Below are 230,686 nucleotides of genomic sequence, written 5' to 3'. Positions count from 1 at the left end.
CAGTCTCACAGCGGGGCGCCCGGCGGGACAAGCAGGTCCCGCCGGGCGCGCAGAGGGCAAGGGCCCCCATTCGGGTCGTGCGAAGTCCGCTGCGGGTTCGGCCGCGCTCCAAGGGGGCGCGGGGCTGTGACACATGCGGCTCCGCCGCGTGGGCGCGACCAGCCACGACGGGCCGCCAGACATCGACGGCCCATCGCGGCCCCGCGGCGGAGCCGCAGATCAGATGCAGCCCGTGGAGCGCCTAGTCGCGTACCGGTACGCGCTCCGCCTCCGGAGAAGTGGACTTGGCGACCACGACGGACTGCTGGGGACGGTGCGTCCGCAGGCCCGTGAGCGTGATCAGCAGCCCGGCGACGGCGATACCCGTCACCACCACCAGCCCGGGCCGGTAGCTGTCCAGCACGGCCTGCGGGGTGGCGTGTTCGGGGGCTCCGGCGGTCACCACCGCGGTCACGACGGCAAGGAAGATCGCGCCGCCCACCTGCACCGAGGTGTTCAGCAGCCCGGAGACCATGCCCTGCTCGTGGTCCTCGACGCCGTTGGTGGCCTGGATGTTGAGCGAGGGGAAGACCAGCGCGCAGGCCGCGCCGATCAGCAGCATCGACGGCAGGATGACGGCCGCGTACACGGGGTCGAGGTTCACGCGCAGGAACAGCGCGTACCCGACGACCATCAGCGCGAAGCCCGCCGCGATCAGCCGCTGGGTGCCGAACCGGTCGACGATCGAGCCGACCTTCGTCGAGGACACCGCCACCAGCGCGCCGGCCGGCAGGAAGGCGAGCGCCGTGTGCAGCGCCGACCAGCCGAGCAGTGACTGCATGTACAGGGTGACCAGGAACTGGAAGCCGACGTAGGACCCGAAGAAGGCCATCGCGCCGAGCTGGGCGCGGATCTGGCTGCCGGAACGCAGCACGCCGAGCCGGATCAGCGGACCAGCCGAGCGCCGCTCGACGAGCACGAACACGGTCAGCAGTACGGCGACGGCCAGGAAGGACAGCAGCGTACGGGCCGACGCCCAGCCGACCTGCGGTGCCTGTACGACGGTGAAGACGAGCAGCAGCATCGACGCGGTGCCGATGACGGCGCCGGGGATGTCGTAGCCGTTGTGGTCCTTCTCGCGTTCGCTGCGCGGCAGCAGCTTCAGGCCCGCCACCAGGGCGATCAGGGCGATGGGCGCGGGCAGCAGCATGGTCAGGCGCCAGCTGGCCTCGGTGAGCAGACCGGAGAGCACCAGACCCATCGAGAAACCGGTGGCCGCGCAGGTGGTGTAGATGGACAGGGCCCGGTTGCGCAGCGGGCCCTCGGCGAAGGTCGTGGTGATGATGGACAGGCCGGCGGGCGCGGTGAAGGCCGCGCTCAGGCCCTTGATGAAGCGGCTGGCGATCAGCAGCGGACCTGAGTCGACGAGCCCGCCGAGCAGTGAGGCGAGCGCGAACACGCCCAGGGCGATCAGGAAGACCTGGCGCCTGCCGAGCAGGTCGGCGGTGCGTCCGCCGAGCAGCAGCAGACCGCCGTAGCCCAGGATGTAGCCGCTGACGATCCATTGCAGCGCCGAGGTGGACAGATCGAGGTCGGAGCCGATGGACGGCAGCGCGACGCCGACCATCGACACATCGAGCGCGTCCAGGAACATCGCGGCGCACAGCACCAGCAGGGTGCCCCACAGCCGGGGAGTCCAGCGAGCCGCCGAGGACGGGGCCGCAGGGGTGGAGAGCGGAGAGGTCATGGACACAGACACTACATGCGCATGCATCGAATGCAAATGCATTTAATTCCGATGCAAAAAAACGGTGCCTCTGCTACGGTGCGCGAATGGTGGCGAAGAAGGCCGAACAGGCGCTCGTGGACCAGTGGCGGGACATCCTCGCCCTGCATGCCCGCACCCAGTGCGAACTCGACCGCGCACTGCATCAACACGGCCTGTGCGCCAGCGACTTCGAGGTGCTGGACGTGCTGTCCGGCGACTCGTGCAACTACCGCGTGCAGGAGATCTCCGAGCGGGTCCATCTCAGTCAGAGCGCGCTGTCGCGGCTGATCGCCCGGCTGGAGAAGGACGGCCTCGTCGAGCGCGCCATGTGCGCGGAGGACCGGCGGGGTGTCCGCGTCGCCCTCACTGCGAAGGGGCGCACGCTGCACGGCGAGGTGCTGCCGGTGCACCGTGAAGTCCTGACGCGGATGCTGGCGGTCGACCTCAGCTCCAGGTGACGGCCGACCTTTCGCGCCACAGTGCGGCGACCGAGGTGTCCCCGGTCACGGCCTCGAACGGCAGCCGGTTCCACAGCGCCAAGTACAACTGCGCGGCGGGCCCGGCCACTTCGCAGTCTGCATCACCCGCCCCGTCCCGCACGGCCACCGGCGGCTCCTGAGACAGCCGTACGGTCCACACCGCACCGTCCCTGTCCGTCGCCCGTACCCGCAGCACCCGGGGCTCGTCGCTGCGGATCTTGCTCTTGGGACGGGCGTGGAAGCCGCGCAGCAACTCGTCGATGCCGTCCGCCGCGAAGCCGGGGTCGATCCCGCTCGGCGCTCCGCCCCTCGCCGACTCCGCGTCGATCCGGTGCACGGTGGTCTCGTGCGCCTGCCGTCGGGCCCAGAACGCGAGTGGTGACGGCGCCGGCAGGAAGTGCCAGCACTGCACGTCGGGCGCGGCGGAGGCGAGGGTGTCGGCGAGATACCGGTGCCCCTCGCGGAACCAGGTCAGCAGTGCGTCGCCGTCGAGGTCGGGCAGCCCGCCGTCCGGGTGGTAGGAGGTGTGGCCCTCGGCGACGAAGGCGGCCGCCCATCGGTGCACCATCCCGATGTGCCGCAGCAGGTCCTTCACCTGCCAGTCCGGGCACGTCGGCACCTTGGCGTCGGTGCCGGCCTCCTCGGCGGCCGCGGCCAGCAACCGGCCCTCCCGGTCCAGGATCTCCACGAACTCGGCTGTCTCCATGGGGCGAGTCTGCCTGATGGAGTGCGGTCGAAGACAAGAGCGGGCGACTACGCCCGCCAGGTGTAGCGGCGTTCCGGGCTGCCGGCGCTGCCGTAACGCAGGCTGACGTCGGCGTTGCCCATGGTGTGGAAGCGCTCCAGGTAGCGGCGGGCGCTGACGCGGGAGATACCGGTGGCGGCCGCGCACTCGGCCGCGGACAGGGTGCCGTCGCTGTCGCGCAGGGCGCGCTCGATCAGCTCAGCGCTCTCCACGCTCAGGTCCTTGGGCAGACTGGGCCGGCTGATCTCCCTGCTGCTGTCCCTGACCCCGGGTTCTGGCTGGTGAAGGAGCCGTTCGGAATGGACCTCGCCCAGGCCACGAAGACCCAGACGGTGGCGCAGACCCTCGCCGGCGTGAATGCCTGCCGGCGACGGTCGGTGAGGCATCCCACAAACAAGCTCCCCGCTGGCGCGAGTGCGTCGGCGGGGCTATCGTCGCTAGGTAGACCGACCGGTCTTCCTACCTCTTCGGCGGGGGCCTCTCGGCGTTCCCCTGGCAAGTCGAACAGAGATGAAAAAGCTCCATGAAGCCAATGCGTTCCAGGGGCAGGGCGGCCTCTACGGAGGCGGGATCAGCCTTCCGACCGGATCAGCCGGACGGCGTCCAGCAGGGTCTTGTGGGCGGCGGTCTGGTCGTCGAGGTAGCCGGCTGCCATCGCGCCGTCGTACAGCATCAGCAGCGCACCGGCGGCCGATGCAGGATCGGCGTGGCCGAGCCGGGTCAGCTGCTCCCGGAAGAGGCCGCGGATCCAGTCCCGGTGGGAGGTCACCAGAGCGCGGACAGGGTGGTCGGCGTCCGGGTACTCGGCGGCCGCGTTCATGAACGGCGATCCGCGAAAGCCGCGCTCGCGGGCGTGCTCGGCGATCGCCTCGAAGATCAGGTCGATCGCCTCGGCGGGCGGGTGCGCGGCGGCCAGCGGCTCGGCCACTTGCCGGTAGTAGGCGTCCTTGGTCTGCAGATAGGCCACGACCAGGTCGTCCTTGGCGGCGAAGTGCCGGTAGAAGGTCGCCTTGGTCACTCCGGCCTCGGCGATCAGCCGCTCCACGCCGATCGCGCGCACGCCCTCGTAGTAGAACAGCCGCGACGCGGCCTGCACCAGGCGTTCGCGAGGCGGCAGATCCTTTTCGGTCCCGGTCCCGGTCCCGGTCCCGGTCCCGGTCCCGGTCCCGGTGCCGTGACGTGCGGTGTCGGTCGTCTTCTGCCCAGTGATGCTCACTCGGCCATTGTGCCCGCGGCCCGGCCCTGAGCGGCCTCCACCCCCGTACGGCCCCCATCAGCAGGACCGTACCCCCCTGTCCCGCACGGCCCGCAGCAAGGGCGGCCGTGCTGTGTATCGAAAGGCTTGAACGATGACTCGTCGTCTTGAAGGAACCGTCGCCCTGGTCACCGGGGCCTCCAGCGGCATCGGCCGTGCCACCGCCCTGGAGCTGGCCCGCGAGGGCGCGGCCGTGGCCCTGGTCGGCCGGCGCGAGGACCGGCTCACCGATCTCGCCGCCGAGATCTCCAAGGCCGACGGCAAGGCCCTGGTCGTGCCTGCCGACATCACCACGGCCGAGGCCGCCGCGGAGGCGGTCGAGCGGACCGTCGAGAACCTGGGCCGCCTGGACACCCTGGTCAACAACGCCGGCCTCATGCTCCTCGGACCCGCCCCCGCCGCGGACCTGAACGACTGGCGGCGCATGATCGACGTCAATCTGATGGGCCTGATGTACACCGCACATGCGGCCGTCGCGCACCTGGTCAAGGCCGCCGCCGAGGAGCCGCGCCGGGTCGCCGACATCGTCAACATCGGCTCGCTGGCCGGCCGCAACGCCTACGCCATGTCCGCCGTGTACAGCGCCACCAAGTTCGGCGTCGGCGCGTTCAGCGAGGCACTGCGCCAGGAACTGGCCGGCCGGCATGTCCGCGTGTCCGTCGTCGAACCGGGAAGCGTCGACACCGAACTGCGCACGCACAACCCGGACGTCATCCAGCAGCACATCGTCGCCGCCCTGGGTGACATCGAACGGCTGCAGAGCCAGGACATCGCCGACACCGTCGGCTACATCGTCACCCGCCCCCGCCACGTCGCCGTGGCCGAGCTCCTCGTACGGCCCACCGAGCAGGCCTGAACCGGACCCGAGGCCGACTCCGAGACGGCCCTGCTCAGGGGCGGCCGGCGTGAAGCCGCCCCTGAGTGTTCGTCAACTGCCTTACCGCTGGGTGTAGATGAAGCCGACCTTGTCGACTTCGTCGCCCGTGCGTCCGTGGAAGCCCGCGATCTGCCAGCCCGAGGGGGCGGTGCGGGTCACGCAGTCGGAGGTCGTGGTGCCGCCGGCGAGGGTGCGGCCCAGGTTGGTCGTGAACTTGGCGTAGAAGATCCGCGTGTGGTCGTCCTTCGCGCCCTGGCAGAGGTAGGCGCTGGTGACGTACTCGCTGCTGCCGAGGGAGAGGGAGGACGCGGTGCCGCCCGTCGAGCCGTGCGTGAGCGTGGTGCCGTTCGCGAGGGTGAGGCTCATCTGGTCGACCCGGGAGCCGGAGCGCAGCGCAATGGTGGTGGCGCGGGCGCCGGCGGGCACGCTGTTGATGTCGTTGTAGTAGTCGCCGTGCGGGCCGCCGAACTGATCGCTGAGCTGGTAGGCCGCATTGCGCGACCAGGTGAAGCCGACGGAGATCGGGTCGTGGTCGGAGAGCATCTTCCCTTCGTCGGTGAGGAACTTGGCGTGCTCGTTGTTGTACGACGTCGCGTTGAGCGAGACGAGCTTGCTGCTGCGGTAGAGGACCTTGTCGACGACCTCGCAGGTGTTGGGCACGGTCGCCCCGGACTGGTCGCAGACCAGGGCGTCACTGCCCTTCGCCGGCGGGGTGCCGCCCCGTATCAGCTGCACCCAGGCGTCAGTGAGTCCGTTGGCCGCTGCGAACTCGGCGATGGTGTCGGCCGAGCGGGTGTAGCGGGTGTTGGTGTCACCCATGACCACGACGGCGTTGCCGGCCGAGTGGGAGTTGATGAAGGCGGTGAGCTGGTTGAGGTTGTCGGCGCGGGAGGCCTCGTCGCCGTCGTTGGTGCCGGCGTTGGTGTGCAGGTTGTAGAAGTCGACATAGACGCCCTCGGCGAGGCGCTCGCGCATGAAGGTGAAGCCCTTGGGGGTCAGGCAGTCACCGGAGTCGACCTGGCAGGAGTTCCAGTGGACGCGCTCGAAGTCGTCCGTGTCGTAGGGGATTTTCGACAGGGTGTTGAGCCCGCTGCCGATGCCTGCGCCGCCGCTGGTGGGGGTGCGGTAGGCGTGCGCCGTGTCGGCGGCGTAGAGGTAGGCGTGGTAGTTGAAGTCCTCCTCGACGTGGACGATGTCGTACGGGGCTGTCCGCTGACCGATCGTCGTGGTGCTGGACTCGCGGGGCGTCGGCGCGCTGTTGACCGCCGCGGGCAGGCCGGCCACGTTGTAGCTGAGGACGTTGAAGCTGCCCGAGTCGGCCGCCGCCGCGGAGGGCGCAGCGGCGGTGAGCCCGCCGAGGACGGCGGTGGCCGCCGCCAGGCAGGCGAGGAGTCTGCGCATGGGGTGTGTCTCCTGTGGAGGGAAAGCGGTTTCGGCGTGAGCCTGACAGAAGTTACCGCCGGTTACCACAGGCCTGTCGAGTGTTTGGTCGCTCTTTCACAGGAGTTGTCGCTCCGGACTCATCCCTGCGTCGTGTACGGCACCACGCTTACGTGCAGCGTCAAGACGGCGCGTGCCGCGCCCGCCACGTCCGGGGCCTTCGCCAGCGCGGTGACCTCGGCCTCGCCGCCGCGGGTGCCGGCGCACCGCAGTGCGGCGTGGGCCGTTCCGTCCGCGTCCAGCCGCCAGCCGGAAGCCAGCACGAGGGCCGGTGCGGAAGTGTGTACGGCCTTCCACCGCTTGTCGTCCGTCCGGGGCCGCAGGACGAGGGACACCACCGTCCCCGGCCGCACGCACAGCCGCCGCTCGACCGCGTCACCGGGGGCGACGCTGATCTCCGTATGCCCGGCAGCGCAGTGGGCTGCCGGAGTCGAGGGCGCCGTGGCCGACGTGCTCGGGCCCGCCCCGGAAGGGGAAGGGGGCGCGCCCGTCGGTGCGGTGGAGGACGGTCGCGCCGAGCTGCTCCCGGACGCCGACGCCGATCCCGTGGATCCGCCGCCCGCCGACGTGCCGCACGCCGCCAGGACGACCATCCCGGCGATCATCCACACCCCGGACCACCACCGCATCCCAGCACCTCCCGACCCGCTCGTACCGAACACAGCATCCCGCGGAACCCGGCCGGCAGCAGCGGACCGCCGCCAAGTTTCACAGCTGGGCTCTAGTTGAGAGCGCTGCCCTTCTTCCAGGTGGCCCAGGGGACGTTCCAGTCGCCGTAGCCGTTGTTGGTCGCCACGGTGTCGACGGAGTGGACGACCGTGACGGGGTCGCCGAGGTGGACCCGGCCGTAGAACCACTGTGCGTCGCCGGTGCTCATGCCGATGCAGCCGTGGCTGCCGTTGACCACGCCGAACTTGCCCGCGTTCCAGGGTGCCGCATGCACGTACGTGCCGGACGGGGTGAGCTGGACGTCCCACTTGACCGCGCCCAGGTCGTACGCCTCGGGGCCGAAGATCCGCACGGTCGAGGAGTTCATGCGGATGGTCGGCACCTTGCCCAGGACGACCATGGTGCCGTTCCAGGTCTCGTAGCCCTTCTTGCCGCTGGAGACCTTCAGGGTCCGCAGCGTCCTCCCGTTCTTCCTCACCGTCATCGTTTTCGTCGTGACGTTCACCGTACTGGTCACGGCGTCCCCGATGCGGAAGTCCACGACGCGTTGCTGGGTGCCGTAGAGCCCGTTGCCCGCGTTCACGCCTGCCAGGTCCATGCGCAGCGTGACACGGGTGCCCGGCTGCCAGTAGTTCGCCGGGCGGTAGTCGATACGGTCCTTGCCGTCGCGGTCCCTCATCCAGCTCCAGGCGCCCTGAACCGCGGGGGAGGCGGTGACACGGAGCTTCCGCTCGACCGCCGCCTTGTCGCGGATCGGCTTGTTGAAGGTGATCGAGACCGGCATGGCGATGCCGACCGTCGTGCCCCTGTCGGGGTGGTACTCGCCGACGAAGGCGTTCTTCGGCGTCTCGGTGGTGAAGGAGGCGGTCTTGTCGAGGGCTGATCCGCCGTCCGCCTTGCCGTGCGCCTTCACCGTGTAGGTGGCGCCCGGGGCGAGCGGTGTGGTCGAGGTCCACACCGACTTGTCGTCGGACCAGGTGCCGGAGATCCGGCCCGGCCCCGGGGAGCCGACCTCGACGGAGATCAGGGATCCGCCCCGTGCGTGCACCGTCACCTTCCGCCCGACCGGCACCTTCGCACTGCCGGCATCGGGCTGCACGACTATCGCGGGCGGTCCGCCCTTGTCCCCGCCGTCCGCATCGCCACCGGAGCTGCACGCGGCGAGAAGGACGGCGGCGGCCGAGGCGAACGCGAGCGGAGGCGCGGTCCGGCGGCCCCACGGTGCCGGCAGGCGCTGTGGCATGGGACTCTCCCCTTCCCCAAGGGCTTCTTGCGTTTCTAGGTGCGTTGCTTTGTCGCTTTCCTGGTACCCCGGGAAGGCACCCGCCCGACCGGCCCATCGGGTGACTGCCCAAGGCGACCGCTTGAGGTGGGCGCCACCTGCGCCCTCCTTGGGCCGTGATTCGACTGGGGGCGTTGTGACGGAGATCGGCCGCTGGACGGACGGCCTGGAGGAACAGGCCGCCCGTGCTCTGCCGCCCGAGATCTACGGCTACTTCCGCAGAGGCGCCGGTCAGGGCCTCAGCGCGGCGGAGGCGGCGACCAGTTGGGACCGGCTGCGACTGCGGCCCCATGTGCTGCGCGACGTCTCCGTCTGCGACACCTCGACAACGGTGCTGGGCACACCGGTCGGCACGCCCGACCTCGTCGCCCCGAGTACCCTGCAGCGCCGCGCGGACCCGGAGGGCGAGGCGGCCACCGCGCGCGGTGTTGCCCGCGCCGGATCGCTGCTGGCGGTCACCTCCAACACGGCGATCCTCTTCTCCGCCCTGCCGGCGAGCGAGGCACCGTGGTGGGTGCAGGTCTATGTGGCTCGGGACCGGTCCTTGACCGTGGAGGTGCTGGAGCGGGCCAAGTCCGCCGGAGCCCGGGCGGTCGTGCTCACGGTCGACAACCCGGTCATCGGCTCGCAGGGTAAGCCCGGAGCCCATGTGGCGGACTTCGTCGGACCGGAGGACCTTTACGGCAACATCACCGGCATCCCCGCCCGGGAGGCGGCCGAGCACGCGCCCGACCTCACCCCGGACGTGATCGGCTGGCTGCGCGAGCAGACAGGGCTGCCCGTCGTGGTCAAAGGCGTACTGCGCGGCGACGACGCGCGCGAGTTCGCGGCAGCCGGGGCCTCCGGCCTGCTGGTCTCCAACCACGGCGGACGGCAGCTGGACGGGCTGGTGCCGACCGCCTGGGCGCTCCCGGAGGTCGCCGACGCGGTGGCCGGCACCGGCACGGAGGTCTACGTCGACGGCGGGCTGCGCCGTGGCACGCACATCCTGGCCGCTCTCGCGCTCGGCGCCCGCGCGGTGTTCGTCGGACGGCCGGTGCTGTGGGCACTGACGGTCGCCGGGGACGCCGGAGTTGCCCGGTTGCTCGGCGAACTCACCGGCGAGCTCGCCGAGGCGATGCGCCTGACCGGCATGTCGTCCCTGGACCGGGTGGCACGCGATCTGCTCTGGACGGGGCCTCCAGTGGTGAGCTGAGCAGCCGATTCATCCGGCGGCCGTGCGGCGCGTCACCAGTCCGACGAGCGCGGCGACCGCTGCCAGCACCGCGACGCTGGTGAGGGCGGTGGGCAGGGAGAACCAGTCGGCCATGAAACCGATCGCGGGCGGGCCGAGGAGCATGCCGCCGTAGCCGAGGGTGGAGGCGGTCGCGACACCGCTCGGTCCGGCGAGCATCCCGGCGCGTTCGACGGCGACCGGGAACAGGTTGGCGAGACCAAGTCCCGTGACGGCGAAGCCGATCAGAGCCGCCCACAGCGAGGGCGCCAGAGAGCCGGCCAGCATGCCGAGCGCGGCGGTCGCGCCGCCCGCGATCACGGTGCGGGTACGGCCGAGACGTTCGAGCAGGGTCGTTCCCGTCAACCGGCCGACGGTCATGGCCAGCGCGAAACAGGAGTACCCCAGTGCCGCGGCTGCCGCGGAGGCGCCCAGGTCCTGTTCGAGGTGCAGTGCACCCCAGTCGGCCATGGCCCCCTCGCCGTATGCGGTGCACAGGGCGATGAGCCCGAAGACGGCAACCAGCCCGCGGCGACGACCGTCGAGGCGGCGCGGACCGTCCTGCCCGGCTCCGGCTCCGGCTGCGGGCTCGGGCCGCTTGGGTGGCTGCTGACGCAGCAGAGAGCGTCCCGCCACGGCCGTCACCACAAGCCCGATGAAGGTCAGGCCGAGGAGATGCCGGGTCGGGGAGAGATGCCCGGCGACCAGCCCGCCGAGCCCTGCGCCGAGCATGCCGCCCAGACTGAAAGCGGCGTGGAAGCTCGGCATGACCGGCCGCCGCAGGGCGGCGACGAGGTCGACTGCCGCGCTGTTGAAGGCGACGTTGATGCCGCCGTAGGCGGCGCCGAAGACCAGGAGGACGGCGCCGAGCGCGACCGCCGAGTGGGTCAGCGGCGGCAGGGCGACGCTCAGGGACAGCAGGATGCCGCAGATCACGGTGACGGCGTGGCTGCCGTAGCGGCGGCAGAGGCGTCCGGTGAGCATCATCGTGATCACGGCGCCTGCGGACACGCCGAGCAGGGCGAGCCCGAGGGCGCTGGCGGAGGCGCCGGTCTGTTCCTTGATCGCGGGGATACGGACGACCCAGCCGGCGAAGACGAAGCCGTCGAGGGCGAAGAAGACGGTGAGGGCGATGCGGAGCCGGGTGGGGTCGGTGCTGTCGGGGCCCGGCACGACGTTGTGCGTTCGGGGTTTGTTTATTTGCGGCACAAAACTACGCTAGGGGGATGCAGGGAGCAGGGCAAGGGATTTGCCCCGCCCGCACGGGTGGCTCGGTGGCGAGGGCCTGTTCGGGGCCCTACCTGTGTTTGAGCCGCGCTGAGGCGTGTACGCGACCGGTATGACCCAGTCGAAGCGTGAGACAGAGCGAAAGTACGATGCTCCGTCGGCCGATGACACCTCGTGGCTCCCGGAGCTCACCGGCGTGGACGGCATCGTGTCGGTCGTGGAACAGGGCACCGATGAGCTGGAGGCCGTGTACCACGACACCGAGGACCTGCGGCTGGCCGGCGCGTCGGCCACGCTGCGGCGCAGGACGGGCGGGCCCGATGCCGGCTGGCACCTGAAGCTGCCCCTGTCGCAGGACAGCCGGGAGGAGGTGCAGTCCCCGCTGTCCGAGACGATTCCGGACACCCTGCGTGACCTGGCCCTATCCCGTACCCGTGGGGCAGAGCTGACGCCAGTCGTCCGTATCAGGTCCACCCGCGCCACGCGGCACCTCGTCGATTCCGAAGGTGCGGTCCTCGCCGACCTGACCGTCGACGAGGTCCGCGCCGAATCCCTGCGCGGCACGACCACACTGGCCGCCTGGACCGAGATGGAGGTCGAGCTCGCCGACGAGGCCGATCCGGCACTGCTGGACGTCGTGGACAAGACGCTGCACAAGAACGGCATCGATCGTGCGGCCAATCCGTCCAAGCTGGCCCGGGCCCTGGAGGAGACAGGAGTGGGCGGGCCGCGCCTGCCGGACTCCCGAGCCGAGGCCGTCGTACCAGGCTCGGCCAGTGACGATGTCCTCAGGTACGTGGACGAACAGGTGCACGCCCTGGTGCGTCTCGATCCCGCCGTGCGCCGTGACGTGCCCGACTCGGTGCACCAGATGCGCGTCACCTGCCGCCGGCTGCGCAGCATCCTGCGTTCCTACCGGTCGGTGCTGGATCGTGAAGTCACCGATCCGATCCGCGACGACCTCAAGTGGCTGGGCGGCGAGCTGGGCGCGGAACGCGACCAGGAGGTCCTCATGGAACGCCTCGGTTCGCATGTCGAGGCCCTGCCCGGGGAGCTGGTCCTCGGGCCTGTCGCGGCCCGGTTGAAGGCGTGGAACGTCGCCAACACCGACAAGGCGCGCCGGCGCACCCTGGCCGCACTGCACACACCTCGCTACCTGGCTCTGCTGGATTCCCTGGCCGCGCTCACCGAACAGCCGCCGCTGCGCCGTAAGGCCGCCCGCAAACCGGACAAGGTGATGGTCAAGGGGATCTTCAAGGAGTACGACCGGTTGGCCGATCGGGTGGCACACGCGCTGGAGCTCTCGCCCGGAACGGAACGCGACACGGCCCTTCACGAGGCCCGCAAGTCGGCCAAGAAGACGCGCTACGCCACCGAACCGGCGCGTGCCTCGCTCGGCAAGCCCGCGAAACGTCTCGGCAAGCGTGTGAAGGCCGTGCAGAAGGTGCTCGGGGACCATCAGGACAGCGTCGTGGCCCGGGACGCCCTGCGGAAGCTGGCCCTGGCGGCGCACGCCGCGGGGGAGCCCGGTTTCACCTGGGGTCTGCTCTACGGCCAGGAACAGGGGGTGGCCAGGGAGCGCGAACGGGAACTGCCGGCCGCATGGGCCGATGCGTCGAAGCCCGGCCTGCGGAAGTCGCTCGCTTCCTGACATCTGCCCTGCGCAGGGTCCGGCCGGATGCGGGACGCCCGCCCGGGTGAAACCCCCTGGGTCTCCGGGCGGGTGCACCGGGCCCCGTCCATGGGGGCGGCATCGTGGCGGAGTCTCGACACCCGACTTCGTAGGAGAACACGCATGCTCGGCACCGACTTCCGCACCGGATCACCCAACTGGATCGACCTCGGCAGCCCCGACACGGGCGCGGCCGCCGCCTTCTACGGCGCCGTCTTCGGGTGGCAGTTCGCGTCCGCCGGGCCCGACGCCGGCGGGTACGGGTTCTTCCAGAAGGACGGGAAGACCGTCGGAGCCGTCGGACCGCTGAGCGAGGAGGGCGCCGGTTCGGCATGGACGACGTACTTCCAGAGCGACGACATCCAGGCCACCGCCCGCGACGTGGTGGCCGGCGGGGGCGCCGTGCGCGTCGAACCCATGGACGTCATGGGTGAGGGCTGGATGGCCCAGTTCACCGATCCCCAGGGTGCCCAGTTCGCCGTATGGCAGCCCGCGAGGACGAAGGGCCTGGAGAAGGCCTCGGAGGACAACACGCTGGTGTGGGTGGAGCTGCACGTCGGGGACCCGGAGGCGGCGATCCGCTTCTACGCCGGTCTGTTCGGCTGGCGTTCCCAGGAGATGGAGGCACCCGGGATGACGTACCGGGTGCTCAGCATCAAGGACGGCGACCAGCAGGAGGGCTCCTTCGGCGGTGTTGCCCCGCTCCAGGGCGAAGGCGAGGAGACGCGCTGGGTGCCGTACTTCGCCGTGGCCGACGCCGATGTCATCGCGACGAAGGTGCAGGAGAACGGCGGGTCGGTGCTCATGCCTGCCTCGGATGTGCCGGACGTCGGGCGGATCGCCTGGCTGGCCGACCCGGGCCAGGCGGTGTTCGCCGTGCTGAAGCCGAACCCGCGGCAGCAGTGACGGTTCCTCAGGTGGGTGCCGGAGGCGTGCGCTGTTCCGTCTCTTCGGGGAAGACGATGCCGCACTGTAGGCGGATCTCGTCCATCACGCGCAATGTGGTCACCGAGTCGTCGAGCGGGCGGAGCGGGGGTCTGGAGGTGGTCGGCGGCGATGCGGCGGGCCACCTGCGCGGCCTCGAAATGGAGGGCGTCGTGAGCGGTGAGCGGCTCGGTGTACGTCAGTTGCGCGCCGCCTCCCGCCAGCGCGAGCGACCAGGCCACCGGGCTGGTAGAAGGGCCCGGGCAGGCTCAGGGTTGCATGCGTGCCGGCGATGGTGGCCGTGACGGGGATGTGCTGAAGAGGGTGACGTGGACGATTCCCTGGTTGCCGTCGGCGTCGCGGAGGAGGGCGGAGGTCTGGCCGTTGACGACCGCGGGGTGGTGACGACGGCGCCGGAGACATGACGATGCAAGGTGTTCACGTGGTCGGCGCGCATGCTGCCCGCGCCGGTCACTCCTATGCGTACGGTGGCCGTTCGGCGGTGCGCCCGTCGGTCTCCTTGGGGTCGGGGGCCGGCGGTGAGGTCACCGCCGGCTCGGCATGCTGGGTCATGCTCATCACCGCGTTCCGTTGGCGGCAAACTCGGAGACCGCCTCGACGTTGTCCTTGGTGATGAAGGCGGGTCCGGTCAGGACGGGTGCCGTGGAGCCGCCGCTGAAGTTGCCGTTGGTCTTGTACAGCCACAGCGAGTCGACGGCGAGGTAGCCCTGGAGGTAGGGCTGCTGGTCGACGGCGAACTCGATGGTGTTCTTCTGGATGGCGGCGACCAGGTCCTTGTTGAGGTCGAAGGTGGCGACCTTGGCCTTGGAGGAGGCGTCGGTGAGGGACTGGACGGCGGTCAGGGCGATGGGGGCGCCGAGGGTGACGACCTGGTCGATGGAGGAGTCCTGCTTGAGCTTGGCGGTGATGGTGGACTTCACCGAGGGCATGTCGGTGCCGTTGACGTAGAGGATGTCGGTCTTGCCGGCGAAGCCCTTCTTCAGGCCGGCGCAGCGGGCTTCGAGGGCGACCTGGCCTTGTTCCTGGATGACGCACAGGGCGTGTTTGGCGCCAAGTTGGTTCAGGCGTTGGCCGAAGGCCTGGCCGGCGATGTTCTCGTCCTGGCCGAAGTATTCGAGCATGCCGAGTTTCTGCCATTCGCCGACGCCGGAGTTGAAGCCGACGACGGGGATGCCGGCGGCCTTGGCCTTGTTGATGACGTCCTTCATGGCGGTGGGTTTGGCGGCGGTCAGGGCGATGCCGTCGACCTTCTGGTCGATGGCGTTCTGGACGAGGTTGGCCTGGTTGCCGGCGTTGGGGTCGCTGGAGTAGACGAGTTTGATGTTGTCCTTGGCGGCGGCGGCCTGGGCGCCCTTGCGGATGAGGTCCCAGAAGGTGTCGCCGGGAGAGGCGTGGGTGACCATGGCCACCGTCATGCGGGGTGTGGTGGCCTTGCCTGCGGAGGCCGCCGCGTCGCCTTCCTCGGACTTCTTGCCGCCGGAGCTGCTGGAACAGCCGGTGGCGAACAGGGCGCCGACGAGAACCGTGGCGGTCAGAGTGGCGGCTCGGTGGTGTCTGTGCATGTCCCTTGCACCTCACTGTGCTGCTCAGGGGGATGGGAATGGGAATGGGATGCGGGCCTTGATGGCCTCGATGAACCTTGATGAAAGAGATCCGTCCGGTCCGGCCGGGCGGGCGGGCGGTTCGGGAGCGCCGTGTGTGGCGGGGTGTCGTCTGCGGCAGCCGTGGGTGTGGGCCGATTCTCCGAAAGGACTAGAGCGCATTACTAGCGCGCGCTAGGTGCTCGTACTATGGAGTGCCGCACTGGTGATGTCAATGAGTTTGTCAGGACGTATCGACAAGAAGGTCGATGGTCAGGCCCGCCCGTGCGCCTCCTGCGAGCGCCGCGACAGTGCGTCGATGACCACGGCGGCAAAGAGCACTCCGCCCGTGATGACGAACTGGATGGCCGTGGGGGTGTCCGTGATCGCCATGCCGGAGGCGATCGACTGGATGACCAGCATGCCGAGCACCGCGGACCAGGTCGTACCGCGTCCTCCGAACAGGCTGGTGCCGCCGATGACGGCCGCCGCGATGGCGTTGAGCAGCAGGACTCCCGATCCCGAGCTCTGGCTGACCGAGGTGATGCGCGAGGCGAGGAACAGGCCGCCGATCGCGGCCATCGTCCCGGAGACCGCGAGCACCGCGGTCTGGATGCCCGTCACATTGAGGCTGGCACGACGGGCCGCCTCGACGCCGCCGCCCAGTGCGTAGACCTGCCGGCCGTAGTGCGTGTGGCGCAGGACGATGTCGAGGCCGGCCACCACCACGAGGAAGATCAGAAGGGCCAGCGGCAGGCCCTGGAACCGGTTGAGCAGATACGCCGTGGTGAACGCGACCACCGCGAGTCCTCCCGTGCGCACGGCGATCTCCCGCAGCGACCGGTGCGGCATGCCGGCGGCCACGCGGCGGCTCCGGTCCAGGTACGAGATCAGGAAGACGATGCCGGCGCAGAGCGCCGCCAGGCCGTAGGCGACGGCGTCATCGGTGAAGTAGTAACTGGTCAACTCGGCGACCAGCCCGTTCTCGTCGAGGTTGACCGTGCCGCTGGTGCCGAGGACGTAGAGCATGAGGCCGTTCCAGGTGAGGAGCCCCGCCAGTGTGACGACGAAGGCCGGTACCCGGGTCTTGGCGCAGGAGAAGCCCTGGACGGCTCCCGCCGCGGTGCCCGCGAGCACCGCGAGGATGAGGGCGATCCATTCGGGCACGCCGTTGTTCACGTTCAGCACGGCGAAGATGGCCGCGGCGAAGCCGCTGATCGAGCCCACCGACAGGTCGAGTTCACCGAGCAGCAGCACGAAGACGATGCCGACCGCGATCAGGCCGGTCCCCACGATGTCCACGCTGAGATTCGACAGGTTCCGGGGTGAGAGGAAGTTGTCGTTGAGGGACTGGAAGATGATCCAGACCGTGGCGAGAACGAGGACCACCGGCAGCGAGCCCAGTTCACCGGCGCGGAACCTGCGCCGCAGGAGGTCGGCCCCGTCCTTCAGGGCGAGGGCGACAGCCTCCCGGCCGTGCGGCCCACGGGTCTCGGCGGCGGTGGCCTCTTCGGCCCGCCTGTTGTCCGTCATACGGCGCATCCCTTTCACCACGCCTCGTGGGTGGCCGGCCGGCGGGGCACGTTCTCCGTGGCACCGGTGATGGAGGAGATGATCTGTTCCTGGGACGCGGTGTTCACGTTGAAGAAGCCGTTGTTGCGGCCGAGCCGCAGCACCGCGGCCCGGTCCGCGAGCGCTTTGACGTCCCCCATGTTGTGGCTGATGAGCAGCACTCCCAGGCCGCGGTCGCGCAGCGCGTCGACGAGGTCCAGGACCTCGGTGGTCTGCTCGAAGCCCAGCGCCGCGGTCGGTTCGTCCAGGAGGAGGACCCGGGGCTCGCCGAGGAGTGAACGTGCGATGGCGACCGTCTGGCGCTGGCCGCTGGACAGGGAGACGACCGGGGCGCGCAGTTCGGGGACGTTCCTGGTGAGGCGTTCGAGCAGCTCGATGGTGCGGCTCTCCATCGCCATCTCGTCGAGGAACCCGAATCTGCGGATCTCCCGGCCGAGGAAGAGATTCCCGACGACGTCGAGGTTCCCGCACAGCGAGAGGTCCTGGTAGACGGTGGCGATGCCGAGGTCCCGGGCGTCGTGCGGGCGCCTGATGTGCACCGTGCGGCCCTCCCACTCGATGACGCCCTTGTCCGCGGGGGCGACGCCGGAGATCACTTTGACGAGGGTGGACTTGCCGGCCCCGTTGTCGCCCAGCAGGGCGACGACCTGGCCGGCATGGATCTCCAGCTCGACGTCTTTGAGGACCTCGACGGCACCGAAGCGTCTGCACACGCCGTGCAGCGCCAGCAAGGGGGAATCCGGCACGGAGACCATCTCCTTCCCGGGGCTCGGACTCGGTCGAAGCCGGTTCGTCAGGTCAGTCCGGACCTGCTGCAGGCGGCCTCGAGTCGGGGGACGCAGATCTGCCGGACGGTGTAGAAGCCGTCGTCGACCAAGGTGTCCTTGATGTTGGCGGCGGTCACGGACACGGGGGTGAGCAGGACGGCCGGAACGGTCTTCCCGCCGCTGGTCGTGACCTTGTCCTTGGCGACCTGCTCGAGGGCGCTCCGGCGCGCCGCGGCCACGGCCATGGCGGCGCCGGCGGAGGCCTCGGGGCCGAAGGGCTTGTAGACGGTCATGTACTGATCGCCGGCGACGATGCGCTGCACGGCTCCGAGTTCGGCGTCCTGCCCGGTGACCGGGGGCAGCGGGTCGACCTTGTTCGCCTTGAGGGCGGAGATGCTGCCCCCGGCGAGGCCGTCGTTGGCGGAGTAGACCCCCTGGATATGGGCCACGCCCAGGGCGGCGATGGCGCCGGACATGTTCGTGTTCGCGATCTCCGGCCGCCACTGCGGCGTGTCGTACGCCTTGCCGATCTTCACCCTGCCCGCGAGCACGGACAGTGCGCCCTTCTTGAACGACACCGCATTGGGGTCGCTGGGATCGCCGTTCATCATGACGATCTGGGGCGTGGGGCCGTGGTTGCCCATGGCCTTCAGCAGTGCCCTGCCCTGGAGCCTGCCGACCTCCTCGCCGTCGAAGGAGACGTAGCCCGAGATCGGGCCCTGCGCGAGCCGGTCGTAGGCGATCACAGGGATGTCCGCCCGGGCCGCCTCCTGCACTGACGTGCCGAGCGATCTGGCGTCCACCGCCACGAGCAGGATCGCATCGACGCCCTTGGTGATCATCGAGTCCATCTGCTCCTGCTGGAAGGCCACATCGCCCTTGGCGTTGGCGTACTCGATCGTGCACTGCCGGCACAGCTGCATGATCTTCTTCTCGAGCAAGGGCCTGTCCTGTGTCTCCCAGCGGGCCGTGGTGGCGTCCGGCAGCAGCAGCGCGATCTTCGGTGCGTTCCCCCCGTCGGAGTCGCTTCCGGTGCCCGACCCGCAGGCCGGCGCAGCAACGGCCGTCGAGACCGCGGTCATGACGATGGCCGCGCCCCGTATGCAGGCCTTCATGTGCGAGACCTCCCTCCGTGCGCGGGTCGGGCGGTCACGCCGGCATGGAGATCCACAAGAGCACTGGTCGCTGCCCGCACGCGGCGACACCTGGCCCTCTCACGTGAGCGGCAAGACGACCATGCCGTCAGTGTGGCACCGGCTACGGCGATCTGCGAATGCAGTGGCGCTTTGCTCCGATATGCGATTCTGTTGTGGGGACGCCCGATCTCAGCCGCATCCGCGGCACGGACGGGAGGTAGGTTGCGGACATGCCTGAAGACGGCGGTGCCCGGGCCGGAGTCTCTCAGCTGCGGGCATCCGGAGCCGATGCCGCGGACGCGGGTGGGCTGCTCGCGGTGCCGGAGGCGGCAGCGGACGAGCGCGCTCTGACCTTCGCCGGAGCGGCCATGGCAGCCGTCTATGTGCCCGCCGGCGACAAGGACGAGCTCCGACTGGCGGAGACGGCCCGCTGGGCCGTTTCCGACTACCGGCTGCCCGAGCGCCTGTCCCTGTCGGGGGGCTCACCCGCCGCGCACGCCTTCCGCACCGACCGCCCGCTGTGGCTCAGCCCCGCGGAACTGGCCGCCTACTCCGAGGGCGCGCCCACACCGCCGCACACGGAGGCCTCGCTCGGCGCCGTGCCGCTGGAGGCGGACGGCAGCCGGCTCGGCTGCCTGGTCGTCGTGGGGGGCTCCGCGGACGGCTTCGAGGACGAGCAGCGCCGCTTCCTGGAGCGGTACGCCGATGCCGTCGCGGGTCTTCTGCTGGCCGCTGCCGGCCGGTCGCCGCCGTCGCCGCTGCTGGGTCCCGCCCTGCGGAGCCTGCGCGTCGGCTCGTTCGTGCTGGTGCCCGACACCGGCCTGATCGACGCGGACGGCACCCTGCTCGAACTCCTCGGTATCACGCCGGCCGACTTCGACGGCAAGGCGGACACCCTGCTGGCGCACGCCCTGCCCGAGGACATGCACGCGCTGGTGTCGGTCCTGGAGCCGGCTCCCCAGGCGTTCGGCCGGCGGGAGCTGGAGTTCCGGGTCCGCGGACCGACGGGGGAGATGCGCTGGCTGCGCCTGAGCTGCCGGGTCGTGGCGGGCACCGACGACCGTCCCGAGCAGGTTCTGGGCGTGGTGACGGCGACCTCGGTGCTGCGTCGGGGCCCCGACGACGTCTCCAGGATCCAGTGGCTGACCGCCGCACTCGACGACGCCACCACGGTCCGTGACGTCGGCCGCGTCGTGGTCACCGCGCTGCGGGAGCCGCTCGGCGCCGACCGGGTGGCCCTTGCGGAGCTGCAGGGCGACCGGCTCATGGTCACCGTGCTCGATCCGCCGCAGCCCGCCGCCTGGCCGGAGGGATGGCGTGCCGAGTGGCGTACGGAATGGCCCGACGCGCCGGTCAGTGCCCTGCCCACCCTCCAACTGGCCCTGCGGGACGGGCGGTTGGACCTGTGGCCCGCCGGCACGGCCTTCGAACCGAACCTCGCGGGCATCGGCGACGGAGGCCTGGCCGTCCTGCCGCTGCCCGCCAGGGGTCGGGTCGCCGGCCTCTGCCTGGTCGGCTGGGACCAGCCGCACGAGTTCGCCCCCGACGAACGGTCTTTGCTGACCGCCACCGCGGCGCTGGTCGGACAGGCCCTCAAACGGGCGCACGAGCACGACGCCGAGCAGGAACTCGCCACGATGCTGCAGCGCAGCCTGCTGCCCCGGCGTCTCCCGAACCTGCCCGGCGGGACGGCCGTGGCCCGGTATCTGCCCGCCAGGCGTGGCCTGCAGGTGGGCGGCGACTGGTATGACGTCATCGCCCTGTCCGAGGACCGGGTGGCCCTGGTCATCGGCGACGTGCAGGGGCACAGCGCGGGAGCCGCGACCATCATGGGCCAGATGCGTACGGCCGTCAGGGCCTACGCGGTGGAGGGCCACCCACCCGACGTGGTCGTCTCCCACGCCAACCGCCTGCTCGTCGGCATGGAGACCGACCTCTTCGCCACCTGCTGCTACGCCGAACTGGATCTGGAGCAGGGCAACACCCTCTTCGTGCGGGCCGGGCACCTCGCCCCCCTGGTGCGCCACCCCGACGGCAGCACCGAGGAGATCGAGGTCGAGGGCGGACTCCCGCTGGGCATCCTCGACGAGGCGGAATTCCCCATGACGGCGGTGGAGCTGTCTCCCGGCACGGTCCTCGCCCTGGTCACCGACGGCCTGGTCGAGGCCGCCGGCCTGCCCCTCGACGAGGGCATGCGCCAGACACGCACGGCGCTCGCCGCGGCCGACCCGGCGGATCTGGGGCGCATGGCCGACCAACTGCTCGGCGACGTCGGCCGCCGCGAGGACGACGTCGCGGTGCTGCTGCTGCGCTACGACGGCATGGGGACCCGGCCGATCAGGGCCGGCTGGGTGGTGTGGCGGCTGCCCGACGCCGTCATGCACGCCCGCCGCTTCACCGCCCGCACGCTGCGCAGCTGGCAGGCCGACGACGTGGCCGACGCGGTCCTGCTGGTCGTGTCCGAACTCGTCACCAACGCCCTGGTCCACACACAGGGCCCGGTCCGCCTCGACCTCATGCTCCGGGGCGACCGGGTACGGGTCTGTGTGGGCGACTCCTCGCCCCGCGCCCCCGCCAAGCCGGTGATCGTGGACTGGGAGTCGACCGGCGGCCGGGGCCTGCTCCTGGTCGAGGCGATGTCGGAGTCGTTCGGCTCGATGCCGGTGGCCGGCGGCAAACAGGTGTGGAGCGAGATCGTCCTGCCGGGACGAGCACCGGCGTCCACCGCCTCGGGCCCGGGGACGGAACGAGGGAGCCGACGGTGAGAACCCGCCTGTGGCACGTGGTCGCCGCCCTCGTGGTGGGACTCATGACGATGCCCCAGACCGCCTGCGGAGGCGACAAGGGGGCGGGATCGGACAGCTTCACCATCGGCCTGCTGCTCCCGAGCCGATCGGTCCCCCGCTGGGAGCACTCCGACAGGCCGCTGATCGAGAAGCGGCTGAAGGAGCTGTGTCCGCACTGCAGCATGGAGTACGCCAACGCCGAGGACGACGCGGACCGACAGCGGCAACAGCTGACCTCCATGATCACCAAGGGGGTCCGGGTCCTGATCCTCGACGCCGCCGACGCGAGGGCGCTCCGTTCCTCCATCCTCGAAGCCCACCGGGCGCACGTACCGGTCGTCGCCTACGACCGGCTCGCGGAAGGTCCGGTCTCCGGCTACGTCAGCTTCGACGGAGGGAAGGTCGGCAAGCTCCAGGGCGAGGCGCTCCTGAAGGCGATGGACGGGCGGGCCAAGAGCAGGCAGGTCGTCATGCTGAACGGCGATCCGACCAGCCCCAACGCGGCCTGGTTCAGAAAGGGCGCCCTGTCCGTCCTGGCGGGCAAGGTCAGGATCGGCAGGTCGTACGCCATCCAGGGCTGGAGCACGGACGACGCCCACGCCCAGATGTCCGCCGCGGTCGCGGCCCTGGGTCCGGACCGGATCGGCGGGGTCCTGGCGGCCAACGACGCGATAGCCGCGGGTGCCATCTCCGCCCTCAAGCGCGCCGGCGTCAGGCCACTTCCCCCGGTCACCGGTCAGGACGCGGACCTCGACGCCGTACGGCGGATCGTCGTGGGCGAGCAGTACATGACGGTCTACAAACCGTTCCGCGCGGAGGCGGATGCGGCCGCCGTCATGGCCGTGGCGCTGGGACGTGGCGACGATCCCCACAACGTCGCCCCCACGACGACCGACAGCCCCACCACCAGCCGTATCCCGGCCGTGCTGCTCACACCAAGGCCTGTGACGGCCCGCACCATCGAGCAGACGCTCGTCAAGGACGGCGTGTACACCATCGACGAGATCTGTACCCGCGCGCTCCGGTCCGACTGCCGGAAGGCCGGACTCGCGGGGTAGGCACCGTCAACGCGCGGTCCTCGTCACGGAGTCCACTTGATGTTCGGGTTCACGTGGCCGGTCCAGTTGAAGGTGGCCATGTTGTCCCAGCCGTCTCCGCTGTTGTTGATGTCGGCGGGATCCCATCCGTTGCCGGGGACCGCGTACCAGGTCGGCTCCCAGTGGAAGACGCCGATGCCGCCCGCGCCGGGAGGACGGCGGCTCGCCGGCCCGTTGGCCGAGAGCCGTGCCCGGGGCGTGCCGGGCACGGCTCAGCGGTGTGCGTGGTCGGGGTTCTAGTGCCGGTGGCCTCCGACGGTGACGATGCCGCTGGTCCTCGTACCGTCCGGGTTGTCGTAGACGACGTCGCCGGTGGTCTTCTTCCAGATCCTGATGCGGTACGTGTCCGGCGTGTCGGTGGCGGTGATGCGGAACCCGTAGCCGCCGTGGCCGTCGACCGTGCCGGAGCCCTGGTAGACGGCCCGGGAGCCGGTGATCACGAGCCAGTCGGAGCCGGTGGAGCGGAAGGTGAGCCGGGCGGCGCCGAAGACGAACACGGCCTCCCCGGTGGGGGTGGCGGCCCCCTTGCGGTAGCGGGCGCCGAAGGTGAACGCCGCCTTGCCGGTCAGGCCCGGCCTGGCCGGGTAGGCGCCGGCCGGTGACGTGATCGTGCCGGCGCCGAACGCCGGACCGGCGTCACGGTCGTAGACGATCACTTCGGGGAGCGTCGTGCTGTCCGTGCCCCCGTCGTCGTCCAGGACGGTGATCACCGGGCGGTGGATGCCCGCGGCGCCGTAGACGTGCTCGGTGCGGCAGGCGTCGCCGGAGCCGGTGAGTCGGCCCGATGTCGGTTTGGTGCCGTCCTTCCAGTCGATCGTGCAGGTGTGGCTGTCGGACGTGCCCGGATCGGTGAAGGCAGCGGTGACAACCACCGGTTTCCCCACGGGAGTCGGGGTCGCCGGGCCTGTCGCCGAGGTGATCGACGGGGCGGCGTTGGAGACCGTGACCGTGGTGGTGTCGGTGCTGCGGCCGCCGGTCAGGGTGAGCTTGAAGGTGCCGTTGTCGGTGCAAGTGACCGTGGTCCGGGCCGAGTCGGGGTCGGTGACCGTGCACGGGGCACCGTCCTCGACCGTCCACTTGGGCGTACCGGCGCCGGAGATCGTGCCGGCGAGCGGGATGGCTTCGCCCTCGGTGCCGTTCGCGTCCGGACCCGCGTGGACGATGGTGACCGGGTCGATGCTCGTGAGCGTCGGGACGACCTTCTCGATCAGGCCGTCGGAGTCGAACTCCATCTTGTCGATGGTGGTTTCACGGTGGGTGCCGTCTCCGCCGGGGATGGCGAAGCGGTGGTAGGCGATGTACCAGTCGTCGGTGCCGGGCACGTGTACGACGCTGTGGTGGCCGGTGCCCTTGATGCCCTGGGAGAGGTCCTTCGAGAGGATCACGCCCCGCTTGGTCCAGGGGCCGGTGGGGGAGGGGCCGGTGGCGTAGGCGACCCGGTAGTTCTCGTCCCGGGTGTCGTTCTCCGACCACATGAAGTAGTAGGTGCCCTTGCGCTTGATGACGAAGGAGCCCTCGTTGTAACCGCTGGGGGTGATGTCCTTGACCTTCGAGGTGTCGATGGAGGTCATGTCGGCGCCCAGTGGCACCACGTACGCGTGGCCGTTGCCGAAGTACAGATACGACTGGCCGTCGTCGTCGGTGAAGACCGCGGGGTCGATCATCTGGCCGCTGAAGGCCCCCGCCTTCAGGAGCGGCTTGCCCAGCGCGTCCTTGAACGGGCCCGTCGGCGAGTCGGAGACCGCGACACCGATGTTCGCGTCCGCGCAGAAGTAGAAGTAGTACTTCCCGTCCTTCTCGGCGATGGTCGGCGCCCAGGCCCTGCTGTCCGCCCAGGAGACGTCCGGGCCCAGGTCGAGGATGACGCCGTGGTCCTTCCAGTGGACCAGATCGGTCGAGGAGTACGCCTTGAACTGCGTACCGCTCCAGCCCTCGAAGCCGTCGGTCGTCGGGTACATGTAGAAGGTGTCGCCGAAGCGGACGATGTTCGGGTCGGCGTTCAGGCCGGGCAGCACCGGGCTCTTCATGACGAGCGCCGACACGGTCCAGGTGCGCTTCTTGCCGTCGGAGCCCGTCACCTCGTACGTCACCGGCTTGCTGAAGTCCTGGACGCTGCCGGAGGCGGGGCTGATCGCCGCGCCGTGGGCCAGGGTGAACTCCGGTGCCAGTGAGGTGAGATCGGTGCCTTCCTTGAGCGGGAGGGTGATCTTGCTGTCGGCGTTGTCGATGATGGCGTCGACCTTCAGATCAGGGTGCGTGGCCTTCGCGATGCCCGCCGTGTTGCCACTGAGCTCCATGACCTCCGCGGCCGACAGGGCCCGGTCGTAGATCCGGAAGTCGTCGACCTCGCCGCCGAAGTACGGGTCGGCCGAGTACAGGGAACGGCCGATGTAGCCGCTGTAGTCCTTGTTCGCGTCGTACAGCTCGGACGGCTTGATGGTGGTGGTGGTGCGGGCCGCCTCGATGCCGTCGACGTAGAGGACTATCGTGCCGGTCGAGCCGTCGAGGGTGACGGTGACGTGCCGCCACTCACCGGGCGTGAGCTGCGAGCCGGCGGTCAGCTTCGACTCCGCCGACCAACTGGCCTTCGTGATCGCCGAGTAGAGGCTGGAGCCGCCGTTGGAGGGGGTGGCGAAGAGGTACTTGTTGCTGTCGGGACCCAGCCCGAACAGCCACTGGAAGCTGCTGCCGCCCTTCCACTTGGCATACGTCGACACGGTCACACTGTCGGCGTTCTTCAGCACCCCGTTCGGGATCTTCACATACGGCGAACTCGACGCGTCCCCCGACATCTTGAACGAGCCGCCCTTCACACCCGTGCCGAAGTCGGGCGTGTGGACGTAGGTGCCGTGGTAGCCGTGGCCGCTGGAGTCGCGGGCGATGTTGCCGCCCGTCTCGTCGAAGTCGTAGCGCAGGAGCAGGTCGGCCGGGACGTCGGCGCCCTCATCGGACACCGTCACCTCGGCCTGGACGGGGACGGCGGAGCCGTCCGGCAGGCTGCCGGTCACGGTGAACGTGCCGGCCTGCGCGTAGGCCGAGGCCGGGACGTCGTCCCAGGTGACGGCGACCGGCCGGTCGACGCCGTCGGCGTACTTGGCGATCACGGTGGCCGGCAGGACCGGTGCCTGACCGGTCTTCGTCTTCACCTTCACGCCCTCGACGCTCTCCACCAGCTGGTCGGGCTGGTAGGCGCGCAGCAGACGGTCGTACTCGGCCTGGGTGACGGGCAGAACCGTGCCGTGGCGGGGCTTGGCCGGCAGGTCGTAGCCGGTGGACGGGGTCCAGTTGCCGGAAGCCAGGTCCGTCGTCTCGAACGGGATGTACCCGCGGCCGCCGAACTCGTCGAGGAAGGCGTACCACTTGTCCTCGGTGTTGGACTTGAACACCAGCGGGCCCTCGGCCGCGCTCATCGCGCCCTTGCCGATGCCCTCGGCGACCGGGTCCCAGGAGCCCAGGATCGAGTCGCTCTTCTCCTCGAAGATGAACTTGCTGTTGGGGGTGGAGGAGGTGTTGTTCCGCTCGTCCTTGGACAGGCGGTAGTACGTCCCGTCGTGCTGGATCATCGTGGAGTCGATGACCGAGTAGCCGCGGTCGATCCACACCTTGGGCTCGCTGAAGGTGTAGAAGTCGCGGGTGGTGGCGTACATCATGCGGTTGTACGTGTCGCCGCTGTGCTCGGCGTTGTCGTACAGCTTCGACGCCCAGAAGACCACGTACTCGCCGCGCTTCGCGTCGTAGAACGCCTCCGGCGCCCAGGTGTTGCCCGCGCTGTCGGGGGAGATCTTCACCAGCCGCTGGTTCGTCCAGTGCACCAGGTCGGTGGACTCCCAGATCATGATCGACTTGCTGCCGGTGCGCTGGGCGGCGTCCCAGTCGCCGTTGCCGTAGATCCTGAGGTCGGTGGCGATCTGGTAGAACTTGTCGCCCTCGGGGGAGCGGATGATGAACGGGTCGCGCAGGCCCTTCTCGCCGAGTGTGGAGGTGAGGACGGGCTTGCTGTCGTTCAACTCCCGCCAGTGCAGCGGGTCGTTGCCCTTGCTGAGGGCGTTGTAGATCTGTTCGCCGTCCGCCGTGCCCTCGCCGGTGAAGTAGCTGAACATGTAGCCCTTGAGGGCCGCCTTGGCGGGCAGTTCGGGCACGTGCGCGGTGACGGTGCGGGTGGCGGTCGCCGCGCCCTTGGTGACTGTGGCGGTCAGCTCGACGGTCGTGGCGCCGTCGCCGTGCGCGGGGCGGTGGACCACTCCGTCGGCGGAGACGACGTCCGGGTCCGCGGAGGACCAGGCGACCTTCGTGTCGTAGGAACCGCTCGCCGGGAGGGTGAGGTTGCCGCGTGCGTCGTCGAGGTTGTGGACGGTCAGCGCGTCGGCGGCCTGCCGGGTGGCGGTGGCGTCGTCGAAGTCGGGCAGGACCGTCACCTCGAAGGTCCGGGTGCCGGTGACCGTGCCCTTCTTCACGGTTGCCGTCAGCGTGGCGTGGCCGTCGGGCGAACCGGCGGCGGGGCGGGTGACCTTGCCGGAGTCCGCGACGACTGCGGTGTTGTCGCTGGCCCAGCTGATCGTGGAGCCGCCCGCCGTCCCGGTCTTCGGCAGGTCCAGGTCGGCGGTGACGGCGCTGGTGTCACCGAGGCTCAGGGCCGCCTTGTCGTCCGCGACGCCCTGTGTGTCGACGGGGAGGGCGAGTTGCTCGACCTCCGAGCCGGCCAGTGCACGGTCGTAGACGCGGAAGTCGCGGATCCGGCCCTTGAAGAGCTTGTCGCCGGAGTACACCGACTTGCCTATGTAGTTGGCGGTGGTCGTGCCGGAGCCGATCGCGCCGGGGGTGATGGTCACCGACGTGTTGCGGCCCACCTCGACGCCGTCCTCGTAGAGCACGCCCGTGGTGCCGGTCTGGGTGTAGGCGAGGTGCTTCCAGACCGCGCGGGTGAGGTTGTGGGAGTCGGACGGCTTCGTGGTCTGTTCCGTCGACCAGTTGCCGGTCGCCACCGAGGTGCGCAGGGAGTTGCCGGTCGTGAACAGGTAGCCGTTGCCGTTGCCGCCGCTGGAGTTGCCGAAGCCGTAGAGGAAGTACGGCGTGGACTGCGCGGAGTCGAGGAGCACGTCCAGGGAGACGGTGATCGAGTCCATGCCCTTCATGACGTCGTCCGGCACCTTGATGGAGGTGTCGGATCCGTTGAAGGCGAGCCCCTGACCGGACGCCGACCAGTCGGCGGTGCCGTTGACCGTGCCGTCGCGGCCGTTGCCGGAGGCGTCGCTCACGGTGGTCCCGGATCCGGCGTCGAGTTTGTACCACAGGGCCAGACCGTCGGTGAGGCCCGAGGCTTCGGCCGTCTGTGCCGCCTGTGAGGGGAGGGCGGGACCGGCGAGGGTCAGGAGCATCGCGGCGGCGGTCAGTCCGGCGAGATGGCCCGCCAGGCGTCTCGCGCGGCCGCGAAGTCGTGCGCTGTGCGTCATGTCGGGATTCCCTGCTGAGACATGGCTGATGACGGAGAGAAAGGCGGGATGCGGGCAAGCGGGAGCGGGCCGACAGCGCACTTGCTGCGAACCTGGTGTTACGTGGAGGTGACGTCGTGTTGCGAGAGTGTCAGTCGGCGTCCCGTGTAGCGTCAAGAGGTTTCGAACGATGTGCGACAGGTCGAACGAAGGAGGCGGGCGGCGCCGTATGAACGCGGCGGGGGGCACCGTATGAAACCGCCACGCCACCCCTGGCTGTTCACCGCGATCGCCACGGTGATCACGGCGGCCTTCCTGCTGCCGGTGTACTGGATGGCGAAGACCGGCCTCACCCGGCCGGACCGCATCGAGGCCCCGACCCCGCAGTGGGTGCCCGCTCCCGTCACCGGCGAGAACTACTCGACGGCCTTGGACCATTCGGGGTTGACCGGGCTCTGCTCAACAGCCTGGTCATCTCCTGCGGGGTGGTGGCGCCGACCTTGCTGCTGGGCGTTCCGCTCGCCTACGCGCTCGCCCGGATCCGGATGCGCGGTTCGGGGGCCACGGTGCTCGCGCTCCTGGTCGCCCAACTCCCGCCCGCCATTGTGCTGGCGGCACCCCTGTTCATCCTGGAACGCCGGGCCGGTCTCGCCGACACCTACCCGGGCCTGATCCTCGCCGACACGACGCTCACACTCCCCTTCACGGTGATCGTGCTGCGTCCCGTACTGCGCAGCGTGCCGCCCGAGTTGGAGGAGGCCGCCCAGATCGACGGCTGCGGACTGCCGGGCGTGCTGCTGCGCGTCGTCCTTCCGCTCATGGTGCCCGGAGTGGTCGCGGCGGCGGGGCCGTCCTTCCTGATCGCCTGGGGCGAGTTCCTGTTCGGCCTCACGCTCACTCAGGGACCCGACGTCCAGCCCGTCACCGTCCTGCTGAACTCCTTCGTCGGGCAGCACGGAACGTCCTGGGGTGCCCTGATGGCCACTGCCACGCTCGTCAGCATCCCGGTCGTCTGCGATTTTGCCCTCTTCCAGCGCTTCATCGTCGGCGGACTGACCGCGGGCAGCGTGCGGGTCTGACGTCAGTGCCCGTTCCGGGCCGCTCGTACCAGGGCGTCGAAGAGGCCCTGCTGCGCGGCGTCCTCGTGGGCGGTGTCCTCCGGGTGCCACTGAACGGCCGTGAACCAACCCTGGGTACCGGTGAGTTCGAGTCCCTCCACTGTGCCGTCCGCGGCGCGCGCGGTGACCGTGAGCCCCGTGCCGGGGCGGTCCACCCGCTGGTGGTGGTAGCAGGACGCCTCCACCTTCTGCACGCTCGTGGCCCGCTCCAACAGGGTGCCGGCCTGGACGGCCACCGGGTGCACGACGTGCCGGTGCTCGCGTTCCGGGCCGCCCATGTCCTGGTGCAGGGTGCCGCCGAGGGCGACGTTGACGACCTGGAGGCCACGGCAGACCGCCAGCAGGGGCAGGCCCAAGTCCAGGGTCGTACGGGCGAGTTCGAGGTCGAAGGCGTCCTGCAGGTCGTCGACGTCGTACACGGCGTCGTGGATGTCGGTGGCGCCGTAGCGGTGCGGGGCCAGATCGCCGCCTCCGGGGAGCAGGACGCCGTCGAAGCGGGCGAGACGGGAGGCGACCTCGGAGTGCGCGGGATGGATGCTGACCGGTTCGCCGCCCGCGCGCCACACCGCCTCGACGAGCGCGCGGGCGTTGACCTCGGCGGCGTACCGCAGGGCTGAGGTGGTGGCGGAGAAGCGCGCGGGAATCGCTATCAAGGGGCGCGTCACAGCTGGATCCAGGTCGTCTTGAGCTCGGTGTACTTCTCGATGGCGTGCACGGACTTGTCACGCCCGTTGCCCGACTGCTTCATGCCGCCGAACGGCACGGTCAGGTCGCCCTCCTCATAGCAGTTGACCCAGACCGTGCCGGCCTTCAGCGCCCGGGAGACCTTGTGGGCGGTGGACAGGTCGGAGGTCCACAGGCCGGCCGCCAGGCCGTACTCGGTGGCGTTGGCGAGTCGTACCGCCTCGTCCAGGTCGTCGAAGGTGAGGACGGACAGGACCGGGCCGAAGATCTCCTCGCGGGCCAGCCGCATGCCGGGGGTCACCTGCTCGAAGACGGTCGGTTCCAGGAAGCAGCCGCCGGTGTCGGTGAGGGTGCGGGAGCCGCCCGTGCGCAGCCGCGCGCCTTCCTGGCGGCCGGTGGCGATGTGGTCGAGGACGCGGTCCAGATGGCTTTCGCCGACCAGCGCGCCCATCTCGGTCGCCGGGTCCAGGGGGTCGCCGACCCGCAGTGCACGGGCCCGGGCCACGATTGCCTCGGTGACGCGTTCGGCGACGGAGGAGTGCACCAGCAGCCGGGAGGGTGCGGTGCACATCTCGCCCTGGTTGAAGAAGATGCCCCAGGCGGCGGTGGCGGCGGCCTTCTCCAGGTCAGGGGCGTCGGGAAGGATGATGTTCGGTGACTTGCCGCCCAGTTCCAGCCAGATGCGCTTGAGGTTGGAGTCGGCCGCGTAGTGCAGGAAGTGGCGGCCCACCGCCGTGGATCCGGTGAACGCCAGGACGTCCACGTCGGGGTGCAGGCCGAGCGCCCGGCCGGCCACCGGTCCGTCGCCGGTCACGACGTTGAGCACGCCCGGCGGCAGCCCGGCCTCGGTGCCGAGCCGCCCCAGCAGCAGGGCCGACAGGGGTGAGTTCTCGGACGGCTTCAGTACGACCGTGCAGCCCGCGGCCAGCGCCGGGGCCACCTTCCAACTCGCCAGTGTCAGGGGGAAGTTCCACGGTACGACGGCGCCCACGACACCCGCCGGCTCACGGGTGATCAGGGCGAGGGCGTCCGGGGCGGTGTGCGGGGACTCGTCGGTGAGTTTGTCCGCCAGCTGCCCGTACCAGCGGAAGGTGTTGATGGCGGCACGCAGTTCGATGTCGTGCGCGTCCGTGATCGGCTTGCCCATCTCCAGGCTGATGGTCAGCGCGAGCTTCTTCCGCTGTTCTTCGAGGAGTTCGGCGATGCGCAGCAGGATCCGGCCGCGGTCTGCGGGCGCGAGGCGTGGCCAGGGGCCGGAGTCGAAGGCCCGGCGTGCGGCGGCCACGGCCAGGTCGACCTCGGCGGGCCGGGCGTCGGCGATCTCGGCGAGGACCTGTCCGTCGCGGGGCGAGACGACGGCGAATGCGGGGCCGGCGCCCGGTTCGTCCATCCCGTCGATGTGGTGCCGGGTGGGCAGCTCCAGATCCTTGGCGCGACGCAGCAGGTCGTCGTGGGCGAGGGCCGGCATCAGCTGTCCGCTCCCTGGTCCTGGGGGTTTCCGGATGGTTCGGATCGCTGCCGGTGCCGGGTCAGGCGCGCTGCGACCAGTCCCAGGACCAGCACCGCCGGGACGGTGAGCTGGAGCCAGACGGCGGTGGCCTGGTCGCCGCCGATGAGCGTGGTGAAGTTCTCGATGATCAGCCAGATACCGCCGGCGATGCCGAGTGCGCCCAGAACCGGTGCGACCAGCGTGTTCCAGGGCCGGGTGTCGGCCCGTGAGCGGCGGAAGAAGACGACCACGGAGACGGAGGTCAGGAAGTACAGGAGCATGATCCCCAGGACGGCGACGCCGCTGAACCAGGAGAAGAGCGTCAGCACCGGGTCCTTGCCCAGCACTGCGAACGGCATGACCAGGGCCACCGCGATCACCGTCTGTACGATCCCGGCCGCCCAGGGGGAGTGGCGCCGGTTCAGCGAGGTCAGCCGGTGTGGCAGCAGCCCTTCACGGCCCAGGGAGAACAGGTAGCGGTTGGCGGAGTTGTGGAACGCCAGGATGCCGGCGAACAGCGAGGTGGCCAGCAGGACGGGCAGTACATTGCCGGTCCAGCCGCCGAACCGGTCGGAGATGGGTGCGAAGACGAAGGACGTGGCGTCGCCCGATGCCAGCGCCTTGCCGGCCTGCGCGGTCGCCTTGGACGCGCCGTGCGCGGAGATCAGCATCCACGAGGTGAAGGCGAAGAAACCGGTGATCACCGCGACCGCCAGGTAGGTGGCGCGCGGGACCGTCTTCCGGGGCTCCCGGGCCTCCTCGCCGTAGATGGCGGTGGCTTCGAAGCCGATCATCGACGCCACGGCGAACATCAGCGCCACGCCGGGGGCTCCCTGGAGCGCGGCGTGGGGGGAGAAGCTGTCGCCGAAGCCGAGCCCCTCGGGGCCGCCGCCCTTGAAGAAGGTCACGAGGGCGAAGACGGTCAGGATGCTGAACTCCGCCAGGACGAACACGGCCAGGACCTTGGCGCCCATCTCGATCCCGGCGGCACCGAGGACCTGGACGACCGCCATGGTGACCAGCGTGCAGACCCACCAGGCGACGTGTACGTCCGCGTAGTGCTCGACGAGTCCGCTCACCGTCGCGCCGTAGAGCCCGTACATGGCGGCCTGGACGGCGCAGTAGGCGAGGAGGGCGACCCCGGCGCTGCCGGAACCGGTCGAGCGGCCGAGGCCCTTGCCGATGTACATGTAGAAGGCGCCGGCGTCCACGACGTGGCGGCCCATGGCGACGAAGCCGATGGAGAACAGCAGGACCACGAGCCCGGCCGCGAGATACGCGGCGGGGGTGCCGGCGCCGTTGCCGATGGCGACGGCGATGGGGACGGCTCCGGCGATGCCGGTCAGCGGTGCCTGGGCGGAAAGGACGAAGAAGAGGATGCCCAGGACACCGAGGGAATCGGGCTTGAGCCTGCCGGTCATGGATGAATCCTGCGCGCTGTGCGGGGAGACCGCCGTCTGACTGTCCACTCGGATCACCTGTCGGGGACGAAGAGGGAAGGTAGTTCGTTTAGGGCCAAACGAGTTGCTTCATGGTGGGCTGGAACTATCCGTTTGGCAAGGGGGTCGGCGGAGTTTTCTCCGCAACCGGAAAAGGCCCCGGGAAACGCCCCGGGGCCTTGAAAAACTGCAGCTCAGGAGTCGGCGTCGAGGAGCCTCAGCAGGGCGCGCAGCTGCTCCAGGGCGGCGTCCGTGACCTCCGGCTCGCCGAAGACGAGCTGGTGCAGCACCAGGCCGTCGAGCGCGGCGAAGACCAACCGGGTCATCGCCTGGTCCGCGCCGGCCGGCAGCATACGGTTCAGCTCGCGCCGGGTGGCATCGAAGTACTCGTCGTACAGCGCGCGGAGCTGCGGCAGCAGCTCCGGCCTGCGGCGCGCCTCGAGCAGCAGCTCGTACTGGAACGCCTGGGTGCCCGGATCCGCCGTGACCATGTCGGAGAGCCCGGTCGAGAAGTCCGCGACCTTGCCGGTGCCCGGTTCGAGGGCGCTGGTGCTCAGCGAGGTGCGGATCGTGTGGGCGAGGGCCTCCTCGATCAGCGCGTCGCGCGAACCGAAGTGGTGCACCACGAGTCCGTGGGTGACCCCGGCCTCCTCCGCGACGGCCCGGTAGGTGAGCTTGCGCAGACCGCCCCTCGCCACCACGCGTACGGCCGCGTTCAGCAGGGCCTCGCGCCCCTCGCCGTACTGCAGGCGCTTGCGTGGCTGTCGGCCCTTCGGGGCGTCTGCGGACTCGGTCATGCCGGTGACCCTACCCGCACCGGCTGAGCAGCCCTTTCGGGAGTCAGCGCCGGGGCGGCCGGATGCCGCGGAACTCCCAGTCGCCGCCGAGCGCGGTGGACAGCACCTCCTCGGACTCGGTGGGCTGGGCGCCGACGTCGGAGCGGATCGGGGTCGGCCCGGTGACGATGTGGTTGGTGAGGCGGCCCAGGCCCTCGACCTCGACCTCGACGACGTCGCCCGGCTGTACGGGGCGGGAGTTGGCCGGGGTGCCGGACAGCAGTACATCCCCCGGATACAGGGTGATGGTGCGGGCGATGTCGGCGACGAGATAGTGCATGTCCCACTTCATCTCGTCGGTCGAACCGTCCTGTACGACCTCGCCGTTGACGTACGTCCGCAGACTCTTGCCGTGGAAGTCCCAGTCGGTGACCAGTCCGGGGCCCAGCGGGCAGAGGGTGTCGGAGCCCTTGACGCGGAGCATGGAGCCCGCGTCGGTGTCGCGGAAGTCGTGCAGGCCGTAGTCGTTGGCGACGGTATAGCCCGCGATGTACTCGCCGGCCACCGCCGGGGAGATGTTCCGCGCGGTCTTCCCGATGACGATGGCGACCTCGCCCTCGTAGTTGAGCCACTTGCAGCCCTCGGGCCGGACGATCGCGCCCCGGTGGGAGTTGAGGGCCGAGGTCGGCTTGTGGAAGTAGGTGGGCGTGTCCGGGAGGTCGATCTGGAACTCGTCGACGCGGCTGCGGTGGTTGAGGTGGACGGCGATCACCTTCGACGGCACGACCGGCGGCAGGTGCTGCGCCTCCTCGGTCTTGACGCGGCGGCCGTCCCCGGCGACGAGTTCGTCCCCGTCGACGGTGACCTGGACGGCGGCGCCGTCGAGGAGGATGCGGCGGTATTCGGGCATGGCGGCCTTCCTAAGGGCGACGGTGCGGGTGGTGGGGCGCGGCTGTCACGGGTGCTCCCGTGCCCGTCCAGCCGTCGGCCGGGCGGTCGAACCACAGGTGGACCTGGCCGGTGCCGACGGCGTTCTCGTACTCGCCGTACTGGCGGGCCCTGGCGGTGCAGGCCTGCTCGCCGAGCGCGCCCGCCATCATCAGGTAGTGGAAGAACTTCGCCTCCGGCTTGAACTTCCAGAACTCGTCCATGGTGTCGAGGACCTTGTCGTGCCGGCCCTCCTTGAACCAGCCGATGCGCTCGAGGTCGGCGGCGCGGGCCTCGGGCGTGAAGATGTGCGCGGGGTCGCTGGCCTCGTGGTCGCGGATCTCGCGCAGCGGCCAGAAAGTGTGCGACAGCGCACCGGAGGCGATCAGCAGGACGCGCCGGCCGGGCGTGGCGGCGATCCCGTCCGCGAGGGCCCGCCCGAGCCGCAGGTGATCCTCCATGTCACCGGTCTGGCACACCCCGATGGTCACCCACCGCTTGTCCGGCAGCCCTTCGCCGAGGAACTTCCAGAGGTTGGTGGTGGCGTAGTAGATCGGCAGGTAGTCGTCCTCGATCGCGGTGATCCAGGTGCCGTGCCGGTCGGCGAACTTCTCGATGTTGCGGGCGAGTTCGGGGTCGCCGGGAAAGTCGTACGGCATCCGGCACATGCCGCGCGGCAGCTCTTCGGAGGTGAAGAGGCCCGCACGGCGCGTCTGCGCGGTGACGACGAACTCGACGGTGGTCGCCCAGTGGGAGTCGAGGACGACGACGGTGTCGTAGTCGTCGCGCTCGAAGACGTCCCTGCGCAGCTGCTGCAGGCCGGTGACGAGGGTGATCTCCTTGCCCTCGTTGAGCTCCAGCCGGTCGGCCTCGGGGAGCACGATGGTGGGGACGTGGGCGAGCAGGCCCGCGCCGACGATCTCACCCATGGTTCTTCCATCCGTTGGGGGCGGTCACGGTGTTCTTCAGGTCGCAGTAGAAGTCGAAGCTCCAGGTGCCGCCCTCGCGGCCGACGCCGGAGAGGCGGGAGCCGCCGAACGGGGCCTGCAGGTCGCGTACGAAGAAGCAGTTGACCCACACCGTCCCGGCGACGAGTTGGGAGGTGATGCGCTCGGCGCGCTCGCGCGAACCGGTGGCCACGGTGGCGGCCAGCCCGAAGCGGGTGTCATTGGCGAGCCGGATCGCCTCGTCCTCGTCGGCGAAGGTCTGGAGCGTCAGGACCGGCCCGAAGACCTCCTCCTGGACGATCTCGCTGTCCTGCCGGACATCGGTGAGCAGGGTCGGCGCGTAGTACTGGCCGTCCCCCCGGTGTCCACCGATGACCGCGCGGGCTCCCGCTGCGAGCGCCCGCTGCACGAATCCGTCGATCTTCTCCAGCTGACGGGAGTGGATGTTGGGCCCGATGTCGGTGGCCTCGTCGCGCGGGTCGCCCTGATTCAGTGCGGTGGCCCTGCCGACAAAACGGCGGGTGAACTCCTCGGCCACCGACTCCTCGACGAGGAAGCGCGTCGCGGCAAGACACACCTGCCCGGCGTTGTCGTACTGCTCCACCGCGAGGTCGACGGCGAGGTCGAGATCGGCGTCGGCGAACACCAGCAGCGGTGACTTGCCGCCCAGTTCGAGGCTGAGCGGAGTGAGGTTGGCGGCAGCCGACTCCGCGATGCGCCGGGCGGTGGGAACGGATCCGGTGAAGCTGATCCGGCGCACGTCCGGGTGCGACGTGAGGGCGTCGCCGATCTCCGAGCCGTAGCCCTGCACGACGTTCAGGACACCCGCCGGCAGCCCCGCCTCGGCCGCGATGTCGGCCAGCAGCGAGGCGGTCAGCGGAGACCACTCGGCGGGCTTCAGCACCACGGTGTTGCCCGCGGCCAGCGCCGGCGCCACCTTCCAGGTCGCCAGCATCAGCGGCGCGTTCCACGGGGTGATCAGGACACACGGACCCGCCGGGTCCCAGCTCACATGGTTCGTGTGGCCGCGCGTCTCGAAGTCCTCGTGATCCAGCGTCAGCAGCCAGTCGGCGAAGAAACGGAAGTTGTGCGCCACGCGGGGCATCACACCCCGGCGGTGCGAGCGCAGCAGGGCACCGTTGTCGGTGGTCTCGACGATGGCGAGCTCTTCGATGCGCTTCTCGACGCCGTCGGCGATGGCGTGCAGTATGCGGGCGCGTTCGGCGCGGGAGCTGGCGGCCCAGTCGGGGAAGGCGGCCTTGGCGGCGGCGACAGCGGCGGCGGCCTCGCCGGGGCCGCCGCGCGCGATGTCGCCGAGTGCACTGCCGTCGATCGGCGATACGTCGGTGAAGGTGCCGGCAGAGGCGATGCGCTCACCGCCGATCCAGTGCCGGGTGTCGACGGCGACCCCGGCGACAGTGATGCGGTGCTCGGTCATGTCCGGTCTCCAAGTCCCTTGACGCGTACGGTGGTCACTCGGCTCCGGACGTGCCGGACTCCAGCAGTCGCCCGCCGTCCCAGACGACGCCGACCTGGCGGTAGTAGGCGGCGATCGGTTCGTGGATCTCCAGGCGGGCCAGCTCCTCGGTGGGCGCCTCGAACAGCTCCAGCTCGGCGTCCCCGACCCATGGCTGCCCGGCCTCGAAGGACGCGGCCCCCGTCTCGATCAGCTCGTCCAGCGCCAGGCCCTTGCCCTTCTCGATGGACGGCAGCCAGCGGTGGTGGGCCATGGGGTGGCCGTTGACGAACCCGTTCGTCTCCGACGGCTCCCGCAGCGTCACCACGGCCTGCGCCAGCCGCCGGTCGGCCGCGGCAAGGGTCGCCCCGAACCGTGCGCCCGCCTCGATCCGCGGCGCGGGACCGTACGGGTGCGGGCGGGTCTGGTGGATCGAGCCGAGCTTCTTGGGGTAGCCCTGGTGCAGGCCGCGGGCGATCGCGAAGTCCTTGTCGACCCAGATGTACACGCAGCGCGAGTACGTCTGCCCGCGGTACTGGCAGCGGACGACCGCGAAGGCCTCCTTGTACTGGGACAGCACCGGGTCGAGCAGCTCCGCGCCCGACGCCGAGCAGGACTGCCAGTCGGCCCAGATCAACGCGACTGCGCCCGGGTCCTCGTCCGCCAACTCCAGCGGTTCGGGCAGCAGTTCGCGCACGCGCGCGGGGTCGGTGCGGTACTCGACGGTGAGCAGGTCACCGGAGTAGCGCCAGGGCGGGGAGGGAATCAGCGACGAGGTGCCCGTCGCCGTCTTGGGGTGGAGGTATCCACGGACGGTGGTCATGGTCAGGAGCTCCCTTGGGCGCTGAGGGCGGGCTGCTTGAGCAGTTCGGCGCGGTGGCGGGCCGCGGCGGCCCCGGCGGCGGGGCCGCCGAGCGCCACGACACCGACCAGCCGGCCGTCGTGGTGGTAGCCGGCCAGGACGTCCCCGGCCGGGTCGCCGTCGAGGACCCGCACGTCGCCGACGCCGAGCGCGGGCGCGCCGAAGGACTGCAGCCGGAAGTCGTGCTGGTCGCTCCAGAAGGTGGGCAGCGGAGCGAAGAGGGCGGGATCGGCGTCGGCGCCGGTGAGATGGCCCACCAGCACCTTCGCCGCGTGCTTGGCCGTGTCGGTGGGAATGCACCAGTGCTCGACCCGGCGCGGTACGCCGTCGTACCGGGCGTTGGGGAAACGTGCCACGTCGCCCACCGCGACCACGTCCGGCCGACCGCCGACCCGCAGATGCTCGTCGGTGAGCACCCCGTCGGACAGGTCGAGGCCGTTGCCGTCCAGCCACTCGGTGTTGGCGAGCGAACCGACCGACTCCACCACCACGTCGGCGGGCAGCACGGTTCCGTCGCCGAGCACCACGCCCGTGACCCGGTCCCCGCCCTCGAACCCGGCGACTGTCGTGCCGAGCGCGAAACGCACCCCGCGCTCTTCGTGCCGTTGCAGCAGTGCCCGCCCGAGCAATTCACCGAGCGGGCCGACCATGGGCAACGGCAGCGGATCGACGACCGTCACCTCGCGGACGCCGAGTCCTACGGCGGTGGCGGCCACCTCGCAGCCGATGAATCCGGCGCCGACCACGACCAACCGGGCGCCGGGGCGGGTCAGTTCGTCCCGCAGGCCCTGGGCGTCGGCCAGGGTGCGGACCGTGTGGCGGCCGGCGAGCGGGCCGGGGCAGCGCAGCCGACGGGGCCGCATGCCGGTGGCGACGACGAGCCCGTCGTACGAGAGAGCCGAACCGTCGTCGAACTCGACGCTCCGCTCGGAGAGCCGGGAGGCGACGACCTTCGTGCCGAGGCGCCATTCCACGTCGGCCACGCTCGCGCGGGGGCGGAAGGCCAGCGATGCGAAGGGTGCCTTCCCGGCCAGTACCTCCTTGGAGAGCGGCGGCCGGTTGTAGGGCATGTGCGGTTCGTCGCCGACGAGCGTGATCGTCCCGGTCCAGCCGGCGGCGCGCAGCTGTTCCGCGGCGCGCAGGCCGGCCATGGAGGCGCCGGCCACGACGATGCGTGCGCTCATGCTCAGGCCTCGATCCGGATGGCCTGCAGCGGGCAGACGTCGGCGGCTTCCTCGACCTCGTCGCGCAGCGCGTCGTCGGGGTCGCTGACGTAGCCCAGCCGCCCGTTCTCGTCGAGCTGGAAGACGTCGGGGGCCGCGAAGACGCACTGGCCGTGGTCCTGGCACTTGTTCATGTCGACGACGACCTTCATGGCGGACCCTCCTGGATCTCGTTTGGCTTCAAACAACATAGGAAGCGCGCGACCTCTGGTCAATACCTGTCCAGGTGGATAATTTTTTGACGCCACCCCCTTGTGGGTGACGGAAGCCGTTCTTATCGTTTGGTATCAAACAACATGCCGGCCGCCGAGGAGACAACGGTGAGCGCATCCGAAACACCGGACGTCCGTCAGTACCAGGAGCGGCTCGCCGCCGAGGGCATCGACGTGGTCCGGGTGACCTATCCCGATCTCATCGGCACCGACCGGGCCCGCGACGTCCTGCTCGACCAGTTGCCGACCGCGTGCGAGCACGGGCTCGCCTTCTGCCGGGCCGTCTACCACACCTCACCCCAGGGGGACGTGGTCCCCGTGACCGGCGGCCTCGACGCGGGCCTGCCCGACATCACCGTGCGCCCGGACCTCGACACCCTGGTCGCGCTGCCCTGGGAGCCGGGGGTCGCCGCGTGCCTGGGGGACGTCATCGACCCGGCGACCGGGGCACCAGCCCCCGAATCGCCCCGTGACCTGCTGCGCTCCGTCCTCGCCCGGTGCGCCGAGCAGGGACTGCGCCCCGTCGCCGGACCTGAACTCGAGTACTTCCTGTGCGACGAGGACCCGGGATCCCCGAGCGGCTGGAAGCGCTACTCCGCAGCCACCGGAGTCGTCTACACGGCCGGCCTGCGCGCCGACCCCGACAACCATCTGCTGCGCACCCTGCGCCTGCTCCGCGACCTCCGCATCGGCGTCACCAACGGCAACCACGAATTCGACGGCGGGCAGTTCGAGATCAACCTCACCCACTCCGAGGCCCTCTCGGCCGCCGACCGCGCCTTCCGCTTCAAGGCCGCCGTCAAGGAACTCGCACGCAAGGAGGGCCGACTCGCCACCTTCATGGCCAAGCCCTTCAACGACGCCGGCGGCTCCGGCTTCCACCTCCACCTGTCCTGCGAGGACGACCGTGGACGCAACGCCTTCGACGACCCGGCGGGCGCCCACGGCCTCTCGGCCACCGCCCGCCACGCCCTCGCCGGCGTCCTCGCCCATGCCCCGGCCCTCGCCGCCCTGGCGAACCCGACGATCAACTCGTACAAACGCTTCGGCCCGGACACCCTCGCGCCCTGGCTGATCGACTGGGGCCTCGACAACCGCAGCGCCATGGTCCGCATCCCGCCCGAGCGCGGCTCCGGCGCCCGCCTGGAACTGCGGCTCGGCGACGCGAGCGCCAACCCCTACCTGCTGCTGGCCGGCACGATCGCCGCCGCACTGCTCGGCGTCCGGGCGGGGGAGGAGCCGCCCGCCCCGCTGGAGGGCTACGGCTACGACACCGCACGCGCCGCCGTGCTGCCGACGAGCCTGCCCGCCGCCCTCGACGCGCTGGAGGCGGACACCGCCCTGGCCGAGGTGCTCGGCAAGGACTTCACCACCTCATACCTCAGCTACAAGCGCAACGAGGTCGAACGCTTCGGACGGCACGTCACCGACTGGGAGTTCACCGAGTACGCCTACCACCTGTGACGTTTGGGAGCCACCGATGACCGAGACCCTGACCACCGCCGTCAACGAACCGATGCCGCTCGCGGACGTCGACCTCGCCGACCTCGACAACTTCACCGACGGGGTGACGCCCTGGCGGATGTTCCACACCCTGCGCCACCAGGACCCGGTGCACTGGCAGCCGGAGGAGGCGCCCAACTCCGGTTTCTGGGCGGTGACCCGGCACGCGGACATCGCCCGCGTCGACCGCGACGCGGAGACCTTCACCTCGACCAGGTTCGTCAACCTGGAGGAGGTCGACGACGACCAGATCAAGAAGCGGGCCTCCATCCTGGAAATGGACGGTGTACGGCACCGGGCCCTGCGCAGCGTGATCCAGCGGCAGTTCGGCGCGAGCGTGATCAACGGTTACACGGACTTCCTGCGCGGTCTGACCGCCACCACGCTGGACGCGGCCCTGGCGAAGGGCAGCTTCGACTTCGTCGCCGACGTCTCCGCCGACTTCCCCATCAACGTCCTCGCCCGGCTGCTGGACGTGCCGCCGGAGGACAACCAGAAGCTCATCGACTGGGGCAACCGGATCATCGGCAACACCGACCCCGACTACGCGGACGTGCTGCTGCACAGCGCGGAGAGCGAGAAGTACCGCGACCTGCCCTTCCGCTCACCCGCCTCGCTCGAAGTCTTCGACTACGGCCGCGAGCTGGCCCGGCAACGGCGCGGCGGCGACGGCACCGACCTGGTCTCACGACTCGTCAACACCACACCACGTGACGGGATCCCGCTCTCCGAGCAGGACTTCGACAACTACTTCCTGCTGCTGGTGGTGGCCGGCAACGAGACCACCCGGCACACCATCACCCACTCGATGCTGGCCCTGCTGCAGCACCCGGAGCAACTCGCCCGCCTGCAACAGGACCCCTCCCTGATCCCGGTCGCCGTCGAGGAGTTCCTCCGCTGGGCGTCCCCCGTCTACCACTTCCGCCGAACGGCGACCAGGGACGTGGAACTGGGCGGCAAGCAGGTCAGGGAGGGTGACAAGGTCGTCATGTGGTTCGCCTCCGGCAACCGCGACGAGGAGGTCTTCGGCAACCCGTACGACTTCGACGTCACCCGACAGCACAACGACCACGTCACCTTCGGCAAGGGCAGCCCCCACCTGTGCCTGGGCAACCTGCTCGCCCGCACCGAGATCCGCATCATGTTCGAGGAACTGATCCCCCGCCTGGCGGACATCCGCCTGACCGGCGATGTGCCGCGCGTACGGTCCAACTTCGTCAACGGCATCAAGAAGCTGCCCGTCGAGGTGACCCTGGCCTGAGAGCTCACGACGTCATCCCGTAGTGGAGCACACCGCCCGAGGTCAGGACCCCTTCCGGAAGGAAGGGGCCGCTGACGGGGAGCCCGTTCAGTCTCAGGGACCGTACGTGGGTGTTCGTGGCCGACGCGTCCGGGGCGAGGAGGGTGAGGGTGGCCCCGTTGCCGCGGCGCACGGTGGCGGACGGGAACAGCGGGCCGGCCAGGGCGAGTTGGGGGCTGCCCGGGACCTGGGGGTACATGCCCAGACAGGCCCAGACCGCCCACGACGACATTTCGCCCAGGTCGTCGTTGCCGACGAGACCGTCGGGCCGGTCGGTGAAGAGAGTGGTGAGGGCCCGCCGCACGATGTCCTCAGTGCGGTCGGGGCGGCCCGCGTAGTCGTACGCCCAGGGGATGTTGAAGGACGGTTCGTTGCCGAGATAGGCGTACGGCTTGTCGGCGCCCGCGTTGAGCTGGGTGAAGAAGGTGTCGAGACGGGAGGCGGCCGCGGCGTCGCCGCCCATGGCGGTGAACAGACCGGGCAGGTCGTGCGGCACCAGCCAGGTGTACTGCGCGGCGTTGCCCTCCACGTACTCCCCGTGCTGGGTGGGGGAGAAGGACGGCCAGCTTCCGTCGGCATTGCGGGGCTGGATGTAGCCGCTCACCGGGTTGAACAGATTGCGCCAGTTGCCGGAGGCGCGGGTGAGGGCTGCCTGGGTTTTCGTGTCGCCGAGGCGTCCGGCCAGGTGGGCCAGTGCGGCGTCCGCGATGGCGTACTCCAGTGTGGTGGCCGCGCTGCCCCAGACGCCCTTGGTGCCTGCCGGGATGTAGCCCAGGGTGTCGTACTGCCGGTGCCCCGGTCGCTGCCGGTCGTCCTGCCGGCCCGCCACGGCCGCCCGCAGCAGTCCCCGGGCGTCGAAGTCGGTGCCGCCGAAGGCGTGGATCGAGGCGGCCATGGCCGGCAGGGGGTCGCCGACCATGACGCGGGTGCCGCCGTTGGCCACTGTCCAGCGGTCGAAATACCCTGCCTGGCGGCCCTGGTTGAGGATCGACTGGGCGACGTCGGACGCCTCGTGCGGCGCGATCAGAGCCAGCAGCTGGCCCTGCGAACGGTAGACGTCCCAGCCGGAGAAGTCCGCGTACTGCACATGCCCCGGCCGGGTGCGGTGGACCCGGCCGTCCATTCCCCGGTAGCGGCCGTCGGTGTCGCTGAAGGCGCTGGGGTGCAGCAGCGCGTGATACAGCGCGGTGTAGAACACCCGGCGCTGGGTCTCGGTGCCGCCGCGCACGGCGATCCTGCCCAGCCACTCGTTCCAGCGGTCACGGGCGGCACTGTGGAGCAGGGTGTAGGAGCGGCCGCCCTGCTCCACGGTGGCGTTGCGGCGGGCGGCGGCGACGTCCACGAAGGACACACCGACGCGCGCGGTCACCGCACGGGTCCCGGGCGCGAAGGAGACGTACGCACCGGAGGTCTTTCCGTCCAGGGGCTCGGTGTGCGCGAAGGGGCGGTCGAAGACGGCGTGGAAGTAGAGCCGGTAGCGGTTCGAGGAGTGGCAGAAGCCACCGCTGTCGGTGTAGCCGGACAGGGTGCGCGACCCGATGCTGATCTTCCCGGTGGCCTTGTTGAAGGCCCGTCCCGCGTCCACCGTCAGCCCGGCGGCCCGCGCGTCGTGGGCCGGGTAGGTGAACCGGGCGATGCCGGAGCGCTGGGTGACAGAGATCTGCGTACGGATGCCGTTGTCGAACCGGACCCCGTAACTGCCGGGCGACGCCTCCTCGTTGGAGTGGGAGAAGGTGGCGTGGCGGGCGGCGGGGTCCGGGTCCGGGCGGCCGGCGAGCGGCATGAACGGCACGTTGCCGTAGTCGCTGCAGCCCGCGCCGGAGATGTGGGTGAGACTGAAGCCCCGGATCCGGTTGTCCTTGTACGCGTACCCGCCGTGCTGACGGGTGACCGTGTCGGGGCTCCACTGGATCCCGCCCAACGCCGCCGTGGCGCCGGGGAAGGTGTTCCCGGCCCCTCCGCCGTGGCCGAAGTCGGTACCGCCCGGAGCGGTGCCGACGAACGGATTGACGTAGCCGGCGGGATCGTCCGTGGCGCGTGCGGGCTCGGCCGTGGCCGGGGTGGCGGACGCCGCCGGGAGCGGCGAGGCCAGCAGCACGGCCGAGGTCAGGGCAGCCGCGACAGGGTGCAGGCGCAAGAAGCTCTCCTCGAGACGGTGGGACGTCGCGGTGGCGTACGACGACGGACTGCCCACCTTCCCGGCCTAACGGCGTGGTTGCGCGGCGCCTTGCCGTGGAACGCGCGCGGATCAGGCTCACGGCGCAATGCACCGGAGTGAACAAGGGCGCGCAGGAGGAGAGCTCACACCTCCCGGTGGTCGATGCCCAGCAGGCTCGCCGCGGCCCGGAAATCGGCACCGTGCCTGCCGACGGCGAGGGACCAGTGATGGCCGACGCCCGTCGCGCTCCATGCGTCGACCCATTCGCCGGGGTCACGGCCGAAGTCGACACGGCTGGTGGTGTTGCCGATCTCCAGCAGCGGCCCGGGCACGACGGTGCCCTCGGAGGTGATGAACGACAGGCTGCCGTCGGCGTCCTGGCCGAGGCCCAGGAGGGTGACCGGGCCGTGCCGGACGTCGAACTCCACGCTGACGCCCCAGCCGCGCTTTCCGTGGTACACACCCAGCCCCCTCAGCAGCGGGTCCCGGGCGCTCACCGCGAGGTGGGCGGGCCCGTCGTGGCCCATCTCCACCACGCCGTCCTCGAAGTCGAGGGCCTGGATCTCGGTGAAGGAGCCCCCGGCGCCGACGCTCTGCGAGGCCAACTGGGCGACGCTGGTGCGCAGTTCGTACTCGCCGGCCGCGGGCACGCCCCGGGCGGTGAGAAGGGAGGCGCCCAGGATCATGCCCGCGCCGAGCCGTTCGTGCAGTTCGCCGTCGAGGCCGCGGTGGTAGTAGGCGAGCGTGTCGAGGCCGAAGTCCTCGACCAGCCGGTCCAGCGCGACGGACACCTTCGCGCCCCAGGAGAAGTCCTCGTCCGCCACGCTGTCGTCGAGGGTGAAGACCTGGCGTGCCAGCGCCATGCGGTCGCGGGTCTCCGCCTCGCTCACCTGCTCCACCCGATGCCGCAGGTCGTCGAACTCCAGTACCTCCACGTGCGAGCCGAAGGTCGTGGGCAGCAGGGTCAGATCCGTCGACACGTCCAGCATGCCGGGATACAGATGCCCCATCAGGCCGTGCCGGGCGTGCCGCAGCGCCGCGCGGACATGGGCCGCACGGATCCACTGCTCGATGCGCCGCCAGGCGGACTCCTGGCGCAGCCAGCCCGACACCGACCGGAAGGGGATGCCGGCCCGGCGGAAGACATTGCCGACCTCGGGCACCGAGCACTGCGCGCAGTACCCCAGCCAGGCGCCCGTGTCGAAGGTGGCGTGGTCCATCCGCTCGGACGGCTGGAGGTCGACGACCAGCACCGGGGTGTGCGAGCGCCGGGCGATCGGCAGCACCATCGACGAGGTCAGATACGTCGTCAGGAACAGCACGATCAGGTCGCAGTCGGCCCGGCGCAGCTCCTCGGCGGCAACCGCGCCCTCCTGAGCGTCGGAGATGAAACCGACGTCCGTGACCTCCGCGTCCAGCTGCCCGAGCCGCTCGGCGACATGGGCGGCCGACTCCTTCAGTTGCGGCAGCAGACCGGGAAACTGGGGCCAGTAGGTGCCGAGTCCACCCGAGACCAGGCCGATACGGGTGCGGCGCCGGTGCACTGGCGGCAGCAACTCCTGCAGGGACATGGAGTGTTCGGCAGTTGCCATGGCTTGGGACAGCTCCTTCGGAGGTCACGGTCGGATTCAGCGCCTGCCCGGGCCACTCCCTACGCCCGGGCCACTCCCAGATCCGCAGGAGCGGCGGCGGCACCGGGGGCACGCTGGATGAGGACACGGACGATGTACACGCCCGCGACCGCCGACGCCGCCATGCAGGCGGTGATCGACCAGAGCAGCACGGAGGCGCTGTACTCCATCAGGGCGGGCGTGACGAAGGCGACGCCCGCGAAGACTCCCCGCGAAACGGCGTAGGTGAGGCCCTGGGTGGTACCGCGGGTGTCCGGCGGCAGCGTGAGCTGCGACCACACCTTGTAGCTGGCCTCCCCCGCGAAGGGGTTGGAGATCTGGTAGAGCACGAAGAAGACCAGCATCCCGACCAGGGCGCCGGCGGTGAGGGAGGCGATGCAGAACGCGATGATCTGCACGACGGTGAACACGTAGAACAGCCGGTCGCGCCAGGCAGTGTCGGCGAGCCGGACGAAGACGAAGGTCAGCACCAGCGCGATGGGGAGGAAGGCCAGGTTGATCCCGGTGGCCAGGCTCTGCGAGGCGCCGCTGACCGTGACCAGCAGATAGGTGCCGAACTGGCCGAAGGTGTTGGCGCCGATGCCCCAGGTGACGTAGTAGGCGAAGGTCGCGGCCATCGGCAGCAGCGCGGCACGGGTCCACACGTTCTTCAGCTCGATGCCGCGCGGGGCCTCCAGCGCGGCCGCCTCCTCGGCGACCTCCGTGGCCGACGGCTCGTCGGCCAGGTCGAGCCGGGAGCGCAGCTGCCAGGTGACCAGCGCGGCGACGGCCAGATGACCGGTGATGAGTCGCGCCCCGGTCATGCCGGTGTCCGACAGCAGATAGCCGAGGAAGATGACTACGACGATGCCCGCCACCCACATGACCTGCGTGAAGGACACCAGACGGGCCCGGCCGTCGGCGGGAGCGGCGTCCGAGACGACGGCCAGGGAGGTCGGCAGATCGGCACCGGCCGCAAGCCCTGCCACGAGCACGCCGGTGAAGAGCACGATGTCGTTCGGCGCGAGCGTGATGACGACCGCGCCCAGCGCGAAGCAGAAGATGTCCCAGTTGTAGACACGGCGGCGCCCGAACATGTCGGCCAGCCGCCCGCCGACCAGGGAGCCGACCGCGATGCAGCCGGTGACGATCGCGCTGATCGCGCCCGCCATCCACACACCCATGTCGTAACTGTCACGGTAGATGGCCAGGTTGACGGCGATGCTGACGATGAGAGCGGCGTCGAGGTAGGAGGCCATGCCCGACAGGGCCGCCACCTTCCACAGCCTCCAGGGGATGGGTTGTTCCGAGCGTTCGGGAGCGGTCGGGGTTCGGACCATGATGCGACTCCGTCGTCTGGGGATGGGCCGAGCGGAGGGGGACGTCGCGGCTCTGAGGCCGAGTGCAGTGAATATAGGGTCGGAAAAACGTTCCAACAACCCCTCATGCGCCCATTTGCAGGAAGACGCGCCTACGTCCTTCCCGCCTGGGGGATCCGGTGCCAACATTCCAGGTTGTCGGCGATCAGACCCATGTAAAACGTTTTGATCCGCGAGGGTGCCCAGCCGTTCCCGGAAGGACCGTGTCCGTGATCTCCTCCGCGCTGCAGCAGCTGTTCGACGAGCCGCCCCGGGACTTCGGCCCCACTCCGCTGTGGTGGTGGTCGGGCGCAAGGGTCACCCGTGACCGCCTCGCCTGGCAGATGCGCAGGTTCGCCGACGGCGGGGTCCACAACCTGGTGGTGATCAACCTGGCGCCGGCCGGCCCGAGCTTCGGCGCCCGCGCCGACGAACCGCCGTGGTTCGGCGAGGAGTGGTGGGCACGCTTCACGGACGCCTGCGAGATCGCCCGGGACCTGGGCATGCGCCTGTGGTTCTACGACCAGATCGGGTTCTCCGGCGCCAACGTCCAGGGCGGAGTGACCCGCCGGCATCCCGAGGCGGCCGGCCTCGCCCTGCGCTGCCGCACCGCGAGCGTCTCCAACGGGGCCGTCTCCCTGCGGAGTTCGGAGACCCTGATGGGGGCGTACTCCACGGAGGGCGGGAGCCTGCCCGTCACCGGCACGGCGCGGATCGCGGCCGCCGACGGCAGCCAGGTGCAGCTCGTGACCGCCGTGCCCACGGCCTTCGACTACCTGGACCCCGGCGCCGTCCGCCTGCTCCTGGACGCCGTGCACCACGAGTACGACCGGCGCGTCCCCGAGTACCTGGGCAATGTCATCGCCGGAAGCTTCCAGGACGAACTGCCCGGCACCAACGCCTGGAGCCACCGTTTCCCCGAGGAGTTCCTCGCCCGTCGCGGCTACGACCTGCTCGACCACCTGCCGGCCCTCTTCCACGACACCCCCGACGCAGTTCACGCCGCGAAGATCCGCGCCGACTACTACGCGGTCCGCGCCGAACTCACCGAAGAGGCCCTGTTCAAACCCCTCGCCGCCTGGCACGACGAACGCGGCATGCTCCTGGGCTGCGACCAGAGCCACCCCGCCCGCTCCGGCTTCCCAGCCCAGTCCACGCAGATCTACACGGACTACTTCCGCACCCACCGCTGGTACGGCGCCGCGGGCAGCGACCACCACGGGGACTCCAAGGTCCACTCCTCCATGGCCCACCTCTACGGACACGAGCGCGTCTGGATCGAGGCGTTCCACTCCTCCGGCTGGGGCGGCACCCTGGAGGACACCTACGACTGGCTCCTGCCGTTCCTGCGCAGCGGCGCCAACCTGTACAACCCGCACGCCAGTTACTTCGGCACCGCGGGCGGCTGGTTCGAGTGGGCGCCGCCGTCCACCGACTGGCGCCAGCCCTACTGGCCGCAGTACCCGGCCTTCTCCCGGGCCGTCGCCCGCATCTGCTCGATCCTCTCCTGGGGCACCTACAGCGCCGACGTCGCGGTCCTGCACCCCACCACCACCATGCAGTCCCTCATCCCGCTGGACGCCCCCGTCAAGCACTTCGGCGACGGCCGCCTCGGCGAGAACCACGCCGAGGCCGACGAGACCCAGCGCCACTACCTCGACCTGTGCGGCACCAACAACTGGCTGCGGCCCCACATCGGCGCACTGGACCGGCACTGCGTCTCCTACGACGTCATCGACGACGCCTCGGTGCAGCGGGCCACGCCCGCCGACGGCGCTCTGCGAGTCGGGGACCTGGCCTACACCGCGGTGCTGCTGCCCTCGGCGAGCGTCCTGGAGCAGGAGACGGCACGACGCCTGACCGAACTGCTCGACGCCGGCGGACGGGTGGTGGCCGTGGGCCGCCCGCCGGCGGCTGCGGCAGGTCTTGCCGGTGACGACGCCGTCGTAGCGGCGCTGTGCGCTCATCCCGGGCTGGAGCGGGCGAGTGATGCCGAGGCAGGAGCGGTGGCCGTGGCGGACTCTGCCGGGTACGCGACCGGTGACGTGCCGCTGCTCGTGCGCCGGCAGGGCAAGGAAGCGGTCGCCCTGGTGACGGGGGCCTTCCCCGACGCCCGCGCGCATCCGCCCAGGGGCAAACATGACGTCGACCCCGCCCGCTATGCCCCCGCCAGGTCCCTCACCGTGCGCGCCCCGGTCGCCGAGGCCGAGGTCTGGAACCCGGCGAACGGTGCCCGACGCGTTGTGCGCGTCACCGTCACCGACGGCGTCTCGACCATCGAGGTGCCGCTGGAAGGCGCCCCCGCCGCCCTCGTCGTATGGCGAGAAGGCACCCCGGCGACCCCGGCACCCGCACCACCGCCCGAGCAGGCCCGGACCATCGACGTGTCCGGCGGCTGGGAGGGCCGCCTGGCGCCGACCATGGACAACACGTGGGGCGACCTTGCGCTGCCCGCCGGGGCGTCCGTCGAGGAACCGCAGATCTGGACCATGCGGTGGACCGAGAGCGACGCCCCCGACGCGCACTGGGAGCAGATCCGGGCGACGTACGGCAACCGGGCACGCGTCCTGCCCCCGGTACCCGCCGCGAAGGCCCCCGACCCGCTCGACCAGGCCTGCGTCGCACGGGTCCTGGCCGGAGAACTGCCCCTTGTGCCCTGGGACGAGAGCTGGGCCGTGGCCCTGTTCTCGTCGAGCCGTGGGATCCCGGATCCGGACGGGCTGCTGGGCAACAAGGGGCTGGTGACCGAGGAGTTCGTACGCGTCCCGGTGCCGGGCCCCGGAACCCTCGCCCGGGTCCGGACGATCGTCGAGACCGACCACCGCGGGCCTGCCGGTCTGCACGTCGGCGCGGCAGCGGCCAAGCGGGTGTGGTGGAACGGCGAGAGGCTGCCCACGGGCCGCGGATACCTTGCGTCCGCCCTGGTGGAGGTGGACCGGCCCCGCAACGTCCTGGAGTACGAGCTGTCCGACGCCGAGGACCGCCCCTCGATGATCTCGGCCAAGTCCCAGGCACCGTTGGGCAGTTACTTCTGTCTGGCTTCTCCGGACGGGTTCGTGCCGCGTCCGCAGTTCATGTGTCTGCCCGACGGTGTGCGGCCGGACGGCGGCGTCACCTACCGGGGCCGTCTGAGTCTCCCGGACGGCGGGGCGCGGGCGGTGCTCGTGGTGGGCGCCGCGGCGGGAGTCACCGTGCTGCTCGACGGCGCGGTCGTGGCACGGCAGGAGAAGGTCGAGTACTACGAGTCCGACTGGGGCGCGGTGCCGATGTTCTTCCGCCACGAACTGACCCTCTCGGCGGGCGATCACGTGCTCGACGTGGTGGCCGACGGCGTCCGCGCACGGGACGCCGTGTTCGTCGACCTCGTAGCGGGAACCGGTGTCACCGCGCTGGTCAGCGGAGCCGGCTGGGAGGCCGAGACGGGACAGTGGCGCGGGCGTACCGTCGAACACGAGGGCAGGTGGGGGGAGTTGCAGCACTGCCACGCCGTCGTACGACCGCACCCGCTGCCGGACACCGAGTGGCTGACCGGCGGACCGGCGCTCGGAACCGCCGTACTGCCGCTGCGGTCCACCGACGAAGTACGCGCGCGTACACAGCGTTTCCGCTTCACCGCTCCGCCGGGCACAGTGTCGCTCGACCTGCCGCTGGCGCCGGCCGCACGGGTGAGGACAGAAGACGGTGCGGAATTCCGGTTCGACGGACGAGTGCTGACGCTGACTCAACCTCTCCTAGGACCAACGGTGTTCGAGGTCGTCACCGAACCGACTGCCGTGCTGCGGGGCGGCTCCGCCTGGTGCGGGCCGGTGCGTGTCCGTACCGTGCCGGCGCCGCTGCCCCTCGGGGACTGGGGGTCGCTGGGTCTTGGCGGTTGGAGCGGCGGTGTGACGTACACGCGTGACGTGGAGGTGCCTGCCGGGCCGGACCCGGTGCTCGACCTGGGGCGGGTGCGAGGGAGCGTCGCCGTTCTTCTCGACGGGGAGCCGGCCGGCGAGGCGTTCTGCGCGCCGTACCGTTTCGAGCTGCGCGGTGCCGCCGGACGCACCGTACGAATCGACGTGACCGTCCACAACACCCTTGCCCCGTATCTCGCCGAAGCCACCCCGACCGCCTGGGCCTTCCCCTCCCAGTTGACGTCCGGGCTGCTGGGACCGGTGACGCTGCGGGTCCGGGAGTCAGCCTCCGGTGAGTGACAGGGTGGAGTCCCGCAGGACGAGGCCGGGGGCGAACACCCTTGTCTCGTGGGCGTGTTCGGCGCGGGCCTCCACCTCGTCGAGCAGCATCTCCACGGCGGCCCGGCCCAGATCCTCGACGGGCTGCCGGACCGTCGTCAGGGTCGTCCCGACGAAGCTTGCGATGTCGAGGTCGCCGTACCCCACCACCTGCACGTCCTCGGGGACCTTCACACCCCGCTCGGCCAGGCCCCGGCACAGTCCGGCGGCGAGGAAGTCGTTGGTGCAGAACACCCCGTCGGGCAGCTCGTCGAGCCGCTGGGCGATCTCCGTGCCGTACGCCACCGTCATCTCCTCGGCGACCACCTGGCCCAGATGTGCCTCGCGCCGGGTCCGCACGGCCTGCCGGGCGCCCTGGTAGCGGTCGGTGCACTGCCGTATCGATCGTTCCCCGTTCACGACGAGGATGTCGCGCGCCCCGCACTCCAGGAGGTGCTGCACGGCGATACGGCCGCCGGCGATGTCGTCGACGGAGACGGAGCAGCCGTCCTGAGCGGGCATCGCACGGTCCGCCAGCACCAGCGGGATGCCCCGCTCGCGCAGCCGTGTGAGCCGGGTGGGGTCGGCGCTGAGCGGGACGACCACGGCGCCGACGGCCCGCTGTTCGACGAGCATGGTGAAGTAGCCCTGCTCGCGCTCCGGGGCGTCCCCGCTGTGACAGAGCACCAGCGAATAGCCGTGGTCGTACGCGGCGTCGGCGGCGCCCCGCGCGATGCGTGCGTAGAAGGAGTTGGTCACGTCGGGCAGGACCAGACCGATCGAGGACGTGTGGCCCGTGCGCAGTCCCGCGGCGCCCGGATGGGGCACGTAGTCGAGCGCCGCGACGGCGTCGCGCACCCGCTCGGCCGTGGCCGCGTTGACGCGCTCCGGGCGGTTCAGCACGTTCGACACCGTCGACACCGAGACTCCGGCGGCGGCTGCGACGTCCTGGATCCGGGCGGGGCGAACCGGAATGGCGTCCACCCCCCTCGCTGTGACAGCCGTGCGACCAGGCACGACGTGGTCCTCATGGGCGACGCAAGTCTACCCCGACGGTGCCTAAAACGTTTTTCAGTCCGGAGGACCGCCGACTCGGCACCCTCATACAAGCCGTCGTCCGACGAGCATCAGCACGCCTTCCGTGCTCGTCCACGGCCCGTGCTCCATGCCCGGATGCCGGTACGCGTACATCCCCGCGGTGAACGTCTCGCCGAGGCGCAGGTCGGTCAGCGAGCCTTCGACGAGGTACACCTCCTCGAAGTAGTCGTGCCGGACGCTGCCCTGCGCGCTGGTGTCCGTCCCCGGCTCGTACCGTTGCAGCACGGTGGCGTCCCCGGTCTGCGGATCCTCGGCCAGCACCTGCTCCCACACGCCGTCGGCCGCCCCGGGCGGCCGCAGCCAGGGCGCTTCGGGACGACGGAACTCGGACTGCGGTCTGCTCATCGGCGACGCTCCTCACTGTGTCGACCGAGTTCAGCACAGGTGCCGCGCCATTCACCCTCCGTCGTACCGTCCGGCACCTCCCGTGATCGGCAGGTCGCCGACTGTGCTGGACCCCTTCGAGGTGGGACGCTGGGACGAGAGGTATCCGCCGAGGGCACTCGGGAGGGCCCGATGGGACGTGACGTACCTGCCCTGGTGTTCACACGGGAGGACCGCCGCCGCTACCGGGACAAGATGCACACCTGTCTCGACGTGCTGGCGCAGATGCTGCGCGAGTCGGGCTTCGAGAGCGAGCGCCCCCAGGTCGGGCTGGAGATCGAGCTCAACCTGGTGGACGGCGACGGACGGCCCGCGATGCGGAACACCGAGGTGCTCCAGGCGATCGCCGACCCTGCCTGGTCGAGCGAGCTCGGCCGCTTCAACCTGGAGATCAACCTCCCGCCCCGCCGGCTGACGGCCGGCGGTCCCGGTGCCTGGGAGCAGGCCATCCGCGACGCCCTCAACCACGCCGAGGAACGTGCATCCGCCGTGGGCGCACACATGATCATGATCGGCATCCTGCCCACGCTGGGTGAGTCGGACGTGGGCGAGTCCGCCCTGTCCGGCGATCCGCGGTACAAGCTGCTCAACGAGCAGATCTTCGCGGCACGCGGCGAGGACCTGCGGATCCGGGTGGACGGCGTGGAGCACCTTTCCATGTACGCCGACGCCATCACCCCCGAGGCGGCCTGCACCAGCACCCAGTTCCATCTGCAGGTCGACCCGAAGGAGTTCGCGTCCTACTGGAACGCGGCCCAGGCCGTCGCGGGCGTACAGATCGCCCTGGCCGCCAACTCGCCCTTCCTCTTCGGCCGGGAGCTGTGGCGCGAGACCCGCATCCCCCTGTTCGAGCAGGCCACCGACACCCGCCCGCAGGAGATCAAGGCCCAAGGCGTACGGCCGCGGGTGTGGTTCGGCGAGCGGTGGATCACCAGCGTCTTCGACCTCTTCGAGGAGAACGTGCGCTACTTCCCGGCCCTGCTGCCGCTGTGCGACGAGGAGGACCCGCAGGCGACGCTCGACAGCGGCGGCGTCCCGCAGCTGGGCGAACTGACGCTGCACAACGGCACGATCTACCGCTGGAACCGCCCCGTGTACGCCGTCACCGACAGCGGCCCGCACCTGCGCATCGAGAACCGTGTCCTGCCCGCGGGCCCCACCGTGGCCGACATCATCGCCAACGGCGCCCTCTACTACGGCCTGACCCGCGCCCTGGTCGACGAGGACCGGCCGGTGTGGACGCGGATGTCCTTCGCGGTCGCCGAGGAGAACCTGCACGCCGCCGCCCGCGACGGCATCGACGCCCGCCTGTACTGGCCCGGCGTGGGCGAAGTCCCGGTCACGGAACTGGTGTTGCGGCGCCTGCTGCCGCTCGCCCACCGGGGCCTCGAACTGGCCGGCATGGATGCGACCTGGCGCGAACCCCTGCTCGGCATCATCGAGCAGCGCTGCGTCACGGCCCGCAACGGCGCCCTGTGGCAGGCGGAGACGGTGCACCACCTGGAGAAGACCGGTGTCTGCGACCGCCAGGAGGCGCTGCGCCGGATGACCACCACGTACATGGACTACATGCACCTGAACGCGCCCGCGCACACGTGGCCCGTGGACTGACGCGGTGGACGTTCGTTGTGCTGTCAACATTGCTCGTCGAGGATGTCGACCCCCCACGCGGTCGCCACGGGCATGAACCTGTGCTCGGCCGCGTACGCCGCCATCCGGGCATTGCGCGCCTCGGCCTCGGGCCCGTCCGGCAGGTGGAACTCATCGCCCGCCCGCGCAGAGCGGGCCTGCATGCTCGTGGCGGCCGCCAGGCGCCGGCGCACATACCGGTCGAGCGCGTCGGGTACGTCGGCGGGCCCCGCCTCCGTGAGACAGTCGCCGAGCACGGCCGCGTCCAGGACCGCCTGCGCCGCGCCCTGGGCCTGGAACGGCACCATCGCATGGGCACTGTCGCCCAGCAGGGTCACCCGGCCGATGTGCCACCGCGTGAGCGGGGCGCGCGTGTAGATGCTCCAGCGGAAGACCTGCCCCGCGCGTTCCAGGACCCTGCGCACCCGGAAGTCCCAGCCCTCGAACGCGCGCAGCTGCTCTCCCGGCTCGGCCTGCGCGGTCCACGACTCCGGGGCGGCGACCTCCGTCCCGAACACGGCGACCACGTTGAGGAGTTCGCCCCGGCGCACCCAGTAGTGGACGAAGTGCCGCCCCGGCCCCAGCCACACCCCGGTGTCCGGCAGGCCGAGATCGGCCACCTCGTCGACCGGGAGCAGCGCCCGGTAGGCGGCGGTGTGGGAGAAGACCGCTTCGTCGGCGCCGAAGAGCAACCGGCGGGCCGCGGACCGGATGCCGTCCGCGGCCACGACCAGGTCCGCACCCAGGCGTTCACCGTTCGCTGTCGTCACATGCGCGCTCCTGTCGTCCTGGTCGATTCCCACGACCAGGGTGTTCAGCCGCACCGACCCGCCCGGCACCGCAGCGGCCAGGGCATCGCGCAGATCGGCCCGGTGGACCTGCAGATAGGGTGCCCCGAACGCGTCCTCGACCTCGCGGCCCAGCGCGTAGCTGCAGATCTCGGCCCCGTCGGACCAGGTGCGGAAACTCACGGCGGCGGGGCGGGCCGACTGTGAGGCGACGGCGTCGAACAGATCCAGCCGGCGCAGTTCGCGGGTGGCGTTGGGGGCGAGCTGGATCCCGGCGCCGACCTCGGTGAACTGCGGTGTCTGTTCGAGGAGCGTGACCTCGTGACCGGCGCGGCGCAGACTCAGCGTCGCGGCGAGGCCCCCGATGCCCGCCCCCACGACGATCGCTCTCATGACACGACCTCACTTCGGCGGACTCGCGGGCCCTGCATGGCTGCAACAGGCTACCGAGCAGAACTCCGCAGCTGTACAAGGCTTTTCCGCCAGACGGGGGCCGGCCGCCGATGCCGAGGTCAGCCTCGGTAACCCCGCAGCTTCCGGTACAGCGTGGCGCGGGCGATGCCCAGGGACGCCGCTGCCCGGGCCTTGTTGCCGCCGTGCAGGCGCAGGGCCTCCAGGATGGCGGCGCGCTCGGCGTGCTCCATCGGGCTCAGCCGGCGGTTTGCGGGACCCTCGCGCACGGGGTCCGGCAGCTCACTGCGCCGAACCGGGCCGGCCGCACGGCGCTGCTCGGCCAACGCCCGTACCAGATGGGCGAGTTCGGTGACATTGCCGGGCCAAGGGTGCTGTTCCAGAGCACGCAACGCGTCCAGCGTCCAGGTGAGCGGGGGCCGTCCCGGCGCCGGGCGGGGAGCCAGGGCGGTGAGCAACTCCCTGATGTCATCGGGCCGTTCCCGCAACGCCGGCAGGGTGACCGAGCGTGCGGCCAGGGTGTCCAGGAGCCGTTGGAGACACGGCCCCGGCGGCACTCCGGGCGTGTAGGTGACCAGCAGACGCGCGCCCGGGTGCGATTCGAGCAGCGAGTTGAGGATCGCCGTGCCGGGCTGCGTGAGACGCTCGACATGCCGGATGAGCAGAGGACGGCCGTTCGCCAACTCATCGCCGTGAAGGGTGAGTTCACCCTCGGCCGCGTCCATGGTGACCAGGTGTTGCTGTACGAGGTGCCGTGCGAGTGAGGACTTCCCCGTGCCGCGCTCGCCCACGAGGAGCAGCGGCTCCGGAGTTGCGGCCAGCTCGGCCGCGCGGCCGACCGCATGCCGCCACGGCGCCGAACGCCCGGCCAGTCCCACCGCGGGTCGCGCGGTGGGCGCCGCCCCTGTATTCCCCACCGGCTCAAGCACGGCAACCGCCCCGACGACCGAGCCCTCGTGCGTCACAGGGATGAGCATCGCCGTACAGCCCGTCCCGACCGGAAGCCGGAGGCGGTACGAGGCCGAAGGCGCCGGAGCGGTCGACGCCTCGGAGACGCCGCCGGCTCCGGAGGCCGATTCGGGCTCCTCCTGCGCGCCACGGCGACGGCCCCCCTCCCGCAGCAGGGCCACCACCTCCCGCTCCAGCACCTCCAGCGCCTCCGGCGACAGCAGCTGTCCGGCCGCCTCACTGACGAGCCGGTTACGACCGTCGAGGGCGACCACGGTGCGCCCCAGCTCGCCCGCGACTTTCAGGTACGCGTCCAGCAGCACCCGTTCGGCCGCTCGCGACCGGGACAGGAGTTCCGCCTCGACGGCGACCGCCGTGGCCTCGGCCAGCGGGGCGCCCGGATGCGGCCCGCACTCGGCGCACAGTCCGCAGGAGACCGTCACCGTGCCCAGCACCCGTCCCGTCTCCGGCTCCCGCACCGGCACACTGACCGCGGAGACGTCCTGCCACAGGTCGAGGAAGTGCTCGGGGCCGTGCACCTCGGCACGGCGCCGGGTGTGCAGCGCAAGGGCCGCGCTGTTGTGGCCGACGACCTGTTCGGAGAGGTCGTGGCAGGGGTCGCCGGGCCCGAGCCCGGCTGCCCACAGCACCCGCAGCCGCTCGTCCGTCAGCACCAACGAGCTCTGCCCGGTGCCGAGCGCGGGGGCGATCCGTTCGAGTACGGGCCGTGCCGCGGTGAGCAGAGGGGGCTCCGGCGCCCGCACGGAAAGGCGGGGCACCTCCGGCGCCGGGGTCTTCGCGTCGTGCCGTACGCCGAAGAAACGGGCTCGCTTCCAGGCGGCGACGACGTCCTGCGGCACCCCGTCCGGCAGCTGCCGCCCCAGCAGGAACAGCTCGCGGGCCCTGCGCAGCGAGGCGAGAGCAGGGTGGACGGCGGGGTGTTCTGCGGTGGTCACGGCACGACTCACCCTATCGGGGACGGTTGAACGCACAACAACCTGTGGTGCCGACCGGGGAACTGTCTCGTATTGAGACACCCGGCTTCACCCGTCTCCCTACATGATCATGAGCAGTCGACGCCTGTCCTCATTCTGGAATTCCTGGAGCGTTTCCCCGTGCACACCGTCGAGCCCGATGTCGTGACCGACGTACTGATCGTCGGCAGTGGCCCAGCGGGCGCCTCGGCCGCGCTCGCCCTGAGCACCTATGGCGTACCGAACATCGTCGTCACCCGCTACGCGAGCCTCGCCGACACGCCCCGGGCGCACATCACCAACCAGCGCACCATGGAGGTGCTGCGTGACCTCGGCGTGGAACAGGAGGTCGTCGCCAAAGCCACCCCGCAGCACCTCATGGGCAACACGACCTTCTGCACCAGCCTCGCCGGCGAGGAACTCGGCCGGGTCCGTTCCTGGGGCAACGACCCCCTCGTACAGGCCGCGCACGAACTCGCCAGCCCCACCCGCATGTGCGACATGCCGCAGCACCTCATGGAGCCCGTGCTCATCGACGCCGCCGTCGCACGCGGCACGCAGTTGCGCTTCAGCACCGTCTACAAGTCCTTCGTCCAGGACGCCTTCGGCGTGACGGTCACCGTCGAGGACCGGCTGCGCGGCGACGAATACACCATCCGCGCCAAGTACCTGATCGGCGCCGACGGCGGCCGCAGCCAGGTGGCCGAGGACGCCGGGCTGCCGATGGGCGGGCAGATGGGGGTCGCCGGAAGCATCAACATCGTCTTCGACGCGGATCTGAGCAAGTACACCGCGCATCGCCCCTCCACCCTCTACTGGGTGCTGGCGCCCGGCGCCACCGTCGGTGGCATCGGCGCGGGCCTGGTGCGCTGCGTCCGGCCCTGGAAGGAGTGGCTGATCGTCTGGGGCTACGACGTCACCGCCGGCGCGCCCGACCTGACCACCGAGTACGCCGAGTCCGTCGTACGCCAGCTGGTCGGCGACGACGACATCCCGGTGACCATCAGGTCGTCCTCGGCCTGGACCGTCAACGAGATGTACGCGGAGACCTACTCCAACGGCCGTGTGTTCTGCGCCGGCGACGCCACGCACCGCCACCCGCCGTCCAACGGCCTCGGCTCCAACACCTCCATCCAGGACTCCTACAACCTGGCCTGGAAGCTCAAGCTCGTCCTCGACGGCACCGCGTCACCCAGGCTCCTGGACACCTACACCGCGGAACGCGCCCCGATCGGCCGGCAGATCGTCACGCGGGCCAACAAGTCCATCGGTGAGACGGCCCCCGTCTTCGAGGCACTCGACGGCCTGTCCCCGCAGACCCCCGAGCAGCTGTGGGCGAACATCGCCGCCCGCAAGGACGACACCGAGGCCGCGCAGAAGCAGCGCGTGAAGCTCCGCGAGGCGATCGCCTTCAAGGTGTACGAGTTCAACGCACACGGCGTCGACCTCAACCAGCGCTACACCTCCGCGGCCATCGTCCCCGACGGCACCCCCGACCCCGGCTTCGACCGCGACCCCGAGCTGTACCACCAGCCCACCTCCCGCCCCGGCGCCAAGCTCCCGCACGCCTGGATCACCTCGGGCAGCCGCACCCTGTCCACCCTCGACACCGTCGGACAGGGCCGGTTCACCCTGATCACCGGTATCGGCGGCGCGGACTGGGTACGGGCGGCCGAGGCCCAGGACCTGGAGATCGCCACCGTCGTCATCGGCCCCGGCCAGGAGTACGAGGACCCGTACGGCGACTGGGCCCGTCTGAGCGAGGTGGCCGACGGGGGAGCCCTCCTCGTACGGCCGGACGGCTACGTCGCTTTCCGGCACCCGACCGCGGCTGCCTCCGGCGAGGACGCCGAGGGGCTGCTGAACAGGGCGGTGCGGCGGATCCTCGGGCATGCCTGACCGGAAGGCGCAGGACATGACCACTGAATCCACCTCCATCACGCGCCTCACCGAGGCCGTCGTCGACAGCCTCGAGGGCACCACCGAACCCCGGCTGCGCGAGCTCCTCGCCGCCCTCACCCGCCACCTGCATGCCTTTGCGCGCGAGACGCGGCTGACTCAGCAGGAGTGGGAGCAGGCGATCGGCTTCCTGACGGCGACCGGTCAGACGTGTACGGACACCCGGCAGGAGTTCGTCCTCCTGTCGGACGTGCTCGGCGTCTCGATGCTCGTGGAGACGATCAACAGCGACGGCCGCGGATCGGCGACCGAGTCGACGGTGCTCGGCCCCTTCCACATGACCGAGTCCCCGATCCGTGAACTCGGTGCGGACATCGACCTGGTGGGCGGCGGGGAGCCGTGCGTGGTCAGCGGCCGGGTACTGTCCCGGGACGGCACCTCGTTGCCCGGCGCGGTCCTCGACGTCTGGCAGGCGAACGCCGAGGGCTACTACGACGTCCAGCAGCCCGAGGTCCAGCCGGCCGGCAACGGGCGCGGGCTGTTCACCACGGACGCGGAGGGCCGATTCTGGTTCCGCACCTGTGTGCCGAGCCCCTATCCGATCCCCACGGACGGCCCGGTCGGCGGCCTTCTGCGTGCGACCGGACGGCACCCCTACCGCCCGGCCCACATCCACTTCATCGCCTCCGCCGTGGGGCATGCGCCGGTCACCACGCACATCTTCGTGGCGGGCAGCGACCATCTCGACTCGGACGCCGTGTTCGCGGTCAAGGCAAGCCTCGTGAAGGACTTCGCCGAGACCGACGACCCGTCCCTGGCACGGGAGTTCGGCATCCCGAACCCGTTCCGGCACGCGCGCTTCGACCTCGTACTGAACCCGGCCCCACCCGGCCCGAAAGACTGAAAGGTGAAATCCATGCCCCTCGGACTGCTCCGGCGGCGATTCAGGAATGCCCCCGGAAGCGCCGCGGGCCTCACGCTTCCCGTCCCGTCCGGCGCGGGCATCGTCGTCCGCGAGGTGCTGGATCCGGTGAACCAGCCCCTGGGTGCCGCCGATGTGACGGTGACGGAGCTTCGCAGTCACCAGGTTGCGGCGCGGGGCACCACCGATCCGTACGGACTGTTCATGGCCGTCCTGCCGCCGGGCGCCTACAGCCTGATGGTCGTGGCCGAAGGGCTGGAACCCCATCGGGAGACGGTCGAGGTCGTCGCCGACGCCGGCGTCGAGTCCCAGCGGGTGTGGCTCCAGCCGGCCCGGCAGGCCGAACTCCCGGTTCCCGGCACCTGGCTCTTCGACCCGCCGCACACGGCGATCCGCTTCATCGCCAAGCACGTCGGCATGGCCCATGTGCACGGCCGTTTCGAGCGTTTCGAGGGCGGTATCCAGGTCATGCAGGAGGTGGCCGACTCCCGCGTCCATGTGCGCATCGACGCGTCGAGCATCACCACGGGCAACAACACCCGGGACGCACACCTGCGTTCCGCCGACTTCCTGGACGTCGACCGCTTTCCGTACATCGACTTCACGAGTACCCGCTTCGCCTATCGGGGCGGCAGCAAGTGGTCGCTGCTGGGCACCCTCACCATGCACGGAGTGAGCCGGTCGGTGTCGCTGGACACGACGTACCTGGGCATGGTCAACGGCGGCTACGGCGAGGAGTTGCGCTGCGCCGCCCTCGCCAAGGCGGAATTGCACCGTGAGGACTACACCCTCAACTGGCGGACCATGCTGGCCCGCGGCATCGCGGTGGTCGGCCCCACGGTCCAACTGGAACTGGACGTCCAGGCGATGTACCGCACCCACGACACACCGACGCCCCCGGAGTAGAGGCGGGCCGCGCGCCCGAGCGTCAACACGCACTCCATCTGCCCGGACACCGAGATGAGCGAGTCAACCACCTGCGGCACAACGCCAATTCGACCGTGACTCCGACCTCATCCATAGAGTAATCTAAAGGCAAAGGAACATTCGCGGTACGGCAAAGGAGGCGACGGTGTTCGATCTTCGGACAGAGGCAGAGATGAGGCTGCACTCGGAAAAGACGGCCAGGGAACTCGCCCTGAAGAAGCAGCGTGAGGAGGTCCCGACGGCTCCTGGCGCCGGCGAGGAGGATGTGACTGCTGGAACGCAGCCGCCGCCGACGTAGCGCGCCGGTCGCCCTCCTGGCTCGGAGGGTGGCTGACCTGCGACTTGTGTACGGGGCGGTGTGATGGAACGCTTCCTGTCCACGGCGGCAGGGGGAGCGTACGGATGGACCTGGAGCTTCGGCATCTGCGTGTCCTGTGTGCGATCGCGGATGCCGGGAGCGTGGGCCGCGCCGCCGCGGACCTCGGCTACTCGCAACCCGCCATGAGCACCCAACTCCGGCGGATCGAGCGCTACTTCGGCCAGTCGCTGTTCGAGCGCGAGGCGACAGGAGTCAGACCGACACGGTACGGCGTCGAGGTCGTCGCCCAGGCCCGCGACGTCCTGGCCCGTGCCGCAGCGATCGGGCGCCGTCCGGCCGCCGACGCTGCGAGTACCCGTAGGACCCTGCGCGTCGCGGCCACCAACTCGCCGGTGCTGTCCGGCATGGTCTCGCGGGTCCGGGCCCGGCTGCCGGACGTCACGCTCGCCGTCAGCAGCGTGTACGCCTCCTCGCGGATCGTCGAACTCCTGGAGGACGGCGAGGTGGACGCGGCCGTCGCCGCGGACTACCCCGGGATGGAACTGAAGCATGCGGACACGGTGACCCACCGAGGGATCGTCACCGAGCCCACATTCGTGGCGCTGCCCACCCGCCATCGCCTCGGACATCGCGCTCAGGTCTCGCTCGCCGACCTGGCCGAGGATGCCTGGTTCCTGACACCGGACGACGGAGCGGGCTGGCCGGGGGTCTTCTACACGGCCTGTGCAGCGGCCGGTTTCTCGCCGGTCGCCGTCCATGAATTCCTCGGTGACCAGGTGCAGTTGCAGAGCATGATCGCCGACGGCCTCGGGGTGTCCGTCGTACAGCCGACGCTGCGGCCGATCCCGGACGTGGTGATCAAACCGCTGATCGGTACGCCGCTGTGGTGCCGCTATGTGCTGGCCTGGCGGCGAGATGCGGTTGCGGAGGACGTGGTGGAGGAACTGTTCCACTCCGCCGCTTCCGCATATCGCGAACTCGCGGGGCGGTCACCGCACTTGAAGGCGTGGGCTGCACGCACTTGGCGGGGGAGCGGGGCGTAGGCGGGGCGGGGCGAGGCTGGGGTCGGGGCGGGGTCGCGACCCCAGGTCGGCCGGGTGTTATGGCCGGCCGCTGCACAGTGCTATGTCACATTCCATTGTTGAGGGCAGTCGGCGCTGAGATGGTGCCTCACGCGCCTCAACACCCATACCGAGGCGCATCCCTCCGCAGAGGAGTCCAGAGATGCGCTACCTCTTTGCGCTGCCCAGACGCGCCGCCGTCACCCTCGCCGTCTGCATCACACTCGCGGGCCTGCTGTCGGTGCCGGCGCTCGCGGCACCTCCCGCCCGGCACGGCTCCACCCCCATGACCGTGGCCCGGAAGACGACGTCACCTCCGCCGCCCACCGGCTCGACCGCCACCGCCGCCGCCGACCAGCCGGCCCTGCAGGCCCGACCGCTCACCACGGCCCAACTGCCCCCGCTGCAACCGACCCCGTCCCGGACCCGGCCCACCACGCAGACCGGACCGAAATCCAAACCGAAGCCGGTCTCGTGCACCCCGGCCGACTTCGCAAGCAGGACCGGTTCGGCGCTCGTCACCTTCGTCGAAGCCTCGACCACGGGCTGCGTCAACACCCTGTTCGCCGTGACCGGCATCAACGCCCGAGACATCTTCCGCCAGTCCCAGATGGTCACCGTGGCGAAGGCCTTCACCCGAGAGGCGCAACGCTATCGGGGCGACAACTCCTCCGGGGTGTGGCAGCTCGTCCTGTTCCTGCGGGCCGGCTACTACGTCCAGTTCAACAACCCGTCCGACGTCGGCCCCTACGGCGCACCCCTGGCCCAGGCCACCACCCGCGGCCTGGACGCCTTCTTCGCGGGCCGGCACTCCCGGGACGTCACCGCGGCGAACGGAGACGTGCTGGGCGAGACCGTCGTCCTCACCGACAGCGCCGACCAGCAGGCCCGCTATCTGACGGCCTATCAGCGCCTGCTCAACGCCTACGACAGCTCCTGGGACGCGGTCCCCAGCATGCTCACCGCCGTCAACGACGTCTACACGCCGCTGTGGCGCGGCAACTGGAACCCGGACTACGTCAACGCGGTGACCGCCGACCCGGGCATCGTCCGGACCCTGCACGGGTTCGCCCTCAAGCACCTGGACCTGCTCGGCACCGACCGCGCCTACCTGGACTCCAACGCCGGGATGAACGTTGCCCGTTACGTCGAACACACCGCGCTGCGCGCCACGGTCCAGCCGCTGGCCAAGGACCTGCTGAACGCCTCGAAGATCACCGGTCCCTCGGCCGCACTGTGGGTCGCCGTGGCGACGCAGGCCGACTACTACGACCGCCCCGACTGCTCGTACTACGACATCTGCGACCTGCCCGCCCGGTTGACCGACGCGGCCCTGCCCCTCACCCACACCTGCGACGCGACCCACACCGTCCGGGCCCAGGCGCTCACCTCCGCCGAACTCGACGCCGTATGCGCCAACCTCAGCGCCCAGGACCCGTACTTCGACGACCTCGTCAAGGACGACGGCCCCATACCGGGCCAGCACCTGTCGACGGCGCAGTTCGTCGTCTTCGCCGGCCGCGCGGACTACCAGACCTATGCCGGGGCGATCTACGGCGTCAGCACGGACAACGGCGGCATCACGCTGACCGGAGACCCGGCCGATCCCGCCAACCAGCCGCTCTCGATCATGTACCAGAAGGCCTCCGACGACGGCTTCACGGCCCGCATCTGGAACCTCAACCACGAGTACACGCACATCCTCGACGCCCGCTACGACATGAAGGGCGACTTCACCCGGCAGACGTCGGTGCCGGACGTCTGGTGGATCGAGGGCCTGGCCGAATACGTCTCCTACGGCTACCGAGGCATCACCGACGAGCAGGCGGTCGGCGAGGCGGGCAAACACACCTACCGGCTGAGCACGCTGTTCCAGAACACCTACGCGAACAGCGACGTGATCCGCACCTACCCCTGGGGCTATCTCGCGGTCCGCTACATGTTCGAGAACCACCCGGCGGACATCCAGCGCATGCTCGCCCGCTTCCGGGTCGGCGACTACGCGGGCGGATACGCCGTCTACAACTCCGACATCGGTACCCGCTACGACGCCGACTTCGACCAGTGGCTCACGGCATGCGCCGCCGGCGCCTGCTCCGACACGCCCGCCCCCGGAAGGCGTAGCGCATCGGTGCGGTAGGCCGGACGGGGCTGAGGCCTGTGCTGGGGCGCGAGCGGCCGTGCTGGACGCGGAACCCGGGTCGTGGCGCCGGACTCCTGAGGATGCGCTGCGGGCCGAAATGGAGTATAGAGGCGCCCAAGATCCCAAATTACTACTTAGTGCATGTATATGCTCACATTAAGTAGTCAATCCAGGGCTTCGCGCCCAGGTGAGAAAGGGTCAACCATGCGCAAGTTTCAGCGCGCTGCGGTCGTAGCCGCAGCGGTGGCGGGGCTGTCCATCGCCGGCGTCGGCGTCGGTTTCGCCGACGCCGGCGACGGGCCGCGGGGGGGCACCGAGGTGGTTTCCCCGCAGTGGCACTTCGCGCCGGACAGTTCCAAGAAGGCGACGCCGGAGCAGACGCCCAGATACACCGTGCCGGAGTTGGATCTCAATCGGTTCATCGATGCGTTCGTCGCCCCGGCCTCCAAGGATTCGACCGACAAGTAGCCAGGCGCCAAGGGGGCGAGCGGCTCCGTAGTCCGCACCCCGGCCGGCCCACATCCGTCAGAGCAGCAAAAGGCAGCCCGGACGCGCAGAGACCCACAGGGTGCGCGGCTGGGCTGCTGTCATTTGCGCTTTCTCCAAGGCCCGGTTGCACGGAGGTCGACGGCGCCGGCACCCGGGCCTCGATCGTGCGCGGGAACAAGCACACGTCCTGTCGGCCGGAGAGTCGTGATGGAAAGACCTCCGTCAAGGGAAAACAATCATCTGTATTCACGAATGCCGGGCCGGGCCGGGTTCCCGCTCCGGTATTTCGGCTTTCTGGGGTCCCGGCGGTCGACCGGGTTTTCCGGGCATGCGAAAACCCCGGTGCCCCGGCTTGCGGCCGGGGCACCGGGGTGAGCTTTTGTCTTACTTGCCGCCGACGCTGTTGTTGCAGCCCATGGACGAGCCGAGCGAGGTCGACTGTGCGCCCTCGTTGCCCTCGCCGTTCAGAGCGCCGCCCAGCAGGCCGTTGAGCAGGCCGACCTGGCCGAGAACGTCCAGGTTCAGGTCGTGCGACCTGCAGGTGGTGCTCTGCATGACGGTGCTGCCGCCGCCCTTGCCGCCGCCATCGTGGGCCTGAGCGGTGCCGGCACCCAGGAGGCCGACGCTGACGGCGGCGACCAGGACGGCAGCCTTGCGAAGCTGGTGCATGTCATCTCCGGTGGAGTGAAGTGGATGCGACCTGCGATAGATCGACTTCGTGCAGTTGTGGAGGTTAATAAGAAATATCCCCGGAACATCCGGCGGCGCGCCGAATTCGGGGAATCACTCACTACCCTGGTCGATGGCCGGGAATTGCGCCCGGTGAGCGAACCGCGAGCCAAGCGGATATTGGGGGCCTGCCAACTTGGCCGGACGTCGGGCGAGTTGTTGCGCGCCCTGTGCGCCTGACGCACGCTGGTCACATGGGTGAGCACGACGGCCCCACGCTGATCACTTCCGTCCAGCGGGCCTTCCGGCTGCTGGAGGCGGCGAGCGCGCACGAGAACGGCGCGCCGGCGAAACAGCTGGCACGTGAGACGGGGCTGCCCCTGGCCACCGCCTATCACCTGTTGCGGACGCTGGTCCACGACGGATACCTGCGGAAGCTGGGCGACGGCGGCTTCGTGCTCGGCGACAGACTGCAGACGCTGCGGACCACGGGCCGAGGGCAGGCACTGCTCAGCCGCGTCCGCCCCACGCTCGCCGCACTGCGGGACGAGTTCGCGACCGCCGCCTACCTCACCTTCTACGAGGACGGCGAGATCCGGGTCGCCGAGATCGTCGACAGCGCCCGGGCACCCCGCGTCGACCTGTGGGTGGGGTTCGAGGACGCGGGGCACGCCACAGCGCTGGGCAAGTCCGTGCTGCGGGAACTGGACGACGAGGCCCGCAAGGACTACCTCTCCCGGCACCACCTCGCGGACCTCACCCCCCGGACGATCACCAGCCGGCCGGAGCTGCTGCGGCGGCTGGACGCCTCACCCGTGGCCCCGGCCGTCACGGACATGGAGGAGTACACCCTGGGCACGGTCTGCGTCGCCGTCCCCGTCTACAGCGGCGACACCCTCGGCTCGCTCGGTGTCTCGATGCCGGTGGAGCGGCTCTCCCGGCTCCCGGCGATCCGGGCGCGGCTGCTCCCGACGGCGGACCGCGTGACGAGGAGCCTGTCGCTCACTATCTGAAAATCCTCTGCTTGTGACCGCCCGGGCTCACCGCGTTTCCTGGATGAAACAGACATTTCAGTGGTGGGCCCCAGGACCGACGTGCCCCACACAGGTGAGGACTGCAGACACAAGATGAGTCAGGCCCGAGACCATGGCGGCGGACACTGGCCGATACGGTCGCTCAGGCGCGCCGTCGCGCAGCTGGCCGCGGGGGCGCCCGTCCTGCCCGTGCTGATCGTCTCCGTGATCGTGCTCGCCGACCTGGCCGGCGGATCCGGGATCACCTGGCTGCCGATGCTCGCGGCCGGGCCCGCCCTGGCGGCCACCACCAACGGTCCGCGCGGTGTCCTCTGCGTCGGCCTCCTCGCCGCGGCGCTGGGCGCCACGCTCGGCTCCCGCAACGGCGTCCCGGGCAGCGAGCTGGCGGCCGTACTGTCCGCTCTGGCCGCCGTCACCCTGGCCAGCAGCCTGGCCAGCGCTCTGCGCGGCCGCCGCGAACGGGTGCTCGCCGCCGTCCGCTCCGTCGCGGAGACCGCCCAGCACGCGCTGCTCACGCCCGTCCCGGCGACCGTCGGCCCGTTCCAGGTGGCCGTCCGCTACAGCGCCGCGGCGGCCGAGGCCCGTATCGGCGGCGATCTCTATGCGCTGATTCCCACCCCGTACGGGGTACGGCTGATCGTCGGCGACGTGCGCGGCAAGGGGCTGCCGGCCGTGGGAACCGCCGCGCTGGTGCTCGGAATCTTCCGCGAGGCCGCCTACGACGAGCCCGATCTCCTCGCCGTCGTCGACCGGATCGAGCGGAGCCTCGCGCGCAATCTCGGCAGCGACGACTTCGTCACCGCCGTGGTCGCCGGATACCCGAGGGCCGGGCAGTTGGAGGTGGTGAACTGCGGACACGCGCCACCGCTGCTGGTGCGGGGGGACGGCAGCGTCACGGCGGTGGAGTCCACGCACCCCGCCCCGCCCCTCGGACTGCGGGCGCTCACCGATCACACCCCCGGCCTCCAGGTGCTGCCCTTCGCCGACAGGGACCAGCTGCTGCTCTACACCGACGGCGTCACCGAGGCCCGCGACCGCGGCCGCGCGTTCTATCCGCTCGACGAGGGACTGGCACGCCATGTGTCCGACGACCCGGCCCGCACTCTCGGTGCGCTCCATGACGAACTGCTGGCACATGTCGGCGGCCGCCTCCACGACGATGCGGCGCTGCTCCTGATCCGCAAACCGGCTCTCAGTGAGCCCGCCGCCGAGGCCGAGCCGGGCGGCAGGGACCTCGCCTCCGAAGCTGCGTGACGAGTGTGCGACCCGCTGCCGGTTTCACCGTGCGGCGGTTCGGCCGGCGGCCGGTGCTCTCCACGCCTCGACGGCAGTGAGCGGCACCAGGTCCGGTGGCAGCGCCGAGGTCGTCAGCTCGATACGGCGTCCCTCGGCCGACGAGCGGAGGAGGGCGGTCATCGTCTCCAGCACGTGCAGGGCGAGATCGCCGCTCGCGCGAGGCGCCCGCCGCCCGTCGGCGGTGATGAAGTCGAGCAGACCGAGGCCGCGGGCGCCGTCGACGTAACCCGCCGACGGCGGGAGCGTGCGCCACTGGGTGCCGCCGAGTTCGAAGAGCCGCACCTCGCCGTCGAAGTGGTTCGGATCCGGCACCGTGAGCGTGCCGCTCTCGCCGTGGACCTCGATCGGGGCGGCCGTGGTGGCCACGCCGTCGAAGCTCGTCGTGATCGTGGTCAGGGCGCCGCCCACGTGCTCGAGCACACCGGAGACGTGGCTGTCCACCTCGACCGGAATCCGCTCGCCCGCGCGCGGGCCGGAACCGATCACGCGCTCGGTGCGCTGCCGGCCGGCCGCCCCGATCACGGCACGCACCGGACCCAGCAGATGCACCAGGGACGCGAGATAGTACGGCCCCATGTCGAGCAGCGGGCCGCCTCCGGCGGTGTAGTAGAAGTCGGGGTGGGGATGCCAGCGCTCGTGTCCCGGCGTGACCATGACGGCCGAGGCGAACTGGGGGCGCCCGATGCTCCCCGCCTCCACGGCCGCACGTGCCGTCTGGACTCCGGTGCCCAGGACGGTGTCCGGGGCGCCTCCCACGCCGACTCCCGCCTTCCCGGCGGCTTCCATGACGGCCTGGGCGTCGACGAGGGTGGCGGCCAGTGGCTTCTCCCCGTAGACGTTCTTCCCGTGGCCGATGGCGCCCAGGGCGATCTCGGCGTGGGCGGCGGGGACGGTCAGGTTCAGCACCGTGTCCACGTCCGGGCTGCTCAGCAACTCCTCGACGGTCAACGCCCGGGCGCCGGGCAGCTCGGCGGCGACCGCGGCCGACCTCGCGGCGTCGAGGTCGGCGACCGCGGTGACGCGTACGGCGGGATGGCCGAGGAGCGTGTCCAGATACGCGCGGGAGATGACTCCGAGACCTACGACGCCGATGCGGTGCGCGTCGCCCACAGCATGCCCCTCTCGATGACGGTGCGGACGTTCGGGTTCTCCAACACGTCCAGGCTGTGCCCCGGTGTCGTCACCACGATCCGCCCGGCGCCCCACTGCCGGGTCCAGATCGCCGGTGAGGTGACGGGCCGCTGCCAGGGCTGCCAGGAGCGGGCGGGGTGTGTGGTGGTGGCCAGGACGTCGATCAGGTCGTCGTGGAGCACCCAGTACTGCTCGGTGCACAGCTCGAAGTCGTCGAGTCCCTCGGTGACGGGGTGCTTGCGCCCGAGGTCGGTGATGTCGATGGTGTGCGGCAGGAAGTTGTCCTCCGCCTCGCCGCGACGCTCGCACGGCTCCTTGCCCGGGTGGCACGCGAACTGGCCTCCCACCAGCTGGAGATAGTCGGAGGAGGCACGGAACGAGTCGGCGATGCCGCCGTGCCAGCCGGTGAAACCGGTGCCGGCCGCGACCGCCGCGCTCAGTCCCGCCAGCTGCTCGGCGCTGATCTCCGACATCGAGATGCACTGCACCACCAGGTCGGTGCGTGCCATCTCGCCGGCATCGGCGTAGACATCGGTCGACTCCTCGACCCGGACCGTGAAACCGTTGATTTCGAGGAAGGGCAGGAACAACTCCGTGGCCTGGACCGGCCGGTGCCCCTCCCAACCGCCTCGGACCACCAGGGCTTTCTTCGGCTGCATCGCGTTCCTTCACCCGTACGGAGCCCTCACTATGCGCCAGTCGCCCGCGCCCGGCAACGGGCTGCCGGATGCGCGAAAGTTTCGCGTCCGTCCCCTACCGGCCGACCACAACTTCCTCCCGGGTCAGCGGGCGGCCGAGGTGGCCGGCGCGTGGGCGTCGACCAGCCAGCAGGCGGCGGTGAAGCGGACCTCCGTGTCCTGCACAAAGGGGTCGAACGCGGCGCGGACCGTGTCGATGACGCGGGCGCGGGTCTTTTCGTCGACTCCGCCCAGGGCCAGACCGACCGGACCGAGCCGGGTGAGGTAGTGCACCAACTCGCTCTCGGGCAGGGAGCAGACCACGTCGACCGGCCGGATGCCGATCCCGGTCCAGCCGCTCTCCGCCAGGATGCGGCGGATCCGGTCCGGGTCCGCGAAGGCGAACTGGCCCGGCTCGTCCGGGCGGCGGACGGGCAGGTCGGGCAGCAGCGGTGCCGCGGCACGTTCGGCCGTCGTCATGAACGGGTTCTCCGCAGGGCCGCGCCAAGTGATGAACCGCAGCAGGGCGTCGTCCGCCGCGGCACGCCGGAGGTTCGCGAACGCCCGCACGGAGTCGTTGAAGAACATGACGCCGAAGCGTGAGATGACGGCGTCGAAGGTGGCGGGCTCGAAGGCGTGGTCCTGGGCGTCGCCGAGGACGAAGGACGCCGGTGTGCCCTCTCGTTCGGCGCGCGCCCGGGCAGCGGAGATCACCGGTTCGGAGATGTCGACGCCGACACTGCGGCCCCCCGGACCGAGCCGGCGCGCGACGGCCAGCGTGATGGCGCCGGTGCCGCAGCCGACATCGAGCACATGGCCCGCATGTGCGGCTGCCACGGCATCGACGAGCAGTTCTTCGAAGGGCTGGAACATTTCGTCCAGCACCGCCTGCAGCTCGACCCAGGCGTTGCCACCGGGCCCCTTCCAACGGGCCGCCTGATCGTCGTCGCTCCTGTGCGTGACGTCCATGAACGCCTCCTCGGCTTGCCTTCGTCCGGTCGGGATGACACCGTGCCACTTCAAGTCGACTTGAGGTAAAGAGGATGACAGAACTGGACATCGCCGAGGTGGTGCAGCGCGCCGGAGTTCCCGCCTCCACACTGCGGTTCTACGAGGAAAAGGGGCTGATCGCCGCGAGTGGCCGACGGGGTCTGCGCCGTCAGTACGACTCCGCCGTACTGGAGCGCCTGGCGCTGATCGCGATGGGGCGCACCGCCGGGTTCTCGCTCGACGAGATCGCGCGCATGTTCGCGCCGGACGGGCAGCCGCGCATCGACCGTCAGGTGCTGGCGGCCAAGGCGGAGGAGCTGGACCGCACGATCCGCGAACTCGGCGTCCTGCGCGACTCCCTGCGGCACGCCGCCGCCTGCCCCGCGCCGAGCCACATGGAATGCCCCACCTTCCGCCGCCTCCTCAACGCCGCCGCCTCCGGCACTGTCGTCGTACCGAGGAAGCGGGCCCCGCGGTCACCGAAGGAGCGCTGACGGATTCTGCGGGCCGACAGCGCCTTCAGGCCGAATCGGCGTCGTAGTCGTGCCGGGACTGCTCGACCTTTTCGAGGTTGTCGGCGGACCATTCGGCGAGATGCGCGAAGAGCGGGCCGAGGCTGCGGCCGAGTTCGCTGATCTCGTACTCGACGCGAGGCGGCACCTCCGGGTGGTACGTGCGCACCACGAGACCGTCGCGCTCCAGCTGCCTCAGCCGCTGGGTCAGGACCTTCGGCGTGATCCGGGCGATACGCCGCTCCAACTCGACGAACCGCTGGCGGCCGTGCGTGTGCAGGCTCCACAGGATCGGTGTGGTCCACCGGCTGAACACGATGTCCACGACCGGGCCGATCGGACAGGCAACTTCCGGATCGGTCCCGGCAGTTGCCGCCCGCATGTCCTTGACCGCCATGCGCATCCCTCCGGGATAGCCACTTTCCTCTAGGTACCTACTATACCGGCGGTGTTAGCGTCCAGAAGGCGCCCGGAGAGCAGCAGTCCGCGGCGTTCTCGCCCGCTCGGGCATCGACAACACACCGAATCAACAGGGGAGTTGACCGTGATCGTAGTGACGGGGGCGACTGGCAACGTCGGCCGATCGCTCGTGCAGACCCTCGCAGCCACGGGTACGCAGGTGACCGCGACATCCCGGGCCGTCTCGGCCGCGGACGCGCCGCACGGCGTCCGGCACCGACAGGCGGACCTGGCCGATCCGGAAAGCCTCCGGCCCGTGTTCGACGGCGCCGAGGCACTGTTCCTGCAGAACGGAGGCCCCAGCGCGCACCTGCTCAGCCCGCAGGACATCCTCGATGTCGCCAAGGCCGGCGGCATCGGACGCGTGGTGCTGCTGTCCTCCCAAGGGGTCGCGACCCGGCCGCAGTCGGCCTCGCATGGGGGCGTCGCACGCGCCATCGAGGACGCCGTCCGGCAGTCGGGTCTGGAGTGGACGATCCTGCGGCCCGGGGGGCTTCAACTCCAACACCTACGCCTGGGCCGAGTCGGTCCGCACGCGACGGTCGATCGCCGCGCCGTTCGCCGACATCGGCCTGCCCACCATCGACCCCGACGACATCGCCGAGGTCGCCGCCGCGGCCCTGCGCGAGGACCGCCACGCCGGACAGACCTACGAGCTGACCGGGCCCGCCCTCACCACTGCCCGGCGGCAGGCCGAGGAGATCGGCGCAGCGCTCGGCGAACCGGTGCGTTTCATCGAGCAGTCCCGGGACGAGGCCCGCGCACAGATGCTGCAGTTCCTGCCCGAGCCCGTGGTCGACACGACGCTCGACATCCTCGGCGAGCCCACACCTGCCGAGCAGCGCATCAGCCCCGACGTCGAGCAGGTCCTCGGCCGCGCGCCGCGCACGTTCGCCGACTGGGCGCAGAGCCATGTCGCCGCGTTCCGATAAGCCTTCGCCCCACGCTGCCCGAGCGGGCTCCGCCGGCTGGTCCCCGGCGAAGCCCGCTCGGCCACGGCGGCGCAGACTCAGGCCGTCTGCAGCGTCAGCCCGTACCGGTTGAGGATCTCGTTGACCGGCTGGTACCAAGTCTCGCCTCCGGAGCTGCAGTTGCCCCAGCCGCCGGAGGTGACGCCCTGTGCCTGGTCGCCGCTGATGAAGGAGCCGCCGGAGTCGCCGGGCTCGGCGCAGACGCTCGTCTTCGTCATCTCATGGACGGCGCCCTGGCTGTAGTTGACGGTCTCGTTCTTGGCCAGGACGGTGCCGCAGTGCCAGTGCGAGGTGGAGCCGGAGCGGCAGATGGACGCACCGACGGGGGCTTCGGCGGAACCGCGCACGAGCTGGTCGGAGACCGTGCCCCAGCCGAGCACCACCGGCACGGTCCACCAGCCGCTGCCGACGTTCACCCAGGCGTAGTCGTTGTCCGGGAACGACGAGCCCTGGAAGTTGCCGACATAGGAGTGGTCCCAGCCGTACACCGCGCCGGTGTGCTGGTCGCAGTGCCCGGCGGTGACGAAGCCGCCGTAGACCGAGAAACCTATGGAGCAGCGGACGTTGCCGGTGTAGTACGGGTCGCCGCCCACGGTGCCGGCGGCGAAGGTCTGCGGCGCTTCGGCGGTCTGCTGCACCGTGACCGGACCGGCCTGGCGGGCCCGGGCCAGGAAGGCGCGGACATCGTTGTCATGACGGTGTGCGGCGACGACGTTCACGACGACCTTGTTGGTCTTCGCGTCGACGTACCAACTGCCGATACCTGCGGGCGCGGAGAGTGCGTCGATGCGTGCCTTCGCCGCGTCCAGCTGCCGCGCGCTGCGCTGCACGAGGCGTACGGCCGCGCCGGTCGCCCGCACGGCCTCGGTGTTCGCGCCACGGGTGACGGCGACGGTCAGTTTGCCGCTGGTGGCGTCGAACCAGGAGCCGCCGTAGGACGACCCGGCGGCACGCTTCGCCTTCCGTTCCACGGCCGTCGCCTTCTTCTCGGCGGCCAGACGTGCTTCGGCCTGACTCTTCGTCAGGCCCAGGTCGTGCTGCATGGCGGAGAGGAGCGGGGCGGAGGCCGGCGGTTCGGTGGAGTGTGAGGGGGAGTCGGCGGCGGAGGCCGGCACGGCGCTCGCGGTGGCCCAGGTGCCGAGCAGGAGAAGGGCGGACAGGCCGGTACGCATGGCTGTTGTGCGTCTCAAGGGAGTGGTCCCTTCGTTGTTCCAGTGGGGTGGGGGTGGAACAGCAGAACGTTGAGAGCGCTCTCACTTCATGCGCGGCAGAGCCTAGCGGGGGATCCAAGGAAGGTCCATACCAATTCCGGGCGGGGTGGAGAAGGGAGGGGTTCGATCACGTCGGCCCTGTTCTCTCGCGCGAACGCCCATGACTGCACAGGGGTTGTCCTGACATTCCCTCGCACCTAAGGTCACCTTCGGGCGCAAGCGCTTTCTGCTACCAGGCCATGCATGGCGACCACCCCCACACCGGGCCCCGAGGAGTGCGCATGAGCATTCGCGTCAGTCACGCGTACGGCGACCACATCGCGGTCGCGGCGCCGGACGGCACCGAGATCCTCCGCTACGTGTACCGTCCCGACCCCGACGCCTTCGAGGCGCGCAAGCCCTACGCGCACCCGGTGCGCACCCTTTCCGGACGCACTGTCACCGGCTACCGCCCCAGCGACCACCGCTGGCACAAGGGCCTGCAGATGACGGCGAGTCACCTGTCCGGGCAGAACTTCTGGGGCGGCAACTGCTATGTCCACGGCCGGGGTTATCTTCCGCTGCCCGACCGCATCGGCTCGATGCGCCACGACGGCTTCCCCGCGTTCACGGTCGAGGACGACCGGCTCGCCTTCACCGAGGCCCTCACCTGGGTGGAGAACGGCGGCGCCGAATGGGCGCGCGAGGAGCGCGGCCTCACCGTCCACTCGGTCGACGAGGAAGCCGGCGCCTGGGTCCTGGACTGGTCGATCCACCTCACCAACCTCCGCGACGAGCCCCTGGCCTTCGGCTCACCCACCACCGAGGGCCGCGAGCTGGCCGGCTACACCGGACTGCAGTGGCGCGGCCCCCGCGACTTCACCGGCGGCACCGCCTTCGCCGCCGACCTCGACGGGGGAGCGGGCGCGGACGCCGGCAAGCTGATGGGCACCCAGGGCCCCTGGCTGGCCTTCACCACCGAGCACGACGACATCGACGCGCACTCCACACTCGTCTTCGCCCACGCACCCGAGAACCTCGACGCGCGGTCCGCGATCCACGACTCGCACTGGTTCGTGCGCTCCGAACCGATCCCCACGGTCGCGTTCTCCTGGGCGTTCTTCGAGGAGTTCGAGCTGCCGCCCGGCGACTCCTTCGCCTACCGCTATCGGCTTGTCATCGCCGACGGCGCCTGGGACCGCGAGCGCGTCGCCGGCCACCTGGAGGGTCTGGCGTGGTGACCGACCGGCCCTGAGAGCAAGCAGCTGTGAGGAAGGAAAAGAGGTGACCTCGGCATGCCCGGACACAGGACAAAGGGGTTCTGCGCAGCGGCCGCCGCACTCGTGCTCAGTGCGGTGCTGGCCGGCTGCGGGGGATCCGGGGAGTCGGCCGGCGGCGGCAAGGTCGTGCTGCGCTACACGTGGTGGGGCAACCCCGACCGCGCGGCACGCACCGAGCAGGCCGTCGCCCTGTTCGAGAAACAGCACCCGAACGTTCGGGTGCAGACGTCGTTCTCGGGCTACGACGCCTACAAGCAGAAGCTCGCCATCCAGGCCACGGGCGGCGACGCACCCGATGTGATGCAGCTCGACTACCGCCAGATCGACCAGTACGCCTCCGGACATGTCCTGCTCGACCTCGGCAAGGCCAAGGACGTCCTGCGCACGGCCGAGATCGACCCGGGCCTGCTGGCCACCGGCCGGGTGAACGGCGCCCAGTACGCCATCCCGCAGGGCCGCGGCACCGAGACCGTCGTCTACGACGTCAAGGCCTGGAAGGCGTCCGGAGTACCCCTCCCGCGCAAGGGCTGGACCTGGAGCCAATGGGCCGACGACATACGGGCGTTGGCCAGGACGACCGGCAAGCCGGGCTCCACCGATCCCGGCCAGAGCGAGGACGCCTTCGAGGTGTGGCTGCGCGGGCAGGGCAAGGCCCTCTACACCAGGTCCGGCGGCCTCGGCTTCACCGCCGACGACCTCGCCCGCTGGTGGACCTTCACCGACGGGCTCCGCCGGGAGGGCGCCGTCTCCCCGGCGGAACAGACCACCCAGCTCGACGGCTCCGTCGAGAACACCCCGCTCGGCCGCGGCAAGGCCACTGCCGATTTCAACTGGGACGCGCCGTCCAGCGGTTACCTCGCGCTCGTCAAGGACGGCGTGGCGCTGGCGCCGATGCCGTCGGGCGAGGACGGCACGCCCGGCCAGTACTTCAAGCCGTCGATGTTCCTCGGCATCGGGGCCCACACCGGCCACCGCAAGGAGGCCGCCGCACTCATCGACTTCCTCCTCAACGACCAGCTGGCGGCGAAGATCCTCGGCGCGACCCGCGGCATTCCCGTCAACGAGACCATCCGCGAGCAGACCGCCGGGCAGCTCAAGGACTTCGACAAGACCGTCGCCGACTACCAGTCCTCGCTCGAAGGCTCCCTCAAGGACCCGCCGCAGGCCCCGCCCTCCGGCGACAACGCCCTGCAGACCACCTTCCAGCGCGACTACGACCAGGTGTCGTACGGGCGCATGTCGCCGCGCCAGGCGGCCGAGAACTACGTCACCGAGGCGAAGGCGGAGCTGAGGTCATGACCACCACCGCGATCCCTGCCGAGTCACAACGCGCCGCCACCGTCACCCCGAAGCGCCGCCCCAAACGCGAACGCGAGGGCGCCGCCTGGGTGTTCCTGTCCCCGTGGGTGCTCGGCGCGACCGTCCTGACGCTGCTGCCCATGGCCGTGTCGCTGTATCTCTCCTTCACCGACTACGACCTGTTCAACCCGCCGCACTGGGTGGGCCTGCGCAACTACACGCAGATGTTCACCGAGGACCCGCGCTACTGGCGGTCGGTCGTGACGACCCTGACGTACGTCGTGATCGCGGTGCCCCTGCAACTGGCGCTCGCCCTCGTGGTCGCGCTGGCCCTCAAGACCATGAAGCGCGGCAAGGGCTTCTACCGCTCCGCCTTCTACGCCCCCTCGCTGCTCGGCGCGTCCATGTCCATCGCCCTGGTCTGGCGTGCGGTCTTCAACGACGGCGGCACCGTGGACAACCTCTTCGGCACCGGCGGCTGGGTCAACAAACCCGGCTGGGCACTGGTCGCCGTAGCACTGCTGACGGTGTGGCAGTTCGGCGCGCCGATGGTCATCTTCCTGGCGGGCCTGCAGCAGATACCGGCCGAGCTGTACGAGGCGGCGGCCGTGGACGGGGCAGGCAGGTGGCGGCAGTTCCGGTCCGTCACCGTGCCGATGCTGTCGCCGGTGCTCTTCTTCAACCTGGTGCTGCAGACCATCCAGGCGTTCCAGGTGTTCACTCCCGCCTTCGCGGTGAGCGGCGGCAAGGGCGGTCCCGCCGACTCGACCCTCGTCTACACCCTCTACCTCTACGACCGCGGCTTCGTCGCCTCCCACATGGGCTACGCCTCCGCGATGGCCTGGGTGCTGCTGCTGGTGATCGGTGCCGTGACCGCGGTGCTGTTCCGCACCTCGCGCTCCTGGGTCTTCTACGCCTCCGAGGGGGACCGATGACCACGACTGCCTCAACTGTCGTATCCCGCAAGCCGGTTCGCTGGGGCCGCATCGCCGTGCACCTCGGCTGTCTGGCCGCACTGCTGGTCATGCTCTACCCGCTGGCCTGGCTGCTCGCCACGTCCCTCAAACCGGCGGACGAGGTCATCGCGAGCCTCAACCTCCTGCCCGGCCACCTGGAGTGGTCGAACTACAAGACCGCCCTGGACGGCGTGAACGACGTGTCCATCTGGCGGCTGCTCGGCAACTCGCTGCTGATCGCGGGCGGTGCGGTCGTCGGCAACGTCATCAGCTGCTCGCTCGCGGCCTATGCCTTCGCCCGGCTGCGCTTCCGCTTCCGCGGGCCGATGTTCGCCTTCATGATCGCGACGATCATGCTGCCGCACCATGCGGTGCTGATCCCGCAGTACATCATCTTCAACAAGCTCGGCATGGTGAACACGTACTGGCCGCTGATCCTGCCGAAGTTCCTCGCGACCGAGGCGTTCTTCGTCTTCCTGATCGTGCAGTTCATGCGCGGACTGCCCAGGGAGCTGGAGGAGGCGGCGCGCATCGACGGCTGTGGCCCGTTCCGCAGCTTCTTCCAGGTGATCCTGCCGCTCACCCGCCCTGCGCTGATCACCACGGCGATCTTCACGTTCATCTGGACGTGGAACGACTTCTTCACCCAGCTGATCTACCTCTTCGACCCGGACAAGTTCACGCTCACGCTCGCGCTGCGCTCGTTCGTGGACGCCTCCAGCCAGTCGGCGTTCGGCCCGATGTTCGCGATGTCGGTGATCGCGCTGCTGCCGATCGTGCTGTTCTTCCTCGCCTTCCAGCGGTTCCTGGTGGAGGGCATGGCCAGCTCCGGACTGAAGGGGTGAGCGGGATGAGCGACACGCGTACGCGTGAGCCCGGCGAGCTCTTCGGGCCGCGCATGACCCTGTTCGCCGACATGCTGAGCGTCGGCCTCGCCACGGCCGCGGCCTGTCTGCCGCTGCTGACCGCCCCGGCCGCGCTGTCGACGGCCTGCGCGGTGCTGCGAGGCGCGCAGGAGGACCAACCCGTCACCGCCGGCCGCTACTTCGCCCTGCTGCGGCGGCGCCTGCGGGCGGGCGACCTGGTCGTAGGTGCCGCTGCCCTGGCGGGTGCGCTGCTGTTCGTCGCGGACCTGGCGCTGGCAGGCGCGGGACTGCCGGGGGCACCGTTGTTCGCGGTGACCGCCGCCGCGATCGGCGCCTGTGCCACCGTGGTCGCCCTCAGGGCCTGCGCCCGCCCCGAGTCCCTCGACGACTGGCCGGCCGCCCTGCGCGAGGCCGCCCGGGACGCGGTGCGGGACGTGGGCGGCAGCGGCCTGGTGCTCCTCGCGGTGGCGACGGCCGCCGTGTGTGCCTGGGTGCTGGTGCCGCTGGCGTTTCTGGCGCCGGGGCCGCTGGCGTTGGCGCTCACTGCTGTGGATGTGCGGTGGGCCGGCCGTCCCTGATCGGGTACGTGGAATGCGATGAGCCGGGCGCGGTAGCAGGCGGGGGAGGGGGCATGCGTGGATGCCCGGGCTCGCATCCCCGGCCTCCGGCCCGCCGGCGTCAGCTGTGTTACTGCTGTGGACGCACCACGTGCATCTCGGCCTGGCGCTGGGAGGGGATCGCCGGAGTCGGGCGGGTGATGCCGGACAGGTCGCGGGCGGTCATGCTGTTGCGGTCCGTGACCGAGCGGCCCAGGGCGTGGTGCGGCCACAGACCTGCGGCCACCCGGCGGCTGCGCTCGGTCCATTCGCGGGCCGCGGCGCTGCCGGCCTTGTAGTGGTTCACGGCGTACCCGCCCGAGTGGATCCGCAGCAGACAGAAGCCGCCGGGATAGTCCTTGACGGCGCTGACCTCCTGCATCGTGACGTGCGGGGCCTGCGGCAGCACCGTGCGCTTGTTGCGGTGGGTGTGGCCCGCGTGATGGAGGAAGACGCCGGGTGCGTTCGCGTAGGCGTCGAGGATGGAGCGGGCCTGACGGCGGCCGAGGCGCTGCCCGCCGGTCACCGGGAAGACGGAGTCCCGCACGGCCAGCGGATGGTGCCCGAACACCACCGTGGGCTGGTCCTTGTTCTCCCTCAACCGGGCCCGGAACCAGGCCAGTTGCTCGGCGCCGAGGCCCCCGGAGTCGGCGCCGTTGCCGTCCTTCTCGTAGGTGTCGAGTCCGACGATCCGCAGCCCTCCGAGATCGCGCGCGAAGTACGCGGGCCCGTCACCGCCGAGGAACCCGTCCCGGAAGGAGTCCCCGCAACCGCCGTCACAGGAGCGGCAGTTGCCGTGCCCGGGCCGGTCGTGGTTTCCCCGTACGACGAAGTAGTCCTGACCGTGGGTGCCGAAACCGTCCAGGATCTGCTTGGCCTCGGCCAGGTCCTGCGCCGCCCCGCCGGCCGAGATGTCGCCGGCGGCCAGCAGCACGTCCGCTCCACGCCGTCGGGCCTCCTCGACCACGGCCCGGCTCATGATCTCGGGATACGGCGCGCGGCCGTGTTCCTGCGTGATCCCGCGCATCAGGGGCATGCCGGTCACCAGGCCGGCGGTGGTCTCGCCCAGGTGCAGGTCGTTGCAGAGCGCGATCGACAGCAGGTGCCGCCCCGGCGGCGGCTGCGGCGTCGTGAAGGAGTACGGGCCTCCGGCCGAGCCGAGCCCGTGGCGATTGGTGCCGACGGCGTTGCCGCGCACGAGATGCAGCGGCGTCGGCGTCGCGGCCACGCCCCGAGTGCGGGCCTGGTAGTAGTACGTCTGCCCGGGTTCCAGGTCCGTGAGCTCCACGTAGTGGTGCGCCACCGGACCGTCCTCCGCCGCGACGCGGGTGAGGCGGCCGGGATGGGTGCCGTAGACGACCTCGCCCTCCGTGACCGCGGGGAGCATGTGGCCGAAGCCGTCGTCGGTGCCGGGCACGCCGGTGTACCAGGTGATGACGGCGCGGTCCTCGGCCAGGGTGACAAGTTCCAGATGGACGGCGGCCAGGCCGTCGCGGTGGCTGTGCCTGCTCCTGCCCGCGGGGCCGCGCAGGGCATCGGCGGCGGTCCGCAGCAGAGCGGGGGTGAGGAGGGCGCCGGAACGCAGGATCTGACAGGGGTCGGGCAGGGCCGAGAGAGCGGCGAGGGGAGCGGACAGGCAGCAGCGCATGCCCAAGTGTGCCCGCCCGCAGTGAACGACGACAGTGATGTGGACGGCGGGACAGGGGACGGAGGGTGACAATTCCCAGGTCGGCCCGCCTGCGACCGGTCCGGGTGAGAATGCTCACCTCATGATGATCAGCGTGGTTCGCCCCGATATGTTCCGAAGTACCACCGGTTGCCTTCGGGGTCGCGGGCGGCGAAGTCGCGGGAGCCGTAGTCGGTGACGTGCAGATCCGCGGTGATCTCGGCGCCGGCGGCCTTGGCACGGGCGTGGACGGCGTCCGGGTCGGCGGTGACGACGTAGGCGCTGAAGGCACCGGGCGGCGTCGGACCGGTGCCGGGCTCCTTTTCCTCGCGTACGGAGCCCAGCATGATGCCGCCGCCCTCGGGCCAGGTGAGCTGGGCGTGCTGGACCAGGTCGCCGTCTCCGTAGACCACGGTCTCCTCGAAGCCGAAGGCGTCGACGAGGAAGCGGATCAGTGCGCGTGCGTCGTGGGCGCGCAGCGTGGGCCAGACCTGCGGAGCGGGCGGCTGCTTGGCGGTGTCGGGCGTACTGGTCGTCATGGCGATGTGCCTCCGTTTCGCGGAACCGGGAGCCTGCCGGGGTGCCCGGCCGGTCTCACCAGGGTCACGCGGGCGGATGGTGCCCGGATTGGATGTTTCGGAACTCCTGCGCGAGCCAGGCGCTCGGCGTGCAGGAGGCCAGGGCGGCGAACTCGCGGTCGAGGTGGGACTGGTCCGCATAGCCGCAGTCGGCGGCCAGGCCCGCGAGATCGGGCAGGCTCATGGGGGTCCCCCCGCTCGAGCGGAGCCGAGAGTGGGGGAGGGTCGCCAGGCGGCGTCGTGCCAGGTCGAAGCGGATGACCCGGGCGGCGGCCTTGGGGGTGAGACCGATCTCGGCGCGGAAGCGGTTGCGCAGGTGCCGCTCGCTGAATCCGGTGTCGGCGGCCAGCTTGTCGATGCGCAGGCGACCGCCGGCGGACAGCAGCCGCTGCCAGGCGTCCGCCACCGGGGAGGCGAGGACCGTCCCCACACTGTCGCGCTGGACCATGAGGTGCAGCAGCCAGGCGTCGACGACGGCGAACCGGGCGGCCCAGTCCGGTGCCTCGCGGACCTTGTCGTGGACCTCGCGTACGCCCGCGCCCAGCACGTCGTCGGCGTGGACGTCGGTCCCGGCCAGCTCTCCCGCGGGCAGCCCCAGCAGGACGCGGGCGCCGAGCGGGCTGATCGCGACCTGGATGCCGGACTGCCGCCCGGGGATGTCGATCAGTGCGGGCGTCAGGTGCAGGCCGCCCAGCAGGGTGGGGTAGTCGCCGGGGGCGGCGCCCGGATCGGGATGGGCGGCCATGCTGAGCGGCTCGTCCAGGGTGATGATCAGGGTCAGCCACGGCGAGGGCAGTCCCCGGTGCCGGCCGTGCGGGATGCCGCGCTGACGGTAGCCGGAGTACCAGCCGACCAGCCCGCGCAGCGGCGGCGCAGGCACCGCCCGCACCGCCTCGTCCACGAGTTCGCCGCCCATGCGGTCATTGTCCGGCGCCGGACGCGGGTAGCGCTACACGGCCTCCGCGCGCCCCGTAAGGGGAGCGGGGCTGTGTCGATATGCGGCTCCGCCGCGTGGGCGCGACCAGCCCCCATCGGCCCGCGCACGCGGCGGAGCCGCACATCGATACAGCATCACCGCGCCACCAGCGGAGCGCTATGGCAGGCCCCACGCCTCACCGGGCTCGCTCGCAGTCACGGGAGCGACGACGAGATCGGGCCGTTCGCCGGTGTACAGCAGGACCTCGCGGCCCTTGGGGAGGTCGACGGCGAGGGTGCCGTCGGAGGTGGTGCGGGTGTGCGCGGGGCGGCCGTCGTCGAGGACGGCGGTCAGCCGGCCGGCGGGCAGCCCGTGGCGCAGTTCGAGCGGTTCGCCCGCCAGGCTGCGGACGCGCACGAAGCGGGTGACCCCCTTGGTGCGGACCGCGCTGACCAGGAAGGCGCCCTGGACGCGGAAGTCGTGCAGGGTGACGTCCGGCCAGGAGGAGGGGACGGCGGGGAAGACCCGGACGACGCCGCCCCAGCTCTGGCACAGCATGTCGTGCAGGGACTGCGAGGCCGACAGCGGTGTCTCGATGACCGGACCGGCCTCGGTGTAGTGGGTGTTGGCCCGGCAGGGGTAGCGCGTGGTCGGGTCGAAGAACTTCTTCAGATACGTCAGCGCCGTGTCGCCGCGGCCCATCATCGCGTACATCGACGCGGCGCCCGTGTAGCTGTAGCCGCGGTGCGCCCCGGTCAGCGCGTGCCAGCGCACCACCGTCTTCTCGATCAGCTCCCGCTGCTCGGGCTGGTCCCAGTTGACGAGGTAGAGCGGATAGACCATGAGCAGATGCGAGTAGTGGCGGTGGGACTGGGCGTACGGAGTCTCCGCGCCGATCATGAAGCCGTTCTCGTCGACCGGGTACGGGGTCAGTCGGGCCAGTATCTCCTGCCAGCGCTGCTTCAGCGGGTCGTCGATTCCGAGCCGTGCGGTCGCGTCCAGGAGTGTGGTGCAGCCCCAACGGATCAGCGCCAGGTCGTAGTTGGTGTCCCGCGGGGGGACCACCGGGTACTCCGGCGAGAGTGTCGACGGCAGGTGGAGCCTGCCGTCGTCGCCGGGCTGGAGGAAGTGCCAGTAGTAGTTGATCGTGCGGCGCAGCAGCGGGTGGATGGTGTCGCGCAGCAGGGTCTCGTCCATGGTGTGCCGGTAGCTCAGCCATGCGTTGTGCAACGCCCAGGTCAGGTCACCCACTTCGGCACCGGTGCCGGGCATGCCGACGCTGCGGTCGGCGAACATGTCGGAGCTGCGGCCGATGCCGGCACTGTCCGGGCGGTAGGCGGAGGGCACGTTGGCGACCAGTTGCTCCTGGCTCTGCCTCAACGTGCTGACGAGCGAGTCGAGTTCGAGGTGGTTGGAGCCGTGGATGAGCCAGTACTCGAGCTGGACGTTGAGGTTCCACCACACGGCGGGCCAGGGCGTCGGTTCCAGCCACGGCCCTGAGGTGGCCATCACGGGTCCGCCCGCACGGCTCGCCGACGCGACCTTGTACAGCTGGATCCAGTGGAAGCTCTGCAGCCGCTGGTCGGGGATCGAGACGAAGCTCTTGCGGTAGAACGCATGCCACCAGCGGGTGTGCTGCGAGCGGAGCTCGCCGTAGGAACCGGCGCGTTGGATCTTCCGGAGCGAGACCTCCCCGGCGCGGGTGTCGGAGGGGTGGCTGTGGGCCACGCTGAGCAGGAGGGTGTCGCCCGAGCGGCGGTGGGCCGTCGCGGTCTGGCCGCCGCCGACGAGCGGCTGGAGGACCTGTTCGACATCGCCGGTGGTCTGTGTGGTCCAGGGCGGGTTGGCGACGTATCCGGCCGGTGGCGCCTCCTGGATCTTCCGGGGGCTGATGGCCTCCTCGGGGTGGAAGGTCCAGCGGACCTGCTCCTCGCCGTCGGCCGTCACGCGTGCGGCGAGGATCCCGTCGTGGACGAGTGCGGAGAGCGTCAGGGTGCCCTTGTCCGTGGTGACCGTGCCGGTGAACTCGGCGTTCCACAGGCTCAATCGCCAGTCGACGGAGGCGATGGTGCCGGCCGGGTCGAGGGTCAGGTGCCCCACGGGCAGCCGGGCGGTGCCCCAGCCGCTGCCGAACTCGGGCCGGTGGTCCTGCACTTCGCCGTGCTGCACGGTGAAGCGGATGCTGTTCGCGTCCGGTTCCCGGTACACCATGCTGCCCAGGCGCCCGTCGCCGAGGAACGGGCCCTCGTGCCAGACCGTGGGCAACCGGTGCCACACCAGATCCTGCCCACGCAGGAAACCGGCCCACGCGCCGTCGGAGTCCATCCGGTTGCGGAGCCGCCAGCGGCCGCCGGGCGCGGAGGCTTCCGGGGGAGCGGTGGCGGCAGCGGCGACGCCGGGTAAGGCCGCGGCGGTCGCACCGCCGAGCGCTGAGCCGAGCACGGTTCGTCTAGAGGTCATTGCAGGGTGCCTCCACGATGCGACGGGACAGTTCCTGACGGGTCGATTCATCGGATCTATTTTCCGGCGAAGCGTAGGACTGGCGCACAGTGGGCGTCAACGGTCTCAACACGCCATAGATTGATCCGATGTACGGGTGTCGTTTGCAGATTCTGCGACGCCGATGAACTGCCCGGCCACCGTCCGGACACGAACCGACCACCCCAGCGCGGAGAGGCCGCTCGTGAGCGCCCGCGCCTCGTGGAAGACCTTCACGATGCGGTACTCGCTGCCGTCGTCGAGCCGCCGCACCGCCGCCGGGACGGGATGATCCGCGAGGACGTCCTCGGAGGCGGCCCCGGCAGGCCCGTCGTCGATGAAGATCACTTTGCCGCCCGGGGCGAGCGCGTCGGCGACGGTGCTCCAGAAGCGGGGCAACCGCTTCGGCGGGACGTGAGAGAGCCAGAAGGCGAAGAACACGGTGTCGTACCGCCGCGGCGGCTGCCACGCGAACAGGTCGGCCTCGACGAACTCGACGGTGGAGGCGGCAGTGCGCGCACGAGCGAGGGCCAGCACCTCGGCTGCCGCGTCGACGGCCGTCACCGAGCGCGCCCGGGCGGCGAGCAGCCGGGTCCACTGGCCCGTTCCGCAGGCCAACTCGAGCACATCTCCGACTATCGGGAGATCGTCGACGGCGGTGAGCAGCGCCTGCAGTTCGGCGTGCTCGGCATACGGCCGGTCGTACTCGGCCGCGCCCGCCCGGTAGTAGGCCAACTGCTCGGCCAGCAGTGCGTCGTCATCCATACCGCCACGGTCGGCCCTGCCCCTTGGGCAGGGTCAAGGCCGACCGGACATGGGGCGCCCCGGTCAGGCGCCGACGTACTGCGCGAGGTGCTCGCCGGTGAGGGTGGAGCGGGCGGTGACCAGGTCGGCCGGGGTGCCCTCGAAGACGATGCGGCCGCCGTCGTGGCCGGCGCCGGGGCCGAGGTCGATGATCCAGTCGGCGTGCGCCATGACCGCCTGGTGGTGCTCGATGACGATCACGGACTTGCCGGAGTCGACCAACCGGTCCAGCAGACCGAGGAGTTGCTCCACGTCGGCGAGGTGGAGGCCGGTCGTCGGCTCGTCGAGGACGTAGACGCCACCCTTCTCTCCCATGTGCGTGGCCAGCTTCAGGCGCTGGCGCTCACCGCCGGAGAGCGTGGTCAGCGGCTGGCCGAGGGTGAGATAGCCGAGCCCGACGTCCGCCAGGCGCTCCAGGATCTTGTGCGCGGCCGGGGTGCGGGCCTCCCCCTCGGCGAAGAACTCCAGGGCTTCCGAGACCGGCGTCGCGAGCACCTCGGAGATGTCCCGGCCGCCGAGCCGGTACTCCAGGACCGAGGCGTCGAACCGCTTGCCCTCGCAGTCCTCGCAGGTGCTGGCGACCCCGGCCATCATCCCCAGGTCGGTGTAGATGACGCCCGCGCCGTTGCACGTCGGGCAGGCTCCCTCGGAGTTCGCGCTGAACAGCGCCGGCTTGACGCCGTTGGCCTTGGCGAACGCCTTGCGGATCGGTTCGAGAAGACCGGTGTAGGTCGCCGGGTTGCTGCGCCGCGAACCCCGGATCGGGCTCTGGTCGACGGAGACGATCCCGAGCTCCTCGGGGATCGACCCGTGCACGAGCGAGCTCTTTCCGGACCCCGCGACACCGGTGATCACGGCGAGCACACCGAGCGGGACGTCCACGTCTACGTCCTGCAGGTTGTTCGCCGTGGCGCCGCGGATCTCCAGGGTGCCGGTGGACTTGCGCACCCCTTCCTTGAGCTTGGAGCGGTCGTCGAGGTGGCGGCCGGTGACGGTGTCGCTGCCGCGCAGCCCGTCGAGCGTGCCCTCGTAGCACACGGTGCCACCCGCCGTGCCGGCGCCCGGTCCGAGGTCGACGACGTGGTCGGCGATCGCGATGACCTCCGGCTTGTGCTCCACGACGAGCACCGTGTTGCCCTTGTCCCGCAGCCGCAGCAGCAGACCGTTCATCCGCTGGATGTCGTGCGGGTGCAGGCCCGCGGTCGGCTCGTCGAAGACGTAGGTGACGTCGGTGAGCGAGGAGCCGAGGTGGCGGATCATCTTGACGCGCTGCGCCTCACCACCGGAGAGCGTGCCGGCGGGCCGGTTCAGCGAGAGGTAGCCGAGACCGATCTCGACGAACGAGTCGAGGGTCTGCTGCAGCGAGGTGAGCAGTGGCGCCACCGACGGCTCCGCGAGGGCGCGCACCCAGTCGGCCAGGTCCCTGATCTCCATGGCGCAGGCGTCCGCGATCGAGATCTTCTTGATCTTCGAGGAGCGGGCGTGCTCGGCGAGCCGGGTGCCCTCGCACTCGGGACAGACGGTGAAGGTGACCGCACGCTCCACAAAGGCCCGGATGTGCGGCTGCATCGCCTCCTTGTCCTTGGACAGCATCGACTTCTGGAGGCGCGGGATCAGACCCTCGTAGGTCATGTTGATGCCCGCGATCTTCATCCGGGTCGGCTCACGGTGCAGGAGATCGTGCAGCTCCTTCTTCGTGAACCTGCGGATCGGCTTGTCCGGGTCGAAGAAGCCGGACTCCGCATACAGCCGGGAGTTCCAGCCGCCGCCGGTGTAGCCGGGGATGGTGAACGCGCCCTCGTTGATCGACTTGCTGTCGTCGTAGAGCTGGGTCAGGTCCAGGTCCGAGACCGAGCCGCGGCCCTCGCAGCGCGGGCACATGCCGCCCACCTTGTTGAAGGTGACCTTCTGCTTGGCGCCGCCGCCCACCGAGATCGCACCGGCCGCCGACACCGAGGGCACGTTGAAGGCGAATGCCCCGGGCGGGCCGACGTAGGGCTTGCCGAGCCGGCTGAACAGGATCCGCAGCATCGCGTTGGCGTCCGTGGCAGTGCCGACCGTGGAGCGCGGGTCGGCGCCCATCCGTTGCTGGTCGACGCTGATCGCGGTGGTCAGGCCGTCCAGGACGTCGACCTCGGGCCGCGACAGGCTGGGCATGAAGCCCTGCACGAAGGCGCTGTAGGTCTCGTTGATCAGACGCTGCGACTCCGCGGCGATCGTGTCGAACACGAGCGAGCTCTTGCCCGAACCGGAGACGCCCGTGAAGACCGTCAGCCGGCGCTTCGGGATCTCGATGCTGACGTCCTTGAGGTTGTTCTCGCGCGCGCCGTGCACGCGGATCATGTCGTGGCTGTCGGCGGCGTGCACCGCGGGCACCTGCGCGTTCGTCCTCTTCGCCGTGGTCATCGTCTCTCCATGGGTCGGGCCGGGCGGGCGCGGGAGTCGTCGTTCTGCGGTCACGTTAGCCGCGGCTGACGAGAGCGCGCTTCTCGATTCCTGATCGGTTGCTGCGCCGGACCAGCAGCAGGACGCACGCGAGCGCGCCGAGCGCCACGGTGGCGAGCCCCGAGCCGCCGAGCGTCGCGCGCGGGCCCAGCGCCGTGGTGAGCGGTCCGCCGAGCGCCGTGCCGAGCGGCGATGCGGTGAGCAGCACCGCGCTGCGGGCCGCGAGCATCGCGGCCAGGTGCTGCGGGGGCGACTTCGCCTGTATGAGCGTCACCGAGAGCGCCACGAACGGGCCGTAGATCGCGCCGCCGAGCGTGAAGCACGCGACGGTCACGGCCGTCGGTGCATCGGCCCCGAACGGCACCAGCATGAGCCCCCAGGCCGTCACGATGCCGACCGTCACGGGCCACAGCGGCAGCCGCCGCAGCGCGCCGACCGCCAGCGTGCCGAGCACCGCTCCGAAGCCGAACAGCATCCAGTACAGGCCGAGCAGGGTGCCGGGTGCGTGCAGGTCCTCGGTCACGTGCAGCGGCAGGGCGACCTCGACCGGGCCGTACAGGAAGTTGAAGAACCAGGTGAGCGCCAGCAGCCCGAGCAGTTCGGGACGGGACCGCACCAGCGCGAGCCCGCCGCGGGCCGCCGCCCCGTCGACGGGGGAGACCTGCCCCGACTCAGGCAGCCGGGTGCGTGCGACGAGCACGGCGAGGAAGGCGTAGGTGAGCGCGTCCAGGCCCAGTACGAGCGCGGAGCTCGCGTACGTGACCAGCACTCCCGCGAGGGCGGGCCCGGCGATCGTGGCGGCGAAGTCGAGCGAACCGACGAGGGTGTTCGCTGCGAGCCGCTGCTCCTCCGGCAGCAGCTCGGCGAGCAGGGTGTACTTGCCCGCGCTGCCCCAGGCGTGCAGCAGTGACGAGACCGCGAGCAGCACGACGTACAGCGACGGCGAAAGAACCCCGGCGAACCAGGCGAGGGGTACGGCGCCCAGGAACACACCGCGCACCACGCTGTCGGCGATCAGCAGCCGCCTGGCCGGCACCCGGCGCAGCCGGCGGCCGAGCACGAGCGCACCGACCACGCCCGGCAGGGTGTATGCGGCGACCGCGCCGCCGACCCACAGCCCCGCCCCGGCCGGCGGCGCGAGCTCGACGGCGAGCCACGCCACCGCGACGAAGCTCATGCCGTCGCCGAGGCAGGAGACCGCGAAGCCGAGGATCAGCCGCCGGAACAGCCGGTGGGCGAGGACCGGCCGGTACGTGGAGGGAACGAAGCGTCGGATCACCCCGGTCACGCTAGGCGGGGCCGGCGGGGCGGCGCTTCTCGATTCCTGATGGCTCTGGCTGCGGTCGTCGGTGAACAGCGGCCGGTGATCATGCGTACCCCTGTGGTACGCCCGCCCGTCCGGGGCGGGGCCGAACAGCGCCGAGAGGGAGACGCACGTGTTGCCGCACCCGACGCGAGGACGCACCGCACGCATCCCGCCCACGACCCGGCTCGTACGCGGCGCGACACTGGCCGGCAGTCTGGCAGTCCTTCCCCTGGCCGCGGCCTGCAGCGGGGGAGAGGACGACACCCACGAACGGTCCAGGGCGAGCAGGACGGCCGTAACTGCTGCCCCGGCGGCCGGAGTTGTCGCACCGGCGAAGGTGGAGGTCATCGCCGAACTGACCGGCTGCAAGGCCAGGATCCGGGTGGAGGCGGAGGAACTGCGCCAGGGCGTCTGCCACACGGAGAAGGCCGACTACCTCATCACCACCTTCCCCCAGGACGGGTTCCAGCAGGTCTGGCTCGACAGCGCCGCCATGTACGGGGGCAAGTACCTCGTGGGCACCCGCTGGGTGGTCAGCGCGCAGCCGAAGATGCTGGAGCGGTTCCGGCCCAGGCTCGGCGGGACCATCAGGCGACTGGGCGTTGCGGGCCCGACACCACAGCCGGGTTCGTCGTGACGCCGGTTCCCGGATCCTCTATCGGACCGGGGACGGCGTCCCGAACCGGACCGAGACGCCCGGCGAGTAGAGCACGCTGACCGGCGCGTCCGTCATCCGTGGCAGTCCGGCCGCCGTGATCAACTCGTCGTCCAGGTCGAGCAATTCGGCCCGGTGCAGCGGCCAGGGCGCGTGCTCGTTCGGCAGATGCACCGTGCGGCCGTGCCAGGGGACGTGCATGCCCCAGCGGGCGGTGAGGAACAGCTCCAGCGGTGTGGGCTGCGCTATGGGCGCGCCAGGGCGCACCACGACCCGGCTTCTGGGGCCGCGGCCTGCGGACCGTCCGCGACGGCAGGTGTAGGTGAGCCTGCCGCCCTCGCGGTGCAGGCCCATCGCCGACCACACATAGGGCAGCCGCACGCCCAGCCGCCCCACCAGCACGGGCAGCAGCCGGGTCGCGTCCAGGGAGCGGAACACGACACCGCGGCGGCCCCGCTCGTCCACCGAGTACAGCCGTACGTTCGTCTCGCAGAACGTTCCGAGATACGGCAGACCGGGCCCCGGGCCGAGGCCCACGCCGCGCATCAGGAACGGCACAAGGCCGACGTAGGTGACCCCGTCGAGAGTGTCCGGCCGGGTCCCGGAAGGCAGCAGAGCGGCGACCCGCTCCGGCTCCACCGGCCAGTGCAGGAAGGTCAGTTCATGCCAGCCCTGCACCAGCGTCGGCCGTCGTACGGGCCGCGGGGTGGACGCCGTGACCGGTTCGATCTCCATGCCCAGCCTTGTAGCACGCGGGCAGCGGCCCGGCTGCTCGAACAGGCCCGGGTTCGCCGGCGTTGTGCGCAACGGCACAGTCATCGGCGCCGGTCCGGCGGGGGCGCGGTGCTGTGTCTGACCACCAGGCTGGTCGGGACGAGATCGGTGCCGGGCTTCGAGTCGCCGCGGGTGCGGATCTGCTGGAGGGCGTCCTGGACGCAGCGGCGGCCGACCTCCGCGAAGTCCTGGTGGACCGTGGTCAGGGGCGGGACGAAGAAGGCGGCGTCGGGGATGTCGTCGAAGCCGACGACGCTGATGTCCGCGGGCACCCGCAGGCCGCGCTCGTGGAAGGCGCGCAGCAGCCCGAGCGCCATCTGGTCGTTGGAGGCGAACACGGCGGTGCAGTCCGGCTGTTCGGCGAGCGCGAGACCGGCCGCGTAGCCGGACTCGGCCGACCAGTCGCCGTGCAGCGGCGGCGGCACCGGGCGTCCCGCCTCCTGGAGGACGGCGCGCCAGGCCTGGGTGCGGCGCTGCCCGGCGAAGGACGTCTCCGGGCCGGTCACGTGCCAGACGGTGCGGTGACCCAGGTCGAGCAGGTGGCTGACGGCCTTGCGGGTGCCGTCGGCCTGGTCGGTGTCGACCACGCTGTAGCGGTCTCCGGCGTCGGAGTCCACGACGACGACGTGCACACCGGGCGGCAGCTGCACCGTGCCGGTGTCCAGCAGATGGATCTCCATGATGACGATGACGGCGTCGACGGCCAGCTCTCCCATCCGTGTGAACGCCCCCAGCACGTTGTCCTGGGTGGGGACGTCGATGGGGATCAGGGTGATCGCGTAGCCCTCGGCCGCTGCATGGGTGGCGATCGCCTCCACCGTGCGGCTGTTGCCCGTGGAGGACAGGCTGAAGAGGATCACGCCGATGGTGTTGAACTGGCCGTAGCGCAGGGCGCGCGCCGCGCTGTTGGGCCGGTAGCCCAGTTCCCGCATCGCCGTGAGCACCTGCTCCCGGGTCGCGCCGATCACTCCGGGGTAGCCGTTGGAGACCCGCGAGACCGTCTGTGACGAGACTCCGGCGAGCTTGGCGACATCGGCCATGGAGACCCGCTGCTTGCGGCGTCCGCCCGGAACGCCGGTGCTGCCCCGTTCCACCACTGGTGCCTCCCTCGGGTGCCCGACCTGTTGCGCGACGCACCGGATGTTACGCGTGAGGAGCCTTGACGGCCGCTGAGGCGGATGCCACGATTCCGGCGCCGCCGAGTTTACGTAAACATCCGTTGCGACGACAGCGCATGTTTACGTAAACATGCGGGGCGCCGAGCCGCCACCTCCTGAAAGGCCACGTCGATGCGCAAGACCCCCACCAACCGCCTCGCTCCCCGGCTGCGTGCCGCCTGCGCGGCGGTCGCGATCGCCGCGGTCGGCGGCGCGTCCCTCACCGGCAGCCCGGCCTCCGCCGCGCCGACAACGGACACCACCCAGTTCAAGGGCGTCAACTGGGCCGACCCTCGCGACAACTACGCCAACGACCCCGTCGTCCTGTCCGGCCTGTCGCTCTCCGACACCTACGCCCAGACGTACACCAAGGCGAGCCGGGTCATCTCCGCGTTCCGCGCCAACCTCGGTGCCAACACCGTCCGTCTGCCCATCAACCCGTACACCGTCAACGGCTCCTACTGGAAGTCGTACCGCGGCGTGATCGACGCGGCGACGGACAAGGGCTTCAAGGTGATCCTGTCGTACTGGGAGGGCACGGGCGCCCAGAAGGACGGCTTCATCGACGACGAGGCCACCTACTGGCCGATGTGGAACACCGTCGTGGGCGCCTACAAGGGCAACTCGAAGGTCTACTTCGAGCCGATGAACGAGCCGCACGGCTACACCGACACCCAGTGGGCCGACATGGCCGCCAAGTGGCTTTCGACGTACGGGTCCGTCCCCCGCAACCGCGTCTTCGTCAGCGGCGCCGGCTACAACGACCACGTCACCTCGGTCTGCGCCGACCCGCGCCTGAAGGGCACCTACCTGTCCCTGCACCACTACGGCTTCTGGAAGGACTACGCCACCTACGACCAGTGGGTGTCCGACCTCAAGGAGCGCCTCGGGAACTGCGCGAGCCGTACCGTCGCCGACGAGTTCGGCGCCCCGATGACCACCGGCCTGAACTACAACAAGCCGGACGCCACCAACAACTCGATCAACTTCATCCAGGCCGACACGGACACCTTCCGCAAGCTCGGGATGGGCTCCGTCTACTGGCCGGGTCTGCGCACCGACGACACCTACTCGATCCAGAAGCTGATCGGCGACTCCGCCCGCCCCTGGCTGGCCACCACCAACCAGTCCGGCGCCGACCGTCTCGCCTGGGCCTGGGGACGCGGCCGGCCCGTCCAGCCCTGACCCGTCGCCCGTCGAACTGCCGGACGGCCCCGGACCCGCTCGGGTCCGGGGCCGTCCGCCCCCCTGCACCTCGGGGCTACCGCTTGATGCCCACCCCGGTCCAGAGGCTGACCTCGGCGTCCGTGGCGCCACAGTCGCTGTCCGGGCGCCAGCGGTGGCCGACCGCGATTCCGGGGTCGAGCAGGTCCAGTCCGCTGAAGAACCGGGCGACGTCGTCCTTCGAGCGGAACTGCACCGGCGTGCCCGCACTGGTGTAGATGTCGGTGACCTTCTGCCAGGTGGCCGGGTCGAAGTCGGGCGTGCAGTGGCTCAGGGCCAGCGCGCTGCCCGAGGGGAGGACGGCCAGCAGACGGTCCACGATGCCGTACGGGTCCTGCGCGTCCGTCACGAAGTGCATCAGGGCGTTGAGGGACAGGGCCACGGGCTGGTCCAGGTTCAGGACCTCGGCCAGTGCGGGGGACTCCAGCAGCGCGGCAGGGTCGTTGACATCCGCCTCGATGTACGTGGTGCGGCCCTGGGCCGTGCTGCGCATCAGGCGCTCGGCGTACTTGAGGACGAGCGGGTCGTTGTCCGCGTAGACCACCCTGGCTTCGGGGACCACGGACTGGGCCACCTGGTGCAGGTTCGGCTCGGTGGGGATGCCGGTGCCGATGTCCAGCCACTGGCGGATGCCGTGCTCCTGGGCGAGCACGCGGGTGGCGCGATGCATGAACGCCCGGTTCTCACGGGCGCACACGAAGATGGCCGGGTAGGCCGAAGCGACGGTCTCCGCGGCCCGCTTGTCCACCTCGAAGTGGTCCTTGCCGCCGAGGTAGTAGTCGTACATCCGGGCGGAGTGGGGCCGGCTGGTGTCGATGTCCCGCGCCGCGTGCGAGTTGGTCATGCTGTCCCTTTCGGTGGGGTGCGTGGGGGGTACAGGGCCGTCAGATGATCGGCGAGACCTCGTTTGACTCCCGCGACGAACGCGGTGATCTCCTCCGGGGTGTAGATCAGCGCGGGGCCGGCCGGATCGGTCGACTGCCGCAGGGCCACACGGCCGTCGGCGAGCTGTTTCGTCTGCACGCACTGGCCCCCGTTGGGGCCGCTCCACGGAGACTCCCAGCCCTGTTCACCGAGGTCCGACGCCGGCATGCCGTTGTAGACGCCGCTGACAACGCTGTCGGCGCTGGTCATGAGTACTCCTTTCGCATGCGGTTCAGGAGCGCCCGGCTGTCCGTGTCCGAGGTCAGCAGGGACATGCGGTTGTGCGCCTCGAGATGGGCCGCGACGTCCGAGCGCTGGTCCAGGTACATGGCGCCGGAGAGGATCTCGCTGTAGACGATGTCGGGCAGCTCCGGCTCCTTGAACCGGAAGTACGTGAAGGGGGCGCACGCTCCGACGTGGGCGCCCGCGGAGAACGGCACGACGTCGACGCTGACGTGCTCCAGCTCCGAGACCTCCAGGAGCCGGTCGATCTGCTCCCGCATCACCTCGGGGCCGCCCACCACCCGGTGCAGCACCGTTTCCTCGAGCACCACCCACAGCGTGGGCGCGTCGGGTCTCTTCAGCAGGCTCTGGCGACGCAGCCGCAGATCCACCCGCCGCTCCAGCTCCTCCTCACTGCCGCCCGGGAAGCCGCCGCGCAGGACCTCGCGCGCGTAGTCGTGGGTCTGCAGCAGTCCTGTCACGTAGTGCGGCTCGTAGGTGCGCAGCGTCGTCGCCCCGGCCTCCAGGCTCACGTAGCCGCTGAACCAGCTCGGCAGCACATCGCGGTACACATGCCACCAGCCGGGCTCGTTGGCCCGCTCGGCGAGGTCGACGAACTCGTCGATCTCCTGCCGGTCGGCCCCGTACGTCTCGAGCAGCTTGTCCACGTAGAGGGGCTTGAGGCCGACCTCCGCCTTCTCCAGTCGGCGGATGGTCAAGGAGGTCACCCGCAGGGCCCTGGCCGCGTCGTCCAGCGTCAGCCCCGCTTCCTGGCGCCGCTCCTGCAGCCGCCGGCCGAGGATCATGCGGAGAACGGTAGGTGCACTGGGGCTGTTGCCCGCGCCCGACCGACCTTCGTTCACCACGCCCTACCTCCTGAGTGGCCGTCACCGCGCCGCCGAGGGAATCGACTTGGCGAAGCGGACGGACAGATACCGGCTCCATGAAATTATCAGGCAGCTGGTTGCAGCTTGAACTGCCCTGTGAGCATAGTTACTTGTGTGAATCGTTTCGACGTTCACTGCGCGCCCCGCTCCCCATGGAAGGCAACTGCGTGTCCCCCCACACGACTTCCTCCCCGCAGCTGTTAGACGCCCCGAACCCGGAGCGCACCCACTGGCTCGAACTGCCGCCGCACCGCTCCAGCATCAGAGTCGCCCGCCGCTCCATCGGCGCGCGGCTGAGCGCATGGCGCCTGCCGGGCGACCTGTGCGCGGACGCGGTCCTGCTCGTGTCCGAACTGGCCACCAACGCCGTACGGCACACGCTGAGCGCCCGGGTCCTGTGCGGCATCGGGCTCATCACCGACCAGTGCCTGCGCCTCGAGGTCCACGACCACGACCGCACGGACCGCGGCCTGCCCCGCTGCGAGCCGGACCCCGACGACGAGAGCGGCCGCGGACTGCTCATCGTGGAGGAGATCGCGGACAGCTGGGGAGTCGACCGGTCCAGACTCACCGGCGGCAATGCCGTGTGGGCGCACCTGACGGCCTGAGAGCCTGCCGGGGAGGGGCGTTCAGTCCTTCTGGGGCGTCAACTCGGCGAGCAGCAGGGTGCGGTCGTCGGCGGCGGCCGCGGCGGAAGGGGTGCCCAGCAGCCGTCGGCACAGGGACTGCAGCGGGTCCTGTTCGCCGGCGGACGCGGGGTCGACGGCTGCCGTGTCCAGGGCGCGGGCGAGGCGGGTGATCTCCTGGTCGATGTCGGCGTCCCGGGACTCGACCAGGCCGTCGCTGTAGAGCACGAGCAGAGCGGGTTCGTCCAGGGTCAGCACGGTCGCCTCGTAGCTGCCCGTGCCCAGCCCCAGGGGCAGGCCCGGGCCGGTGAGCGCGACCGGCGCGGTCCGGCCGTCGGGGCCGCGCAGCAGCGGGGGCGGGTGGCCGGCCCCCACCAGGGTGCAGGTGCGCTGCCGGGCGTCCCACTCGGCGTAGATACAAGTCGCGAACGAGGCTCCCGGGGTGTCGCAGGCGAGTGCGTCGAGGCGGCGTATGAGATCGGCCGGAGGGATGTCGAGGGTGGCCAGGGTGCGGACGGCGGTGCGCAGCTGGATCATCGCGACGGCGGACTCCGGGCCGTGCCCCATGGCGTCCCCGACGACCAGACTGACCCGGTCACCCGGCCGTCTCAGCACGTCGAACCAGTCACCGCCGATGATGTTGCCCTGCCCGGCGGGCAGGCAGCCGTGGGCGATGCGGCAGCCCTCGACCTCCCGTGCCGTGCCGGGCAGCAGGCTGTTCCGGATGGCCAGGGCGGTGCGGCGCTCGCGCTCGTAACGGCGCGCGTTGTCCAGGGCCGTGGCGGCTCGTGCAGCCAGCGCGTCCGCGGCCACGACGTCCGCGGGCCGGAACGGGGCCCGGTCCGGGCCGCGTGAGCAGGCGACGAAGCCGACCGCGGTGCCCCGCAGTTGAAGCGGGACGACGAGGAAGGACGACACACGTAGCAGGTCCTTGATCCGCGCGTCGCCGCCCGCGGAGGCCACAAGCCGCTGGGAGGTGTGCGGGTCGACCGTGTCGAGCAACTGCGCGTGCCCGGCGGCGAGCGCACGCGCGTACGGCGTCTCGCGCGGGAAGACGATCACCTCGCCGACCGGCAGCACACCCTCCCAGTCCTCGACCGCGTCCGTGCCGATGCGCAGCGCCAGACGGCGCGCCTCTATCTGGGGCGGGTCCGCGACGGCGTACGCGTTCTCGTCGCGCAGCCAGCGCTCCAGCAGATAGATCGATGCCGCATCGCAGAAGCCGGGGGTCAGCGCGTGCACGACATGGGTGCCGGTCAGCCCCAGGTCGAGTTCCGAGCCGATGGCGTCGGCGGCGGGGGAGAAGGCCGACCGGCGGGGCGAGGGCAGTGCGGCGGGGGGTGCGTCGGTGCGGCTGCGCGGTTCGTTCCGCAGGGGTCGTGCCTTTCGGGGTGGGGGGGCTCCGGGCGCGCGGCGATGAGGGTGGCTCGCCGTGCGTCGTCGGCAACTATATGATGTCGCGTCAAGGCCCCTGGCCGGAAAGGGAGTTGTAGTGCTCGACAACAAACGGATTCCGCCGGGGACCGATCCCGACAAGGCGAGTGTGGCCCGCATGTACGACGCCATGCTGGGCGGGCAGCACAATTTCGCCATCGACCGGGAGGCGGTGGCCGCCGTCACGGGCATCGATCCCCAGGTGCGCACGCTGGCCCGGGCCAACCGCGCCTTCCTCGGACGGGCCGTGCGCCACCTGGTCGACGCCGGGGTACGGCAGTTCATCGACCTCGGCTCGGGCATCCCCACCCAGGGCAATGTGCACGAGGTGGCCCAGGCGGCGAGCCCCGGGGCCCGGGTGGTCTACGTGGACAAGGACCCCGTGGCCGTGGCCCACAGCACCTCCCTGCTCGCTGACAACCCGGACGCGGACATCGTCGACGCCGACATCCGCCGGCCGGCCGACGTGCTGTCCTCCCCGAAGCTGCGCAAACTGATCGACTTCGAGGAGCCCGTCGCCGTCCTGATGGTCGCGATCCTGCACTTCGTCACGCCCGAGGAGAACCCGGCCGGCATCGTCGCCGCCTTCCGGGACGCCCTGCCCGAAGGCAGCTGGCTGGCGCTGACCCACGCCACGAACGAGGACCGCCCGGACACGGCCGCCGCCGTGAGCAAGCTCTACAGCGCCAGGGCCACCTCCCCGGTCACCGCCCGCTCCCACGACGAGATCCACGACCTGTTCACCGGCTTCGACCTCGTGAAGCCGGGCCTGGTCTACGTCCCCCTGTGGCGCCCGGACCCCGGCGACCGGATCCCGGACAAGCCGTCGGAGTACTGGGTGTATGCGGGAGTCGGCCGCAGGGGCGCATAGCCGGTCCTGCAGTGTTCAGGTACCGGCCGCCGCGCGCTGTCGATTCGGTGGGCCCTCGTTCGTGTAGAGGGTGAGAGGCCGGCACCGGGCCGGCCCGAGCGCAGGGCTGTGAGGACGATGACCCACGTATCCACGCTGCTCACCGGCCGAGGACTGGTCGAGTCACCCCGCTGGCACGGCGACCGGCTGTACTTCTCCGACTGGACCGCCGGCGAGGTCCTCGCCGTCGACCGGGACGGCCGCAGCGAGGTCGTCGCGCGAGTCCCGTCGCTGCCCCTGTGTACCGCCTGGCTGCCCGAGGGCCGGCTGCTGGTCGTCTCGTCCGCGGAAGGGCGGCTGCTGCGCCGCGACCCCGACGGCAGCCTGGTCGAGTACGCGGATCTCGGCATCCCGGGCTGGAACGACATCGTGGCGGACGGCCGCGGCAACACCTACGTCAACCGCGCCCACTTCGACCTGATGGCAGGGGAGGACGTCAAACCCGGTTCGGTCCACCTGGCCGCGCCCGACGGCTCGGTCCGCGAAGTGGCCGACGACATCGCCTTTCCCAACGGCATGGCGGTGACCCCCGACGACTCCACCCTGATCGTCGCCGACTCCTACCGCCGCCGGCTGCTCGCCTTCGACATCGAGGCCGACGGCACCCTGTCGCGCCGACGTGTCTGGGCCGACCTGGGCGAGGGCACCCCGGACGGCATCTGCATCGACGTGGAGAACGCCGTCTGGTACGCGGACGTGCCGGGTCGGCGGTGCGTGCGCGTCGCGGAAGGCGGCACCGTCCTGCAGACCGTGCCGCTGGACCGCGGAGCCTTCGCCTGTGTGCTCGGCGGACCCGACCGCAGCACTCTGTTCATCACCGCGGCACGATGGCAGGGCATGACCGAGACCGAGATGGTGGCACCGGGAAGCGGGCAGGTGCTCGCGGTGCCGGTCGAGGTACCGGGGGCAGGACGGCCGTAGAAGCGTGCCGACTGCGCCTCACAGGAACGGCGTGCCCGCATCGAGCCCCGACAGGACCCGGCCGTAGATCTCCAGATTGGTCGCGGGATTGACGAAGGAATGCAGGTTCAGGGCCTGCACATCGCGCACCATCCGCTGAATGGGCACCTCCCGGCGCAGCGAGGACGCCCCGGAGGCGGAGGCGATCAGGTCGACGGCCTCCTTGCACAGCCGTGCCACATAGCCGCTCTGTGCGCGGATCCTGGCGCGCTCCTGCAGTGCGTACGGTTCACCGGCCTCGATACGGGCGACGAAGTCGCTGGTCAGCAATTCGGCGCAGGAGATCTTCAGCGCTGCCTCGGCCGCCTGGAGATGGGTGACGGTCGCCTCGTTCTGCCGCTGGTGGAACGTGTAGGTGATGCCCCGCCGATGGATGCGCCCGGTGAACTCCTCCAGCGCCGCCCGCGCCAGGCCCAGTGCGTTCGGTGCCGTCCAGGCGCAGAACATCAGCAGGACGGGCATCCGGTAGAAGGGGTCGTCGGCGTTGGACTTGGAGGGGAACTCGCCGTTGAGAAGGGGCCCGACCGGCAGCACCCGGTGCGCGGGTACGAACACGTCACGGGCGACCACGCTGTTGCTGCCGCTGCCCGCCAGCCCGGAGACATGCCAGTCGTCGAGGATCTCCAGCTCGGCCATCGGTACGGCGGTCCACAGCACCTCGGGCGGCCCCTCACCGGATTCCACGCGAACCGTCAGCAAGTGCCAGTCGGCGTGCCGGCAGCCGGTCGCGAAGCCCGAGGTGCCGTTGACGACATAGCCGCCGGACGTGGCGACCGCGGTGGCGTCCGGGATCAGGGTGCCGCCGACCCGTACGTCGGGACCGGTGAAGATCTCGTCCTGGGCCTCGTCGGGGAAGAGCGCCGCGATGAAGGCGCAGCCGGCCTGGATCAGGGCCGTGAAGGCGGTCGAGCCGCACGCGGCGGCGATCTCGGTCAGCGTGTCGACCTGGGTGCGCAGCGGGGTCTGGTAACCGCCGTACCGCCGGGGGACGTTCATCCGGTAGATCCCGGCGTCCGTCAGCGCCGCGACGACGTCGCCGGGCACGCTTCGCTCCTGCTCGGTACGGAGGGCGTGCTCGCGGATGAGCGGAGCGATCGCGCGTGCGCGTTCGACGATGCCGGCGTCGGAACGTGGTGCTGACGACGGAGCCATGGACGACCTCCGGGCACTCCGGGCACGACGGGCCCTCACCGTGACGCGGATCGCGCGCACTGTCAACGGCGCCTGCGGGGAGCGGAGTTGAACGGAACGGCGCGTCAGCCACTGCCCATCTGGTCGGCCAGACAGGCGAGGTAGAGGGCCATGGTGGTGCGGTGTTCGCGCAGCGGCCGGCCGGTGAGCTGCTCGATCTTGTTCATGCGGTAGACGACTGTGTTGCGGTGGATGTGCAGGGCCGCGGAGGCCCGTACGAGGTTGAATCCGCTCTCGCACCAGGCGGTGATCGTGTCGCGGAGCGCCGGCCAGTCCGGCTGGGCGCGCAGATCCGCGGTGGTGAGGTCGACCAGGCGGTTGCGGGCGGACTGGTTCACCGCGGCCAGGACCTGGTGGACCCGCAGATCGGCGATCAGCTGGACGGGGGAGTCCCCTGCCGAACGCCCGCCCAGGCGCAGCGCGTCGCAGGCGTCCTGGTACGAGTCGTGCAGACCACCCACCGAGGAGGCGGGCTCGCCGATGCCCACCCGGGCGGTGAGACCGTCCTGCGCGGCGATGACGTCGACGACCCGCCGGCAGTCGGCGACCAGGGACTCCGTGCGGCGGCGGGCCGGAACACGGTGCAGGACACCGATCCACCCGGGCGCCGCACCGGCGACGATGTCCTGAGGGTCGGCGAAGACCTCGCGGACGGTGCGCAGCAGTTCCGTGCGGACCAGTGCCACATCCTGGGTGGGCCCGCCGCCCCGGCGCCGGGTGGTCCCCTCGGGCACGGTCACCTCGACGGCCACCGCGATCCGCTGCAGCCGCAGGTCGAAGCCGAGTTCGGCGGCGCGGAACACGAGGAAGTCGCCCTCGACGACCTGAGGATCGTAGGAGGCGATGTCGGCGAGCAGCTTCTCCGCCGCCCGCTCCGAGAGCAGCCGGGAGCGCAGCATCACGGACTCCCTCAGCAGGATCTCCGTCTGGCGCTTCACCAGCAGTCCGAAGCGGCGTACCTGGGCGGGGGTGCCGGTGATCCCGACGGTGCCGACCGCCTGCCCGCCCGCGACCAGCGGCAGGGTGACGCCGGGGCGTACCCCGCGCAGCTGCTGGGCCTGCGAGGCGTTGTGCGTGGCGGGTTCCTGGGTGCGCACGACCTCCACCGACGCCTCGTGGAAGGACCCCACCCGGCTGCTGTCGCCGCTGCCGATGACCATGCCCTCCGCATCGGTGATCAGCACGTTGAAGCCGATGACGGCGGAGGTGTCCCCGGCGATCTCCTGGGCGAGTGACGGGCTCAGCACGACGGTTCCTCCCGTGGGGGAGAGCGGGCCGGGGTTGGACGCATCGTACAGGGCAGCGCACGATTCCGGCCACAAGTTCGTACGAAGTGAACGGTGACGCACCGCACGGTCGATCTCTAGCGTATGGGCCCAATCAACCTCCCGCCGAGGGCACAGCGCGGTGAACGGCGGGCCCCCTCAGTGCCGATACGGAAGGCCCACGCCGATGATCCGTGTGCGCTCACTCGCCATCGCTTTGTCCGCGATGCTGATGATTTCCACGGTCGCCGCCTGCAGTTCGGACGGCGACGACTCCCCGAAGAACGTGTCCGCGAAGACCGCCGCCCTGGGCACGCTCACGCCCGGCGTCATCAAGGTGGCCGTCCAGCCGTACGCGCCCTACACCAGCGTCCAGGGCGGCAAGATCGTCGGCCTGGACGGCGACATCCTCGCCTACGTCGCCAAGAAGCTCGGCCTCCAAGTCAGGCCGCAGGTGACGGACTTCGCCGGCATGCTCGCCGGAGTGCAGTCCCGCCGGGTGGACATCACCGTCGGCGGTGTCGCCTGGTCCGCCGACCGGCAGAAACAGGGGCTGTTCACCGACCCGCCGTACTACTCGCCCCCGGCGATGGCCGTCCGCAGCGGCAAGACCTACAAGACGGTCGACGACCTCAAGGGCCTCAGCCTCGGCACGGTCGAGGGCTACGTCTGGGTCAAGTCCATCCAGTCCGTGCCCGGCGCCAAGCTGCACGCCTACCCGGACGCCACCGGCGTCTTCGACGACCTCGGCGCGGGCCGCGTCGACGTCGGCTTCCTCGACCCGCTGATCATCATCGCGGCGCAGAAACAACGCCCGGAACTGAAGATCAAGACGGAGTACCTGACACCGCCGACCGCCGCCGAGGTCAAGGCCAAGCCCGCCTACGCGTACTTCCAGCCGTACCAGACCGGCTTCTACCTCCCCAAGAAGGCCACCAGGCTGGAGAAGGCGATCTCCGCACAGATCGACGCCATGTACACCAACGGAGAGATGGCCGAGCTCGTGAAGAAGTACGGCGGCGACCCCGAGCAGTTCCTCAAGCCCGCCGCCGACGTCGCCACCGCGCGCCGCGGTGTGGACCGTCCGAGCAGCTGGACGCCGCCGTCCATCGGACAGTGAGGGGAGCGAACATGTCCGGTCTCTTCCAAGTCCCCTGGTCCGACTACCGGTCCGACCTCCTCGACGCGCTCTGGCGCACCGTCTCCTACACACTGGTCAGCTTCGCCGGCGCGGTCCTCCTCGGCCTGGCTGTGGCGCTGCTGCGGCTGAACCGGGCCTGGCCCGCGCGGGCCCTTGCCGCCGTCTACACCGAGGTGTTCAAGAACGTCCCGCTGCTGGCCATCATCTTCCTGACCTACTTCGGCCTGGCCTCGGCCGGGGTCCGGCTGGACGTGTTCACCGCCGGCTGCCTCAGCCTGATCGTCTTCTACGCCGCCTACCTGTCCGAGATCTTCCGCTCCGCGATCAGCGGCGTGCACGCCGGACAGACCGAGGCGGGCGAGGCGCTCGGACTGGGGAAGGCGGGCATCTTCGCGCACGTCGTCCTGCCGCAGGCCGTACGCCAGGCCCTGCCCGGCACCAACACCATGCTGGTCGACCTGCTCAAGTCCACCTCGCTGCTGGTCACCGTGTCCGCCGCCGAGCTGATGTCGGAGGGCCGGCTCATCACCTCGGCCACCTTCCGTGCACTGGAGGTGTACCTGGTCATCTCGGCCATCTACTTCGCCCTGTGCTATCCGCTCTCCCAACTCCTCCTGTTGCTGGAGCGGAAGGTACGCGCCGGCATCCCTCTGTCTCCCCGGCGACGGCACCGGATGCGCGCCGCCCGTGCGCTGCTCGCCGCCGACCTCGGAGCACCGGCCGACCCGAAAGAGGCTGCCGTATGACCGAGCCCGTCACCACGGCGAAGACCGTGCCACCGGCCCGCCCCGAGGCGGTCGTACGGATCGAGGGCCTGAGCAAGTCCTTCGACGACCGCCTGGTGCTCGACGACGTGAACCTGGAGGTCGACCGCGGCCGCATCGTCAGCGTCATCGGGCAGAGCGGCGGCGGCAAGACCACCTTGATGCGCTGCATCAACCTCCTCGAACGCCCCGACCAGGGGACGGTGGAGGTGGCCGGCGAGGTGGTGCACGGCGGCGGCCGTACGGTGTGCCGCGACCTGCCGCGGCTGCGCCGTACCGTCGGCATGGTCTTCCAGCGCTTCAACCTCTTTCCCCATCTCACCGCCGTGGAGAACGTCGTCCTGGCGCAGCGCAGGGCCGGCGTGCCGGAGCAGGAGGCGCTGGAGCGGGCCGTCGCGCTGCTGCGCCGGGTCGGCGTGGCGCACCGCGGCCTCGCCCAGCCGGACCAGCTCTCCGGCGGAGAACAACAACGCGTGGCCATCGCCCGTGCGTTGGCGCTGCGGCCCGAGGTGCTGCTCTTCGACGAGCCCACCTCCTCCCTGGACCCGGAGGCCACCCGTGAAGTGCTCGGCGTGATGCGTGAACTGGCCGCCGACGGCATGACGATGCTGCTGGTCACCCACGAACTGCCCTTCGCCCGCGAGGTGTCCGACCATGTCGTCTTCGTCGACGGCGGCCGCATCGTGGAGGAGGGAGCGCCGCAGGACGTCCTCGACCGCCCCGCCCAGGCCCGCACCCGGGAGTTTCTCGCCTCCTACGAGTCGGCCTCATGACCGCGCCCGTGGTGGTCCTCGGCGGCGGCGTCGTCGGACTGTGTACCGCGTACTACCTGGCCGAGGCGGGCCTCGCGGTGGAGGTCGTCGAACGGCGCGGCCTGGGCTCGGGAGTGTCCCGGGGCAACGCGGGCTGGATCTGCCTCAGCCATTCGACGCCGGTCCCGGCCCCGGGGGTCGTACGGTACGCACTGAGCTCCCTGGGCCGACCGGACTCGCCCCTTTATCTACGTCCTCTGCCCGACCCGGCGTTCGTCCGCTGGTTGTGGCGGTTCTGGCGCAGCAGCACCCCGGCCGCCTTCCGGCGCGGCTACGCGGCGATCGCCGAGCTGAACCGCACCACCTTCGACCTCTTCGACGGCCTGCGCGACGCCGGAGTCGACACCACCCTGACCCGCCCCGGCATGGTCCACGCCTTCCTCTCCGCGGCGGAGGCCCGCCACCACCTAGCCGTACAACGGGAGATGGCCGACGGCCGCTACCCGTTGCCCGACGACGTCACCACCGGGGACGAGGCCCGGCTGCTCGACGACGCGCTGTCGCCCGGGGTGCGCGCGGCGTATCTCGTGGAGGGAGAGGGCGTGGTCGACCCGGAGGCATTCGCCCTCGGGCTCGGGCAGGCGCTGGCCGCGGCCGGGGTGAAGGTCCACGAGAACGCGGAGGCGGTGGGGTTCGGCACGTCCGGCGGTCAAGTCACCGCGGTGCGCACCGACTTGGGCGAGATACCGTGCCGGGCCGTCGTCATCGCGGCCGGCATGCGCTCTTCCGGCCTCCTGGGCGCGCTGGGACACCCACTGCCCCTCCAGGCGGGCAAGGGCTACAGCTTCTCCGTGGACCTGGACCCCGCCCCCCGGCACACGCTGTACTTCGGCGAACGCCGGGCCGTGGCCTCACCGATCGGCGGCACGACACGGATCGGCGGCACGATGGAGCTGAGCGGCAACAACAACCGTCTCGACTGGCGCCGCGTCGTCGCCGTCGCCCTCGCGAGCCGGCACTACCTCGGCCGTTGGTTCGACGACCCGGACGACCTGGTCGGCCTGATCCGCGATCCCTGGGTCGGCGGCCGTCCCTTCCTCCCCGACGGCCTTCCGGTCATCGACCGCGTCCCCGGCCACGACAACGCCTTCGTGGCCACCGGACACGGCATGCTCGGCGTCACCCTGGGCCCGGTCACGGGGCGCCGCCTCACTGAGTACGTCCGCACGGGTCGTCGCCCCGAAGCCCTGGAACCGTTCCGCTTCGAGCGGTTGCGCCACTGATGCCGGCGTGACTCAGTGGGCCGGGTGCCGGTATCGCCGCAGGGCCGGCCATCGTGCCTGGCCGGCGCATTGCTGACGGTCGGCCTTGCGCTGCGAGGTCATGGACTCGGTCGGGGCCAAGGAGGCTGCGCTGTCAAAGGTGGAGCGCCGTGCAAGTGAGGAGACACGAGCAGCGTGATCACCTTCACGGCGGGTGTGTCAGGATCCAACGGCTGACGTGCTGGTTGCAGACCGCCTGCCATGCCCGGAAACCGCGGCGGTGAGCGCCGCCCCTCGCCGCTCGGCAAGCGGCTCCTCGCGGCGAGCCGCCCGCAACTCCCGCTCCGCAGCCGCCCGTTCAACGTCCAAGCAGCGGATTCGAGCAGGGTCGAAAGGTGTTGCTGGGGCAGGTGCAGCCTGCGAGTTTGGGCGACAGACCAGCGACGCTGCGGTCGCTTTACGGGGGCTTCGAAGAGGCCTGGCGGGCAGCGGAGCACGGCCGAAAACCCTGTCTGCTTTGCCCGGGGACAGACACCGAGATCCCGGGGCTCATCGTTGAAGGAGACGTCATGCCCGTCTTGCGTAAGATCATGGCCACGGCTGCGGTCCTGGCCGCCACAGCCATCAGCGCCTACCCGTCATCCGCCCAGGCCCTCACCTCCTCGTCCTCCCACTCCTCCACCGGCCACGCCCGTCTGGCAAGCGCCAGCTGGACTGCCTACTCGGACACCGACTGGGAGGGTCCGAATACGACGTTCTCCGGAAACACCGGGGAGTGCCACTACGTCGGCGACAACTGGAACGACAACGTCCGCTCCGCCCGCGCCAATGGCGCCGACGTCAAGGTGGAGCTGTGGGACAACGCCGACTGCACCGGGGGTTCGATCACCATCGACGGATCCGGTTACCACAGCATCGGCGCTTGGGTCAGCGCCTACCGCGTCACCAGCTAGGACACCAGCGGAAGTACGCTGCCTGACCCACGGTGACGCCAAGTGGCCAGAAGCGGGCGAGCCGTCGAAGCCGGCGGGGCGATGAGGGTACTGCCGGACAGCGACGAATGCCCGTGCCGAACCCCGTGGCAGGCGAACGCCGTGTGAGGCAGGGGAGCGGGAAGAGGCAAACCTCTCTTCTCGGCTCCCCTGCACTTGACCTCCGGCCTCGTGTTGGGGTGGGCGGCTCGCTGCCGTGTCGGCTCGATCCGCCGCCGCGACACGCGGCACGGCGTCCAGCCGACGGCCTGGCCCGTCAGACGCCGGAGAGACGGCGCGCAGCAGAAGGGTCCCGCCGACGCAGAGGCAGGGCATATCCCCGGGGCGGCTCAGTGTCCCCGCAGCGGATTGGCGCGGGCCGCCGCGAGCAGATACCAGGCGGTGGCGCCGACGTGCCGGTACGGGTAGTAGCCGAAGCTGAAACCGGTGTTCAGAGGACTGCTGGCCGAGACCACGCCCGACCGTTCGGGCAGGGCCTTGCTCCCCACCGTCTGGCCCGCGCCGAGCTGGTCCTGGGCCCGCTCGATGGAGGCGACGAGGCGCGCGGCACGCCGTTCGTCGCCCGACGCGCAGCGTTCCCGCAGGGCCAGGGCGAGGTGGGCGGTGCCTTCGAACCACACGCCGTTGCGGTCGGGTTTGGGCTGGGAGGCTGCGATGGGCGAGCTCTCGTCCGCGACTAGGGATGCCGAGCTGAAGGTGACACCTGCGTACGACTGCCCGGCGGGAACCGTGCTGTTGGGCCGGTCGGCGGTGTCCAGCACCGCGAGGTTGGCTGCCGCCCAGTCCACCGACCGGGCACGGCGGCGGTCGTGGAGGGACAGATAGCTCCAGGTCTGGGTGTCCTCGGGCACTGGCGAGGTGTTGACGGTGACGCCGTCGTTGGTGCCGGTGTAGAAGAAACCGCCGGACTCGTTCCACATCTTGCCGAGGAACGCCTGCGCGCGGGCCCGCCGCTCCAGCCAGACGCCGTTCCCGGTGAGCCGGGCGAGACGCGCGAAGAGGCAGGTCAGATCGATGTTGTGCTCGGTGGAGGTGAAGGGAAGCTTCTGATCGCTCCCGTCGACCCCGAACTTGTAGCCGCCGAGCGGCTCGTCGGTGCGGCCGTGCGCCTCCACCCACTCGCCGATCCGTACGGCGCCCTTCAGGAACCGGGCCGCCCCCGTGCGTGCGGCCAGTGCAGCCATCGCGATGCCCGCCCAGGCCATGTCGCCGACAGCCGTACCGGTGAAGCCGAACTGGGTGCCGACGTTCACGGTGCCGTCCGCGCGCACAAAGCCGTCCGGCTGCGGTGAACCGTCGTAGAAGACGTACGGCCCGACGTTGTACGCCTGCCGGAGCCTGCCGTCCGTGTGCTGCGGGTCGTGGGCCTGTGCGTAGAGCAGCGCGTCCCCGAGAGCCACGGCTCTGGCGCGCGACCCGGGGCCGGAGTGGGCGAGGTGGGCCAGGATCGCGAGGGCGTTGTCGTATGTGAACGCGGTGCTGAAGAGCCCGGCCTGATCGGTGTAGCTCTGGGCCAGGCGGATGCTGCCGTGGTCCGGGTAGCCGTCCATCGCCGCATCGAGGAAGGCGTAGCCGCGCATCCGGGCATCTTCCGCCTCAGCGGCGGGAGTTGAGCCGGTGGCCGCGCGAGCTGTGCCACTGCCGAACACGGCCAGTGCGGCAGCGGCGCTCCCGGCCCCGATGATCGTCCTGCGGGCGATCTCGGCCATGGCTGCTCTCCTCGGGGTCGGTGACGCTGCTCGGTTCGGAGCGCTGATCTGAGAGCGCTCTCAAGTGGCCACATTCTGCTGGCGCGGGCGGTGGTGGTCAAGGTGATGCGCGGGGGGAGGGGGTCGGGGTCTCCGATGTTGGGGTGGGCCGGCTCACGTCCCAACTCCCCGTACCTTGCCCGGTTTTCACCGGCCGGTCACATTCGTGAAAGTGAGAGCGCTCTCAGGCAGAGCCATTGACGGCCTCCATGGCGAGCACCACAGTGACGGACGCGGTTTCTGTTGAAGCCGTCACCTCCTGCTCCCCCCACCTCGTGGAGGTCATCCCGTGTTGCGCAGCAAGCATGCAAGGAAGGCGCGTCGGCCGCTGAGGGCGGCGATCGGTGTGCTGGGCGGGCTCGTCCTGCTCGGCGGCGGTCTGTACGGCTTCGCCAGTGCTGACGTCCCGTCAACTCCCCATGGCTGGAGCCTGGTGTGGAGCGACGACTTCGCCGGTTCGGCGGGCAGCCCGCCCTCCGGCGCCAACTGGATCGTCGACACCGGGACCAGTTACCCGGGCGGCGCCGCGCACTGGGGCACGGGTGAGGTGCAGACCTACACCTCGGACCCCGCCAACCTCCAGCAGGACGGCGCCGGGAATCTGAAGATCACGCCGATCAAGGACGCGGCCGGCAACTGGACCTCCGCCCGGATCGAGACCAAACGCAGCGACTTCGAACCGCCGGCCGGAGGCAAGCTGCGTATCGAGAGCCGGATCCAGGTCCCCGACGTCACGGGCGACGCGGCCGACGGCTACTGGCCCGCCTTCTGGACGCTCGGTGCGCCCTTCCGCGGGAACCACCAGAACTGGCCCGGCATCGGTGAGTTCGACGTCATGGAGAACGCCAACGGCGTCAACAAGGTCTTCGGCACCCTCCATTGCGGCACCAACCCCGGCGGCCCCTGCAACGAGAGCAGCGGCCTGGGCGCCGGACGCTCCTGCCCGGACACCGCCTGCACGGGCAACTTCCATACCTACGCCTTCGAGTGGGACCGCAGCGGCTCTCCGCAGGAACTGCGCTGGTACGTCGACGGGGTCCAGTACCACTCCGTCAACGCCTCGCAGATGGACGCGGCCACCTGGAACGCAGCGACGGGGCACGGCCACTTCATCCTGCTGAACCTGGCCATGGGCGGAGCGTTCCCCGACCCGCTCGCCGGTCACGCCACCCCCAGTTCGTCCACGCGGTCCGGCGTGCCGATGCTCGTCGACTACGTGTCGGTCCACAGCTCGGCCGGCGGCTGAGGCTCAGGCCTTCGGGCGCCGCCCGCTCCGGCGAGGGGCGGGCTCGGCGCCGTTGAGCAGGGACTGGCGGCGCTCCTCGCCGTTCTCCTCCACCTGGATCACCACGCGTCGCAGGCCCTCCGCCAGCGTCCGGCACTCCTCGTCCGTCAACTGACCGGTGACGAAGGCCTCCTCTTCGTTGAAGGCCGGGAACAGCCGCTGCATCAGCTGCTCGCCCTCTTCGGTGAGGCTGAGCAGCACCAGCCGGCCGTCCGTCGGGTGGCCGGCCCGCCTGACGAGTCCGCGGGACTCCAGGGTCCGCGAGACCCCGGTCAGGGTTCCCTTGGAGATGCCCGCCTCCTCGGCCACGTGCCGGGTCTCCGACTCGCCCCACACCCATACGACCCACAGCACGACGAACGCCGTCCAGGTCAGGTCGGAGCCGCGCAGCACCGAGTTCTCCACGTGCTGGCGCACGGCGGAGGCAGCCCGGTAGATGTTGGCCACGGCGGCCATCTGGTCCCGTCGTATCGGGATGCCGCCGAGTTTCGCCGCGGCGAGCTTCTCGGCTTCGGTGATGGATCGCTGGCCGGGCACGGGAGCTCCCTCGCTCTTCATTGACCGTTCGGACTCAAATTGTACGAAGAGAATGACCGAGCGAGTCACGTGGCGAACCACGAAAAGGGCCACGAAGGGCGTCAGCGTTCGTGGACGATGCACCTGTCGAACACCGTCAGGTCCACCTCCGCGTCCGCGATCGCGTGCGGGTCCAGGTCCAGCAGCGGGCGGTCCAGCACGCACAGGTCCGCGACCTTGCCGGCCTCGACCGTCCCCTTCCACTCCTCGGCGAAGTCCTGCCGGGCCGCGTTGACCGTGTACGCCCGAAGGGCCTCGGCGAGGCCTACGCACTGGTCGGGGCCGCTGGGCCGGCCGCTCGCCTTCGACTCCCTCAGCATCATCGCGGCCACCCCTGCCGCCAGTCGGGCTCGGTGATCGGTGCGTCCGAACTGGCGCAGACCGCGATCCCGGCCTCGACGGCGGACCGTACGGGCCACTGGTCGGCGGACCGCTCGGGCCCGACGACCTCGTCCATCAGGTCGGAGATCGTCCACTTGATGGCGGGGTTCATGTTGAGCCCGTAGCCGTGCGCGGCGAGCTTGGCGAGGCTGCCGGCGCCGATGAAGTCGCCGTGGATGACGTAGTGCCGGGCGTCGGGCCGGGGCGCGGCCTCGTTGACGCAGCAGCAGGACGCTGATCCGGGCGCGGAGCTCACCGGTGGCCGCGAGGTCGGCGTAGGCGGTCCAGTTGTCGGTGCTCAGGCCGCCGAAGAGGGTGGTGGCGCCGCCCGGACCGAGGCCGGGCTCGGTGTAGCCGGTGATGCCGCGGGAGTGGAGTTCGGCGATCACGTTCTGGATGGCGTGGCGGCGCTGCTCGACGGTGGGGGAGGGGAGGGCGGCCTGGACGAGCCCCTGGGCCGCCTCGCGCAGGATGCCGGTGGACTCGCCGTCCGGGCCGAGGTCGATGACACCGCCACCCGGAGGCACGCTCGACGCGCCGACGCCGCACCGGCGCAGCGCCGCACTGTTGACCCACGCCATGTGCGAGGAGAAGTCGGTCAGACAGACCGGGTTGTCGGGCGCGACCGTGTCCAGGTCCCGGCGGTGCGGAAAGCGGCGCGGGTCGGCGAGGCACTCCGCGAGGTAACCGGGGTCCCACCCGAGGCCGATGATCCACTCGCCGGGCCGGGCGGCCTGCACCGCCCGGCCCACGGCGGCCGTGATGTCGGCGATCGAGCCCACCGCGGGGTGGCCGACGGCGATGGCGAACGGCGGCTTCGTCATGCCGTAAGCAGCCCCGTGCAGATGGGAGTCGTTGATGCCCGGCAGGACGGTCTGCCCTCCCAGCCCGACGACCCGTGTGCCGGGCCCGGCCAGGGCGCGCATCTCGGCGTCGCTGCCGACGGCGACGATGCTCCGGCCGCGCACGGCCACGCCTTAGGTGATCGACGGCTGGAAGCTCGGCTTCTCCTTCGCCGACGGCCAGAGCGTCACGAACATGTGGGGCGGGACGCCGACCCAGTCGGGCGGCGCGGTGAGTGTCGCCCCCGCCTCGTACACGAACACCGTCCCCGCGGGCGGCTCGGTCACCGTGGGCTTCATCGCGAACAAGGGGGCGAGCAACACGGCGCCGACGGCGTTCACGCTCAACGGCAGTGCCTGCACGACCATGTGAGTCGCGAGGGGTGTCCTCCGGCACAGCAGCAATATGGCCTCCATCGCTGAGATGACACTTATTTCTGTCGTCTTGGTCGCGTGGAGGCCGACGGAGAAGAGATCCGGAGGGGCAAGGCGTTATCTGCGGGTCAGGAAAGTCCCGAGGCCCGAAGTACCGCCTGGACCGCCTCGTGGTCGATGTGATCCCCCAGCCGCGCCATGACATCGGCTCCCAAGCGGAGCGTTCCGTGTTCCAAGGAGCGGCGGACACCCGTGTCGAGCTCGTGCCAGAGCAGCGGATTGGCCGCGAGCATCCGGGGGTCGAGTTCCAGGCGATGGCCGTGGACGTCTCGCAGGACCAGGTGGGAGGAGACGCCGTCGTACTGCCGTACGGCCGCCAGCGCGTCCGTGTGGATCACTCGCCGGCGCCAGGGGGTGCGTACCGCCAGCCAGCCGGGGCCCGCACTCACTCGCGGCGGGAGCAGGACCGCGCATACGGCCGCTGACAGGGTGAGCCAGAGCAGGGTGCGGAGGGGCGTCAGGCTTCCCGCGTCCCAGTCGACCAGGACGCTCACGACACCGAACGCCAGGGCGCAGCTCACCGCGAGCCGAGCGCTGCCACGCCAGTGGCGGTCGCCGGCCGAGCCGGCCGGACCGCTCCATTGCATGCCGCCGACGCTATGCGCCCCGGCGCAGGTCGGCGCGTGTTGCTAACGGTGTCCTAGCGCCGTACGGGCGAATCTTGACGGGATCCTTACGCGGTCGCCGGAGTCGCCCTCAGCCGGTGTGCACGCGAGGTCGACGCGCGCGGTCCGGTTCCGCTTCACGCAGCACCTCTCGGGTGACCGGGGCGACCTCGCCCTGACCGAGCAGGAAGAAGCGAAGGAAGTTGGCGAAGGGGGTGCCCTCGGTCCACTCGAAGTGTGGCCGCCGCTCCTGCCCAAGTCGGACAGCCCCTCCAGCATCCAGGCGCGCAGGCGACTGGCAGGGGGGTGTTCGGTCGTGGCCATCGGAGTGCTCCTGATGTGCTGCTCAGCGTGTGGTTTTGGGCCATCACGCGGACGGCGGCACCAGCGCAGGCAGAGAGCGACGCGCGGGCCCACGGGAGACTGCTCCATCGGCGTCAAGACTGCGTTAAGAGCCGGCCGGGCATGCCAAGGGCACACAGCGGGACGGGGAAATCGGTCACCGAACGTCCCTGCACCTGCGCGAGCCGGGCGGAACCCTCTGGAACGGGTCCTGTCCGGCCGCGGGTGTGAGGCCCGGCTCAGCGGGTCGAGGCGATGGTCTGCCGGCCACGCGTATGCAGGTGTCGAGGATGTCGATCGCCGTGTCGACGTCGTCGTCGGTGTGGTCCGCCATGGCCTGCAGACGGAAGCGGGCCGCGTCGGAGGCGACGGCCGGCTGTTCGACGAGGTGGGCGATGAGTCCGGCGCGGGCGATGAGGCCGGAGGCGGTGCGGCCGTTGAAGCCCCCATCTCGGTGGCGGACCACAGGAACCTGTCCGCGATTGCCGGGCGAGCAATCTGCTCAGCACGGAATGCTGGCGGCACTCGCCGCGCATGTCGGATCCGCCGTGGAGCGGGCCCGGCTCGCCGAGGCAGCCGCCGAGATCGAGCCGGTCAAGGCCGCCGACCGGATGCGCACGGCACTGCTGCGCGCCGTCGGCCACGACCTGCGCACCCCCCTTGCCGCGGGCTGGGCAGCGGTGACCTCGCTGCGCACCCGGGACGTCGAGTTCTCACCGGAGGACCGCGACGAACTCCTCGCCACCGCCGACGAGTCCATGGCCAAGCTCAGCCGGCTGGTCGAGAACCTTCTCGACCTCAGCCGACTGGAAGCCGGTGCCCTCACTCTCAACCTCCGCGCCACCACCCTGGAGGAGGTCCTCCCCATGGGGCTCGCGGACACTCCCGGCGTCGAGGTGACGGAGACGGAGGAGATTCCGGCCGCGCAGGCGGACCCGCCGCTCCTGGAGCGGGTGATCGCCAACCTGGTCGGAAACGCCGCCCGCCACACCCCTCCGGGACAGAAGGTTCTGGTGACCGCCAGTGCCCTGGCCGGCCGGGTGCAGCTGCGCGTGGTCGACCGCGGACCCGGCCTTCCCACCGACGGACGGGACCGGCTCTTCGAGCCGTTCCAACGGCTCGGCGACACCGACAACACCACCGGACTCGGCCTTGGACTGGCCCTCGCCCGCGGCCTGACCGAGGCGATGAGCGGAACCCTCACCCCCGAGGACACCCCCGGTGGAGGCCTGACCATGGTCGTGTCGCTGCCCTTCGCCGAAGCGGACGACGAACCGACGTACCCGCACCTCCACGGTGCGCAGAGCGAAGGAGGTGCCTGATGACCACCGAGACCGGCACATGGCGGCTGCTGTCCCGCACGGCGGGGTCCCGCGTCGCGTCGGCGTGCACCTGGCCGCCGCGGGACCGACTCGCCCTCACAGCGGGCCTGGCCGCCCCGTTCCTCGCGGCGTTCGCGCTCGTCCCCATTCGCACGGACCTGTCCCACACCAACGCCGCCCTCCTGCTCGTCGTGGCGGTCGTCGCGGTCGCCGCGCTGGGCAGCCGTACGGCGGGGGCGCTTGCGGCGCTGTCGGCTGCGGCCTGGTTCGACTTCTTCCTCACTCAGCCGTACGAGACGTTCGACATCAGCGCGTCGGCCGACATCGAGACGGCGCTTCTGCTGCTCGTCGTCGGTGTCATCGTCTCCCAACTGGCCGCCCGGGCCCGCAGGTTGGAGGTCATCACGGTGACCGACGCGGCTCACCTCTCCCGGATCCACCGCACCGCCGACCTCGCCCGGTCGGCCGGCTCCGCGGACACCGTGGTCGACCACGTGCGCCGGGAGCTCACCGACCTGCTCGGCCTGCGCGCGTGCCGCTTCGAGTACGGCAACCTGCTGGGGCAACCGCCCAGGCTGCACAAGGACGGCAGCCTGACGGCGGGCCGGCGCCCCTGGGACGTCGACGCGGCGGGCTGGCCCGAGGGCGAGATCGAACTCCGGGCGTACGGCAACGGCCACTACCTCGGCCGCTTCATGCTCACTCCCGGCCCGGGCCCCGTACCGCCGCTCCGGAGCCGCCTCGTCGCGGTGACGCCGGCCGACCAGACGGGCGCTGCTCTGGACGCGGCGGGGCCGGTCAGCCAGGGGTGAGCGGGGCCTGTCACTCCAGGCCGGACACCTTGAACACGGCGCGGGCGGTCTCGCGGTCGATGCGGCCACTTCCGCGCGTCCGCGTCCAGACGGTGCCACAGCCGGGGATTGATCACTAGGACGTCCGAGGCGATCTCGATGCGTCCGCCGAACGCGTCCCGCAGCACAAGCCGCTGGGAGACTCCGTCCAGGCAGCGTACCGACACCAGCAGATCCGTACGCACCCGGCGCTCGCGCAGCATCCGACGTGAGGACAGCCAGCCCTCGCCGGCGGACACCCGGGCGGGGTACAGCGCGACGAACAGCAGACCTGCCAGGGCGAGCCACAGGGCAGCACGCCACACGGCGAGCCGGCCGGAGCCCCAGTCGACCAGAAGAAGCAGAACGAACAGCACCCCCGCGCAGCGGACGGAGCTCCACAACTCCCGTGTCCACTGGAGGTGGTTCGTCGCCTCACCGGGTTTCTCTCCGTGCGCGTCGACCGGTTCCTGTCGCGCGTCGTCGCGGCGTCCCATACCGGTGACGGTAGAGATCCGGAAAAGGCGATCGGCACACTTTGACGCGCCTCTGACGGACAACTGTTGCATCTCGACGCCAGCGCAGCCGTACACCGTGGTCCGATGCGCGTCGGCGGCTCCTTGCCACAGGTCGCCGCAGGTGCCGTATGAGTTGCGTCAAAGGTGTACGGACCACCGTAAGGGAGCCGTCAACGACGGTCGGATCCGGCCAGGGACGAGGTTTCCTCTATTCGTCCGATCCGCTCGCGGATTTCCGTACCTGCTCTAGGAGCTCGCGATGGCCGACGTGGCCTTCGTCGTCACCACACTCGCGGTCTTCGCGCTGGTGGCCCTTGTCGCCAAGGGGGTGACCAAGCTGTGACCGCCGAGAACATCGTCGGCCTGGTCGTGGCCGTCGCCCTGCTGGGCTATCTCGTCCTCGCCCTGATCTTCCCGGAGAGGTTCTGAGCCACCACATGGGTCCCGTACTCGCTGGCTTCCTCCAGCTGCTTGCCCTGACAGGCGCACTGGCGCTCGCCTACGTCCCCCTCGGCAACTACATGGCCAAGGTCTACTCCTCCGACCAGCACTGGCGGGTCGAGAAGTGGATCTACAAGGGCATCGGTGCCAACCCTGACGCGGAGATGCGCTGGTCGGCGTACCTACGCGGCGTGCTCGCCTTCTCCGCGGTGAGCGTCCTCTTCCTCTACCTGCTGCAGCGGCTGCAGGGCGTCCTGCCCGGTTCGCTCGGGTTCTCCTCGATCGAGCCGGCGCAGGCGTTCAACACCGCCGCCTCGTTCGTGACCAACACCAACTGGCAGTCGTACTACGGCGAGCAGGCCATGGGGCACGTCGTGCAGACGGCCGGGCTGGCCGTGCAGAACTTCGTCTCCGCGGCCGTCGGCATCGCCGTCGCCGTGGCGCTCGTACGAGGGTTCGCACGCTCGCGGACCGGTGAACTGGGCAACTTCTGGTCCGACTTGGTGCGCGGCACGATCCGGATCCTGGTACCGGGTGCCGCTGTCGCGGCGATCGTGCTGGTCGCCTGCGGTGCCATTCAGAACTTCTCCGGCATCCATGAGGTCGGGCAATTCTTCAATGGGCACGGCATGGGTGGCCATCAGCAGTGGAACGGCGGCGCGGTGGCCTCGCAGGAGGCCATCAAGGAGTTCGGTACGAACGGCGGTGGTTACTTCAACGCCAACTCGGCCCACCCGTTCGAGAACCCGACGCCCTTCACGAACCTCTTCGAGATCTTCCTGCTGCTCGTCATCCCGTTCTCGCTCACCCGGACGTTCGGCGTGATGGTCGGGAGCGTGAAGCAGGGTTACGCGATCCTCGCCACGATGGCCACCATCTGGGTCGGCTTCGTCGTCCTGATGATGTGGACCGAGTTCGCCCACCACGGCCCGGCGTTGCAGCTCGCGGGAGGGGCGATGGAGGGCAAGGAGGTCCGCTTCGGTGTCGGATCCTCGTCGATCTTCGCGGTGTCGACCACGCTGACCTCGACGGGTGCGGTGGACTCCTTCCACTCGTCGTTCACGGGTCTCGGCGGCGGCATCACCATGCTCGGCATGATGCTGGGCGAGATCGCGCCCGGCGGTACCGGCTCCGGCCTCTACGGCATGCTGATCATGGCGGTCATCGCGGTGTTCATCGCCGGTCTGATGGTCGGCCGTACGCCCGAGTACCTGGGCAAGAAGATCGGCTCCCGCGAGATCAAGCTGGCGGCCTGCTACATCTTGATCACGCCGGCGCTGGTGCTGATCTTCACGGCCGTCTCCATGGCCCTGCCGACGCCTCCGCACTCGATGCTCAACTCGGGCGCGCATGGCTTCTCCGAGATCCTCTACGCCTTCACGTCCGCCTCCAACAACAACGGCTCCGCCTTCGCGGGCCTGAACGCGAACACCGACTGGTTCAACACGATGACCGGTCTGGCGATGATCCTCGGCCGCTTCCTGCCGATGATCTTCGTGCTGGCGCTGGCCGGCTCGCTCGCCGAGCAGACGCCGGTGCCGGCCACCGCGGGCACCCTGCGCACGGAAAAGCCGCTGTTCACCGGGTTGTTGGTGGGCGCGATCCTCATCATCACCGGTTTGACCTACTTCCCCGCCCTCGCGCTGGGTCCGCTGGCCGAGGGGCTGGCGTCATGACAACCGACGCAACCAAGCAAGAGGACCCGATGTCCACAGCCACCCCGACCCGGGCGCCGCACAGCGACGTACCCGCCGGGCACAAGCCCGCCGAAGGACGTGTCGGCGCAGGCCTCTTCGACCCGAAGCAGCTTCTCAAGTCGCTTCCGGACGCCTTCCGCAAACTCGACCCGCGGGTGATGGTCAAGTCCCCCGTGATGTTCGTGGTCCTCGTCGGATCGGTCCTGACCACCGTCTTCTCCTTCAAGGACCCGGGCGACTGGTTCGGCTGGACGATCAGCGCCTGGCTGTGGCTGACCGTGGTCTTCGCCAACCTGGCGGAGGCCGTCGCCGAGGGCCGCGGCAAGGCGCAGGCCGACACGCTGCGCAAGGCCAAGACCGACACGGTCGCGCGCCGGCTGTCCAAGGACGGCGAGACCGAGGACCGGGTGCCCGGCACCGAGCTGACCATCGGCGACCTGGTCGTCTGCGAGGCCGGGGACGTCATCCCCGGTGACGGCGACGTCGTCGAGGGAGTCGCCTCGGTCGACGAGTCGGCGATCACCGGTGAGTCGGCCCCGGTCATCCGCGAGTCCGGCGGCGACCGGTCGGCCGTCACCGGCGGCACGAAGGTGCTGTCCGACCGCATCGTCATCAAGATCACCACGAAGCCCGGCGAGACCTTCATCGACCGGATGATCAACCTCGTCGAGGGCGCGGCCCGGCAGAAGACACCGAACGAGATCGCGCTGAACATTCTCCTCGCGTCCTTGACGATCGTCTTCCTGCTGGCCGTCGCCACGCTGCCGCCGTTCGCGGACTACGCCGGCACACATCTGACGATGGTCGTGCTGGTCGCCCTGCTGGTCTGTCTGATCCCGACCACGATCGGGGCGCTGCTCTCCGCGATCGGCATCGCGGGCATGGACCGCCTGGTCCAGCGCAACGTACTCGCCATGTCAGGCCGGGCAGTCGAGGCCGCCGGAGACGTGTCGACCCTGCTGCTCGACAAGACCGGCACCATCACCCTCGGCAACCGGCAAGCGTCCGAGTTCGTGCCGGTGCGCGGCGTAACGGAAGCCGAACTCGCCGACGCCGCCCAGCTGTCGTCACTGGCCGACGAGACGCCCGAGGGCCGCTCCATCGTCGTACTGGCGAAGGAGATGTACGGGCTGCGCGAACGTCACCAGGGTGAGCTGTCGCACGCCGAGTGGATCGCCTTCACCGCCCAGACCCGTATGTCGGGCGTGGACGTCGACGGCAAGAAGATCCGCAAGGGCGCGGCCGGTTCGGTCATCGCCTGGGTCCAGGACGAGGGCGGCACGGTCCCCGAGGACGCGGACACCGTCGCCAACGCCATCTCGCAGGCGGGCGGTACGCCCCTGCTCGTGGCCGTGAACGACGACCAGGGTGCGCGCGTGCTGGGCGTCATCCACCTCAAGGACGTCGTCAAGGAGGGCATGCGCGAGCGGTTCGACGAGCTGCGCCGGATGGGCATCAAGACCGTCATGATCACGGGTGACAACCCGCTGACGGCCAAGGCGATCGCCGAGGAGGCGGGCGTCGACGACTTCCTCGCGGAGGCCACTCCCGAGGACAAGATGGCGCTCATCAAGCGGGAGCAGGCGGGCGGCAAGCTCGTCGCGATGACCGGTGACGGCACGAACGACGCGCCCGCGCTCGCGCAGGCAGACGTCGGCGTGGCGATGAACACCGGTACGTCGGCCGCCAAGGAGGCCGGCAACATGGTCGACCTCGACTCCAACCCGACCAAGCTCATCGAGATCGTCGAGATCGGCAAGCAACTCCTCATCACCCGGGGCGCGTTGACGACGTTCTCCATCGCCAACGACGTCGCGAAGTACTTCGCGATCATCCCGGCGCTGTTCGCGGCCGTCTACCCGGGCCTGGACAAGCTCAACATCATGGGTCTGTCCTCGCCGGACTCCGCGATCCTGTCGGCGGTCGTCTTCAACGCGCTGATCATCATCGCGCTGATGCCGCTCTCCCTGAGGGGCGTGCAGTACCGGCCGGTCAGCGCCGACAAGATGCTGCGCCGCAACCTGACGATCTACGGACTGGGCGGGCTGATCGCCCCGTTCATCGGCATCAAGATCATCGACCTGCTCATCTCCCTCATCCCCGGGCTGTAACTTCTTGAAAGCGTGCTGATCGCCATGAACAACTCCGTGACCAACACCGCCCGGTTGCTCGGGGCGGGCCTGCGCGCCCTCCTCGTGCTGACCCTGGTGACGGGCGTCATCTACCCGCTGGTCGTCACCGGCATCGCCCAGGCGCTGTTCAACAGCAAGGCGAACGGCTCCGAGATCAAGGCGGACGGCAAGGTCGTCGGCTCGTCCCTGATCGGGCAGTCGTACAACCTGCCGCTGAAGAAGGGCCAGCAGACCCCGGACCCCGATCTCAAGTGGTTCCAGGGCCGTCCGGCCAACGGCCTCGGCAGCAACAGCGTCAACACCCAGTACAAGCTGCTGCTGTCCGGCGCGACCAACCTGTCCGCCGACAACAAGGACCTGATCCGGCAGGTGACGGACGCCAAGGCGGCCGTCATCAAGGACAACTCGGTCCCCGGCTACACCGTCAGGCCTTCGCAGGTGCCCGCCGACGCTGTCACGTCCTCCGGCTCCGGCCTGGACCCGGACATCTCCCCGGCCTACGCCGAGCTCCAGGTTCACCGGGTCGCCGAGAAGAACCACCTCTCCGTCGCCCAGGTCGAGAAACTGGTCAAGGACCACACCGACGGCCGCACCTTCGGCTTCATCGGCGAATCCCGCGTGAACGTCCTCGAACTCAACATCGCGCTCAAGGACCTTGTGGCGAAGCGCTGATGGGATGACGCGAAAGGCGCGGGAGTTGGCGGCCGGGAGCCATCCGGCCCCCTCAACTCCCGCCGCCATGACGTCGATTGGCTCGTGCCCGGCGTCGCCCGGCCCGACGTACGACAGGAAGGGCACACATCCATGACCCGGGTGCTCGTGGTGGAGGACGACCCGCAGCTCGTACGGGCCCTCGTCATCAACCTGCAGGCACGCCAGTACGGCGTGGACGCTGCCCCCGACGGCGCCACGGCCCTGCGGCTCGCCGCCGCGCGGCAGCCCGACGTGGTGATGCTCGACCTCGGGCTGCCCGACATGGACGGAGTCGACGTCATCAAGGCGCTGCGCGGGTGGACCCGGGTGCCGATCCTGGTCCTGTCCGCCCGGCAGGCGTCCGAGGAGAAGGTCGCCGCGCTCGACGCCGGCGCGGACGACTACGTCACCAAGCCGTTCAGCATGGACGAACTGCTTGCCCGGCTGCGGGCCGCCGTCCGCCGCACCGAGGACACCCCGCTCGTCCCGGAGATGTCACTCGTCGAGACGGGGGACTTCAGCATCGACCTGCTCGCCAAGAAGGTCGTCCGGAGCGGACGGGACGTGCGGCTGACCCCGACCGAGTGGCACCTGCTGGAGATCCTGGTGACCAACCCGGGGCGGCTGATCACCCAGAGGCACCTCCTTCAGGAGGTCTGGGGCGTCTCGCAGAGCAACAAGACCAACTACCTGCGCGTCTACATGGCCCAGCTGCGCCGCAAACTGGAGACGGACCCGTCCCACCCCCGCTATCTGATCACCGAGCCCGGCATGGGCTACCGCTTCGAGGGATGACATGGCACGTGGAAAGCTCCGGATCTACCTCGGTGCGGCACCCGGCGTCGGCAAGACCTACGCCATGCTCTCCGAGGCGCACCGCAGGATCGAACGGGGTACCGACTGCGTGGTCGCCTTCGTCGAGCACCACCACCGGCCGCGCACCGAGGTGATGCTGCACGGCCTGGAACAGATCTCGCGCAAGGAGATCGAGTACCGGGGCAGCACTTTCACGGAGATGGACGTGGACGCCGTGCTGCGGCGCGCCCCCGCCGTCGCCCTGGTCGACGAACTCGCCCACACCAACATCCCCGGCTCCCGCAACACCAAGCGCTGGCCGGACGTGGAGGAGCTCCTCGCGGCCGGCATCGACGTGGTCTCCACCGTCAACATCCAGCACCTGGAGTCCCTCGGCGACGTCGTGGAGTCCATCACGGGGGTGCGGCAGCGCGAGACGGTGCCGGACGAGGTCGTACGCCGCGCCGACCAGATCGAGCTGGTCGACATGTCGCCTCAGGCTCTGCGCCGCCGTATGGCGCACGGCAACATCTACAAGCCGGACGAGGTCGACGCGGCCCTGTCCAACTACTTCCGGCCCGGGAACCTCACCGCCCTGCGGGAGCTGGCGCTGCTGTGGGTCGCCGACCGGGTCGACGCATACCTGACTGAGTACCGCAGCGAGCACCAGGTGCCGACGATCTGGGGTTCGCGCGAGCGGATCGTGGTCGGCCTCACCGGCGGCCCCGAAGGGAGCACCCTCAGGAGAAGGTCCTCGTGGCGGCGAGCGCCATCGCGGAACGGGTCGAGGTCCGGGTCGTGGACCGCGGGCCGGGCGTGCCCGACGAGGCCAAGGACCCCGCATCTTCGAGCCCTTCCAGCGCTACGGCGACTCCCCGCGGGGCGCCGGAGTGGGATTGGGCCTGGCGGTGGCCCGTGGCTTCGTCGAGGCCATGGGCGGCACCCTCAGCGCCGAGGACACGCCCGGCGGCGGCCTCACGATGGTGCTGAGCGTGCCGGCGGCAACGCAGCGTCAGCCGGAGCGGCCGGACTTGCCGGCCGCGGCCACCTCCTGAGGGGGGAGACGGACTCGGACATCACTTCACCGTTCTTCACACGCCGACGGACGGTGTTCCGCGTCGGCGAACCTCATCGAAACCACGTCCATCCCACCTCCGTCCCGAGGCTTTCGAACAGTCCGCCAGCCAGTTCTTGGCGTCATTCTGACGGCGTTGGAGGCAGCCGCCACTGCCGGTGTCAGCGCCACGTCAGCGTTTGCCCGATGCCCGTCAGCGTTGCGTCATGAGCCGACGGATCTCCGGGGCGGGCGGGCGTAGCGTCAGCGGCGAGCCCCGTTCCGCCTCCCCGCGTTCGGGGCCGTCAAGCCACTCGACCAGTCCGTACCCACTCGGGTCCCGGTCCCCGGAGGCATCCCATGGCAGACATCCTGTACGGCGAAGACCCGGAACCTTCTGATCGGTTCCCGGCCGGACCACTGTTCGTTCCCGTCCGGCCGGGGCCCTCGGGGTGTGTGACGCGTGTCTTCCGCACACCTCTCGGCGACCGTACGGCCGTCGGCTTCACCTCCGAGAACCGGCTCGTCGCGACGCTCGGCCCCGGGCAGGCGTGGATCAGGCTCGCCGAGCCGGCTCTGCGCGCGCTGACCGAACCGCTCGGCGTCACCACCGTCACCTTGGATCCCCAGTTCACGGCCCGGGCGGCCGGGCCGGTGAACCCCGTCGTTCCCGCGCTCGCTGTGCGCGTCGGCTGAAGAGAGGCCACGATGACCGCTCTTCACGACAGTTCCGTCACCACCATCGACGGCGAACTCTCGGTCTGGCCTGCGTCCACCGCCGAATGCCGGCGGGGCGAAGTGGCGGTCGGCGGTGTACCGCTCGCCGAGATCGCCGACCGCCTCGGCACACCCGTCTACGTCCTCGACGAGGCCGAGGTCCGCGACCGCTGCCGTACCTACCGGAACGCCTTCCCCGACACCGAGATCCTGTACGCGGCCAAGGCGTTCCTGTGCCGTGCAATGATCCACTGGATGGACGAGGAAGGGCTCGGGCTCGACGTCTGCTCGGCCCCCGGTGGCCCTGCGCAGAGTGGGGATGCGACGGAACAAGGTGCCGTAGACGACCTGGAGTTCGAGGCGGGCCGGCGGCTGGCCCAGGCACTGGTGGATGCCGAAGCCGAAGGCCATGTGGCGACGCGCGTCGCGGTGGACGTCGAGGCGTTCCGGGTCGGGAAAGACGCCGGGCTCCCAATTGCCGGTGGCGCCCGGGATGATGACGCCCTCGCCGGGGCGGATGAGCCGGTCGCCGACCTCGATGTCCCCCAGGGCGACGCGGCGCCGGCCGTTGTGGACGACGGTGAGGTAGCGCAGCATCTCCTCCACTGCGTTCGCGAGAACCTTCGGGTCGGCGGTGTCGCGGACGGCGGCGAGCTGCTCGGGGTGCTCCAGGAAGGCGAGAACGCCCAGGGCGATCATGTTGGCGGTCGTCTCGTGCTCGGCGCCGAGCAGCAGAAGGCCCAGCATGGCGGCCTCGTGGCGGGTGAGGTCGCCCGCCTGCATCCGGGCGGCCAGGTCGGAGAGCATGTCGTGGGCCGGGGCGGCGAGTTTGGCTTCGAGCTGTTCGTCCAGGTACTGCAGGAGTGCGCCGGTGGCGGCCCGGGATTCCTCGAGCGAGGCGTCGCGGCGGCGGACGCCCACCTTGCTCTTGCTCTGGAAGAACGCGTGGTCGTCGTAAGGGACTCCGAGGAGTTCGCAGATCACCAGCGACGGCAGCGGGAGTGCGAGGGCCTCCACCAGGTCGACCGGTTTCGGGCCGGCCAGCATGGTGTCGATGAAGTCGTCGGTCATCCGCTGGACCGACGGGCGCATGGCCTCGATGCGCTTGATGGTGAAAGAGGCCGTGACCATCCGGCGGATGCGGGCGTGTTCGGGGTCGTCCATGTTGAGGCAGGACGGCGGGTTCTGGGAGAAGGCCTGGCGGAAGGCTGGAGTGGGGGTAACCGGGCCGCCTGGGGGCGACGCTCAGACGCGCGTCGCCGTACAGGGCCCTCTGGTCGTCGTAGCGGGTGACCAGCCAGGGAGTGCTGCCGTCCCACAACCGGACCCGGGAGACCCGCCGTTCGGCGTGCAGTCGCATCATCTCCGGCGGCGGGGCGAACGGGCAGTCGGCTGCCCGCGGCATCGGGAAGCGGGGAATCGTCTCGTCGGCGGCGCCCGCAAGGACGTCGGTCATGGCAGGTCACTCCTGATGGTGGGGGAAGGGGAGCCGCCGCCATGCAAACCCACCGACCTGACAATTTCCCGTCGGCGGGCTGACAAGGGATTGATGGCCGGATCCCGGCGCACCCATTGATCTGCCCATGCCCATCACCGCCCTCAACCCCTGACTGACGGCCGGCCAGGCCTACTTCACGTCGTACGCCGCAGCGCGGGGCCGGGAGCGATCCCGGCCCCGCGCTGCGGCGGTCCGTCTTCAGTCGACAGGCGTCAGCCGAGCAGCTTGCTCGCCAGGGTCGCGGCGTTGTACGAGCCCCATCCGGTGGTGAAGTCCCAGCCGGTGGCTGCGGAGTAGGCGCCGTTGCTGCCGCTGGTGATGTCGTGGAAGCCGGTGCCGCTCGCCGAGTACAGGGCCGGGTTGGCGAAGCCGAGGTTGGCCTTGCCGGCCGCCGCGGCCTGCTGGTTGTACAGGGCCGCGAACGCCGCCCACTCGGGGGCCGCGGCGCTGGTGCCGCCGACCGAGGACCACGAGCCCTGCGAGTAGATCGAGACGCCGGGGCTGGGGTTGGCGTGGGCCGAGACGTCCGGCACCTGGCGGAAGCCGCCGCCGGCGCTCTTCTGCACCGCGGTCTGCCAGCTGGGGATCTTGAAGACGGAGGACTTGCCGCCACCGCCCCCGGACCACGCCACCTCCTTGCTCCAGGCGTTGGACGAGGTGACGGTCAGCTTGGTGCCGCCGACGCCGGTGACGTAGGGGTCGCTGGCCGGGTAGTCGACGGAGGTGCCGCCGTTGCCCGCGTCGTCGGAGCCGTCGTCGCCGGAGGCTGCGTAGAAGCCGAGGCCCTGGGCGGCGCCCGCCTTGAAGACGGCGTCCACCGCGTTGATGTTGGAGGTGGTGCGGGCGCTCTCGGCGGCTCCCCAGCTGATCGAGGTGGTGGGGATTCCGCTGTCGACGATGGCCTGGTACGTGTCGACCTCGCCGGCGTCGGAGTTGGGGCCCTCGAAGACCGTGACGTCGGCCTTGGGGGCGATCGCGTGCAGGACCTCGATGTCCAGCTCGACCTCGACCTGTCCGTCGCCGAGCGCGCCGGAACCGCCGCTCACCTTCTGCACGGTCGGAGCGGGCGAACCCAGGCTGTAGTTGTTGTCGTAGGCGGTGATGTTGGACTGCTGGAAGCCGTCGAACTCCAGCAGTGCGATCTTCTGGCCGCTGCCGGTGTACGTGCCGGAGACGTTGTAGCCGCCCTTGAGCTGGGCCGGGGTGTAGCCGCCGCCCGGGCCGTTGTGCGGGGTGACGGTGGAGGGCGCCTGGTGGTGCAGGGTGAGGCGGTCGTTGAGGCCGGCCACGTCACTGACGAGGGAGGCGACGGACGTCGGCAGGGTCGGCGCGGTGTCGTTGGCGTAGAACGAGCGCCCCGACGCCGAGTCCTTCCACGTCGACAGCTTGGTGCCGAAGGCCTTCTCCAGCTGGGCGGCCGTGCCGCTGGCGTCGACCAGCAGATTGCCCGAGTGGATCTTGCCGACGGTGAGGCCCTGCGCGCGCAGGTAGTCCTTGAGCTGGGCGACCTCGGCGTCCGTCCGGCCGAAGTGAGCGGCGAACTGGCGCTTCGTCAGGTAGTGGCCGTAGGAACTCGACCGCGGATCGCTGACCTTGGCGACGAAGGTGTCGAGCGCCTTGTTGTTTCTGGGGGTCAGGCTGATGGCGACCGATATGCGCTTTCCGGCGGCGACGTGGCCGGTGCGGATCGCGTTCTTGTTCAGTCCCTTGAGGACATCTCCGGTGACGGCCGCGCGCGTTGCGTGCGGCTGGGCGGTGCCGGCGGCGTAGGCGGCGGGTACGGCGGCGGCGAGCAGGGCGGGCACGGTGACCAGGCCGAGCAGTTTCAGACGTGACTTCACTGAGGTCCTCCGGAGGTGGGGGGTGGTGTCCCGGAAGCGGAACGGCTTCAACGTAGGAACATCCGCCCCACCCGCATAAGCGGGGGAACCCTTGCTTCACGTGTTAACAACTGATGTCACGTGAACGCCGGATGTCACGTCAGCGGCGGCGGTCGAGCGCCCGGGCCGTCCGGACCCGAACGGACTGGCTCGCCGTCACCGCCTGTGTACCGACCCTGACTTGGTCGTCGTCGCCGGAGTTCACGGCCGCCGTACCGGACGCGATGACGGCGACGGCCATCGCATGGGCGAGCGCGGTGCGCGAGCGGACACCGACCTTGCGGTAGACCCGCGACAGGGCGCCTTCCACCGTCTTGACGCTGATGAACAGCTCCGCGGCGACTTCGCGGTTGGTGGCTCCGCCGCGGACCAGTTCGGCGATCCTGGCTTCCGTGGGGGTGAGTTCGGGGCCGCCCGTGCCCGCCTCGCCGCTGCGGTCCCCGGCATCCAGCCGCGCCAGCTCGTCCCCGGCCCGGGCCGCCAGCGGTGCGGCGCCGATCAGTGTCGCGGTCTCCAGTGCCTCGCCGAGGGCCGCCCGTGCCGCGGTCCTGCGGCGGGCGCGGCGCTCGACCGCGCCGAGCGCGATCAGGGTGCGCACCAGCTCCACGGGCAGCGGGAGTTGACGCAGGCGGTCCACCGCGGCACGCAGCCGTACCGCCCCCTCCTTCGCGCGGCCGAGCCCCGCCTCCCGCAGCCCCTCCGCCCGTTCCAGAGCCGCCAGTACGCTGCCGGGCGTATCGCCGGACACCCGTGTGCGGGCCTCACGGAGCACAGCCCCGGCGGTGTCCGTCTCGCCCAGGATCACCAGAGCCTCGGCCAGGTCGCCGTACCAGTGCAGCAACGGCGGATCGGCGGCGCCCATCGCCTCGCCCAGTTCTCTGACGCGGTGCAGCGACTCGGCCGCGGCCGCCGCGCCCCGCGGGTCGCCGGTGAGCAGCTCGGCCTGTCCGAGCACCGCCAGTGCGCGCAGCAGGAACAGCCGGTCGCCGTCCGCCTCCGAGGCCCTGACCGCCTGCTCGGCCAGTCGCCGGGCCTCGTCGGCGGTGCCGCCCGCGGTCGCCGCGAGCGCCGCCGCATACAGCGCGGGAGCCGCCTGGACGCCCGTCTCGGCCAGGGCGCGCGAGCAGCGGGCGGCGGTGCGCAGTGCCTCCCGGCAGTGCCCGGCGCGCACCTGGATACGGGTCAGCGCCACCAAGGTCGCCATGACCTCCTCGACCCCGGCGAACTCGCCGATGTCCGCGTGGAGTTCGGCGACCTGCTGCCCGGCCTCGGTGACCTGGTCGGAGTCCAGGGCGAGAATCGCCCGCATCCGGATCAGTCCCCAGCTCTCCGGGCCGGCGTCGGCGCCCCCGACCAGGCTGAGGGCCTCCTCGAGTGCGGCGCCGGCGGCGGCCGGCTCCCCGGCCAGGGACTGCACTCGCGCGAGGGTGGCGAGGGCGCCGATCCGGGTGTCGGTGTCGCCTGCCCAACCCGCCTGCCGGGCAGCGCGCAGGGCATGCCGGGCCGCCTCCGCCAACTCCCCGCACAGCAGACCGCGTACGGCCGCCCAGTGGTGCAGCCAGCCCTCGGCCTCCGGGTCGCCGGCGGCGTCCCGCAGGCCTTCCTCGATCAGGTCACGGGCACCGCCGAGCGCCTGCCCGGCGTTGCGCAGCAGGATCAGCCGGGCCCGCACCCGCTGCCGTGCGGATCCCGACCCGGCGAGCACGGTCTCGGCCGCCTGTCCCGCCTCCTCCGACTGCCCGGCGTCACATGCGTAGTCGGCCGCGGCCAGCAGCCGGTCGGCACGGTCCGCGGGGCGGTCGCCGGGAGTGCGCAGGGCGGCGAGCCCGGCCAGTTCGAAGGCGGCATCGGGTGCGCCGTCGCGCCGCGCCAGCTCGGCCGCGGACATCAGCATGCGCGCGGTGGCCTCGTCCTCGTACGGGTGCGCGAGGGCGAGGTGGCGGGCCTGCTCCACGGGCTCGGTGACCGCGCGGGCCAGCAGGGCGTGCGCCTGCCGGTGGCTGTACTCCGGGGCGTCGGCACAGACGGCGGCCCGGAGCAGTGGATGGCTGAAACGTACGGTTCCGTCGGCGTCGACCGCCGCGACACCGAGCCGTTCGGCCTCCGCGAGGTCCGCGGCGGGGTCGGGAAGCCCGGCGGCACGCAGCACGGTGAGGCTGGGGCGGGCCGCGGCGCACGCGACGAGGAGAGTGTGCCGCACGGTCTCCGGCAGCGTACGCACCTGGTGCAGCAGCAGGGCGCGCAGCCTTGGGGGCACGGGCAGCGGCCGCCCGAAGCCGACGGACGCCGCATCGCGCGGGGCCGCCCGCCCCAACTCCAGTGCGTACGACGGGTTTCCGGCAGCCGTGTCCTGGACCGCGCGCAGCACCGCCGGCGGCAGATCGGCACCGATCGCCGTGCGCACGAGATGGGCCACCTCGCCGTCCGCCATGGGCGGCACCGGCAGCTCGACGGTGCCCGGCGGGCAGCAGCGCAGCCGTTCGGGCTGATCGCCGTCGGGCACCCGCTCGGCGGCCACCACCCGGACGGCGAGACCTTCGAGACGGCGTACGGCGAAGGCGAGCACCTCGGCGCTCGGCGCGTCGAGCCAGTGGAGGTCGTCGACGACCAGCAGCACGGGACCGGTGGCGGCAAGGGCGCGCAGTACGTCGACCACGGCGACGCGCACCGCGAGACGGCCCTGGTCGTCGGCCGGCTCCGGACCGCGCAGCAGAACCGCCCGCAGGGCCGCCCGGGGCTGGGGTGCCAGGGCCTCCAGGCAGCTCTCCGGCACCCGCGTGAACAGGTCGATCAGGCCGACGTACGGAAGCCGGGCGTCCTCCTGGGCGGGCGAGCAGTGCAACACCGTGCATGACGCGTCCTGCGCGGCCAGTGACGCCGAGAGGGCAGTCAGGAGCGTGGACCTGCCGATGCCCGCGGGACCGTGGAGGAGCACTCCGGGACGGGCCGTCAATTCGGCCAGGGCGGCGTCGAGCAGCGCGCGGCGCCCGCTCAATGACGGTACCCGCGGTGAGTGCAGCAGGTCCCAGGGCATCGCAGCATGTGCACATGACAACCTTGGCGGATCCGGCTTGTCAATGACGTCCGGCGCCTGCCGATCACGAGCTGCGTTTGAGGACGAAGTAACCGTAGGCGGCGTCGTCGATCACGTAACGGGCATCGGGGTGCAGCTGACGGGCGTAGGCCCGGACGTCGCCGACCCACTTGCTGGTGTTGTTGAAGGCGATGTAGTCGGGAGCGATGCCCCGCGTGTCGCCGATCCAGAAGACACGGCAGCGGGAGGTGAGACGGCTGCTCGGGCCGATGTCGGCCTCGACCGTCGCGCCGTTTGGGATGCGGGCCAGGGCGCGTTCGATGCGGGGGACGCCTTCGGGGGTGTCGTAGGTGGCGGAGTCCGTGAGCGTGGACAGCGGGAGGGTGGTCGTGAGGGCCAGTGCGGCTCCGGCGACCGCCGCGGGCGCGTGCTGGGCGTACGAACGCAGCCAGGGCCGGGAGCTCATACGCGCCCGGGCGAGCGCGTCGACGAGGGCCAGCGCGACGACCGGCATCAGGACCGCGCTGTAGTGCCAGTCGGTGCCCCAGTAGTGGTCGTCGGCGGAGTAGAAGCGCCAGCCCAGGGTGGGCAGGGCCACGGCGAACAGGGGTGAGCGCAGGGCGAGCAGACCGCTGGTGGGGATCAACAGCCAGGCCAGGGTGCGGAGTTTGGTGCCTGTGCCGTCGAAGAGGGTGAAGCCGCTGTCGACCTTGGTCCAGTAGCCGTAGCCGCCGGTGGTGTTGAAGGAGGGGATGACGACGGTGAGGGTGACGAGGGTGGCGGCGATGGCCAGGACCGCCACCGCGAGGGCGTACACGAGCGGGCGCGGAGAGCGGCGGCAGCGCAGGGCGACGACCAGAGCGATCGCCGCCACTGTCAGGCCCAGGTCCTCCTTGACCAGCACCAGCGGCAGCGCCCACCACAGCGCGGGCCGCCACCTGCGGGCCAGCAGCGCCTCCAGGCTGAAGGCGATCAGTGGTACGGCGAAGCAGATCTCGTGGAAGTCGAAGTCGACGGCCCGCTGCAGACCCCAGGACAGGCCGTACGCGATGCCGAGGGCGAGCCCGCGCGGCCGCCCCAGCAGCCCGGCTGCCGCACGGGTCACCGGCACGGCCGACAGCGCGAAGAGGGCGGCCTGGGCGACCAGCAGTGTGACAGGGGAGGGGAAGAGCCGGTGGACGGGGGCGAGCAGAGCGAGCACCGGGCTGAAGTGATCGCCCAGGATGTTGAACCCGGGCCCCTTCAGATCGACGACCGGCGCCTGCAGATGGGCGTACGCGCGGACCGCCTGCTCGAAGATGCCGAGGTCCCAGGACCGGGTCGCCAGATGCTCGTACCGGATGACGGACAAGGCCGCATACGCGGCGAACAGGGCGGTCGCCAGGAGGTGGGGATCACGGCGGCCGGGCGGACGGGGGCGCCGGTCACGCGGGGGAGGCGCGACCGGCGCCGGTATGGAAGGGTCGGGGAGGAGCGAAGTGGGGGTGTCCTGCTGCGTGTTGGGCACGGTGGGGGGCGTCCTTATGCGCCGGCACGGATCATCCGCCTCGGGCACTCGATGACTACGTCATCTGCTGTGACCGCGTTTGCCGCCCGCCGGTTCACCCGCTGAGACGTAGATCACTTGCATCGCTGGGCCGATGAAGCGGGGAGCGCCGGCGCTGTGCCTGCGTCAACGGGGCTCGTACGGCTTGGGCAGGCGCATGCCCCGGTCGGCCATGATCTGTCGTACGTGGTTGGGGTAGTTGGTGATGATGCCGTCGACGCCCATGTCCATCAGCGCTTCCACGGTGGCCGGATCGTCGCAGGTCCACGGGATGACCTTCAGGCCCCGTGCGTGGGCCTCCTCGACCATGGTCCGGTCGGAGTAGAAGCGGAAGTCCGGGTCGCCGACCTTGCCGTTCTGCGGGAAGCCGTAGTTCGGGGAGAGGGCTTTGACGCCGGGGACGGTGGCGGCCGCCTTCACGAAGTCGCCGCCGTAGTCGTCGGCGTCGATCCCGCCGAGCCACGGGGAGGCGCCGGGCTGTCCGACCTGGAGGAAGTCGTAGTTCGTGAGCGCGACGAGGGGCCACTTCGGCGCCAGTTCGTGCATCGCCTTCAGCGCGCCCCAGTCGAAGGACTCGATGGTGACCTGGCGCTCGATGCCGGAGCGGTGGATCTCCTCGTAGACCCGGCGCGCGAACAGCGCGCGCGGCGCGGTCTGTTCGGGGGCGCCCGCCTCGACCTTGGTCTCGATGTTCAGCTTGAGCTGCTTGGCGTGATAGCTCCTGACCAGGTTCAGGACGTCCTTCAGCTCGACCATCCGGAACCCCTTGACCACCTCCTGCTCGGGGAAACCGGGCAGCTGCTGGTAACCGCAGTCCATGGTCTTGATCTGGGCCAGCGTGAGGTCCTTGACGTACTTCCCGACGTACGGATACATCGGGTCGCCCGGTGTGACGGGCGCGGTGTCACGGCACTTCTGGGCGCTGATCTGCCGGTCGTGGTTGACGACGACCTTCTCGTCCTTGGTGATCTGGGTGTCCAGTTCCAGGGTGGACACGCCGAGGCGCATCGCCTTGCCGAATCCCTCCAGGGACTCCTCCGTCGTCATGCCGATGCCGCCGCGGTGGGCCTGCAGGTCGAAGTGCGTCTTGCGGGGCGGCACGAGGGAACCGTCGTACGTCGTCGCCTGAGCCGCCGCCGGGAAGGCGAGCACCGGAGCCAGCGCCAGGGCGGCGAGGGTGTGTCTTGCGGACATCGAAACCTCACTCGGGTCGGTTCGGGCCACTGCACGACGCTAGTTGGACCCCGGCCCGGCGAAACGGCCCGCACATGAGGACGGCGTGAAATGTACGTGCGGCGGCAAGGACCACTTCTTCTGCTGCCGTTTTGTAGCGGCAGGCACTCTTGACAACATGCGTACTGTTTCGCGACGTTTGATCCTCGGCGGACAGTTCGGAACCTGAGGATCAACCGCGGAACGACCGTGTACACGGCCGGGAACCGGCTGATACTCAAAGAACGTGGTAGGACGCGGACAGCGCGCCGCGGGGGGACGTCACGGGGGGAGCGGTCGCGGATGCGATCAATGAACAGGGGTCCACACGCTCTACCGGCCTGCGCTGCGGCCGGGTCGTCCCTCGCGGAGCCTGTGGAAGGGCGGATGATCTGACGTGGACGTCACGATCCACAGAGTCGACGAACTGAGCACCTCGCTGCGTACGGCGTGGCATGCGGCGATGGACGAATCCCCCGAGTACGCCAATCCTTTCCTGGCTCCGGAGTTCGCGCTCGGGATCGGCAGGTACCGCGCCGGCACACGGATCGCCGTCCTGCGTGAGGCCGGGGCGCCGGTCGGCTTCCTCCCGTACGAGCGCAACGCCTTCGGCGTCGGCCGGGCCATCGGGCTCGGCCTGTCCGACTGCCAGGCGCTGGTGCACCGCCCCGGAGTCACCTGGGACGCCCAGGACCTGCTGAAGGCCTGCGGGCTGTCCATCTTCGAGTTCGACCATCTCGTCGAGGAACAGAAGCCGTTCGGCCGGCATGTCACGGGGATGTTCGCTTCCCCGGTCGTCGATCTGAAGCCCGACGAGAGCGGCTATGCGACGTGGCTGCGCGGTGCGTACCCGGGGCTGGCCAAGACGACGCTGAAGAAGGAACGCCGGCTCGGGCGCGACGTCGGTGAGGTGCGGTTCGAGTTCGACGAGCGCGATCCGCGGATGCTGCGCCGGCTCATGCAGTGGAAGTCCGCCCAGTACCGCAGGACGGGCCGGATGGACCGCTTCTCGCGGCCGTGGATCGTCGACCTGGTGGACCATCTCTTCCAGGTCCGCGAGGAGCACTTCACCGGTGTGCTGTCGGTGCTGTACGCGGGCGACCGGCCGGTGGCGGCACATTTCGGGCCCAGGTCGCGCACCGTGCTGGCCGCCTGGTTCACCGCGTACGACCCCGACCTGCACTACTACTCGCCCGGGCTGATGATGCACCTGCGCACCGCCGAGGCGGCGGCCCGGCACGGGGTGACGCTGATGGACCTGGGGCGCGGCGACAAGGAGTACAAGGACTGGCTCAAGACCCGCGAGCTGCGCGTGGCGGAAGGGTTCGCCGGCCGCCCCCACCCGGTCGCCGCGGCCCACCGGCTGTGGCGCAGACCCGTGCGCGGCCTGCGGAACACGGTCAATGCCCACCCCGAGCTGCGCGCACCCGCCGACCGGCTGCTGAGGACGGTCGGCACCCTGCGCACATCGAGTCGGACGAACTCCGGCACCGCGGGGCCCCGCACACGCTGAACAGACCCTGGCGTCAGCTCGCAGCGAAGTCCGGTCCGTCTGTCCGAGCGAGGGTGTAAGCATGTAATGCAAGCCTTGGGCCAGCGGAAAGGCCGACTCGTGGCCGAGACACTTTCCGAGCCCGACCGCTCCCGTCAGGAGCAGGCCGCGCTCGACTCCTACTCGCAGATCGTCGCTTCCGTCGCCGCCGAACTCACGCCGAAGGTGGCGGCTCTGAACGTCGCGCACCGCCGATCCAGAGGCCGATTCGTCATGGGGACCGGCTCCGCCGTGGTCTTCACCGACGACGGCTTCCTGCTCACCAACGCCCATGTCGTCGGGCACTCCGACGCCGGTACGGCGTCCTTCGCGGACGGCACGACCACCCCTTTCCACGTCATCGGCGCCGACCCGCTCTCCGACCTCGCGGTCGTCCGTGCCGACGGGCCGACCCCGCCCCCGGCCCGGCTCGGCGAGGCCGATGCACTACGGGTGGGACAGCTGGTCGTGGCGGTCGGCAACCCCCTCGGGCTGACCGGCAGCGTCACCGCCGGTGTGGTCAGCGCGCTGGGCCGGTCGCTGCCGGCGAGCGCGGGCCGGGCCACCCGCGTCATCGACGACGTCGTCCAGACCGACGCCACCCTCCACCCCGGCAGCTCCGGCGGGGCACTCGCCACGGCGGACGGCAGCGTCGTCGGCATCAACACCGCCATCGCCGACGTCGGCCTGGGCCTTGCCATCCCCGTGAACGGCACCAGCCGCCAGATCATCACGACCCTGCTCTCCGACGGCAGAGTCCGCCGCGCCTATCTCGGCCTCGCCGGTACCCCCGCGCCGCTGCCGCCACTGCTGCGGGCACGCACGGGCCGCCCCACGGGCCTGCGGATCGTCGAGGTCGTGCCCGCGTCCCCCGCCGCCCGGGCCGGGCTGCGGGACGGCGACCTGCTGATCACCGCCCACGGCGAACCGGTGACCAGCGCACAGGCCCTGCAGCGTCTGATGCTCGAGGACGCCATAGGACGCCCTCTCGCCCTCACCGCACTACGCGGCGACGCCCTCGTGGACGTGATCGCCACACCGGTGGAACTGCTCGCGGACGACTGAGCGGCCGAGAATCCCGGCGGGCCGCGGTGCACGGGCCTGCCGACGGATGCCCGCCCTCTCCACGCGCCTCGCGACCGACGTCCGCGCTGGTACGGGGGCTTGCGGCCCGGCGCCTGGTTCTGCGGCCCGGTATGGCATCCGCCGTTGGGGCCCGCGCTTCTCGCGGCTACGGCCGGCGCCCGGGCTTGCGGCCTGGCGAGGCGTTCGCTGCTGGCACGGCGTGGCGCGCGGGTTTGCGGCCTGGCGCCTGGGTTTGCGGCCTGGCGCAGGCATGCGGTGTCTGGCGCCTGGGCTGGTCGATGGGCAGGGGGCTTGTGCGCCTGGGCTTGCGATGTGGGGAGGCGTTCGCTGCGAGGCACGGCGTGGCGCCTGGGGTTGCGGCCTGGCGCAGGTATGCGGTGTTCGGCGCCTGCGCTGATTGACGGGCATGGGGGCTTGTGCGGCCGGGCGTGCGGTGCGGGGGAGGCGTCCGTTGGCTGGCACTGGCCCGCTGGTGGGTGCGTGGGTTTGCGGTCTGGCGCAGGCATGCGGTGTCTGGCGCCTGGGCTGGTCGATGGGCAGGGGGCTTGTGCGCCTGGGCTTGCGGCCTGGCGCAGGCGTCCGCCGTCCAGCGCCTGTGCTCGTCGTGGCATGGGCGTTTGCGGCCCGGCGCCCGGATGCAGGGCCCGTCAAGGTGCCTGTCGCCCGGCAATGGGCTCTGCCCGCCCGGCATGAGTCCGCCTCCCGGTACCGGCCAGGCGACCGGTGCACACGGGCTTGCGGCCCGAGGACGGGGCCTGCTGGCCGGCGCTCGCGCTCGCTGCGCAGAACTTGGCTTGCAGCCCGGCGCACGCCTTTCTCGCTTTGCCGAAACAGCAACAAACATCGACCGCATCGCCGCGCACCCGGCATGATCGTCGCCCGTGCCTTCGGTCACGCTCGCCTCGGGAGGGACCCATGCCGCAGACCCCCGCCGCCGACCGCCTGCACCACCGCCTTGTGCCCTCACCCGCCGGCCGTACCCACCTGGTGGAGCAGGGCAGCGGGCCCCTGGTGCTGCTCGTGCACGGCTTTCCGGAGTTCTGGTACTTCGTGGCGGCACCAGCTGCCGGCCCTGGCCGCCGCCGGCCACCGTGCCGTGGCCCTCGACGTCCGCGGCTACGGACGCTCCTCCAAACCCGGGGACGTGGCCGCGTACCGCATGCTCGACCTGGTCGCGGACAACGTCGCCGTGGTCGACGCCCTCGGCGAGCAGTCCGCGGTGATCGTCGGGCACGACTGGGGCGCCACCATTGCCGCCACCTCGGCTCTGCTGCGGCCCGACGTGTTCCGCGCGGTCGGGCTGCTGAGCGTGCCCTACACCCCGCCCGGCGGCCCCAGGCCCAGCGAGGCCTTCGCTGGGATGGGCGGCGAGGAGGAGTTCTACGTCTCCTACTTCCAGAGCCCCGGCAGGGCCGAGGCCGAGATCGAACCCGACGTGCGGGGCTGGCTGGCCGGCTTCTACGCGGCCCTGTCCGCCGACACCATGCCCGCGCCCGGCGCGCCCGACCCGCACTTCGTCGGCCGCGGCGGCACGCTGCGCGACAGGTTTCCGGCAGGCCGCCTGCCGCACTGGCTCGGCGAGGCCGAACTCGACGTCTTTGCCGGGGAGTTCGAGCGGACCGGCCTGACCGGCGCCCTGAACCGCTACCGGAACATGGACCGCGACTGGGAGGACCTGGCCGCCCACCACGGCGCCCCCGTCGCGCAGCCCTCGTTGTTCGTGGGCGGATCCCTCGACGCGTCCACCACCTGGCTGGCGGACGCGATCAAGGCGTACCCCACCACTCTTCCCGGTCTGACCTCCTCCCACGTCCTCGACGGCTGCGGCCACTGGATCCAGCAGGAACGCCCCGAGGAGGTCAGCCGGCTACTGATCGACTGGCTCGGCTCTCTCGATTCTCTTGGCGGATGATGCGCTTCAGGGCTTGCCGGTCCAGCTGTGGGCCACGTCCACGATCACGTGGCCGTCCAGCCGCAGCACGCGGAACGGCAGCCGGGCCCGGACGCCGAGTCCGAGCTGGGTGTCGCCCTCGAAGCTGCCGCCGAACCGGGTGTCCCTGAAGGCGCGGTACCCGGTGAGGTCGACGCCCGGCAGCGGACGGCCCGCCCGGGCGGGATAGGTGGGTGCCCCGGTGTCGGGGTCGTAGCTGGGTGCGTGCACCCGCACCTCGAGGACGGCGCCGCCGCCGACGGGTATCAGGCGCCCGGATCCGTCCTGGTAGAGGTGGCTGACGTACCTGACGGAGTAGCCGAGGCTGCTCCGGCCCGCGCCGGGGATGTCGATGACCATCCGGTCGTAGCAGGTGTGGCGGCCGGTCCTGACGTTCCTGACCGGCGTCGTCGTGGATGCTGCGCGTGTCTTGGCGAGGCTGCCCCAGCCGGTGGGGCAGATCACGGTCTGGGTGGTGGCGGCCGGTGCGGCGTCGGCCGGAACCGCGGTCGCTCCCATCGCGGTGCCCAGGAGCATGAGCGCTGCCCATGCGGTTCTGCTGTGTGTTGCTCTGCTTCGTCTCATCACGTCCCCCGAAGCATGGTTCGTATGGATATTTGATGAGACATACAGGGTGGCTGAAAGGTTGCGGTTTCTGGCCGGTTATCTGCAGTATCCGCTCACGCCGCATCCGTCGGCTACCACGTCGGCACGAATCCGCCGTCGACCCGCAGGTCGGCACCCACCGTGTTCGCGGCCGGGCACCGGCGAGGAACAGGACGGCGTCCGCGACCTCGGCGGGCTGCGGGAACCGGCCGGTGACCATCGCGTTCGCGGCGCCTGCCGCCACCGTCGACGGTTCGGCGCCGGGCGCCCGGCTCACCGTGGCCGCCACGCCGTCGTCGGCCGGCCACAGGTCGGTGGCGACCGAGCCGTGACTGACCGTGTTGATGCGGATCCCGCGGGCGCTCACCCACCGTCGGCAGGCCCTTGGAGATGGCAAGGAGCGCCGCCTTGGCCGCGCTGTGGTCGAGCACCGTGGGATCGGGCAGCCCGGCGTTCACCGAGGCGATGTTCACGGTGCTGCCGCGGCAGCCCTGCGCGAGCATGACGGGAAGCGCGGCGCGGGTCGTCCGGATCGCCGCCGGCAGGTCGAGGGTGAGCGAGGCCGGCCAGTCCTCGTCGGTGATGCTCAGAAACCCTCCGGGCGGCACGGGGGCGGCACCGACGTTGTCGGATGACTGAGCCAGTTGCCGAGCCTGCTGATGTCCTGGTCGTCGCCCAGGCCGGGGGACCACGAATGCAACAGGGCGGTCAGAGACACCCGCCCTGCGCTCGCGGCAAGGACACCGGCGAGCGCGGACCGGGCGTACCCGTCAGTGCGGCCCGTGCGTCCACCGCCCGGCCAGCATGGTGGCGTGCACCGGCATCTCCCGCAGCGTGCGTGCGTCCGCCTCCGACGGGTCCACGTCCACGACCACCAGGTCGGCCGCGTCGCCGACCCGGAGCTCTGAGCGTCCCTGTGCCGACGCGGCGAGGGCCGCCGCCACCGGGATCCGCTGCTCCGGATGCCAGGCGGGCCGCTCGTCGTCCGTCCGGTGCACGGCCGCCGCGATGCCCAGCCACGGGTCGAGCGGTGAGACGGGAGCGTCGGAGCCGAACTCCAGCCGGGCACCGGACGCCAGCAGGTCACCGTAGGCGAAGGCGCGCCCGGTGCGCCCGGCCCAGTGGCGGTCCGCCACAGCGCGGTCGTCGGCGGCATGCGCGGGCTGCACCCCGGCGGTGACGCCCAGTTCCGCGAACCGCGCCACATCGGCGGCCGACAGCAGCTGGGCGTGCTCGATGCGACCCCGGCAGCCGACGTCCGCGAACGCGTCGAGCGCGAGGGTGTTGGCCCGGTCGCCGATCGCGTGCACGGCCGGCTCGATGCCATGGGCGGCGGCACGCCGCATCAGACGGACCAGCTCGTCGTACGAGGTCTCCTGGACGCCGTATGCCTCCTTCGTGCCCTCCAGCCCCGGGTAGGGGTCGCAGCACAGCGCCGTCCGCGTGTTGAGGGAGCCGTCCGTGAACAGCTTGAGCGGGCCGACTCGGACCAGGCCTCCGGTGCCGGGCAGTACGTCACCCGTCCTCAACCCGCCCTCGACGGCCGAGTCCAGGTGCCGGGGATAGACGGCGGCCTGCACCCGCACAGCGAGCGCCGAACCCGCTGCCCGTCGACTCCAGTCGGCGAGGTTGTCGGAGAAGTGGAAGTCGATGATGCCCGTCACGCCCCGGCCGGCCGCATCCCGGCAGGCCTGCGCCACCCACTCGTCGAGGACCTCGTCGGGCACCTCGGGCAGCGCCTGCAGGGCCTCGAAGCACTCGTGCTCGCGCAGCAGTCCCGTCGCATGGTCGCCGCGGCCGACCAGCGCCAGGCACGCCGAGTTCAGCCAGACGGCATGCAGATCGGCGCTGATCAGCGCGACCGGCCGATCCGGGCACGCGGAGTCGAGCAACGCTTTGTGGGGCACGTCCGGCCACAGGCCGTCCCGGAAGCCCTGCCCCATGAGCAACTCGTCGGCGGGCAGACCGACGACGTGCAGTCGTACGGTTTCAGCGACCGCCCGCGCGGACTCCAGCCCGGCGAGATCGACCCGATGACGGTTGCCGGCCCACTGCGCCGCGTGCACATGGGCGTCCCACAGGCCCGGCAGTACGGTCCGCCCGTCCATGTCGAGCACCAGGCCGCCGAGCTCCCTGTCCACCTCGACGGCGACGACCCGGCCGTCCGCGATGCGCACACTGCCCAGCGGCCCACCGGCGCCCAACCGCACTCGGGAGAGCGTCAGCGCGGGCGGCGTCTCGAGTTCGTCCGCAGCGGGGCCGGGTATGCCGTCGAGGCTCGTCATCAAGGCTCCAGTGGTGAGGTCCCGGTGATCGGCTTCTGAGGCTACGCGGCGACGAAGCACTGTAGGCGCGTGGAGCTCCGGTAGGTGGAGATGCCCACGGCCAGCAGCCAGTAGCTGAGGATCGCTCCCATCAGAGCGGTCGTGCCCCAGCCGTTCGCCGCGTAGAAGTGCGCGGGTGTGTTGCCGAAGAACAGGGACGGTACGAAGGCCAGGTTGATCGCGGCGAGGACGTAGGCCGAGCGGCCGATCCAGCGGGGCAGCACGCCGGTGCGCGCGACGATGTAGCCGACCGCCGTCAGGAAGAGGCCCAGCATCAGCCGGGAGATCGACCCGTAGAGGATGTACGTGCCGCTGACCGTGATGGTCGGATCGATCGGGTGGTCGGTGGCGATGACCGCGCCGGCCTCCAGTCCCATGGAGACCAGGGTGATCGTCGCGTAGACCAGCCCCGTGGCGGAGGCGATCGAGCCGGCCCACTCGTGGGCGGGATGCGTGCGCTTGATCAGTTCACGGAAGGCCGTCACGAACACGACCAGGCAGGCGAGGGCGACGATTCCGAGCAGCAGCCGGGTGAGTACGTTCGCGTCCGGCGGCGGGCCCGAGTAGACGAAGTACAGGGGTACTTCGACGATGAGTGCGGCCGCGGCGGCGATGCCGGCGGCGCCGGTCAGGCGCCTGGCGAAGGTTTCGGTCATGGGTGTTCCCCCGAGTCCGTGAGGTGGATTCCGCGTCGGTCCGGTTGCCGACGTGATGAATCCTTCCGGCCGCGGGGCCCGCCGTCCCTGGGGTTGGGGACCGGATTCACGGTGTCCTCAGCAACACCTCAGCCCAGGGCCTTGTCCAGGTTGAAGGCGGCGCTGATGAGGGCGAGATGGGTGAATGCCTGGGGGAAGTTGCCCTGTTGCTCGCCGGTGTGGCTGATCTCCTCGGCGTACAGGCCCAGATGGTTGGCGTAGGTGAGCATCTTCTCGAAGGCGAGGCGTGCCTCGTCGATGCGGCCGGCGTGGACCATGGCCTCGACGTACCAGAACGAGCAGATGGAGAACGTGCCTTCGTCGCCGCGCAGCCCGTCGGGGCTGGCCATGGGGTCGTAGCGGTAGACGAGGGAGTCGGACACCAGGTCGTGGGTGAGCGCGTCGAGGGTGGACAGCCACTTGGGGTCGGTGGGGGCGATGAACTTCGTCAGCGGCATCATCAGGACGGCCGCGTCGAGTACGTCGTCGCCGTCCTCGTGCTGGACGAACGCCTGCCGGGTCTCGGACCAGCCGCGCTTCATGATCCGCCGGTAGATCGTGTCGCGGGACTCGCGCCAGCGGAGGAGGTCGGCGGGCAGGCCGCGGCGGTTGGCCATGCGGATGGCCCGTTCGATGGCCACCCAGCACATCAGGCGGGAGTACAGGAAGTTCTTGCGGCCGCCGCGGGTCTCCCAGATGCCCTCGTCGGGCTGGTCCCAGTGCTGGCACACCCATTCCACCAGCGTGCACACGTCGTCCCACTGGGCGCTGGAGATGGGCTTGGCCCATTTGTCGTAGAGGTAGATCGAGTCGATCAGGGCGCCGTAGATGTCGAGCTGGAGCTGGTCGGCGGCCGCGTTGCCGATCCGTACCGGCGCGGAGCCCTGATGCCCCTCCAGGTGGCCGAGTTCGAGTTCGGTGAGGTCGGTGCGGCCGTCGATGCCGTACATGATCTGCAGGGGTGCGGAGGTGCCGTCGGCGCTCGGACTGACGTGCCGGGTCAGGAACTTCATGAACGCCTCGGCCTCTTCGGTGAAGCCGAGCCGAAGCAGCGCGTACACGGCGAAGGCGGCGTCGCGCACCCATACGTACCGGTAGTCCCAGTTGCGTTCGCCGCCCAGCTGCTCGGGCAGGCTCGTGGTCGGCGCGGCCACGATCGCGCCGGTGGGCGCGTAGGTGAGCAGCTTCAGGGTGAGGGCGGAGCGGTGCACCATCTCCCGCCAGCGGCCACGGTACTTGGAGGCCGAGAGCCAGCGCCGCCAGTACGCCACCGTGGTGCCGAACTGCTCCTCCGCCTCCAGCTTCGCGCATCGGCGCGGCTCCACGTCGCCGCCGACCTGGTCCAGCGCGAACACCGCGGTCTCGCCCTCGGAGAGCTTGAAGTCGGCGTGCGCGTCCGGCCCGTCGGCCTCCAGGGGCACCGTCGCCGTCAGTGCGAGCGACAGTCCCTCGGATGCGAACACCGCGACCTCGCCGACCAGGCGCAGGGTGTGCGGGCGGGTGCCGTAGTCGAAGCGCGGGGCGACCCGCGTACGGAACGGGATGGAGCCGCGCACGCACACCACCCGCCGGATCAGCCGGTGGCGCTCGGTCTCGGCGTTTCCGCCGTTGAGCGGCATGAAGTCCTGCACCTCGCCGACGCCGTCCTCGGTGAAGAACCGGGTGATCAGGACGTTGGTGTCGGGGAAGTAGAACTGCTTCGTCTTCGCCGGTACGGACGCCGCGAGCTCGAAGGAGCCGCCGCGCTCCGCGTCCAGGATCGCCGCGAAGACGCTCGGTGCGTCGAAGGCCGGGCAGCAGTACCAGTCGATGGTGCCGTCGGTGCCCACGAGGGCCACGCTGCGCAGATCGCCGATCAGTCCGTGCTCGGCGATCGGCAGATACCGGGGAGAGGCCCCCGGGACGCCCTGGTCGATCGCTTCTGAGCCCATCGCAGCCTCCCTGCCCCGACACGCATCCCGCTCCCCAGCCTAGGCGGAATCAGCCGGCCGGGGTGAGGATCGCGTCGGCCGGGGCGCACTGTCGGGAGTCAGACCGTGACGACCGCGATCCCGGCCTCCTCGAAGCGGCGGATCGCGTCCGCGCTCGCCGCGGTGTCCGTGACCAGGGTGTCGACCGACTCGGCGGCGCAGATCCGGGCGAACGCCCGCCGGCCCAGCTTGCTGGAGTCGGCGGCGACGACCACCCGCTCGGCGCGCTCGCACAGCAGCCGGTTGATCGCGGCCTCCGCCTCGTCGTGCGCGGCGGCGCCGTGCGTGACGTCGAAGGCGACGACACCGAGCACGGCCACATCGAGGGTGATCTGGCCGAGCACGCCGTCCGCGAGCGGCCCGATGAGCTCGTACGACTGCGGGCGCGCCACCCCGCCGGTCACCACGATCTTGAACTGGGGGCGCACCGCAAGCTCGTTGGCGATGTTGAGCGCGTTCGTGACGACGGTGAGGGCCGGGGAACCGGAGGCGAGATCGCTGCGCACGGCCAGGGCACGCGCCACTTCGGTGGTGGTCGTGCCGCCGGTCAGCCCCACCGCCTCGCCCGGCTCGACGAGGCCGGCCACCGCCTTGGCGATCCGCTGCTTCTCGGAGGCGTGCCGGGCCGTCTTGTAGCGCAGCGGCAGCTCGTACGACACCCCGTGCACGACCGCGCCGCCCCGCGTGCGGACGAGCATCTGCTGCTCGGCGAGCTGGTCGAAGTCGCGCCGGATCGTCGCGGCCGAGACCTCCAGCTCGGCGGCCGCCTCCTCGACGTCCAGCCGGCCGCGCTCGACGAGCAGTTCCAGCAGCGCCTTCCAGCGGGCGTCCCGGGACATGCCCACCCTCCGTTCCTCGATCTTCCGGCGACCCTAGCGCACCCCGCATGCGATCGAATGCTTGATTCTGCTCGAAAGCTGGCTATATCTTGCAAGAACAATCACGCACCATCAGGTCAGGAATCGGAACAGGGGAGGGCCCGGCAATGACCCATGTCGAGGGCGAGCTGACCAGCCAGCCCGAGTGCTGGATACGCGCCGCTGCGGAAGCGGACAGGCACCGCGCGGCGCTCCCGGCGCCCGGGGAGCGGATCGCGATCGTCGGGTGCGGCACCTCGTACTTCATGGCGCAGGCGGCCGCCGCACTGCGCGAGGGTGCCGGACAGGGGGAGACGGACGCCTTCGCCGCCTCCGAGTTCCCCTACGGCCGCTCGTACGACCGTGTCGTGGCCCTCACCCGCTCCGGCACCACCACCGAAGTCCTCGACCTGATCGGCCGGTTGGGGGAGGGCACGCGAACCACGGCGATCACCGCCGACCCGCACACGCCGGTCATGGCGGCCGCCGACGACCTCGTCGTGCTCGACTACGCGGACGAACGGTCCGTCGTGCAGACACGGTTCGCGACGACCGCGCTGACCCTGCTCCGCGCCCATCTGGGCCTGCACACCGACGCCGCCGTCGCCGACGCCCGCACCGCCCTCGCGACCCCGCTGCCCGAAGGGCTCGTCGCCTGCACCCAGTTCACCTTCCTGGGCCGGGGCTGGACGGTGGGGCTGGCCAACGAGGCCGGGCTGAAGATGCGCGAGGCCTCACTCGCCTGGACCGAGGCCTACCCGGCGATGGAGTACCGGCACGGCCCCATCAGCATCACCACCCACGGCACGGCGACCTGGATGCTCGGGGAAGCCCCGGAGGGCCTGGCCGAGCAGGTGCGCGCCACCGGCGGACTGTGGATCGCGGGCACGCTCGACCCGCTCGCCGAACTGGTCCGCGCCCAGCGCCTCGCGGTCGCCGTCGCCGCGGCCCGCGGCCTCGACCCGGACCAGCCGCGCCACCTCACCCGCTCGGTGATCCTCGCGCCTTGACGCACCCCGAAAAGCCCGAAGGGAGAGGCTGTGCCTCTCGTCACGACCGGCGCGCTCGTCATGCGGGCCGTCGCCGAGCGCTCCGCCGTCGCGGCGGCGTGCGGTCTCGTCCTGGACCAGCGGCGCCGTCCGGCCCGCTCGGTGATCCTCGCGCCCTGACGCACCCCGAAAAGCCCGAAGGGAGAAGCCGTGCCCCTCGTCACCACCGGCGAACTCGTCACCCGGGCCGCCGCCGGCCACTCCGCCGTCGCCGCCTTCAACATCATCACCCTGGAACACGTCGAGGCCGTCATCGCCGGCGCCGAGGCCGCCGAGGCCCCCGTCGTCCTCCAGGTCAGCGAGAACGCCGTCAAGTTCCGCTACGGCCGACTGCTCCCGCTCGCCCGCGCGGCCGCCGTCGCCGCAGAGCGCGCCTCAGTGCCCGTCGCGCTGCACCTCGACCACGTCCAGAGCGACGACCTGCTGCGCCAGGCGGCGGACGCCGGATTCAGCTCCGTCATGTACGACGCGGCCCGCCTGCCCTACGAGCAGAACCTCGCCGCGACCAGAGCCGCTGTCGACTGGGCACACGCCCATGGACTGTGGATCGAGGCCGAGTTGGGGCAGGTCGGCGGCAAGACGGGCGAGCCCCCGCTGGACGCCCACGCGCCCGGCGCCCGCACCGACCCGGCCGAGGCACGCGCCTTCGTCGCCGACTCCGGCGTGAACGCCCTCGCCGTCGCCGTCGGCAGCACCCACGCCATGACCACCCGCACCGCCACCCTTGACCACGACCTGCTCAAACGCCTGTCGGCAGCCCTGGACGTGCCACTCGTCCTGCACGGCTCCTCGGGCGTGCCGGACCACGAACTCGCCGCCGCGGTCGCGGCCGGCATCGCCAAGGTGAACGTCGGCACCGCCCTCAACATCGCCATGACGGGCGCGATCCGCGACTTCCTCGCCGCCCATCCCGAGGCGGTCGACTCACGCAAGTACCTGAGCGTGGGGAGGGAGGCGATGGTGCGGGCGGTGACCGGCATCATCCGGACCGTCGGCCGGTTTGCCGCCTGATCACTTCCTGACGGCCTTCAGCACCACGAACTTCGGGTCGCTGGCGACCAGTTGACTGTTGCCGAACACCTGGCGCAACTTCACGTGGTACCCCAGGTGCCGGTTGCCGACCACCCACATCTCGCCGCCCGGACGCAGCACGCGCCGCGCCCCGGTGAACATCCGCCACGCCGTCTTGTCGGTCGTCGCCTGGTGCGAGTGGAACGGCGGATTGCTGAGCACGAGGTCGACACTCCCGTCCGGCACCCCCGTCAGCCCGTCCCCGACCCGGAACTCCGCGTGCCCGGGCACCCCGTTCGCCTTGTACGTCGCCTCCGCCGAGGCCACCGCCTGGAACGACTCGTCCACGAACAGCACCTCGGCCGAGGGATCGGCCAACGCCACCGCCGTACCGACCACGCCGTTGCCGCAGCCCAGGTCCACCACCCGCCGTCCGCCGGCCGCGGCGGGCAGGTGCTGCAGGAAGAAGCGGGTGCCGATGTCGAGGCGGTCGGCGCAGAACACACCCGCGTGGTTGACCACGGTGCGCCCCGAGACCGGGCCGATGCCGTCGGGCAGTGCATAGCTGAACGGCCACGGGTTCGCGGGCCGCTCCGGCGCGGCATCGGGCGTGCAGAAGACCAGCCGGGCCTTCCGCTCGGCCAGCGAGGTGCGGGTCGGCCCCAGGATCCGCTCGAACAGCTGCAGCGTCGAGGTGTGGATCTCCTTCACCATCCCGGTGCCGACGACGACCGTCCCCTCGTGCACCGCGGGCGCCAGCCGCAGCAACTGGTCCTCCAGCAGCGCGAGACTCTTGGGGACCCTCACCAGGAGGACGTCGATACGGTCGGGCGGCGGATCCTGGGTGGTCAGCAGTCGTACGGCACCGGCCTCGACGCCGGCCCGGGCCAGGTTCGCGCGGGTCGCCTCCTGCGCCAGGAACGAGTCGGTGATCTGCACGGGCCGGTGCGCCGCGAGCGCGGTGACAAGGGCGCCCCAGCGGTCGCCGAGGACCACGACCGTGCCGGACAGCGGAACCTTCTCGGCCGCCAGGTGCCTGAGCAGGTACTCGTCGGAGGCGTCCCAGGCACGCAGCCTCTCGCGCGGGTCCTCGGGGAAACGGGCCAGCGCGAGCTCGCCCCACGGCGTCGTCATACGGTCGTTCATCGTGCGTCAAGGCTAGCCGAGCCCCAGCTCACGGCCGGTGGGGGAGGATGGGCGACATGGATGCCGAGCTGTTCCCACGGGGGCGGACGGAAGTTGCGCCCGGCGCGGTGCATGTGCCCGGCTGGCTGGCCGCGGATGCCCAGCGCGAGCTGCTGGACGCCTGTCGCGAGTGGGCGCGCCCACCGGCCGGCCTGCGCACGGTGCGCACGCCCGGCGGCGGCACGATGACCGCCCGGCAGGTCTGCCTGGGCCGGCACTGGTACCCGTACGGCTATGCCCGCACGGTGGTCGACGGTGACGGTGCTCCGGTGAAGCCGTTTCCGGGGTGGCTCGGCGAACTGGGCCGTCGGGGGGTCGCCGATGCACTGAGCACGGTGGCGGCAGAGGCGGCAGAGGCGGCAGTTGCATGTGACATTGCACAGGCGGCAGTGTCATATGACATAGCACTGATCAATTTCTACGACGGCAACGCCCGCATGGGCATGCACCGCGACAGCGACGAGAACTCGGACGCGCCCGTGGTGTCCCTCAGCCTCGGCGACACCTGCCTCTTCCGTTTCGGCAACACCGAGACCCGCACCAAGCCCTACGCGGACGTAGAGCTGCGCAGCGGCGATCTGTTCGTGTTCGGCGGACCGTCCCGGCTCGCCTACCACGGGGTGCCGCGGGTGTACGCGGGCACCGCGCCCCCGGAGTTGGGGCTGACGGGACGGCTGAACATCACGCTTCGGGTCAGCGGCCTGTAGCCCGGCGTAACTGCGGATCATGGGAGACTCGCCCTCATGAGCGGCAAGGCGGACCCCCGGCCGACGGGGGAAGGGACCACCTCGAGGACGCGGTTGGACCGGGGGCGCGGGGCGCTCGGACCCGCGTTGGAGCTCGTGCACACCGGACGCGCGCCCACGAGGGCGGTGCTCACCGCCGAGCTCGGCGTCACCCGGGCCACGGCCGGTGCGGTCGCCGCCGAACTGGAGGCCCTCGGACTGATCCGGGTCGACGCCCGGCCCGGCGCGGCGGCCGGCTCGCAGGGCCGGCCCTCGCACCGGCTGGCAGTCGCCGAGGACGGGCCGGTCGTCCTGGCCGCGCAGGTGCACGCCGACGGGTTCCGGGCGGCGCTGGTCGGCCTGGGCGGCCGCATCGTCGCCACCGCGCCGGGCTGCGAGACCGTCGACGCCGACCCGGCGAAGGTCCTCGGCTCGGTCGTGGAGGCGGGCGCCGAGCTGCTGCGCTCGACGGGACGGCGCTGCGTCGGCGCCGGACTCGCCGTACCGTCCGCGGTCGCCGAGCCGGACGGGCTCGCCCTCAACCCCTTGCACCTGGCGTGGCCCGTGGGCGCGCCGGTCCGGCGGATCTTCTCGGAGTGCGTGCGCACGGCCGGCATCACCGGGCCCGCCTTCGCGGGCAACGACGTGAACCTCGCCGCCCTCGCCGAGCACCGGCACGGCGCGGGCCGCGGCGCCCGGGACCTGCTGTGCGTGGCCACCGGCCACCGGGGCGTGGGCGGCGCGCTGGTCCTCGACGGCCGTCTGCACACCGGCAGTTCGGGTCTGGCCCTGGAGGTCGGCCACCTCACCGTCAACCCCGAGGGCCGCCCCTGCCACTGCGGCAGCCGCGGCTGCCTCGACGTCGAGGCCGACCCGCTGGCCCTGCTCACGGCCGCGGGCCGTGACCCCGGCCCCGAGATCTCCCTCCTCCAGCAGGCCATCGACCTGATCCGCCACCACTACGACGACCCGACGGTCCGCACCGCCACCGAGGCCCTCATCGACCGTCTCGGCCTCGGCCTCGCGGGTCTGGTCAACATCCTCAACCCCGACCGCATCATCCTCGGCGGCCTCCACCGCACCCTCCTCGACGCCGACCCCGGGCGCCTGCGCGCCGTCGTCGCCGATCGCAGCCTGTGGGGCCAGAGCGGCGGCGTCCCCATCCTCGCCTGCACCCTCGACCACAACAGCCTGGTCGGAGCGGCCGAGTTGGCGTGGCAGCCGGTACTGGACGACCCGCTGGGCGCGCTCAGCCGGTAGAGGTGCACGGCTGGAACGCCTTGGCCAACTCGTCCGCCGGCGGCCCAAGCGCGGATGCGGGGTGCACGGCAACGTCGGGTGGGCTGTGGGCACCGGCCGCCGGTCGGTCGCGAGGCGTTCCTTCAGGCGACGGCGAACGTCGTCCGCCAGCCGAATGCCCGAGTGCCATCAGTCCGCTGGTTCGGCGCCGAGCCGCTGGCCAACAGCATACGTTCGGGTCACACGCGGCACCGGACGGCGTGGGCGAATCGGTTCGACGCAAGCGCTTCGACGGGACCCCATGACTGGCTGTCTGCGGAGTCAATGGCGTGTCGAGAGGCGAATGCGTCACCGACTCGCGGGTCGAGGCTCGGCAGCTTCGGCCAGTGCCCTCCAACCGGCTCTCCGTGGCCCGGCCTACCGACTGAATCCCTGCTCACCGGCGTGATCGTAGGACCTGCGGAGGACCCTGGGCCCACACCCTCTTCCCCTCGGCGTCCGCGCGGCAGGCGATCGCGCCGTCGTCTGCCTGCCGCCACACCGCAACTTTTCGACGGCGCCGATGGCTTGCGCACCACAGGAATCAGCAGTCGAATCGATTCCGCAAACAACACTCGCAGCAGGAGGCTCCGTGCCCTTGACCGCCCCGTGACACCGGGAGCACCGCCTCCCCGCCGAAACCTCTCTGCAATCCCACTGCAAATACGGCACGTTCCAGCGCTTCCGCATCCGTCAGAGCCACCGCCACAACCCGACCGGGTTGCGCCGGCACGGTAGGGAGATCAGATGGGAACCACGCGTACAAGACGCCGCATGCTGTTCGGACGCGGTGGCATCCAGGGCTTATTGGCAGCGGTACGGCACCGTGGCAGGCAGGCCGACATGGCGCTTCAGGCAGACGTGCCTTCGCCGGCCCGCTCGGCACGCACCCGTTGGAAGACGGTCGCCCGGGCAGGGGCCGCGACTGCGCTCGTCGCCGGAGCTCTGGCCGGCGCCACGTCCGGCACGGCCCGGGCCGCCACGTCCGGCCCGTGCGACATCTACGCGGCGGGCGGTACATCCTGCGTGGCCGCGCACAGCACGACGCGAGCGCTGTACGCCTCGTACAACGGGCCGCTCTACCAGGTCCGGCGTGCCTCGGACAACACCACCCGGAACATCGGCGTCCTGAGCGCGGGCGGGTACGCCGACGCCGCCGCCCAGGACTCGTTCTGCTCGGGGACGACCTGCCTGATCACGATCATCTATGACCAGTCCGGCCGTGGCAACAACCTCACCCAGGCGCCCGGCGGCGGTGCCGCGGGCGGCCCCGACAACCTCGCGAACGCGACCGCCGCCCCCACCACAGTGGCCGGTCACAAGGCCTACGGCGTCTTCGTGGCACCCGGCACGGGCTACCGCAACAACCACACCAACGGCATCGCGACCGGGGACAACCCCGAGGGCATGTACGCGATCTTCGACGGCACGCACTACAACGGCGGCTGCTGCTTCGACTACGGCAACGCCGAGACGGACAGCAACGACGACGGCAACGGCACCATGGAGGCCATCTACTTCGGCAACATCAAGGTGTGGGGCTACGGTTCGGGCAACGGTCCGTGGATCATGGCCGACCTGGAGAACGGCCTGTTCTCCGGAGTCAACCAGCACTACAACGCGGGCGACCCGACCATCAACTACCGGTACACGACCGCCATCATCAAGGGCGGGGTCAACCACTGGGCGATCCGCGGCGGCAACGCGCAGTCCGGTGGCCTGTCGACCTTCTACGACGGTCCGCGTCCCAACGTCGCGGGCTACAACCCGATGCGCAAGCAGGGGGCCATCATCCTGGGCATCGGCGGCGACAACAGCAAGGGCGCCCAGGGCACCTTCTACGAAGGCGTGATGACCTCCGGCTACCCGTCGGACGCCACCGAGAACGCGGTCCAGGCCAACATCACCGCGGCCGGCTACAGCAACTCCCCCGGCGGGACGAGCACCGGTGCGCTGCACGCAGTGGGCGCGGGCAAGTGCCTCGATGTGCCCAACTCGTCCACCACGGCGGGCACACAGCTGCAGATCTGGGACTGCAGCGGCGCCGCCAACCAGACCTGGACCCGCACCTCCTCGGGCCAGCTGACCGTCTACAGCGGCAGCAGCCAGATGTGCCTGGACGCGTACAACAACCAGACGTCCGCCGGCACCAAGGTGGTGACCTGGCCGTGCAACGGCGGCGCCAACCAACAGTGGCAGATCAACTCCGACGGCACCGTCACGGGCGTCCAGTCCGGGCTCTGCCTCGACGTCACCGGGGCCTCCACGGCCAACGGTGCCCTGGCGGAACTCTGGCAGTGCAACGGCGGCTCCAACCAGCAGTGGAGCCTCAACTGACCTGAACGGCCTCCGGTCCGTGGCCGCCTCACCGCCGGTCACGGACCGCCACACGCGTCAGCACCGGAGGATGACCATGTCCAGAGCCAGAGCGCTCCGCGGCCTGTGGGCCGCCCCCGTAGCGCTGCTCGCTCTACTGGCCGGCAGCCCGGCCACCGCGGGGGCCGCGTACGCCGTACCGGTAGCACGCCAAGCGGCTGCCGCCGACCTGTATGTGGCGCCGGATGCGGCTCCCGGTGGGGACGGCACCGCCGGGCGGCCGTTCGCCACCATCGACCAGGCGCAGCAGCCCGCGCACCGGCTCTCCGCCGACTCGAACGTCGTCGTGCATCTGGCCGGTGGCACCTACCGGCTGTCCAAGCCGCTGACCTTCGGCTCCGGCGACGGCGGCCAGAACGGCCACACCATCACCTACCAGGCCGCTGCCGGTCAGCAGCCGGTCGTGACCGGTGCCCAGCACATAATGGGTTGGCAGGTGCATGATCAGGCGAAGAACATCTGGTCGGCCCACGTCGGCACCGGCGTGAACACACGCCAGTTGTACGTGAACGGCAAGGGCGCGCCGCGGGCGGCGATCCAGGTGCCCCGCTCCGGCTTCACCTTCACCCAGAGCGGCCTGACCATCACCGACTCCTCCCTCGACTACCTGGCCGGCCTCTCGGACCAGAACCACATGGAAGTCGAGAGCATCAACTCCTTCACCGACCGCTACGCGCCGGTCCAGTCGATCAGCGGCAGGACCGTCACCATGCAGCAGCCCGCCTGGAACAACAACTCCTGGGGCTACGACACCATCAACGCGCCGTTCGCCGGCGGGACGATGTACCTGGAGAACAACTACGCCTTCCTGCAGCAGGCCGGACAGTGGTATCTCGACTCGTCCACCGGCGACCTGTACTACCGGGCCCAGCCCGGGCAGAACCCGAACAGCCTCGACGTCGAACTGCCCCGACTGCAGAGCCTGCTCGGCATCAGCGGCAGCTACGGCTCACCCGCGACCGGACTGAGCTTCGCCGGCATCCGGTTCACGGGAACCTCCTGGCTCGGCCCGAGCGGACCCGACGGCTACGCGGACCAGCAGAGCGGCGCGCACATCACCGGTGCCTACGCGATGCCCGCCAACTGGCTGAGCACCTGCAAGTCGGGGTGCACGCAGTTCGAGGCCACCCGCAACCACTGGGCGCAGATGCCCGCGGCCGTCCAGGTCTCCGCCGCCACCGGCATCACGTTCTTGGGCGACACGTTCTCCGGACTCGGGCAGGCCGGACTGGGCGTGGGCAACGACGGCGTCGCCACGGCCTCCGGCACCGGACTCGGCGCGAGCGGCGTCACCGTCACCGGCAACACGTTCACCGACATCGCCGGCAGCGGCATCCAGGTCGGCGGGATCCAGCCGGACGCGCACCACCCCGGCAACCCGCAGATGACCAACCAGAACATCACCATCAGCAACAACACGGTCAGCGGGGTGGGCACCGACTACAAGGAGACCGCCGCCATCCTGTCCACCTACGTCACCAACGCGACGATCACCCACAACCAGTGCGACCACCTGCCCTACGACGGGATCGACATCGGTTGGGGCTGGGGCGTCAACGACCCGGGCGGCAGCCAGGACTACGTCAACCGGGGCACGTACACCTACCAGCCGGTCTACAGCACCCCCACCACGCTGAAGAACAACACCGTCTCGCACAACCTGATCTACGACACCAAGAACGCGATGTTCGACGGCGGCAGCATCTACAACCTGTCCGCGAGTCCCGGCTCGGTGATCTCCGACAACTACATGTACGACAACAACCACACCACCGCCCTCTACCTCGACGAGGGCTCCCGGTATCTGACGCTGTCGCACAACGTGGTGCAGGACGCCGGCAACTGGGCGCTCACCAACGCCAATGCGAACAACCACACCGACGACAGCTCGTTCTCCGGCAACTGGTACAACGGCGGCAACACCTACGTGGCCACCGGTCCTCCGCACAACAACGTCCTGACGGGCAACGTCCAGGTCAGCGGCACCAACTGGCCGCAGGGCGCGCGACAGGTCATCCAGCAGGCAGGCGTCCAGTCCTCGGGCGGCGGTGGCGGCGGCTTCCCCAGCGGCTACCACCAGCTGGTGATCGGCAGCGACAGCCTGTGCCTGGACGTGTACGGCAAATCCAGCAGCGCCGGTGCCGCGATCGACCAATGGACCTGCAACGGGCAGAGCAACCAGCAGTTCCAGTTCGTGCCGGTCTCGGGCGGCTACGGGCAGTTGCAGGCCCAGAACTCCGGGCTGGTCGTGGCCGTGTCCGGCGTCTCCACGGCCGCCGGTACGCCCGACATCGTGCAACAGGCCCCGAGCACAGCCGCCGGCGGTCTGTGGCTGCCGGTACAGCAGTCCGACGGCTCGTACTCCTTCCAGAACCAGAACAGCGGCCTGTGCCTGGACGTCTACGGCGGCGGCAGCAATACGGGCCAGCAGCTCGACCAGTGGCCGTGCAAGAACACGGCGGGCAGCAACCAGGACTTCACCCCCCGCTGACCGACTCACCCGCTCGTTCACCCCCCACCCACTGTCCCGCACCCAGTGAGGAACGCATATGAAGAAGTACTCGGCACTCCTGGCGGCCGCGCTGACGGCAGCGGTCGGCACCGGCACCGCGTTGCCCGCGGCGGCCGCCACCGGCACCGGGTCACCGGCCTCCGCCGCACGGGCCGCGGCCGCTCCCACCGCCCTGCGGCTGATGCCGTTGGGCGACTCGATCACCTGGGGCGTCGGCAGCCCGTCCGGGAACAGCTACCGCGACTTCCTGGGGAACCAACTGGCCGCCGATGGGCACGCTGTGGACTTCGTCGGTTCGGGCCGCAACGGCACCATGTCCGACCCGGACAACGAAGGCCACTCCGGCTGGCACATCAATGAGATAGCCGGCATTGCGGACTCCGTGCTGGCCCGGTACCGGCCCAACGTGATCACCCTGGAGATCGGCACCAATGATCTGAACGGCGGCTCTCAGGCTGATCCCGCCGCCGACCGGCTCCATGCGCTCATCGACCAGATCACGGCCGACGCCCCTGACGCGACCGTCCTCGTCGGCACCGTGATCGTCTCCACCAGCAGCACCGAGGAGGCCACCCGCCCCGCCTTCAACGCCAGGCTGCCCGGCATCGTCCAGGCCGAGCAGGCTGCCGGCAAGCATGTACGCCTGGTGGACATGAGCGCTGTGACCACCGCGGACCTCTCCGACGCCCTGCACCCCAACGACAACGGCTTCCGCAAGATGGCGGACGCCTTCCACGCGGGGGTGCAGGCCGCCGACGCGGCAGGCTGGATCAAGCCGCCGGTCTCCGTGGGCGGGCCGGTGCGCTCCGGGGTCGCGGGGAAGTGCCTGGACGTCAACGGCGGCAACAGCGCCAACGGGACCGCCGTGCAGATCTGGTCCTGCAACGGCGCCGATGCGCAGGCGTGGTCCGCGCGCTCGGACGGCACCTTGCGGGCGCTCGGGAAGTGCCTCGACGCCACGGGCGGTGGTACCGCCAACGGCACCAAGATCGAGATCTGGGACTGCAACGGCGGCAGCAACCAGCAATGGCAGGCGTACAACGGCGGTTACCGCAACCCGGTCTCCGGCCGCTGCCTCGACGACCCCGGTGCGTCTGCCACCGACGGTACGCAACTGATCCTGTGGGACTGCAACGGCGGAGCCAACCAGCAGTGGAGCGCACTGCCGGTCAGCTCGGCTTCGTGACCGGCCCGACTCGACCCCGGCACCGGCTTGAGGTCGGTGTCCCAACCCCCCAACACACACAAGGAGAACGATCCGTCATGTCCTGGCTCAACGAAGAGCCCCGTCCGCGCAAGGCCCTGGCCCTGGCCGCCGTACTCGCAGCCGGCACGGCACTGGTTGTGGCCGGCCCGGCGAACCCCGCCGCCCACGCGGCCTCCGGCACACTGGGCGCGGCAGCGGCCGACAGCGGCCGCTACTTCGGCACGGCCGTGGCCGCCGGGAAGCTCGGCGACTCGACCTACTCCACGATTCTCGACCGGGAATTCAACATGATCACCCCGGAGAACGAGATGAAGTGGGACACCACCGAACCCTCCCGCGGCAACTTCAACTTCGGGCCCGCCGACCAGATCGTCAACCACGCCACCGCCCACGGCCAGCGGATGCGCGGCCACACGCTGGTCTGGCACTCCCAACTGCCCGGCTGGGTCAGCTCCATCAATGACGCCAACACCCTGCGCAGCGTGATGAACAACCACATCACCACCGAGATGAACCACTTCAAGGGCAAGATCTACGCCTGGGACGTGGTCAACGAGGCGTTCGCCGACGGCGGCAGCGGCCAGCACCGCAGCTCGGTGTTCCAGAACGTGCTGGGCAACGGCTTCATCGAGGAGGCGTTCCGCACCGCCCGGAACGTCGACCCCTCGGCCAAGCTCTGCTACAACGACTACAACATCGAGAACTGGACCGACGCCAAGACCCAGGGCGTCTACAACATGGTGCGCGACTTCAAGTCCCGCGGCGTGCCCATCGACTGCGTCGGCTTCCAGTCCCACTTCGGCACCGGCGGACCGCCGTCGAGCTTCCAGACCACGCTGTCGAACTTCGCTGCCCTCGGTGTGGACGTACAGATCACCGAACTGGACATCGCGCAGGCACCGGCGACGGCGTACGCGAACACCGTGAAGGCGTGCATGAACGTCGCCCGCTGCACCGGTATCACGGTGTGGGGGATCAGGGACAGCGACTCGTGGCGCACGGGGGAGAACCCACTGCTGTTCGACAACGGCGGGAACAAGAAACCGGCCTACGACGCGGTCCTGTCCGCGCTGGGCGGCGGTACGGGGAACTCGGGCGGCATCGTCTCCGGAACGGTGTACTCGCTGACCGACGTCGCCGCGGGCCGGGTGCTGGACGTGCCGGGCGGGCAGACCGCGAACGGCACGCCCCTGCAGGTCTGGGATGCCAACGGCGGCGCCAACCAGCAGTGGCGGGCGAGCCAGAACAGCGATGGCTCCTACACCCTGACCAACGTAGGCAGCGGACGGGTCCTGGACGAGCCGGGCGGCCAGACGGGCAACGGCACGCGGATGGAGATCTGGGACGCCAACGGCGGTGCGAACCAGCACTGGCGGGCGAGCCGGAACGGCGACGGTTCGTACACCCTGACCAACGCGGCCTCCGGCCGGGCGCTGGAAGTCCCGGCCGGGCAGAGTGCCAACGGGAGCCCCGTCCAGATCTGGGACTCCAACGGCGGCGCCAACCAGCACTGGAGCTTCAGGTGAGGTGATCGGCGCCCCCGCGCTCCTGCTCCCCTGACGAACACCCGCGCCCGGCACGACGGCCGTCGCCGGACGCGGGTCTCGGCATGCCCTCAGATCGTCCTGACCAGGAAAAAAACATGGGATGGATCGGATCGGAATCACCAAGTCAGGTCTATTGACAGTGTGTTGGGCCTGTGGGATCACTATGCGACATGGGATGTCTGAGTGTTCCCTGTGAGTGCTCACGGGCACGCTGACGGGAGCGGTCGACCCCCTTCCGAACTCTTCGGACAGGCACGGCACTCTCCGTCCGCACCCCCCGGCATATCCGAGGACACAGAATGCAGCCTTCATCCACACCGCCCTGCGGTCCCACGGCTCGTGCACCACGCTTACCGGCGGCGGCCGCCGTATGCGTGATGGCTCTGCTGGCCATGCTGCTGGCGTCCGCGCCGACCTGGTCGGCGCCGACGGCCGCGGCGGCCTTGGTGAGCTCGGCGTCGGGACGGTGCCTCGACGTCAAGGGCAACGTCGACACGTCGGGCACGGTGCTGGAGATCTGGGACTGCAACGACCAGGTCAACCAGGCGTTCGAGCTGACGTCGGCGGGTGAGCTGAGGACCATGAACGGCACCCGGTGCGTGGACGCCTACGACAACCGCACAGCACCCGGAGCCCCGGTGGTCATCCGGCCGTGCGACGGGCGGCAGACCCAGGTGTGGCGGCAGAACTCCGACGGATCGGTCACCGGTGCCGCCTCCGGATTCTGCCTGGACGTGAGCGGGGCGGGCACGGCCAACGGCACCGCGGTCATCCTGTGGACCTGCAACGGCCAGAGCAACCAGAAGTGGACGACGTCGACACCACCGCCTCCGCCCCCGCCCGGCGGGTCGGGCCCGTGCGACCTGTACGCCGCGGGCGGTACGCCGTGTGTGGCCGCGCACAGCACGGTGCGGGCGCTCTACGGCTCGTACAACGGCCCCCTGTACCAGGTCAGGCGCGCCTCGGACAACGCCACCAAGGACGTCGGCGTGCTGGCGCCGGGCGGTTTCGCCGACGCCGCGGCGCAGGACTCGTTCTGTGCGGGCACCAGCTGCGTGATCACCGTCGTCCGCGACCAGTCAGGACACGGCAACGACCTGTGGTACCAGGGCTCGGCCCAGGTCCCGGGGTCGAGTCAGAGCAGCCCCGCGAAGGCGACCTCCGAGTCGCTGACCGCCGGGGGGACCAAGGCGTACTCGCTGTACATCAACCCCGGCAACAGCTACTGGCGGGACGGCCACCTGACGGGCGTGCCGACCGGTGCCGCACCCGAAGGGGCGTACATGGTGACGAGTGGCACCCACGTCAACAGTGGCTGCTGCTTCGACTACGGCAACAGCGAGACGACCAGGAAGGCCGACGCCGCCGGGGCGATGGACGCGATCAACTTCGGCACCCAGTGCTGGTTCGGAGGCTGCTCGGGAAGCGGTCCCTGGGTGCAGGCCGATCTCGAATGGGGCCTGTACTCCGGCGGCAGCCAGTCCTGGAACCCCAACCAGCGGGCGTTTCCGGGCAAGTTCGTCACCGCCATGCTGAAGAACAACGGCACGTCGAGGTTCGCCCTCAAGGGCGGCAACGCCCAGTCAGGCGGTCTGACCACCCTGTGGGACGGCGGACTTCCCGGCGGATACAGCCCCATGAAGAAGCAAGGGGCCATCGTCCTGGGCAGCGGCGGCGACTGCTGCAAGCCCGGCGGCGGCGCCAACCTGAGCGCCGGCACCTTCTACGAGGGAGCCATGGTCGTCGGCTACCCCTCCGACGCGACCGACAACGCGGTCCAGGCCAACATCACCGCCGCCGGCTACCGCTGAACGCCTTTCAGCCTTCCCAACTCGCCCCAGGAGCCGATGACTTATGCCCACGACCACTTCGAGAGCCAGGCGCCTTCGGCTGCTGCCCCCACTGCTGTCCCTGCGCAGAACCCTGGCGCTCACCCTCTCGGCCCTGCTGCTCACCGCGGCCCTCCCTGTCCTCTCGCTCGGCACGGCGCAGCCCGCCGCGGCGCTCGGCAACGGGCTCGCGCCGACCCCGCAGATGGGCTTCAACGACTGGAACGCGTACGGCTGCAACGTCTCCGAGTCGCTGATCAAGTCCACCGCCCAGGCGATGCACACCAACGGCATGCAGGCGGCGGGTTATTCGTACGTCAACATCGACGACTGCTGGATGACCCACAACCGCGACTCCGGCGGCCACCTGGTGCCGGACCCGGCCAAGTTCCCCGACGGCATCAAGGGCACCGCCGACTACGTGCACTCGCTCGGGCTGAAGCTCGGGATCTACGAGGACGCCGGCACCGCGACCTGCGCGGGATACCCGGGCAGCCTCGGGCACGAGACCACGGACGCGCAGTCGTTCGCGTCGTGGGGCGTGGACTACCTGAAGTACGACAACTGCAACAACAACGGAGTGCCGGCGCGGACCCGGTACACCGCGATGCGGGACGCGCTGGCGGCCACCGGCCGGCCGATCCTGTACAGCCTGTGCAACTGGGGCCAGGAGAACGTGTGGACCTGGGGCGCGGACGTGGGCAACAGCTGGCGCACCACCGGGGACATCACCCCGACCTTCTCCAGCATGCTGTCGATCTTCCACAGCAACGTCGGACTGGCCTCCTACGCCGGACCCGGCCACTGGAACGACCCGGACATGCTGGAGGTCGGCAACGGCTCGATGACGGCCACCGAGAGCCGCAGCGAGTTCAGTCTGTGGGCGGAGATGGCCGCGCCGCTGATCGCGGGCACCAACATCCCCTCGGCCAGTGCCGACACCCTGTCCGTCCTGACCAACTCCCGAGTGATCGCGGTCGACCAGGACCCGCTCGGCAAACAGGGGACGATGGTGTCCTCCTCGGGCGGGCTGGACGTGCTGGCCAAGCCGCTGGCCAATGGGGACGTGTCGGTGGCGCTGTTCAACGAGACGGGTTCGACGGCGACCATCACCACCACCGCGGCCGCGATCGGCAAGACCGGGGCATCCGCCTACACCCTGACCGACCTGTGGTCGGGCGCGTCCTCGACCACCTCCGGCACGATCAGCGCCTCGGTGCCTGCGCACGGCACGGTGATGTACCGGGTCGCGGGCGGCACCAGCGGCGGCGGAGGCACCGGCGTGACCGGTGAGCTGCACGCGGTCGGCGCGGGCAAGTGCCTGGACGTACCGAACTCCAGCACAACCGCCGGTACTCAGGTGCAGATCTGGAGTTGCCACGGCGGTGCCAACCAGACCTGGACGCACACCACCTCCAACCAGCTCACCGTCTACTCCGGCAGCGGTCAGATGTGCCTGGACGCCTACAACAACCAGACCACACCGGGGACGAAGGTGGAGATCTGGCAGTGCAACGGCCAGAGCAACCAGCAGTGGTCGCTGAACTCCAACGGCACGATCACCGGCGTCCAGTCGGGCCTGTGCCTGGACGTCACGGGCGAAGCCACGGCTGACGGAACCCTCGCCGAGCTGTGGACCTGCAACGGCGGCAGCGGTCAGCGCTGGACGCTGGGCTGACCGGCCCCTGCCTCGGCCACGGCAGCTTCGGTGCCGCCAGTGCGGCGGCACCGCCACAGAGGAGGTCACCTTGCCCGGATCAGCAACAGATCGCCGACGAAGGCGATTCCCGGCCGTGCTCCTGATCGCCCTGGCGATGGCCCTGGCCGCGTTGGGCACACCGGCGTTCGCCACATCCCCGCGGACCGGCACGCCCCCCGGGGTCCGTCCAACGGCGGTGAACACCTCCGCGGCCGACGCGTCGCTTCCCTGCGACATCTATGCCGCGGGCGGAACGCCGTGTGTGACCGCGCACGCCACGACCAGGGCGCTCTTCGCGGCGTACAACGGGCCGCTGTACCAGATCCAGCGGTCCTCCGACCACGGCTACCGGGACATCGGGGTGCTCGCCGCGGGCGGGTACGCCGACGCCGCGTCCCAGGTGTCGTTCTGCGCGGGCACGTCGTGCACGATCACGAAGATCTACGACCAGACCGCCAGACACAACGACCTGCCGATCTCCTGGGGCGGCTACTGGAAGGGTCCAGGTCCCAACGGGGCCGATGTCGGAGCGGACGCCATGGCCCTGCCGGTGACCGCGGCCGGCCACCAGGTCTTCGGCGTCAAGGTCACCCCCGGTGTCGGTTACCGGATCGACCACGCGAGCGGCGTGGCCACCGGCTCCCAGCCCGAAGGCATCTACATGGTGACCTCGTCGAACTACACGAACCAGTGGTGCTGCTTCGACTACGGAAGCGGTGAGAACTCCCACACCGACACCGGCAACGCCACCATGAACGCCATCTACTGGGGCAACGCCTGCTGGTTCGGCGGCTGCACCGGCAGCGGTCCGTGGGTCGAGGCCGACCTCGAGAACGGCATGTTCCACACCAACACCGGCTCCAACAAGGACCCCAACAACCAGGGCGTGCACTACCCGTTCGTCAGCGCGTGGCTGAAGAACAACGGCACCAGCAACTTCACTCTCAAGTACGGCAACGGTGCCGCCGGCGGGCTGACCACCACCTTCTCCGGCCCCCTGCCTAACGGCTACTCGCCGATGAAGGTCGACAGTTCCGTTCTGCTCGGCACCGGCGGCGACAACAGCCCCAACGGGGTCGGCGAGTTCTTCGAGGGCGCGATGACCTCGGGCTACCCCTCCGACGCCACGGAGAACGCCGTCCAGGCCGGCATCATCGCCGCCGGCTACGGGACGGGAAGCGGCGGGGGCGGCACGACGGGCGCGCTGCACGCGGTGGGCGCGGGCAGGTGCCTGGAGGTGCCGGGCGGATCCACGACGCCGGGCACACAGACTCAGATCCGGGACTGCACCGGAGCGGCGAACCAGTCCTGGTCCCAGAGCGCTTCCCACGAGCTGACCGTCTCCGTCGGCGGCAGCCGTCTGTGCCTGGACGCCTCAGGTCAGGGCACCAGCCCCGGTACCAAGGTCATCACCTGGACCTGCAACGGCCAGAGCAACCAGCAGTGGACGCTCAACGCCAACGGCACCATCACCAGCGCTCCTTCCGGGCTGTGCCTGGACGTGACGGGCGCCGCCACCGCCAACGGCACCCCCGTGGAGCTGTGGACCTGCAACGGCCAAACCAACCAGCAATGGTCGCTGAGCTGACCGGTGAGGCACCCGTGCTCGACTCGGGGCGGCATCCCAACGCCGCCCCGACTCAGGAGGATCGGATGAGGACGAGAGCGAGACCCGGCCGTCCGGCACTGCTGGCGGGCATCGTCCTGGCACTCGTGCTGCCGCTGCTGTCGACGGCCCCGAGCCAGGCTGCCTCGGGCACGTCGCTGAGTGTCAACCTGACGTCGCCCAGGGGAGCGTCGACGGGTGTGGGGGAGGGGTTCCTCTACGGCATCAGCGAAGACGGCAGCCGGCCCGTGGACCAGTTCCTGCAGCCGCTGGGGATCAACGCGTTCCGCGGCGGCGGATGGTTCTCCGGCGGCTGGATCAAGGACGGCTACCAGTACGGCTCGGCCACCCGGGCCGACCTCGACTCGATCATCGCGCAGGCGAAACGGCTCACCCGGCCGCCGTACCACGCGCAGTACCAGGTGCTGGTCAGCGACATCTACGGCGCGAACGGCGGCCAGCCGTCGAACACGACGTACCCCTGCGACAACGGCAACTGCTCGAACTGGATCAGCTTCATCGACTCCACGGTGGGAGCGCTCCAGACCTCGGGCCTGACGTTCTCCTATGACATCTGGAACGAGCCGGACATCTCCGTCTTCTGGACCCGGGGTGTCAACAGCGCCCAGTACTTCCAGATGTGGGACACCGCCTACCGGGAGATCCGGCGCATCGCGCCCGGGGCGCAGATCGTGGGGCCGTCCCTCGCGTTCACCCCGCAGCGCAACCCGGGTGAATGGCGGACCTGGCTCGCGCACGTGAAGGCGGCCGGGACGGTGCCGGACATGATCACCAACCACGACGAGGGTGATGTCGACGATCCGGTCACCGTCTCCCAGTCCCTCAACAGTGCCCTGACCGCGGCGGGCATCGGCCCGCTGCCGCTGTCCGCGAACGAGTACCAGCCCGCCGACCGGCAGACCGCCGGGGTGACGGCCTGGTACCTGGCGCGGTTTGCGCAGTCCGGATACACCAACGCGATGCGCGGCAACTGGGTGTGCTGCGTCACCCCCAACCTGACGGGAGTCCTCACCCAGAGCGGAGGCACCTGGCAGCCGACGGGCAACTGGTGGGCGCTTCGCGACTACGCCGACATGACCGGCACCCTCGTCGACACCTCCGGCCAGGTCGGCTCTACGGCGATCGCGGCCTCCGAGGACTCCGCCAACAATCGCGCGGTGGCCGTCATCGGCGACTCCAATGGCTACACCGGTGCCGCGTCCGTGACCTTCAACGGGCTGTCGTCCCTGCCCTGGCTGACGAACGCCGGAAGCGTGCACGTCACCGTCCACCGCATCCCGGACCAGGCACCGCTCAGTGCGCCACAGACCGTGTACGACCAGAACGTGAGCGCCGCCGGCGGCTCGATCACCGTGCCGTTGACGTTCCAGAGCGCGCACGACGCGTTCTCCGTCCACCTCACCCCGGCCTCGTCCGGCGGCGGGACCTTCCCGGACGGTTACCACCAACTCGTCGTCGCCAGCGACAACCTGTGCCTGGACGTGTACGGCAACTCCACCAGCGCGGGCGCCGCGATCGACCAGTGGACGTGCAACGGTCAGGGCAACCAGCAGTTCCAGTTCGTGCCGGCCTCGGGCGGCTACGGCGAACTGCGGGCCCAGAGCTCCGGCCAGGATGTGGCGGTCGCCGGCAGCTCCACGGCGGCAGGCACCCCGGACATGGTCCAACAGACCCCCGGCACGGCGGCCAACGGCCTGTGGCTGCCGGTGCGTCAGTCCGACGGCTCCTACGCGTTCCAGAACCGCAACAGCGGCCTGTGCCTGGACGTCTACGGCGCAGGCAGCAACGCGGGACAGCAACTGGACCAGTGGCAGTGCAAGAACGCGCCGGGCACCAACCAGGACTTCGTCGTCCGCTGACCCGCCGGCCGTGGACACCCCCACCTGCGAAAGGAACCCACCGTGTCAGCATTCGGACGCCTGTTACAGCGCCTGCGCGTCCCGACGGCCGTGGTCGCGGGCCTCGTCCTGGCCGCCGGCGGCGTCGTGGGCACAGCCGCCGCTCCGGCCCGGGCCGCCACCTCCATCACCCTCAACGGCGCGTCCGGCGGACGGACCTTCGACGGCGTCGGCGCGATCAGCGGCGGAGGCGGCAACAGCAGACTCCTGATCGACTATCCCGAGCCCCAGCGCGGCCAGATCCTCGACTACCTCTTCCGGCCCGGCTACGGCGCCTCCCTGCAGATGCTCAAGGCCGAGATCGGCGGGGACACCAACTCCACCTCCGGTGCCGAACCCAGTCACCAGCACACCCGCTCCGACCTGAACTGCGACCGGGGCTACGAATGGTGGCTGATGGAGCAGGCCAAGGCCCGCAACCCGGACATCAAGCTGTACGGGCTCGCCTGGGGTGCGCCCGGCTGGATCGGCGGCGGGAACTTCTGGTCCACCGACATGATCAACTATCTGGTCTCGTGGCTGGGCTGCGCCAAACAGCACGGACTCGGCGTCGACTACCTCGGTGGCTGGAACGAGCGAGGCTACAACGTCTCCTGGTACGAGCAGCTGCGCAGCGCGCTCAACAGCAACGGCTACGGCAGCGTCAAGATCGTCGCGGCCGACTCGGACTGGGCCGTGGCGAACGACGTCAACTCCAACCCGGCGTTCGCCTCCGCGGTGAGCGCCATCGGCACGCACTATCCCTGCGGGTACCGGTCCTCCCAGTCCACCTGCTCGGTGCCGTCGGCCGCCATGTCGTCCGGCAAGCCGTTGTGGGCGAGCGAGAACGGCTCGGACGACTACAACGGCGGAGCGCAGGCCATGGCCCGCGGCATCAACCGCGGGTACATCGACGGACGGATGACCGCGTACCTCAACTGGCCGGTGGTCGCCGCGCTCACCCCCAACCTGCCGTACCCCACCATGGGTCTCGCCCTTGCCGCGCAGCCGTGGTCCGGCTCCTACTCGATCGGCAAGAACACCTGGGTGATGGCGCACACCAGCCAGTTCACCGAGCCGGGGTGGCGGTACCTCGACGCCTCCAGCGGCTACATCGGCGGCAACCGCAACAACGGGAGCTACGTCTCGCTCAAGTCCCCGAACAACTCCGACTACTCCACGGTCATCGAGACGATGGACGCCGGCAGCGCGCAGACGCTGAACTTCAACGTCACCGGGGGGCTTTCCGCCGGAACCGTCCACGTCTGGTCCACCGACGTCAGGTCCGCCAACCCGGCCGACCACTTCGTGCACGCCGCGGACATCACCCCGTCCGGCGGCGGTTTCAGCCTGACCGTACAGTCCGGCCACCTGTACACCCTGACCACCACGACCGGACAGGGCAAGGGCACCGCCACCGGTCCTGCCAAGGGCGCGCTGAAGCTGCCGTACAGCGACTCCTTCGACGGCTACGCCAACGGCACCGAGGCGAAATACCTCATGGACTGGCAGGGCGCGTTCGAAGCGGTGGCCTGCGGCGGCGGCCGCAGCGGCAGGTGCGTGCGCCAGATGAGCCCGCAGAAGCCGATCACCTGGGACTCACTGACCGATCCGCACGCCCTGCTCGGTGACGTGAGCTGGGGCAACTACACCGTCTCGTCCGAGGTGTTGCTCGAGCAGCCGGGGTACGCCGAGTTGATCGGCCGTGCGGGCGGGCACGACTACGACCGCACCGGAGGGCTGAACGCCTACCACCTGCGGGTGAGCGACACCGGGGCCTGGTCGATCCTGAGCACGAACACAGGCGGCAACGTCTCCACCCTGGCCCGCGGCACGGTCGCGGCGCTGGGCACCAACCGGTGGCACACCCTGGCCCTCACCTTCTCCGGCACCACGATCACCGCCGTCATCGACGGTGCCACGGTCGGTTCCGTGAGCGACCGCACCTGGGCCGCCGGACAGGTCGGCTACGCGACCAGCCAGGGCGAGACGGCACAGTTCGACAACCTGTCCATCACGCCCGGCAGCGGCGGAAACGACGGCGGCACGACCGGCACGATCGTCGGGGTCGCCTCCGGCCGGTGCGTCGACGTGCCGAACCAGTCGCAGACGTCCGGCACCCAGGTGGAGCTGTGGGACTGCAACGGCGGCAGCAACCAGCAGTGGACGAGCACCGCGGCCGGTGAGCTCAGGGTCTACGGCAGCGCCTGCCTGGACGCCTCGGGGGGCGGCACCAGCCCCGGTACCAAGGTCGACATCTGGACCTGCGACGGCGGTGGCAACCAGAAGTGGACGCTCAACGCCGACGGCACGATCACCGGTGGCCAGTCCGGTCTGTGCCTGGACGCCACCGGCGCGGGAACGGCCAACGGCACCCTGCTGGAGCTGTGGACCTGCACCGGCGCAGGCAACCAGAAGTGGACGCGCAACTGATCCGGTGACGCCCGAGATCACCCACCCCGTCAATGACGCAGAGAGGCTCCGCATGACCTCCTCCCCCCTCCCGATCAGCCGGCGCCGGCTGCTGGCGGCGACCGGCGCGGCCACGGCCTTCGGGCTGCTGCGGTTCGCCCCCGAGGCCGCCGCCACCGACGGCCCCGCGAGCTACACCGCGAGCTGGTCCTCCGTGGACCAGCATCCCCCGGCCGCGGCCTGGTTCAAGGACGCCAAGTTCGGCATCTATTACCACTGGGGCGTCTTCAGCGTCCCCGCGTTCGGGAACGAGTGGTATCCGCGCAACATGTACATCGGCGGCTCGGCCGAGAACAACCACCACAAGGCCACCTACGGCGACCCCTCGGCATGGCCGTACAACAACTTCATCGACGGAGCCCGCGACAAGGCAGGCAACTTCGTGCAGTTCGCCCCCAGACTGGCCTCCCAGGGGGGCAACTGGGACCCGGACGCGTGGGCCCGGCTGTTCAAGGCCGCGGGGGCCAGGTTCGCGGGCCCGGTCGCCGAGCACCACGACGGCTTCTCCATGTGGAACAGCCGCGCCAACCCGTGGAACTCGGTCCGGCACGGTCCCAGGCTCGACCTCGTCGGGCTGCACGCGCAGGCCATCCGCGGGCAGGGCCTGAAGTTCATGGCCTCCCTCCACCACGCCTACCACTTCAACGGCTTCTACGACCACGTGCCGAACCAGTCGGACCCGAACCTGCGCATCCTCTTCGGCCAGCAGGGGTCGGCCGCCGAGAACCAGCTCTGGTACGACAAGCTGGTCGAGGTCGTCGACGGCTACCAACCGGACCTGATCTGGCAGGACTTCGACCTCAACCTGGTGCAGGAATCGGACCGGCTCCAGTTCCTGGCGTACTACTACAACCGGGCCGTCGCCTGGAACAAAGACGTCGTCGCGACCTACAAGGACGGCCTCAACAACAAGGGTGAGGTCTTCGACTTCGAGCGCGGCGGCCCGGCCGGACTGCTCACTCCGTACTGGCTGACCGACGACAGCATCTCCTCCTCCAGCTGGTGCTACACGGTCGGCATCGGCTACTACTCGACGCAGGCACTGCTGCACTCGCTGATCGACCGGGTCAGCAAGAACGGCACCATGCTGCTGAACATCGCCCCGATGGCCGACGGCACCATCCCCTCCGGGCAGCAGTCGATCCTGCTCGCCATGGGGGACTGGCTCGGCCGCTTCGGAGAGGCGGTCTACGGCACCCGCTCCTGGACCAGTTACGGCGAGGGCCCCACCAAGATGGGCGGAGGCTCGTTCAGCGGACCCGTGGCAGGCAAACCGCAGGACATCCGGTTCACCCGCAGCCAGGACAACAAGGTCCTCTACGTCACCGCGCTGGGCTGGCAGGGCGGCACGATGACCGTCAACACGCTGAACTCGAACCAGATCAACCTCAGCAGCCTGACCGGCGCCCAACTGCTCAACAACGCCGCCGGCACCTACGTCAACCTGCCCGCGCCGACCCAGGACGCCTCCGGCCTGCACCTGGCCATGCCCTCGTCGAACCCGCCGTTCAGCGCCCTGGCGTACACGGTCAAGCTGACCTTCTCCGGCGAGATCCCCGTCCTCGGCGCACCGGGCGGCTCCACGACCTGGGTGAAGATCGCCAACGCGACCAGCGGACTCGTGCTCGACAGCGGAGGCAACGTCGCCTCCGGATCCAACCTCAAGCAGTGGAACTACGACGGCAGCACCAACCTGCAGTGGCAGCTGATCGACCTCGGCAACGGCTACCACCGCATCATGAACCGCACCAACGGCATGGCCGCCGACAGCTGGGGCAACTCCGCCAACGGCGCTCCCGCCCGGCAGGAGACCTGGAACGGCGGCAACAACCAGCAGTGGTCGCTCAACAGCCTCGGTGACAACCGCTACCAGATCGTCAACCGGGGCACCGGCACCGCCCTCGACGGCAGTGGCAGCACCACGGTCGGCTCGACGACGGTGCTGTGGACACCGAACTCCAGCACCAACAACGAGTGGACCATCACCGCCGTCTGACCCCCCGGCGACCGACGCTCCCTGTCCAACCCCCGACCAAGGAAGCAGGTCTGCATGAAACGCAAACCGCTCTTACTGACCATCACGGCCGCGCTGCTTCTCGTCCTGTCAGCTGCGGGCACCTCGTTCAGCAGAGGCCTCACTGCACCCGCGTCGGCCACGGCCACCGCCGGCTGCGGCAAGGCCCCGACGCTGACGAGTGGTACCCATACGATCCAGAGCGGCGGCCAGACCCGCAGTTACATCCTGCGGGTCCCTGCCGGCTACGACAGCAACCACCCCTACCGGCTGATCTTCGGCTTCCACTGGCGGGGCGGCACCGCCAACGACGTCGACTCGGGCGGAACGGACGGATACAACTGGTCCTACTACGGCCTGCGGCGCCTGGCGGACAACGCGAACAACGGCACGATCTTCGTCGCCCCCCAGGGCAACGGCAACGGCTGGGCCAACCCCGGAGGCCAGGACGTGGCCTTCGTCGACGCCCTGGTCAACCAGATCGAAGGGGGCCTGTGCGTCGACACCACCCAGTTGTTCGCCGGCGGCTTCAGCTACGGCGGCGCGATGTCGTACGCCCTCGCCTGCTCCCGTGCGACGGTCTTCCGCGCGGTCGCGGTCTACTCCGGCGCGAACCTCAGCGGGTGCAGCGGCGGCAACCAGCCCATCGCCTACATGGGACTGCACGGCCTCAGGGACAACGTGCTGCCCATCCAGTCGGGACGAGACCTGCGCGACACCTTCGTCCGGAACAACGGCTGCACCCCGCAGAACCCGCCCGAGCCGGCCTACGGAAGCCTGACGCACATCATCACCACCTACTCCGGATGCAGGTCCGGATACCCCGTCGTCTGGGCCGCGTTCGACGGAGCGGGCCACGACCCCGGCCCGATAGACGGTTCCACCGGTGACGGCTGGCGCACCTGGACGTCGGCAGCGGTGTGGCAGTTCTTCACACAGTTCGGCTCGAACCAGCCGCCGCCGCCACCGCCGCCCTCCGGCAACCAGGAGATCGTCGGCCAGCAGTCGGGGCGCTGCCTCGACATCAACAACTCCACGACGGCCAACGGCACGCAGGCACAGCTGTGGGACTGCAACGGCGGCTCCAACCAGCGGTGGACGCACTCCGCCGGAAAGCAGCTGGTCGTCTACGGCAACAAGTGCCTGGGCGTCGGCCAGTCCGCGGGCAACGGCACCGCGGCGGCGATCTGGGACTGCAGTGGGCAGGCGGACCAGCAGTGGAACATCAATCCCGACGGCACGATCACAGCCGTGCAGTCGGGGCTCTGTCTGGACGCCAGCGGCCAGGCGACCGGCAACGGGACGAAAGTCCAGCTGTGGAGTTGCTCGGGCGGTGCGAACCAGCACTGGCGTCTGCAGAACTGACCCACCGGGGCCAGGCACGCCACCGTGCGGGCCTGGCCCCGCAGACCTCGATGCACCGGATCGGAGCCGCAGCTCCGGACTGTGGCTGACGCTCCGCGCGGCGTTAGGCTCCGGACATGCGGATCTCCGTTTCCTCGGACATGGACGAGCCCGTGGCGCGCTCGCTCGTCGCGGAACTGAACAGGCGCGGCCACGAGGTCGTGCCCCACGGGGCGCTGAGCCCCGGGGGCGACCCCCAGTGGGCCGCGTGCTCCGAGGCCGCGGCCCGCGAGGTCGCCGCGGGGACCGCCGACCAGGCGATCGTGTGCTGCTGGACCGGCACGGGCGCGTCCATCGCCGCCAACAAGGTGCCCGGTGTACGGGCCGCCCTGTGTACCGACGCGTACACGGCGGACGGCGCCCGCCGCTGGAACGACGCCAATGTGCTGGCGCTGAGCCTGCGACTGACGTCCGAGCCGCTGCTCAAGGAGATCCTCGACGCCTGGTTCGCCGGCTCGGCCAGCGAGGACGCCGAGGACCGGGCGAACGTGGAGCGCGTGGGACGGCTCGACGCCGACAGGAGCACCGACTGAACGCACCCCCTTGCTTACTGCAATAAAGGCGCTTTAGTTTAGTCAGCATGATGTTGACCCAGCGGGAGCGCGAGATCATCGCGCTGCTGCGCCGCGACCCGCTGGCCGGGCCGCAGGCGATCGCCGACGCCCTCGGCAGCACCCGGGCCGCGGTGAACGTGCACCTGTCCAATCTGGGCAAGAAGGGCGCCATCCTCGGCCGCGGCTACATCCTCCGCGAGGAGAACGCCGTCGTGGTCGTCGGCGGGGCCAACGTCGACGTGAAGGTACGCAGCCTCGCCCCCGTACGGCAGCGGACCAGCAACCCGGGGCGCGCCGGCACCACCGCGGGCGGTGTGGGCCGCAACATCGCGGAGAACCTGGCGCGGCTGGGCACCCCGACCCATCTGATCGCCGCCGTCGGCCGGGACGCGGCGGGCGAGCGGCTCCTCGCCGAGACCGCGGCGGCCGGGGTGCGCCTCGACCACGTGCACCGCAGCGCCCACCCGACCGGGACGTACACGGCGGTCCTCGACGCCGACGGAGACCTGGTCGTGGCGGTCGCCGACATGGCGGCCACCGAAGCTCTGGCGCCCGATGACCTGCACCCGGCCCGCGAGCTGATCGCCCACGCCGACATGCTGGTCCTGGACGGCAATCTGCCCGCCGAGGTGCTGGCCCACGCGATGCACGTCGCGCAGCCCGCCGCCGTACCGGTGGTGATCGACCCGGTCAGCGCCCCCAAGGCGGCCCTGCTCGCGCCACTGCTCACCGCCCGCCGCCCGGTCTTCGCCCTGACACCGAACCTCGACGAACTGCGCGCCCTCCTGGGGCACCCCATCGGCGACAGCGAGGCCGACGTGACGGCCGCCGCCGGCACGCTGCACACCCGCGGGGTGCGCCATGTGTGGGTACGGCTCGGGGCGCGCGGCAGTGTGCTGAGCACCGCGGGCGAGGAGGCGACCTTCCTGCCCGCGCCGCCCGCCGAGGTCGCCGACGTCACCGGCGCCGGGGACGCGATGCTCGCCGCGTTCGTCCACGCCCTGCTGGCCGGAGGCGACCCGGTGGACGCCGCCCGCTACGGACACGCGGCCGCAGCCCTGACGGTGCAGAGCCCGGCGACGGTGCGCCCCGACCTGACCCCGCGTCTGATCGAGGACGCGCTGACCGACCCGACCGACCCGAACGACCTGAACGATCCGATGCGGAGCCAGAGATGACCACGCCCACCCCCGCCCCGACCCCCGCGACCCCCGTCCCGCACCCGCGTCTCGTGCTGACCGACGAGGTCCGCGAGGCGCTGCGCGACGGGCGGCCCGTCGTGGCGCTGGAGTCGACGATCATCAGCCACGGCATGCCGTACCCGCAGAACGTGCAGATGGCCGTGGAGGTCGAGCAGATCATCCGCGACGGCGGCGCCGTCCCCGCGACGATCGCCGTCCTGCACGGCCGGCCCCACATCGGGCTGACCCAGGCGGACCTGGAGCTCCTCGCGACGGCGCCGGACGTCACCAAGGCCAGCGTCCGCGACCTCGCGTACGTCATCGCGCGCGGCACCCACGGTGCGACGACCGTCGCCGCGACCATGCGGCTGGCCGCGCTCGCCGGCATCCGTACCTTCGTCACCGGAGGCATCGGCGGTGTGCACCGCGGCGCGCCGACGACGTTCGACATCAGCGCCGACCTGACGGAGCTGGCCGCGACCGGCGTCGCGGTGATCAGCGCGGGCGTCAAGAGCATCCTCGACATCGGCCTGACCCTGGAGACGCTGGAGACCCTCGGCGTGCCGGTTCTGACCTACGGCACGGACGAGTTCCCGGCGTTCTACTCGCGCCGCAGCGGCTTCACCTCGCCCATGCGCGTGGACTCGCCCGCCGAGATCGCCGCCGTCATGCACGCCCGCTGGGACCTCGGCATTCCCGGCGGCCTCAGCATCGCCAACCCCGTGCCCGAGGACGAGGAGGTCCCGGCCGAGCGCATGGACGGTGTCATCGCCCAGGCCCTGGCCGAGATGGACAAGGCCGGCATCACCGGCAAGGACACCACCCCCTATCTCCTCGGCCGGATCGTCGAGCTCACCGGCGGCGAGAGCCTGCGCACCAACATCGCGCTGGTCAAGAACAACGCCCGGCTCGGTGCGCGCATCGCCGTCGAGTACGCCAAGCTCGGCTGAGAACCCCGCCGCGGCTCACAGGCTCCACAGCGCCGCCACCGACGGCCGCCGCAGATCCGCCCGCCGTACGCACAGCCCGATCGGGAACGGCTCCGGCGGCGGATCTGCGGGAACCACCGCCAGCCGGTCCCGCACCGCACTGTGCTCCAGTACGAGCCGCGGGACCACGCCCGTGCCGCAGCCCAGGGCGACGAGCGTCAACAGCCCCTCGTGACCGTCCGGTTCACAGGCCACCTCCGGTCGCATGCCGCGGGTGCGGAACCAGCGGTCGGCGGCCTCGCGGACGAGCCCGCGGTGCGGGAGGACGAACGGGCCGTCGAGACCGGGGTCCGGGCGGTCCCGTGCGGTGACGAGGACCAGCTCGGTGACCGCGACCGTACGGCTCACCAGTCCCTCCGGCAGCCGTGCCGGGATCCCTGCCACGGCCACGTCGACCTCGCCCTCGTCGAGGCGGGCCAGCGCGGCCGCCGCGTCACCGGTGCGCAGGTCGAGCAGGACCTGGGGGTGGGCGGTCCGGAAGGGGGCCAGCAGATCCGGCAGCAGGGCCTGGCAGGCGGTCACCGTGGCGAACACCGCCAGTCGGCCGGTGAGTTGGGCCGGATCGGGATGCTCCTCGCGGTAGGAGCGCCACAACTCCAGTGCCTGCACGGCGTATTCACGGAAGCGATGCCCCTCCGCCGTCAGCGACACCCCGCGCGGCCCGCGCTCGAACAGCCGGTGCCCGAGACCGGTCTCCAGGCGCTGCACCGTACGGGTCAGCGTCGCCGGGCTGACATGGCAGTCGAGGCTCGTCCGTCCGAAGTTCAGCGTCTGCGCCAGATGCAGAAAAAGACGCAGCTCCCGATGGTCGTCCCGCACGCCGTGACCTCGCTCTTTCACCTCGCGCAACACCGCGCTGCACATGTTGCGCTTGCTGCAATGAACTCCCGGAGCCTACAACTCGACCATGACCTCCACCACGTACACCTCCCGCGTCTTCCCCCTCGAAACGATGGACGTGCCCGGCGGCACCGAGACCATCCTGCGCGGCGGCCGGCACCTCTTCCCGGTGCTGCCGCAGGCCTTCGCCGGCGTCCGCCGCATCGGCGTCATCGGCTGGGGCCCGCAGGGCCGCGCCCAGGCCCTCAACCTGCGCGACTCGCTGGCCGGTACGGACATTCAGGTGGCCGTCGGACTGCGCCCGGGCTCCGCGTCGGCCGCCGACGCCCGCGCCCACGGGTTCACGGAGGAGAACGGCACGCTCGGCGACTGGCTCGCCGTCACCGCCGAAAGCGACCTCCTGATCCTCCTGATCGCGGACGCCGCCCTCGCCGCCCACCACCAGGAGATCTTCGCCGCCCTCAAGCCCGGCGCCGTGATCGGCCTCTCGCACGGCTTCCTGCTCGGCCATCTCCGGGAAACCGGCGGGGAGTTCCCGCCCGGACACGGGGTGATCGCCGTGTGCCCCAAGGGCATGGGCGACTCCGTGCGCCGCCTGTACCAGCAGGGCGAGGAGATCAACGGCGCGGGAATCAACAGCAGTCACGCCGTCCACGCCGACCCCGACGGCCGTGCCACCGACCTCGCGCTCGGCTGGTCGGTCGCGCTCGGATCGCCGTACACCTTCCGCACCACGCTGGACAGCGAGTACCTCTCCGACATCGTCGGCGAACGCGCCATCCTGCTCGGCGCCGTGCACGGCATCGTCGAGAGCCTCTACACCCGCGCCCGCCTCGACGGCGACAATCCCGTCACCGCGTACGAGAAGACCTGCGAGAACATCACCGGACCGATCGCCCGCACCATCTCGCACAGTGGGCTGCGGGCCGTGCGAGAGGGCCTCGACTCGGCCGGACGGGACGTCTTCGACCGCGCGTACACCGCGACGTACGCGCCCGCCCGCGAGATCGTCGCCGAGATCTACGACGAGGTCGCCGACGGCACCGAGCTGCGCAGCGTGATCCTCGCCGAACGGCGGCTCGGCAGCGGCCCGATGAGCGAGATCGGCGGCTCGCCCATGTGGTCGGCCGGCGACGAGGTGCACGCCCGGCGCGGCGAACGCGACCTGCCGGTCGACCCGTTCACCGCGGGCGTCTTCGTCGCCACCATGACCGCTCAGATCGACGAGTTCGCAGACCGCGGCCACCCCTGGTCGGAGATCGTCAACGAGTCGGTCATCGAGGCCGTCGACTCCCTGCTGCCCTACATGCACGCCCGCAATGTCGCCCACATGGTCGACAACTGCTCCCGCACGGCCCGTCTCGGCGCCCGCCGCTGGGGCCCCCGCTTCCAGTCGGCCTACGAGCAGATCGCCTACCCGGCCGCCGAGCGCCCGGCGGACGAAGCCCTGTTGACGGCCTTCGACACCCACCCCGCGCACGAGGCGCTGGCTGCGGCGGCGAAACTGCGGCCGTCCGTGGACATCGCCGTCTCCTGAGGTCGTTGTCAGTGGCGGTGGTTAGCCTGCCTGCATGATCGAGACGACCGGCGACGACCGCCGCTTTCCGCCCGCCCTGGTCGCCGTGGCCGAGGTGGCGTTCGACTACGACGACGGCGAGGGCATCGACTTCGAGCCCTACAACGCCTTCGACTCCGCGGAGGAGACCACCGACTGGATCCGTCACTGGACCGGCAACCACGAGCTGGACGGCGACGCCTACCGGGTCTTCGGACAGGACGGCACCGGAGGCCTCGCCGCCCTCTGGTGCGTGCGGCCCGGCCGGCCACTCGCGGAACAGCCCGTGGTGTTCCTGGGGTCGGAGGGGGAGCGGGGTGTCGTCGCCGGAAACCTCTCCGACTTCCTGTGGGTGCTGGCCGACGGCCTGGGCCCGATGGAGGTCATCGAGTACGAGCAGCGCGAGGCCCGCCCGAACCCGACGCTGGCCGTACTGGCCGAGCGGCACGCCGGCACCCCGCGCCGGACCGCCCGGGAGATCATCGCCGAGGCGCAGGCCGAGTTCCCGGCCTTCTCCGAGGACCTGGACGAGCTCTGCCGTTGATGCGGCCGGTCACGTGTCGGCCGCCTGGAGGTACTGTGCCGCCCCGTGACCGAGCGACCAGTCGGCCGAACCGTTCTCGGTCACAGTGACGAAGACGTTCCGCGGCTCGGTCCCCGCGTAGGCCTGGGCCAGTTCGGCGATCCGCCGGTACAACGCCTGCTTCTGAGCAGCCGTGCGGCCGAAGCGCATGGTGATCGCGACATAGACGATGCCGTGGTCGCGCTCCACGCCGAGGTAACTGCCGTACCGCAGCGTGCTGTTGGTGCCGTCGTGTCCGACCAGGATCTGGAAGTGGTCGTCGGCGGGGATGCCGAGCGTCTCCACCAGAGCCTCGTGCACGGCTCGGCCGAGCGCGTCGAGGCGTGTGGGGTCGGCTCCCAGTGCGTCGATACGGACCAGGGGCATCGGCGGTGGTCCACCTTTCCGCTCAGCGCCACTCGACGGCGAACGCCCGGCCGGGGTTCTCCGTGAGGACGCGGTCGATGAGTTCCTCACCCAGTTCCAGCGCGAGCCGCGGCCGCACTCTGCCCAGCAGATACCGCATCCCCGGACCGCCGTCGACCGACCGCGCCCCGGCCACCACCGTGTCCCCGCCGAGCAGCAGCCGGTGCCCGAAACCCGCCTCGGCGAGGGCCCGTACCGCGACCGGCATGCGCCAGTCCGTGGCGTGGTGGGGGCGGGACGGGCCGTCGAACGCCAGCCAGCAGCCCGCCTCGGCGGCCTGCCGCTGGACCACGAGGTCGGGGGAGCGGTTGAGGTGGCCGAGTATCACCCGCTCCGGCGGGACGCCCAACTCGCCGCACAGCAGGTCCAGTACGTCGAGCGCGCCCGTGCCCATCTCCAGGTGCACGGCGATGGGCGCCCCCGTCGCGTGGTGGGCCTCGGCCGCCGCGGTCATGGTCCAGCGGGCGTGAGCGTCGAGCGCATGGAAGCCGCCGGCCACCTTGACGAGCCCGGCGCGGACGCCCGACGTTCCGATGCCGTCGCTGAGTTCGGAAACGAACACGTCGGCGAGCCTGCCGCGCAGCTCGTCGAGCAACTCCGGTGCGTAGTGGGCGGCTTGATGCAGTCCGGTCGCGCAGACCACGTGTACGCCGGCCGCCCGGGACAGCAGGGGCAGGTCGGCGGCCCGACGCCCCATCCCCCAAGGCGTCCACTGGACGACGCTGGCCCCGCCCGCCGCACGGAACGCCTCCAACTCGGCCCGCGCGGCAGAGGCGTTGCTCAGCTCCTGGCCGGGCAGTTGCGGGCTGCTGAGGAAGAGATGGTCGTGCGCGTCGCACACGCCCAGATCCTCGGGCCGTACGTCCCCCAGCACCGAACGGACGGTGCTCACCACTGCCGCCCGCACGGCAACTCGTCACGCCCCGGCGTCGACATGTGCAGCACCTCGAACACGTCGCCGTCGGCCTTCGGCGTGTCGTGCTCCCACAGCGAGAAGTGGACGAGCTCCCAGCGGCTCGAGTCCACGGCCGCCGCCGCAAGCACCGCGCCGTCCTCGCCGGCCAGCCGCGCGGTCTCCCGCGCCGCGTCCGCCATGACGTCGGCCAACACCACGCCCTCGGGCACCGGTTGTCGCCGCCGTACCGCGAACCGCGCCGGTGGGCCGGGGGCGCCGCCCTCCTCGTACGCCAGGCCCGTCCACTGCCGGACCGACGGCCGCCCGAAGTCGTTGCTGAGCCCCTGGAAGGCGCCGCCCCAGAGGAAGGCGTTCATACCCTCCATGGTGTTCCACAGGTAGAACGGCGCGTACTGGTTGACCGGCGAGCCGTTCACCCCGCGCTCCCGCAGGAGATACGTCTTGAGGCCGAGGCCCTCCCAGTCGTCCAGCAGATGCCCGATACGGGCGGCACGGCCGCGGATGATGTCCGTGTCGTAGTCGGCGGGCAGAGTCAGCTCGTACTGCATGGCGTGCATCGGGTGCCTCCTCAGGCGGGGTAGTCCTCGGGGCCGACGTGCGCGTCCCACTGGGTGGTGGTGCCGTCCTCGGCGGCCTCGACGACCGCGAGATGCGTCATGAAGGTGCGCGGCCCGGCGCCGTGCCAGTGCCACTCGTCCGGCTCGATCCACACGGTGTCACCCGCGCGGATCAACTCCGGTGCAGCGCCCTTGCGTTGCACGAGCCCCTCGCCCTCCAGGACGTGCAGCACCTGACCGCGCGGATGGCGGTGCCAGGCGGTGTGGGCGCCGGGTGCGAAGTGGACGTTGAACATGCGCAGCCGGGACGGCGCCGCGGGCGCGGCTATCTCGTCGAGCCACACCGAGCCGGTGAAGTTCTCCGCCGGGCCCTGCCGGGTGTCGGGGCGCTTCCTGGTGATGTGCACAGACCTGAACTCCTAACGCGGGGCGAGAAGGGAGAGCAGCCCTCGGACGCCGGCGTCGAAGGCGGTGGGGGAGCCGGAGGCGCGGGCGAGGACATAACCGCCCTGGACGGTCGCGAGGACGGTCGCGGCGAGCTCCTCGCCGTCCAGCGAGGGCGCGAACTGGCCCTGCTCCTTGCCCTCTTCGACGATCCCGGCGATCAGCTCGCGGATCGCGTCGAGCGTCTCGTCGACCGGTGCGCGCAGCTCCTCGCTGGCGATGACGTCCGGATCCATCGTCAGCCGCCCGACGGGGCAGCCGCGCAGCACGTCACGCTCGCGCAGCAGATAGGCCTCGATGCGCTCGTACGGCGTTCCCGGCCCGCCCAGTACTCCCTCGGCGGTAGCCCGCAGCTCCTCGGCCGTCCGCCGGATCGCTGCCAGCGTGAGATCCGGCTTGCCCTTGAAGTGGTGGTACATGCTGCCCTGTCCGGCGCCCGATCGCTCCAGGATCGCCTTGGGGCTGGTGCCCACGTAACCGCGCTCCCACAGCAGCTCACGGGTGGACTCGATCAGCCGGTCCGAGGTGCTCTCCGAGGTGCTCATGAACCGACTGTACATACTAGTAGTTACAGAAGTCGAGCCCTTTGGGGAGCAACGGACCCGACCCCGTGTACTCCCCGGGAGGTATGCGTACTGCCGCTGGCCGTACGACGACCCGGACCCCTCCCCGGCGGGAGTCTCGAGCCATCACCACCAGACGCACCACAGACCCGTTCAGGAGATGACCCGAGATGCAGACCCTCGCAGACTGGCACGGCGGCCCAGGCCCGTGGATCCTCTTCTTCCCGCTGATCTGGGCGGCCGTCGTGATCGGCGTCGTGACCGTCCTGCGCCGCACCGCGTGGCGCGGCCGTGGCGGCCCGTGGCGGGCCATGGGGGACACCCGCCCCTCCGGCGACTCGCCCCTTGCCGTCCTCGGTCGTCGCTTCGCCTCCGGTGAGATCGACGAGGACGAGTACTGGCGCCGACTGTCCGTGCTGGACGAGCAGTTCGGCCGCACCAAGGGCGGTGCGGCGTGACCACCACGACCGCCATCCGTACGGCCGCCCGGGTCGTCGACGCCGTGAAGGTGTACGGCCGCGGCGACACCGAGGTGAGGGCCCTGGACGGGGTGAGCGTCGACTTCCCGGTCGGCCGCTTCACCGCGATCATGGGGCCCTCGGGCTCCGGAAAGTCCACCCTGATGCACTGCGCGGCCGGCCTCGACACACTCAGCTCGGGCACCGCGTACATCGGTGACACCGACCTCGGCGGGCTCGACGACCGCCGGCTCACCCTGCTGCGCCGCGACCGCGTCGGCTTCGTCTTCCAGGCGTTCAACCTGGTGCCGACGCTGAGCGTCGCGGAGAACATCACGCTGCCCCTGGACCTCGCGGGCGGCAACGGCGACCCGGAGTGGATCGAGGCGCTCATCGACGTCGTCGGCCTGCGCGACCGCCTCCACCACCGGCCCTCCGAACTCTCCGGCGGTCAGCAGCAACGCGTCGCCGTGGCACGGGCGTTCGCCGGGCAGCCCGACGTCGTCTTCGCCGACGAGCCCACCGGCAACCTCGACTCCCGCTCCGGCGAGGAGGTCCTCGGCCTGCTCGGCCGCGCGGTGCGTCAGACCTCCCGCACCGTCGTCATGGTCACCCACGACCCGGTCGCCGCAGCCCACGCCGACGAGGTCGTCTTCCTCGCCGACGGACGCCTGGTCGACCGCATGGAATCCCCGACCGCCGACAAGGTCCTGGACCGCATGAAAGCCTTCGAGGTGCCCTCATGAACGCCTCCGTACGCCTGAGCGTGTCCTCCCTGCGCGCCCACAAGCGGCGCTTCGCCGGCACCTTTCTCGCCGTCTTCCTCGGCGTCGCCTTCCTGGCCGGCACTCTCGTCATGGGCGACACGCTGCGCGCCAGCTTCGACTCGATGTTCGGCAACGCGACCAGCGGCACGGGCGCCGTGGTGCGCAGCGCCGACGCCATCACCACACCGGGCGAGAGCCAGGGCGTGCGCCAGCCGGTCGACACGGCCCTGGTGAACACCCTCGAGCAGGTGCCCGGAGTCGCGGCCGCCGCACCCGACATCGAGGGCGCCGGCCAGCTCGTCGGCAAGAACGGCAAGCCCATCGGCGGCCAGGGCCCGCCCACCCTCGCCGGCAACTGGATCACCGACGCCAAGCTCAACCCCTACCAGCTCGCCGAGGGCCGCGCCCCGCAGCAGTCCGGCGAGGTCGTCGTCAACCGCGGCGCCGCGAAGAAGGGCAACCTGAGGATCGGCGACACCACCACCCTCCGAACCCCCGACCCGGTCAAGGTGACGGTCGTCGGCCTGGCGACCTTCGGCGGCGAGGACGGCATGGCGCAGGTGACCTTCACCGGCATGACCCGCGCCGACGCCGAGAAGTACCTCACCGCCCGCCCCGGCGAGGCGGCGAGCATCAAGGTGCGGGCGGGCCCCGGCGTCAGCGAGAAGGAACTCGTCGACCGCCTGACTCCCGTACTTCCCAAGGGAGTTGAGGCCATCACGGGTCAGGCGTCGGCCCAGGAGAACACCGACATGATCTCCAGCCAGTTCCTGACCATCTTCACCACCTTCCTTCTCGTCTTCTCCGGCATCGCCCTCCTCGTCGCGACCTTCTCCATCCACAACACCTTCGCGATCGTCGTCGCCCAACGCACCCGAGAGAACGCCCTGTTGCGCGCCCTCGGTGCCTCGCGCCGACAGGTCACCGCAACGACCCTGATCGAGGCCACCGCCGTCGCCGTGGCCGCCTCGATGGCGGGCCTCGCGGGCGGCATCGGCATCGCCGCCGGACTGCAGGCCCTGTTCCCGGCGATCGGATTCCCCTTCCCCGACGGCAACCTGGTCATCAGCACCCTGTCCATGACGCTTCCGCTCGCGGTCGGCATCGTGGTCTGCCTGGGCTCCGCGCTGCTGCCCGCCGCACGCGCCGGCCGCACCGCCCCACTGGCCGCACTGCGCGAGACGGCCGTCGACACCTCCGGCGCCTCCCGCACCCGCGCAGTCACCGGCATGGGCCTCGCCGCCCTCGCCGTCGCCGGCACGCTCAGCGGGGTCCTCGTCTCACCCTCCATCTGGATGGCTGGACTTGGCGCCGTCCTTGCCCTGGTGGCGTTCGTCGTCCTCGGCCCGGTGGCCTCGACCACGGCCGTACGCATCCTCGGCGGCCCGCTCGACAAACTCCGCGGTGTCACCGGCGGTCTCGCCCGCCGCAACGCCCTGCGCAGCCCCAAGCGGACGGCCGCAACCGCCAGCGCCCTGATGATCGGCGTAGCCGTCGTCTCTCTCTTCACCGTCTTCGGCGCCTCACTGAAGGCGACCATGGACCAGACCGTGTCCCGGTCCTTCGCCGGCGACGTCGCCGTCAGCACACCGTCCTTCGGCGCGGGCGGCAGCGGCCTGAGCCCCCGGCTCGCCGGCGCGATACAACGACTCCCCGAGGTCGACACGGCCGTGGGCCTGGGCCGCGGAGTCGCGGAAGTCGACGGCGAGGGACGGGCGTTGACCGTCAGCGACCCGGTCGCCCTGGAGCGCACGTTCGACCTCGGCAAGGTCGACGGTTCACTCCGCGCCCTCGGCACCGACGGCATCGCCATCACCAGGGCGGAAGCCGACAAACAGCACCTGTCCACCGGCAGCCGGGCCCAACTCACCTTCACCGACGGCAAGAAGCAGACCTTCACCGTCCGAGCGGTCTACGGCCAGTCCGAACTCGCCGGCGACTACGTCATCACGCGCGCCGCCTGGGCCCCGCACCGCACCCAGGACTCCGACAGCCTGGTCGCCGTCTCCTTCAAGGGCGGCGTGAGCACGGACGCGGGCAAGGCCGCTGTGCAGAAGGTCGCCGACCGGTACGGCAACCCCGAGGTGCAGACCCGCAGCGAGTACGCGCAGTCCTCGGCCGGTGGCATCGGCATGATGCTGACCCTCGTCTACGCCCTGCTCGCCCTCGCGGTCCTCATCGCGCTGCTCGGCATCGCCAACACCCTGACCCTGGCGATCCACGAACGCACCCGCGAACTGGGCCTGCTCAGGGCCGTCGGCCAGACCCGTCCCCAACTGCGGGCCATGGTCCGCTGGGAGTCGGTGCTCGTCGCCGCCTTCGGCACGGCCGGCGGCCTCGGCCTGGGCGCCTTCCTCGGCTGGGTGCTGGTCAAGGCCTCGGACGGCGCCAGCGACAGCGCCTTCGCCTTCGCGATTCCGCCCACGCAGCTGGTGATCGTGGCGCTGGTGGGCCTTGCAGCCGGCGCCCTCGCAGGCCTGCGCCCGGCCCGCCGGGCTGCACGCCTGGACGTCCTGCGCGCCATCGCCACCGAGTGACCGACGCCCGGAAGCAAGGTCGGCGAGTCGCCCTGCCCAACGGCACTGCGACGGCCGACCGGCTCAACGGCATGGGCACTCCAACGCCCACTGCACCGCCGGACACCGGCCGGGAGGGAGCCGCAGGGGGCGCGCCGGTGTCGAGGGGGCATGGGGGCACCTGCCGCTCGAGCGAAGCCGAGAGTGGGGGAGCGCTGAGGGCGATCGGCCTCTCGACATCGGCTGAGGCGCCCCGAAGGCGACCGACCCAAAATCACCGCCCGGTCAGCCGGCAACGGCGGACCGGGCGGGAGCGTGCGTGGACCTGTGGCCGTCGGCCGCGTGCTCGACCTCCACGAGACGGCGGGCCGGCTTGTCGGCCGTACGGCGCGGAGGGCGGGCCGGCGCAGCCACCGGAGCGGGCGTGGTGGGCAGCGCGAACCAGACGACCTTGCCCGACTCGCCGTCCGGACGCGCCCCCCAGCTCTCGCTCACCGCGGCCACCATGGCCAGCCCGCGCCCGGTGGTGGCGGAAGCTTCCACGTCCCGCACTTCGGGCAGGCGGGGGTCGTGGTCGCGCACGGAGACCATGAGCCGGTCCAGCACCAGCTCTATCTCGACGGTGCACAGCTTGTCGGGCTGGGCGTGCAGGTGGACGTTGGTCAACAGCTCCGTCACACCGAGCGCGGCCCGGTCGATGAGGGGGTCCAGATGCCAGTAGCGCAACTGCGCAGAGACGATTCTGCGGACCTGGCCGATCCGCGACGGCAGGGCTTGCAGCTCTACCGTGCAGTGCCTGCTTGGGTGACTGATCACGGCTGCGACTCCCCGACTTAAGAGGTCCGGAAGAACACGGAGTACGGATCCAGCAGGTGCCTGAGGGCCTGGCCACCTGCCGTCGTGCCCGGCGGGCTGGTTCGCAGCGTTATCGCCGGTAAACCCAGAGTGACGTGAGAACAGCGTGACCCAGGGGGCGCGGGACCGCAACTCGCGATCGGCTCCGCCGACCACGCGGGTGCGAGCCCGCCGCCGTCCTGTGGGCTGTGTCAGCCGCCGCGTCCCGCGGCTTTGCGTACGGCCTCGATGAAGCGGCGTGCCGCGGGCGGCCCCGGCTCGCCCGGCGCCGGGTCGTGATCGCCCAGGGTCAGCAGGTACCGCTTGCCGTTGAGGTCCGCGAGCGCCCGGTCCTCCGCGGAGAACCAGGGCTTGGAGGCGCGCACCGCCTGCACCGGCGCGCTGTCGATCTCGGTGCCGTAACTGGTGAGCAGCGCAAGTCTGCCGTCGCTGATCCGGACCTGCCCGGCCCGCGTGAGCGAACGCAGCCGTTTGCCGATCCGCACGCCCGTCGCCGTGAACTCCGGCTCCGCCATGCCGCCCGCCCCCTTTGGCCGTCCGGTGCGCTGGACCGTGCTCCTGCGTGGGCGTGATCCAGCTCGTGTCGTGATCCAGTGTGCGCCCCCGTTCGGTGCAGTCTGCCTGCACCCGACGGCGAGCACCAGTACGCACGACACGCTCGGAGTGAGCGCCCGGAGCACTCGCGCGAATGCGCCCCCACCTTCGCCGGCCCTTTGGCCCCAGGGTGTTCTTTGGGGTGCTCAAAGGTGCGTTTATGCAGGTGAGAAGCGTGCGGAAGGTGTTTATGATCGATGCGTCGGCCGCGCGACGCGCCGTCGGCGCACAGCCTAAGGAGCACCCGTCGTGAGCACCTCCCAGCAGACCCGGACCGGCAAAACCCTCGATGTCGACCACAGTGACGCCGCCTACCGCGACTGGCTGAAAGAAGCCGTCCGCAAGGTCCAGGCCGATGCCAACCGCTCGGCCGACACGCATCTGCTCCGCTTCCCGCTGCCCGAGAAGTGGGGGATCGACCTGTACCTGAAGGACGAGTCGACCCACCCGACCGGCAGCCTCAAGCACCGGCTCGCCCGCTCGCTCTTCCTCTACGGACTGTGCAACGGCTGGATCCGGCCGGGCCGCCCGGTGATCGAGGCGTCCAGCGGCTCGACGGCCGTGTCCGAGGCGTACTTCGCCAAGCTGATCGGCGTGCCCTTCATCGCCGTCATGCCGCGCACGACGAGCGCGGAGAAGTGCCGCCTCATCGAGTTCCACGGCGGGCAGTGCCATTTCGTGGACGACTCGCGCAAAATGTACGAGGAGTCGGCGGGCCTTGCGGTGGAGACCGGCGGCCATTACATGGACCAGTTCACCTACGCCGAACGGGCCACGGACTGGCGCGGCAACAACAACATCGCCGAATCCATCTTCCGCCAGCTGGAGTTGGAGCGGTTCCCGGAGCCCGCGTGGATCGTGGCGACGGCGGGCACCGGCGGCACCTCGGCGACCCTCGCGCGCTACGTCCACTACACCCAGCGCGACACCCGCATCTGTGTGGCCGATCCGGAGAACTCCTGTTTCTTCGAGGGCTGGACCACCGGCGATCCGGACGTCACCAGCGAGTGCGGCTCACGCATCGAGGGCATCGGCCGTCCCCGTATGGAGCCGAGCTTCGTGCCCGGCGCCGTCGACCGGATGATGAAGATCCCCGACGCGGCCAGCGTCGCCGCCGTACGGGCGCTGGAGCAGGCCATCGGCCGCAAGGCGGGCGGCTCGACGGGCACCGGACTGTGGAGCGCGCTGAAGATCGTCGCCGAGATGGTGGCCGAGGGGCGGAAGGGGAGCGTGGTGACGCTGCTGTGTGACCCGGGCGACCGCTATCTGGACAAGTACTACTCGGACGCGTGGCTCGCCGAGCAGGGGCTGGAGATTGAGCCGTACTCGGCGGCGATCGACGCGCTGCTCGAGACGGGCGTCTGGCCCTGCTGAGCCGCTCCGCGGGGAGTGCCGTCTATCGTCTGCGCCGCCGTTGTGGCTGGTCGCGCCCACGCGGCGGAGCCGCATATGGACACAGCCCCGCGTCCCGTCGGGGCGCTGCCGAACCGCAAGGAGCGCGCGCCGGAATTGCTCAGCCCTGGTGTGCGAGCCGCCGGTCCAGCGACGTCACCGCGTCCCGGAAGGCGCGCCCGAGCCCCGCGCGTGCCGCCTTCACCACGAACCGGAACGGTGCCGTCCCGTCCGCAGCGAAGGTCCACCGCACGCGTGTGCCCGTCCCGGCCGGTATCAGCCGCCACTCCTCGGCGAGGGCGCGGGCGCCTGGTGCGTTGGTGACGTCGACCCGGTAGGCGTACACCTCCGCCTCCTTCGCCGCGATGACCGTCTCCCGGAAGCGCCCGCCTCCCTTGAGCCGGATGTCGCGCCCTGCACCGCCGTCGAGGGACCGTGCATGTGTCACGGCCGCGAACCATTCCGCCCACCCCGGCACATCGTCGTTGAGGGCGTGGAAGACCGCCTCGGGTGCCGCGGAGATCTCCTGGGCGAAGACCAGACGCACGGGGGCGGTGTCGACGAAGTCGAGCCCGACGGGACGCAGACGGTGGGCCATGAACGCGAACCCCCTTGACACAGAAGGGTGGTTGACCGGGGCACGTCACGATAGCTGGCGACCCGTCAGATGTCAGCACCGCCTGGAGGGATCAGCTCTCCGGCTCGCCCACCACGACCAGCCGACGCAGATGCTCGGAGATCTCCTCGCGCGCGTCGCCCGCCAGGCCCGCGTCCGTCACCAGTGTGTCGACCTGCTCCAGCGCCGCGAACGAACTCAGGCCCACCACGCCCCACTTGGTGTGGTCGGCGACCACCACCACCCGCCGCGCCGACTGCACCAGGCGCCGGTTGGTCTCGGCCTCCGCGAGGTTCGGCGTCGACAGGCCGGCCTCGAGCGATATGCCGTGCACACCGAGGAACAGCACGTCGAAGTGGAGTGCCGCGATCGCCTGGTCGGCCACCGGCCCCACCAGCGAGTCGGAGGGCGTGCGCACCCCGCCGGTCAGCACCACCGTGGCCGCACCCTGCCGGGGGCCGGAGGTGCGCTGCGCCGCATGGAAGACGTCGGCCACCCGCACCGAGTTCGTCACGACGGTCAGATCCGGCACGTCCAGCAGATGGTGGGCCAGCGCATACGTCGTCGTACCGCCCGACAGCGCGATCGCGGTACCCGGCGCCACCAGCTGGGCCGCCGAGCGCGCGATGTCCTCCTTGGCCGTCAGCTCCAGGCCGGATTTGGCCTCGAAGCCCGGCTCGTGCGTGCTTGCCTCGACGACCGGCACCGCGCCGCCGTGCACCTTCTCCAGCACGCCCTGGCGGGCCAGCGCGTCCAGGTCGCGGCGCACCGTCATGTCCGACACGCCGAGCTTGCGGGTCAGCTCGTTCACGCGGACCCCGCCCCGGCGCCGGACCTCGTCCAGAATCAGGGCGCGCCGCTGCTCCGCGAGGAGGTTCTGATTCTCGCTCACGTACGCTCCGGTCCTTTCGCCTCAAGCCGTCCGACACGCCCTGCACACCTGCTCCGACAAGGACATTCTCCCCTGTCCCGGTGCGCGGACGCCCCATCCTTGCACGGGTGGGCCCCCAGGACGCCACCTGCCCGACGCGCACATGTCACCAATGCCCCTTCTGTTACCCGCAGATCACCCGGATCGGGGAGATTCCGTGTTCAGGGGTGTACGCCCCCGCCCGAGCGGAGACCCTTGTGCCCGCACGGACACAAGAAGACGGCGCGTCACGGGGGAAGTGCGAACAGTGGAACGTGCGCAGGAACGTGTCCCGACCAGCGGCCCCGTCCCGGGGCCCGAGGGATCCGCAACCGCCCTGGAACTCCTGGTCCACGGCGTGGGCGGCACCACACCCCAGGAGATGCTCAATGATCCGCGCACGGTGCGGATCACCGGCGACGACACGGCGGCCGTCTTCCGGCGCGCCGAGGACGTCGACGCGGAGAGCAGACCCGAGGACTACCGCGGCAGACCGGTGCCGGAGGCGTACGTCTGGTGCAATCTCACCTCCGGCAACAGCGCACGGGCCCTGTGGCTGCTGCTCCTGCCGTTCATGGTGGTCAACCTCGCCCACTGGATGCGGCCCACCGCGCGCGGCCACCAGCGGCCGGTCCGCCTGTACGGGCTGCTCGTACGGCTGGCGGGCCTGACGCTGACGGTGCTGCTGGTCGCGGCCGCCTGCGAGGTCGCCCTGGACCTGGCGGCCTGGCAGTGCGCGGGCACCCGCGCGTGCGCGGAGCGGCACTCCTGGCTTGGCTTCCTGTCGCCCGAGGTGTCGCAGAACGGCTGGTGGAGCAGGCCCGGCCGCCGGCTCGCCGTCGCGGCCCTGGTGCCCGCCGTGCTCACCGGTCTGCTGTGGTACCTCTCCCACCGCACCTGGAGCGCGTACGAGTCCCAGCAGCCCATCGACCGCCGGCCCGAACCCGACGAGGAGACCGGCCGCACCGCCCTGGGCCGGCCCGGCTTCTGGTACGGCCGCCGACTGGTCGCCCGGCTGCGCGCCGCCCACACCGCGGCGGGCCTGCTGACCGTCGCCGCGGCGGTCGCGTCCTCCGCGGCACGCTTCGACGGCAGATCAGGCGGCCCCGCGGCACTCGACCTCGCGGGCGAGCTCCTGGAGGTGGCGCTCGTCGCCACCGCCGCGGTCGTGGTGTGGGTGGTCTGCCGCCGCGGGCGCACCGAGAACCGCCTCGACCAGGAGTTGGACGAGCACCTCGTACGACGCCTGCCGCTGACCGCCCTCCTCCTGCTGCTGCTCTCCGCGGTGTACGCCGGCTGGGAGCGCCCGGGCTGGCAGTCGGCCGGCCTGCTGGCCGGCGGCGGCACCACCTTCGGCGCCCTCGCCCTGGTCCAGGGCTTACTGGTGATCGCCCTCGCGGTGGTCGCCCACCTGCTGTACCGCAGCCACCCCGACGCCCGCACCGTGCTGCGCGGCCAGGGCGGACCCGCCGTCGCGATGCTGGCCTGCGCCCTGGGCGGAGTGATGTCCGGTGGCGTCTCCCAGCGGGTGTCCGACTGGCTGGACGGCACCGGCACCTCGATCGACGGCCCGCCGGTGCTGCTGACCTGGCAGGCGTCCGTGATCCCCGTACTGCTCCTCGTCCTGCTCGTCTTCTGCGCCGGGCTGGGCCGGCGGGCCTGGCTGCTGCGCCGCACCGAACTGGGCACCGTCGAACTCGACTACCCCGGCGAACCCAAGGACACGGCGCGCACCCGCCGCATCGCCACCACCCGCGCGCTGGCCGCACTCACCGACCGCGGCCCCCTGGTCGTCGCCGTCACCTCTGCCACGACCCTGCTGCTGGGCGCCGGAGCCCTCCTCGGCGCGAAGATCACCGAACAGGCGCCCGGCGAGGCCGCGCAGCACGCCTTCGCCTTCGTGCACGGCGCCGCACAGACCGCCCAGGCTCTGGGCTCCTGGCTGATCGGTCTGGGCTTCATACTCTTCGTCACCTGGGGCCGGCGCGCCTACAAGGACGCCTCCGCCCGGCGCACCATCGGCATCCTGTGGGACGTCGGTACCTTCTGGCCACGCGCCGCCCACCCCTTCGCCCCGCCCTGCTACGCCGAGCGCGCGGTACCCGACCTGACCTGGCGGATGGCCACCTGGACGCGCGCCACGGGCGGCCGCCTCGTGCTCTCCGGGCACTCCCAGGGCAGCGTGCTCGCGGCCGCCGCGGCCTGGCAGCTGAAGCCGTCCGTCCGCAGACGGGTGGCCCTGCTGACCTACGGCTCCCCGCTCGAGCGCCTCTACGGCCGCTGGTTCCCGGCCCACTTCGGCCCTGCCGCCCTCAGCTCCCTGCACCACGACGTCGACTGCTGGCGCAACCTGTACCGGCTCACCGACCCCATCGGCGGCCCGGTCCGGCTGTCCGGCGACTGCGGCCCCGAGGTGGATCGCGCACCCCTGAAGGACCCCCTCGCCTACGGCCGCACCGCACAGCACCCGCTGCCCGCCCCGATCCTGGGCCACGGCGACTACCAGGCCGATCCGGCGTTCGCCGAGGAGCGGGAACGGCTGCTGGCCCGCCTGCGCTCGGAGGTACCCGCTCCACGCCCCGAGACACGGTCTCAGGGGGTGTCGGGAAGGTCCTCGGCGTAGAGCAGGGTCAGATCGTCCGTGCTCGGCTCGTCGACCTGGGCGACCCGGCCGGCATGCCGCTCGACCATCGCCTCGAAGGTCTGGCGGGCGGTCCGGCCGTTGCCGAACGCCGGGCCCTTCGGGATCGCCGTGAAGTACTTCAGCAGCGCGTCCGCGGTGCCCGGCGCCAGCCGGTACTCGTGCTCGTCGGCCTGCTGCTCGACGATCCGCAGCAGTTCGTCGGGCTCGTAGTCGCTGAAGGTGATGGTCCGTGAGAAACGGGACGCCACACCGGGGTTGACCGAAAGGAACCGCTCCATCTCGGCCGTGTAGCCCGCGACGATCACCACGACCGCGTCCCGGTGGTCCTCCATCAGCTTCACCAGCGTGTCGATGGCCTCCTTGCCGAAGTCCCGGCCCGAGTCCTCCGGTGACAGCGCGTACGCCTCGTCGATGAACAGCACACCGCCGCGCGCCCTGTCGAAGGCCTCCTGGGTGCGGATCGCCGTCGAGCCGATGTGCTCGCCGACGAGGTCGACCCGCGACACCTCGACCAGATGCCCCTTCTCCAGCACGCCGAGCGAGGCGAGGATCTCGCCGTAGAGGCGGGCCACGGTCGTCTTGCCGGTGCCGGGGGAGCCGGTGAAAACGAGATGCCGCTTGACCGAGGCCGCCTTGAGGCCCGCCTGCTGCCGGCGCCGTCCCACCTCGATCATGTCGGTCAGGGCCCGCACCTCGCGCTTGACGCTCTCCAGGCCGACCAGCGCGTCGAGTTCACCCAGCACGGCCTTCGACGTCCGCGCCGACTGCTCGGGCTGCGCGGCGGGAAGCAGGGGCTCCTGCTCGGTGGTGCGCTGCCCGGGGATCGCGCCCAGCAGGCCGGGCGACTGTGCGGCCGTCTGTACGGCGGTCTCCCGGGCCGCGGGCGGCCTGAGGCCCGAGCTCTCGTCGCTGGTGCAGTCCTCGACGACCGGGCCCGAACCGGGGGCCGCGTCGCCGCCCTCCGCGAACTCGTACCCACCGCGCGCGCACCGCTCCGTGCGGCACTTGCGCAGCGTCGTACGGCTGCCGTCGATCACATGGAAGCCGTAGCCGCCGCTGCCCGTCACCCGGCAGCCCACGAAGCTGCCGCGGCCGCCCGCAGACACGTAGAAGCCCGCCTCGGCGGGGGAGTCGATCGTGCAGCGCTCGATGGTGGGGTCCGCGCCCTTGGTGACGATCACGCCGGTCTGGGTGGCGTCGATGGTGCAGTTGCTCAGCGTTCCGCCGCTGCCGTGGTCGCGGAACCAGGCGCCCGTCGCGGCGTCCCGGATGCGGCAGTCGTCGAGTTGCGCGGTCGCGCCGTCGCTCACCGACACGGCGGTGTTGCGGACCTGGGACAGGTCGCTGTCGACGACGTCCGCGCGCGAGCCGCGGTCCAGGACGAACAGGGCGTCCGGCACGTCGTGCACCCGGCAGGACTCCAGCACCGCGGTGGCGCCGTCGCTGACCCACACCGCCGGGTAGTCGCCCGTGCTGTCGAAGATCTCGCACTGGTTGGCGTCCACGCGCGTGCCGGGATCCCACACCGAAAGGCCGTTGCGCCCGAACTGACGCACCGTCGTCCGGGTCAGGGTGAGCACCGAGCGCGAGCGCAGATCGACCGCGTTCTCCGGGATGTCGTGGATACGGCAGTCGGCCAGGGTGAGCACCGCGTCCGTGTCGAGCGTGACACCGTCCGCGGTGGTGCGGTGCACATCGCAGTCCGTGAGGTGCGCGGTGGCCCGGCCGGTGACCTGGACGCCGCTGCCCCGGACCTCGTACACCTCGCAACCCACCGCTTCCAGCGCGGAGTTCTCCCCGGTCGCCGACAGCCCCGCCCCCGAGGCGTGATGGATCCGGCAGCGCTCGAGGCGCGGGTGTGCACCGCCGCGGACCGCGACCCCCGACTGACCGGCGGCCACGACCTCGCACTCCTCGAACACCCCGCCTCCGCCGTCGAGTACGGCGATACCGATGCCGGCCGGATTGTCCACGGTGCACCGCCGCACGGTCGGACGCGCGCCTGCGCGCACCTCTATGCCGGCCGCGGAGCGGGTGATGATCCGAACGTCCAGCAGTTCCGGTGTGCCCTCCTCGACCAGCAGGGCGGGCACCGAAGCGTCCTGCCCCTCCACGTGCAGGTCCTGGACCACCGCCGAGGCCCGCACGGTCAGCGGCACCCCGTCCACCGGTGCGATCCGCACCGAACCGGGAGAGCCCTCGGGCCCGCGCAGGGTCACCGACCGCTGGACGACGAGGTTTTCCCGGTAGGTGCCGGGCGCGACGGTGAGGACGTCACCGTCGGCGGCGGCCTCCAGGGCGGCGGCGAGCGATGCGTACTCACCCGTGCGGCGTCGCCACCGCGATGTGCCGGTGTGCGTCACCTGGACCGTGCCCTGTGCCATGGCGTTGCTGTGCCCCCACCTCGTGGTACGCGGGTTGATGCCGATTGCGTTCGGCCGGTCCACCGTAGCGTGCGCGCGGGCGGTGGGTTGACCAGAGCCGTAAGGCCGTCAGCTGCCCGTCCCGGTCCTGCCCCAGTCCGGACCCGCCCGGTCCCAGGCCTGGTCCCAACGGGCGTACCGGCGACGGACCATGCGCCAGACGATCAGCCGCCTGCCGCCCTCGACGGCACCCGCGGTGAGCATGGCGGCACCGAACCCGGCGAGCACCGCGTGGGTCGTCGCCGTCGTGGAGTCCAGCGGACGGGCCACTATCTGGCCGTGCAGGTCCGTCCATATCTTGAAGTGGTCGCCGCGGTGCGGGGTCTTGAGCTCCGCCAGGGTCGCGCCGTGGTGGCCGGAGCCGTCCGGTGCGGTCCAGTCGGCTATGACGCGGCTGCGCAGGTCCCGCGCCGAGGACGTCTCGGGGTCGGTGTCCAGCGGGGAGCGGTCCAGTTTGCGCACCACGGTGGCCGTCACCGGGTGGCGGGCCGTGCGCTGGTCCCGGACGGACTGCTGCAGGGCGTCCTGGGCGACGCCGCCGACGAGAGATCCGATCACGGGCGCCACGACGAGGATCAACAGCAGCGCCAGCAGCGCCACCCAGGCTTCGATCAGATCGCTCGTGCGCCGCAGCGGATTGTGCCGCCAGCGCCAGAGGCCGCCGATTGCTCGCACTGTCCCACACCCCCTTCCCGCTCCGTGATAACCCCCGGTGGAGCCGTTCACCCGCGGGCCCGGTCAAAGAGAGAGCGAAATCACCTGTCGCCGGGGCCTCTCATGAACTTCTCACGAGAACTCAACGCCGAGGCCCCCGCCCCCGGTTCCCGCACACCGGTCGTTGCCCGGATCTTTTCTCGCGGACCGCCGCGCAGCCGCCGACCGCTCCGCGAGCTATGCGAGGACCGTCACCGGATCGCCGACGCGGATCGAGCCGGGGGAGAGGGGAACCAGGTTCTGGCCGAAGGCCAGTTTGCCGTCGATGCGGCGGTGGCGTCCCAGCGTGGACAGTGGTTCCTTGCCCCGCACGGCGGTGCCCTGGTCGGTGGTGGTCACCACGCAGCGCCCGCACATCTTGGCGATGCGGAAGGTGACCTCGCCGATCGCGATGCGGGACCAGTCGTCCTCGGCCCAGGCCGCGGTGCCGGCCACGACCACGTTCGGCCGGAAGCGGTTCATCGGCAGCGGGCCCTCGCCCGGGTGAGCACCTTGGGCGATCAGGGAGTTGAGAGCCTCGAGGGAGGCGACCGTGGTGAGCAGCAGTGGGTAGCCGTCGGCGAAGCTGACCGTCTCGCCCGGCCGTGCGTACTCCGGGTCCACCGGTCGGCGCGTGGCCGGGTCGTCCATGTGCACGAGGCGCACACGGGTGCCGAGATACTCGCTGCACCAGGCGTGCGCGGCCGCCCCCGCGGCGAGAACCCCCGCGACCTTGTCGCCGAAGATCTCCACCGGCACGGTGCCGACCGGACGGGGCACCGGCGCGGTCAGCGGGTCCATGCCCGGCGCGGACAGACGAACGCCGCCGCCGGGCACGAGCTCGGCGGCGGCAAGCGCAAGGCGCGGCTGCTGACGTTGTGTGACGACCTTTCCCCCGTCGTCGATCAGCACCCAGCGCCGGTCTCCGGCCAGCCCCCAGGGCTCCACGACGGCTTCCCGGGGCGTAAGGCCCCGGAACGCCTTCACCGGATGCACGTGAATCGACTGCAGCTGCGCGTTCCCCATCAGGCCATCCTGCCAGGCGGCAGTGACCGCGCGGGTGGACGGATCAGTAGCCGCGGTACTGCTGCTGGTTGTTGTACGGGTCCTGATACGGAGCCGGGGCGGGCCGGGCAGCCGCGGGGCGCATCGCCTCGTAGCCCGTGCCGGCCGCCATCGGACGTTGTGGCTGCGGCGGCTGCGGGCCGGGATAGCCGCGCGGCGCCGTGGGCTGCTGAGGGATGTAGGCCGCGGGCGCCTGCTGCAGCGGTGCCGGCTGCTGCGCCTGCGGATAGCCGTAGGAGGACTGGGAGGGGCCCGCCGGGAGGGCGGGCAGGGCCGACGGCAGGGCCGGCAGGTAGCTGCCCGGCGCGTCGTACGCGGCGGGGACCCGGATCGGAGCGATCTGCGGGGTGCCCCGCTCGGCGACGAGTCGGTCGTAGATCGGGGTGTCCGGGAAGGCGGAGTAGTAACCGCCGCCGAAGGTGGAGCGGGGGGAGGTCATGGCTCATAAGTTAAGCCCTCGATGTGCTAGTTGGGGAGACCGATAAGAGGGTTGTTTTGAGTGTTCGCAGTGACGCGGGATCCCCAATGCGAGCGAACTTGGCAAAAAAGGGCGTCGAACGAGGTACCGGTCCTGTAAAGGCCGAGCTCGGGGACGGTTACCGGCGGGTTGGTCACCGGTCTTCCTGTGCTCCTCGTGGGAGTTCGCCGTCCCGGGGAATAGGTTGTGCGGGTAGCGAACGGAAGAGCCGCCGGGACCCGGACTGGCGCAGTGACACGTGATGGGGGCGGACATGTCAATGCCGAAAGGATCGAATACGCCGGTGCCGACGACGGCACTGCGGGTGGAATTGGGCTGGCGTTCCGGTCCCGGTGTGCCGGACGCGGACGCTTCGGCACTTCTGCTCGTGGGAGGCAAGGTCCGCTCCGACGGCGACTTCGTCTTCTACAACCAGCCCGCGCACGCCTCAGGGGCGGTCCGGCACGAGGGCAAGCGGGACGGCGGCGGCCGCATCGTCGACACCCTCCTCGTCGACCTCGCGCGCGTGGAGCCCGCGATCGAGACGATCGTCCTCGCCGCCTCCGCGGACGGCGGCACGTTCGGACAGGTCCCCGACCTCTACATCGAGGTCCGCGATGCCGCCCAGGGCGGCGTGGTCGCCCGCTTCGACAGCACGGGCGCAAGCGTGGAAACCGCTTTCGTGCTCGGTGAGTTCTACCGCCGCCAGGGCGCCTGGAAGTTCCGCGCCGTCGGCCAGGGCTACAGCAGCGGACTCGAGGGCCTGGCGACGGACTTCGGGATCACGGTGGACGAACCGCAGCACAACGCCCCCGCGCCGCCGATGCCCACGCCCCCGCCCGTCGCGCCGCCGGTGACCATGCCGCCGCCCACCGCACCGCCGGTCCACATGCCCCCGCCGGTCGCACCTCCGGCCGCCGTGCAGCCACCCCCGCCGCCCGCACCCCCGGCGCAGCCGGTCCGCCTGAGCAAGGTGACGCTCACCAAGGCGGCCCCCGCGGTCTCGCTGACCAAACAGGGCGGCACCTCGGGCGCCATGCGCGTGAACCTCAACTGGCAGGTGCACAAGCAGTTCTCGGGATGGGGCAGCAAACGTGGCCGCGCGGTCGCCATGCACGCAGACCTCGACCTCGACCTGTGTGCCCTGTACGAACTCACCGACGGCAGCAAGGGCGTCGTCCAGGCCCTCGGCAATGCCTTCGGGGCCCTGCAGCGGCCGCCGTACATCCATCTCGACGGCGACGACCGCACCGGCGCCGTCGCGAGCGGCGAGAACCTCACCGTCAACCTCGACCACAAACAGTCCTTCAGGCGGATCCTCGTCTTCGTGACCATCTACCAGGGCGCACGCTCCTTCGCCGACCTGCACGCCACGGTCACCCTCCAGCCGCAGTTCGGCGCCGCGATCGACTTCTCGCTCGACGAGTGCACGGTCCCCTCGACGGTGTGCGCGCTCGCCCTGATCACCAACACGGGCAGCGACCTCGTCGTCCAGCGCGAGGCACGCTACCTGGTGCCCGAGCGCGGGGTGAGCCCCCAGCGGACCGTCGACTACGCCTACGGGTGGGGCATGAACTGGACTCCCGGCAGGAAGTGAGCGCCTGGTGACTTGACCTGGAAGGTTCGCCGGCTTGGTGGCCGTCTCTGCGGGTCTGGGACGGTTGGATGTGAGCCACCATCCGATCCGAGCCGTGGAGGCGCGGTGGCCGAGCCTGTGCGGGTGCGCAGACCGACCGACCAGGAGGGGCAGAAGGTGCAGCAGATCGTGCGCCGGAGCAGCACCTCTGTGCGCTGATGGCGCGCGACGATGCTGCTCGCCTCGGCCGGCGGGAACTGGGTGCCAAGCCTGCTGGGCCAGGACGCACCCCGCGATGTCCACGCCCGCCTCGATCTGGTCGTCACCGAGCAGACGGCGATCCTGCAAAGGTGGGAACCGCAACTGCGGGCCGCGCTGCGACTGTCCCTGGATCAGGGACCCGAGACGCCGCGCGATGCTCGTCCGGTGCTGCGTCAGGGCAGAGCCATCGGGTGGATCGAGGACGCCCTGGAGCCACTGGCCCCTTCGCACCCCGACATCGATCGCAGGCGAATCGCCGTTGCGATTCGTGCCGGCTGGGGAATTGAGGCATGGGTCTGGCTGGTCGACATCGCCGCTGTGTCACGGACGGAGGCCGCAACGCTCATGCGCGAGTCGGCACAGGCACCGCTGAATGCAGCGCTCGCTCAACCAGCCGGCAAGCCTTCCCGGTCAAAAGCACTAGAGAGGGTGCTCGTCCGCGACGGCGTCCGGGCGGGCGTAGGTGCGGCCCTTCCACGCCGCACCGCGCCCCCTGTAGTGCTGCACCGCGGAATCGAGAGTCATCAGGAGATAGAGGAACGCGGTGAACGGCAGCAGCGGAGCGAGCCACAGCGGCTGGCGGTAATAGCGGAGCATCGGGATATACGTTCCCGTCATCACCAGCCACGCGGCACCCCCGACGAGTCCCGCTGCCCCATCCCCGGCGGCCAGACCTGCCACCAGGGCCGCTGGCGGCACCAGATACACCAGGACCAGCCCGGCGACCGTCCCGACCAGCAGCAGCGGGTTGTGCCGCAACTGCGCGTACGCGCTGCGTGACACCATCCGCCACAGATCGTGCAGCCGGGGATAGGGCCGCACGCTGTCCACCCGCTCGGCCAGTCCCAGCCAGATGTGTCCGCCGCTGCCCTTGACCGCGCGCGCGAGCGCCACGTCGTCGATGACGGCGTGCCGGATCGCGTCCGGGATCCGCGCCCGCTCGGCGGCCTCGGTGCGCAGCAGCACGCAGCCACCCGCGGCGGCCGCCGTCCGTGTCCCCTTCCTGCCGATCCGGCGGAACGGGTACAGCTGCGCGAAGAAATAGACGAAGGCCGGCACCACGAGCCGCTCCCACAGGCTCTCCACCCGCAGCCGCGCCATCTGCGTCACGACGTCGAAGCCGCCGCTGCTCGCGGCGGCGACCAATGCGCGCAGGCTGTCCGGCGCGTGCGCGATGTCCGCGTCCGTCAGCAGCAGATATTCGGGTCCACGCGCGCGTGCCAGGTCGATGCCGTGCCGCACGGCCCACAGCTTGCCCGTCCAGCCGACGGGCGGTTCGCCGGGGGAGGAGACGGTCAGGGGCAGTCCGCCGCGGGTGTCCGCCAGCTCGCGGGCCAGCTCCCCGGTGCCGTCCGAGCTGCCGTCGTCGACCAGGAAGATCTCCGCCCGGCCCGGATACTCCTGGGCGAGCAGTGACGGCAGGCTCGCGGGCAGCACGGCGGCCTCGTCACGCGCGGGGACGACGACGCACACCGACGGCCACTCGTCGGGATCCCGGCGGGGCGGCAGCCTTACGTCCGTGCGCCAAAAGAAGCCCTGACACAGCAGCAGCCACAGCCAGGCGGCGAGTGATACGGCGGCGATCCACACGATGGCGCTCACCCGCGCAGTCTGCCCCACCCGACCTGCCCGCAAGGGCCCATCGTCTATCGTGGCCGGGTGAAGATCGCGCTCATGGACTCCGGAATCGGTCTGCTGCCTGCCGCCGCCGTGGCGCGCCGTCTGCGGCCCGACGCGGATCTCGTCCTGTCGTGGGACCCCGACGGGATGCCCTGGGGACCGCGTACCCCTGAGGACATCACCCAGCGCGCCCTGGACGTCGCCGGAGCTGCCGCGGCGCACAAGCCCGACGTTTTGATCGTCGCCTGCAACACCGCGTCCGTGCACTCCCTTCCGGCGCTGCGCGCTCATTTCGAGCCGGAGCTGCCGATCATCGGCACCGTGCCCGCGATCAAGCCCGCCGCCGCGGGCGGCGGCCCCGTCGCGATCTGGGCCACCCCCGCCACCACGGGCAGCCCCTACCAGCGGGGTCTCATCGCCGAGTTCGCCGCGGGTGTGGACGTCACCGAAGTGCCCTGTCCCGGGCTTGCGGACGCCGTGCACCACGCCGACGAGGCGGCGGTGGAGGCCGCCATTGCCGCGGCCGCCGCACGCACCCCCGACGACATCACGACCCTCGTCCTCGGCTGCACCAACTACGAACTGGTCGCCGAGCGCATTCGCACCGCCGTGCAGCAGCCCGGTCGGCCGCCGCTCATCCTGCACGGCACCGCCGGCGCGGTCGTCGCCCAGGGCCTGCGCAGGATCGGCGCGCAGCCCGCCCCCGAGGCCCCCGCCGACGGCACCCTCACGGTGCTACTCAGCGGCCGTGAGGCCGAGCTGCCGGAGACCGCGCTGACCTATGAAGAGGGACGTTTCCTCAAGGCGGTCAGTCCCGCACGGTGACCGAAAGCCGCGAAACAGACGCCCGCGGTCCGAGCTTCGCCCGGTGGGCACGGTCACACTCCGCGACTCGGTGCCCGCGCAGCGAAACCTGAGTAACCTCGTATCCATGAGGGACCACCCCCACGGTGAGAAAGCCAAGCACTCCGACGTCTGGACCGGACACGCCACCAAGCGGGTCCAGTGGCTGCCGGCGCTGGCCGGCGCGGCCGTCATGGGCCTCGGCATCGAGCTGGCCGTCGACTCCGCCTGGACGTCGGGCATCGTCCCGCTCGTCATGGCCGTCGTCGGCTGTATCGCCGCCGGGCTGCTGGTCCTCTTCGGCACGCTCGCCTTCCTGCACGTCGATCTGAAGCTGGACACGGAGTGCCTCGAGGTGCGCTGCGGCCACATCGGTGTGCCGCGCCGCCGCATTCCCCTCTCTCATGTCGCAGGCGCCGAATTCACAGCGCACGTCAACCCGCGCCACTGGGGCGGCTGGGGCTACCGGTGGCGGCCCGAGAAGGGCACCGCGGTCGTCGTGCGGCGCGGCGAGGGCGTCGTCCTGCGCCTGTGGGACGGCCACACGTTCACGGTCACCGTGGACAACGCCGAGGCCGCGGTCCGGGTCATCAAGGACCGGCTGCGTCCGGGCACGACCGGCGCACTGCACTGAGCACCCCCGTCATGGTGTGAGCCGGTCACGGCGCGGGCGTACGCCCGCCTCCTGCCGCGGTGACTCTTCGGCGAGCGGACGGGCCGTGGCCAGGCCGGCAAGAAGGCCCGCGCCGACCGACACGGCGGTGAAGCTCAGCGCGTTGCCGACCGCGGCGATCGCCGCGAGTCCCGTCAGGGCCGCCCCCGCAGTGAGCACCACCGACGTGGACCGAGGAGACCGCCACAGCGCATACAGCACCCAGCAGAAGGACGCCCCCAGCAGCACCACGCCGACGACGCCCTGTTCCGAGGCCTGCTGCAGCAGCGCCGAGTGCGGCTTGCCGTCCGAAAGCAGGGTCCGGGTGGCCGTCGTGCTCAGTTCACCGAAACGCTCCGGTCCCACGCCCAGCGCTGCATTGCGGTGCGCCAGATGCAGGGCGTCCTGCCACAGCTGGATGCGGTGCGGGGTGAGCGGGCCGTCCAAGGACGCGGTCAGTCCCTCGGGCAGGGTATGTGCGGCGACGGCCCAGGTCAGACCCGTGACCAGGGCCGCGGTGAGGGCGAGTCCGGCGATACCTGCTCCGCGGCTGTGCATGCGGCCCGCAGCCAGCGAGCACAGCAACACGGCGGTACAGACGACGAAACCGCTGGTCGAGCCCAGGACGGCCGCGGTCACGGTGATGCCGGCCGCCAGCGCCCCCAGGGCGAACCGCCCGGTCGGCGAGTCGGCGGCCCAGGCCGCGCAGCACGCAGCGCCCACGCACAGGGTCAGCAGTGCCGCAGTGGCACCGGCATGTCCGAGCGGTGCCACGATCTGCGGCCCTGGGGCGAGGTGCGGCACGGCCACCGCCAGGCCCAGCCCCGCCAGCGCCCCGGCACACGGCGCGGCCACCGGCAGCAGCGCCCCGCAGATCCGCCCCGCGGCATAACCGGCCGCCACGGCAAGCACCGCGAGCAGCACACCCTCGGGGCGGCCGTCATGCACGGTCGCCGTGACCAGCGACCAGGTGGCACACGCCCCGAGCACCACCACGCCCACCGCGTCAAAAACGTTTCGTCTCTCGCCGACCTCCCCAGGACCGGCTTCAGACGTCATCCCTGTGGAACCCACCCCGCCCCCCGAACCGGACCGAAGCCCCCCGACCTCGCACGACCCAGGCCGCCGAGGCCGTGACCGGCCGCGCGACTGTGGCTGGGCACACCGTAACGGCTGATGGACGTTTTGTGGATGAGTTGGGCCGAGTTGCGCAGGAACGATGCGGCACCTGCGTCGCGCAGCGCCCCGTGCCGCCCCGCGGACCGCGCTGTCCGTGTCAAGGTCACGCGCCGTACACTCCCGGAGTGACCGTCACCGCAACCTCCGTGGACGAGTCGGACCAGTTGCAGCCGCAGACCGCGCCCGCATCGCGCGCGGCGCGCCTCGTACGCCTGGTTCCGGCCCTCGCCGCGGCGCTCTCCGGAGTGCTGCTCTACGTCAGTTTCCCGCCCCGCACCCTGTGGTGGCTGGCCGTTCCGGCCTTCGCCCTCTTCGGCTGGGTGCTGCGCGGACGCACCTGGAAGGCGGGCCTCGGCCTCGGCTACCTCTTCGGCCTCGGTTTCCTGCTGCCGTTGCTGGTGTGGACCGGCGTGGAGGTCGGCTCCGTTCCCTGGCTGGCGCTGGTCGCGATCGAGGCGATCTTCATCGCGCTGGTCGGAGCGGGCGTCGCCGTGGTGTCGAAGCTGCCCGCGTGGCCGGTGTGGGCAGCAGCGGTATGGATAGCGGGCGAGGCGGCACGCGCGCGCGTGCCGTTCAACGGCTTCCCCTGGGGCAAGATCGCATTCGGTCAGGCCGACGGCGTCTTCCTGCCGCTGGCAGCGGTGGGCGGCACCCCGGTACTCGGCTTCGCGGTCGTGCTGTGCGGCTTCGGCCTCTACGAGGTCGTACGTCTCGCCCTGGATGCGCGGCGCACCCGGGCCGTCCAGCGGTCGGCCGCGGCCGTCGCCCTGCTGAGCGTGGCCGTCCCGGTGGTCGGTGCGGTCGCTGCCCGTTCCCTGGTCAGCGACAAGGCCGAGGACGGCTATGCGACCGTCGCGCTCATCCAGGGCAATGTGCCGCGCTCCGGGCTGGAGTTCAACGCCCAGCGGCGCGCCGTGCTCGACTACCACGCGCGCGAGACGAAGCGCCTGGCCGCCGAGGTCAAGGCAGGCAAGACGCCCAAGCCCGACTTCGTGCTGTGGCCGGAGAACTCCTCCGACGTCGACCCCTTCGCCAACGCCGACGCGTACGCCGTCATCGACGGCGCGGCCAAGGCGATCGGTGTGCCCATCTCGGTCGGCGGCGTCGTCGCGCGGGACGGCAAGCTGTGGAACGAGCAGATCCTGTGGGACCCGAAGAAGGGCCCCACCGACACCTACGACAAGCGGCAGATCCAGCCCTTCGGCGAGTACCTGCCGCTGCGCTCCTTCATCGGCGCGATCAACAGCAACTGGACCTCGATGGTCCGCCAGGACTTCAGCCGGGGCACCAAGCCGGGTGTCTTCAGCATGGACCACGCCAAGGTCGGCCTGGTCACCTGCTACGAGGCCGCCTTCGACTGGGCCGTGCGCTCCGAGGTCACCGACGGTGCGCAGCTGATCTCCGTGCCGAGCAACAACGCGACGTTCGACCGCAGCGAGATGACCTACCAGCAGCTCGCCATGTCCCGCGTCCGCGCCGTGGAGCACAGCCGGACCGTCACCGTGCCGGTCACCAGCGGCGTCAGCGCGGTCATCATGCCGGACGGGAAGATCACCCAGAAGACCGGCATGTTCGTCCACGCCCACCTGGTGCAGAAGGTGCCGCTGCGCTCCTCGGAGACGCCCGCCACCCGGGTGGGCATCCTGCCGGAGATCGCCCTGGTGCTGGTCGCCGCGGGCGGCCTCGGCTGGGCGATCGGCGCCGGCGTACGCGGGCGGCGCGCCCGGAACGTGTAGCCGTACGCCCTGCGCACGCCCCATGAAGTGCGCCGGGATCGGGACACCGGCCCTTAGGGTCGGTGTCATGGCAACTCCTGACTTCATCCGCGAGATCCGGGCCTCCGCAGGCCACCAACTGCTCTGGCTTCCCGGCGTGAGCGCCGTCGTCTTCGACGACGAGGGCAGAGTCCTGCTCGGGCAGCGTGCGGACAACCACCGGTGGGCGCTGATCTCCGGCATCCCGGATCCAGGTGAGCAGCCCGCCGCCGCCCTCGTGCGCGAGGTGCAGGAGGAGACCGGGGTCCAGGTCGCCGTCGAGCGGCTGATCACGGTCCGGTCCGGTCGGCAGGTCACCTACCCCAACGGTGACATCTGCCAGTTCATGGACCTCTGCTTCCGCTGCCGCGCCATCGACGGCGAGGCCCGGGTGAACGACGACGAGTCCTTGGCGGTCGGCTGGTTCGCCCTGGACGAGCTGCCGGACATGACCGACTACCACTACTTCCGGATCAAGCAGGCCCTGTCTGACGAACCCACATGGTTCGAGCCCATGAGTTCCGAGTGAAGTATGGGCGATGAGCACATGTGGGGAGGCGGGGCTGCTGCTTAGGGTCGAGACATGACCCCGCCCAGCGCCCTCCCGGCTCCCCCCGCCCCCTCCCTCGACCTCGGCGGCCGCACCGCCCTCGTCACCGGCGCCGCCGGTGGCATCGGCCGCGCCTGTGCGCTGCGCCTCGCGGCCGCCGGGGCCAAGGTGAGAGCGGTGGACCGGGACGCCGAGGGCCTGGACACGCTGGCCGAGCAGGCCCGGGGCCTCGCGGGCACGGTCGAACCGCAGGTCCTCGACCTCACCGACCTCGACGCCGCCGAACTGGCCGCGGCAGGCACCGACGTGCTGGTCAACAACGCCGGGCTGCAGCTGGTGCGCCCCATCGAGGAGTTTCCGCCCGAGGTCTTCCACACGGTGCTCACCGTGATGCTGGAGGCACCTTTCCGCCTCATCCGCGGAGCGCTGCCCCATATGTACGGCCAGGGGTGGGGCCGCATCGTCAACGTGTCCTCCGTCCACGGACTGCGCGCCTCGGCCTACAAGTCGGCCTATGTGGCCGCCAAACATGGTCTGGAGGGCCTGTCCAAGACCGCCGCCCTCGAAGGCGCACCCCACGGCGTCACCTCGAACTGTGTGAACCCCGCCTATGTGCGCACCCCGCTGGTCGAGAAGCAGCTCGCCGACCAGGCGCAGGCGCACGGCATTCCCGCGGAGCGCGTCCTGACGGAGGTGCTGCTGCAGGACAGCGCCGTCAAACGGCTCATCGAACCGGAGGAGGTCGCCGAGGCCGTGGCCTATCTGTGCAGCCCGCAGGCCTCCTTCGTGACCGGCACCTCGCTGGCCCTCGACGGCGGCTGGACCGCACACTGACCGGGCAGGCACCGGTGCAGCCACGAGTTACGCAGGTTCGCCTCGCGACATCCGTACCGGCCGTCCTGACTGCCCTGCATCTCTGCTGGGGGTCCGGGGGCCCGCGGCGGAGGCGTCGATGTCACAGCCCCCGGAAAGGCACGGTGTCCACAGGGCTGACGGGGCGGCCTCGGGATGAGTAATCCTGTGGGCATGTCCCGCGATCACGTGCCGTCCGCCGAGCGCACCGATGCCGAAGCCGCAGCTGGGGCGCTCACCGGCGCGGAGACGCCGTTCCTTCAGCTGCTGGCCAGGGGTGCGTCCGCCGACGCCTACGAGCAGCCGGTGCTGCTGGCCCGCGCCGAGGGGCGGAGCGCCGAGGCGATCGCCGCGCTCGAGCACGCCAAGCTGCTCGCGCTGCGCGTGCGCGCGGAACTGGAGGGGCGCCGCCGCCGCGAGGCCGAGCTGTCCGCGCTCTTCGAGACCGCCCACGACCTCGCGGGCCTGCGGGACCTGGACGCCGTACTGCAGGCGATCGTGCAGCGCGCCCGCTCCCTGCTCGGCACCGACGTCGCCTACCTCAGCCTGAACGACCCGGAGCGCGGCGACACCTACATGCGGGTGACCGAGGGCTCGGTCGCCGCCCGCTTCCAGGAGCTGCGGCTCGGCATGGGGGAGGGGCTCGGTGGCCTCGTGGCCCAGACGGCCCGCCCGTATGTCACCGACGACTACTTCGAGGACGACCGCTTCCAGCACACGCACGCCATCGATGCCGGTGTGCGCGACGAGGGCCTGGTCGCCATCCTCGGCGTGCCCCTGATGCTGGGCCACCACGTCATCGGCGTCCTGTTCGCGGCCGACCGGCGCGCCCGGGTCTTCGAACGGGAACAGATCGCGCTGCTCGGCTCGTTCGCCGCGCTGGCCGCGGCCGCCATCGACACCGCCAACCTCCTCACCGAGACCCGCTCGGCCCTGGCCGGCCTGGAGCGCGCCAACGAGATCATCCAGGACCGCAGCGCCGTCATCGAGCGCGCCTCCGACGTCCACGACCGGCTTGCGGAGCTGGTGCTGCGCGGCGGCGGGGTCCATGACGTGGCCGCGGCCGTCTCCCAAGTCCTCGACGGCACGGTCGAGTTCACCGAGGCGGGCGACGCGCCTGCAACACCCCTGGAGGCTTCCCGGGCCGAAGGGCACGCCGTACGGCACGCTGACGACTGGATCGCCGCCGTGGCCGCCGGCGGCGAGCTGCTCGGCGCGCTCGTCCTGCGCGGCCACCCCGGTCTCGACCCCGTCGACCAGCTCACCCTGGAACGGGCCGCGATGGTCACCTCGCTGCTGCTGCTCGCCAGACGCTCGGCCGCCGAGGCCGAACAGCGCGTCCGCGGCGAGCTGTTGGACGACCTCCTCGACGCCCGCGACCGCGACCCGCGCCTGCTGCGCGAGCGCGCGTCCCGGCTGCACGCCGACCTCGACGCCACCCACGTGGTGCTCGCCGCCCGACTCGACGGCACCGCGCCCGACGCCGACCAGGAGGCGGCCGCCCGCCGCCGGCTGTGGTCCGCCGCCTCCCATCTCGCAGCGACCCGGCACGGCCTGGCGGCCGCCCGCGACGGCGGCACCGTCCTGCTGCTGCCGCTGGCCCCCGGCGACACCGCCACCGACCTGGCCCGCCGCACCGCCCACCAGCTGGGCACGGCAGTCCACGAGGCGGTCACCGTCGGCGCCTCCGCCCCCGTCCAGGACCTCGCCGCCCACCCCGACACCGCGGCCGCCGCCTACGCGGAGGGCCGACGCTGCCTGGACGCCCTGCGACTGCTCGGTCGCCCCGGAGACGGGGCCGCAGCCGAGGACTTCGGTTTCCTCGGCCTGCTGCTCGCCGGGGACCGGGACATCGCCGGCTTCGTCGACCGCACCATCGGCCAGGTCGTCGCCTACGACGAACGACGCGGCACCGACCTCGTGCACACCCTCGACGCCTACTTCACCTGCGGCATGAGCCCCGCCCGCACCAAGGACGAACTGCACGTCCACGTCAACACGGTGGCGCAGCGCCTGGAGCGCGTCGCCCGTCTCCTGGGCGACGACTGGCAGGACCCGGCCCGCGCCCTGGAGATCCAACTCGCCCTGCGGCTGCACCGGTTGTCGGCACGCACACAGCACTGACCCCCGTACGCCAGGCGTACGGGGGGAGGCTGACGGCGGGTCACACGGTGCGGGCGTCCGCCGGGGCAGTCGAATGGTCCGCGCCCGCGGCCGGTTCCACCTCGGCCAGGTCCCGGTGGCGGGTCTCCTTGGCGACCCCCACCGCGAGGACCGTCAGAACGGCCGCGGCGATGACGTACAGGGCGATCGGGGTGGAGCTGTCGTAGTCGTCGAGCAGCGCGGTGGCGATCAGGGGTGCCGGGGCGCCCGCCGCGACCGAGGCGAACTGGGCGCCGATCGAGGCCCCCGAGTAGCGCATCCGGGTCGCGAACATCTCGGAGAAGAAGGCGGCTTGGGGTGCGTACATCGCGCCGTGCAGCACCAGGCCCACGGTGACCGCGAGGATCAGGTTGCCGAAGCCGCCGGTGTCGATGAGGGAGAAGAACGGGAACATCCAGAGCCCGACGCCGACCGCGCCCAGCAGATACACCGGACGCCGTCCGACCCGGTCCGACAGCGCGCCCCAGGCCGGGATGACCGCGAAGTGCACGGCCGATGCGATCAGCACCGCGTTGAGCGCGGTCTGCTTGGAGACGCCGGCCGACGTGGTGGCGTAGACGAGGATGAACGCGGTGATGACGTAGTAGCTGATGTTCTCCGCCATGCGCGCGCCCATCGCGACCAGCACGTCCCGCCAGTGGTGGCGCAGTACGGACACCAGCGGCAGCTTCTCCGCCTCCGCACTCCGGTCGGCCTTGCGGGCCTCGGCCTGCGCCAACGCCTGCCGGAACACCGGCGATTCATCGACAGACAGACGAATCCACAAACCGACGATCACCAGCACGCCGGAGAGCAGGAACGGGATCCGCCAGCCCCAGGACACGAAGGCGTCGTCCGACAGCACGGCCGTCAGCAGGGACAGCACACCGGTGGCGAGCAACTGCCCCGCGGGCGCGCCGGTCTGCGGCCACGAGGCCCAGAAACCGCGCCGCCGGGCATCCCCGTGCTCGGACACCAGCAACACGGCCCCGCCCCACTCACCGCCCAGCGCGAATCCCTGGACCAGGCGCAGAGTGGTCAGCAGCACGGGTGCGGCTGCGCCGACCGTCGCGTGCGTCGGCAGCAACCCGATCGCGAACGTCGCCCCGCCCATCAGCAGCAGACTCAGCACCAGCAGTTTCTTGCGTCCGATGCGGTCGCCGTAGTGCCCGAAGACGAGTGCGCCCAGCGGACGGGCGGCGAATCCGACGGCGTACGTCAGGAAGGAGAGGAGCGTGCCGACCAGGGGGTCCGAGTCCGGGAAGAACAGCTTGTTGAAGACGAGCGCGGCAGCGGAACCGTAGAGGAAGAAGTCGTACCACTCGATGGTGGTGCCGATGAGGCTGGCGGCGACGATGCGCTTGAGGTTCGCGGGCGGTGGTGGAGCGGATGCTGCGGAGGCCATGTTCGCCACTTCCTCGTGTGCGGTGGGGACGGGTACGTGTTCGCACACGGTAGGAATCTGCAGGTCAGGGGCACATGTGGTGGGACTACATAGTTCGGGGGCGGGGTGTGCGTGTTGCCTCCATGTCAGTGCGTGGAGGACGACCCTGGGGGCTTGGTCGGTGGAGGAACGGGCCCTGTCTGTGTTGCGTAAATCGGGTTGGTTCGACGGGGGCGTGCTGACTCCCGTGCTGGTTTGGTGCTGACTAAAAGCCCACGTCATCACCTGTCTTCGTCGCTCCTGTGCTGACTTGGTGCTGACTACGCTCCGTTGAACTCGGGCATTTGGTGGTTAACCGCGGAGCGTCGTTCTGCGACGGGTGATCGGGGCGCCCCGGCTCGGCCCTGCTCCCCCCCCCCGCGCTTGCAGGGCAGTCGATGCACACGGTGCCAGGAGGTTCTTCGCCTGCTGGTGGTACATCGCACGTATGGCGCTGACCTGCGCGAATGCGGGGTTTGCAGAGAGTTGGCGGGAGCTGGTCCCTGTATGGTCCGGATCTTGATGGTGTCTCCTTACCGACCTGCTCCGGCCGGAGCGGCCTGGGAGCGAGCGCACCGATAGGGCTGGGCCATCCTTGCGAGCAACTCCGCGGATGTCCCGGGCAGGCCGGGCGAGTGGCGAAGCTCGCGAAGTTCTGGGGGTCCCGGATCTGGACTCGGTCCCTGACACGGAGCCGAGGGCCGCCACCGGAGACGGCCCCAAGCGCCATCCGTGGAGGTCAGGACCGCGCGGAGACCTCGGCGTGGGCAGCGCGCAGCGAGACCTTGTCGATCTTGCCGACCGCGTTCTTCGCGATGGCATCCACCACGAAGAACGCGGTCGGGCGCTTGAAGCCGGTGAGGCTGCGCGCGCAGAGGGACTGCAGTGCCGACGGATCGACGGTCGAACCCGGTCGGGCCTGGACGTAGGCGACGACGACCTCTCCCCATTTCTCGTCGGGGACGCCGATCACGGCGGCCTCGAGCACCGACGGGTCACCGACGAGGACGTCCTCGATCTCCTTGGGGTAGATGTTCTCCCCACCCCGGATGATCATGTCTTTCGAACGTCCGACCAGGGTCAGGTATCCGTCGGCGTCGAGCCGGCCCACGTCGCCGGTGTGCAGCCAGCCGTCGACGATGACCCTGGCTGTCTCCTCCGGGCGGCCGAGACAGCCCCGCATGACGTTGGGGCCCCGCACGACGACCTCTCCGTCCCCGCCCGGCGGCACCTCGCTGCCGTCGGCGTCGACGATCCGGATCTCCCGGCCGGGGAAGGGCAGTCCCACGGTTCCGGCGCGGCGAGGGCCCGCGACAGGATTCATGGTGGATCCGCAGGTTCCCTCGGACAGCCCGTACCCCTCGACGAGCGGAAACCCGTAACGGGCCTCGAACCGGGTCAGCAGCTCGGCGGAGGCGGGTACCGCGCCGCAGACTCCGAAGCGCAGGGACGAAGTGTCGGGGCGGACCTGGTCCGGAAGCGCCGCGAGCATGCTGTAGATCGTCGGCACGGCGCTGAAGAAGGTGGGACGCTCTCGCTCGACCACGTCGAAGAACGTCTGGGGATTGAACCGGTCGGCGATGGCGACGCTCGCGCCCGCCAGCAACGGTACGAGGATGCTGACCACGATGCCGTTGACGTGGAAGAGCGGCAGGATCAGCAGGCATCGGTCGGCCGGCCCGACCTCCAGCGCCCGACGCCCCATGTCCGCCATGGCGTCGATGTTGGCGTGGTCGAGCATCGCCCCTTTGGGAACCCCGGTCGTGCCACTGGTGTAGATGAGCAGGGCCAGTGCGGACGGGTCCGGAAGGGGGGCTTCATCCGGTTCCGCCGCTCCGATGTCGCGCAGTTCGTTGACGGCGAGGACGGCAGTTCCGTCCGCCACGGGGGCCTGACCGTCCTCGACCACCAGGAGGCGTGCGCCGGAGTCCTTGAGCTGTCGGGCCACTTCGACGTCGGTCATGCTCGGGTTGACCGGCGTAATGGTGGCGCCGAGCCGCCAGGCGGCGAACAGCAGAAGCACGAACTCCACGCGATTGGTGAGCTTGAGAGCCACGACATCGCCGGGGCCGATCCCGAGGTCCTGGAGGTGACGTGTCGCCGCGGATCATGGCTGACGCCGCGTACGCCGTCCTCACGCGTGACGCGCGCAAGTGCACCGGCAACCTGTTCATCGACGACGAGGTCCTGTCGGACGAAGGCGTCGCCGACCTCTCCGGGTACAGCCCTGCCGGCTTCGACGGGGATCTCGCCCTCGACATCTTCGTCGATCCGGCCTGATCCCGCTCCGCTTCGGGGCGTGGGCGGAACTCCCCCTCTCGGACGGCGACGATCCGCGCCCCGGTGCGCAAGGCGTGCGCGACACCCCGCTCACGGCTGCGCCACCGGCCGTACGGGCCGACATCGCAGCCGCGATCGGACATCCGTTCAACGCGTACCTGGGCATGCGCTGGTGCGCACGGGCAAGTTCCTCGGCTACTACGTCACCGTGTGCGACGGCTGGCCGTGTGTGCCACCCGGTGTGCGTCCTCACCACGGCGCCCAGTTTGATTCACCCGGCCTGGAGAAGGTCCTGCGACTGCCGGCCGCCCACATCGGTGCGATGGCCTCAGATGGCGTCCCGCCGGGTGGTGTGGCCGGTCCCAAGTCGCCGGAATCCGCAGGTCGGCGGCGACTCCGCACGACCGGAGCCTCAATTCGCCTCAGCAGGGCGCCTCGTGGACCACCGCCTCTGTCCCCATCGAGGGGCGGAAGCTGCCCATGGAGCACACGGAGGTGGGTACCGACCTCGTGCTGTGCAACTCCACCGCCCCCTGGTGGGCAATGCGTCGGCACCATGCCACGCCGTACCGGCTCGCAGAGGACCGGGCCGGACCGGGCGAGCGCGAGCGCACCTGGACGGACCCAGCCCGTCGCGAACTCCCGGCGCCACCGAGCTCAGTTCACTCGGCAGGCCTCAGGCGAAAAGCGGGGCCGGGGATGCTCTCGATGTCTTCCGGCTGTACGGCGTGGCCCTGCTCGCAGCGGATCTGGGCGTCGACGTGCGCGCCGCATCCACGGTGCCGGGACAGCATGGCGGGGCCCTCCGGGTCGGCGCGGTAGCGGTCCCCCCACTGCAGGAGCCCCATCACGGCCGGGACCAGATCCACGCCCTTGGGTGTGATCACGTACTTCGGCCGGCTCCGCGAGCCCGGCTCCTTGTAGGTCTCGGTGGCCAGGATCCCTTCCTCCACGAGCATCTTGAGTCGCGCCGCGAGGAGGTTGCGAGGACAGCCGAGGACGCGTTCGAACTCGCTGAAACGGGACGAGCCGTACCAGACCTCGCGCAGGATCAGGATCGTCCACTTCTCGCCCACGACCTCAAGGGTTCGGGCGATCGAGCAGTTCGACGTGTCCCGGTCGAGATGGGGAAACGTGCCGGCGTCGTCCTGCAGGGCTTCGGTCGTTGCGTCCATGGGGGTGATTCTAACCTCCTCTGAGTTTACTTTTCCATACTCAGCTAGTACCGTCATGATCGGCACGTCACCCCTGCCGCAGACGAGAAGCAGGCGCACAGGGGACCCGTCCCAGGAATCACACCGACCACCGAGACACCCACGCAGAAGGGCGGCCGCCATGAAGGCATTCGTCGTCGAGAAGTACGGCAAGGACGGCGCCCGCGCCGCCGACGTGCCCGAGCCCATCGTCGGAGCCCGCGACGTTCTGGTCAGAGTGAGCGCCGCCAGCATCAACCCGCTGGACAAGATGGTCCGCAACGGGGAGTTCAAGCAGATCCTGAAGTACAAGCGCCCGTTCGTGCTCGGCCACGACGTGGCCGGTGTCGTGACACAGGTCGGCTCCGCCGTGCACGGCTTCAAGGTCGGCGACGAGGTCTACGCCCGCCCGCGCGACCTGCGGGTCGGGGGCTTCGCGGAGTACATCGCGATCGACGCGGACGATGTCGCCCCCAAGCCGGCCTCACTCTCCCTGGAGGAGGCGGCCGCGGTGCCGCTGGTGGCCCTGACCGCCTGGCAGATACTCGTCGAGCGCGCGCACGTGAAGCCGGGGCAGAAAGTGCTCGTCCACGCCGGAGCCGGCGGCCTCGGGTCGACAGTCATCCAGCTCGCCAAGCACCTCGGCGCCACGGTGGCGACGACCGCGAACACCAGGTCCGAGGAGTTGGTCAGGAGCCTCGGCGCCGACGTCGTCGTCGACTACACCAAGGAAGACTTCTCCAAGGTGCTCTCGGGCTACGACCTGGTGCTGGACTCCCTGGGCGGGGCGAACCTCGAGAAGTCACTGACCGTACTGAAGCCCGGCGGCCTGGCCATCAGTGTCGTCGGCCCGCCCGACGCCGGTTTCGCCAAGCAGCTCGGCGCACCCTCCGTCCTGGGCCTGGTCATGAACACCCTCAGCCGCAAGATCCGCAAGCAGGCCAAGGCACTGGGCGTGCGCTACGAGTTCCTCTTCATGCAGGCCAACGGCTCCCAGCTGCGCAAGCTCGGCGCCCTCTACGACAGCGGGAAGCTCCGCCCGGTCATCGACAGCACCTTCCCCTTCGACCAGACGCTCGAGGCGATGGCGTACGTCGAGCAGGGCCGCACCAAGGCCGGCAAGGTCGTGGTCTCGATGGTGCCCGACGGCGAGTGAAACCGTGCGGGCCGATCCGGTGGCCGTTCACCCATGCGAGGACGGGCGGCTGATCGTCACGCGAAGGCCGGAGGGGGCTGGTAGCCCTCGACTTCCCGGCCCAGGAGCTCGGCGAACTTGATGGTCGTGAGGTCGCCGCCGCTCGGCCCCATCACCTGCAGCCTGACGGGCAGACCGTCCCGGCCCGTTCGGACGGGGATGGTCGTCGCCGGAGAGCCGGCCACATTGGCGATGGCGCTCCACTTGACCTGATCCCAGTAGGAACGGGAATGCCCGTCCACCTGGATCCGTCGGCCGAACCTGTCGATCGGCTTGGTGTGATGAGGCGGCGCCGTGGTCGGAGTCACCGGCATGAGCAGGACGACGAACTCACGGAAGAACTCGGCCCACCGGTGCCGGAGTTCATGGCGCGCAACGTCCGCTTGCAGCCAGCTGTAGTGGGACTGGAAGGTTCCTCTCACCGCGGCCAGCGCCTCTCCACGAGGGTGTTGGACAAGACGCGCGAGGGTCGCGGCGTTGGAGGTCGCTGTCAGTCCGGACCGGTCGTAGGTGAAGGCGCCGAAGAGCAGGCGCTGGAACAGGGCATGACTGGTCGTCATGTCGACGGGCAGGCTGGTGGCCGTACTTCGACCTTCGTGCCCGCCGCTTTCAGGGCGCTCAAGGCGTCATCCACCGCGGCAACGACATCGTGGTCTATCGGGCATGACGCGTCCTCGGTCCACACTGGCACGGCGCGATGTACGAGGCGCTGAACTGCGGGAACGTGGACGTGCCCCGGCTGCGGCAGGTGTTGGCCGGCCTGCCGATGCCGCAGGCCGCCGACGGCCGCCTGGTGCTGGCGGTCGACGTCAGCAACTGGCTCCGCCCCGACGCGCCGACCAGCGTGGACCGCCTGTTCTGCCACGTCTACGGTCGCAGCGGTCGGTCCTCGGACCAGTTCATCCCCGGCTGGCCGTACTCCTTCGTCGCCGCCCTCGAATCGGGCCGGACGTCCTGGTGCCAGCTCCTGGACGCCGTCCGTCTCGGCCCCGAGGACGACGTCGCCGAGGTCACCGCCGCCCAGCTCCGCCGTGTGGTCGAGGACCTGATCGAGTTGGGCCGCTGGCACGCCGGCGACCGCAACATCCTCATCGTCTTCGACGCCGGCTACGACGCCCCGCGCATGGCCCACCTCCTGACCGGCCTCCCGGTCGAAGTACTCGGACGGATGCGCTCCGACCGCGTCATGCGACGGCCGACGCCCACGCTCAAGGAGTACGCCCTGGCCTATCCCCAGGGCGGGCGACCGCCGAAGCACGGCAAGGAGTTCCGCTTCGCCGAGCTGGACACCTGGGGTGAGCCGGACGCGGCCACGACGCAGGTCACCGACCGGTACGGCACCACCCACGCGATGGCCTGGGACCGCATCCACCCCCGCCTGACCACCCGCTCCGCCTGGATCGATCACACCGGCGAACTCCCCGTCATCGAAGGCACGTTGATCCGCCTCCAGGTCGACCGCCTGCCCGGCGGAGGCGACCCGCTCCCGCTCTGGCTCTGGTTCGTCCGCCACCGGCCTGGACAGCGAGGACGTCGACGTGCGCTGGCAGGCGTTTCTACGCAGGTTCGACATCGAGCACCTCTTCAGGCTGATGAAACAGACCCTCGGCTGGACCCGTCCGAGGCTGCGAACCCCCGAGGCCGGCGAGCGCTGGACCTGGCTGATCATCGCCGCGCACACCCAGATCCGCCTCCTGCGCGGGGCAACCGCCGACCTGCGGCGGCCGTGGGAGAAGTCCGCCGAGCCCGGCCGGCTCACCCCGGCCCGAGTCCGCCGGGGATTTCGGAACCTCCGCCCGCACCTGCACTGCCCTGCTCGTGCACCAAAACCCTCAACACCCGGCCCGGGACGGCCACTTGGCTCGAAGAACCGGCGGCCCGCCACCCACTACGACGTGGGCAAGACCGTGAAACGACCCGAGAGCATCACCGAACGAAACCGACTCACACCATAAAGAACAAGGTGAGTACCTGTTTGCGATCCGGGTCGACCGTGCTGTGGCCAGATTGATCATTGCGTGATTTCCGTCCAGAACTGAGACTGCTGTGGGGCAAACAGCGAAGCGTAGGACGGGGCGCTCGGTGAAACGCATTCACTTCACGGCGGAGGACCTGGCGCGGACCCGCGTGGCCAGGACTATCGGCGTGGCGGCGGAGACGTTCGACAGTGTGAAGCTGTTGAAAGACCGCAACACGAGTCTCGCCTTCCGCCGCTGGCACGTGTCGGTGCGTGGACGGCTGGGCGAACAGGCCGGCCCACTCGCCGCGTTGCTACCCAAACGTGGTCCGCTGATCGACGCGATGAGTCTGATGGGAGACACGGCTTCCATCGACGAGGCGGTGGACAACTTCATGGCGGCTCCCCGTGCCCTGATGCGCCTCGAACTGGAGAACATCGACTTCCACCCCTCACACCGATCCTGGGCCCGGTCCCTGATGGACGGCGACCGGGAAACTCGCCTCCAGGTGGCCACAGCGCTCAGGGCATGCAACAGCGTCACCGTCGCCCCCTACTGGAGCAGGGTGCGCTCCCATCTGAACGAGACCCGGGCCGCGTACGCGGGCACGATGGCCGATGATGGAGTCGAACAGCTCCTCACCGCACTCGGCAGTCCGTTCGTCCGCTGGCGGCCGCCCGTGCTCGAATTGGCCCACTCGCACAATGCAGACATCCACTTGAATGGGCGAGGCCTCGTCATCGCGCCGACGGTGTTCTCCACACCACAGGTCGGACTTTGGTACCCGCCACTGGACCCGGCCAAGGCCCCCACCCTGGCCGTCCCCACTCTCAGCGGGACCTCACTCGACACCGCACTGTGGGAGGGCGCCGGCGAGTTCACCACCCAGTCACTCGACGATCTGCTGGGACGCACCCGGGCCGCGGTGCTGAGAGCGGCCGTCGGCGGATGCAGCACCACGGATTTGGCCCGCCGCCTGAACATCTCGCCGGCAACCGCGAGCCACCACGCGACAGTGCTGCGCAATGCCCACCTGGTCACCACCCGACGCGAAGGCAAGGCGGTCCTCCACACCGTCACGTCACTGGGCATCGCGCTGCTGGAGCAGAGGCACCCCTTCGCCTGAAGGGAACGAACGGGCCGAAGCCGGGAGAGAGCCTCGGCCGCCAACGTTTCGATGGAGTTCGAAACGTTGGCGGTTGTCCTCTGGCAGAACCTACGTTCTGACCGTTCGGAGTGACGGAAGAAGCGCCGACAGCCCAACCTCACTGATCGGTCAAGGAGTTCAGATGCATCTGCGCAAGCGGGCACTGGCCGCTGTGTTCGTGGCCACCGCGGCCTTCACCACCTTGGGAACCCAGGCCATGGCCGCACCCATGCCCTGCAAGACCAGCAAGACCCCCACGGCCATCACCCACGGCACCCCCGCGGCGGACAGCGAGGGCGGCACGGTCACCGTTCTGTGCAGCGGCAACTGCTACCAGTAGGCGGCAACACACCCCGGGCGCCCATGCCTTCCCGGCGCGGGGGTGACTCCCGAGGTCACGTATGTCGGGTGAGGCCAGCGGATGGAGGATCTTTGCCACGGGTGAGCCGAACCGTTTCATCGGTATCACGCGCGGCTTCTACATCCGTATCGCCAACCGGCACGGCAGCGCACTGGGGTTCCAGCTTGGCAGTGTTGCCGAACGTCTGGACAGGGCCGCCTCGATCGAGCTGCCGGTCGGTCATGAGATCCGCCCCCGAGGTGTGTTCTATGACGACAAGCGCGGTGGCTTCACCTGGTACTTCGACTACCTGTACGGCCCTCGCGGCTGGCAGAGCGAGGAGATCGAGCCGCCGGTGGATGAGCACAAACTACTCCGTCAGCTTGGGGATGACGGGGTGTCGTTTGATGACGGGCAGTTCGATCACTTCGACATCGTTTTCAGGCGGGTCAATCGTGGGAGCGATTCATACGACGCCGACCATGAACCGGTACTACGAGCGCGTCCCCAGCTACGTCTAGCGAAGCTGCTGCTGAGACTCCCGAAGCGCAGAGAACGCCCGCCCAGGGGTGCGAGGTCGGCTTGTCGGTGAGGAGTTCGGCCATGGGACCTTCGGAGAAGTCGCGGCTGATGGGACCCTGGTCCCCGGCCCCGTCGAAGGCAACCGTTCAGTCGTCCTCACGCTGCTGACGCTCGGCTCACGTCACTCCGACCGACACGGAGCGCCGCAGGCCGCCGCCCCGGCCTGCGGCGGCGTCACAACCGGTGCTGCAGCGCCGAGGACAGCGGAGTTCCCCGGCCAAGCTGGTGTTGCGGAGAACCTTTCACCCTGGTTGAGGTGGGGGACATGGGGCCGAGCCCGGACGTAGTTATCCTGACTGTTCTGCCGGTCGAATTCCAGGCGGTGTCGGCGTTGCTCCGTGAACGGTCGACGGTCGTCCACCCGGAGGGTACTCGTTGTATTGAAATACGGGCCCCAGGCAAGGTTGACAACTGTCAGATCGGGGTGGCCGGGTACAACTAGCCGACGCAGTGTTCGCCCTTCCAGGGCCAGTTGAAGCTTCCAGGCTTGACCAGGGCGACGTTCCAGTAGGGAAGAGCCGCGCAGGAGTCGATCCACAGCTGGGTCGCCGGGAATTTCCCGGCGGTCCTGCTGTTGAACAGAAGTGGCCCACCGGAGTACTTATAAATCTTGACGTTGTGGTCGGACGCGAGCGTGATGTAGGCCCTGGGCTGAGCCGACGTCACGTGATTCGGTCCGAACTCATCCACGAGAACACCTTTGTAGTAGATGAGCGCGTTGGCGTAATTGCCCATGCAAAGCTTTGCGACAGCCCCGCGCTGCCCAGCAGTGGACACGATGCACTTCCCGACGGTCAGCTTCTGACCGAGGTTCAAGTGGTACTGCCCAGCTGCAGCGCCAGCCTGAGTGGCTGGCGTGAAGATGGATGCCCCAAGCAGAATCCCGGTAATCAGAACGCTCCGCATATTTTTGCGAATCCCCATGTCGTCCAATCATTTGATCCCGAAGATCACTGGACGCGTAACGTACCGGGGCGTTCAGGGCCGCGTCAAGATCGATACATCAGAGGGTTTCGCTCCCCAGGGCCCTGGCGTGTGCCCGGCTCGCCCCGGCTTGGTACTCCAGCTGTAGATCGTGATCTTGCAGGTCCGGGCGCGGGTACGGCCACCGTTGATCATCGTCGTTTGTGAACACGAACGAGGTGGTCATGGACCGAATCGCGGGCCGGTTCGCCCGGGTCGAACCCCGGCTGCGGGCCGGGCGGTTGGTGCTGGGCCTGCTGTCGGACCTGCCGCGCAAGAACTGCTGGACGATCGCGGAGTGGGCCGGGCAGACGACCCCGCCCGTATTTCAATAGGTGCTCGGCAGAGGGGTGTTGGTGGGAGTCTGAGATATGACTCCGTGTCTGTCAGGCCGCGTTGCCGCTCGTGCTCTGCGGGCCAAGTTCGATCAGATCTGCCGCACTTCGATGAGCGTCGCCGTCGGTTGTACCTGACCAGTGAGGCGACGGCCCTCGGCCGCGGCGGGATCGTCCGGGTCGCCGCCGCCTCCGGCACCAGCACGGCAACCATCGCGCGAGGCTTGGCCGAGTTGGCCGGTTACTCCTCACCGACCCTGCGGGTCCGGGCTCCAGGTGCGGGCCGCAAGCGGCTGACAGACACCGACCGTGGTCTGCTGCCCGCGCTGGAGTCGCTGATCGAGCCGCACACCCGAGGCGACCCCGTCTCCCCGTTGCGGTGCACCACGCTGTCGTTACGGGCCCTGGCCTCGACCCTCACCACACAGGGCCACCCGATCAGCGCTTCAACTGTCGGACACCTGCTGCACACCCTGGGCTACAGCCTGCAGGGAACCGCGAAGACAACAGAAGGCATCAGCCATCCGGACCGCGATGCCCAGTTCGCCCACCTGAATGCCACCGCCGCCACGTTCCTCAACGATGCCCAGCCGGTGATCAGCGTCGACACCAAGGCCAAGGAATGGCTCGGCAACCGGGACCGGCCCGGTCGCACCTGGCGACCGGGCAAGAACGCGATCAAGGTGGACTGCCACACGTTCACCACCAACGACCAGCCGAGGGCGATCCCCTACGGAAGCTTCTCAGTACCCGTGCCAGCGTATTCGGGTCGTCACGATCCTTGGTTGACGTGTATCGCGAGTACATCGGCAGCGGGCCGTATGCGGGTTCCACGCGATATCAGTACGAGGCGAGCCTGCGCCTGCATATTGAACCGTATTTCGGGCACCGCACCATCGGGTCTCTGAAGCCCAAGGACCTTCGGGGCCGGCTGGCGTGGATGGTTGAGGAGTGCGGCTACGCGCGCAGCACGGTGGTAAATCGGTACGGGATCTTGCGCGTGGTGCTCGGGTACGCCGTCGCCAACGGCTACCTGGTCAGGGATCCGTCCCGGGGCTGGAGCACGAGCCGCCATTACAACAGGCGGGGCAGGCGACAGGCGGTGCGGCTGCCGGCGCTGGCCGAAGTTGTGGCCATCGCGGAGCATCTTCCGGCCCCCTACCAGCTGTTGGTGTGGTTGATGGCTGGATGCGGGCTGCGGAATGGGGAGGCGAGCGCAGTTTGCCTGCAGCAGCTCGACTTTGTGTCCGGCATGCTGCTCGTGGGACCGGCAGATCACGCAGGACGCTGCCGCGCCGACGGTCGGCCGGCGAGGACGTCCGGGTACCGCCGTGCAGGGCGGGGGCCGGGCGCATCGGATCCGGCACCTCAAGTGGCGCGCGCCGGGTGAAGGGCGCCTCGTGCCGCTGCCGGGCACGGTCGCGGCCAAGGTCCGCGAGCACATCCGGAGGCACAGAACCTTCCGTGTCGCAGACAGCCCGAACCGCATGCCCGGGGACTACCTGTTCGCCAACATCGGGCGAACGAACATCCTGATGTACGCGCTGGTGCATCGGCTCTGGAACGCGGCCAGAAGGCCGCGGGTGTCTCTCGGAAGATCACGCCGCTTTGGCTGCGGCACTTCTTCGCTTCGGTCGGCCTCGCCAAGGGCGTACCCGTGACGGACATGGCGGTATGGCTCGGTCACAGTGATTCGCGAACGACCTACCAGACTTATGCGCACGTCCTGCCCGACGCTCCTGAGCGCTTGAGGTCGGTGTTGGACGACGTACTCAGCCTCAGGACCCAGCTCGTTCTGCCGCTGCAGGGCGAAGCGCTGCACGAGACCGCGTCTCCTTGCTGGCGGGACACGCGACACGAGGCGAGGCCCCCCTGCGTGCTCAAGGGCAGCTCGATCGAATGAACCGCGTTGGACACGTCCAAGGGGAGGCTGACTGCATCAGCGACCGCCGCTCTATGAATACGGTCTGTTACCGCTGGCCGAGGTTGGCCGGAGTGCGTCGCAGGTGCGCCCTGGATCGTCTGGTGGACCTGTGCCAGCACGGGGAGATCCCGGTGCTGGTTTGGTGCTGACTCGAACGCTCGAGATCAGTCAAACCCGCAGGTCCTGGCCCCGATCGAATGAGTTGTCGTACCACTCGATGGTGGTGCCGATGAGGCTGGCGGCGACGATGCGACGAAGGTTCGTGGGTGGTGGGGGAGCGGTGGTTCCGGAGGCCATGTGCGCTACTTCCTCATGTGCGGTGGGGACGGGTACGTGTTCGCACACTGTAGGAAGGCGCAGGTCAGGGGCACATCTGGTGGGGCAACATAGTTCCGGGCGCGGCTATGCGTCGGACCACCATGCCCGCCCGCGAAGCGGCCTCCTGATCCCGCGTCTCCAGACAACCCAGCTCGGCGTCCGCGTCGCGGGTGAGCGAGCGCACCGTTCACCGTGGATCTCTGCCAGGGCAACCGCCCGCTCGGCGGTCTTCTCAGCGATCGGGTTGAGCAGGCTTCCAAAGACGCGGCACATACGTGAACCCACGCCGGAGGAGCTCAAGCCATACCTCAGGGGATGGAGCCGCTACTGGGGCAGAGACAGTGCGCGTGAGTCCGTCCCTCGCCGTAGCGGTACGGTGTGCGGCAGTCGATCGCGCGTTCTGCGGTCGCTGACCGATCAGGGGGTTTCATGAAGCACCGCCGCCCGCGTCCACGTAGCAGAGCGATCGCCAGAGCGGTCGGTTCGGCGGGTGCGCTGGCCGTCACGCTGGGCGTGGGGATAACGCCGGCGATGGCCGCCGGGAAGACGTCGGCCACGCCTACGGCGACCGGGTTCTCGCCCGACGAGCCCGACCCGCAACCGAACTGGGCGCCCGAGAACGACGAGGGGCTGCTGCCCCGGAAGTCAGCACACCCTGAGGCCTTCGCGGCCGGCCGCACGGCCGCGTCCCCTCTGCAGCTCAAGATGCCCGCGCCGACCGGGCCGAACAGCGTGGGCATGGTCGGCCTGCATCTCGTCGACTCGTCCCGTACGGATCCGTATGTGGGCGGCAAGCGCGAGGTGATGGTGTCGCTCTGGTATCCGGCCACCGCCACGTCCGGGCACTATCAGGCGCCGTGGATGCCTTCGCTCTCCGGGGCCCACTACCTCACCACGCACGGGATGTCGCCGCAGCAGGTGACCCTGCCGAAGACCGCGGGCCATGTCCTCGCCCCGGTGAAGACCTCGCTCGGCAAGCTGCCCGTCCTGCTGTACTCGACCGGGCTGCACTCGGACCGCGCGCAGGGCACCGCGCTCGCCCAGGACCTCGCCAGCCGCGGCTACCTCGTCGTCACCGTCGACCACACCCACGACGCCAACGAGGTGCAGTTCCCCGGCAACCGTGTCGAGTACAACAGGATGCCGCCGGGCACCCACTCCTCCGACACGCTCAAGATCCGCGCGGCCGACATCAAGTTTGTCATCAACGCCCTCGGCAAGATCAGCACCGGCGGCAACCCGGACTACGGCCACGCGACGCTGCCCTCCGGGCTGTCGAAGAACGTGGACATGTCCCGGATCGGGATGTTCGGCTGGTCGCTGGGCGGCGGGGCGGTCGACACCGCCATGCAGCTCGACAAGCGGATCGGTGCCGGTGCCGACCTGGACGGCCAGTTCTTCGGGACGGCGCCGAGCAAGGATCTGGACCGCCCCTTCATGCTCTTCAGCTCGGGCACCCACAACCGCAACAACGACGCTTCGTGGCGCACGCTGTGGTCGCATCTGAAGGGGTACCGGGTCGACATCAAGCTCCACGGCGCGGCGCACCTGTCGTTCTGCGACCAGGAGTGGATGGTGCCGCAGGAGGCGGGCCTGCTCGGGCTCTCCCAGGATCAGATCGAGCAGCAGTACGGCACGATCGACCCGGCCCGGGCGGTCCAGGTTCAGCGCGTCTATCTCGCCGCCTTCTTCGACCAGACGCTGCGTCACAAGCACAGCACCCTGCTCGACGGGCCCGCCGACAAGTACCCGGAGATCTCTTTCGTCCGCTGACCGGAGAGTCGACCGGACAGCTGACCATGCGTTCGAAGGGCCGGGCCTGCTCGCGGGCCCGCCCTTCTGTGTGCCGCGGTGGCGGGCAGGTGTCGCCGCCTCCCGGTGGCCCCGTGATTTCGAATTAACGCGTACGTCACATGCGGCGAACGTGTGATGGTTATGTGACAGGCGGGGGCTAAGATGTTCGTTCTATCGAACGTTTGGGCGCTCGGCGCCAGTTGAGGAAGGATCCGTTCCCCTGCCCTCCGCACCCCGGGCGCCGCGCCGCCACCGAATCCGCCGCCGCGCCGATATGCCGATGCTCGGCGGGGTGCGCCCGCCGATAGCCTCACTGGTCGTACTCCTGCTGGTGGTCGCCGCCCTGACCGTGATCGGTCTCGACGGCATCCACAACGTGCGTATCCCGCAGGCCGTGTTGAACGGGGAGCAGCAGATCGCCGCGGACACCGCGCAGTCGCTGCGCACCGCGATCGACGCCGAGGCGAGCACCGTACGCCGTACAGCGGGCGCGTACCCCGCGACGAGCACATCGACCCCCGTGACCACGCTCAAGGCCCTGACCTCTGCCAGGAAGACGGTCCTCGGCAGTGCGCTGCTCGACCGGCACAACGGCAGACTGCTGGCGGCCGGCGGCAAGACGGTGCCGCTGGCCGGCGTGGACGTCGCCAGGACGGCCTCCGGGACGGTCCCGCCCCGGCTGGTGACGTCGGGCGGCAGTCCGCAACTGCTGTACTTCGCCAGGGTCACGCTGCCCGCACAGCGGGACGACCCCGACCAGGACTACCAGGCCCCGAACCGGCCCGAGCGACAGTGGCTGCTCGTCGTCACCGAGGCGCTCCCCGCCCCTGCGGCGTACGGCGAGGGCGGCACTGCCGAAGTGCTGGACGCGAGCGGCAGCGCGCTCGCCACCGCGGTCCAGGGCAAGGCGTCGCCGGGCGTCGCCGGCGGCGGCCTGTCCGCGGCGGCGGCCCGCGCGGCCAAAGGCTCGGGGGTTGACTCCGACGCCTCCGGAAGCCTGCTGGGCGCCGCCACCGGCAGCCGGCGCACCGTGGCCGGCTGGGCCCAGGTCGCCTCGGCGACCGGTCCGGGCGCCACCGACGACCTGGGTCTGGTGGTGCTCACCTCCCGCGCGGTGCCCGCCACGACCACCACCGCCGACTACTCGCGTTTCGCGCTCGAGGCCGCCGGGGCACTGGCCGGAGTCGCGCTGCTGCTCGGGCTGGCGCTGTACTTCTCCGTGCAGCGGCCACTGCTGCGGCTGTATCTGTCCGCCGGCCGCATCGCGCGGGGCGCGACCGGGGACGGCGCGTGGGCGGAGCTGTCCCGGCCGGTTCCGGTTCATGGCTTCGGGGAACTGGCCCGGATCGGGCGGGCACTGGACTCGCTGCGCCGGCAACTGCTCGGCGAGAGCGGCCCGCAGGAGTTCCCGGCCCGGCGCGGACCGGGCCTGCGGGCGCTGGCCGTGCTCGGCGTGGTGGTGGTGGGCTGCTGGGCGGTGCCGATGGTCTTCCTGCTGAACCGGGCGGATTCCGCGACCGCGGTTCCGGCTCCGGTCCTCGCCGACCAGCAGACGCGCACCGAGATCGTGGCGAACCGGATCCGGCAGTCCCTCGACCAGTCCTACAGCGACCTGAGCGCCGCGGCCGCAAGCCTGCCGGGCAGGAGCCGGGCCGCCCAGACCGAGGTTCTGCGGCAGTCCCTCGCCGACCACAGGCAGTACCGCTCGCTGTATCTGCTGGACGGCTCGGGCGGCATCACGCTGAGGGTGGGCGGCACACCGCTGCGCACCCGCGTCCATGTGCCCTCCGGCGGCGGGATCACCACCGTCAACATCTCGGGCCGGATCCCGGCGATCGCCGCCTACGCCCAGGTCCGGGCCGTCAAGGGCAAGGCCAAGGCGGCCGGGGTGGTCCTGTTCGGCGAGATCGACGTGAAGACGCTCAACTCCATCCTGCCCAGGCCGAAGCTGGGCAGCGTCTGGGTGACGGACGGGGAGGAGAAGGTGCTGGCGGCAAGCGTGGGCTACCGCGCCTTCCAGCCGCTTCCCGACCCCGGCCTGACCCGTCTCGCCCGCTCCACCCAGAGCGCCCCGGGGACCGCAGGCATCGCGACCTCGGCGGTGCACCCCACCTCCTCCGGCCCCTCGGTCGACGCCGCCGCGCCGCTGGCCCAGAGCGGCCCCACGGCCCGCCTCGGCTGGCACGTGGTGACCGCGGAGCCCGCGGCAGCGCTCCAGATCCCCGCGGTGCAGGCCGAGCAGCGCACCATGCTCGCCGGCATCCTGGGCCTCGCCATGGGCGCAGCCTGCCTGGGCTGGCTGCATGTCGTGGTGATCCGGCCGCTGCGCGCGGTCGCCGTGCTCGTGGAGCGGCTCGCCGGCGGGGACCGCCGTACCGTGCTGCATCCGGTCAACCACGACGAGATCGGCTCGGTCACCCGCAGCCTGGAGCTGATCCGCCAGGCCCTGGCGGAACGCGACCGGGCGGCCAGATCCGGCCACGCCCCCGGGCCCTCCCGGCCCCTGCGTGAGAACACCTTCCAGCGGTAGTAAGGACGGAATCGGCGTGCTCTTCCTCTATGTCATCGTCCTGCTGTGCTGCGCCGGGCTGTGGATCGCCGGAATCCTGGAGCAGCGGCGGCACTTCGCCTCGCTGGAACAGATACCGACGCGGGTGCTGGTCAACGGCATCCGCGGCAAGAGTTCGATCACCCGGCTGTGCGCGGGCGCACTGCGCGGCGGCGGCCTGGTCACGGTGGCCAAGACCACCGGCACCGCGGCCCGGTTCATCCATCCGGATGCCACCGAGGAACCGATCTACCGCAAGTTCGGCATCTCCAACATCGTCGAGCAGATCGGCATCGTACGGCGGGCCGCGACCTACCGGCCGGACGCGCTGGTCATCGAGTGCATGGCGGTGATGCCCGCGCTGCAGGAGACCAATCAGGAGAAGCTGATCCGTTCCACGATCGGCGTGCTGTGCAACGTCCGCGAGGACCATCTGGAGGAGATGGGGCCGACGCTGGACGACGTCGCCCGCTCGCTCTCCCGCTCGATGCCCGTCGGCGGGGTGTGCGTGACGGCGGAGAAGGACCGGCTGCACATCCTCCAGGAGGAGGCCGACAAGCGGAACTGCCGTCTGATCGCGGTCGATCCGGAGTCGGTGACCGACGCCGAACTGCGCGGCTTCAGCTGGTTCACATTCAAGGAGAACGTGGCGATCGCACTCGCCGTCGCCGCACTGCTCGGCGTGGAGCGGCAGACCGCGATGCAGGGCATGTGGGACGCGCCCCCCGACCCGGGCGTGCTGTCGGTGGAGCGCTACGTCACCCCCGACGGCAAGAAGCTGCGGTTCGCCAACGTCTTCGCTGCCAACGACCCCGAGTCGACGCTGATGAACGTGAAACAGTTGGAGGATCTGGGCGCGATCAAGCGGCCGATCAACGTGGTCATCAACTGCCGCCCGGACCGGGTGGAGCGCAACGGCCAGATGGGCGCCATCGTCTCCGACCTCGCCGCCGAGACGGTGTTCCTGATCGGCCACCCGACTCGGAGCGCCCGCGATGCGATCCCCGCCGGCTTCACCGGACGGGTGGTGGATCTCGGCGGTGATCGCCGCGACCCCGATGAGCTGACCGCGGCGATGCTCGCGGAACTCGGCCCGGCCTCCTCGCTGGTGGCGATCGGCAACATCCACGGTCAGGGCGAGCTGTTCCTGGAATGCCTCGCCGAGCTGCCGCTGGACGAGTCCGAGGACCTGTTCGACGCCGTCCCCGACGGTGACGGCCTGGACCAGGAGACCATGCAGATCGCCCTGCCCCGGCCGCGGGTCTCGGTGGCCCGGCCGCCCGAGCCGGAGCCGTACAGCTGGGTGGCCCCGCTGGAGACACCGACGTACGCCCTCCGCATCCCCGAACAACGCGAACTCGCCCGCCGGTTCGCCGCTCGCCACGGCCGGTCCGACGACCAGAACACCGCAGACGACCCGCACCACTCCCACGACCGGTACCACGCCTACGATCCGCCCCAGTCCCCGAGGAAACCGTGATCCCCGCCAACCTCACCGCACAGACCGCCGCACTCGGGATCGCCCTCGGGCTGGTCTTCTCGCTCGTCTGCTATCTGACCACCAACCTCTCTCCCGGGGGGATGATCACTCCGGGCTGGATCGCCCTCACGCTCGTCACCGACGTGCGGATGGCCGGGCTGATGGTCGGCGTGGCGGCGGCCACGTACTTCATGACGAAGCTGCTGCAGCGCACGGTGATTCTCTACGGCAAGCGGCTCTTCGCCGCCGTGGTGCTGTGCGCGGTGGTGATGCAGACCACCGTGATGCTCGCCCTCAGCCACGAGTTCCCGTTGCTGTACACGTCACAGACCCTTGGCTTCATCGTCCCCGGCCTGGTCTCCTACCAGATGGTCCGGCAGCCCATGGCGGCCACGGTCATCTCGACCACGGCGGTGACGCTGGCCACGTACGTGGTGCTGGTCTCCGGCCTGTTGATGGGCGCCCTGCCCACCGGCTGACCTGCCCAACCCCCTCTCACCTCACACTTCCAGGAGGATCGGCCATGCACTCCAACCCCGTCGGCAGACGCAGCAGCCCGACTCGCCGCGCCGTGCTCGGAACGATCGCGGGCGTCGCGGCCGCCGGGGCGGTGGGCGGGTACGCCTGGGACCAGCTCAGGCAGGGCAGCGACGACCACGGGGGTACGGTCGCCGACGGGTCGGGCACCGGCTCGAGCGCCCGGTCCACCGGGGCCCATACCTTCGAGCGGCTGTCCGCCCCCGCCCGCACCGTGGTCCGTGCCGCCGACGGCGGCACGCTCGCCACTTTCACCGACGGAGCCCGTACGGCCGTACTCACCGGTCCCACCCGCACCTTCAGCGAGCCGCGGACCACCGAGGCCAAGGTGACGACGGACGCCTGGGTGCGGGTGCTGCCGCACGAGTGGCAGCGCGGCATGGAGAAGTCCGCCTCGTTCAAGAGCTGGTTCCGCAAGGCGCTCGGCGACACCAGTCCGGACGTCTTCGCGGTGGCGTTCCAGTACAGCAGCGCCGGGGCGCCCGACAAGCACAACGCCGCCGGCGTGCGCTACGCGGGCACCGCACATTTCGGCCCGCGCAATGCCGCGGTCAAGAACCCGCTGGACTTCGCCTACTACGACGAAAAGTCCGACTTCTACGACTATCTGGGTATTCCCTGGACCTTCCCGGACGGCACGCGCGTGCAGCCGGAGAAGGACCGCTACGGCGACGCCGACTGCTCCGGTTTCCAACGGCTGGTGTGGGGCTACCGGATGGGCATTCCCCTGCACAACACCAACACCAAGGGCGCAGGCCTGCCGCGCCGCGCGTTCGCCATCGCCGCCGACGGTCCCGGCCGCCTGGTGATCCCTCACACCGGCAAGCAGCGGGCCACCGACCTGAGCGCCCTGCAACCCGGTGATCTGGTCTTCTTCGCCATCATCAAGGACCGGCCGGACTTCATCGACCACGTCGGCATGTACATGGGCCTCGACGACCAGGGCCGGCACCGCTTCTACTCCAGTCGCTCCGCCGCCAACGGCCCGACCATGGGCGACATGTCGGGTCACGCGCTGCTGGACGGCACCGACTTCTACGCCCGCGGCTTCCGCGCGGCCCGCCGCCTGTGACCACACCGCCCGCGCACCGCCGCCTCACCTGACCTGCTGATCCGAGGACCACTGCCATGACCGCCATCCCCGCCGTCCAGCCCACCGGCGCGCACCGAGGCCGCCGGGCGGCGAACCGCCGCTCCGGCCCGCCGGAAGACGCCCCGCGCTGGGAGCGCCCGGCGCTCGCCGCGGTGCTGGTCGTCGCCACGGTGCTGTACTCCTGGGGCATCGGGCACGCCGCGCTCCACCCCTTCTACGGCGCGGCGATCCGGTCGATGGCCGAGAGCTGGCGTGCCTTCTTCTTCGGCGGGCTCGACGCGAGCGGTTCCATCAGCATCGACAAGCTGCCGGGTGCCTTCTGGCCCGACGCCGTTTCCGTCTGGCTCTTCGGCCCGCACACCTGGGCGGCCGCGCTTCCGCAGGTCGTCGAGGGCGTGCTCACCGTATGGCTGTTGCACCGGATCGTACGGGCCTGGGCCGGTCCGTTCGCCGCGCTGATCGCCGCACTGACGCTCACTCTCACCCCGGTCACCGTGGCGCTCAACCGTGCCACCATCCCGGACACCGCGCTCACGCTGCTCCTGGTGGCGGCCGCCGGCGCGCTGCAGAAGGCGGTGCGCACCGAGCGGCTGCTGCCGCTGATCACGTGCGGGATCTGGGTCGGGCTCGCCTTCCAGGCGAAGATGCTGCAGGCGTGGCTGGTGCTGCCGGTCTTCGCCGCGGTTTACCAACTCGCCGCGCCCGGAACCCGGTTGAACCGGGCGCTGCGCGTTCTGCTGGCCGGTGCGGTCGCCCTGGTGGTCTCCTGCTCCTGGGTGCTGATCGCCTGGGCGACACCGGCCGCGAGCCGCCCGTACCTCGACGGCACGTCCGACAATGATCCGTTCGCCCTGGTCTTCGGCTACAACGGCCTGAGCCGCTTCAGCAGTGATTCCACCGCGTTCGGCGCCGTCGCGGGCACCGCCGCCAGCCGCACCACCGGCAACACCGGCTGGGACATGCTGATCAACCACACGGTCGGCCCGCAGGTCGCCTGGTTCCTGCCGCTCGCCGTGCTCGCCGCGGTCCTGGGCGTCCTCTGGCGCATCGGGCAGCCGCGAACCGACCTGCTGCGCACGGGATTTGTGATGTGGGGCGGCTGGCTGGCCGTGCACACCCTGGTCTTCAGCGCCTCCAACGGCAACCACGCCTACTACACGGCCGTCATCGCCCCGGCGCTCGCCGCGCTGGCCGGCGGCGGGCTCGCGCTCTTCCGATCGGAGTACGAGGCGCAGTACGAGCCGAAGCTGGAGGCGCAGTACGAAGCGGAGTTGGAGGCGCAGTACGAACCGGAGTTGGAGGCGCGGTACGAACCGGCGCCGGAGGCGAGCTATGAACCTGCGCCGGAGGCGGAGCACGAGGCAGGCGGCCGGCGGCACCTGGTGCTGCCGGCGGCGATCGTGCTGACGGCGGTGTGGGCGCTGGTGCTCGACTGGCCGACCCGGTTCGTCTCCTGGCTGCTGCCGGTCGCCGTGATGTTGGCACTGTGCGGCGTGGTGGGGCTGTGGAACCGCGGACCGCGCACCTCCCCGCGGATGGTCCACGCAGCCCTCGCCGCCGGAATCGCGGCCACCCTGGTTGTGCCGGCCGGCTGGGCCGTCTCCGGCCTCAACCCGCTCTACGCGGGCGCCGCCACCTCGCCGATGGCCGGTCCGGTCGGCAAGTCGTACTACGAGCATCCCCGCCACGCTCCGCGGAGGAGAGGGCTCGGCCGGCCGAACGCCCGCGACACCGCCCTGCTCGACTACCTCACCACGCACCGCCACGGCGAGAAGTACCTGCTCGCCACCCAGGCCGCCTACACCGCCGAGCCCCTGCTGCGCGCGAAGTCCGAGCCCATCCTCGTCATGGGCGGCTTCACCGGCAGCACACCCTTCCCCACCGCCCAGCAGCTCGGCAGCCTCGTCGCCACCCACCAACTGCGTTATGCGCTGCTCACCACCCAGCGCCCCGCCACTCCCGCCACCACCTGGGTGAAGTCCCACTGCACCCGCATCCGGCCCACCGACTACGCCCGCCACGCCGACGGCAGCTTCGGCCTCTACGACTGCAGTCCTCAGCGGTGAGGCGACGCCCCGAGGCCCGTGCCGAAGCGGACCCACAAGACCGAACGCCACGGTGAGGGTGGGGCCGACGGAGTGTCGGTCGACATCCACCCGGCGTTGACGCCGCAACAGAAGTTCTTCAACTCAACGACGTGGCGGGTGTTTTCGACGGGCGACGGCATCGTAGGGCGCACGCCAACCACCCCGGTCGTCGATCAGGAGATCGACGCCCACCTGGCGCGTCGGGCGCCGGGCTCGTGGGCTTCACCTTCCAGAGGGGCCAACCGGCTGTGGCTTGAGATGTTCTTCGCCCTGAGCCGGCGCGGCAAGGGCAGCAAGCTCAGCGCCTGCGTCTGCGGCTGCCACTTCACGAAGACGTGCCGGTCGGCCGGCCTGGTCGACGTAGACGGCAGAGCGAAGTACACGCCTCGCAGCCTGCGGCATTTCGTCGACCTCCGGCGTGCCGCTGAAGTCGCCGGGAACAACTGCGACGGCGTCCCAGGCGACGTCGTCGACTCCGGTGCCGTTGCCCGTGGTGTTGGACCGCTTCACGTCCGGGGTCCAGTCGCCGAGGACCGTCATGCGACAACACCGACCACCTGGGCGGCGACGGCGATGACGGCCGCCGTCGAGGCCCCGCGCTGGGGGGCCGACAGCGAGTGACGTCAGGCGGCTCGGCTGGCGTCGTCGAAGTCGGTGGAGGCCGACAGCTGGGCCCATGTCACCATCTCGCGCTCGAAGGCGTCGCGTCCGGCCTGGACGAGCCGAAGCGCGTCGGTACCGAGCAGCAGGCGCGTCGGCGGCTGGTCGGCCGCCACGATCCGCAGCACCGCGGCCGCGGCCTTGTCCGGGTCGCCCGGCTGGTGCCCGCTGCCGTGGATGCGCCGGGCGCGCAGCGGCTCGAACAGCTCGTCGTGGTCGGCGATCACACGGGGTGCGCGAATCATCGAGCGGCCGGCCCAGTCGGTCCACGCGAGAGCGGTCGGCCTCGGCCGTAGTGGCCGCGTCGTATGAGCCGGGATGGGACCTGCCCATTCGTGCCACGCGCAACTCTCAACACCTAGTCAGAGGTTGAAACTCAAGTCAGGGCGTGTCTCAAATCGGCGTCCTCGCCTGGTGGTTCGCATTCGGCCGGTCATGGCGGCCCGGTTCCGCTGCGGTCTCCAGACCCGGCTCCACCCGGCGCTGCCAACGTGGCTGCCATGTCCAACGAGCCGCCCGGCCTGCGGGCATCGCATGCGGATCGCGACCGCGTCGTGGATGTGCTGCGGGTCGCCGCCGGCGATGGCCGGCTCAGCGCCGAGGAACTCGACAGCCGGCTGGAAAGCGCGCTGTCGGCCCGGACGCTGGGCGAGTTGGCCGAGCTCATCACCGACCTGCCGGTCCCGCCCACGCTGAAGGGCAAGGACCTCCTCGTGGTAGAGCAACACGGCGGCAAGTACGTACGCGAGGGACGCTGGTCGGTGCCTCCACGCATCGACGTGCGCACGCAACTGTGCCGTGTCACCTTCGACTTCACCCACGCGGTGACCACCTCGGGCGTCCTGCGGATCGAGGCGGACATGATGCACGGCAAGCTGATTCTCGTCGCCTCACCGGACATCGTGATCGATACCGACCGGCTCAACCTCACCTACTCCAAGGTGAAGCTCCGCTCCAAGAAATCCGCTGCCGATCCGCGCCTGCGCATCGAACTCGCCGGAACGCTCCTGCACGCGAAGGTCATCGAGAAGCGGCGGTGACGTGGACCTCGGTGCCCTGAGCCGTTCGGCCTGGCCCCGAGCCGCGTGCCCGCGTCAGCTCCGGGGGCCCGACCGGTCGCGGTGACCCCGACGGCGTACGGCCCCGAGGCGAGTTGCCGACCAGGTACTGGCCGGCGCTGCCGCCCTGCTCGCCCCGGCCCATCATGAGCTCCGGTACGCAAGCTCCGTCGCGACAAGGCTCCGACGGTGGCCCCGTGGCGCAAGCGCCGAGTCCCGGGCAGTTGTGCGCTTCGAGCGAGCCGACCACCCGCAACATCGCCAACTTCCATTACTTCCGTCCAGACTGAAAAGGACTCTTGACTTCCCCGTGGTCCAGGGAGGCGCCGTTTGCGAGCCTCTGCGTCTGCCTGCGTGAACGGGGCGGCGAGGTTCCGCTTTCCAGGTGGCGTCGGTTGCCCCCCACCCGTAACCACAACCCCTTGCCCACCGAGCAAGATCGGCCGGGCAGACCCTGGGTGCGCGCGGCAGCACAGGTCACAAGGCACGTCCTCCGTCGGCACGCACCCGCAGGCCGTCACCGACTCATTGGAGCCATCTTCAAATCTTGAGCACAAATTCCACACGTTCCTCTCTCCAGATGGGTTCCGATGGTCTAGATTGACCTTGCTTCGCATGCTGGGACACGAGGCGACAAATGGTGATCCATGGGTCGGCGATGCAGAGGGCCAGTAGCCGCGTTTCTGGCGCCGACGTGGGGGTGATCAATTCTTGGGGCCCGAGAGGGCCTTCGGGTGCGGGGAGCACCCGAGGTTTCGACGGGTTTCCGTGCAGCTCGAGAGTCCGGCCGGGCATGTGAGTCCGCTGCGGCCAGGACGCGTTGTTCAGGTTGGGCTGCAGTAGCCGTGATGTCGTGCGCGGGAGGCGGGGGCCTGTCGCGGGAAGGGACAGCGCAGTGCGGGGGGCGGGGGCCTCCCGAGGGGAGGAAGCGTGCGGGAGGCGGGGGCCTCCCGTGGGGGGAGGGGCTGTGTTGGGCGAACACGTCGTTTCACTGGGGACCGGGGGGTTTCTGTGCGGCAGGGGGGAATAGTCGACCCTTTTTCGTCGGCGCGCGGGCGTCTGGCGAAAGAGGCGATCAGCCAGCCCGCGAACGACTGGGAGCAGCGGTACCGCCGTACCGTGATCACCAGCGACACCGTGGCCACCGCCCTGGTGGTGGCGGCCATAGGCAACTTCTTCGGGGCCCGGGACGCGGCCAACTGGCATGAGAAGTGGGGGATTCTGGCATTCGGCACCGAACTGCTGGTGCTGGGAGCGCTTGCGGTGGGCCGGGCGTGGGCTCCGGCCGTGCTCGGGCAGGGAGCCGAGGAATTCCGCCGGCTCGGACGTTCACTGTTCGCGGCGACCGTCGTACTGGCGCTCGGCGGGATAGCCCTCACCTCACGCAACATCAAGCTCTGGATCTTCGTCGCGATCCCCGCGATCGCGCTGGTCACCATGACGGCGCGGTATCTGCTCCGCCTCTGGCTGCACAAACAGCGCAAGGAAGGGCAGTGCCTCAGACCGGTGCTCGCTGCCGGAAGCCCGGC

At 70.5% G+C, this 230,686-nt stretch carries 181 protein-coding genes and 16 pseudogenes (1 of these 197 only partly in view); 105 read left to right on the top strand and 92 right to left on the bottom strand.

What is annotated here, in order from left to right; genetic code table 11:
* Positions 1-241: 241 nt before the first annotated feature.
* Positions 242-1,726 (bottom strand): MFS transporter, encoded by a 1,485-nt coding sequence (locus EDD92_RS05705; protein ID WP_123963291.1) that lies wholly within the window; start codon positions 1,724-1,726, stop codon positions 242-244.
* Between the two features lie 86 nt (positions 1,727-1,812).
* On the opposite strand from EDD92_RS05705, the gene EDD92_RS05700 reads away from it, so the two are divergent.
* Complete coding sequence (locus tag EDD92_RS05700; RefSeq protein WP_123963290.1) at positions 1,813-2,205, top strand: MarR family winged helix-turn-helix transcriptional regulator; 393 nt, start codon at positions 1,813-1,815, stop codon at positions 2,203-2,205.
* Here EDD92_RS05700 and EDD92_RS05695 read toward each other — a convergent pair.
* The 3 genes and pseudogenes from EDD92_RS05695 to EDD92_RS05685 all read right to left on the bottom strand — a co-directional run bounded on the left by EDD92_RS05695 (position 2,192) and on the right by EDD92_RS05685 (position 4,187).
* Positions 2,192-2,932: a maleylpyruvate isomerase family mycothiol-dependent enzyme gene (locus tag EDD92_RS05695; protein WP_123963289.1), complete on the bottom strand. Its 741-nt coding sequence runs from the start codon at positions 2,930-2,932 to the stop codon at positions 2,192-2,194. The genes EDD92_RS05700 and EDD92_RS05695 overlap by 14 nt on opposite strands.
* A gap of 47 nt (positions 2,933-2,979) precedes the next feature.
* Positions 2,980-3,207, bottom strand: a pseudogene (locus EDD92_RS05690) (two-component system response regulator); the annotation flags it as partial.
* Between the two features lie 335 nt (positions 3,208-3,542).
* Positions 3,543-4,187 carry a TetR/AcrR family transcriptional regulator gene (locus EDD92_RS05685; RefSeq protein ID WP_123963288.1) on the bottom strand — a complete coding sequence of 215 codons (645 nt, stop codon included), beginning with the start codon at positions 4,185-4,187 and terminating at the stop codon, positions 3,543-3,545.
* Between the two features lie 133 nt (positions 4,188-4,320).
* On the opposite strand from EDD92_RS05685, the gene EDD92_RS05680 reads away from it, so the two are divergent.
* Positions 4,321-5,082, top strand: a complete 762-nt coding sequence (locus EDD92_RS05680; protein ID WP_123963287.1) for an SDR family NAD(P)-dependent oxidoreductase — start codon at positions 4,321-4,323, stop codon at positions 5,080-5,082.
* A gap of 81 nt (positions 5,083-5,163) precedes the next feature.
* On the opposite strand, the gene EDD92_RS05675 is transcribed toward EDD92_RS05680, so the two are convergent.
* From EDD92_RS05675 to EDD92_RS05665, 3 genes are all read right to left on the bottom strand, one after another.
* Positions 5,164-6,504 carry a jacalin-like lectin gene (locus EDD92_RS05675; RefSeq protein ID WP_123963286.1) on the bottom strand — a complete coding sequence of 447 codons (1,341 nt, stop codon included), beginning with the start codon at positions 6,502-6,504 and terminating at the stop codon, positions 5,164-5,166.
* 119 nt (positions 6,505-6,623) lie between these two features.
* Complete coding sequence (locus EDD92_RS50905; protein WP_260326335.1) at positions 6,624-7,172, bottom strand: hypothetical protein; 549 nt, start codon at positions 7,170-7,172, stop codon at positions 6,624-6,626.
* 92 nt (positions 7,173-7,264) lie between these two features.
* Positions 7,265-8,455 (bottom strand): Ig-like domain-containing protein, encoded by a 1,191-nt coding sequence (locus tag EDD92_RS05665; RefSeq protein ID WP_123963285.1) that lies wholly within the window; start codon positions 8,453-8,455, stop codon positions 7,265-7,267.
* Between the two features lie 175 nt (positions 8,456-8,630).
* On the opposite strand from EDD92_RS05665, the gene EDD92_RS05660 reads away from it, so the two are divergent.
* On the top strand, positions 8,631-9,689 hold the full coding sequence (locus EDD92_RS05660) for an alpha-hydroxy acid oxidase (RefSeq protein WP_123963284.1): 1,059 nt from the start codon (positions 8,631-8,633) through the stop codon (positions 9,687-9,689).
* A gap of 9 nt (positions 9,690-9,698) precedes the next feature.
* Here EDD92_RS05660 and EDD92_RS05655 read toward each other — a convergent pair whose 3' ends face one another.
* Positions 9,699-10,880 (bottom strand): MFS transporter, encoded by a 1,182-nt coding sequence (locus EDD92_RS05655; RefSeq protein WP_123963283.1) that lies wholly within the window; start codon positions 10,878-10,880, stop codon positions 9,699-9,701.
* A gap of 166 nt (positions 10,881-11,046) precedes the next feature.
* Here EDD92_RS05655 and EDD92_RS05650 point away from each other — a divergent pair, with 166 nt between their 5' ends.
* Positions 11,047-12,585: a CYTH and CHAD domain-containing protein gene (locus EDD92_RS05650; protein ID WP_123963282.1), complete on the top strand. Its 1,539-nt coding sequence runs from the start codon at positions 11,047-11,049 to the stop codon at positions 12,583-12,585.
* A 144-nt stretch (positions 12,586-12,729) separates the two neighbouring features.
* On the top strand, positions 12,730-13,512 hold the full coding sequence (locus EDD92_RS05645) for a VOC family protein (RefSeq protein ID WP_123963281.1): 783 nt from the start codon (positions 12,730-12,732) through the stop codon (positions 13,510-13,512).
* 596 nt (positions 13,513-14,108) lie between these two features.
* Here the strand turns inward: EDD92_RS05645 and EDD92_RS05635 are convergent.
* The 4 genes from EDD92_RS05635 to EDD92_RS05620 form a co-directional block, all read right to left on the bottom strand.
* On the bottom strand, positions 14,109-15,113 hold the full coding sequence (locus EDD92_RS05635) for a sugar ABC transporter substrate-binding protein (RefSeq protein ID WP_123963280.1): 1,005 nt from the start codon (positions 15,111-15,113) through the stop codon (positions 14,109-14,111).
* Positions 15,114-15,404: 291 nt separating this feature from the next.
* A complete protein-coding gene (locus EDD92_RS05630; protein ID WP_123963279.1) occupies positions 15,405-16,673 on the bottom strand; it encodes a sugar ABC transporter permease in 1,269 nt (422 codons plus the stop codon).
* 5 nt (positions 16,674-16,678) lie between these two features.
* Positions 16,679-17,458, bottom strand: coding sequence for an ATP-binding cassette domain-containing protein (locus tag EDD92_RS05625; RefSeq protein ID WP_123963278.1), 780 nt, complete (start codon positions 17,456-17,458; stop codon positions 16,679-16,681).
* A gap of 38 nt (positions 17,459-17,496) precedes the next feature.
* A complete protein-coding gene (locus EDD92_RS05620; protein ID WP_123963277.1) occupies positions 17,497-18,585 on the bottom strand; it encodes a sugar ABC transporter substrate-binding protein in 1,089 nt (362 codons plus the stop codon).
* 251 nt (positions 18,586-18,836) lie between these two features.
* Between EDD92_RS05620 and EDD92_RS05615 the strand changes: the two genes are divergently transcribed.
* On the top strand, positions 18,837-21,371 hold the full coding sequence (locus tag EDD92_RS05615) for a SpoIIE family protein phosphatase (protein WP_123963276.1): 2,535 nt from the start codon (positions 18,837-18,839) through the stop codon (positions 21,369-21,371).
* Positions 21,368-22,450: a sugar ABC transporter substrate-binding protein gene (locus EDD92_RS05610; RefSeq protein WP_123963275.1), complete on the top strand. Its 1,083-nt coding sequence runs from the start codon at positions 21,368-21,370 to the stop codon at positions 22,448-22,450. The genes EDD92_RS05615 and EDD92_RS05610 overlap by 4 nt, the downstream gene beginning before the upstream one ends.
* 23 nt (positions 22,451-22,473) lie before the next feature.
* Here EDD92_RS05610 and EDD92_RS05605 read toward each other — a convergent pair whose 3' ends face one another.
* Both EDD92_RS05605 and EDD92_RS05600 read right to left on the bottom strand, forming a co-directional pair.
* Entirely contained in the window at positions 22,474-22,698 is a 225-nt protein-coding gene (locus tag EDD92_RS05605; protein ID WP_399181969.1) for a glycosyl hydrolase 53 family protein, read from the bottom strand.
* 27 nt (positions 22,699-22,725) lie between these two features.
* The gene (locus EDD92_RS05600) at positions 22,726-27,939 is read right to left on the bottom strand and encodes a family 43 glycosylhydrolase (RefSeq protein WP_123963274.1); all 5,214 of its coding nucleotides are present in this window, start codon (positions 27,937-27,939) and stop codon (positions 22,726-22,728) included.
* Positions 27,940-28,406: 467 nt separating this feature from the next.
* Here EDD92_RS05600 and EDD92_RS05595 point away from each other — a divergent pair, with 467 nt between their 5' ends.
* Entirely contained in the window at positions 28,407-28,997 is a 591-nt protein-coding gene (locus tag EDD92_RS05595; protein WP_260326334.1) for a carbohydrate ABC transporter permease, read from the top strand.
* A gap of 2 nt (positions 28,998-28,999) precedes the next feature.
* On the opposite strand, the gene EDD92_RS05590 is transcribed toward EDD92_RS05595, so the two are convergent.
* The 10 genes from EDD92_RS05590 to EDD92_RS05545 all read right to left on the bottom strand — a co-directional run bounded on the left by EDD92_RS05590 (position 29,000) and on the right by EDD92_RS05545 (position 38,991).
* Positions 29,000-29,701: a gamma-glutamyl-gamma-aminobutyrate hydrolase family protein gene (locus EDD92_RS05590; protein ID WP_123963273.1), complete on the bottom strand. Its 702-nt coding sequence runs from the start codon at positions 29,699-29,701 to the stop codon at positions 29,000-29,002.
* Positions 29,698-31,188, bottom strand: coding sequence for an aldehyde dehydrogenase (locus EDD92_RS05585; RefSeq protein ID WP_123963272.1), 1,491 nt, complete (start codon positions 31,186-31,188; stop codon positions 29,698-29,700). Before EDD92_RS05585 ends, EDD92_RS05590 begins: the two co-directional genes overlap by 4 nt.
* Positions 31,188-32,678 carry an APC family permease gene (locus tag EDD92_RS05580; RefSeq protein WP_123963271.1) on the bottom strand — a complete coding sequence of 497 codons (1,491 nt, stop codon included), beginning with the start codon at positions 32,676-32,678 and terminating at the stop codon, positions 31,188-31,190. The genes EDD92_RS05585 and EDD92_RS05580 overlap by 1 nt, the downstream gene beginning before the upstream one ends.
* A 164-nt stretch (positions 32,679-32,842) precedes the next feature.
* Positions 32,843-33,445, bottom strand: coding sequence for a TetR/AcrR family transcriptional regulator (locus EDD92_RS05575; RefSeq protein ID WP_123963270.1), 603 nt, complete (start codon positions 33,443-33,445; stop codon positions 32,843-32,845).
* 43 nt (positions 33,446-33,488) lie between these two features.
* Positions 33,489-34,334 carry a fumarylacetoacetate hydrolase family protein gene (locus EDD92_RS05570; protein ID WP_123963269.1) on the bottom strand — a complete coding sequence of 282 codons (846 nt, stop codon included), beginning with the start codon at positions 34,332-34,334 and terminating at the stop codon, positions 33,489-33,491.
* Positions 34,335-34,344: 10 nt separating this feature from the next.
* A complete protein-coding gene (locus EDD92_RS05565; RefSeq protein WP_123963268.1) occupies positions 34,345-35,280 on the bottom strand; it encodes a 3,4-dihydroxyphenylacetate 2,3-dioxygenase in 936 nt (311 codons plus the stop codon).
* Positions 35,273-36,736 (bottom strand): aldehyde dehydrogenase, encoded by a 1,464-nt coding sequence (locus EDD92_RS05560; RefSeq protein WP_123963267.1) that lies wholly within the window; start codon positions 36,734-36,736, stop codon positions 35,273-35,275. Before EDD92_RS05560 ends, EDD92_RS05565 begins: the two co-directional genes overlap by 8 nt.
* A gap of 34 nt (positions 36,737-36,770) precedes the next feature.
* Positions 36,771-37,577 carry an acetoacetate decarboxylase family protein gene (locus EDD92_RS05555; RefSeq protein WP_123963266.1) on the bottom strand — a complete coding sequence of 269 codons (807 nt, stop codon included), beginning with the start codon at positions 37,575-37,577 and terminating at the stop codon, positions 36,771-36,773.
* Positions 37,578-37,579: 2 nt separating this feature from the next.
* Complete coding sequence (locus EDD92_RS05550) at positions 37,580-38,800, bottom strand: NAD(P)/FAD-dependent oxidoreductase (protein ID WP_123963265.1); 1,221 nt, start codon at positions 38,798-38,800, stop codon at positions 37,580-37,582.
* Between the two features lie 2 nt (positions 38,801-38,802).
* Positions 38,803-38,991, bottom strand: a complete 189-nt coding sequence (locus EDD92_RS05545; protein WP_123963264.1) for a ferredoxin — start codon at positions 38,989-38,991, stop codon at positions 38,803-38,805.
* A 168-nt stretch (positions 38,992-39,159) separates the two neighbouring features.
* Between EDD92_RS05545 and EDD92_RS05540 the strand changes: the two genes are divergently transcribed.
* Together EDD92_RS05540 and EDD92_RS05535 are read left to right on the top strand one after the other, a co-directional pair.
* Positions 39,160-40,515: a glutamine synthetase family protein gene (locus EDD92_RS05540; protein ID WP_123963263.1), complete on the top strand. Its 1,356-nt coding sequence runs from the start codon at positions 39,160-39,162 to the stop codon at positions 40,513-40,515.
* A 16-nt stretch (positions 40,516-40,531) separates the two neighbouring features.
* A complete protein-coding gene (locus EDD92_RS05535; RefSeq protein ID WP_123963262.1) occupies positions 40,532-41,815 on the top strand; it encodes a cytochrome P450 in 1,284 nt (427 codons plus the stop codon).
* 4 nt (positions 41,816-41,819) lie between these two features.
* On the opposite strand, the gene EDD92_RS05530 is transcribed toward EDD92_RS05535, so the two are convergent.
* From EDD92_RS05530 to EDD92_RS05520, 3 genes are all read right to left on the bottom strand, one after another.
* Positions 41,820-43,991 carry a GH92 family glycosyl hydrolase gene (locus tag EDD92_RS05530; protein WP_123963261.1) on the bottom strand — a complete coding sequence of 724 codons (2,172 nt, stop codon included), beginning with the start codon at positions 43,989-43,991 and terminating at the stop codon, positions 41,820-41,822.
* Between the two features lie 164 nt (positions 43,992-44,155).
* Complete coding sequence (locus EDD92_RS05525; protein WP_123963260.1) at positions 44,156-45,604, bottom strand: L-fucose/L-arabinose isomerase family protein; 1,449 nt, start codon at positions 45,602-45,604, stop codon at positions 44,156-44,158.
* 59 nt (positions 45,605-45,663) lie between these two features.
* A complete protein-coding gene (locus tag EDD92_RS05520) occupies positions 45,664-46,962 on the bottom strand; it encodes an MFS transporter (RefSeq protein WP_123963259.1) in 1,299 nt (432 codons plus the stop codon).
* Positions 46,963-47,210: 248 nt separating this feature from the next.
* Here EDD92_RS05520 and EDD92_RS05515 point away from each other — a divergent pair, with 248 nt between their 5' ends.
* Entirely contained in the window at positions 47,211-51,173 is a 3,963-nt protein-coding gene (locus EDD92_RS05515) for a glycosyl hydrolase (protein WP_123963258.1), read from the top strand.
* Here the strand turns inward: EDD92_RS05515 and EDD92_RS05510 are convergent.
* Entirely contained in the window at positions 51,156-52,175 is a 1,020-nt protein-coding gene (locus tag EDD92_RS05510; protein ID WP_123963257.1) for a LacI family DNA-binding transcriptional regulator, read from the bottom strand. The two genes, EDD92_RS05515 and EDD92_RS05510, sit on opposite strands and share 18 nt — an antisense overlap.
* Before the next feature lie 117 nt (positions 52,176-52,292).
* On the bottom strand, positions 52,293-52,634 hold the full coding sequence (locus EDD92_RS05505; protein WP_123963256.1) for a cupin domain-containing protein: 342 nt from the start codon (positions 52,632-52,634) through the stop codon (positions 52,293-52,295).
* A 171-nt stretch (positions 52,635-52,805) separates the two neighbouring features.
* Between EDD92_RS05505 and EDD92_RS05500 the strand changes: the two genes are divergently transcribed.
* Complete coding sequence (locus EDD92_RS05500; protein ID WP_123963255.1) at positions 52,806-54,284, top strand: glutamate-cysteine ligase family protein; 1,479 nt, start codon at positions 52,806-52,808, stop codon at positions 54,282-54,284.
* A gap of 23 nt (positions 54,285-54,307) precedes the next feature.
* Here EDD92_RS05500 and EDD92_RS05495 read toward each other — a convergent pair whose 3' ends face one another.
* Entirely contained in the window at positions 54,308-55,483 is a 1,176-nt protein-coding gene (locus tag EDD92_RS05495) for an FAD-dependent monooxygenase (RefSeq protein ID WP_123963254.1), read from the bottom strand.
* 119 nt (positions 55,484-55,602) lie between these two features.
* On the bottom strand, positions 55,603-57,405 hold the full coding sequence (locus tag EDD92_RS05490) for a sigma-54-dependent Fis family transcriptional regulator (RefSeq protein WP_123963253.1): 1,803 nt from the start codon (positions 57,403-57,405) through the stop codon (positions 55,603-55,605).
* A 159-nt stretch (positions 57,406-57,564) separates the two neighbouring features.
* On the opposite strand from EDD92_RS05490, the gene EDD92_RS05485 reads away from it, so the two are divergent.
* The 6 genes from EDD92_RS05485 (at position 57,565) to EDD92_RS05460 (ending at position 65,162) form a co-directional block, all read left to right on the top strand.
* Entirely contained in the window at positions 57,565-59,322 is a 1,758-nt protein-coding gene (locus EDD92_RS05485; RefSeq protein ID WP_123963252.1) for an FAD-dependent monooxygenase, read from the top strand.
* 16 nt (positions 59,323-59,338) lie between these two features.
* Complete coding sequence (locus tag EDD92_RS05480) at positions 59,339-60,226, top strand: intradiol ring-cleavage dioxygenase (protein ID WP_123963251.1); 888 nt, start codon at positions 59,339-59,341, stop codon at positions 60,224-60,226.
* Between the two features lie 12 nt (positions 60,227-60,238).
* A complete protein-coding gene (locus tag EDD92_RS05475; RefSeq protein WP_123963250.1) occupies positions 60,239-61,150 on the top strand; it encodes a YceI family protein in 912 nt (303 codons plus the stop codon).
* Between the two features lie 423 nt (positions 61,151-61,573).
* A complete protein-coding gene (locus EDD92_RS05470) occupies positions 61,574-62,533 on the top strand; it encodes a LysR family transcriptional regulator (protein ID WP_123963249.1) in 960 nt (319 codons plus the stop codon).
* Between the two features lie 181 nt (positions 62,534-62,714).
* Positions 62,715-64,691, top strand: coding sequence for a collagenase (locus EDD92_RS05465; protein ID WP_123963248.1), 1,977 nt, complete (start codon positions 62,715-62,717; stop codon positions 64,689-64,691).
* 207 nt (positions 64,692-64,898) lie between these two features.
* On the top strand, positions 64,899-65,162 hold the full coding sequence (locus EDD92_RS05460; RefSeq protein WP_123963247.1) for a hypothetical protein: 264 nt from the start codon (positions 64,899-64,901) through the stop codon (positions 65,160-65,162).
* A 405-nt stretch (positions 65,163-65,567) separates the two neighbouring features.
* Here EDD92_RS05460 and EDD92_RS05455 read toward each other — a convergent pair whose 3' ends face one another.
* On the bottom strand, positions 65,568-65,852 hold the full coding sequence (locus tag EDD92_RS05455; protein ID WP_123963246.1) for a hypothetical protein: 285 nt from the start codon (positions 65,850-65,852) through the stop codon (positions 65,568-65,570).
* Positions 65,853-66,106: 254 nt separating this feature from the next.
* Here EDD92_RS05455 and EDD92_RS05450 point away from each other — a divergent pair, with 254 nt between their 5' ends.
* The gene (locus EDD92_RS05450) at positions 66,107-66,865 is read left to right on the top strand and encodes an IclR family transcriptional regulator (protein WP_123963245.1); all 759 of its coding nucleotides are present in this window, start codon (positions 66,107-66,109) and stop codon (positions 66,863-66,865) included.
* Between the two features lie 114 nt (positions 66,866-66,979).
* Positions 66,980-68,140 (top strand): PP2C family protein-serine/threonine phosphatase, encoded by a 1,161-nt coding sequence (locus EDD92_RS05445; RefSeq protein WP_185123942.1) that lies wholly within the window; start codon positions 66,980-66,982, stop codon positions 68,138-68,140.
* Positions 68,141-68,164: 24 nt separating this feature from the next.
* On the opposite strand, the gene EDD92_RS05440 is transcribed toward EDD92_RS05445, so the two are convergent.
* From EDD92_RS05440 to EDD92_RS05430, 3 genes are all read right to left on the bottom strand, one after another.
* Positions 68,165-69,292, bottom strand: coding sequence for a Gfo/Idh/MocA family protein (locus EDD92_RS05440; RefSeq protein ID WP_123963244.1), 1,128 nt, complete (start codon positions 69,290-69,292; stop codon positions 68,165-68,167).
* Positions 69,262-69,972 (bottom strand): ThuA domain-containing protein, encoded by a 711-nt coding sequence (locus EDD92_RS05435; protein WP_123963243.1) that lies wholly within the window; start codon positions 69,970-69,972, stop codon positions 69,262-69,264. The genes EDD92_RS05440 and EDD92_RS05435 overlap by 31 nt, the downstream gene beginning before the upstream one ends.
* Before the next feature lie 123 nt (positions 69,973-70,095).
* A complete protein-coding gene (locus EDD92_RS05430) occupies positions 70,096-70,959 on the bottom strand; it encodes a class I SAM-dependent methyltransferase (protein WP_123963242.1) in 864 nt (287 codons plus the stop codon).
* A 74-nt stretch (positions 70,960-71,033) separates the two neighbouring features.
* Between EDD92_RS05430 and EDD92_RS05425 the strand changes: the two genes are divergently transcribed.
* Positions 71,034-71,474: a helix-turn-helix domain-containing protein gene (locus tag EDD92_RS05425; RefSeq protein WP_123963241.1), complete on the top strand. Its 441-nt coding sequence runs from the start codon at positions 71,034-71,036 to the stop codon at positions 71,472-71,474.
* Between the two features lie 25 nt (positions 71,475-71,499).
* Here EDD92_RS05425 and EDD92_RS05420 read toward each other — a convergent pair whose 3' ends face one another.
* Positions 71,500-71,889: a helix-turn-helix domain-containing protein gene (locus EDD92_RS05420; protein WP_123963240.1), complete on the bottom strand. Its 390-nt coding sequence runs from the start codon at positions 71,887-71,889 to the stop codon at positions 71,500-71,502.
* A 147-nt stretch (positions 71,890-72,036) separates the two neighbouring features.
* Here EDD92_RS05420 and EDD92_RS05415 point away from each other — a divergent pair.
* Positions 72,037-72,883, top strand: a pseudogene (locus tag EDD92_RS05415) (NAD(P)H-binding protein).
* Positions 72,884-72,960: 77 nt separating this feature from the next.
* Here EDD92_RS05415 and EDD92_RS05410 read toward each other — a convergent pair.
* The gene (locus EDD92_RS05410; RefSeq protein ID WP_123970281.1) at positions 72,961-74,094 is read right to left on the bottom strand and encodes a S1 family peptidase; all 1,134 of its coding nucleotides are present in this window, start codon (positions 74,092-74,094) and stop codon (positions 72,961-72,963) included.
* Positions 74,095-74,414: 320 nt separating this feature from the next.
* Here EDD92_RS05410 and EDD92_RS05405 point away from each other — a divergent pair, with 320 nt between their 5' ends.
* The 5 genes from EDD92_RS05405 to EDD92_RS05385 are packed head-to-tail and all read left to right on the top strand — an operon-like array spanning position 74,415 to position 79,091.
* Positions 74,415-75,353 carry a PmoA family protein gene (locus EDD92_RS05405; protein WP_123963239.1) on the top strand — a complete coding sequence of 313 codons (939 nt, stop codon included), beginning with the start codon at positions 74,415-74,417 and terminating at the stop codon, positions 75,351-75,353.
* Between the two features lie 54 nt (positions 75,354-75,407).
* Complete coding sequence (locus tag EDD92_RS05400; RefSeq protein ID WP_123963238.1) at positions 75,408-76,691, top strand: ABC transporter substrate-binding protein; 1,284 nt, start codon at positions 75,408-75,410, stop codon at positions 76,689-76,691.
* On the top strand, positions 76,688-77,626 hold the full coding sequence (locus tag EDD92_RS05395; protein WP_123963237.1) for a carbohydrate ABC transporter permease: 939 nt from the start codon (positions 76,688-76,690) through the stop codon (positions 77,624-77,626). The genes EDD92_RS05400 and EDD92_RS05395 overlap by 4 nt, the downstream gene beginning before the upstream one ends.
* Positions 77,623-78,492 carry a carbohydrate ABC transporter permease gene (locus tag EDD92_RS05390; protein ID WP_123963236.1) on the top strand — a complete coding sequence of 290 codons (870 nt, stop codon included), beginning with the start codon at positions 77,623-77,625 and terminating at the stop codon, positions 78,490-78,492. Before EDD92_RS05395 ends, EDD92_RS05390 begins: the two co-directional genes overlap by 4 nt.
* A 5-nt stretch (positions 78,493-78,497) precedes the next feature.
* On the top strand, positions 78,498-79,091 hold the full coding sequence (locus EDD92_RS05385) for a hypothetical protein (RefSeq protein ID WP_123963235.1): 594 nt from the start codon (positions 78,498-78,500) through the stop codon (positions 79,089-79,091).
* A 109-nt stretch (positions 79,092-79,200) separates the two neighbouring features.
* Here EDD92_RS05385 and EDD92_RS05380 read toward each other — a convergent pair whose 3' ends face one another.
* The 7 genes from EDD92_RS05380 to EDD92_RS05350 all read right to left on the bottom strand — a co-directional run bounded on the left by EDD92_RS05380 (position 79,201) and on the right by EDD92_RS05350 (position 89,275).
* Positions 79,201-80,757 (bottom strand): metallophosphoesterase family protein, encoded by a 1,557-nt coding sequence (locus EDD92_RS05380; RefSeq protein ID WP_123963234.1) that lies wholly within the window; start codon positions 80,755-80,757, stop codon positions 79,201-79,203.
* Positions 80,758-80,885: 128 nt separating this feature from the next.
* The gene (locus EDD92_RS05375; protein WP_123963233.1) at positions 80,886-81,314 is read right to left on the bottom strand and encodes a VOC family protein; all 429 of its coding nucleotides are present in this window, start codon (positions 81,312-81,314) and stop codon (positions 80,886-80,888) included.
* Positions 81,315-81,378: 64 nt separating this feature from the next.
* Complete coding sequence (locus tag EDD92_RS05370) at positions 81,379-82,269, bottom strand: helix-turn-helix domain-containing protein (RefSeq protein WP_123963232.1); 891 nt, start codon at positions 82,267-82,269, stop codon at positions 81,379-81,381.
* 177 nt (positions 82,270-82,446) lie between these two features.
* A complete protein-coding gene (locus EDD92_RS05365) occupies positions 82,447-84,729 on the bottom strand; it encodes a glycosyl hydrolase family 95 catalytic domain-containing protein (protein ID WP_185123940.1) in 2,283 nt (760 codons plus the stop codon).
* 105 nt (positions 84,730-84,834) lie between these two features.
* On the bottom strand, positions 84,835-85,512 hold the full coding sequence (locus EDD92_RS05360) for a trans-aconitate 2-methyltransferase (protein WP_123963231.1): 678 nt from the start codon (positions 85,510-85,512) through the stop codon (positions 84,835-84,837).
* A 63-nt stretch (positions 85,513-85,575) separates the two neighbouring features.
* Entirely contained in the window at positions 85,576-87,957 is a 2,382-nt protein-coding gene (locus EDD92_RS05355; protein ID WP_123963230.1) for an excinuclease ABC subunit UvrA, read from the bottom strand.
* 55 nt (positions 87,958-88,012) lie between these two features.
* Complete coding sequence (locus tag EDD92_RS05350; protein WP_260326330.1) at positions 88,013-89,275, bottom strand: MFS transporter; 1,263 nt, start codon at positions 89,273-89,275, stop codon at positions 88,013-88,015.
* Positions 89,276-89,435: 160 nt separating this feature from the next.
* Here EDD92_RS05350 and EDD92_RS05345 point away from each other — a divergent pair, with 160 nt between their 5' ends.
* On the top strand, positions 89,436-89,939 hold the full coding sequence (locus tag EDD92_RS05345; RefSeq protein ID WP_399185377.1) for a hypothetical protein: 504 nt from the start codon (positions 89,436-89,438) through the stop codon (positions 89,937-89,939).
* Between the two features lie 18 nt (positions 89,940-89,957).
* Here EDD92_RS05345 and EDD92_RS05340 read toward each other — a convergent pair whose 3' ends face one another.
* Both EDD92_RS05340 and EDD92_RS05335 read right to left on the bottom strand, forming a co-directional pair.
* The gene (locus EDD92_RS05340; RefSeq protein ID WP_123963228.1) at positions 89,958-90,692 is read right to left on the bottom strand and encodes a YqjF family protein; all 735 of its coding nucleotides are present in this window, start codon (positions 90,690-90,692) and stop codon (positions 89,958-89,960) included.
* 80 nt (positions 90,693-90,772) lie between these two features.
* Entirely contained in the window at positions 90,773-91,828 is a 1,056-nt protein-coding gene (locus EDD92_RS05335; RefSeq protein WP_123963227.1) for a LacI family DNA-binding transcriptional regulator, read from the bottom strand.
* A 192-nt stretch (positions 91,829-92,020) separates the two neighbouring features.
* On the opposite strand from EDD92_RS05335, the gene EDD92_RS05330 reads away from it, so the two are divergent.
* A complete protein-coding gene (locus EDD92_RS05330; protein WP_123963226.1) occupies positions 92,021-93,073 on the top strand; it encodes a glycoside hydrolase family 5 protein in 1,053 nt (350 codons plus the stop codon).
* 76 nt (positions 93,074-93,149) lie between these two features.
* Here the strand turns inward: EDD92_RS05330 and EDD92_RS05325 are convergent, their stop codons facing one another.
* Genes EDD92_RS05325 through EDD92_RS05315 form a run of 3 tightly spaced genes read right to left on the bottom strand, consistent with a single transcriptional unit; the run spans position 93,150 to position 95,121 of the window.
* Complete coding sequence (locus EDD92_RS05325; protein ID WP_123963225.1) at positions 93,150-93,956, bottom strand: SAM-dependent methyltransferase; 807 nt, start codon at positions 93,954-93,956, stop codon at positions 93,150-93,152.
* Positions 93,953-94,246: a DUF397 domain-containing protein gene (locus tag EDD92_RS05320; protein WP_123963224.1), complete on the bottom strand. Its 294-nt coding sequence runs from the start codon at positions 94,244-94,246 to the stop codon at positions 93,953-93,955. The genes EDD92_RS05325 and EDD92_RS05320 overlap by 4 nt, the downstream gene beginning before the upstream one ends.
* Positions 94,243-95,121, bottom strand: coding sequence for a helix-turn-helix transcriptional regulator (locus tag EDD92_RS05315; protein ID WP_123970278.1), 879 nt, complete (start codon positions 95,119-95,121; stop codon positions 94,243-94,245). The genes EDD92_RS05320 and EDD92_RS05315 overlap by 4 nt, the downstream gene beginning before the upstream one ends.
* Before the next feature lie 191 nt (positions 95,122-95,312).
* Between EDD92_RS05315 and EDD92_RS05310 the strand changes: the two genes are divergently transcribed.
* Positions 95,313-95,753, top strand: coding sequence for an ATP-binding protein (locus EDD92_RS05310; protein WP_260326328.1), 441 nt, complete (start codon positions 95,313-95,315; stop codon positions 95,751-95,753).
* 21 nt (positions 95,754-95,774) lie between these two features.
* Here EDD92_RS05310 and EDD92_RS05305 read toward each other — a convergent pair whose 3' ends face one another.
* Entirely contained in the window at positions 95,775-97,013 is a 1,239-nt protein-coding gene (locus EDD92_RS05305; protein ID WP_399181933.1) for a PP2C family protein-serine/threonine phosphatase, read from the bottom strand.
* Between the two features lie 310 nt (positions 97,014-97,323).
* On the opposite strand from EDD92_RS05305, the gene EDD92_RS05300 reads away from it, so the two are divergent.
* The gene (locus EDD92_RS05300) at positions 97,324-98,076 is read left to right on the top strand and encodes an SAM-dependent methyltransferase (protein WP_399185375.1); all 753 of its coding nucleotides are present in this window, start codon (positions 97,324-97,326) and stop codon (positions 98,074-98,076) included.
* Positions 98,077-98,193: 117 nt separating this feature from the next.
* Positions 98,194-99,036 carry an SMP-30/gluconolactonase/LRE family protein gene (locus EDD92_RS05295; protein WP_123963220.1) on the top strand — a complete coding sequence of 281 codons (843 nt, stop codon included), beginning with the start codon at positions 98,194-98,196 and terminating at the stop codon, positions 99,034-99,036.
* 18 nt (positions 99,037-99,054) lie between these two features.
* Here EDD92_RS05295 and EDD92_RS05290 read toward each other — a convergent pair whose 3' ends face one another.
* Together EDD92_RS05290 and EDD92_RS05285 are read right to left on the bottom strand one after the other, a co-directional pair.
* Positions 99,055-100,227, bottom strand: coding sequence for a flavin-dependent monooxygenase (locus EDD92_RS05290; protein ID WP_123963219.1), 1,173 nt, complete (start codon positions 100,225-100,227; stop codon positions 99,055-99,057).
* 104 nt (positions 100,228-100,331) lie between these two features.
* Positions 100,332-101,513: a sugar diacid recognition domain-containing protein gene (locus EDD92_RS05285; RefSeq protein WP_123963218.1), complete on the bottom strand. Its 1,182-nt coding sequence runs from the start codon at positions 101,511-101,513 to the stop codon at positions 100,332-100,334.
* A 205-nt stretch (positions 101,514-101,718) separates the two neighbouring features.
* Between EDD92_RS05285 and EDD92_RS05280 the strand changes: the two genes are divergently transcribed.
* The 5 genes from EDD92_RS05280 to EDD92_RS05260 all read left to right on the top strand — a co-directional run bounded on the left by EDD92_RS05280 (position 101,719) and on the right by EDD92_RS05260 (position 106,403).
* Positions 101,719-102,651 carry an ABC transporter substrate-binding protein gene (locus tag EDD92_RS05280; RefSeq protein WP_123963217.1) on the top strand — a complete coding sequence of 311 codons (933 nt, stop codon included), beginning with the start codon at positions 101,719-101,721 and terminating at the stop codon, positions 102,649-102,651.
* Positions 102,652-102,662: 11 nt separating this feature from the next.
* Positions 102,663-103,418, top strand: a complete 756-nt coding sequence (locus tag EDD92_RS05275) for an amino acid ABC transporter permease (RefSeq protein WP_123963216.1) — start codon at positions 102,663-102,665, stop codon at positions 103,416-103,418.
* Entirely contained in the window at positions 103,415-104,209 is a 795-nt protein-coding gene (locus tag EDD92_RS05270; RefSeq protein WP_123963215.1) for an amino acid ABC transporter ATP-binding protein, read from the top strand. The genes EDD92_RS05275 and EDD92_RS05270 overlap by 4 nt, the downstream gene beginning before the upstream one ends.
* The gene (locus EDD92_RS05265) at positions 104,206-105,471 is read left to right on the top strand and encodes an FAD-binding oxidoreductase (protein WP_123963214.1); all 1,266 of its coding nucleotides are present in this window, start codon (positions 104,206-104,208) and stop codon (positions 105,469-105,471) included. Before EDD92_RS05270 ends, EDD92_RS05265 begins: the two co-directional genes overlap by 4 nt.
* A 548-nt stretch (positions 105,472-106,019) precedes the next feature.
* Positions 106,020-106,403: a peptidase inhibitor family I36 protein gene (locus EDD92_RS05260; RefSeq protein WP_123963213.1), complete on the top strand. Its 384-nt coding sequence runs from the start codon at positions 106,020-106,022 to the stop codon at positions 106,401-106,403.
* A gap of 368 nt (positions 106,404-106,771) precedes the next feature.
* On the opposite strand, the gene EDD92_RS05255 is transcribed toward EDD92_RS05260, so the two are convergent.
* Positions 106,772-108,151: a Tat pathway signal sequence domain protein gene (locus tag EDD92_RS05255; RefSeq protein ID WP_123963212.1), complete on the bottom strand. Its 1,380-nt coding sequence runs from the start codon at positions 108,149-108,151 to the stop codon at positions 106,772-106,774.
* A gap of 328 nt (positions 108,152-108,479) precedes the next feature.
* Between EDD92_RS05255 and EDD92_RS05250 the strand changes: the two are divergent.
* Positions 108,480-109,433: pseudogene (locus EDD92_RS05250) on the top strand (glycoside hydrolase family 16 protein); the annotation flags it as partial.
* Positions 109,434-109,439: 6 nt separating this feature from the next.
* Here the strand turns inward: EDD92_RS05250 and EDD92_RS05245 are convergent.
* Both EDD92_RS05245 and EDD92_RS05240 read right to left on the bottom strand, forming a co-directional pair.
* Positions 109,440-110,012, bottom strand: a complete 573-nt coding sequence (locus EDD92_RS05245; RefSeq protein WP_123963211.1) for a MarR family winged helix-turn-helix transcriptional regulator — start codon at positions 110,010-110,012, stop codon at positions 109,440-109,442.
* A 101-nt stretch (positions 110,013-110,113) separates the two neighbouring features.
* On the bottom strand, positions 110,114-111,400 hold the full coding sequence (locus tag EDD92_RS05240) for an amidohydrolase (protein ID WP_260326327.1): 1,287 nt from the start codon (positions 111,398-111,400) through the stop codon (positions 110,114-110,116).
* A gap of 16 nt (positions 111,401-111,416) precedes the next feature.
* Here EDD92_RS05240 and EDD92_RS05235 point away from each other — a divergent pair.
* A pseudogene (locus EDD92_RS05235) lies at positions 111,417-111,647 on the top strand (cellulose binding domain-containing protein); the annotation flags it as partial.
* Positions 111,648-111,777: 130 nt separating this feature from the next.
* Here EDD92_RS05235 and EDD92_RS05230 read toward each other — a convergent pair.
* On the bottom strand, positions 111,778-112,296 hold the full coding sequence (locus tag EDD92_RS05230; RefSeq protein ID WP_123963210.1) for a hypothetical protein: 519 nt from the start codon (positions 112,294-112,296) through the stop codon (positions 111,778-111,780).
* Between the two features lie 517 nt (positions 112,297-112,813).
* The gene (locus EDD92_RS50900; protein ID WP_260326326.1) at positions 112,814-113,122 is read right to left on the bottom strand and encodes a hypothetical protein; all 309 of its coding nucleotides are present in this window, start codon (positions 113,120-113,122) and stop codon (positions 112,814-112,816) included.
* 46 nt (positions 113,123-113,168) lie between these two features.
* Here EDD92_RS50900 and EDD92_RS05220 point away from each other — a divergent pair.
* The 11 genes and pseudogenes from EDD92_RS05220 to EDD92_RS05170 form a co-directional block, all read left to right on the top strand.
* Positions 113,169-113,978: pseudogene (locus EDD92_RS05220) on the top strand (sensor histidine kinase); the annotation flags it as partial.
* Positions 113,978-114,790: a DUF4118 domain-containing protein gene (locus EDD92_RS05215; protein WP_123963209.1), complete on the top strand. Its 813-nt coding sequence runs from the start codon at positions 113,978-113,980 to the stop codon at positions 114,788-114,790. The pseudogene EDD92_RS05220 and the gene EDD92_RS05215, both read left to right, overlap by 1 nt.
* An 875-nt stretch (positions 114,791-115,665) precedes the next feature.
* Positions 115,666-115,755, top strand: coding sequence for a K(+)-transporting ATPase subunit F (gene kdpF, locus EDD92_RS05205; RefSeq protein WP_016434100.1), 90 nt, complete (start codon positions 115,666-115,668; stop codon positions 115,753-115,755).
* Between the two features lie 8 nt (positions 115,756-115,763).
* On the top strand, positions 115,764-117,443 hold the full coding sequence (kdpA, locus tag EDD92_RS05200; protein ID WP_123963208.1) for a potassium-transporting ATPase subunit KdpA: 1,680 nt from the start codon (positions 115,764-115,766) through the stop codon (positions 117,441-117,443).
* On the top strand, positions 117,440-119,575 hold the full coding sequence (gene kdpB / locus EDD92_RS05195; protein ID WP_123963207.1) for a potassium-transporting ATPase subunit KdpB: 2,136 nt from the start codon (positions 117,440-117,442) through the stop codon (positions 119,573-119,575). The genes kdpA and kdpB overlap by 4 nt, the downstream gene beginning before the upstream one ends.
* 24 nt (positions 119,576-119,599) lie before the next feature.
* Entirely contained in the window at positions 119,600-120,268 is a 669-nt protein-coding gene (locus EDD92_RS05190; RefSeq protein WP_185123939.1) for a potassium-transporting ATPase subunit C, read from the top strand.
* 132 nt (positions 120,269-120,400) lie between these two features.
* Entirely contained in the window at positions 120,401-121,084 is a 684-nt protein-coding gene (locus tag EDD92_RS05185) for a response regulator (protein WP_123963205.1), read from the top strand.
* A gap of 1 nt (position 121,085) precedes the next feature.
* Positions 121,086-121,841 (top strand): annotated as a pseudogene (locus tag EDD92_RS05180) (histidine kinase); the annotation flags it as partial.
* A 133-nt stretch (positions 121,842-121,974) separates the two neighbouring features.
* Positions 121,975-122,139, top strand: coding sequence for an ATP-binding protein (locus EDD92_RS52380; protein ID WP_399185374.1), 165 nt, complete (start codon positions 121,975-121,977; stop codon positions 122,137-122,139).
* A 359-nt stretch (positions 122,140-122,498) separates the two neighbouring features.
* Positions 122,499-122,834, top strand: a complete 336-nt coding sequence (locus EDD92_RS50895; protein WP_123963204.1) for an SAV_915 family protein — start codon at positions 122,499-122,501, stop codon at positions 122,832-122,834.
* Positions 122,835-122,846: 12 nt separating this feature from the next.
* A pseudogene (locus EDD92_RS05170) lies at positions 122,847-123,149 on the top strand (diaminopimelate decarboxylase); the annotation flags it as partial.
* On the opposite strand, the pseudogene EDD92_RS52375 reads toward EDD92_RS05170, so the two are convergent.
* From EDD92_RS52375 to EDD92_RS05145, 5 genes and pseudogenes are all read right to left on the bottom strand, one after another.
* A pseudogene (locus EDD92_RS52375) lies at positions 123,150-124,311 on the bottom strand (cytochrome P450); the annotation flags it as partial. It lies immediately after the preceding pseudogene.
* Between the two features lie 254 nt (positions 124,312-124,565).
* A complete protein-coding gene (locus tag EDD92_RS05160; protein ID WP_123963203.1) occupies positions 124,566-126,194 on the bottom strand; it encodes a protease pro-enzyme activation domain-containing protein in 1,629 nt (542 codons plus the stop codon).
* A gap of 139 nt (positions 126,195-126,333) precedes the next feature.
* A complete protein-coding gene (locus EDD92_RS05155; RefSeq protein WP_260326325.1) occupies positions 126,334-129,267 on the bottom strand; it encodes a LuxR family transcriptional regulator in 2,934 nt (977 codons plus the stop codon).
* 64 nt (positions 129,268-129,331) lie between these two features.
* On the bottom strand, positions 129,332-130,774 hold the full coding sequence (locus tag EDD92_RS05150; RefSeq protein WP_123963202.1) for a DUF2079 domain-containing protein: 1,443 nt from the start codon (positions 130,772-130,774) through the stop codon (positions 129,332-129,334).
* Between the two features lie 165 nt (positions 130,775-130,939).
* Positions 130,940-132,007, bottom strand: a complete 1,068-nt coding sequence (locus EDD92_RS05145; RefSeq protein WP_123963201.1) for a glycerophosphodiester phosphodiesterase family protein — start codon at positions 132,005-132,007, stop codon at positions 130,940-130,942.
* 415 nt (positions 132,008-132,422) lie between these two features.
* On the opposite strand from EDD92_RS05145, the gene EDD92_RS05140 reads away from it, so the two are divergent.
* From EDD92_RS05140 to EDD92_RS05130, 3 genes and pseudogenes are all read left to right on the top strand, one after another.
* The gene (locus tag EDD92_RS05140) at positions 132,423-133,538 is read left to right on the top strand and encodes a GNAT family N-acetyltransferase (RefSeq protein WP_123963200.1); all 1,116 of its coding nucleotides are present in this window, start codon (positions 132,423-132,425) and stop codon (positions 133,536-133,538) included.
* A gap of 99 nt (positions 133,539-133,637) precedes the next feature.
* Positions 133,638-134,621 (top strand): S1C family serine protease, encoded by a 984-nt coding sequence (locus EDD92_RS05135; protein ID WP_221268090.1) that lies wholly within the window; start codon positions 133,638-133,640, stop codon positions 134,619-134,621.
* A 936-nt stretch (positions 134,622-135,557) separates the two neighbouring features.
* A pseudogene (locus EDD92_RS05130) lies at positions 135,558-136,554 on the top strand (alpha/beta fold hydrolase).
* Positions 136,555-136,560: 6 nt separating this feature from the next.
* On the opposite strand, the gene EDD92_RS05125 reads toward EDD92_RS05130, so the two are convergent.
* The 6 genes and pseudogenes from EDD92_RS05125 to EDD92_RS05100 all read right to left on the bottom strand — a co-directional run bounded on the left by EDD92_RS05125 (position 136,561) and on the right by EDD92_RS05100 (position 143,006).
* Positions 136,561-137,109: a hypothetical protein gene (locus EDD92_RS05125; RefSeq protein ID WP_123963198.1), complete on the bottom strand. Its 549-nt coding sequence runs from the start codon at positions 137,107-137,109 to the stop codon at positions 136,561-136,563.
* 506 nt (positions 137,110-137,615) lie between these two features.
* Positions 137,616-137,786: pseudogene (locus tag EDD92_RS50890) on the bottom strand (3-oxoacyl-ACP reductase); the annotation flags it as partial.
* Positions 137,787-137,948: 162 nt separating this feature from the next.
* Complete coding sequence (locus EDD92_RS05115) at positions 137,949-139,463, bottom strand: amidohydrolase (RefSeq protein ID WP_123963197.1); 1,515 nt, start codon at positions 139,461-139,463, stop codon at positions 137,949-137,951.
* A 41-nt stretch (positions 139,464-139,504) separates the two neighbouring features.
* Positions 139,505-140,158, bottom strand: coding sequence for a hypothetical protein (locus EDD92_RS05110; RefSeq protein ID WP_123963196.1), 654 nt, complete (start codon positions 140,156-140,158; stop codon positions 139,505-139,507).
* 128 nt (positions 140,159-140,286) lie between these two features.
* Positions 140,287-142,128, bottom strand: a complete 1,842-nt coding sequence (locus tag EDD92_RS05105) for a glycoside hydrolase family 15 protein (protein WP_123963195.1) — start codon at positions 142,126-142,128, stop codon at positions 140,287-140,289.
* Between the two features lie 98 nt (positions 142,129-142,226).
* The gene (locus EDD92_RS05100) at positions 142,227-143,006 is read right to left on the bottom strand and encodes a DeoR/GlpR family DNA-binding transcription regulator (protein WP_123963194.1); all 780 of its coding nucleotides are present in this window, start codon (positions 143,004-143,006) and stop codon (positions 142,227-142,229) included.
* A 146-nt stretch (positions 143,007-143,152) separates the two neighbouring features.
* Here EDD92_RS05100 and EDD92_RS05095 point away from each other — a divergent pair, with 146 nt between their 5' ends.
* From EDD92_RS05095 to EDD92_RS05090, 3 genes are read left to right on the top strand one after another with little or no spacing between them, the layout of a single operon-like run.
* Positions 143,153-144,034, top strand: a complete 882-nt coding sequence (locus EDD92_RS05095) for an SIS domain-containing protein (RefSeq protein WP_123963193.1) — start codon at positions 143,153-143,155, stop codon at positions 144,032-144,034.
* A 30-nt stretch (positions 144,035-144,064) separates the two neighbouring features.
* On the top strand, positions 144,065-144,193 hold the full coding sequence (locus EDD92_RS50885; protein WP_260326324.1) for a hypothetical protein: 129 nt from the start codon (positions 144,065-144,067) through the stop codon (positions 144,191-144,193).
* Positions 144,194-144,223: 30 nt separating this feature from the next.
* Positions 144,224-145,084 (top strand): class II fructose-bisphosphate aldolase, encoded by an 861-nt coding sequence (locus EDD92_RS05090; protein ID WP_123963192.1) that lies wholly within the window; start codon positions 144,224-144,226, stop codon positions 145,082-145,084.
* Here EDD92_RS05090 and EDD92_RS05085 read toward each other — a convergent pair whose 3' ends face one another.
* Positions 145,085-146,218, bottom strand: a complete 1,134-nt coding sequence (locus tag EDD92_RS05085; protein ID WP_123970275.1) for a methyltransferase — start codon at positions 146,216-146,218, stop codon at positions 145,085-145,087. It abuts the gene before it with no gap.
* 68 nt (positions 146,219-146,286) lie between these two features.
* Between EDD92_RS05085 and EDD92_RS05080 the strand changes: the two genes are divergently transcribed.
* The 16 genes and pseudogenes from EDD92_RS05080 (at position 146,287) to EDD92_RS05005 (ending at position 171,521) form a co-directional block, all read left to right on the top strand.
* Entirely contained in the window at positions 146,287-146,976 is a 690-nt protein-coding gene (locus EDD92_RS05080) for an alpha-ketoglutarate-dependent dioxygenase AlkB (protein WP_123963191.1), read from the top strand.
* 36 nt (positions 146,977-147,012) lie between these two features.
* Positions 147,013-148,254 (top strand): ROK family protein, encoded by a 1,242-nt coding sequence (locus EDD92_RS05075; protein WP_123963190.1) that lies wholly within the window; start codon positions 147,013-147,015, stop codon positions 148,252-148,254.
* Between the two features lie 861 nt (positions 148,255-149,115).
* On the top strand, positions 149,116-150,609 hold the full coding sequence (locus tag EDD92_RS05070; protein WP_221268087.1) for an arabinofuranosidase catalytic domain-containing protein: 1,494 nt from the start codon (positions 149,116-149,118) through the stop codon (positions 150,607-150,609).
* 76 nt (positions 150,610-150,685) lie between these two features.
* On the top strand, positions 150,686-153,139 hold the full coding sequence (locus EDD92_RS05065) for an RICIN domain-containing protein (RefSeq protein ID WP_260326323.1): 2,454 nt from the start codon (positions 150,686-150,688) through the stop codon (positions 153,137-153,139).
* Between the two features lie 58 nt (positions 153,140-153,197).
* The gene (locus tag EDD92_RS05060) at positions 153,198-154,346 is read left to right on the top strand and encodes an SGNH/GDSL hydrolase family protein (RefSeq protein ID WP_123963189.1); all 1,149 of its coding nucleotides are present in this window, start codon (positions 153,198-153,200) and stop codon (positions 154,344-154,346) included.
* 77 nt (positions 154,347-154,423) lie between these two features.
* A pseudogene (locus EDD92_RS05055) lies at positions 154,424-155,890 on the top strand (endo-1,4-beta-xylanase); the annotation flags it as partial.
* 401 nt (positions 155,891-156,291) lie between these two features.
* On the top strand, positions 156,292-157,725 hold the full coding sequence (locus EDD92_RS05050; RefSeq protein ID WP_123963187.1) for an arabinofuranosidase catalytic domain-containing protein: 1,434 nt from the start codon (positions 156,292-156,294) through the stop codon (positions 157,723-157,725).
* A 43-nt stretch (positions 157,726-157,768) separates the two neighbouring features.
* Positions 157,769-159,421 (top strand): RICIN domain-containing protein, encoded by a 1,653-nt coding sequence (locus tag EDD92_RS05045; RefSeq protein ID WP_260326322.1) that lies wholly within the window; start codon positions 157,769-157,771, stop codon positions 159,419-159,421.
* A 136-nt stretch (positions 159,422-159,557) separates the two neighbouring features.
* Positions 159,558-161,030 carry an arabinofuranosidase catalytic domain-containing protein gene (locus tag EDD92_RS05040; RefSeq protein ID WP_123970271.1) on the top strand — a complete coding sequence of 491 codons (1,473 nt, stop codon included), beginning with the start codon at positions 159,558-159,560 and terminating at the stop codon, positions 161,028-161,030.
* 65 nt (positions 161,031-161,095) lie between these two features.
* Entirely contained in the window at positions 161,096-162,928 is a 1,833-nt protein-coding gene (locus tag EDD92_RS05035; RefSeq protein WP_185123938.1) for an RICIN domain-containing protein, read from the top strand.
* A gap of 42 nt (positions 162,929-162,970) precedes the next feature.
* Positions 162,971-165,379: a ricin-type beta-trefoil lectin domain protein gene (locus tag EDD92_RS05030; protein WP_123963185.1), complete on the top strand. Its 2,409-nt coding sequence runs from the start codon at positions 162,971-162,973 to the stop codon at positions 165,377-165,379.
* A gap of 52 nt (positions 165,380-165,431) precedes the next feature.
* Positions 165,432-167,414: an alpha-L-fucosidase gene (locus EDD92_RS05025; protein ID WP_123963184.1), complete on the top strand. Its 1,983-nt coding sequence runs from the start codon at positions 165,432-165,434 to the stop codon at positions 167,412-167,414.
* A 54-nt stretch (positions 167,415-167,468) separates the two neighbouring features.
* Positions 167,469-168,797: an RICIN domain-containing protein gene (locus EDD92_RS05020; RefSeq protein ID WP_260326320.1), complete on the top strand. Its 1,329-nt coding sequence runs from the start codon at positions 167,469-167,471 to the stop codon at positions 168,795-168,797.
* Positions 168,798-168,913: 116 nt separating this feature from the next.
* Positions 168,914-169,369 (top strand): RpiB/LacA/LacB family sugar-phosphate isomerase, encoded by a 456-nt coding sequence (locus tag EDD92_RS05015; RefSeq protein WP_123963183.1) that lies wholly within the window; start codon positions 168,914-168,916, stop codon positions 169,367-169,369.
* Positions 169,370-169,416: 47 nt separating this feature from the next.
* Positions 169,417-170,568: a carbohydrate kinase gene (locus EDD92_RS05010; RefSeq protein WP_185123937.1), complete on the top strand. Its 1,152-nt coding sequence runs from the start codon at positions 169,417-169,419 to the stop codon at positions 170,566-170,568.
* Positions 170,565-171,521, top strand: a complete 957-nt coding sequence (locus EDD92_RS05005) for a pseudouridine-5'-phosphate glycosidase (RefSeq protein ID WP_123963182.1) — start codon at positions 170,565-170,567, stop codon at positions 171,519-171,521. Before EDD92_RS05010 ends, EDD92_RS05005 begins: the two co-directional genes overlap by 4 nt.
* Before the next feature lie 15 nt (positions 171,522-171,536).
* Here the strand turns inward: EDD92_RS05005 and ilvY are convergent, their stop codons facing one another.
* Positions 171,537-172,379 (bottom strand): HTH-type transcriptional activator IlvY, encoded by an 843-nt coding sequence (gene ilvY, locus EDD92_RS05000; RefSeq protein ID WP_123963181.1) that lies wholly within the window; start codon positions 172,377-172,379, stop codon positions 171,537-171,539.
* Between the two features lie 88 nt (positions 172,380-172,467).
* Here ilvY and EDD92_RS04995 point away from each other — a divergent pair, with 88 nt between their 5' ends.
* Both EDD92_RS04995 and EDD92_RS04990 read left to right on the top strand, forming a co-directional pair.
* The gene (locus tag EDD92_RS04995; protein ID WP_123963180.1) at positions 172,468-173,937 is read left to right on the top strand and encodes a ketol-acid reductoisomerase; all 1,470 of its coding nucleotides are present in this window, start codon (positions 172,468-172,470) and stop codon (positions 173,935-173,937) included.
* A 34-nt stretch (positions 173,938-173,971) separates the two neighbouring features.
* The gene (locus EDD92_RS04990; protein WP_123963179.1) at positions 173,972-174,499 is read left to right on the top strand and encodes an SMI1/KNR4 family protein; all 528 of its coding nucleotides are present in this window, start codon (positions 173,972-173,974) and stop codon (positions 174,497-174,499) included.
* A 9-nt stretch (positions 174,500-174,508) separates the two neighbouring features.
* On the opposite strand, the gene EDD92_RS04985 is transcribed toward EDD92_RS04990, so the two are convergent.
* From EDD92_RS04985 to EDD92_RS04965, 5 genes are read right to left on the bottom strand one after another with little or no spacing between them, the layout of a single operon-like run.
* Entirely contained in the window at positions 174,509-174,904 is a 396-nt protein-coding gene (locus EDD92_RS04985; RefSeq protein ID WP_123963178.1) for a tautomerase family protein, read from the bottom strand.
* A gap of 22 nt (positions 174,905-174,926) precedes the next feature.
* Positions 174,927-175,835 carry a phosphotriesterase gene (locus EDD92_RS04980; RefSeq protein ID WP_123963177.1) on the bottom strand — a complete coding sequence of 303 codons (909 nt, stop codon included), beginning with the start codon at positions 175,833-175,835 and terminating at the stop codon, positions 174,927-174,929.
* Entirely contained in the window at positions 175,832-176,416 is a 585-nt protein-coding gene (locus EDD92_RS04975) for a DUF4865 family protein (protein WP_123963176.1), read from the bottom strand. The genes EDD92_RS04980 and EDD92_RS04975 overlap by 4 nt, the downstream gene beginning before the upstream one ends.
* 11 nt (positions 176,417-176,427) lie before the next feature.
* Entirely contained in the window at positions 176,428-176,823 is a 396-nt protein-coding gene (locus EDD92_RS04970) for a cupin domain-containing protein (RefSeq protein ID WP_123963175.1), read from the bottom strand.
* A gap of 12 nt (positions 176,824-176,835) precedes the next feature.
* The gene (locus EDD92_RS04965; protein WP_123963174.1) at positions 176,836-177,420 is read right to left on the bottom strand and encodes a TetR/AcrR family transcriptional regulator; all 585 of its coding nucleotides are present in this window, start codon (positions 177,418-177,420) and stop codon (positions 176,836-176,838) included.
* A gap of 173 nt (positions 177,421-177,593) precedes the next feature.
* On the opposite strand from EDD92_RS04965, the gene EDD92_RS04960 reads away from it, so the two are divergent.
* The 3 genes from EDD92_RS04960 to EDD92_RS04950 are packed head-to-tail and all read left to right on the top strand — an operon-like array spanning position 177,594 to position 181,185.
* Entirely contained in the window at positions 177,594-177,881 is a 288-nt protein-coding gene (locus EDD92_RS04960) for an SHOCT domain-containing protein (protein ID WP_123963173.1), read from the top strand.
* Entirely contained in the window at positions 177,878-178,627 is a 750-nt protein-coding gene (locus EDD92_RS04955; RefSeq protein WP_123963172.1) for an ABC transporter ATP-binding protein, read from the top strand. The genes EDD92_RS04960 and EDD92_RS04955 overlap by 4 nt, the downstream gene beginning before the upstream one ends.
* Positions 178,624-181,185, top strand: a complete 2,562-nt coding sequence (locus EDD92_RS04950; RefSeq protein WP_123963171.1) for an ABC transporter permease — start codon at positions 178,624-178,626, stop codon at positions 181,183-181,185. Before EDD92_RS04955 ends, EDD92_RS04950 begins: the two co-directional genes overlap by 4 nt.
* A 264-nt stretch (positions 181,186-181,449) precedes the next feature.
* Here the strand turns inward: EDD92_RS04950 and EDD92_RS04945 are convergent, their stop codons facing one another.
* Together EDD92_RS04945 and EDD92_RS04940 are read right to left on the bottom strand one after the other, a co-directional pair.
* On the bottom strand, positions 181,450-181,980 hold the full coding sequence (locus tag EDD92_RS04945; RefSeq protein ID WP_123963170.1) for an ATP-binding protein: 531 nt from the start codon (positions 181,978-181,980) through the stop codon (positions 181,450-181,452).
* A 230-nt stretch (positions 181,981-182,210) separates the two neighbouring features.
* The gene (locus tag EDD92_RS04940; protein WP_030949005.1) at positions 182,211-182,534 is read right to left on the bottom strand and encodes a hypothetical protein; all 324 of its coding nucleotides are present in this window, start codon (positions 182,532-182,534) and stop codon (positions 182,211-182,213) included.
* 328 nt (positions 182,535-182,862) lie between these two features.
* Between EDD92_RS04940 and EDD92_RS04935 the strand changes: the two genes are divergently transcribed.
* Positions 182,863-183,987, top strand: a complete 1,125-nt coding sequence (locus tag EDD92_RS04935; protein ID WP_123963169.1) for a PLP-dependent cysteine synthase family protein — start codon at positions 182,863-182,865, stop codon at positions 183,985-183,987.
* Between the two features lie 139 nt (positions 183,988-184,126).
* Here EDD92_RS04935 and EDD92_RS04930 read toward each other — a convergent pair whose 3' ends face one another.
* Together EDD92_RS04930 and EDD92_RS04925 are read right to left on the bottom strand one after the other, a co-directional pair.
* Positions 184,127-184,603 carry an SRPBCC family protein gene (locus tag EDD92_RS04930; protein WP_123963168.1) on the bottom strand — a complete coding sequence of 159 codons (477 nt, stop codon included), beginning with the start codon at positions 184,601-184,603 and terminating at the stop codon, positions 184,127-184,129.
* Positions 184,604-184,694: 91 nt separating this feature from the next.
* Positions 184,695-185,513 (bottom strand): DeoR/GlpR family DNA-binding transcription regulator, encoded by an 819-nt coding sequence (locus tag EDD92_RS04925; protein ID WP_123963167.1) that lies wholly within the window; start codon positions 185,511-185,513, stop codon positions 184,695-184,697.
* Between the two features lie 286 nt (positions 185,514-185,799).
* Here EDD92_RS04925 and EDD92_RS04920 point away from each other — a divergent pair, with 286 nt between their 5' ends.
* Positions 185,800-188,154, top strand: coding sequence for a hypothetical protein (locus tag EDD92_RS04920; protein WP_123963166.1), 2,355 nt, complete (start codon positions 185,800-185,802; stop codon positions 188,152-188,154).
* Here EDD92_RS04920 and EDD92_RS04915 read toward each other — a convergent pair.
* The 4 genes from EDD92_RS04915 to EDD92_RS04900 all read right to left on the bottom strand — a co-directional run bounded on the left by EDD92_RS04915 (position 188,124) and on the right by EDD92_RS04900 (position 192,795).
* A complete protein-coding gene (locus tag EDD92_RS04915) occupies positions 188,124-190,559 on the bottom strand; it encodes a right-handed parallel beta-helix repeat-containing protein (RefSeq protein ID WP_185123936.1) in 2,436 nt (811 codons plus the stop codon). The two genes, EDD92_RS04920 and EDD92_RS04915, sit on opposite strands and share 31 nt — an antisense overlap.
* 108 nt (positions 190,560-190,667) lie before the next feature.
* On the bottom strand, positions 190,668-191,273 hold the full coding sequence (locus EDD92_RS04910; protein ID WP_123963164.1) for a hypothetical protein: 606 nt from the start codon (positions 191,271-191,273) through the stop codon (positions 190,668-190,670).
* Positions 191,274-191,489: 216 nt separating this feature from the next.
* A complete protein-coding gene (locus tag EDD92_RS04905; protein ID WP_123963163.1) occupies positions 191,490-192,317 on the bottom strand; it encodes an MOSC domain-containing protein in 828 nt (275 codons plus the stop codon).
* A 43-nt stretch (positions 192,318-192,360) separates the two neighbouring features.
* Positions 192,361-192,795 carry a DUF6643 family protein gene (locus EDD92_RS04900; protein WP_099926601.1) on the bottom strand — a complete coding sequence of 145 codons (435 nt, stop codon included), beginning with the start codon at positions 192,793-192,795 and terminating at the stop codon, positions 192,361-192,363.
* A gap of 298 nt (positions 192,796-193,093) precedes the next feature.
* Between EDD92_RS04900 and EDD92_RS04895 the strand changes: the two genes are divergently transcribed.
* Complete coding sequence (locus tag EDD92_RS04895; protein WP_123970268.1) at positions 193,094-194,410, top strand: TerD family protein; 1,317 nt, start codon at positions 193,094-193,096, stop codon at positions 194,408-194,410.
* Between the two features lie 105 nt (positions 194,411-194,515).
* Positions 194,516-194,704: pseudogene (locus EDD92_RS52370) on the top strand (IS630 family transposase); the annotation flags it as partial.
* 366 nt (positions 194,705-195,070) lie between these two features.
* Here EDD92_RS52370 and EDD92_RS04890 read toward each other — a convergent pair.
* Positions 195,071-196,270: a glycosyltransferase gene (locus EDD92_RS04890; RefSeq protein ID WP_123963162.1), complete on the bottom strand. Its 1,200-nt coding sequence runs from the start codon at positions 196,268-196,270 to the stop codon at positions 195,071-195,073.
* A gap of 39 nt (positions 196,271-196,309) precedes the next feature.
* Here EDD92_RS04890 and EDD92_RS04885 point away from each other — a divergent pair, with 39 nt between their 5' ends.
* Positions 196,310-197,095 carry a glutamate racemase gene (locus tag EDD92_RS04885; RefSeq protein ID WP_123963161.1) on the top strand — a complete coding sequence of 262 codons (786 nt, stop codon included), beginning with the start codon at positions 196,310-196,312 and terminating at the stop codon, positions 197,093-197,095.
* Positions 197,096-197,201: 106 nt separating this feature from the next.
* Positions 197,202-197,747, top strand: a complete 546-nt coding sequence (locus tag EDD92_RS04880) for a hypothetical protein (protein ID WP_123963160.1) — start codon at positions 197,202-197,204, stop codon at positions 197,745-197,747.
* Positions 197,748-197,756: 9 nt separating this feature from the next.
* On the opposite strand, the gene EDD92_RS04875 is transcribed toward EDD92_RS04880, so the two are convergent.
* Positions 197,757-198,824 (bottom strand): O-antigen ligase, encoded by a 1,068-nt coding sequence (locus EDD92_RS04875; protein WP_123963159.1) that lies wholly within the window; start codon positions 198,822-198,824, stop codon positions 197,757-197,759.
* Positions 198,825-199,069: 245 nt separating this feature from the next.
* On the opposite strand from EDD92_RS04875, the gene lnt reads away from it, so the two are divergent.
* The 4 genes from lnt to EDD92_RS04855 all read left to right on the top strand — a co-directional run bounded on the left by lnt (position 199,070) and on the right by EDD92_RS04855 (position 204,224).
* Complete coding sequence (lnt, locus tag EDD92_RS04870) at positions 199,070-200,680, top strand: apolipoprotein N-acyltransferase (protein ID WP_123963158.1); 1,611 nt, start codon at positions 199,070-199,072, stop codon at positions 200,678-200,680.
* Positions 200,681-200,747: 67 nt separating this feature from the next.
* The gene (locus EDD92_RS04865; RefSeq protein ID WP_123963157.1) at positions 200,748-201,227 is read left to right on the top strand and encodes an NUDIX domain-containing protein; all 480 of its coding nucleotides are present in this window, start codon (positions 200,748-200,750) and stop codon (positions 201,225-201,227) included.
* Between the two features lie 54 nt (positions 201,228-201,281).
* Positions 201,282-202,082 carry a 3-hydroxybutyrate dehydrogenase gene (locus EDD92_RS04860; protein WP_123963156.1) on the top strand — a complete coding sequence of 267 codons (801 nt, stop codon included), beginning with the start codon at positions 201,282-201,284 and terminating at the stop codon, positions 202,080-202,082.
* A gap of 192 nt (positions 202,083-202,274) precedes the next feature.
* The gene (locus EDD92_RS04855; RefSeq protein WP_123963155.1) at positions 202,275-204,224 is read left to right on the top strand and encodes a GAF domain-containing protein; all 1,950 of its coding nucleotides are present in this window, start codon (positions 202,275-202,277) and stop codon (positions 204,222-204,224) included.
* A gap of 40 nt (positions 204,225-204,264) precedes the next feature.
* Here the strand turns inward: EDD92_RS04855 and EDD92_RS04850 are convergent, their stop codons facing one another.
* The 3 genes and pseudogenes from EDD92_RS04850 to EDD92_RS04845 all read right to left on the bottom strand — a co-directional run.
* Complete coding sequence (locus tag EDD92_RS04850) at positions 204,265-205,647, bottom strand: MFS transporter (protein WP_123963154.1); 1,383 nt, start codon at positions 205,645-205,647, stop codon at positions 204,265-204,267.
* A gap of 757 nt (positions 205,648-206,404) precedes the next feature.
* Positions 206,405-206,722 (bottom strand): AMP-binding enzyme, encoded by a 318-nt coding sequence (locus tag EDD92_RS50875; protein ID WP_260327279.1) that lies wholly within the window; start codon positions 206,720-206,722, stop codon positions 206,405-206,407.
* Positions 206,723-206,851: 129 nt separating this feature from the next.
* Positions 206,852-207,748, bottom strand: a pseudogene (locus tag EDD92_RS04845) (class I adenylate-forming enzyme family protein); the annotation flags it as partial.
* A 26-nt stretch (positions 207,749-207,774) separates the two neighbouring features.
* Between EDD92_RS04845 and EDD92_RS04840 the strand changes: the two are divergent.
* Entirely contained in the window at positions 207,775-207,945 is a 171-nt protein-coding gene (locus EDD92_RS04840) for a hypothetical protein (RefSeq protein ID WP_185123935.1), read from the top strand.
* A 662-nt stretch (positions 207,946-208,607) separates the two neighbouring features.
* Here EDD92_RS04840 and EDD92_RS04835 read toward each other — a convergent pair.
* Entirely contained in the window at positions 208,608-209,120 is a 513-nt protein-coding gene (locus EDD92_RS04835; protein WP_123963152.1) for a helix-turn-helix domain-containing protein, read from the bottom strand.
* A 160-nt stretch (positions 209,121-209,280) separates the two neighbouring features.
* Between EDD92_RS04835 and EDD92_RS04830 the strand changes: the two genes are divergently transcribed.
* Entirely contained in the window at positions 209,281-210,294 is a 1,014-nt protein-coding gene (locus EDD92_RS04830; protein ID WP_123963151.1) for an NADP-dependent oxidoreductase, read from the top strand.
* A gap of 56 nt (positions 210,295-210,350) precedes the next feature.
* Here EDD92_RS04830 and EDD92_RS04825 read toward each other — a convergent pair whose 3' ends face one another.
* Positions 210,351-210,893: an amidase family protein gene (locus EDD92_RS04825; protein WP_123963150.1), complete on the bottom strand. Its 543-nt coding sequence runs from the start codon at positions 210,891-210,893 to the stop codon at positions 210,351-210,353.
* A gap of 128 nt (positions 210,894-211,021) precedes the next feature.
* Here EDD92_RS04825 and EDD92_RS04820 point away from each other — a divergent pair.
* The 4 genes and pseudogenes from EDD92_RS04820 to EDD92_RS04805 form a co-directional block, all read left to right on the top strand.
* Positions 211,022-212,288: pseudogene (locus tag EDD92_RS04820) on the top strand (NF041680 family putative transposase); the annotation flags it as partial.
* A 127-nt stretch (positions 212,289-212,415) separates the two neighbouring features.
* Positions 212,416-213,417 (top strand): helix-turn-helix transcriptional regulator, encoded by a 1,002-nt coding sequence (locus EDD92_RS04815; RefSeq protein ID WP_123963149.1) that lies wholly within the window; start codon positions 212,416-212,418, stop codon positions 213,415-213,417.
* Positions 213,418-213,580: 163 nt separating this feature from the next.
* Positions 213,581-213,778: a hypothetical protein gene (locus tag EDD92_RS04810; RefSeq protein ID WP_123963148.1), complete on the top strand. Its 198-nt coding sequence runs from the start codon at positions 213,581-213,583 to the stop codon at positions 213,776-213,778.
* A 61-nt stretch (positions 213,779-213,839) separates the two neighbouring features.
* Complete coding sequence (locus EDD92_RS04805; protein WP_123963147.1) at positions 213,840-214,370, top strand: hypothetical protein; 531 nt, start codon at positions 213,840-213,842, stop codon at positions 214,368-214,370.
* Between the two features lie 428 nt (positions 214,371-214,798).
* Here the strand turns inward: EDD92_RS04805 and EDD92_RS04800 are convergent, their stop codons facing one another.
* Positions 214,799-215,284: a hypothetical protein gene (locus tag EDD92_RS04800; protein WP_123963146.1), complete on the bottom strand. Its 486-nt coding sequence runs from the start codon at positions 215,282-215,284 to the stop codon at positions 214,799-214,801.
* A gap of 224 nt (positions 215,285-215,508) precedes the next feature.
* Between EDD92_RS04800 and EDD92_RS04795 the strand changes: the two are divergent.
* The 10 genes and pseudogenes from EDD92_RS04795 to EDD92_RS04750 form a co-directional block, all read left to right on the top strand.
* Positions 215,509-215,655, top strand: a pseudogene (locus tag EDD92_RS04795) (IS701 family transposase); the annotation flags it as partial.
* 39 nt (positions 215,656-215,694) lie between these two features.
* Positions 215,695-216,407: pseudogene (locus tag EDD92_RS04790) on the top strand (ISAzo13 family transposase); the annotation flags it as partial.
* Between the two features lie 809 nt (positions 216,408-217,216).
* The gene (locus EDD92_RS52365; RefSeq protein WP_123970267.1) at positions 217,217-217,561 is read left to right on the top strand and encodes a tyrosine-type recombinase/integrase; all 345 of its coding nucleotides are present in this window, start codon (positions 217,217-217,219) and stop codon (positions 217,559-217,561) included.
* 870 nt (positions 217,562-218,431) lie between these two features.
* Positions 218,432-219,673 (top strand): hydrolase, encoded by a 1,242-nt coding sequence (locus EDD92_RS04780; RefSeq protein WP_123963145.1) that lies wholly within the window; start codon positions 218,432-218,434, stop codon positions 219,671-219,673.
* Between the two features lie 313 nt (positions 219,674-219,986).
* Positions 219,987-222,224 (top strand): HAMP domain-containing protein, encoded by a 2,238-nt coding sequence (locus tag EDD92_RS04775; RefSeq protein WP_260326316.1) that lies wholly within the window; start codon positions 219,987-219,989, stop codon positions 222,222-222,224.
* A gap of 16 nt (positions 222,225-222,240) precedes the next feature.
* Positions 222,241-223,722 (top strand): poly-gamma-glutamate synthase PgsB, encoded by a 1,482-nt coding sequence (pgsB, locus tag EDD92_RS04770; RefSeq protein WP_123963143.1) that lies wholly within the window; start codon positions 222,241-222,243, stop codon positions 223,720-223,722.
* Positions 223,719-224,201 (top strand): poly-gamma-glutamate biosynthesis protein PgsC/CapC, encoded by a 483-nt coding sequence (locus EDD92_RS04765; protein WP_123963142.1) that lies wholly within the window; start codon positions 223,719-223,721, stop codon positions 224,199-224,201. Before pgsB ends, EDD92_RS04765 begins: the two co-directional genes overlap by 4 nt.
* Before the next feature lie 44 nt (positions 224,202-224,245).
* Entirely contained in the window at positions 224,246-225,331 is a 1,086-nt protein-coding gene (locus tag EDD92_RS04760) for an NlpC/P60 family protein (RefSeq protein WP_123963141.1), read from the top strand.
* 56 nt (positions 225,332-225,387) lie between these two features.
* Entirely contained in the window at positions 225,388-227,418 is a 2,031-nt protein-coding gene (locus tag EDD92_RS04755; protein WP_123963140.1) for a glycosyltransferase family 39 protein, read from the top strand.
* A gap of 72 nt (positions 227,419-227,490) precedes the next feature.
* The gene (locus EDD92_RS04750) at positions 227,491-228,060 is read left to right on the top strand and encodes a hypothetical protein (protein WP_123963139.1); all 570 of its coding nucleotides are present in this window, start codon (positions 227,491-227,493) and stop codon (positions 228,058-228,060) included.
* 2 nt (positions 228,061-228,062) lie between these two features.
* Here the strand turns inward: EDD92_RS04750 and EDD92_RS04745 are convergent, their stop codons facing one another.
* Entirely contained in the window at positions 228,063-228,326 is a 264-nt protein-coding gene (locus EDD92_RS04745; protein ID WP_185123934.1) for a hypothetical protein, read from the bottom strand.
* A gap of 273 nt (positions 228,327-228,599) precedes the next feature.
* Here EDD92_RS04745 and EDD92_RS04740 point away from each other — a divergent pair, with 273 nt between their 5' ends.
* Both EDD92_RS04740 and EDD92_RS04735 read left to right on the top strand, forming a co-directional pair.
* Complete coding sequence (locus tag EDD92_RS04740; protein WP_123963138.1) at positions 228,600-229,139, top strand: DUF1707 domain-containing protein; 540 nt, start codon at positions 228,600-228,602, stop codon at positions 229,137-229,139.
* 1,029 nt (positions 229,140-230,168) lie between these two features.
* A protein-coding gene (locus EDD92_RS04735) for a sugar transferase (RefSeq protein WP_123963137.1) crosses the window boundary here: on the top strand, positions 230,169-230,686 show its 5' portion. Its footprint extends 961 nt past the window's final position; 518 of the gene's 1,479 nt are visible here — the first part of the coding sequence; the start codon lies at positions 230,169-230,171; the stop codon falls past the right edge of the window.

The organism is Streptomyces sp. TLI_185, from assembly GCF_003814765.1.
In the GTDB taxonomy this organism is placed as follows: domain Bacteria; phylum Actinomycetota; class Actinomycetes; order Streptomycetales; family Streptomycetaceae; genus Streptomyces.
The sequence above is the reverse complement of the archived record's forward strand: the minus strand, read 5'-3'. Positions and strand labels throughout refer to the sequence as shown.

Coding starts and splice junctions, on each gene's coding strand:
- EDD92_RS05705 (WP_123963291.1), bottom strand. CDS start 1,726: ATGACCTCTCCGCTCTCCACCCCTGCGGCCCCGTCCTCGGCGGCTCGC.
- EDD92_RS05700 (WP_123963290.1), top strand. CDS start 1,813: ATGGTGGCGAAGAAGGCCGAACAGGCGCTCGTGGACCAGTGGCGGGAC.
- EDD92_RS05695 (WP_123963289.1), bottom strand. CDS start 2,932: ATGGAGACAGCCGAGTTCGTGGAGATCCTGGACCGGGAGGGCCGGTTG.
- EDD92_RS05680 (WP_123963287.1), top strand. CDS start 4,321: ATGACTCGTCGTCTTGAAGGAACCGTCGCCCTGGTCACCGGGGCCTCC.
- EDD92_RS05675 (WP_123963286.1), bottom strand. CDS start 6,504: ATGCGCAGACTCCTCGCCTGCCTGGCGGCGGCCACCGCCGTCCTCGGC.
- EDD92_RS50905 (WP_260326335.1), bottom strand. CDS start 7,172: ATGCGGTGGTGGTCCGGGGTGTGGATGATCGCCGGGATGGTCGTCCTG.
- EDD92_RS05665 (WP_123963285.1), bottom strand. CDS start 8,455: ATGCCACAGCGCCTGCCGGCACCGTGGGGCCGCCGGACCGCGCCTCCG.
- EDD92_RS05650 (WP_123963282.1), top strand. CDS start 11,047: ATGACCCAGTCGAAGCGTGAGACAGAGCGAAAGTACGATGCTCCGTCG.
- EDD92_RS05645 (WP_123963281.1), top strand. CDS start 12,730: ATGCTCGGCACCGACTTCCGCACCGGATCACCCAACTGGATCGACCTC.
- EDD92_RS05635 (WP_123963280.1), bottom strand. CDS start 15,113: ATGCACAGACACCACCGAGCCGCCACTCTGACCGCCACGGTTCTCGTC.
- EDD92_RS05630 (WP_123963279.1), bottom strand. CDS start 16,673: ATGCGCCGTATGACGGACAACAGGCGGGCCGAAGAGGCCACCGCCGCC.
- EDD92_RS05625 (WP_123963278.1), bottom strand. CDS start 17,458: ATGGTCTCCGTGCCGGATTCCCCCTTGCTGGCGCTGCACGGCGTGTGC.
- EDD92_RS05620 (WP_123963277.1), bottom strand. CDS start 18,585: ATGAAGGCCTGCATACGGGGCGCGGCCATCGTCATGACCGCGGTCTCG.
- EDD92_RS05615 (WP_123963276.1), top strand. CDS start 18,837: ATGCCTGAAGACGGCGGTGCCCGGGCCGGAGTCTCTCAGCTGCGGGCA.
- EDD92_RS05600 (WP_123963274.1), bottom strand. CDS start 27,939: ATGACGCACAGCGCACGACTTCGCGGCCGCGCGAGACGCCTGGCGGGC.
- EDD92_RS05585 (WP_123963272.1), bottom strand. CDS start 31,188: ATGCCGGCCCTCGCCCACGACGACCTGCTGCGTCGCGCCAAGGATCTG.
- EDD92_RS05575 (WP_123963270.1), bottom strand. CDS start 33,445: ATGACCGAGTCCGCAGACGCCCCGAAGGGCCGACAGCCACGCAAGCGC.
- EDD92_RS05570 (WP_123963269.1), bottom strand. CDS start 34,334: ATGCCCGAATACCGCCGCATCCTCCTCGACGGCGCCGCCGTCCAGGTC.
- EDD92_RS05565 (WP_123963268.1), bottom strand. CDS start 35,280: ATGGGTGAGATCGTCGGCGCGGGCCTGCTCGCCCACGTCCCCACCATC.
- EDD92_RS05560 (WP_123963267.1), bottom strand. CDS start 36,736: ATGACCGAGCACCGCATCACTGTCGCCGGGGTCGCCGTCGACACCCGG.
- EDD92_RS05555 (WP_123963266.1), bottom strand. CDS start 37,577: ATGACCACCGTCCGTGGATACCTCCACCCCAAGACGGCGACGGGCACC.
- EDD92_RS05550 (WP_123963265.1), bottom strand. CDS start 38,800: ATGAGCGCACGCATCGTCGTGGCCGGCGCCTCCATGGCCGGCCTGCGC.
- EDD92_RS05545 (WP_123963264.1), bottom strand. CDS start 38,991: ATGAAGGTCGTCGTCGACATGAACAAGTGCCAGGACCACGGCCAGTGC.
- EDD92_RS05535 (WP_123963262.1), top strand. CDS start 40,532: ATGACCGAGACCCTGACCACCGCCGTCAACGAACCGATGCCGCTCGCG.
- EDD92_RS05525 (WP_123963260.1), bottom strand. CDS start 45,604: ATGGCAACTGCCGAACACTCCATGTCCCTGCAGGAGTTGCTGCCGCCA.
- EDD92_RS05520 (WP_123963259.1), bottom strand. CDS start 46,962: ATGGTCCGAACCCCGACCGCTCCCGAACGCTCGGAACAACCCATCCCC.
- EDD92_RS05505 (WP_123963256.1), bottom strand. CDS start 52,634: ATGAGCAGACCGCAGTCCGAGTTCCGTCGTCCCGAAGCGCCCTGGCTG.
- EDD92_RS05500 (WP_123963255.1), top strand. CDS start 52,806: ATGGGACGTGACGTACCTGCCCTGGTGTTCACACGGGAGGACCGCCGC.
- EDD92_RS05495 (WP_123963254.1), bottom strand. CDS start 55,483: ATGAGAGCGATCGTCGTGGGGGCGGGCATCGGGGGCCTCGCCGCGACG.
- EDD92_RS05480 (WP_123963251.1), top strand. CDS start 59,339: ATGACCACTGAATCCACCTCCATCACGCGCCTCACCGAGGCCGTCGTC.
- EDD92_RS05475 (WP_123963250.1), top strand. CDS start 60,239: ATGCCCCTCGGACTGCTCCGGCGGCGATTCAGGAATGCCCCCGGAAGC.
- EDD92_RS05470 (WP_123963249.1), top strand. CDS start 61,574: ATGGACCTGGAGCTTCGGCATCTGCGTGTCCTGTGTGCGATCGCGGAT.
- EDD92_RS05465 (WP_123963248.1), top strand. CDS start 62,715: ATGCGCTACCTCTTTGCGCTGCCCAGACGCGCCGCCGTCACCCTCGCC.
- EDD92_RS05460 (WP_123963247.1), top strand. CDS start 64,899: ATGCGCAAGTTTCAGCGCGCTGCGGTCGTAGCCGCAGCGGTGGCGGGG.
- EDD92_RS05455 (WP_123963246.1), bottom strand. CDS start 65,852: ATGCACCAGCTTCGCAAGGCTGCCGTCCTGGTCGCCGCCGTCAGCGTC.
- EDD92_RS05450 (WP_123963245.1), top strand. CDS start 66,107: ATGGGTGAGCACGACGGCCCCACGCTGATCACTTCCGTCCAGCGGGCC.
- EDD92_RS05445 (WP_185123942.1), top strand. CDS start 66,980: ATGAGTCAGGCCCGAGACCATGGCGGCGGACACTGGCCGATACGGTCG.
- EDD92_RS05435 (WP_123963243.1), bottom strand. CDS start 69,972: ATGCAGCCGAAGAAAGCCCTGGTGGTCCGAGGCGGTTGGGAGGGGCAC.
- EDD92_RS05430 (WP_123963242.1), bottom strand. CDS start 70,959: ATGGACGTCACGCACAGGAGCGACGACGATCAGGCGGCCCGTTGGAAG.
- EDD92_RS05425 (WP_123963241.1), top strand. CDS start 71,034: ATGACAGAACTGGACATCGCCGAGGTGGTGCAGCGCGCCGGAGTTCCC.
- EDD92_RS05420 (WP_123963240.1), bottom strand. CDS start 71,889: ATGGCGGTCAAGGACATGCGGGCGGCAACTGCCGGGACCGATCCGGAA.
- EDD92_RS05410 (WP_123970281.1), bottom strand. CDS start 74,094: ATGCGTACCGGCCTGTCCGCCCTTCTCCTGCTCGGCACCTGGGCCACC.
- EDD92_RS05405 (WP_123963239.1), top strand. CDS start 74,415: ATGAGCATTCGCGTCAGTCACGCGTACGGCGACCACATCGCGGTCGCG.
- EDD92_RS05400 (WP_123963238.1), top strand. CDS start 75,408: ATGCCCGGACACAGGACAAAGGGGTTCTGCGCAGCGGCCGCCGCACTC.
- EDD92_RS05395 (WP_123963237.1), top strand. CDS start 76,688: ATGACCACCACCGCGATCCCTGCCGAGTCACAACGCGCCGCCACCGTC.
- EDD92_RS05390 (WP_123963236.1), top strand. CDS start 77,623: ATGACCACGACTGCCTCAACTGTCGTATCCCGCAAGCCGGTTCGCTGG.
- EDD92_RS05385 (WP_123963235.1), top strand. CDS start 78,498: ATGAGCGACACGCGTACGCGTGAGCCCGGCGAGCTCTTCGGGCCGCGC.
- EDD92_RS05380 (WP_123963234.1), bottom strand. CDS start 80,757: ATGCGCTGCTGCCTGTCCGCTCCCCTCGCCGCTCTCTCGGCCCTGCCC.
- EDD92_RS05375 (WP_123963233.1), bottom strand. CDS start 81,314: ATGACGACCAGTACGCCCGACACCGCCAAGCAGCCGCCCGCTCCGCAG.
- EDD92_RS05370 (WP_123963232.1), bottom strand. CDS start 82,269: ATGGGCGGCGAACTCGTGGACGAGGCGGTGCGGGCGGTGCCTGCGCCG.
- EDD92_RS05365 (WP_185123940.1), bottom strand. CDS start 84,729: ATGACCTCTAGACGAACCGTGCTCGGCTCAGCGCTCGGCGGTGCGACC.
- EDD92_RS05360 (WP_123963231.1), bottom strand. CDS start 85,512: ATGGATGACGACGCACTGCTGGCCGAGCAGTTGGCCTACTACCGGGCG.
- EDD92_RS05355 (WP_123963230.1), bottom strand. CDS start 87,957: ATGACCACGGCGAAGAGGACGAACGCGCAGGTGCCCGCGGTGCACGCC.
- EDD92_RS05340 (WP_123963228.1), bottom strand. CDS start 90,692: ATGGAGATCGAACCGGTCACGGCGTCCACCCCGCGGCCCGTACGACGG.
- EDD92_RS05330 (WP_123963226.1), top strand. CDS start 92,021: ATGCGCAAGACCCCCACCAACCGCCTCGCTCCCCGGCTGCGTGCCGCC.
- EDD92_RS05325 (WP_123963225.1), bottom strand. CDS start 93,956: ATGACCAACTCGCACGCGGCGCGGGACATCGACACCAGCCGGCCCCAC.
- EDD92_RS05320 (WP_123963224.1), bottom strand. CDS start 94,246: ATGACCAGCGCCGACAGCGTTGTCAGCGGCGTCTACAACGGCATGCCG.
- EDD92_RS05300 (WP_399185375.1), top strand. CDS start 97,324: ATGTACGACGCCATGCTGGGCGGGCAGCACAATTTCGCCATCGACCGG.
- EDD92_RS05295 (WP_123963220.1), top strand. CDS start 98,194: ATGACCCACGTATCCACGCTGCTCACCGGCCGAGGACTGGTCGAGTCA.
- EDD92_RS05290 (WP_123963219.1), bottom strand. CDS start 100,227: ATGGCTCCGTCGTCAGCACCACGTTCCGACGCCGGCATCGTCGAACGC.
- EDD92_RS05280 (WP_123963217.1), top strand. CDS start 101,719: ATGATCCGTGTGCGCTCACTCGCCATCGCTTTGTCCGCGATGCTGATG.
- EDD92_RS05275 (WP_123963216.1), top strand. CDS start 102,663: ATGTCCGGTCTCTTCCAAGTCCCCTGGTCCGACTACCGGTCCGACCTC.
- EDD92_RS05270 (WP_123963215.1), top strand. CDS start 103,415: ATGACCGAGCCCGTCACCACGGCGAAGACCGTGCCACCGGCCCGCCCC.
- EDD92_RS05265 (WP_123963214.1), top strand. CDS start 104,206: ATGACCGCGCCCGTGGTGGTCCTCGGCGGCGGCGTCGTCGGACTGTGT.
- EDD92_RS05260 (WP_123963213.1), top strand. CDS start 106,020: ATGCCCGTCTTGCGTAAGATCATGGCCACGGCTGCGGTCCTGGCCGCC.
- EDD92_RS05255 (WP_123963212.1), bottom strand. CDS start 108,151: ATGGCCGAGATCGCCCGCAGGACGATCATCGGGGCCGGGAGCGCCGCT.
- EDD92_RS05230 (WP_123963210.1), bottom strand. CDS start 112,296: ATGCAATGGAGCGGTCCGGCCGGCTCGGCCGGCGACCGCCACTGGCGT.
- EDD92_RS05215 (WP_123963209.1), top strand. CDS start 113,978: ATGACCACCGAGACCGGCACATGGCGGCTGCTGTCCCGCACGGCGGGG.
- kdpA (WP_123963208.1), top strand. CDS start 115,764: ATGGGTCCCGTACTCGCTGGCTTCCTCCAGCTGCTTGCCCTGACAGGC.
- kdpB (WP_123963207.1), top strand. CDS start 117,440: ATGACAACCGACGCAACCAAGCAAGAGGACCCGATGTCCACAGCCACC.
- EDD92_RS05190 (WP_185123939.1), top strand. CDS start 119,600: ATGAACAACTCCGTGACCAACACCGCCCGGTTGCTCGGGGCGGGCCTG.
- EDD92_RS05185 (WP_123963205.1), top strand. CDS start 120,401: ATGACCCGGGTGCTCGTGGTGGAGGACGACCCGCAGCTCGTACGGGCC.
- EDD92_RS50895 (WP_123963204.1), top strand. CDS start 122,499: ATGGCAGACATCCTGTACGGCGAAGACCCGGAACCTTCTGATCGGTTC.
- EDD92_RS05155 (WP_260326325.1), bottom strand. CDS start 129,267: ATGCCCTGGGACCTGCTGCACTCACCGCGGGTACCGTCATTGAGCGGG.
- EDD92_RS05145 (WP_123963201.1), bottom strand. CDS start 132,007: ATGTCCGCAAGACACACCCTCGCCGCCCTGGCGCTGGCTCCGGTGCTC.
- EDD92_RS05125 (WP_123963198.1), bottom strand. CDS start 137,109: ATGCTCCTGGGCACCGCGATGGGAGCGACCGCGGTTCCGGCCGACGCC.
- EDD92_RS05115 (WP_123963197.1), bottom strand. CDS start 139,463: ATGACGAGCCTCGACGGCATACCCGGCCCCGCTGCGGACGAACTCGAG.
- EDD92_RS05110 (WP_123963196.1), bottom strand. CDS start 140,158: ATGACCGAAACCTTCGCCAGGCGCCTGACCGGCGCCGCCGGCATCGCC.
- EDD92_RS05105 (WP_123963195.1), bottom strand. CDS start 142,128: ATGGGCTCAGAAGCGATCGACCAGGGCGTCCCGGGGGCCTCTCCCCGG.
- EDD92_RS05100 (WP_123963194.1), bottom strand. CDS start 143,006: ATGTCCCGGGACGCCCGCTGGAAGGCGCTGCTGGAACTGCTCGTCGAG.
- EDD92_RS05095 (WP_123963193.1), top strand. CDS start 143,153: ATGACCCATGTCGAGGGCGAGCTGACCAGCCAGCCCGAGTGCTGGATA.
- EDD92_RS05085 (WP_123970275.1), bottom strand. CDS start 146,218: ATGACGACGCCGTGGGGCGAGCTCGCGCTGGCCCGTTTCCCCGAGGAC.
- EDD92_RS05080 (WP_123963191.1), top strand. CDS start 146,287: ATGGATGCCGAGCTGTTCCCACGGGGGCGGACGGAAGTTGCGCCCGGC.
- EDD92_RS05075 (WP_123963190.1), top strand. CDS start 147,013: ATGAGCGGCAAGGCGGACCCCCGGCCGACGGGGGAAGGGACCACCTCG.
- EDD92_RS05070 (WP_221268087.1), top strand. CDS start 149,116: ATGGCGCTTCAGGCAGACGTGCCTTCGCCGGCCCGCTCGGCACGCACC.
- EDD92_RS05065 (WP_260326323.1), top strand. CDS start 150,686: ATGTCCAGAGCCAGAGCGCTCCGCGGCCTGTGGGCCGCCCCCGTAGCG.
- EDD92_RS05060 (WP_123963189.1), top strand. CDS start 153,198: ATGAAGAAGTACTCGGCACTCCTGGCGGCCGCGCTGACGGCAGCGGTC.
- EDD92_RS05050 (WP_123963187.1), top strand. CDS start 156,292: ATGGCTCTGCTGGCCATGCTGCTGGCGTCCGCGCCGACCTGGTCGGCG.
- EDD92_RS05045 (WP_260326322.1), top strand. CDS start 157,769: ATGCCCACGACCACTTCGAGAGCCAGGCGCCTTCGGCTGCTGCCCCCA.
- EDD92_RS05040 (WP_123970271.1), top strand. CDS start 159,558: ATGGCCCTGGCCGCGTTGGGCACACCGGCGTTCGCCACATCCCCGCGG.
- EDD92_RS05035 (WP_185123938.1), top strand. CDS start 161,096: ATGAGGACGAGAGCGAGACCCGGCCGTCCGGCACTGCTGGCGGGCATC.
- EDD92_RS05025 (WP_123963184.1), top strand. CDS start 165,432: ATGACCTCCTCCCCCCTCCCGATCAGCCGGCGCCGGCTGCTGGCGGCG.
- EDD92_RS05020 (WP_260326320.1), top strand. CDS start 167,469: ATGAAACGCAAACCGCTCTTACTGACCATCACGGCCGCGCTGCTTCTC.
- EDD92_RS05015 (WP_123963183.1), top strand. CDS start 168,914: ATGCGGATCTCCGTTTCCTCGGACATGGACGAGCCCGTGGCGCGCTCG.
- EDD92_RS05010 (WP_185123937.1), top strand. CDS start 169,417: ATGATGTTGACCCAGCGGGAGCGCGAGATCATCGCGCTGCTGCGCCGC.
- EDD92_RS05005 (WP_123963182.1), top strand. CDS start 170,565: ATGACCACGCCCACCCCCGCCCCGACCCCCGCGACCCCCGTCCCGCAC.
- EDD92_RS04995 (WP_123963180.1), top strand. CDS start 172,468: ATGACCTCCACCACGTACACCTCCCGCGTCTTCCCCCTCGAAACGATG.
- EDD92_RS04990 (WP_123963179.1), top strand. CDS start 173,972: ATGATCGAGACGACCGGCGACGACCGCCGCTTTCCGCCCGCCCTGGTC.
- EDD92_RS04985 (WP_123963178.1), bottom strand. CDS start 174,904: ATGCCCCTGGTCCGTATCGACGCACTGGGAGCCGACCCCACACGCCTC.
- EDD92_RS04975 (WP_123963176.1), bottom strand. CDS start 176,416: ATGCACGCCATGCAGTACGAGCTGACTCTGCCCGCCGACTACGACACG.
- EDD92_RS04965 (WP_123963174.1), bottom strand. CDS start 177,420: ATGTACAGTCGGTTCATGAGCACCTCGGAGAGCACCTCGGACCGGCTG.
- EDD92_RS04960 (WP_123963173.1), top strand. CDS start 177,594: ATGCAGACCCTCGCAGACTGGCACGGCGGCCCAGGCCCGTGGATCCTC.
- EDD92_RS04950 (WP_123963171.1), top strand. CDS start 178,624: ATGAACGCCTCCGTACGCCTGAGCGTGTCCTCCCTGCGCGCCCACAAG.
- EDD92_RS04940 (WP_030949005.1), bottom strand. CDS start 182,534: ATGGCGGAGCCGGAGTTCACGGCGACGGGCGTGCGGATCGGCAAACGG.
- EDD92_RS04930 (WP_123963168.1), bottom strand. CDS start 184,603: ATGGCCCACCGTCTGCGTCCCGTCGGGCTCGACTTCGTCGACACCGCC.
- EDD92_RS04915 (WP_185123936.1), bottom strand. CDS start 190,559: ATGGCACAGGGCACGGTCCAGGTGACGCACACCGGCACATCGCGGTGG.
- EDD92_RS04905 (WP_123963163.1), bottom strand. CDS start 192,317: ATGGGGAACGCGCAGCTGCAGTCGATTCACGTGCATCCGGTGAAGGCG.
- EDD92_RS04900 (WP_099926601.1), bottom strand. CDS start 192,795: ATGACCTCCCCCCGCTCCACCTTCGGCGGCGGTTACTACTCCGCCTTC.
- EDD92_RS04895 (WP_123970268.1), top strand. CDS start 193,094: ATGCCGAAAGGATCGAATACGCCGGTGCCGACGACGGCACTGCGGGTG.
- EDD92_RS04880 (WP_123963160.1), top strand. CDS start 197,202: ATGAGGGACCACCCCCACGGTGAGAAAGCCAAGCACTCCGACGTCTGG.
- EDD92_RS04875 (WP_123963159.1), bottom strand. CDS start 198,824: ATGACGTCTGAAGCCGGTCCTGGGGAGGTCGGCGAGAGACGAAACGTT.
- EDD92_RS04865 (WP_123963157.1), top strand. CDS start 200,748: ATGGCAACTCCTGACTTCATCCGCGAGATCCGGGCCTCCGCAGGCCAC.
- EDD92_RS04860 (WP_123963156.1), top strand. CDS start 201,282: ATGACCCCGCCCAGCGCCCTCCCGGCTCCCCCCGCCCCCTCCCTCGAC.
- EDD92_RS04855 (WP_123963155.1), top strand. CDS start 202,275: ATGTCCCGCGATCACGTGCCGTCCGCCGAGCGCACCGATGCCGAAGCC.
- EDD92_RS04850 (WP_123963154.1), bottom strand. CDS start 205,647: ATGGCCTCCGCAGCATCCGCTCCACCACCGCCCGCGAACCTCAAGCGC.
- EDD92_RS50875 (WP_260327279.1), bottom strand. CDS start 206,722: ATGATCATCCGGGGTGGGGAGAACATCTACCCCAAGGAGATCGAGGAC.
- EDD92_RS04840 (WP_185123935.1), top strand. CDS start 207,775: ATGGCTGACGCCGCGTACGCCGTCCTCACGCGTGACGCGCGCAAGTGC.
- EDD92_RS04835 (WP_123963152.1), bottom strand. CDS start 209,120: ATGGACGCAACGACCGAAGCCCTGCAGGACGACGCCGGCACGTTTCCC.
- EDD92_RS04830 (WP_123963151.1), top strand. CDS start 209,281: ATGAAGGCATTCGTCGTCGAGAAGTACGGCAAGGACGGCGCCCGCGCC.
- EDD92_RS04825 (WP_123963150.1), bottom strand. CDS start 210,893: ATGACGACCAGTCATGCCCTGTTCCAGCGCCTGCTCTTCGGCGCCTTC.
- EDD92_RS04810 (WP_123963148.1), top strand. CDS start 213,581: ATGCATCTGCGCAAGCGGGCACTGGCCGCTGTGTTCGTGGCCACCGCG.
- EDD92_RS04805 (WP_123963147.1), top strand. CDS start 213,840: ATGTCGGGTGAGGCCAGCGGATGGAGGATCTTTGCCACGGGTGAGCCG.
- EDD92_RS04800 (WP_123963146.1), bottom strand. CDS start 215,284: ATGGGGATTCGCAAAAATATGCGGAGCGTTCTGATTACCGGGATTCTG.
- EDD92_RS04780 (WP_123963145.1), top strand. CDS start 218,432: ATGGCCGCCGGGAAGACGTCGGCCACGCCTACGGCGACCGGGTTCTCG.
- EDD92_RS04760 (WP_123963141.1), top strand. CDS start 224,246: ATGCACTCCAACCCCGTCGGCAGACGCAGCAGCCCGACTCGCCGCGCC.
- EDD92_RS04755 (WP_123963140.1), top strand. CDS start 225,388: ATGACCGCCATCCCCGCCGTCCAGCCCACCGGCGCGCACCGAGGCCGC.
- EDD92_RS04740 (WP_123963138.1), top strand. CDS start 228,600: ATGTCCAACGAGCCGCCCGGCCTGCGGGCATCGCATGCGGATCGCGAC.